The organism is Pseudomonas sp. GZD-222, from assembly GCF_049310525.1.
Taxonomy (GTDB): domain Bacteria; phylum Pseudomonadota; class Gammaproteobacteria; order Pseudomonadales; family Pseudomonadaceae; genus Aquipseudomonas.
Map to the genome: position 1 here is coordinate 1 of NZ_JBMOWO010000078.1, position 218,043 is coordinate 218,043.

Sequence of the window (218,043 nt, forward strand, 5' to 3'; positions counted from 1 at the left end):
CGAACGACCGGGCGCGCTTGGGATTGATCCGGCAAACCGGAATGCCGGCCTGCTGCAGCGCTCGCAGCGCCGCGCACTCGTAGCCACCCGTGGCTTCAAGCAAAACCTGGGAAAGCGAGTAATCACTGATTTTTTCGACCAACTGCTTGAAGCCATTCAAGTCATTGGAAACATTGAAATTCACACCCTCGGGACGGATGTGAACCGCTAGCGTAGTGCTGGAAACATCGATGCCGACAGAGGAAGACATGGCCAAAACCTCTTAGACTCAACGAGTGAGAGAACTTTGGCTTGGCCCACGCTTGTGATTCGAGATTTGGCCCTCATCCAACTGTTCGGGCTCTCGCCAAAGTGGAACGGTGAATGGCAGTTTGTGCTCCTACACGTGCTCTAGGCACCCCGGATTAGCAACTTGCCATTCACCGCTCTCACCTCAGATTCTATTCCTACCTCAAGACACAAGCGGATTCATCCGCGATCTGCCGCAAAGCGGCAGCAAACCCGAGCGACGCGGTAAATCAGGAGAGTCGCGAACGCAGTATTTGCGGCCGCTACGCGCCCGATCGCGGATGAATCCGCTCCTACGGGGTGGAGCCATCCATCTGTCGCGCCTCTAGCTCGTCAAGCAACGCATCAAGCAGCGCCATGGCCATTTCCACCGAATGCTGGGTGGACCAGGCCAAGCCGCGTCCTTCCTTATTGGTATGGTGGACGGCTTCGATAACGGTAGTACGGGCGCACTTGAGGTAGAACGAAGCATGCACCAACGCATCTTCAGCACTGACGCCGGCGCGTACGTTGAACAATGGCGAATGTTCCGGGCAACAGGGGACGTCGGTTTCGCGCGTTTCAATGAGGTGCAGGCTGGGGGGATCGGGGACTGGCTTTTTCATGGTCAACTCCGAGTGTAGAAGGAGCTGCCACACTTTCGTCGCCAAACGACTGGGTGGCAGCTGTACGCGGGTTGGCGAACCGGAACACTCGGAAACCCGGCAGGGCCGAAACCCTCCCGCGCACAGCCGCCATAACACTGGACGACTTACAGGGAACTACACGAGTGCTTGTCCGGGTCGCCAAACCCGATCACCGACTATTCAGTGACCGGGCGAGCCTAGTGTGAAGACCTTCCCCGGGCAAGCTACTGAGGTCGACAGATTGCGTAGGATAGGTCCTAGGACGACACACTGGCAATCGCTCTGGCCCAGGCTACCTATTGGTAGATAATCGTAAAGGTCGCCGACGCATTGGCCGGGCCGGGTGTTACCTTGCTTGAGGTCTGCAGATAACGGGCCCGCAAGGGGATGAAGTAGTCACTTTGGATGGTTCGCAAGTAAAGGCCGGTATTGTGGGCAGTTGCCAGTGCCAGCTCGTTGTTGGAGTCGTTGGCGACCTGCACACCAATACCGGTGGCTGCGGGGTTGTTGCTGACACGGGTCGGATCAAGGCTGAGCACCCCCTGCTTGGCGTTGATCGCAGGGCGGGTTGGATCGATGCGCAGCTTCACAACGTTGTTGGTACTGGATCCAGGATAGCCCAGACCACCCGGATCGGTGTCTGATGGCGAGGTCCAGCTTGGAGAGTTCTGCAGGGCGTCGTAGATCCCAAAGAAGGCCGGGCAGTTTTTCAAGGTAATGTCGAAATCTTTCCAACCTGTAGCACTGCCCACTCCTTGAAAATCTTTGAGCTTGTACGTGCCCATGGGTACTTCGACATTGGCGGTGCTGCAGGTATTGGCGACAATTTGAATGTTACCCGAGAGCTTCGCCTTGAACACCAAGTCCGAGCGCTCCGCCATGTAATAATACATAGAGGCAAGGGGCAATTGATTGCCCCTAAGTAGACCAGGCGAAACATCACCGATTTTGATTAGAAGAATTTCGAACCACGCGTACGACGGCGCGATCGCGTGATAGCAAAAGGAGCCGGGTTGTTGCGGGCATGTGTTATTCACGCTAGGGGATTTAAAAGGAAAAACTTCAACCCCGCGCTTGAACACCACTCCTAAGCCATTGATATTAGTTTTGAAAACTTTGTGAGCATAAGGGCCAGTCGTCCAATTAGCTTTGGATTGACCATCAAGCTTGAACTCGTATTGCTGTTGAAACGGAAGCCTGCACCGCTTAGACAGAGTCACAGAAGACGTATTGTAATACTGCCGGTAGACTATGGAGCCCAATGGCACATCTCTGCCAACAGTTATTGCTGAAATCTGCAGCGGCATTATGTCATCAGTTGGTTTGTTATATTCTTCCACGCACTCAGCCATGACCGAATCTGCCATACCCCACAACGCAGTAGCCGCCAGCAGTATTTTAATCAACAAGCCCATTTTCATAACTTTACCTTTTGCATATTAGTGACAGGCGCGCTATCAGCAACCTGCTTACCGGCCGCACACACGGCATCCACTTGAACAAGTTGCTGGCCGGCGTCTGCTCCGGCAGGAATGACCAGTGCGCACTGTTGATCGACCTTGCTGCCCCAGTTGATCAGCAAGCGCCGTGTCTCGGGTTTGACCCGCGCATAGAGCTGACCACCCTGCCCGACCATGCCCACCGAGGTACCTTCGCCATCGGTTACGCCAGCACCAAATGGCAAGGCGCGGCCATCGTCCAGGCGCACATTGAGGAGCACGGCGCGGCCCTGATTGGTGCCGTATTTCAGCACTCGCGCATGGCACCACCTAGTGGGACGAGCTTGATATAAGAAAACTCGTTCGCGAGAAGTATTAATGATGTCGCAGTGCCTACGTGCAGCCGAACCGGTACTGTTATTGAGAAAAATCTTATCAGCCGCAAAACTGAATAAAATAGGAATAGGACTAAAAGAAACCGGCGAACGAGGTGGGCTAGCAGCTCAACATCGCAGAGCATGCTGCAATCCCTGTAGGAGCGGGTCTTGCCCGCGATCTGTCGCAAAGCGGCAGTAAATCCGAGCGCGGCGGTCTATAAGGGGTATCGCGAATTCAGGATTTACTGCCGCTACGTGTCCAATCGCAGGACAAAGTCTGTTCCTAAATGAGGTGCAGGCAGAGGGGATCAGAGACGGGCTTTTTCATGGCCAACCCCTAATTTGTGGAGTTGCCACGCTGTAGTCACCAAACAAAATGGGGGGCAGCTGCACGCCGGAGTGACCGGGCGAGCCTGGTGTGAAGATCTTCCCCAGGCTACCTACTGGTAGATAATCGTAAAACTCGCCGACGCATTGGCCGGGCCGGGTGTTACCTTGCTTGAGGTCTGCAGATAACGGGCTCGCAAGGGGATGATGTAGTCACTTTGGATGGTTCGCAAGTAAAGGTCGGGATCGTAGGCAGTTGCCAGCGGCAGCGGCTCGCCGGAACTGTCGGCGATCTGCACACCAATACCCGTGGCTGCGGGGGTGCTGCTGGTACCGCTCGGATCAAGGCTGAGCACCCCCTTCTGGGCGTTGATCGCAGGGCGGGTTGGATCGATACGCAGCTTCAAATCGTTGTCGGTACTGAATCCAGGATGGCCGAGACCACCCGGATCGCTGGCCGATGGCGAGGTCCAGGCTGGAGAACCCTCTAGAGTGTCGTAGATCCCATTGAAGGCCGGGCAGTTTTTCAAGGTAATGTCGAAATTTCTCCAAGCGGTAGCGCTGCCCACTCCTTTAAAATCTTTGAGCATGTATGTGCCCATGGTTACCGGCACATGGGGGGTGACGCAAGTATTGGCCACAATTTGAATGTTACCTGAGAACTTCACCTTGAACACCAAGTCCGAACGCTCCGCGATGTGATAATACATAGACATAAGGGGCAATTGATTGCCCCTAAGCAAACCAGGCGAAACATCACCGATTTTGATTAGAAGAATTTCGGCCCAAGCCAATTCTCGCCGGATCGTGAGATCGCAAGTTCCTCCGGGAGTTCCCCCGCAGCCGCTATCAACGTTAGAGGACTTCCATGGAAAAATTTCAGGCCCGCGCTTGAACGCCACACCTAAACCATTGATATTGGTCTTGAAAACCTTGTGAGCATAAGGGCCAGTCGTCCAATTGGCCTTGGAAGAACCATCAACCTTAAACTCATGATTTGCTTGGAATGGAATCTGGCACGATACCTTTAGACTGTCAGAAGACGTATTGTGATACTGCCGAAAAACTATCGAGCCCAATGGCACATCTCTGCCAACAGTTATTGCTGAAATCTGCAGCGGCATTATGTCATCAGTTGGTTTATGTTCATGTACTGTGCATTTAGCCATGACCGAATCAGCCATCCCCCACAATGCAGTAGCCGCCAGCAGTATTTTAATCATCAAGCCCATTTTCATAACTTTACCTTCTGCATGCTAGTGGCAGACGCTCTATCAGCAACCTGCTTACCGGCCGCACACACGGCATCCACTTGCACCAGTTGTTGACCGGCGTCTGCTCCGGCAGGAATGACCAGTGCGCACTGCTGATCGAACTTGCTGCCCCAGTTGATCAGCAAGCGCCGTGTTTCGGGCTTGACCCGCGCATAGAGCTGACCACCCTGCCCGACCATGCCCACCGAGGTGCCTTCGCCATCGGTTACGCCAGCGCCAAATGGCAAGGCGCTGCCATCGTCCAGGCGCACGTTGAGAAGCACCGCCCGGCCCTGATTGGTGCCGTATTTAAGGTGCACGACAGCACCCGCACGTGGCGCCACCTGCTGGCTGGTTTCAGTCAGTTCGACGCTCAGCGAAGTGCCTATCGGGTCGATTGCCACATCGTTGAGTTCGTAAGGGCGCAGGTACGGCACCACGGCATTGCCACGGCTATCGAGTTTGAGGCCGGGGTAACCGGCGACCTTGGCCCCTTCGGCGCCCGGAGCGCTGACCACGGCCATGGTTTCTCCGCGATAAGGTGTCAGGGTTACACCCGCACTGTGGGCAACCACGGTGCCACTGGCGCCAACCGAGATGCTGGTGTAGCCCTCGCCGCGTCCCAGGCTGGCACTGAGCATGGCGCTCGCGCCGGTGTACTGGCCGTTGAGGGAGGCGCTGTTGCTGTTGCCGGCACCATCATGGCCAATGGTTGCACCATAGCCATACTGACGGTCGGCACCGGCCGTGCCACTGAGGCTGACCTGCTGGTTGTAATGGCCCTGGCTGTCACGGCCGGTCTGGCTCATCAGCTGCGGGCCGTAGCCCGAATCGCCGAATTCCAGGGGCATGCTGATGGTCAGCAGGTAGCTGTTTTCCATGTCGCCCAGGCCCATGCGGCTGCGGTTGGCGTTGAGGCTGAAGCTGACGCGGTTGAACTGCTTGCTGTAACTGAACTGGTACTGCACGTCGCGACCGGGCAGGTCCCAATAGTTTTGCGCATAACCACTGAGCGCGACTTGCCCCCACGGGCCCAGGCTCTGGTCGGCGCTCACCGAGAGACGGCTGCGCGGTCGTCCGAATGCCGTAGTGTCCCAGCCGTTTTTCTCGCCTTCAAGCAACTGCATGGCGTTGCTGAAATCCAGGTAGCCGTCGGTGGAAAACCGGTAGGCCGCTACCGAGAAGTTGCTGCCGGTGCTGAGGATGTTCTTGCTGTAGGACAGGCGCATGCTCTGCCCTTTCGAGGTGCCGGCGTCAAGCGCGGTCTGGGCGTGGGTGACATCCACCGCCATGGCGCCGATCGGCGTGCCGAATGCCAGGCCGGTGAGCACCGCCATATAGTCATCACTCGATTGCACCCCGCCGTAGCCGGTAAAGGTGTTGCTCAAGCCATATTGCAGCGTGCCTTGCAGCAGCCGGGCCTGGTCATCGATGTAGTTGTTGCGGGTTTCACCCGCGGTGAGGCTGAAACGCGAAGTGCCCGGGCGCAGCAACTGGCTGACCGAGGCATAGGGCACGATGAAATTCTGTTCAGTGCCATCGGCTTCGGAAACTGTGACATTGAGGTCGCCGCCATAGCCGGTGGAGTACAGGTCGTCGATGACGAAAGCGCCGGGGGCTACGGTGGTCTCCAGTAACACGTTGCCGGACTGGCGGATGGTCACCCGCGCGTTGGTGCGGGCAATGCCACGGATTACCGGGGCGTAACCGCGCAGGGATTCGGGCAGCATGCGATCGTCACTGGCCAGTTGCACGCCGCGGTACGACAAGGTGTCGAAAATATCGCCGTTGGTGCTGGACTCCCCCAGCAACAATTGGCTTTTCAGCGAAGTGATATCGCGCTGGGCGTAGCTGTCGAGCGACTGGAACTTGTTGCCCAGGCGCGGTTGCCAGCTCATCGAGCCGTTGTGGCGCAGGCGCCAGTCACCCAGGTTGAGCCCGGCATTGAGGCCGAGATAAGCCGAGTCGTAGTTGCCGTCACGGGTCTTGTTGCGGTTGCCGTTGAAGTTGTAGCTGAGCATGCCGGCGGTTACGCCACGGTCCCAGAGCTCCGGGCTGACATAGCCGCGGGCATTACGCTTGAGCGAGACTTGAGGAATGCTGATATCGAGAGTCTGCTCTTCGGCTGAAAAGCTCGCACTGGCTCCAGGGATCAAGCTCGCTATCGACGGGCAGCCCTGACCTTCTAGCAACTGGCTGGCCTCGGGCGTCAAGCGCGTCATTTGCACACCCAGGCGCTCAAGCAAGGCAGTGCTCATGCAGATAACCGGCTTGCGGCCATCTTTCTGGGCGTCAATGCGAATTTCCTGACGGCTGTTCAGCAGTCCGTTGAGCTTGACGTCGGCGCGGTACTGACCCGGCATGATCGGGTTGCCGGCCTGATAAGCGCCAAGGTCAATATTACGAGAGTCTTCGGGCAAGAACGCATCGTTGAACTCAATCTCCTGCGCCAGCACGCCTTGCCCTACCCCTGCACCAAGGGCAACCGTCAGCACCTTGCGTATCAGGACCGCGAGTGAATTCAAGGCGAAGCTGGGCTCCGCCCGCAGGAAACACCTGGAGCTGGATGTGGTAGGCATAGGTAACTCGCGAGCAATAACGTCGAAGGGGTGAATCAGGGCTTGAGCGCTTTGCGCGTCGGTATCAGTGCCCCGTAATCGTTGATGGCGTTGAACTCCACCTGGGCATTGCCAGCGGGTAGGGTTTTGAGTTTTTCCAGCGCGAACTGGCGCGTTTCACCCGGCCCGACCATGCCATCGGCACCGCGATCGCGCTGTGCGCCGACGACCAGCTCAAGCTCCACCACCGAGACGTGGAACGCCGAGGGGTTGAACGCCTGCAAGGCCAGGCCCTGACCACTGCTGGCAGGCACTACTTGCCATTGCACTTGTTCGATGGCCTCGCTCGGCGTACCGGGTAGGCCCTCTGGGCGATAGAACAGCTTGATCCGCGAACGGAACGCCATCTGCAGCGTGTTGAGCGCCTCGGCGTCCTGTGACTTGGGCGGAATCTCCAGGACGTTGAGCCAGAACAGCGACTCCTTGTTCCCGGCCAGCGCCGCACCGGTGAACATCACCCGCAAGCTCTGGCCTTTGCCCGGATCAATGCGCGACACCGGCGGCGACAGCACAAACGGCGCCCTGGAGTTGGTGGGCGTGGATTTGACATCACCGGTGTCGATCCATGATTGGGTCAAGGCCGGTTGCGAGCCATTGTTGTTGAGCTTGACGGTAATTTCTTTTTGCCCGGCCGGGTAAACCAGACGGGTACCGGTGATCACCACACCGGCCATGGCCTCAGCGCACGTCAGCGCTATCAGACCGGCCAGCAACAGCTGTTTGAAAGGACGTTTGCACAACATAGAAAAGCCCCGTTAGCACCTGGAATCACGCCCCTTCTTTACAGAAAAGGGCGTGGACTTTTGCCTGCGACTTACGGGTAAGCGATGGTGTAGGTCACGTTGCTAATTACAGTACCGGCGGTAATTGGGCCTTCTGCGAAGTACTGCACGCCATACGGCAGAGTCCCTTTGCCATCGGTAGTAGTAGCGATCTGGGTGGTGGCGGTTCTTTGCGACTCTTGTCCGACTTTGATTGCGTTGTCTGGTTTAGTGCTGCTGACATCGATCAGTTGCAACTGCACCCCTTTAGCAGTACCCGAGGCGTTTTTCAGGTTGCCGCTACGAGGGTCAACCGTGCTGCCAGCTTCGAAGAAGGCGTAGGCTTTTTTCGACACATCACCGCAATCGGTCAGCTCCATGGTGAACTGGGTCAGGCCTGCGGTTTGACCTGCTGTGCCCAGGGTCTTCGCCGCGACAGTCGGCAGAACGACCGCGGCATTGGCACCAGCGCCGTTTACTTTGACAACGCAGGTTTCGGAATTGATCAGGCCGTTGAACGTGATGTTGCCATCCCCAGCCATGGCGAAAGGGGTCGAACCGGCAGCGATCATTACTGCAAGAAGGCGGGATTTGAAGTACATGAAATAACTCCGAGAGAACGAATGTTGTGCTGTTAGTTGCGCACGCTCATGATCGCGAGCGGTCATGATCTGTTGCGTGGTTAAGTGTAAGTAACGTGCTATTCGTTCAATATAGGAGTGGTCCGAAAAATAGCCATGCAGCGCAGAAAGTCATAAGCAACTGCTGAGTATTAACTTAAATTAACAAGCAGTTTTGCAGAATCGACGTCCATAGGAGTGCTCCTAAAAATACGCCTGTTTAGCAAGGTTAATTGCGCACGCCAAATAGAACTTACTATAGAGCCCTATACGGCAATATCTGTCAGGACTTGCCACTGCTCGATAATAATGCGCAGGTAAGCCGCCGTGTCAGCGTTGCGCCAACAAGTTTGAACCCGCAATGTCTGCTCCAGTGTCGCGGCGGCCGCCGCAAAGTCGCGCCATTCCAGTACCAGCGCGGCACCGTGCAAGCGATGAGCCGCATGCAAGGCGCCCTGCCTGTCACCCAGCGCTACTGCCTCTAGCAGATGACTCAGGTCGGCGCGTAGCTCCTCATGCACGGCAGACATTTCCATCACCGGGGGTGTGAAGTCCTGCTCCTGCTGCCCCAGCGGTACGTCACACCAGAGTTCGATGGCTTCCTGCAGTTTGGCCAGGCGGATCGGCTTGCTCAGCACGCCGTCCATGCCGGCATCGAAACAACGTTCTAGGTGTTCGTTACCGGTCAGCGCCGAGATGGCAATGATCGGGCAGTACGGGCGCTGCAGGCTGTGCTCCAGCTCACGGAACTCAGCGGCCAGGCTGTATCCATCCTGGTCTGGCAGATCGCAGTCCATCAGCACCAGATTGACCGGCTGCTGGCTGAACAACGCCAGCCCTTGCGCGGCGTCCTCTGCCAGTAATGCTTCGCAGCCAAAGCCCTCGATCTGTGCGCGCAGCACGTGTCGGTTGGCCAGGGTGTCTTCCACCACCAGCACCCGCAGACCGCTGACTGCCGAAGTGTCGGCAGTGACAGGCTGTTCCAGCGCTCGCGGCTCTGCCATCTCCACCGGCAACGCAACCTCGACCGTAGTACCCACCCCCAGCGTGCTGTCGAGCGTCAGCTTGCCGCGCATCAATTTCACCAGGCGCCGACAGACCACCAGCCCCAGGCCGGTGCCACCGGTGCGCTTGAACGCGTTGCGTGAGCGGGCATAAGGCCGGAACAACGCCTGCAGTGCCTGCGGCGACAGACCGATACCGCTATCCACGACCCGCATCAACAACTGCCGGGTAGTGGCCGTCGGCCCTTCCAACAGTTGCAATTGAACCTCGACACGGCCGGCATCGGTGAATTTGATCGCATTGCTGATCAGGTTGCGCAGAACCTGGGCCACGCGCAGATCATCCAGCAACAACGGCGCCATGTTGCGCTCGCCGCTGAGGCTCAGCTCCAGGCCCTTTTCATCGGCAAGCAGGAAGTGCGCATCTATCTCCCGTTGCACCAACGCCGGCACGTCCACCGGCTCCAGGTTGAGCTTGAGTTGGCCAGCCTCGATCCGCGAGATATCCAGTACATCATCAACCAGCCGCAGCAGCGTGGTTGCACCGTTATTGGCCAGGCCAGTGAACTGTTGCTGCTGCTCGTCGAGCGGGGTGTGTTCGAGCAACTCCACCGCTGCCAGCACCGCGTTCATCGGCGAGCGGATTTCATGGCTCATGACCGCCAGGAACATGGCCTTTTCCCGTTCGTTCTGGATTGCCCGGCGCCGTTGCTGGCGGCTTTGCCAAACCAGCGCGAGCAACAGCAGCACAACAGACAGCAACATCCACAACTCGCCATCGTAGTGCTCGGCAATGGCGGTGAGGGTCGGGATGTCCAGGTTCATTTCGGCAAACCAATCGTCGTAGATGGCCTTGCGTTCATCTGCAGTGATCGATGCCAGCGATTTCTCCAGAATGGACAGCAACAGCGGCTGCTCGTCACGCACGGCCATGCTGACCCCGGTATGCAACTGAGGTACCACGCCGGATATCTGCAGCTCCCCCTGATACTGTCGCGACAGGTAGGGAATCAACAACCACTCCGACGCAATAGCGGCGTCGGCCCTGCCATTCTTGACCAGCGCGAGCATGTCCACGGCATTCTCGGCGGCGATCAGCCTCACCCCTGGCGCTTGTTCGCGCAAGAACCCGGCATACACTTCACGCCCCAGCATGACCAGGGTCTTGCCAGCCATCTGCTTCAGATCAACGCTAGGCCTGTCGCCGAAATGGTTGACGAGGATGGTCGAGCTGGTGTTGTAAGGGGTGGTGTACAACAGACCGCTATCGTCTGCCGGATTCTCGGACCTGCGCCGGGTGGACAGAATGTCGACCTCGCCGCTGAGCAGTTGATCCTTGCGCGAACTGCGGGTGCTGGTGGCCACAAATTCGAAGCGCAGGCCGGTACGGCGCTGCACGAGTGCAAGGTACTTGGCCGAGAGTCCCCGCAGTTGCTTGTCGTTCAAATATTCGAAGGGAATGAGGTTATCGAATACACCGACGCGCAAGACGGGATGGGCGGCGATCCAGTCCTGCTCCTGCGCAGTCAATTCCATCGGCGGGGGATTAGCGTATTCGCCCGCTGTCGCCAGGCTGGTCAACAGGCTCAAGGTCAATAGCAGGGGCCGGATGAGCAGGCTCACAATGGCACCGCCCGATGAGCGCGTCCCGTCGGCAGCACATCGAGCGGCATGCCACCGCTCAAGGCATTCCAGTGTTCGACCAGCGCCGTCAACGTTTCCAGGTAGGCCGGGGCATCCCACGCCACCTCGGCGCGCAACAGCGTTTCCAGGGTCTTGCTGTCGCGGGCCAAGGTCTCCCATTCCATGATCAAGGCGGCACCGTTCAAACGGTGGGCAGCATGCAGGGCAGCCTTGCGATCGAACAGGGCCATGGCCTTTACCAGGCTACCGACGTCGCGGGCCATTTCCCGGTTGATTGCCGCCTGGTCGAGCGTGGGCGCCATCAAGGCCGCGCTGGGGGCGGCCAGGTTCACCTTGCACCAGGTCTGGATGACGTCGCGCAGTGGGTTCAGGCCAATGGGTTTACTCAACACTCCGTCCATTCCGGCAGCAAAGCAGCGCTCCAGGTGCTCATTACCGGTCAACGCCGAAATAGCGATGATCGGGCAATGTACACGGCCCAGCTGCGGCTCCAGCTCGCGCAATTCACGGACCAGGCTGTAGCCATCCTGATCGGGCAAGTCGCAGTCCATCAGGATCAGGTCGTAGCGGCTTTCGCGAAACAAAGCACGGGCCTGGGCAGCGTCGGCGGCCACCACGGGTCGACAGCCAAAGCCGCTGATTTGCGCGCGCAGCACTTCCTGGTTGGCCAAGGTATCTTCCACTACCAGCACCTGCAGACCGCAAGGGGTTGCCATGCTCGGTAGCGCCGCTGCAACGGTAGACACCGTCTGGGGTCTGGACGCGCGGCTCACCGGCAAGAGAATGGTTATCGCAGTACCCACGCCCCAGCTCACTCTCCAGTACCAACGAACCGTTCATCAAGTCCACCAGCTGTCGGCAGATCGCCAATCCCAAGCCGGTACCGCCCGATCGTTTATACGAGTGACTGGCCTGTGCATAGGGTCGAAACAATGAAGCCTGGACCGCCTCGGAGATACCGATGCCGGTGTCGCGTACTTCGATCTCCAACTGCTCTTCTGCGCCCTCTTCCACCCGCAGGCGCAAGTGCACATCGACATGGCCGGCATCGGTAAACTTGATCGCGTTGGACAGCAGGTTGTGAAAGACCTGGCCCAGACGCGTACTGTCCAGCAGCAACAGGGGCAGTTGCGGCTCGATATGCAGGTTCAACGCCAGGTTCTTTTCCCGGGCGCGCAAACGTTGCAGGCCCGCCACGCCCTGTAACAACGCACCGACATCGGTCGGTTCGAGAGCAAGACGCAGCTGCCCGGTTTCCAGCCTGGACACATCCAGCACATTGTCCAGCAGGCGCAGCAGTGCATTGGCACCGCTGTTGGCCAGATCGGCAAAGTGGCGCTGCTGCTCATTGAGCCGGGTGTGCCCGAGCAGTTCCATGGCCGCCAGGACCGCGTTCATCGGTGAACGGATTTCATGGCTCATGACCGCCAGCAGCTGGGTCTTTTCCTCTTCGTTACGCACGGCTCGCCGGCGTTGTAGAAGGCTGCGATACACCAGTAGACACAGGCCAACCAGCATCAGCGCTGCTAACAGCAGCACGTGCAGGTAGTGGCTACTGATGCTCTGTAGCGAAAGGTGATGCGGGTCAAAGTCGTTATACCAGTGCTCGTGGCTTTCTTGCTGTTGCTGCGCGGTGATCGAGCGCAGGACTTTCTCAAGGATTGAAAGCAGCACAGTCTGGTCAGAGCGTACCGCGATGTTCACATCCATTTGCTCACTGCCGACCACACCCGAGGTCTCCAGAACGCCCTGGAACTGCCGGTATAGATAAGGCATCAGGAAGGTGCCACTGGCCACCACGGCATCCGCCTGACCGTCCTTGACCAGGTTCAGCATCTCCAGGGCCGAACTGCTTTTGATCAGTCGGGCCTTGATTTTCCTGTCCCTGAACATGGCCTCGTAGTGCGGGAGGCCGGAGATCACCACGGTTTTGCCTTGCAACTGATCAAGATCAAAGGCGTCGGGGGCGTCGAGACGGGTAACAATGATGGGCGAGGTGGTGTGGTAAGGCAGTACGCTCAAATTGCTCGGGAGCGGCGTGCCCTTGAAATGAAAATAGGAGGACAGCAGGTCAACCTGGCCTTCCTGCAACCAGACCTCACGCACCGCCTGTCTGTTGCCGGGCACATAGCTGAACGTCAGGCCGGTCTCGCGACTTACCGCTTCAAAAAAATGCGATGACCGTCCATGCAGTTGCCCATCCTCCATGTACTCGAACGGAATCAGGTCATCGTTCACGCCCACCCTCAGCAGCGGATGGGCCTTGATCCAGCGCTGTTCCTCGGCACTCAGCTCAATCGTTGCGGCCCAGGCAATGGAGCTCCAGCAGCCTGTCAGCAATAAAACCAGCGTCGCCCGGCGCGCCCACGCACTCATGACGGCCCGATGATCTTGTTCAGCTTGAACAACTCATTGTTCGAGGTCACCCCGAGCTTGCGAAACGCCGAAGTTTTCTGGGTGCTGATGGTCTTGATGCTGCGGTTGAATTTTTCCGCAATGTCGCTCACGGTCATGCCCGCCAGGTAGCAGCGAATAACCTCCTGTTCGCGACTGGTCAGATCGGCCTGAACCAGCGGGTCCGGTGCCTCGCTCTTGTCCTCAGTGGCACTGGTCACCGACTCGGCCAGCCGATAGGTCATGTCGGCATTCAAGTACACCGCACCGCCTGCCACCCGGCGCACGGCCTTGACCAGTTGCGCCATCTCTTCGCCTTTGCCGACAAAGCCGCGGGCGCCTACGCGCATGGCCAGGCCTACGGTTGCCGGGTCGTGGTGGGACGAGAGGATAAGAATCTGACAAGCGGGAAACTTGACCCGCAACGCGCGGATCAGCGACACCCCGTCCAGCTCGTCGGGGTTCAGGGAGAAGTCCAGCAGCAGCAAGTCGGCAGGCGCTTTCGCCAATCCTGGGATAAGGTCCCGGCTTCGCTCATACACACCGACGATTTCAAAGTCTGCTTCGGCGGCCAGGGTGTTGGCCAGCCCATGGCGTACTACGGCGTGGTCATCGAGTAACGCAATGCGTATCCGTTTCATGGCGAACGAGTCCAGTCGAACCAGCGCAATAGGCACTGTTGAAATAAGGGATAGCTGATCTGCTCAGCGCCCTGGTACGCACCTGAGTATACCCAACGGCAGGCAATTTTCACCTTGTGTTTGAACACCTCCCACGCGATTCGCGCAGTTGCTGCGAGGCCTGTTCAACGCCCTTCAATGATATGTTTTATCTTGAACAGCTCGTTGTTGGAAACCACGCCCAACTTGCGAAACGCCGCAGCCTTTTGCGTACTGATGGTCTTGATGCTGCGATTGAATTTCTCGGCGATATCGGTGATGGTCATGCCCGCCAGGTAACAGCGAATGACCTCCTGTTCACGGCTGGATAAGCTGACAGAACGTATCGCGTCAGCGCGATCTTTCTCGTCGCCGTCGTTGCTGATCGCGGTGGCTTCAGCGACCCGGTAAGCCATGTCCGGGCTCAAGTACACAGCGCCCGAGGCAACCACCTTGATGGCCTTGACCAGTTGCCCCATGTCTTCGCCTTTACCAAGAAATCCCCGCGCCCCTACGCGCAAGGCGAGAATCACGGTCGCCGAATCATGGTGTGCGGAAAAAACCAGGATACGGCACTCCGGATACTTCACCCGCAACGCGCGAATCAGCAATACACCGTCCAGTTCATCTGGGCCGAGAACAAAATCCAGCAGCAGGACATCGGCCGGGGCTGCCGCCAGGCCGCTCATCAAGTCGCGACTACGGGCGTAAACACCGACCACTTCAAACTCCGGCTCCTGCACCAAGCGATTGACCAATCCATGCCGCACGATTGCATGATCATCCAGCAAAGCAACTTTTAAGCGTTTCATAGATTACAGGACACTCTGTATAGCGAGCAAAAATACATCCAGGTATTACTGCAAATCGCCTGCAACTATCAGCATTAGTGCAAATAAGGCATCAGCGCGATTGTCATGTAATCTAGAGAAGTACTGTCCTGTTGAGTATCGGAAAACTCCTAAAAGCTAATAGTGGCATACATCAGATAAATTTCAGGCGCACGTAAACAACGCAATTATGCGTTCAGGTTAGTTAAGTGTAGTTAGTACTACTGGCGTTTCTCCTGTTCAATCATGAATGCCATGAAATCGTCGAACTCCATGGGCCGGGCCAAGGCATAGCCCTGCCCTACCCGACAACCCAGGCGGTGCAACAACGGGATAGTGTGTTCATCTTCAATGCCCTCGGCGACCATGTTCAGATTAAGCAGCCCCGCCCAGTTGACGATGCCGGCAATGACCTTGCGTGATGAAGCGTGTTGTTCAACACCACGAACGAAAGCACCGTCGATTTTCATCTCGTCGAACGACTGGTTGGCCAACAGCTTCAAGGTAGCCGCGCCCGAACCGAAGTCATCCAGTGACACCTGAAAGCCCTTGGCGCGTATGGCCGTCAGCGAGGCTGAAAGCTGCAGTTCGTCCGGTTCGGGTACATCTTCGGTGAGCTCGACTTTCAGCAAGCGGTTCGGCAAGTCTGCCTGGTACATTCGCGCGGCCAGGCGATCAGCGAAGTTCGCGGTGCAGATGGTCTTGGCCGATGCGTTGACCGCAATCGGGATACGGATGTTCTCACGCTTCAACGCCGACAAGGCCTTGAGGGTCCACATTTCCACCAGGCTGAACAACAGCAGGTCCAGTTCCAGGCGGTTAACCAAGGGTATCAGCACCGAAGGCGGTATTTCGCCGAAGCGCGGGTGCCGCCAGCGCACCAGCGCTTCGGCGCCGACGACACGTCGGGTGAGCAATTCGAGCTGCGGCTGGAATACAAAGCGCAGGCCTGTTCCGGTGGTCAGGGCATTGATCACTTCGTCCTCGGCCAGGCTATCGAAAATAACTGCAGCGACTGGCTGGTCACTTTGCGCTCGCGTCAGCAGCAGTGCGCGCAGGGCATCGCCGAGGTCCATCGCGCCGCCCTCTCGCACGATCTCTACCGTGATGCCCGCGGCGCGTGCCAGCCGTGCATGCGACTCCAGCGCGCTGATCGCCACCCCGCCCAGGCGCTTGACCCAATGCGCATTGGTGACCTTCTCGCAGAGCAGCGAGGCATGATCCTCAAGCACTTGTGGCGGAGGATTAAGGGTGGTTTCTCCGGTCCAGAAGATGCTCGGAAACTGGCTCAAGGTGCCAGCCTCATGCAAGCTTCTGAGCAGACTCGGCAACATCAGGCCGTCACCACATTCGGGGCGAATTTCACAGATGATGACGTCGACGCTGTTTTCGTGCAGCCAGGCCGCCACCGCACTCAAGGAGTCGACATTGGTCACAGGCGTGATGCCCATGCCGCCCAGGGCTGAGGCGAGGCGCGCGGCTGACGCGACGTCGGACGCCAGGGTGATCACACGCAACACGCTGAACTCGTTGGGCACAGCGGCATTCAAGGTCATGGCAAGAAGGTTCCAGGGTTTGTTCTGGAAAAAATCTTATCAGCCACACATTTGAAACAAATAGGAATGGGACTAAAAGTAACTGTTGGCCTATCCGAGGACACCAGACTGCACCTGCGCTACCTCGGAGCCATGCTGTGACATCCTGCCCCCATGTGAGTGTCCGCCATGAGCGAATTCATCTACTGCCATCCCAGCCACAACCGCGCGACTGCCTACCGCCACATTCGCGTCACCCCCAGCACCGGGGCCCTCGGTGCCGACGTCGAAGACCTCGACCTGAACCGTCTGGACGCCGCAGGCTTCGCCGAGTTACGCCAGGCGCTGCTGGCGCACAAGGTGCTGTTCATCCGCGAGCAGAACCTCAGTATCGCGGACCTGGAACGGGTCACCCTGCAGTTCGGTGAATTCGGCCGCGAGCCTTATGTGACTACCATGGCGGAGCATCCGCATGTGGTGCACGTGGTCAAGGAAGCCGACGAGAAGGCGCCCTTCGTGTTCGGCGGGGCCTGGCACAGCGATTGGACCTTCCAGGAACGCCCGCCGGCCTTCACCCTGCTCTACGGCCACGACATCCCGCCTTACGGTGGCGACACCTGTTTCGCCAACCTGGCGCTGGCCTATGAATGGCTGTCGCCGGGGATGCAGGCGCTACTGGCCAACCTCGATGCGCTGCACAGCCCTGAGCGGGCCTATGGGGTCGGCGCCAACCACAACGCCCTGCTGGAAAACATGGCGATCAACTATGGCAGCGATACCTCCCAGGATCTGCGCAGCCACCCGCTGGTGACCCGCCATCCGCAAACCGACGAGAAAATACTGTTCATCAATCCTGCCTACACCATCGGCATCCAGGGTTTGCGCACGGAAGAAGCCAAGCCGCTGCTCGACTACCTGTTCAACCTGGCTACCGCGCCCGCCTTCACCTGCCGCATGCGCTGGCGTCAGGGCACCTTGGCCATCTGGGACAACCGCTGCACCTGGCACCTGCCGATCTCCGACTACCACGGCATGCGTCGCGAGATGTTCCGCACCACGGTTATCGGTGAGGTGCCCAGCCGGTGAAGGTGGGAGCAACTGTCTGTCACCTGGTTAACTGTGGGAGCGGATTTATCCGCGATGGACTGCGTAGCAGGCCCATCTTTTGCGGCCGCTGCGCGCCCGATCGCGGGACAAGGCCCGCTCCCACCGGATGGCGGCTAGAGATTCTGCAAAGCCTCCTCCAACGCGCCAATGGCCGCTTCGACCTGGGCCACAGCGTGCTCGAGTTGCGCAAACGAAACCTGAGGATCCAGACAGGCAGCCTCCAGTTGCCGGCAACGTTCAACCAGCTGCTCGCCCTTGACCACCTTCGCCGCGCCCTTGATTCGATGGGCCAGCTGGCTGAGCTTGTCGGTGTCGCCTTGTTGCAGCAAGGCCTTCAATGCCAGGCAGTCCTTGCGATTATTGTTGATCAGCTCGTTGAGGATCTGGCGAAACTTCACCGGCTCACTGCTGATCAGCAGCTCCAGCGGACCGAGGTCGACCAGGCGCAGTGTTTCCGGGGCCAGCATCAACGGTTCCGACGGCACATGGACATGCTCGGGAGTGTCCGCCTCGTACCCCGGTTGCAAGGCCAGCAAACGGGCGTCCAGTTCATCCAGACCGATTGGCTTGATCAGGCAATCGATCATCCCGGCCTGGATGCACAGGTCGATCTCTTCCGGTTGTGCGTCGGCGGTCAGGCCGATGATCACTGTCGCTTCCAGCCCCTGTTCCTGTTCGGTCTTACGGATCGCAAGGGTGAGGTCGACGCCATTCATCACCGGCATGTGGCAGTCGGTGATAATGATATCGAAGGGTTGCTCGCTCCAGCGCTCGTACGCCACCTGGCCGTTTTCCGCCTCACAGACTTCATGGCCGAGAAAGCTCAGTTGCTCACGCAATACCTGGCGATTGATGCGGTGATCATCCACCACCAGCACTTGCAATTGGTACCTCGGCCGCGCCTGGATCAGCGCCGGAACCTGGGGCACGTCGATGTGCTCAAGTACTTGCAGGCGCATTTCCACATCGATCCGGGTGCCGCGCCCCAAGGTACTGGTCAAGGTCACCCGGCCGCCCATCATTTCGCACAGCGAGCGGCAGATCACCAGGCCCAGGCCGGTACCTTCGGTGCGTTGCACATTGCGCTGCGCCTGGACGAAAGGCCGGAACAAGCGCTGCTGGTCGCTCGGGCTGATGCCAACCCCCGTATCTTCGACGCTGAGGCTGACATTGAGCAGGCTGGCATCGATCAGCAGCCCGGAAATACTGATCTTGATCGAACCTTCTTCAGTGAATTTGATGGCATTGCTGATCAGGTTGGAAAGGATCTGCTTGAAACGCAGGGCATCGATCAACACATCGCAATTGATACTCGAGTCGATGTCGAGGATCAGGCTCAGGCGTTTCTGCCGGGCCAGCCCTTCGAACACCCTGGCCACCGATTCGACCAGCTCGCGCAGGTTGGCACGCTTGGGCGACAGGCTCAGGCGTCCGGACTCGATGCGAGCGATGTCGAGAATATCGCCGATCAGCTCCAGCAGGCTTTTCGCCGAGGTGTGGGCGATTTCGATGCTGGCGCGATCAATGGGCTTGCTGTCGGCGCGCTTGAGCGCTAGTTCGAGGATGCCGATGACGGCATTCATCGGTGTGCGAATTTCATGGCTCATGGTCGCGAGGAAACTGGTCTTGGCGCGGCTGGCATCGTCGGCGAGGTTCTTCGCTTCCTGCAGCTGCTCGACCATCTGCCGGTGTTCGGTGATATCCAGCCAGCCACAGATGACGCCTTTAGTCTCACCTTGGGAATCCTGGAACGGTTGCACCCAGTGATTGATCCATACTTCCCTGCCTTGCAGCTGAATGGCATGCACCGACTCGATGGTCTGGCCGTCGCGCATCGCCTGCAGGTAATTGCGATGAAAGTCCGGCAGGCTCTCGAAGTTTTCCTTTGGTAGCTGGCGCACGGTCTTGCCCAGCACCTGCTCGGCACTCAGGCCGACACTTTTCAGGTAGCTGCGGTTGCACGACAGCATGCGCCCCTTGAGATCACGCACATACAACGGCGGCGGCATGCTATCGGTCAGTGTTTCGACAAACTGCAGTTGATCGTTGAGCATCCGTTCAGCCTTGGTCCGGGCCTTGATCTGCCGACGCAGGTAGACCACCCAGACCAGCGACAGCAACAGCAACACCGCCGCACCGGCGACGATCTCGATGATTACCCGCTGGTAATCGACCCAGGTCTGGCCGCTCATGCCCGGTGGCGAACGCCAGCGGTTGGAGATCGCATTGAGTTCATCCGGGGCAATGCTCTGCAGGACCTTGTCGATGATCGATTGCAGTTCAACGTCACTGCGCCGCATGGCAAAGTTGACGTTGGCCGGCCCGAGATCGAGCACCTGGTTGATGGCCAGTTTGTCGCGAAACAAGCGCTCAATGTAATAACGCGCTGCGGGCATCGACACCACAGCGGCATCCACCTGGCCTTTATAGAGCAGGTTCATCGAGTCCAGCGAGCCACCGCCTTCGACCACCGTTGCCTCGGGGTAACGTTTGCGCAGCCGCTGTATTGCCACGTGCCCGGAGGGAATCGCCACACGTTTATCGGCCAGGCTACCCAGCTTGCCTTGCTGGTCGATGCTGCTGAGCAATACAAAGGGGCCGGCGATTAACGGCCTGGAAAAGCGCAGAGACTCTTCACGCTCGGGGCTGGCCGTCATCAGGGCCAGATCAGCTGAACCTTTGTGCAGCGCCTCGATGATCTGCGGAAAGCCGCCGCTGCGCGAAATCACCTCAAAATGCAGACCAGTACTGAGGGTGATCACCTCGAGGATATCGGCGATCCCACCGGAAAACACCCCGTTCGAGTCGAAATAGGCTCCTGGCGCCAGGTCATCGTTAATCACCAGGCGTACCACCGGGTGGCGCTGAATCCAGCGCGTCTGCTCCACGGTGAGATCGAGCATCTGTTCGCTGGGAATGAAGCTGTTGCCCACCCAGCGCTTGCCCAGATTGCGCAGTTGGTCCTCGCCAATGGCGCCGATGGCGACGTTGATCAACCGCTGCAAGCGCGTGTTGTCCGCGCGCAAGGCATAGCTGTAACCGGTTACCGGCAGATCGGTGAAACGTTCGAAGCGCACGAAACCGTAGAACGAGCGATTGATCCGGTAGTAGGCGCTGTACAGATCGTCAAGATACACGTCGGCTTGACCAAAGGCGGCAGCGGCAATGGCTTTGTCATGATCGGCGTAGACGCGAAAGTCCGCCCGCGGAAAGCGCTTCTTCAATTCTGCACTGTGTTCGTCGGTGATCGCTACGCGCACCCCTGTAAGGTCGGCAGGAGAATTCCGCGGTTCGGCGCTGCGCTTGAACAGGGCCAGCCGGTCCCGGGCATAGGGAATGCTTAACAGCAGATCCTGGCGCGGCGTGTTGCTGCCATGGGTGCTGATCACATCGACGCTTCCTGCCTGCAACGCCTGCTGCGCCTCTTGCTCGCTGGTAAAGGCCACGACCTTGACCTGCAACCCCAGCAACTGGGTAACCAGTGCGGTGGCATCGGCGCTGATGCCCTCGTACTGGTTGTCTTCGGCATTGACGGAAAACGGTGCCGACTCATTGGGCGATACGCCAACCTTGAGCTCGGCCTTGTGCCGCAGCCAATGCCAGTCTTCGGTGGAAATTGCGATATCGTGGCGATCGATACGCAGCTGGCTGGACAGCACCTGCGGGGCCAGGGGGAGCGATGCAGCCACTGTCTGGGTGCTGCTCAACAGCAGGCAGACTGACAGGCAGAAAGAACGTAAATACATGCGAGATCAGAGACCGAAAGTGCCTGGGGTACGGGACCAGTTAATTTAAGGCTGTTCATCCAGGAACACAGCTGATGCTGGATAGCCGTCATGGCTGGCGCAATAATAGTTCAAAGCCGTTGCCGTCATTCAATCATTAGTACCTGCCCCGACCTTCCCGGCCGTTTGCGCCAGGCAGAAGTCGATAAAGTGACTTTCCGGCATAGGCCGGGCAAACAGATAACCCTGCGCAAGGGCGCCGCCCAATTCGATCAGTTTCGCTTGCTGCTCCACGGTCTCTACGCCTTCGAACACCAGTGAGATATCCAGCGCACGTGCCAACGCTACTGAACAGCTGATGATTGCTGCGCTTCTGGGTTGGCTGTGCATTTTGTTCACGAACGTGCGGTCGAGCTTGATCTGGTTGAACGGCAGCTCACTGAGTCGATCCAGGGACGAATAGCCAGCGCCGAAATCGTCCATGGCCAGGCCGCAGCCGAGCATGCGCAGGCGTACCAGGTTTTCCAGGCTACTGGCAGGCGCACTGATCAGCGCGGATTCGGTAATCTCGAACATCACCCTGCCCGGCGGCACTTTTGCGCGCTTGAGCAACAGCGGAATACGCTCGGTCAGTGCATTGCAGGCCAATTGCCCAGGATGCAGGTTGAACGCCAGGTCGACCATGCAGCCCTGCGCCGCCAGGCGCTGGTACAGCTCCAGCCCCTGCTCGAACAGATGCCAGAACATCCGGTCGATCAGACCGTGCTGCTCCATCACCGATAAGAAATGCGCAGGCGACAGCACACCCCATTGCGGATGATTCCAGCGCGCAAGCACTTCCGCCCCGGCCAATAGTTGCCCTTCAAGGGTGACTTTGGGTTGGTAGTACGCCTCGAATTCACCGTTATCCAAGCCTCGCTCTACGTCGCTCAGAGTCGGTAGTTCTGCGGGGCAGAGCAACCTTGGCGCGGCTTTACGGTGTTCGTGGTAACGCTTGACCAGCGGGCGGAAGCCCTCCAGATGGAACGGCTTGCCCAGATCGCCGAGGTAGGTCAGGCCAAGGCAGTGGATCATTGCCACCGTGGCCTGGCGCAAGATCGGGTCCAGCTCGCTGCACAGCACCACCGCACCGACTTTGCCACTGCTGCTGGCGTGGCGCAGGAAGGCCAGGCCATCCATGCCGGCCATATTCAGGTCACACAGGACAATATCGACAAAGCTGCAGGCAGCGAGGATAGCCACTGCGTCATCGCCGTCTGCGGCTTGCAAGACAGGACTCGATAGGTGTTTTTCCAGGGCGGTCACGGTGACAAGGCGCTGGAAGGGTTCATCTTCCAGGACCAAAACAGTCAAGTCTTGCATTGCAGGTCTACACGCAAAAAAGGGAGAGGCATTGTGCGAGGCCCGCATCCTACATCTCCATGAGAGATTTCCCATGCTCCCTAGGAATTTTCCTAAGGTAAACTACAAGAACGTACAGCCCTGTCCTGCTCGTTCAATGGTGTTAATCTTTTACAGCTCAGGTTGTACCGTTCCGTGACAAGCGTTTTCTCAAGGTAAAAATCACACTATGCATAGCGTTCTGATAGTTGACGATCATCCGGTCATTCGACTTGCCGTCAGGGTCCTGCTGGAAAAGCACGGCATGCGTGTGGTCGGTGAAGCAGACAATGGCGTTGATGCTGTTCAGCTGGTACGCGATCTGACGCCACAAGTGGTCATCCTCGATATCGGCATTCCCAAGCTGGACGGGTTTACCGTTATCTCCCGCATCAAAGCACTTAATGTGCGTAGCGAGATCCTCATCCTCACCTCGCAACCCGCCGACTCGGTGTGCCGCCGCTGCATCCAGCTGGGCGCCCGCGGTTTCGTCAACAAGGAAGAAGACCTCGGCAGCCTTATTACCGCGATCAAGGCGGTGGACGCCGGTTATACCTTCTTCCCGGCCCTGACATTCGACAGTGTCAATTCGACCGAGCAACTGACTGAGCGCGAACAGATTCAATCGCTGACTGACCGGGAAGTGACTGTATTGCAGTACCTGGCCCAGGGTTACTCGAATAAACAGATTGGTGAAAAGCTCTTTCTCAGTAATAAGACTGTCAGTACCTACAAGACCCGCCTGTTGCAGAAGCTGGGGGCTACTTCATTGGTAGATCTGGCCGAGTTCGCCAAACGCAATGCGTTGACTCCCTGAGCGACACTGAAAAGCTCTGTAGGAAATTTCCTAGGCCTACGTCGGCAACGTCCTACTCACTTCTTCCCTCCTCACTCCTAAACTTGTTCCAGCTCAACGGTACACAGATACCGTAGCTGAGAGAGTGTTTCATTGGGTCCCCTTCAAGGACTTCAATTTATATCTAGGAGTGTGAAATGAAATTTAGTACGTTGGCCGGCGCAATCATGGCAGTTTCCCTGGCAGCTACTGCTGCTGTAAGTGTGGCTGCAGAAAAAGACCAGGGTCACGGGATTATTACCTTCAAGGGCTCGATTATCGATGCGCCTTGCTCTATCGCTCAATCTTCTGCTTATCAAGAAGTTGAAATGGCGCAGATTGCCAACGTCGCGCTGAAGAACGGCGGCAAGTCGCAGATGACTCCCTTTAAAATTGAACTGCTCGGCTGTGACCTGGACACCTTGAAGTCGGTGACTGCGAAGTTCACCGGTATGCCTGGGCGCACCGCCGACCTTATTGCCATCCAAGGCACCACCGGCGCAAGTCTGGCGATTGCTGACCACAACGGTGATTTGATCAAGAACGGCAACGAGTCGCCCGCGCAGTTGCTGTCCAACGGTGATAACTACCTGTTGTTCAACGCTTACCTGCAGGGTGACATGATCGCTTCAGGTGGCGGTGGCGAAGCAACCCCTGCTGTTGTTAACCCAGGCAACTTCGAATCCCTCGCCAACTTCACCCTTAGTTATCAGTAACGCGCATCGTCACTGAGGTGCCCCGGAGTGCGTCCCCCATGCGTGCTTCGGGGGAGCTTGCGGAGGTTTAGATGATTCGCTCAACCGCAGCGCTGCTGATGCCGTTGGTCCTGTATGTCCTTGCCCAGCCCGCCTGTGCAGTTGAGCCGCCGCTCAACTCCGCGCTCAAGGGACGCGTGCAACTGGTCGGCAGTATTGTCGATAGTGCTTGTAGTATTCGTGTAGGCAACGACAGTCAGACGGTCGCTTTCAAACCCACTGCGTTCAGTGGTTTGGCGCGCGGCGACAGCGCATCTCAACAATCGCTGAGCATCTATGTCAGCGATTGCATTAATCCCAGTTCGCGCAGCACTACCAGCCCTTCTCAGCGTTTCAAATTAACCTTCGAAGGCGAACAAGACGGCAAGTATTTCAGTGTCCAGGGTGCCGCCAAAGGCATCGCACTGCAAATAAAGGATGAACACGGAAAGTTGATCTCGCCCGGTATGTTGCTTGAGCACAGTTCATTGTCTGCCGACTTGCTGATGCTCAATTATTCACTGGCATTGGTGGGTAGCGGGCATTTACTCGAAGCGGGCGACTTTCGCGCCACGATCAAGCTGAACATTCAGCACTTCTGAACCGCAGACACTCATTGCGCAGTGTCTCTCAAGGATTTTGTCACGTGGATCACCGAAAGGTACTGGCTACCACTGCATTGTGCTGTGTTGCAGCGTGGGCAAGTGCGGCCGAAGAGTTCAAATTCAACACCGATGTGCTCGACCTCAAGGATCGCGAAAACCTTGATCTTGGGGTGTTTGCATCGGCGAACTTCATCATGCCCGGTCAATATACCCTGAAGGTCCATGTGAACCGCGATTCATTAACGGAATTTACGGTTGTCTATTTACCTGCACTCGACAATCCGAAAAGCAGTGTTGCCTGTATTTCCCCGGAGCTGGTCAATGAACTGGGGTTGAAAGAACAGACACTCAAGTCCCTGGTCTGGTGGAACGCGGGTGCTTGCCTGGATCTCAGTAGTGTTCCCGGCATGCTGGCTCGTGGCGACCTGAGCACTGCCGGCCTGTACCTGAGCATCCCGCAGGACCAGCTGGAATACACCGCAGCAAACTGGGACCCGCCCTCGCGCTGGGATGAAGGTATCCCCGGACTGCTGTTCGATTACAGCTTCAACGCGCAAACCACCGATCGCAAGAGCGGCAAAGGCCGTAGCGACAATCTCAGTGGCAATGGCGTCGCCGGCATCAACCTGGGTGCCTGGCGCTTGCGCGGCGACTGGCAAACGCAAATGCAGCGCAGTGACGACCAGCCGTCACAACAGCAATTTGCCTGGAGCCGCTTTTATGCGCTGCGAGCGGTGCCGTCACTGCGCTCGAACCTGATTCTTGGCGAAGACTACCTGGACTCCAACCTGTTCGGCAGCTTTCGCTACACCGGCGCCAACCTGAGCAGCAACGACAACATGCTGCCGCCCAACCTCAGGGGTTATGCCCCTGAAGTCAGTGGTGTGGCGCGCACCAATGCACGCGTGGTGATTCGCCAACAGGGCCGGGTGCTCTACGACACCCAGGTACCGCCAGGCGCTTTTCGTATCCAGGACCTTAACGATGCGGTCTCTGGCCAACTTGATGTGCGCGTCGAAGAACAGGACGGCAGCGTCCAGGAGTTTCAGATGGACACCGCCAGCATCCCCTACCTGACCCGTCCCGGGACGGTGCGCTACAAACTCGCCGCGGGCAAACCGTCCGACTGGGAGCATCAGCTGGAGGGGCCGGCCTTCGCCACCGGTGAGTTTTCCTGGGGGGTGGACAATGGCTGGTCGTTGTATGGCGGCGGCCTCGGCGCCAAGGACTACAGCTCCCTGGCCGTGGGCGTGGGCCGCGACCTGATGGCATTCGGCGCGCTGTCGTTCGACGTCACCCAGTCGCGGGCGACATTACCGGATCAGGACACCCTGAGCGGCAAGTCCTACCGTGCCAGCTACTCCAAGCGCTTCGACGAGTACGACAGCCAGGTGACCTTCGCCGGCTACCGCTTCTCCGAGGAGAACTACCTGAGCATGAACGAGTTCATCGAAAACCGCCGTGGCGGCCAGCCGCTGAACCAGAGCAAGGAGCTGTATACCGCCACCTTGAGCAAGCAGTTTCGCGATTCCGCGCTCAGCGTGTTCTTCAACTACAACCACCAGACCTACTGGAACAGCCAGGCAAGCGATCGTTACAGCCTGTCGTTGTCGCGTTATTTCGATGTGGGCGGTTTGAAAAACCTCAGCCTGTCGCTGACCGCGTACCAGAACAAATCCAACGGAACGTCCGATGACGGCGCTTACTTGTCGGTCAGCATTCCCTGGGGCAACAGCAGTTCGATCAGCTATAGCGCTTCGGCCAATCGCGGAGATAGCACCCATAGCCTGAGCTATTACGACCGCCTCGACGAGCGCAACCACTACATGCTCAGCGCCGGTAAATCCTCAAGCGGCGAAACCGCCAGTGGCTACCTCTCCCATGATGGCGATCAGGCGCAAGTAGTGGCCAGCGCCAGTTACCAGACCGGTGAATACACCTCGGTGGGCCTGTCCCTGCAAGGCGGCGCCACACTCACCGGCCAAGGTGCAGCACTGCACCGCAGCAGCGTCATGGGCGGCACGCGACTGTTGGTCGACACCCAGGGCGTGGCCGGTGTTCCGGTCCGTGGCAACGGTGGGGTAACCCGCACCAACCGCTTCGGTAAAGCGGTGATTACCGACGTCAACAGCTACTACCGCAACCAGGCCAGTATCGAACTGGACAAGCTGGCCGACGATGTCGAGGCCACCCAGTCAACCACCCAGGCGACCTTGACTGAAGGTGCTATCGGCTTTCGCCGCTTCGATGTCATCGCTGGCCATAAAGCCATGGTCATCATCCGCATGGCCAACCGCGGCGCCCCGCCTTTTGGCGCCAGCGCGCAGAACAGCCGAGGCCAGGAAACCGGCATTGTCGGCGAACAAGGATCGACTTACTTGAGCGGCATGAAGCCGGGCGAAACCATGTCGCTGCATTGGGGCGGTAGCGCGCGCTGCCGTTTCACCCTGCCCGACCAGGTGGTAGCGCCTGAACGACAACTGGAGCTGCTGTGTCAGCCCATCAGCGAGGCGGACAACGCCGCTGCTTAATCCTTTGTAACAGGTACCTGCTTAATGATCAGTTTCAAACGTAACACCCTGTCCCTGCTCGCCTTGCTCGGCGCCTGCACGGCACAAACCAGCCTGGCAGCCGTGTCGCTGGACCGCACCCGGGTGATATTTAGCGGCAGCGACAAATCGGTGAGCATCAGCATCAGCATCAGCAACCAGAATGCGCAACTGCCCTACCTGGCCCAGGCCTGGATCGAGAACGAGCAGGCCGAAAAGATCACCAGCCCTTTGGTCGTACTGCCACCGATCCAGCGCCTGGAAGCCGGTGGTAACAGCCAGTTGAAAATCCAGGGGCTGCCTGAACTTGGCCAACTGCCTCAGGACCGCGAATCGCTGTTCTATTTCAATCTGCGCGAAATTCCGCCTCGCAGCGATAAACCGAACAGCTTGCAGATTGCCCTGCAAACGCGGGTGAAGCTGTTCTATCGGCCCGCGGCGATCGCCGCAAAGGCCGGCGTGAATGAAACCCCCTGGCAGGAAAAACTGACCCTGACGCGTCAGGCTGACCGCTATCTGGTGAATAACCCGACGCCTTACTTCATCACCGTGATCGATGCCACGCGCGACCTCAAGGCCGCCAGCGCGACCGACTTCAAGCCCTTGATGATTGCCCCGAAGTCTCAGCTCGACCTGGGTCTGACCAGCAAAAAGCTGGGCGACAAGCCGGTGCTGACCTACGTCAATGACTTTGGCGGCCGTCCGCAGCTGCAGTTCAGTTGTGTGGCGAACACCTGCACCGCCAGCGCAGTTGACAGCAAACGCTGAGACCTGAGCCATGACCTCTTCAAGTGAGTAGAAACGATGATGCCCGGATTCCGTCGCTGCCTGTCAGCCTTGTGCTGCAGTACCGCTGTTGCAACCCTGTCGCATGCCGCTGACAACCTGGCGCAAAGCGCCGAGTTTCAGGTGACTGGGACCTTGCTTGAAAGCGCCTGTTATCTGGACCCCAGCTCCGCGTATCAGACCTTGTACCTGGGCGACCTGAATACCGCACGGCTGTTGCATGTGGGCGACCAGGGCACGCCGGTAGCCCTGCACCTCAAGCTGCAAGGCTGCGTGCGCAGTGACGGTGGCCGACGCGACAGTCAACACGGGACCCTGGTATGGAGCGCAATCGAGCCGGTGGCGGCGCTGACCTTCAGGGCGGTGGCCGATGCCGACACCCCGGAACTGATCAAGGTGGCTGGCGCCGAAGGGTTCGGCCTGCGCCTGCTCGATGTCCAGGGCCAGGACGTGCGTCTGGGCCGCACCGCTCCGGCCTGGTTCGTGTCGCCGGGCAAAAGCCAGCTGACCTATTACATCCGTCCCGAGCGCACCGCGGCGCCTTTGCGCCCAGGGCCCTTCCGCGCCAGCCTGAACGTGAATCTGGCGTATGACTGAGGGCTTGAGCATGACTGCCGCACGTACTGCATTTGTACTTCTGCTGCTTGGCTGCGCAGCGCCGACGCATAGCGCTGAGCAGCAGGTCGTGACAATCAAAGGCACGGTCTTTGCCGCGATTCCCTGCGTGATCAACAACAACAAACCCATTGGTGCACCCTTTGGCGATGTGCAGACCGCGGGCATCGATGGTTACTACAAGACCATCACTCTGAACTACTCACTGGATTGCAGTCGCTCGACCACCAATGAGTTGCGCATGCTGGTACGCGGTGACGACGCGGGCTTTAACACCGCGCTGCTAGGGGTGCCGGGGCATGAGAACCTCGGCGTTGCCCTGAAAAAAGACGGTAACCCGCTGGCGATCAATACCTGGGCCGACTTCGACACCAACAAGCAGCCAGTGCTGCAAGCGGTACTGGTCAAACGTGAGAACAGCGAACTCAAGGCCGGTGCGTTCAGCGCCAGCGCAACTCTGGTGGTGGAATATCGATGAATACCCTGCTCCGCGTTTTGCTGATGCTGTCGGTCGCTGCCCTGCCTTTGCCTTGTCTGGGCGAGGCCAACATGCAGTTCAGCGGCCAGCTGTTCGCCCCGCCTGGCTGCACGGTCAGCGACAAGGGCGGGCGTATGGAGGTGCGCTTTGAAGGCAACATCGCGATCAACCGGATCGATGGCAAGGACTATCGCCGCCAGACCATCCCCTACCAGGTCGACTGCCCGGGCGCCGCTGAGGCCGGCATTACCTGGCACATGCGCCTGACCCTCATAGGGGGTGATGCCCATTTCGACCCCAGTGCACTGAAAACCTCGGAAAACGACCTGGGCATCCGGGTGCTGCTAGGCGGTACCGCACTGATTCCCAATCAACCCCGAGAGATCGATATCAACGCAGCAAACGTGCCGGTGCTCGAAGCCGTACCGGTAAAGCTCACCGGCGCCGAGTTGCCCAGCACCAACTTCACAGCCTCTGCGCTGTTGATCGCCGAACTCTACTAGGAGCACCTATGGGCAAGTGGGCCATGAACCTCAGCGCCTGGATCGTTGCCGGCCTCTGGTTGCCTGCCGCACAGGCAACAGAGGACAACCTGTACTTCTCCGGCACCCTGGTGAATGAACCGTGTGTGCTCGCCGAAGAAGATCAGCTGCAGCGTCCGGATTTCTTCCAGGGCGTGATCGACAAGGACCTTTATCTCCACGGCAGAACCCGTGGTCACCCGATCAAGCTGCATCTGCAAAATTGCGACCTCGACGTCGGCAAACGCATGGTCAGCATCACCTTCAGTGGCACCGAAAGCATCGAAGCGCCGGGCCTGCTGGCACTCCAGAGCGCTACCGTGCAAGGCCTGTACATCGGCCTGGAGACCACCGGCGGCACTACCATGCCATTGCACAAGAGCCACCGTATGGGGGAACTGGCCAGTGGCGACAACCTGCTCAGTTTCAATGCTTACCTGCAAGGCGACCCTGAAGTGCTGGCCAAGCGTGCTCTTGGACTGGGCGAATTTGGGGCATCCCTTACCTTTGCGTTGAGTTACGAGTAACCCTTATGAAAAAACGATTAACTCGCCTATGGCGCAGCACTTTGCTATTGGTGTTGTGCAGTACCGCAATACAGGCGCAAGCCATTACCATCACGCCAACGGAAAGTCGTTATGAAGCAGGCGGTGTACGCTATTACTTCGTGGTAACCGATTGGTCTTACACCGATTACAGCAAAAGTCGCTGTCAGAACGACGATCCAATATTTACTGTTTGCTACATTTACATAGGCGCCAATGCGAGCTCAACAAGCATAAATTGGGCAGGCAATGTGTACAGTTGGACGGTACCCGTTCGTCGTGGTAACTCGACCATGGGCGACCTGCTCCGAGACCTTAATCGTGAAGGGTTCCAAATTCCGTTCAAGGGATCAATTCTGGTACCGAAGGAGGCCGCTGGCAACAATCGTTGTATTGGTCTTAGTTCATCAATGGTAGGCCCCAACATCGGTGGCGGAATAAGCCCGTTTGGTCTGTGTGCACCGGTTATAAAACCGGCGCTGCAATGCGAGATCAGCGGAGACACCACCATCGACCACAAGAGCCTGGCAGACGATGCTTTGAACGGTAAAAAGGCCTCGACCCAGCTCAACGTCAAATGCACTGGCGCAACCAGCGTGACGGTTTCGGCCTCCAGAACCGACTCCTTTGGGGTGAAACTCAACAACGATGGCAGCCTGTACTCGAATGTCACCGTCAACGGCCGGGAGGCCACGTACGGCACCTGGGTTGGGCTTACCGAAGGCAATACCCAAATCGATATCACTTCGACCCTGAGCACCCGTGGGAAAGTCACCCCGGGGCCGTTCTCAGGTTCCACGGTGATTACCGTTTCACCACCTTGAGACCACGCGGTGGCGCACCATAAGTCCGGCGAAACAGCCGACTGAAATGCGCCTGATCATAGAATCCCAGATCCAGGGCAATCGCACTCAACGGCTGTCCCGCCAGCACCCGTGGCAAAGCACGTTCCAAACGTAGCTGGGTCAACCATTGCTGCGGTGGCAAGCCGCAATGATTACGAAAGCGCCGCAGCAGCTGCCACGGGCTCAAATCAACGAACGCAGCCATTTCTTCCAGACTTGGTGGCTGATCCAGGCGTGCCTCCAGCCAGTCGCGCAGCTGCCGCCAACGCTGTGGATCGAAGCCATTGCTGTGCGCGTTGACCCTGAGGGTGGAGCCCAGCCCGAGCAGCAGCGCCAGGGTTTCCCACAGGTGACTTTCAAACGCCAACGGGTCGTGCTGCTGGTGCAAACCGTTGAGCAGTTGTTGCAGCTGCGGATGGCGCAGTTGCGCGGCGTTGAGGGTGGGCAGACCTTGTCGACCGTCGCTCAGATCGCGACTGACTTCAGCCAGCCAGGCCGGATCAAGGGTCAAAATACGAATGCCATAACCCTGATCATCGGCACTGGCACCGTCGTGAACGTGCTCGGGTGCCATCAGCAGGATGTCCCCTGCCCCGGCCAACTGGTGCTGCCCACCCGCGGCATAGCGCTGCTGCCCCGCGACGATCAGGCCGATGTGATATTCCAGGTGAAAGTGCCGGGGAAAGGCAAATTGCTGGTAACGGGCATCGATCAGGCGCACGCCTGGATGCCCGGGAGCTTGATGGCTGACGCTATCCAACTAGCAGGCCGCCCGCCACTGGCGGATCTGGTCGATGGTTGCGGTAACGCCGCCACAGACGATCACCAGCACCTTTTGATGGCGCTTGAGCGCATCCGTTGGCGCATAGGCCAGCGCCAATGCCGCACCACAGGCGGGCTCGACCAGGATGCGGTGATCCGAGAGGAACTGTTCGCACGCCGCCAGTGCCGCCTGGTCGCTGACGACATGGCTGTACACCGGACGCTCCTGGCTCCATTCGAATGCCCGTTGGCAGACTTGCTTGGCGGCCAGCGAGGTGGCCACGGTGTTGACGCTTTCCAGCGCCACCAGTTGCTTCTGCGCCATGGCGGCAGCCAGCGAGGCGGCGCCGGCAGTTTCGACGGTGAACACCGGCACCTGCCCCCAACCATTGCGGGCCAGGCCTTCACACACACCGGAAAACAGTCCGCCACCGCCCACTGCGACCACCACGGCATCTGGCTTCAGGCCGCTGCTGGCGACTTCATCGATCATGCTCGCATGGCCCTGCCAGAGCAGCGGGTCATCAAAGGGATGGATATAGGCATCGTCGTCGCCGAGCAGCGACAGCGCCAGGGCGTTGGCTTCGTGCCAGGCCTTGCCATGGACAATGACTTCGGCCTGTTCCTGGCGGATCAGCTGTTTGGCGCGTTCGGTGGTGGTCTCCGGCACGACCACGGTCACTGCCAGGCCCAGGCAACGACCGGCATAGGCCACGGCGATCCCGGCGTTGCCGCCTGAAGACGATACAAAACGGCGTTTGCCCTGTTTGGCATAGGCTTCACAGGCAGCGCCGATGCCGCGCAACTTGAACGAGCCGGAGGGCTGCAGGGCGTCCAGTTTCAGCCAGATGTCCAGGCCACTGGCCAGGCTCAGCGGGCGGGATGCCAACAGCGGGGTTTCGATATGCAGGCTCATGCGCTTACTCCATGTAGGGAACGACTCCAGCCTACGCTTAACGCGTCGGGCAATTTTGTATGAAATTGCGCGTTGCAGGTGGGAGCGGGCTTGCCCCGCGATGCGGCTTAGCAGGCAGATCGCTATCGCGGGGCAAGCCCGCTCCCACTGGGATTGTGTGATCCGGTGGGAGCGGGCTTGCCCAGCGATCGCTCACACCCTGAACCGTGCCACCAACGCCGTCAGCTCCGCAGCCAGCCCCGACAACGCCTGACTGGCCGCCCGCGTCTGTTGCGCACCCGTCGCCGAGCGCGACGACAGTTCCCGAATGTTCAGCAGATTACGATCCACCTCGCGGGCCACTTGCGCCTGTTCTTCAGCCGCACTGGCGATCACCAGGTTGCGTTCGTTGATCTGGCCAATAGCGCTGTAGATCCCCTCAAGCACCTGGCCGGACGCCTGGGTGATGCCCAGGGTCGACTGCGCACGCTGGGTGCTGGCCTGCATCGAAGCCACCGCCGTCTCGGTGCCATGCTGCACGCCAGCGATCATCTGTTCGATTTCCTGGGTCGACTGCTGGGTGCGGTAAGCGAGGGTGCGAACTTCATCCGCGACCACGGCGAAGCCACGACCGGCTTCTCCGGCACGTGCCGCTTCGATCGCGGCATTTAGTGCCAGCAGGTTGGTTTGCTCGGACACCGAGCGGATCACATCGAGCACCTGGCCGATGTCGCGAATCTGCCCGGCCAGTTGCTGCAAACGCTCGCTGCTGGTCTGCACTTCGCTGGCCATGGCGCGGGTGCCGTCGAGGTTTTCGCCGACCTGTTGGCGGCTTTGTTCGGCGAGCTGGTTGGAGGCATTGGCCGCTTGCGAGGTGGTCACCGCATTACGTGCGACTTCTTCCACGGCGGTGGTCATTTCTGTCACGGCGGTGGCGGCCTGTTCCAGCTCCTGGTCCTGCTGGCGCAGGCTGTTGGTGCTTTGTTCGGTGATGTTCGCCAAGGCCTGGGCAGCCTCGGCCACTTGCGTGGCGTAGCCGGTGAACTGACTCAAGGTGGCGCGTTGGCTTTGTTGCATACGGGCAAGGTTGGCGAATAGCTCGCCAATTTCATCGCGGCGGGTGACTTGCACGGTCACGCTCAGGTCATCCTGGGCAAAACGCTGAAAGTGCTGGCTGGCTTCAAGGAGCGGGTGCAGCACGCGGCGAGCGATGAACCCCCAGCACAACACGGCGAGCACCAGGGTGATGATGGCCAGCGCCAGGCTCAACGCCGTGGCGGCGCTTAAACGCTGGTCGGATTCGAGCATGATCTGCTGGCTGCGCTCACTCAGGGCCGCCACCAGTTGCTGACGCAGGGCCTGCATTCGGGCCATGGCGTTACCCGCGTCGGTATTGACGATGAAGTAGCGTTGCAGGTCGTTCTGGCGTGTCGCCTCGCGTTGCCCTGCGACGGCAGCGGCGTACGTGCCGAAGGTGTTTTGCAAATCGACAGCGAGCACTTTGAGCGCCGGGTCTTGGGCATTGCTGACCAGCTCGTCGAGCAGGCCGCGGCTGTTGTCGATCAGTTGAGCGGACAGCGCCATGCGTTTGTTGGCGCTGTCGTGGTGGCCGCCACTCTGTTCGACAAAGCCGGAGGAAACGTTGGCGCTGGCGCGGATGGCCATCAACAGGGCGTTGTTCAAACGATCCGACTGGTGCGCGGTAAGGTCCAGTTCAGTGATCTGCTCATCGCTACCCACCGCCGCGCGCCAGGCGCTGACGGTGGAGAACAGCAAGGTCAAGCTGAACAGCAACAGCACCCAGAACATTCCGGTACGAATTTTCAGGTTGGCGAACATGCTGGCAGTACTCCTTTTATTGTTATCAGCACCACGCTATGCCGATCACTCGGCGGTGGGTGGTCTGCTATCGGAGTGTGCTCAGCCGGACTTTAGGGCTGGAATTCGCTTGTGTTCGATTACCGCACGCAGTTTGCTTCAGCGTCCTTCATGTTGACGTCTATACGCGCCAGGTTGCACGCCCATGGCCTTGCTGAAGGCGCGGGTGAAGGCCGCAATCGACTGATAACCCACGGCCGCGCACACCTGTTCGACGGTGTTGTGCGCCTTGAGCAAACGACAGGCATGGCGCATGCGCAGGGCGAGCAGTACTTGCCCAGGGGATTGCCCGGCCAGTTCGCTGAAACGCTTGAAGAACGCCGAGCGCGACATCCCGGTGCAGGCGGCCATGCTTTCCAGCGGCCAGGGTTGCTCGGGGTGTTCGATCAACTGCTCGACCAGGGCGGTGAAGTGCGGGTGCCGAGCCAGGGACATCAGGCCCGCCAGGGGCAGGTCTGCCTGGACCTGCTGGCGCAGCACGTAGAGAAACAGCAAATGGCTCAAGCGCTCAAGCAAGGTCGAGGAGGGTGCTGGCTGGCGCTGGCACTCGGCGAGAATCAGTTCGAACAGCGCCGTCGCAGCACTTAGCGCCGGGTCGCCGGCACGCAGGATGATCCAGTCGGGCAGGCCTTCAATAATCAGCGACGACAGTCCCGGCTGGAAATGAAAGAACCCGCACACCAGGCCGACGCCGTCACTGGCGCCGGTGTCCAGCGGCAACATGGGCATGCGCGGTTGCTGGCGGGCCAGTTCGCCGTCGGCAGTGCCAGACAACCGGTACTCAAGGTCGCGCAGCAGGAACACCGCATCGCCCGCTTCCAGGGCAATGGCCTGGGGCTGGCCGGCGATATGCAGCCAGCAATGGCCCTGCACCACCAGGTGAAAACTGGCCCGTGCCAGGCCCTGGGTACTGGCGTGCCAGCCACCGCAGTAACGCCCGATATGGAACAGGCTGGCGTCTAGCTCAAGGCTTTCTAATAACCAATCGACAAGTGGGCTGGAGGAAATCATCTAAGGGAAAGACTCAGGAGCAAGTAATAACGACTCTAGAATATGGAAGGTAATTCTTATAACCAACAGACTTATGCGACACCCCTAGTATGCAGGAGTCCACTCCATGTCGCGCGTTACTCTCCACACACTGCAAAGCGCCCCTGAAGCTGCCCGTCCGTTCCTGGAAAACGCCCAGAAGAACTCGGGATTCATTCCCAACCTGCTCGGCGTGCTGGCCAACGCCCCGGCCGCGCTGGAAACCTATGTCACCGTATCGGCGCTCAACGGCAAGGCCGAGCTGAGCCTGGCCGAGCGTGAAGTGGTGCAACTGGTGGCTGCCACCAATCACGGCTGTAACTTCTGCGTGGCCGGCCACACCGCCGTAGCCCTGAACAAGGCCAAGCTGCCGCAAGAGGTGGTCGATGCCCTGCGTGCCCGTGGCGAACTGCCGCAGGAAAAGCTCGAAGCCCTGGCCGCCTTCACCCGTGAAGTGATCGCCACCCGCGGCAACGTCAGTGATGCCGGCTATAGCGCCTTCCGTGAAGCCGGTTATGGCGAAGGCCACGCCCTGGAAGTGATTCTCGGCGTGAGCCTCGCCACCCTCTGCAACTTTGCTAATGTGTTCGCCCAGACGCCGCTCAATGACGAGCTGAGCAAATACCGCTGGCAGCCTTCGGCATAACCAACCCTTGGCGCCGGCGCAGGCCGGCGCTTTTTTTAAAGGAGTAAACACCATGCTCGATCCCGCATTGGTCACGTGGCTGGATGCCGAGGCCGAAGCCCTCGATCTGGGTCACTGCGATCCGCAGGCGGTGCTGGGGCAGTTGGCGGCGGCGCAGGTGCTGCGCGTCGGTATCGACGAAGCGCTGGGCGGCACTGGCGGTACGGTCGCTGACGCGGTGGAAGCCGTTGCCAAGGTGGCCAGTCATTCCCTGGCCGCGGCCTTCGTGTTCTGGGGCCAGCGCGCCTTTATCGAATACCTGCTGCAAAGTCCTAATGCCGCTCTGCGTGAACGTCTGCTGCCCAAGCTGCTCAGCGGTGACCTGGCCGGTGCTACCGGGCTGTCCAACGCCATGAAGTACCTGTCTGGCATTGAAGCGCTGCAAGTCAAAGGCCTTGCCGATGCACAGGGCTGGACCCTCGAAGGTCGCCTGCACTGGGTCACCAACCTGCGCAAGGGTGGTTTCGTGGTCGCGGCAGCGATTGAAGAAGAGGGCGCTTCGCCGTTCGTGCTGGCGATCCCCGACAACCTTGCCGGGCTCACCCGCTCCGACGACCTGCAATTGATGGGGCTGCAGTCGAGCAACACTGCCGCGTTGAATTTCGAGCAGGTCGCAATCAGTCGTGACTGGCTGCTGCACGAGAACGCCAAACAGTTTTTGCCTGCGGTTCGTCCTTCGTTCCTGGGCTTGCAATGCGGCATGGCCATCGGTCTGGCGCGGCGTTCGTTGGACGAAGTGGAAACTCACCTTCGAGGTGTGCGTTCGTTCCTTGGCGAAGCCTTGAGTGTATTGCGCGAGCGTCTGGAAAACACTGTCGGCGAGTTGAAAAAAGGCCTGCTCGATGGTCGTTTCCTGACCCAGCCTGCAGCCTTGTTCAAGCTACGCATCATTCTTGCCGAGACCGCTGCCGATGCCGTGCAATTGGAGCTGCAAGCCAGCGGTGGCAAGGCGTATCTGAGCGCTCACGGCGCAGGCTTCGCGCGGCGCTGGCGCGAATCAGCGTTCGTGCCGATCGTCACGCCAAGCCTGGTGCAGTTGCGCGCCGAGCTGCAACGGCAGGCGTCGACAGCATGACCCAGGTGTTACTTGAAGCCCGCGGGATCAGCCTCGGCTACCCGCGTGAACAAGGCTGGCAGAGCGTGCTGGAAGACTTCGATCTGCAGTTGGCGCCGGGGGAGGTGATCACCATCCTCGGCCCCAGCGGAGTCGGCAAGTCGAGCCTGCTGCGGGTGCTGGCCGGTTTGCAGCAGGCACGCAGTGGCAGCGTCCGTCTGCTCGGTGAGCCGTTGCAAGGCCCGCATCCGCGCCTGGCCGTGGCGTTCCAGGATCCCAGCCTGTTGCCCTGGCTGAGCCTGGAGAAGAACGTCGCCTTTGGCCTGGATTTCGCCCGTCAGCCGAAGCTTGCCGCCAGCGAGCGCCGCGCGCGAATAGACCACGCCATCGAGGCGGTTGGCTTGCAGCACGCCCGCGAGCAGTACCCGGCGCAGCTTTCCGGTGGCATGGCGCAGCGCACTGCGCTGGCCCGCTGCCTGGCACGCCAGCCGCAGGTGCTGTTGCTCGATGAGCCCTTTGGCGCCCTGGACGAAGTCACCCGCGCTGACATGCAGCAACTGTTGTTACAACTGATCGCCCGGCACAACACCGCAGCGGTCCTGATTACCCACGATATCGACGAAGCCTTGCTGTTGTCCGATCGCGTGCTGCTACTGGGCAACCACCCGGCGCGCACCCTCGGCCAATGGCACATTGACCTGCCGCAACCGCGTGCGCAGCGGGTCGAGGAACTGGGCGCGCTGCGTATCGACATCCTCAAAACCCTTCGGCGGGCCAGCCGCACTCCTGAACCTGATTCTGAACCCTTGCCGCTGCCGTCGGAGACTGCCCATGTGCCTGGACGACTTCACTCACACTCGTCGTGACTTCATCAAACTCAGTGCCTTGCTGACCGCCGGTGGCGCCATGCCGCTGCTGAGCAGTTTGCAGGCCCGTGCTGCCAGCGATCCGGATGCCCCGGTGCGCATCGGCTACTTGCCGATCACCGACGCCACGCCATTGCTGGTGGCCCACAACAACGGCCTGTTCGAAGCCGAAGGTATCAAGGCCGAACGGCCAGTGCTGCTGCGCAGTTGGGCGCAGGTGATCGAGGCGTTCATCTCCGGTCAGGTCAACGTCATTCACTTGCTGTCGCCAATGACGGTCTGGGCGCGCTACGGCAGCAAGGTGCCGGCCAAGGTGGTGGCCTGGAACCATGTCGGCGGCTCAGGCCTGACCGTGGCGCCGGGTATCACCGAGGTCAAACAGCTGGGCGGGCAGACCGTGGCGATTCCGTTCTGGTATTCGATTCACAACGTGGTGGTGCAGCAGCTGTTCCGCGACCATGGTCTGACACCGGTATCGAAACCGACCACCGCACAACTGGCCGCCAACGAAGTCAATCTGGTGGTGCTGCCACCGTCGGACATGCCGCCAGCGCTGGCCAGCAAACGCATTGCCGGCTACATCGTCGCCGAGCCGTTCAATGCCCTGGCCGAAGACCTCAAGGTCGGTCGCGTGCAGCGCTTTACCGGCGATATCTGGCGTAACCATGCCTGCTGCGTGGTGTTCATGCACGAGCATGACCTGAACAACCGTCCGGAGTGGTCGCAGAAGGTGGTCAATGCCATCGTCAAGGCCCAGCTGTGGACCCGCGACCACCGCGCCGAAGCCGCCGCCTTGCTGTCCAAGGCTGGCCCTAACCGTTACACCCCGCATACCCCGCAGGTGCTAAGCCAGGTGCTGGCGCCGTCTGCCGATGACCGTGCGGCCTACATTGCCAGCGGCGCGATTCAGCATGCGCAGTGGGATGAAAAACGCATCGACTTCCAGCCGTATCCGTTCCCCAGCTACACCGAGGAACTGGTGCGTCGCCTGCAGAACACCCTGATTGAAGGCGACAAGGGCTTCCTCGCCGGTCTCGACCCGCAACAGACGGCCCGCGACCTGGTGGACGACCGTTTTGTGCGCAACAGCATCGAGGCAGTAGGTGGGCTCAAGGCCTTCGGCTTGCCGGACAGCTTCGAGCGTAGCGAGGAGTTTGCGATCTGATGGGTAAGCATGTAGTGCATGGCACCCTGGGTGCTGCCGGTTTGTTCGGGTTGCTGCTGTTGTGGTGGTTGGGGGTGCATGTGTTTGGCGAGGCGGATGGCCTGTCGGCACGTTTTTCACCTGAGGCGACCCTGGCCAGTCTGGTCGAGTTGCTGGCGCAGGCTGAGGTCTATGAGCATGTGTGGGTCAGCCTCAAACGCATCCTGATCGGCTTGCTGCTGGCGCTGTTGATTGGGGTGCCGCTGGGACTGTTGGTGGGCAGCTACCGCCACCTGGAATCGGCCACCTCGCCGGCGTTTCAGTTCCTGCGCATGATCTCGCCGCTGTCGTGGATGCCGGTGGTGGTGATGCTGATGGGGGTAGGCGACCAGCCGATCTACTTCCTTCTGGCGTTTGCCGCGTTGTGGCCGATCCTGCTCAATACCGCTGCCGGTGTGCGTCAGCTCGACCCACGCTGGCTGCAACTGAGCCGCAGCCTCAGTGCCACCCGTTGGGAGACGTTGTGCAAGGTGATCATTCCTGGCGTCATCGGCCATGTGCTCACCGGTGTGCGCCTGGCGATCGGCATCCTCTGGATCGTGCTGGTGCCGTGCGAAATGCTCGGAGTCAGCGCCGGGTTGGGCTATTTCATTCTCGATACCCGCGATCGCCTGGCGTACTCGGAGTTGATGGCCATGGTGCTGTTGATCGGTGTCCTGGGGTTCATGCTCGATGCCCTGGCGCGTGGGCTGCATCGGCGTTGGGTGCATGCCTGAAATTTGATCGCGGGGCAGGCTCGCCCCCATTGTGGGAGCGGGCTTGCCCCGCGATTGGTTTTCATTCTTCAATTTCAAATGGATCTCTTTATTGATATGTTATTACATATCAATAAAGGAGCCCCCATGAACTACCCCTTAGGAAGGTTATCCCTCGGCCTGTCTGCCTCATTGTTCGCGCTGCCTGCTGCGGCTGCGGAGCCGGTATTGCTCGACACCCTGACCGTCAGCGAACGCCACCTCGAAGAGTCGGCCACAGGCCCTGTGCAGGGCTATCGTGCCAACCGCTCGAGCACCGCAACCAGGACCGACACCGATATCCGCGACACCCCGCAGAGCATCGCCGTGGTGCCAAGCCAGGTGCTTGAAGACCTCAACAGTACCCGCATTGACCGCGCCCTGGATTTCGCTGGCGGAGTGAGCCGACAGAACAATTTTGGCGGCCTGACCTTCCTCAATTACAGCGTGCGCGGCTTCACCACCGGCGAGCTGTACAAGAACGGCTTCGCGGTAAATCGCGGCAGCTACAGCGCACCGGACACCTCGAACATCGAACGCATCGAGGTGCTCAAGGGTCCGGCGGCCAGCCTGTATGGACGAGGTGATCCGGGCGGCCTGGTGAACATTGTCACCAAACGTCCGCAAGCCGAGACCTTCACCCGCTTCAAAGCCAGCGCCGGTAGCTGGGACCGCTACCGCAGCAGCCTGGATGTGAACACGCCGTTGAGCGAGGACGGCCGGGTACTGTCGCGGGTCAATATGGCGGTTGAGGACAACGGCAGTTTCCGCGATTACGTCGGTAGTGAGCGGCGTATCGTCAGTCCGTCGCTGAGCTGGCAGTTGAGCCCGGATACGCTGGTGTCGATCGACAGTGAATTCTCGCGCACCGAGTCGGTGTTTGATCGCGGGGTGCCGGCGGTGAACAACGAACTGGGCCCGGTCAGCCGTTCGAGCTTCTTTGGTGAGCCCAACGATGGACGTATTCGCAACGACAACCAGACTCTCGACCTGACCCTGGAGCATGCACTGAACGACAGCTGGAAACTGCGATTGGCCAACCACTACACCCAGGGTCGGCTCAAGGGCAACAGCTCCGAGCCGCAGCGACTGGTCGGTACCACCCTCAGCCGCTTTTACCGCGAGCGTGATTTCGAGTGGAACGACAGCATCACCCAGGCTGAGCTGCATGGGCAGTTCGACTTCGCCGGCTGGCAGCACCAGAGCCTGATCGGCCTGGAGTACGAGAACTACCGCAACAGTCAGAAGTACCCACAGAGCGCCACCTTGCTGAAGTACGGCCTGGACATCTATAACCCGGTGTATGGCAAGCCGAAGCCCGCGCTGGTCAAACCCAATGACTTCTTCGAGCGTACCCAGAGCTACGCGCTCAACCTGCAAGACCAGATCACCTTCAGCGAGCGCCTGCGTGGCCTGATCGGGGTGCGCCTGGAGCATATCGAACAGACTGCACAGAACCGCAGCAGCCAGGTCAGCAACACCCAGGAAAAGGACGTCGCCACGCCGCGGGTGGGACTGCTGTATCAACTCACCCCTGAGGTGGGCGTGTTTGCCAATGCGTCGACCTCGTTCAAGCCCAACAGCATCGGCACCCAGGGCCAGGTGTACAAGCCGGAGAAGGGCCTGGGCTATGAAACCGGGCTCAAGCTCGACCTGCTCGACAGCCGTCTGGGCGCGACCCTGGCGCTGTTCCGTATCGACAAGGAAAACGTCATCACCACCGATGCCTTTGGTGACAGCGTTGCTGCCGGCAAGGCCCGCAGCCAGGGTGTCGACCTGCAGTTCAGTGGTCAGCTGAGCGACGCCGTGCGCGTGATCGGTGCCTATGCCTACATCGACGCCGAAGTGACCAAGGGCGATGCCAGCCTGCCCGAAGGCAGTGACCTGCTCGGAATTCCACGGCACAGCGGCAGCCTGATGGCGGTGTATGAGTTTCAGCAGGGCATGCTGCAAGGTTCGGACATTGGTGCCGCTGCCAACTATGTGGGTGATCGCTCCGGTCAGGCCGGCAGCAGTTTCCGCTTGCCGAGCTACAGCACGGTCGATCTGTTGGCCCATTACAAGGTGAGTGAGGACGCCACGATTGGCCTTAACCTGAACAACCTGTTCGACCGCAAGTACTACGAGCGCGGTTACAACGCGGTGTGGAACCTGCCGGGAGAACCACGCAACCTGATGGTCAGTTTGAGCCTGGCGCTGTGAGCAGGCTATAGTCGAGCGCACTACTGTTTGCCACTGGAAGGCTGGTCATGAGTGACTCGATGGAACTGAACCGCCGTAGCTGGGATGAGCGGGCGTCGCTGCATGCGGCGTCCGCTGACTATGAAGTGGAGCGGTTCATTGCCGATCCGCAGCACCTGTCCGAAGTCGTGCGTTTCGACTTGCCACGCCTGGGTGATATCCGCGGCTTGCGCGCCGTGCATCTGCAGTGCCACATCGGTACCGATACCTTGTCGCTGGCACGGTTAGGTGCGCAGCTGAGCGGGCTGGATTTTTCCCCGCAGTCACTGGACCAGGCCCGTGCCTTGGCACAACGCTGTGGTGAGGCAATCGACTACGTCGAGGCGGATGTCTATGCCGCAGACCAGTTGCTGGTCCCAGGCAGTTTCGATCTGGTCTACACCGGCATCGGCGCCTTGATCTGGCTGCCAAGCATCGAACGTTGGGCGCGCACGGTGGCGGCGCTGCTCAGGCCCGGCGGGCGTTTGTTCCTGCGCGAGGGCCATCCGATGCTGTTGGCGGTGAACGAAGATCATCGGGATCAGCTGGTAATCGAGTATCCCTATTTTGAGCGAGAAGCACCGACGACCTGGGACAGTGAGCAGACTTATGTCGAGACGGAGAAAGCGCTTACTCACACCGTTACCCATGAGTGGAATCATGGCTTGGGTGAAGTCATCAGCGCCTTGCTCGGGCATGGCTTGCAGATCACCGCGCTGGTGGAACACGACAGCATTCCCTGGGAGGCCTTGCCGGGGCAGATGAGCAAGAACGGCGACGGTGAGTGGGCGCTGGACAAGGACCGCTGGCGCTTGCCGCTGAGTTATACCTTGCAGGCGGTGAAGCCCGGGTGATCCGGGCGCTTGCACGTAGCGTTACTGCGCCTTTGCCCGTGGTTTGCGCGGCGCCTTGGCTGCCGTGGTACTGCGCTTGCGTTTCTTCTTCCATGGCGCGCCGCCACGCCCGGCTGGTGCAGCCGGCCCGCTGATGGTCAGGCTCAACCCGGCACAGCGCTCGACCTGCTTGCTCATCCACGCCGACTGCTTGGCGACGAATTCTTCCAGGCTCATCTCACCGCTCTGGACCATGTCCAGTGCCTGTTCCCAGATCGCCGTGGTACCTGGATCGGCGATGGCCCGTGGCACCGCGTCAATCAGGCTGAAGGCTGCGGGTGTGGCGCTCAGCGCCTTGCCTTGCTTGACCAGATAACCGCGGTCGAGCAGACCCTGGATGATCCCGGCACGGGTTGCTTCGGTGCCTATACCAGTGGTGTCCTTGAGCTTCTGCTTGAGGCGCGGGTCGTCGACCAGCTTGGCCACGTTTTTCATGGCCTTGATCAGGTCGCCTTCAGTAAAGGGTTTGGGTGGTTGGGTCCACTGGTCCTTGAGGTTGACGTCGGCCACCGTGCAGTCCTGGCCTTGGTGCAAGGTTGGCAACACTTGCGCCACCGGCGCTTCACGGCCTTTGGCCGGAGTCAGCGCTTCAGGCAGGGCACGGCGCCAGCCCGGCTCGACGATCTGTTTACCCACTGCGCGCAAGGCCTGGCCTGCGCAGTCGAAGTCGGCCTGGGTGCGGTCGTACTCGTGGTTAGGCAGGAACTGCGCCAGATAACGGGCGCGAATCAGGGTGTAGACCGCTTTGTATTTCGGCGGTAATCGCGATGGATCACTGACCGCTGCAGTGGGAATGATGCCGTGGTGAGCAGAGACCTTGGCGTCGTTCCAGGCCCGTGACCGGCGCTGGGCCTGCAGGTGTCCTTGTAGTGGCGCCAGGCTCGGGTCGGCGCGCAGCAACGCAGCAAGGATGCCCGCTGCCTCGGCGTGCTGGCTCAGCGGCAGATAACCGCAGTCGCTGCGCGGGTAGGTGATCAGCTTGTGGGTTTCGTACAACGCTTGGGCGATGTCGAGGGTTTCCTGGGCGCCAAGGCCAAATTTTTTCGAGCACAGCTCCTGCAAGGTGCCGAGGTCGAAGGGCAGGGGCGCCGTTTCACGTACCCGCTCGGTAGCGACCTTGACCACCCGTGCATGGGCAGCATTGATCATGGCTGCAGCGGCCTGTTGAGCCAGAGCCTGGTTCAGACAGCGGCCCTGATCGTCGCACGTGTCTTCGGCGGCGCGCCATTGTGCGGTGAAACGTGTTCCGTCGCTATCGAGCACCACATCGATGGCCCAGAACGCCACTGGCACGAAGTCGGCGATGCTGCGGTCGCGGTCGACCACCAGGCGCAGGGTTGGAGTTTGCACCCGGCCAACCGGCAGCACGCCCTGATAACCGGACTGACGCCCGAGCAGGGTGAACAGGCGGCTCATGTTCATGCCGATCAGCCAGTCGGCGCGTGAGCGGCCAAGGGCCGAGTGATACAGGCTGAAGGTCTCGCTGCCGGGCTTGAGCGCGGCCAGCGCCTTGCGGATCGAGGCGTCATCGAGGGCCGACAGCCACAGGCGGCGGATCGGCCCACGGTAGCGGCAGTGTTCTACCAGCTCGCGGGCGATCATCTCGCCCTCGCGGTCGGCGTCGGTGGCAATGACCAGTTCCCGGGCTTCGCCCAGCAGGCGCTTGACCGCCTTGAACTGACTGGCGGTTTTCGGTTTTACCAGCATCTTCCACTGGCTCGGGATGATCGGCAGGTCGGCCAGTACCCAGCGTTTGTAACGGGCGTCGTAGCTGTCAGGTGGTGCGGTTTCGAGCAGGTGGCCGATGCACCAGGTGACGGTGACGTCAGTCCCCACCCAGCAGCCATCGCCGCGGCGGTTGGCACCGAGGACCTTGGCGATATCCTTGGCCTGGGAGGGCTTTTCACAGAGAAACAGACGCATACCGGCGGAGTGTCATTCTATGGCTGGGGTGAGGCATAGGATGCGCAGGAATGACAGGGCTAGCAAGTTTTATCTGTATGTACATACAGTTTATTGCTTGCCGGATTTGAGGATAAAGCTGCTCACTGCCGGCAATAGGCCTTCTGCCAGTGGTAGGCGCGGATTGCTGTAAGCGGTCAGGTTGGCCTGCCGATCACCGGCGGGTACGTCCTTGAGTACATGGTTGGCGTGCTCAAGTATCAGCAGTTGTGCATTGGGCTGGCCGGCCTTCAACAATCGGGCATCGACCTGAGTGATCTGCAGGTCCTGGCCTCCCTGCAGGATCAGCGTTGGCTGGGTGGTGTCGGCAATCAACTGTACCGGGTCCAGGGCCAGCTCACTGATGTACATCGCTTGCGCCTCCCGGTTAAAGATCAGTTGCAGGGCGAGGGGGAGGTTCTGAATGTCCACGGTTTCACCCGCCGTCAGGCGGCGCAATAGTGCCGAAGCGGGAGCAACCAAAGGGGCGGATTCGGGGGCGCGTTTCAGTTGTTCGAGGATCACTGCATCCAGGCGGCGACCTGCACTGGCGGCAAGAACCAGGCCCTGGATATCGGCATTGCCTTGCGCTGCCAGCAGGGCGACGGTGCCGCCCTGGCTATGCCCCAACAGCCAGACTGGAGTATCCGGCAGGCGCTGGCGCAGCAATGTTGCCCAGGCTTTTACATCACTGGCGTAGTCGTCGAGCGTGATCCGGCCAGGATCAGCAACCGCCCCGGCGCTACCGCGGATACCTCGTTTGTCGATGCGCAGGCTGGCAATGCCCTGTTCGGCCAGGCCTTGAGCCAGCAACTTGTAGGTCTAGGGGGTCAGGCCGATTTGACGGCTATTGCCATTGCGGTCAGTGGGGCCGGAGCCGGGAATGATGATCACCACTGCAGCATTGCGCGAGGTCGTGAGCAGGCTCCCAACCAGTGGTCCATGAGGGCCTGGAACCTGCACTGATGCTTCTTCAGGCACTGCATTGGCGGCCAGTGGCAGTGAAAAGGCCAGGGCTGTAGCGAATGCTATGATCCATTGCATTTACAGCGCGACTCCTGTCTTGGCTGAGAAACGCTTCCCATTTCTACAGGGAAGGGAGGGCCAGACTGTAAAGCTTGAGTCAGGGCGGTGCAACGCAGGTGCTCATCCGGCTTTGCGCAGGGTCAGGTTGATCCGCAAATTGCCCAGCAGAGGATGTGCGCCGGGTTTGAGTGGCAGCACGCCGTGAAAGCGCAAACGGTCTTCGCCACCCCAGACCAGCACATCGCCGTGGCGTAGACCAATACGCTGGGTGGGTTCATTGCGGGCATGTCCGCCCAGCAGAAACACTGCGGGCAACCCCAGCGACACTGACACGATCGGCTGGGAAAAATCACGCTCGTCGCGGTCCTGGTGAAGGCTCAGGCGATTGCCGGGGCGATAGCAATTGACCAGACAGGCATCGGGTTGGAAGTCGGTGAACCCGGCCAGGGTCGCCGCGCGATTGGCCAGCTCAACCAGCACTTGCGGCAATGCCGGCCAGGGACGGTTGCTCAACGGATCGACCGCACTGTAGCGATAACCCTGACGATCACTGATCCAGCCCAGTGCACCGCAATTGGTCAGCCCGATAGCCATTTTCAACCCGCCTGGCGTTTGCATATGGCGAAACGGTGCCTGGGCGACGACCTGACGCAACACCGGGAGCAGCGTCTGCACCTGTGGCAGGGCAAAGCCTGGCAAGACTACCGCCTGCGCGCCGACCCACTGCGGTTGCAGCGGGCTTTGCGGGTCGAACAGGTCCAGTTCGGTTTGCATCATCGACGGCAGCTAATCAGGCGGGTAGGGGAGATAGCTTGTATGATAAGACGCTTTCCCAGGCGTGCGTCACTCCAGATCCTGCGGTGGAACCCCGGTACCAAGGCCCCTCAGGCGGCCTTACAGAAAAAAATAAACTTTTTGAATTCAAGGGGTTGCCAGCTCAATCGAATGAGTCCATAATTGCGTCCATCGAAAACGAGGCAGCTGAAAAGCCTAGCGTTTTCAAGGGGATAGCGGTTGTAGTGAGTTGTTTCCTTAAAGAGTTGTATATGTTTGAGGTCGCTTTCAGAAGGGTCTTGGGCATTTGAGGCCGAGTAGCAAAGTGGTTATGCTCCGGATTGCAAATCCGTCTACGCCGGTTCGATTCCGACCTCGGCCTCCATTATTGAAAGCCCCGCAGATTAGCGTCTGCGGGGTTTTTCTTTATGCGCTGGAAAAGTAAAGTGTTCCGCAACTCAGCCCTACCGAATTATGTTGTGGTCAACTAATCCCGGACACCGCGTTAAATATTTCCTCGGCCACCGCGGGCGCCAACCCACCGTTGAGCTGATGTGACCGGGCGCTGTATCACATATCCGTACCGAAGCCTGGACTTCAAATACCGAGCACAACAGATCAACAGGTTCTTGAGCACGCAGTTGATCGAGCAATGCGAACGCTCGTGCTCCCCGGTCATCAAGTTCCATGCTCCGCGCTTTCAAAGCCCGCCGATTGTCCGAGCTCAATATAGAGCAATCTTTCAGGGAAATTCTTTTTGTAGGATTGGAAGGATTCCGCTGCCTGGAAGGAGTCGGCCGCACAAATTAATGACGACCTGTAAAGTAACGGGCAAAATGCTCCGTTTTGCCAGCATGAACCGAACTCTATCATCACATTAAAAAAGGAATCAGGGCCTGTGGATAGACTGTTTCAACGGGCGTCGGCCGGGATGTGTGCGATCGCAACCTTGCTGCTACTGGGGTGGCTGCTCAAGTACAGCGCCTACGGTATCGACTTCACTGACGAAAGCTTCTATCTGACCTGGATTTCCAAGCCGTTCCTCTTCAGTGGCTCCACCACCCAGTTCGGCTTTGTCTACCACCCGCTCTACAAGCTGCTGGGGGGGGATATCGCTGCCTTGCGGCAAGCGAACATTCTCATCACCTTCGGCCTCGCCTGGGCGTTGTGTCATGTGTTCCTCAATTCGCTCTCGCCATACCAGGCCGGACAGCGCCTCCTCAGTTTGACACTGAGTGCTGGCCTGGCATCCGCAGCACTCTTGATTTTCCATACCTGGCTGGTGACTCCGAGCTACAACAGCCTGTCCCTGCAAGCGCTGATGATCGCTGCAATCGGCGTACTGATGGCTGACAAAAAACTGTATCGGAGCAGCGCGTTGGCCTGGATGCTGATCGGTGTCGGCGGCTGGCTGGCCTTCATGGCCAAGCCGAGCACCGCGATGGCGCTGGCACTGGCGGTGCTCACGTGGCTGCTGGCTGTGCATCGATGTGCCTTGCGCCCGACTCTGCTTGCTGTCGTCAGCGCCCTTGTGCCGTTGTTGGCCAGCGCCTGGTTGATCGACGGTTCTATCGCCACGTTCGTGGCGCGTCTTCAAAAGGGCATCCAACTTACCGAGGATATGGGCGGCGGGTATACGCTGGCCGAGATTCTGAGAATCGACCGTTTCGATCTGCACGGTGAGCCCGAGAACATACTGCTGGCGGTAACACACGCCGTTGCCGCCGTTACGGGATGCCTGGTTGCAAAAGAGCGGCGTTGGCGCTATCTGGGCTTGTCGTTGTTAGTGGTAGTCTTCGCCTTCACCGCTTCGTTGGCGCTCGGCCAGAACCACTGGGTTGCGCACCTTGGGAGCTTCCCGGGCATGTCGGTCTTCAGCGTGTTACTGGCCGCATTGCTGTTTTACCTGGCAACCGGGCGTCTCAGGACACTGGCGAGCATCACCCCAGCGCAGTGGGTCGTGGCCGCGCTGTTCATGGTGACGCCGCATATCTACGCATTTGGTGGCAATGGGAACTACTGGCAATTCGGGGGGGAGGCCGCAATTTTCTGGTTGCTCGCCGGATTGACTTTGTGGGCGCCGTTGATCCGCCAGCGGGGCTCCTGGCAGCCCCTGCTACCCGCGGTGCTTGTGATCCAGGCAATAGCGGCCACTGTCTTGCACGGTGGCCTCGAGAAGCCTTACCGCCAGCCCCAACCTTTGAGGCTCAACACCAGCGCTTTGTCGCTAGGGCCGGATGGAGCTACGTTGATGTTGTCTGACGGCTTTGCGCAGTACATTGCCGCCGCGGTGCAGGTGGCGCGCACAGCCGGCTTGCAACCCGGCACGCCGATGGTCGATCTTTCCGGCCAGTCTCCAGGCATCGTATTCGCGTTGGGCGCCGACAGTATCGGCCAGGCGTGGTTCATCGGCGGCTACCCCGGCAGTCTCAAGCGAGCAAGCACAGCGCTAGCGGCTGTGAGCTGCCAGACGATCGCTGCATCGTGGGTAGTTTGGGAGCCTGATGGCCCGCGCAGCCTGCCCGCCGAAACACTAGTGCAGCAGGGAGTCCGATTCCCCGAAGGCTATCGTCTGGCGGGGTCTTGGAAAACTGCGGAAGGAGCCGGTGGATATACCCACGCGCGGGAGCAGTTCTTGTATGTCCCCGTCAACATTGAAGAAAGCGCACGCGCTTGCCAAGCCAGAAGAGCACCATGATGCCAACCTCCGAAAATTTTTCGACGCCGCACAGTGGCCGCTTGGGCATCAGTGTCGTGGTGCCGGTTTATCGTAGCAAAGAAACCTTGCATGCCTTCCATGAACGGGTTTCGCAGCAACTTGATGTTCTCACCGACAACTGGGAACTGATCCTGGTCGACGATGCCAGCCCGGACGACACTTGGAGCGTGGCGTGTGAGCTCCATGAAAAGGACGCCCGTGTCAGGTGCATTCGCCTGGCGCGCAATTTCGGGCAACAGCATGCCACGCTGTGTGGCTTGAGCTATGCCAGCAAGGGCTACGTTTTCACCATCGATGACGATCTGCAGTGCTTTCCAGAAGACTTGCCGCTGTTCATCGAGCAACTCGAAACAGGTAAGCGGGTGGTCATCGGCAAGATCAATGCCCCCGAAAAACAGCACCACTGGTGGCGCAACCTCGGCTCTCGGCTCAACCAGCAGCTCGCAGGCAAGATCATTGGCAAGCCCAAGTCGATTGGCCTGTCCAGCTTCCGCGGCATGACCTTGGATGTGGCGCGCAAGCTCACGGCCTACAAGGGCGCACACCCGCACATCGCCGCGATGCTGTTCAAATCGGTGCCGCAATCGCTGGTTTGCAATGTACCCATCCGGCATGCTTCTCGCCTGGACGGCCAAGGGTCCACCTATTCAGTGGCCAAACTGATCAAGACGCTGTCGTACCTGGTCATCAACCACTCCTACATACCGCTGCGTTTCATGATCGGCTGGGGGGTGATAATCAGCTTGCTGAGTATCGCCTATGCCGGCTGGGTCATTATCCAGACGTTGATCGGCGACCATTCTGCTCCCGGCTGGGCTTCGTTAGCGGTGCTGGTGTCGTTCCTGAGCGGCAACATACTCCTGGCGCTGGGCGTGCTGGGGGAGTACCTGGGACGATTGGTGGAAGAAGCCAGCAGCATTGAACAATTTTCGGTTTTTGAAGAGAGGCTCTGATGTCAACTCGTCACGACCCTGCTTACCGCTTTCACATCTGCGATCACTTTGCTGCCGCTGCCATCGTAAAAAGCGGCAGCTTCGCCACGCTTGATGAAGTTGACACTATCACTCCGGGCAGCCTGGTGTACTGTCAGGCGCTTCATTATCTGCAGAAGGCTGCGAAGAATCCGCACATCTCAGCGGTGGTCTGCCCACCCGCGCTGGCTGTCGAACTGGCCGACACCGGCAAGGCAATCATCATCGCTGATGACCCGCGCCACACCTTCTTCGAGCTCTACCTGAGACTCAAAGTTAGCGGCGACATCCTTCCCCAGATGGACTTCGGCATCGGCGAAGATTGCCGCATCCACCCAAGTGCGGTGGTATCACCCAAAACGAAACTGGGTAATCGCGTGGTAATCGGGGCCCACAGTGTCATCGAAGACTATTGCGAGCTCGGCGACGATGTCGAGATCGCTGCCAACGTGGTCATCGGCGCCGAAGGTCTGTTGACCCTTCGCCAGGCAGACGGTCGGCTCTTACGGGTCAGCCATGCCGGCGGGGTTACGATCAGCGAGGGTTGCCAGGTCCTCTCCGGCGCGGTGATTGCCAAGTCACTGTTTCGTCGTTTCACCTTCATTGGCCCGCACAGCCAAGTTGGCATCATGACCAACATCGGCCATGGCGCTCATGTAGGTAAGGCGTGTGTCGTCTCGGGCAACTCTGTGATTGCCGGACGCAGCCGGCTGGAAGACCGAGTGTGGGTGGGTACCTCGGCCTCTGTCGCACAGGGGCTGGTCGTGGGCGAAGGTGCACAGATCAAGATGGGCGCGGTAGTGGTGGCCGATGTTCCGCCCGGCGCGGTGATGTCGGGCAACTTCGCCGTCAACCACCGCGTGAACATGGCCCGTTACTTGAAGGGGACTAACTGATGGAGCGCTACATGCTCAAGGTGGGGTTCAAAGGTGAGCGGGAATATATCCAGGGGCCGGATATTTTCAATCATACAATGCAGATCATTCGACAAAAGCATCTGGGTGAAATATGCGACGTCGAATTTCTCATCCAGCGCATGGCCACCAGCCACTTGCAACTTGAAATCGAACCTGCAGAAAACGCCCGCAAAGCTGACGCCGCTGACATTGCGATCATCAAGCTTGCGGTAGGCAACGAACGGCTGCAGGCTCGGATCACTGCAGCACCAGGTGTGCCGGAGCAACGCACACCGTACGACGAGTCGGTAGTTACCAGCTATTGCCAGATCGACAGCGATGCCAGAAGCATTCAACTGACCGACGACCGTTCCGACTACAACAGCATCGAAAAACTGGTTTCAATGAACAAGGCCTTGCATTTGGCTGTGCTTGAAAAGCCCGCAGGTACGCAATGGGTTTTCTGTCGCTGGGACAGCCCGAGCTGGCCTCTGCCTGAAGCGTTGACCTGCGCCACAGTCATACTGAGGCAAACGCTGGGAACGCGTTTGACCCGTGCAGACGTAATGCTGGATGACCACCGGCTGGGGCAAATCTACTTCAGTGCCAAGCAGGCATTATGATAGGCTCCGCGCTAGAAAAAAGCTGTTTGGCCTCAACCGGCGGCGTCCCGGCGTGCGCGCAGCAGCACTACATAACAGAACACAAGGAACACGAAATGCCCGTCACCCGTGAGAATATCGTCGACGTCATCCGCAAAGCCAAGGCAATCGAGGCACCGGAAAGCCTGCGTCCAGAGATGAGCATCACCGAACAAGGCGTTGACTCGCTGGGCCTGTTCAGCATCGTACTGGCCGTACAGGACGCCTATGGCATCGCAAACAACGATGCCGAGGTAGACCAGTTGCAGACCCTCGATGATCTCGTGGCGTACGCCAATACACACCAGGCCTGAGGCTCATGAGTGTTGGCCACTGGCGCCTCGTCAATCTGTTTCGAAAAGGTGCACGGTACCCGATCGTTCGATATGGCATCGTCGGTGTACTCAACAACCTGCGCGGTTACTTGATCTACCTGCTATTGACCTGGCTCTGGTTCGACCCCAAGACAGTGGTCGCGATCATGTACCCGGTGGCCGCCGCCATGGCCTATTTTGGACATGCACGCTATTCGTTTTCCTATGAAGGAAGTGCGCCGCACGGACTACTTCGTTACTGCATTGCCCATGCGATTGGTTACACCACGCAGATTGGAATCCTTTATGTGTTTCACGATGTGCTGGGGTACCCTCATCAACTGGTGCAAATTTTCGCCATTTTTGCCGTGGCCGGCATACTTTATCTGCTGCTTCGATACTTCGTGTTTCCCAAGCGGCCAACGCCATGCTGACCACTCCTGGTTTCCGTGAGCCCGTGCGCCAGCCAGAATAGCTACGGTGGACACCGCTACCTCCAGTGAGCTTCAAGTGATCATGCGCATCAAACTGTGGCTCATCGAGTGGGGCTGAAGGTCCTTCATGCTGCGCGAAATCAAGGTCGTAAACTGGCAACCTGAAACGAGCTTACAGGCGTATGACAAGGCCGCAGCGCCTACACTCGACATAATTACAAGCTGATGTTCCGAGTGCAGCTTCGACGGGCATCCTAAGTTAAAAGGTACTAACCCATGACTGAAAAGATTCCGTTCAACCGTCCGTTCATGACTGGCAAAGAACTGTACTACATCGCCGAAGCCAAGTTCGGCAACAAGCTGGCAGGCGACGGCCCCTTCACGAAGCGCTGCCACGAATGGCTGGAACACAAGAGCGGCTGCAAAAAGGCCTTGCTCACCCACTCCTGCACCGCCGCCCTGGAAATGGCTGCCCTGCTGCTGGACATTCAGCCGGGTGACGAAATCATCATGCCTGCGTACACCTTCGTCTCAACGGCCAATGCCTTTGTGCTGCGCGGGGGAGTGCCGGTGTTCGTGGACATTCGCGAGGACACCCTGAACCTCGACGAGCGCCTGATCGAGGCCGCCATCACGTCACGTACCCGCGCCATCGTGCCGGTTCATTATGCAGGCGTTGCCTGCGAAATGGACGCCATCATGGCGATAGCCGCACGCCACGGTCTGAAAGTGGTGGAGGATGCTGCCCAAGGGATCATGGCATCCTACAAAGGCCGCGCGCTGGGTAGCATTGGCGACCTGGGTGCCTACAGCTTCCATGAAACCAAGAATGTCATTTCTGGCGAAGGCGGCGCGTTGCTGGTCAACGACCCAACACTGGTACAGGGTGCAGAGATCATCCGCGAGAAGGGTACAGACCGTGGCCGCTTTTTCCGCGGTGAGGTGGACAAATACACCTGGCAAGAAGTGGGCTCGTCATTCTTGCCTGGGGAGATGATCGCAGCGTTCCTCTGGGCGCAGTTGGAGGAAGCCGAACGAATCACTGACGACCGCCTGGCGATCTGGCAGCGCTACCATGACCTGCTGCAACCACTGGAACAAAAAGACCTGCTGCGGCGGCCATTCATTCCAGTTGACTGCCAACACAATGCCCATATGTACTACGTGCTGCTGGCGCCCGAGATTGACCGTCGTCACGTGCTGACCGAGCTGAAGAAAAACGATATACACGCTGTTTTTCATTATGTCCCATTGCATGGTTCTCCTGCCGGGCAGCGCTACGCGCGCACCCATGGTGACCTGCCAGTCACCGAGCAGCAGTCGGAGCGACTGATGCGTCTACCACTGTGGGGAGGGCTGTCAGTTCAGCAGCAGATACGCATCGTCGAGGTGCTGAAAAACGCCGTAGCCTGATCATCTGCGCACCCACCCGCCCAGCAAAACACGTGCTATCAGTAGGTGTTTTTGTCTGGGTGCGGCGATCAACTCGATCGGGCTTGTCACTACCTGCCGCGCGAGCCAAGGCGGTACGGCAGGGCGCCGTCGATCCCATTGGGTCGACCACCAGCCCAGCTGAAATACGCGTACCCCAGCCCTACCAGCTATAAGTCACCTTGGCCGTAACCTCCAGCCCCGGAACTGACCAAGATTGGCGCCGCTGCTGCCAAGGCGGTGGGTCTTCCCAAGGACTGATCGTGAGCCTGCCGCACCTGGTCTTATTCCTCCTCAACGAACACGCTCACGCACAGGCCAACATCATGGTGAACTAAGCTGTTCAATGGTGTGGGTTGATCTGTCAGCACCCGCTATTTGAAGATTCACTCCAGGGGTCGGACATGGCAGATAAATATGTTGGAAAAATAGTTGGAGTTGGCACGGATAATGTTGACTACGTGATTAACATTTATCAGGACGAGACCGTTGAACGCTCCTCAAATGGCATGATTCGACATGAAGGCCTGAAGCACTTCGAAATGCAATTTGGTGGTGACGTGAAAAAAATTTCCGAAACTGAGTACGAGATTGTGGCTACTGGCGTGCGGGTCACTGTGCAAGATGGTCAAAGCTAAGACGATCAAGCTTTCATGCGCGCACCTGGAATAGGGGCGCATGGCAGGCCTGGTTAATCACTCAGCATGCTGGGCCTTTGCATCTGGATCACCTGTCGACACCACGCTACAGTGCGGGGAAGGGCAAGTAACGCCCAAACCACGGACAAGGAGGTTGTAGATGCTCGCGAAGCTGTTGGTGACAGTTGGAATTGTCTTTTACGCTGTGGTCGTACCCGTCCTTGAGGTCAATGACACCCATGTTTTCAACCAGGCATGGGAGCCCCACGCCCGTCTGCATGAGACTTGGCAATTATTTACCAACACCGCGATTGGAGCCTTCAGTGTCTGGCTCGTGTGGGGCAAAGATAACCTCAAGCTAGCTAGCCTTCTCACGGTGTTTGTAACCGGCGGATTTTTAATGGCTTACTGGCTCCGCGATGGGTACGGTGGTTCGATGGTGCTCACAGACGGTTCAGAAAAAATGATCCTGGGGATTAATCTCGGCCTGTTTGCATACACGCTGGCTATTCTGCTGGCGGGGGTTGCTGTTGCCATCGAGTGGCGGAGTCGAGATGTGCAAACAGAACCCTGACGGCGAGAGGTCCAGGCGTTGGCACGTCAGGCAAGCTGTAGTAAGCGATATCAGTTGCTTGCTGCGTATGGACCTAATTGCTGAAAAAGATCGCCGCCGCCGAGCCTACATTGAACAGGCGGTAGCATCACGCGAATGTTGGGTCGCCTGCAAGGCCAGCGATCCTGGTGTCGTGATAGGTTACGGTTGCCTGGATCAGAGCTTTTTCGGCGAATGGTTTATCCCTCTGGTGATCGTTTCAAACGATGTAAGACGTTCTGGAGTCGGCAGGAAAATCATGGCTCATCTGGAACAACACGCTGCTGCGGAAAAGATTTTTACGTCCACCAACGCGTCCAATAGGCCTATGCGACAATTGTTGATACAGCTTGGTTATCAGCACAGCGGCACCATAGAGAATCTTGATCCTGGAGATCCGGAGCTGATTTTTGTGCGATTTTTGAATTAGTGGCAGCGCGCGCTGCCGCTCAATATTAAGGATTGATGTTGTGCCGAACACAGTGATTGTTAAAAGGAAGGTGTTATTCGGTGACTGCGACCCGGAAGGGATTGTCTATACACCCAGGTTTTCGTACTTCGTTATTGAGGCTGTTCATGATGCGCTGAGCGTTTGGCTTGCCGGTCCTGGATTAAGAACCCTGTTTGGTTTTGATATACTGCCTCCCGCCAGAGCGTTCTCGCTAGAGTTTCTTCATCCCGTTACCTGGGATGAAGAACTTTCTATGAAGGTAAGTGTTTCCAGTGTTGGGCGTCACTCATTCACATTTCTGGTCGAGGGTAATGTCGCATCAGGTATTTTGGCCTTTACCTCCAGCCTTACTCACGTTTGCATTTCGCCGGTTAGCAGAGAAGTTATACCGGTCCCTGAGCAGCTGCGGGCGCTGCTCCAGCCTCGAGCGTTGGAAATGCCGGGACTGGCTGGCCAGTCTACCTAATTCATATTCACACTAATAAGTATAGCGAACTGTAACATTGTCAGTCCCCGGTGCGGCTAATATTTACAGGTGGTGTAGTAATTTGACCTTGAGCGCGGATTAATAATTAAAAAAGGGTTGTGCTTGTCCGTAACTATCCATGAATTTTAATGGGGTGTCGGAGGGCGTCACATGAAAGGCTCGGCGAAAGTAGCGGCATCGGATTCTGGCGCAAGTGGCATGATGCTTTTGTTGTTTTTCAGCTTGTTTTTTGCAGGTTGTGCACAAAATCCTGATATCCGAATGGGGCGTGATCATACCTCTGGTACGACCGCGAAGAGTCCACCAGATTATCTGGTGTGTGTGAAAGATGAGCTTCCAGTGGGTTCGAAAACCTATACGCTAGAGCAAAATGGTTCGGTCAAATTTTTTCTTGATAGCACTGATCCCAATGAGGCTACGGGCCTTGTCGAAGTCAAGAGTTCAGGGACGCATCATTCATTCTCTGCCTATCAAAGGGATGCCTGGTATGACCATGGAAGGCTGCTTGATGCTGCGCTTATGTGTTCAAAGGCATAGATGATGGTTGGTGAGCCAGAAGCCCAGTTTAGCGCTGGGCTTTTTGCATCTATCTCTGACCTGTCAGCGAATAGCGCGTGACATTATCCATTGTTCCTTGCCCCAGGCCTTGAACTGCTCTTCCTCGGTCCAGCCACGCTTGGCATAGTAAGCCCGCTGATCACTGGTGTGCAGATACAAGGTTTTGATGCCTACGTCCTGTGCGTGGGAGCCAATACCCTCGATCAGCTGCTCGGCAATTCCCGTCCCCCTTGCCGAAGGGGTAACGAACACACAAGCGAGCCAAGGGCCAAGGTCGGGACGGGAGGACAGGTCGTCAGTCGCGAGGGCGGCCCCTCCCAGTAGCTGATCGTGATCCAGGGCGATCAGGCATTTCCATCTGTCATTGCGCTGGCCTTCAGCGAATTCTTGTTGCCACTGCGCTAGTGGCAAATCCTCAAATTCGTAATGGAATTGCTGGTGAACCCATCGAGCGAAAGTGTCGCAATAGGTCATATGATTTTCTAGCCAGTCAATAGTGGGCATGGGCGTCCTGCTCTGAAAAACCACTGAATGTGTCATGACACAGGATTGCAGGGGCATATCCTGATCAGCGTTATTTTGACTGCTGCCTCTCGGCATGAATGCCGGGCATTGTGGCGGATTTCGACCAGAAAGTGAGTGGTGGCGTATTGCCATTTCTTCTGTAGAATCGCCGCGGGCCGATCCCCGGTCCGGCCAATGAAGGCGCAATGGAGCGGTATTGATGACGTTTCGGAAGATGGTTGGGGCAGTGATAGTTGCAGCATGTGTGGGAATTCAGGGTTGCGCCAGCATTGTCGGCGAATCGCGCTATCCAGTGGCGGTCTCGAGCGCACCGCCAGGCGCCACGTTCGAAATTACCGACGAAGATGGAGCGCTGGTCCACACCGGCAACACTCCGAGTACGGTCACCCTGAAGTCGGGCAGTGGCTACTTCTCCGGTCAGACCTATAAGCTGCACTTCAAAAAGGACGGCTACCCGGATAAGAGTATCGAGCTGGACTCCAGTCTGAGCGGTTGGTATTGGGGCAACATTCTGATCGGTGGTTTGATCGGTATGCTTATTGTCGATCCGCTCACGGGGGCAATGTACAAGCTTCCTGAGCACGCATCAGCCGATATGGGTCAGCCGCTGGTCAAGAACTCAGACGAGTTGAAAATAGGTTTCATTGATGATTTGAGCGCCGCTCAGCGCGAGCGGCTGGTTCCGGTCAACTGATTCATATTGGCCAAGGTAAGACCTGTTTCTCGCGGCGCGAGAAACGCACAGCGCCACGGTTTGCGTATTCGCAATTACGTGGCGCTGAATGCCTTTGCGCTAGATCTGCATCAAGTATGCGGGACCGTTCACCGGGCTCGCATCGTGCTCGGCGTTCATTCGAGCGCAGTGCACCATTGCGTCTTCCTTGCCTGTGTAGCTGGGTTTCAGCCGTATCTTTTCCTGATTGTCGTAAATATCGAAGCCGCCAGATACGGTTGTCGCGTAAAAGCGGGTGCCAGTGCGGAAGGATTCCTGCTCTATCGGCACCGCCGGAACAATAACGAATCGTGGTTGCATTTTTTTGTGCCTCCCCAGGCAGACATCTAACTATTAGTCATCCATTTGGGTTGCTGCAACAAAGTGGCGAGGCAGGCGACCAGAGGTATGAACACTACCTCGTGATTACTCTCTGCCCGATTTCGGAGTATCCGTTTCTTTGCTGCACGTGGATGAGTTGAAGAAAGTAACCGGCTGTCATATAAATGCCATTAACGATAATGCTAACTATTCTCAGATCTATCGCTATTGTGTATCCTCGCCGCCGCGTGGGCGGCAACCCGGATTGCTGCCGGTAACCAGTGCTATTTGGGGATGGGGATGGATGACAAGAAAGGGGCTGTTGCGATTCTGCAATGGCGTGCCAGTTTCCTGGGCGAGGGTGTGCTTCAGGAAGCTGCTTATGATCAGGCATTGATCGCAGCGGAGCGATTGGAGCGTTCGGGTTCAGTCAGTGCCAGTGAATGGTTGGACATGGTGCGTCAGGCCAATGCCGCTTTGCTTCGGCAGCAAAGCTAGGTAGATTCGCTAGAGTGGCGGATGACCGGTAACTTAACTCAGCACCCACACCAGCAGTGATAGTAGCGCCGCGAGGAGCGTGCCCAGCACCGCGCAGTATTCGATCTTGGAGTGCCGCGCATGCAGGCGCACGTCTTCGAAGTACTGGGTTTGGGTGGGGGCGTTGGGGCTATGCCGAAGGTCTTCGGCCAGATCCTGAAGACGATGCTCGATAATGCTTCCAACGGCATAGTAGGTCGCGAGGTGGCTGGCGATAAAGATCAACAGGTATTTCATGCTCGCTTCCTGACGTTGACGATTCGAATCCCCTGGCTTATACAGGCGTCCCTTTTTACCAACAGCGCTGCTGCAGGAACTGAAGATGCACGACGAGCTGGATATCCACGAGCCTGAACACGATCACTTGCTCGATCATGACTTCTACGACCTCGACCCTGCACAGCAGGACGAAGTTGACCCCTTGTTCGATCCCCAGGACGACGAGCAAGTCGACGCCCTGGATGAGGTGGACTGGGACGAGGGCGTCGATCCACTGGATGACCTGTAGTCACGCGTGGCCGAACTAGCGCCCATCCACCGAGAACCTGCCAGCGCCAGTCACAGACAGCAACAGCAAGCCCCCACAAATACTCAGATTCTTGAAGAACTGCACGCTGTTGGCTGCGCGCGCCGGGTCGACCATGGTCCAGAACGGGTGGCCGATCACCGCGGTGCCGATCACGAACAAGGCGAACAGGAAGGCTAACGGCCGCGTGTAGAAACCCAGAATCAGCAGGATTGCGACGAAGAACTCCATGATTACCGCGACCGCGGCTGCGACCGTGGGCATGGGGGCGCCCAGTGACGCCAGGTAGTCCACCGTACCGTCAAATCCGGTCAGTTTGCTCCAGCCGGACATGACGAACAGGATCATCAACAAGATCCGCGCCAGTAAAATGATCACATCCCGCTGGCTGTCGAACAGGGTATAGCGCATGGTCGCCTTCCTTTGTTATAGGGCAATTTTACCTTAGCAGCTGGTTGCTGCCTTTGCGCCAGGGGAAGAGGAATCGCAGACAGCAAAAAGGCGCCTCGAAGGCGCCTTTTTCAGAAGATGGTGCGAGTGGCGGGACTCGAACCCGCAAGGCTCACGCCGGCAGATTTTAAGTCTGCTGTGTATACCAATTCCACCACACTCGCACAGGTTTGAAAGGGTCTGGCGACCGGGGCGCGTTGTTGGATACAAGCCCTGGAGAAAACGCATTCTCTCCGCAATCAAGCGAGCTTTATAACTCATCGTTATATTTGAGTCAACCGCCGGGAAGGTGGCTGGACCGGCCTTCTCTGGCGTTTGAGCAATCAATCGCCGACGCCTTCAATGGCTTCTGTCGTTGGCGTCGGAACAGATTTGTCACGCCACTGGAATTGCGCGCGGTGTTGGCTGTCTATGCTTGAATACAACTGTGGTTTGCGTGGAGCTGCCATGAGTTCTTCTGATCGCTCGGATTTGCACAGCATGCAGGCCAGTCGTTACGAGCAACTGGTGCAGGCGGTTGTGGATTACGCCATCTACATGCTCGATCGGGACGGTCATGTGGTTTCCTGGAATGCAGGTGCCCAGCGGATCAAGGGCTGGACCGCCGCGGAAGTCATCGGCAAGCATTTCTCGTTGTTTTTCACCGAGCAGGACCGACTTGAAGGCAAACCTGCCGTATTGCTCGAGCGCGCCCTGCGCACTGGTGTTGCCCAGGACGAGGGCTGGCGCGTGCGAAAGGACGGTACACGTTTCTGGGCTCTGGCAGCACTGGATTTGATCCGCTCGGCGGATGGCGAAATTATCGGCCTGGCGAAGATCACCCGGGATATCACCGATCGCCGTGAAGCCGCCTTGCAGCTCGATGCCATGCGCGCACAGTTGTTCCAGTCGCAGAAACTTGAAGCCCTCGGTTTGTTGACGGGGGGGATGGCCCATGACTTCAACAATTTGCTGACCATCATCATCGGTTCGGCGCGACTGGCCCTCAACAGCAGCGACCCGCAACGCAGTCAGCGTTTGCTTGAGCACATCCTCGATGCCGGCGAGCGGGGTACGCAAATGACCCAGCAGTTGCTCAGCTTTGCCCGCTACAAGGCCTTGAAGGCGGGAAGGGTGCAGGTGTCGACACTGGTTGAGTCGATTCGTCTGCTACTGGTCCATGCATTGCCCAAGGGTGTCGAATTGCAGGTTCAGCTGGAGGAGGGCCTGCACGATATCGAAGTCGATGGCGGGCAATTGCAGATGGTCCTGCTCAATCTGATCCTCAATGCCCGTGATGCCGTGGACAATCAAGGTGTGATCTGCCTGAGCGGATGCAACTGTCAGCTGGACGGCGAGGTCGAAGACTTGCATGGGACTTTCGTGCAGCTGGACGTCAGCGATGATGGTCGAGGCATCGCGCCTAGTGTGTTGCCGCGGATATTTGAACCGTTTTTCACCACCAAGGCCTTCGGCAAAGGAACCGGACTGGGGTTGAGCCAGGTCTACGGTTTTACCAAGCAGAGTAATGGCGCAGTCAAGGTTGCCAGCGTCCCGGGTGAGGGCACGTGCATGACCTTGTACCTGCCGGCCTTCCAGCCGGACATTGCTACGACGAACTGAGCAGGTGCGCGTATCGTGGAACAACTCAAACGTCTTGCAAGTGGCATTGATGGTCTCGACGCGCTGCTCAAAGGCGGGCTGATTGCTGGCGCCTCGTACATTGTTCAGGGGCGTCCGGGGTCGGGGAAGACCATTCTGGCCAACCAGTTGGCGTTCAACCATGTCCGTCAGGGTGGACGCGTGCTGGTCGCCACGCTGTTGAGCGAATCTCACGAGCGTCTGTTTCAGTACCTTTCGACCTTGAGCTTTTATGATGCTGCACTGGTAGGCCAGCAGATCCAGTTCATCAGTGCCTTCGATACGCTGGAAAGCGAAGGCCTGGATCCGGTGGTCAAACTGCTGCGTGGCGAAATCAGCCGTCATCAGGCGTCGTTGCTGATTGTCGATGGCTTGCTCACGGCCAGGTCAAGGGCCGAAACAGCGCTGGATACCAAGAAGTTCATTGCCGGGCTGCAAGGCCATGCGGCATTTGCGGGCTGTACGGTTGTGTTTCTTACCAGTTCACGGCTGGATAACGGCAGCCCTGAGCACACAATGGTCGACGGCGTGATCGAGCTGAATGAAGCATTGATTGGCAATCGTTCGGTGCGCAGCGTCCAGGTCCTCAAGACGCGCGGTAGTGGTGCCTTGTCGGGTCTGCATGAATGCAAGATCACCGAGGGCGGCATGCAGGTCTACCCGCGTCTTGAGTCGCTGTATAGCTACCCCAGTGGTATGGGCAGTGGCGAGTTGGGCCGGGTTGCCAGTGGGATCAAGGTCCTCGATGAATTGCTCGGCGGCGGTTTGCCTGGCGGCTCGATGACCTTGGTAATGGGCCCATCCGGGATAGGTAAAACCTCCCTGGGCGTGAATTTTCTCGCCGCAGCCACTGTGGAGGAGCCCGGGCTGCATTTCGGTTTCTACGAAACACCCCCGCGCTTGCGCCTGAAGGCCAGTGCCCTGGGGCACGATTTCCTGGCCATGGAGCGCACGGGTGCGCTGCATATCGCGTGGCAGCCGACCACCGAGGGGCTGCTCGATGAGGTCGGCACGCGGCTGCTGCACCAGGTTCAGGCGCAGGGTATTCGACGTGTGTTTATTGATAGCCTTGGGGCCTTTACCCGGCTGGCCACCTATCCGGCACGGCTCAACGAGTTCTTCCGGGGGTTGACCGGAGAGCTGCGAGCCCGCGATGTCAGTGTCATGGCAACGTGGGAGATGCGCGATATCTTCGGTTCGGAAATCAATGCACCGGCGCCGGATCTGTCGAGTATTGTCGACAACCTGTTATTGATGCGCTTTGTCGAACTGGATTCGGAGCTCAAGCGCTTGCTGTCGATTCTCAAAGTGCGCGACAGCGACTACGACCCGGCGCTACTGGAATTGATCATCAGCGATCACGGGATCGATCTGAAAAAAGCGTTCACGCAGGCCACCGCGGTGCTTTCCGGCACTCCGACGCCCGTGGCGGGCACGTGAGCCTGCAGGCTGGACGGTCATGAGTACGATTCTGGTCGTTGACGACGAGTACCTGATTGCCAGTATTTTGGGGATGCTTCTGGAAGATGAGGGTTTTGACGTTGTAAAGGTCGGCAATGGCGAATTGGCACTGGAGGCGTTGGCGCGCACACGCTTTGAACTGGTGATCACCGATTACATGATGCCCAGGCTCAATGGCAAGGAGCTGGCGATGAAAATCCGCGAGAACGCGCAACTGCAGTGTCTGCCGGTCATTTTAATCAGCGGCGCTCAGGCGCATGAGGGATGGGATTGTCCTGAGTTGTTCGCGGCAGTGTTCGATAAACCCTTCGATATCCCCACGTTGATTGCCAAGGTCAACGAATTGCTCCGCCCACCCGAGTCGTCATAAAGCCATTGTGGCCCACCACCAGGGTTGACGGGGTCAGGGTCAAGCGCATCCGTGCGGCTTGAGTCAGCGAGTGTTACTCGTGGTGGCTGTCCCCTTTTTCCGGTGCCGGGCTGCCGGCCTGAATGCGCTTGAAAATTTCTTCGCGGTGCACCTGAACATCTTTAGGCGCATCGATGCCAATTCTCACTTGCATACCTTTGACGCCCAGAATGGTGACTTTGATGTCATCGTTGATGACGATGCTTTCGCCAACCTTGCGGGTGAGTATCAGCATGTATATCTCCTTGGTAACGTAAGTTGCTTTGCGGGCCGTACCCGCACAAGCCGGGAGCGCGCTGAGCGCGTCCCTCTTTTCCTTCATTAAAGACGCTTTCGGCGGATATTAATTCCCCCGAACACATAATCTGTAGTGAGTCTTTAGTCGCAGGTGCCCAAAGGGGCGAATGAGCATTTCGTGGCAACGAACGCTGCTCACACCCGCAAGCATAGGGGGCTTGAGCGAATATGGGAAATTTCTCTGCATGATATGAGAACTGAGGTCTTTTGTATCGATTTTCAAGGGGGACAAAGGCTTTTCAAGAACGACGCCAGGCGCACTTCCTCTACGTCCAGGCCCTTGCGTTTGCGTGCTCGCGGCAGGTTGGCCAGTTCCCCGCGGGCAAAACATTCAAGCAGGGCCGGGTGGATGTAGCAGCGCCGACAGACGGCGGGGGTATTGCCCAGGCGCAGGGCGACCTGCTTGACGGTGTCGACGATCTGCCGGCGTGCTTCCGGTTCTGGCTGCCATTGCAGCTTGCGCAACAGGCTCAGGGCCAGCGCGCTACCGGCCCAGGTGCGGTAGTCCTTGGCGGTAAAGTCACTGCCGGTCAATTGTTGCAGGTAGGCGTTGACGTCGCCCGAGCCGACGCTGTGGCGATTGCCTTGTTCATCCTGATACTGGAACAGGTCCTGGCCGGGCAGGTCCATACAACGTTTGATCAGGTTGGCCAGGCGCCGGTTGCGCAGGGTCACCTGGTGCTCGATGCCGCTCTTGCCACGAAAGCGAAAGCGGATGGCGATGCCCTGAACCTTGACGTGGCGGTTACGCAAGGTGGTCAGGCCGAAGGAATTGTTGTCGCGGGCGTACTGGCGATTGCCGACCCTGATCAGGGTGGTGTCGAGCAGGCTGACGACCAGGGCCATGACTTTCTCCCGGTCCATGCCGGGGCGTGCCAGGTGGCTGTCCAGCTGGCTGCGCAGCTTGGGTAGCAGGCTGGCGAAGGCTTGCATGCGGGCGTACTTGTGGCTGTCACGAAAATCGCGCCAGCGAGCATGATAGCGGTACTGCTTGCGGCCACGGGCATCGCGCCCGGTGGCCTGGATATGGCCTTGCGGGTCGGCGCAGATCCACACATCGGTATAGGCCGGGGGAATGACCAAGGCCTTGATTCGTTCTAGCGTGGCCGGGTCGTTGATGCGTTGGCCGCAGTCATCGAAATAGACGAACCGTCCGCGCAGAGTTTTGCGGCGCAGGCCTGGCTGGCTGTCTTCGACGTAGTGCAGGCTGGCGGGGAGGGTGGTTTCGTCCATGGCACAAGTCCGCTGACAGAATCTGTACTATGGACCGCGCGATCAGCCCAGCAGTGCCACCGACTTGATCTGTGCCATCAGTTGCTGGCCGTTGTGCAGGCCCAACTGGTCGGCCGAGTAGCGGGTAATGCGGGCCAACAGCACGCTGCCGGCGGCATCGAGGCTGACCAGGACGTGGGCACTGTTGTCTGCCGGTTGATGACCGCTAACCCGCACCGGCAGCCGGTTGAGGATGCTCGAGCTGGCATCTTCGGCCAGGCTCAGGCTGACATCCCGTGCCTGGACCTTGAGCCGCAATGGCGTGCCCAGCGCCTGTGGTTCGTGGGCCAGGCGCAGTTCCAGGGTGCTGCCTGGCAGTTGCAGGCCGAGCAACTGGTAGTGGCTGTCATAGCTGCTGACCTGGCCTTCGATGATCACCCCGGCATCGTCGCCCTGGGCCAGCGGCAGGTCGAGGCGCGCGAGGGTGGCGGCAATCGGGCCGCTGGCCTGGACCTTGCCCTGTTCCAGCAGCACCAGATGATCCGCCAGGCGTGCCACTTCATCCTGGGCATGGCTGACATAGATCAGCGGGATTTCCAGTTCACTGTGCAGGCGCTCAAGGTACGGCAGGATCTCGCGCTTGCGCGGGCCGTCGAGGGCCGCCAGGGGTTCGTCCATCAACAGTAGTTGCGGGCTGCTGAGCAAGGCGCGGGCAATGCCGACGCGTTGCGCTTCGCCACCAGAAAGAGTACCGGGCTTGCGTTCGAGCAAGTGCCCGATGCCCAGCAGCGCGCAGGCCTGCTCGAGGCTGACCTTGCGTGCCTGGGCGGGAATGCGGCGCCAGCCGAAGGTCAGGTTGCCGTGGACGCTCAGGTGCGGGAACAGGCTGGGCTCCTGGAACACGTAGCCGACCGGGCGCAGGTGCGGGGCAACGAAATGGTTGCGCCGCGAATCCTGCCAGATCTGCCCGTTGACCTCGATATAGGCCTCGGACGCCCGTTCCAGGCCGGCCAGGCAGCGCAGGCAGGTGGTCTTGCCCGAACCCGAGTGGCCAAACAGGGCGCTGATACCGCGGCCAGGCAATTGCAGGTCGACGTCCAGCGCGAAGCTGTCACGGGCGACCTTGAGCCGGGCATGAATCATCTTGTGCAAGGCTCAGCTCCAGGCCGATTTGCCCTGGCGGCTGGAGTACAGCGCCAGCAGCACGAGGAACGAGAATACCAGCATGGCGCCAGCCAGCCAGTGCGCTTGCAGGTATTCCATGGCTTCGACATGGTCGAAGATCTGTACCGACACTACACGGGTCTTGTCGGGAATGTTGCCACCGATCATCAGCACCACGCCGAACTCACCCACGGTATGGGCAAAGCCGAGGATGCTGGCGGTAATGAAACCGGGGCGGGCAAGCGGCAGCACGACATGGACGAAGCTGTCCCAGGGGCTGGCCCGCAGGGTAGCCGCCACTTCCAATGGGCGTTCGCCGATGGCGCTGAAGGCGTTCTGCAACGGTTGCACGACAAAGGGCATTGAATAGATCACCGAACCAATCACCAAGCCACTGAAGCTGAACACTACCGTGCCCAGCCCCAGCGCCTCGGTGGTCTGACCGATCCAGCCGTTCGGCCCCAGGGCCAGCAGCAGGTAAAAGCCGATCACGGTCGGTGGCAGTACCAGCGGCAGGGCCACCACCGCGCCCACCGGCCCGCGTAGCCACGAGCGCGTGCGCGCCAGCCACCAGGCGATGGGCGTACCCACCAGCAACAGGATAAGAGTGGTCAGACTGGCCAGTTTGAAGGTCAGCCAGATGGCACCCAGGTCGCTGGCATCGAGTGGCATCAGATTTCGTAACCGTAGGACTTGATGACCGCAGCGGCTTTCGGGCCTTTGAGGTACTCGACCAGGGCTTTGGCGGCGGCGCTGTCCTTGCCTTTATTGAGGATCACGGCATCTTGCTTGATCGGCTCATGCAGGCTGGACGGTACGATCCAGGCCGAACCCTCGGTGACTTTGCCGTCCTTGTAGATTTGCGACAAGGCGACAAAGCCCAGTTCGGCATTGCCGGTGGACACGAACTGGAAGGCCTGGGTGATGTTCTGGCCTTCGACCAGCTTGGCCTTGGTCGCCTCGGTCAGCTTGAGCTTGTCCAGCACCTGGGTGGCAGCCAGGCCATAGGGCGCAGCTTTCGGGTTGGCGATGGACAAGTGCTTGAACGCATTCTTTTGCAGCACCTCGCCCTTGGCATCGACGTAGCCAGGTTTGGCCGACCACAATGCCAGGGTGCCGACCGCATAGGTGAAGCGCGAACCCTTGACGCTGTCGCCTTCGCTTTCGAGCTTGGCCGGGGTGCTGTCGTCGGCGGCAAGGAAAACTTCGAACGGCGCGCCGTTCTTGATCTGCGCATAGAACTGCCCGGTAGCGCCGTAGGCGGCGACCAGCTTGTGCCCGGTATCTTTTTCGAAATCCTTGGCGATGGCCTGGATCGGCGCGGTGAAGTTGGCCGCGACAGCCACCTGGACCTCATCGGCCCACGCACTGTTGAAGGTCATGAAGGTGGCCAGGGTGGCCAGGGCAAAACGAGGTGCGCACTTACTCATGAAACACAGCTCCATGGACTGAGGGGTAATCGCTATATACATGAATATATAGCGATTTCCCGACAAACGGAAAGCACTGCTTTAACCCCGTAGTTGCGCCAGGGCTTTTTCCGCCAGGTTGCGCGTCAGCTCGCCGGCGGGGAATGCCCGGGTCAGACGCGCCGCCTGACCAGCCCAGAGGTTGCTGAAGTCGCTGCTGCCGGCAGGCTCGCTAATCGCGCGCAAGGGCATCAGGGCGCCGCCAGCCAGGGGGAAGCGCGGCGCCAGGGTGCTGACCGGCCCCAGCTCACGCATGATCCGGGTAGTGATGCCGCGGGCCGGGCGGCCAGTAAATATGTTGGTCAGGGCCGTGTCGCTGTCCTTGGCGCTGCTCAGCGCCTGGCGGTGGGCAGCGGAGATCTTGGCCTCGGGGCACAGCAGGTAAGCGGTGCCCAGTTGCACCGCCGAAGCACCCAGGGCCAGGGCGGCAACGATACCGCGATGGTCGCCGATGCCGCCTGCGGCGATCACTGGCACCTTCACCGCATCGACCACCTGCGGCACCAGTGCCAGGGTGCCGACCTGAGTGTTGAGGTCAGTGCTCAGGAACATCCCGCGATGGCCTCCGGCTTCATAACCCATGGCAATGATCGCGTCGCAGCCGTGCTGCTCCAGCCAGATAGCTTCGTCCACGGTGGTGGCGCTGGACAGCACCTTCGCCCCGCTGGCCTTGACCCGTGCCAGCAGGCTGGCCTCGGGCAGGCCGAAGTGGAAGCTGACCACGGCGGGCTTGAATGCTTCGATCAGTTGGCAGCTGGCGTCGTCGAACGGTGCGCGGTTGGACACCGGCGTCGGTGCGTCGTAGTCGGCGCCCAGCTCGTCATAGTAAGGTTTGAGCGCTTGTTTCCAGGCTGCATCGCCGGCCGGGTCGGGCTGCGGAGGCTGGTGGCAGAAGAAATTGACGTTGAGCGGGCCGTTGCTGGCCTGCTTGAAGGCCTGCAGCTCGGCGCGGATCTGCTCCAGGCTCAAGGTCGCGCAGGGCAGCGATCCCAGGCCGCCGGCATTGCTGACGGCAATGGCCATGGCCGAGCCGGTGGAACCGGCCATGGGCGCCTGAAGGATCGGCAGTTCGATACCTAACAGATCGAGGAGACGGGGGTCCGGCCAGTGGCTCATGCCTGGGATTCCTTGTGCGGTATGACCCTTACAGGGCTTTGCTCACCTTGATGTCGGTGATTTTTTTCGCGTCTTCACCATGGAGCTTCTCGAGGGCGGCTTGCACTTCTTCAGGGGCATCGCTGTTCAACTGGGCGAAGTCGAAACGACGCTCGCCGTCGATCTTGTACTTGATGACGTACTTGGTGGTCTGGCTCATGGCTTATCTCAGTTTCGACGACGAACGGCGGATGAACTTGATCTTGTGGGTGAAGGTCGGCTTGGTGACGGCCGACAATGCACGCGGGCCAACGGTATCGATAGTGATGTTCCAGAAGCCGGTGCTGGGCACAGTGATCTTCGCCGGGAAGTCGACGAAAGCGCCGCCGTGGTAGGTGTGGCGCCCGCCATTCTTGAAGCTGCGGAAGTTGGCGTCGTTCATCAGGCGGATGTTGCAGCGCTGGGAACACTCGATGACGACAATGTCGTCTTCATTGAGGTGTTCGCGCTGGTGTACGAATTTCATGTTGCTCTCCGCAATGGATCTTTGGGCAAATCAAAACGATACCATGATCAACGGTTACACTGTCGCCCTTCGTGCCTGACCCAGGATAAATCTGCCAATCAAGGGAGCAAAATGGTCTGGGCGCGGTCAGAGTCTTTTTCCGTGGTGGAGGTGTAGCTTGATGAAGTGGGTTGTTGCAGCGTTGGCAGTTACGCTGGGTGGTTGTGTCAGCGTGTCCGAGCTTGAAAGCTCGCCGGAAACATTGAACGTGATTTCCGGCAAAAAACCTCAGGAGTACGCCACCTGCGTACAGCAACAGTTGGCTGAAACCCGGGGGCCCCTGGAAGTGGAGTCGCGCCACGATGGCCTGCGCCTGGTCGTGCCGCAAAAGGTCGGTGCAGGGCCCGCAGCCCTGGTCGACATCAACGAGCGCGGAAGTGGCAGCAGCATCAAGCTGTATGAGCGCCTGAACAACTTCCCGCTGCGCCTGGGTGACGTGAAGACTGCGGCGACGCGCTGCATCTCCGGATGAGTCTGTTGATGCCATCGCGGGGCAAGCCCGCTCCCACCGACTCAGCGACCTCCCTGTGGGAGCGGGCTTGCCCCGCTCATTAGCCCAATCAACGCCCACAACCGCGGATCCTCGAAATCCGCGACCACCAGATGCGCTCCTGCAGCGAGCAGCGCCTCGGGCGCCTGACTGGTGGACAGGTCAACGGTGAAGATCCCCGCGCGGCTGGCGGCTGTCACCCCCGGGACCGAGTCCTCGAATGCCAGGGCATGACCGGCCTTTGCCTGCAGGCATTCAAGACCGGTGAGGTAGGGCAGCGGATCCGGTTTCGCCCGGGGTAGCTCTTCTGCCACCAGCACATGTTCGAAACGCTCGCCCAGACCCATGGCATTGAGCATGTGTACGGCATTGGCCCGTGGGGCATTGGTCACCACGGCCATGCCGATACCGGCCTGTTCGGCATGCCCCAGCAAGCGGATCAGTCCGGCGGTGGGCTGCAGTGTCGGCGACAGGGCACGAAAACGGGCTTCCTTGCGGTCGGCGAAATCCTGGTGCTCGGCCAGCGGGCGATCGGGGAACAGGTAGCGGCACAGATCGGCGTTGGCCCGGCCGCTGACGTGGGCGTCGAACTCCGCCTCGGTCAATACCCGGCCTTCTTCCAGCAACAACTGTTGCATGGCCAGCAGGTGGAGTTTGTCGGTATCGGTCAGGGTACCGTCGAGGTCAAACAGCAAGGCTTCAAGCATTCCAGGTATCCGCAGCGGTGGCCGCTCATCATAACCCGATCACAGGGGCTGGTCAGTTCGCGCCGAAAAGAGTACAAATGTACTCCATGAACAGACTATCGCCCAAACGCAGTGCCATCCTCACTTTTATTCGTGAGCGTATTGCCGAGCATGGCCAGCCACCGAGCCTGGCCGACATCGCCACCGCCTTCGGGTTTGCTTCGCGCAGCGTGGCGCGCAAGCATATCCAGGCCCTGGCCGAGGCCGGCTTCATCGAGGTCACCCGCAACCAGGCCCGGGGCATTCGTCTGGCCGGGGCCCTGCGTCGGCCCGAGGTGCTGGAGATTCCGGTGCTGGGGCAAGTGGCCGCAGGGCGACCCATTGGCCCGGACGTCGATATCCACGAGCAGTTGATGCTCGACGCCCAGTTGTTCAGCCGTTCACCCGACTACCTGCTCAAGGTGCGCGGTGACTCGATGCTCGATGACGGCATCCTCGACGGCGATCTGGTTGGCATCAAGCAGCAGGCCGAAGCCCGTGACGGGCAGATCATCGTCGCCCGCCTCGATGGCGAGGTGACCATCAAGCGCTTCGAGCGGGTCAGCGCCCAGCAGTACCGCCTGCTGCCGCGCAACCCGGCGTATGCCCCGATCGAGGTCGGCCCTGGCCAGGACTTTGTCATCGAGGGCGTGTTCTGCGGTCTGGTGAGGCGCGGCTGATGGGCGCCGTAGTCAGCCTTGATGGCCTGCTCGACCAGCGCCGGGTCTGGAAGGGGCGCCCTCAGCTTCAGGCTCAGGGCCTGCAGCCTAGCGGCCATGCCGCGCTGGACCGGGCACTGCCGGGGGGCGGCTGGCCACCCGCTGCGCTCACTGAACTATTGCTGGCCGCGCAGGGCTGTGGCGAGCTGCACTTGCTCTGGCCCAGCCTGGCCCGCCTGACCGCCAGTGGCGAGCGGGTGGTGCTGGTGGCGCCGCCCTTTATTCCTTACGCGCCCGCCTGGCAGGCTGCCGGGGTCGACCTGCAGTGGCTGACCCTGGTCGAGACGGCAGCGGACGAGGTGCTCTGGGCTGCCGAGCAATGCCTGCGTTCGGGCAGTTGCGGTGCTGTGCTGTGCTGGCCGCACAAGGCCGATGACCGCTCCTTGCGGCGTTTGCAGGTGGCGGCTGAAAGCGGCCAGACCCTGGCCTTTGCCTTGCGCCCGCTGCAGGCAGCCTTGAACCCTTCACCGGCGGCGTTGCGCATTGCCATCGATGCCCAACCGGCCCAATGGCGGGTGCTCAAATGCCGCGGCGGTCTGGCGCCGTCAATGCCCATCGCCTGTGCCGGGCGAGGCTGATGGATCATGCTCTGGGCCTGTATCCTGCTGCCACAGCTGGCACTCGACGCCGTGCAGCGTGGGCGCGCCGACCCCGACACCCCACTGGTACTGCTCAGTGGTCCGCCCCAGCGCCGGGTGCTGCAGGCAGTCAACGCCGCGGCGGCGGCCCTGGGGCTGCGCGCCGGACAGGCGTTGACCAGCGCCCAGGCACTGGCGGGCAACTTCACCTGCGTCGACCATGACCCGGCCGCCATCGAGGCGCTTGAGCAACTGCTGGCGGCCTGGGCTTACCGCTTCAGTTCCCAGGTCAGCCTGCAGTACCCACGGGTGCTGTTGCTGGAAGTCGAGTCCAGCCTCGGCCTGTTTGGCCCCTGGCCTGCCTTTGAAGCACGCTTGCGCGCGGAGCTGAGCGCCCTGGGGTTTCGCCACCGCATTGTCCTGGCCAGCAACCCGGTCGCCGCGCGCATGCTCGCCAACTGCCACGATGGTCTGGCGCTCGCCTGTCCAGAACAGACGCGCGCTGCCCTTGAGCAGATGCCCATCGAGCGTGTCGGCCTGCCGGCAGAGGCGGCCAGCGCCTTCACCCGCATGGGCCTGCGCCGGCTCGGCCAGGTCATGGCGCTGCCCCGCGAGGCCCTGGCCCGGCGCTTTGCCGCTGCGGTGCAACTGCACCTGGACCGCCTGCTGGGGTTACGCCCCATGGCCTTGTCCTTTTACCTGCCGCCGGATCGCTTCGATCTGCGCCTGGAGTTGAATTTCGATGTCGAGTCGCACCAGGCCTTGCTCTTTCCCCTGCGCCGGCTGATCAACGATCTGACCGCGTTCCTGGCCGGACGCGACAGTGGCGTGCAACGTTTTACCCTGCACCTGGAGCACGCCGAGGGCGCCGACACCTGCGTAGCTGTTGGCCTGCTGGCCGTCGAGCGTGATCCGTTGATGCTGTTCGAACTGGCCCGAGGGCGCCTTGAACAGCTGCAATTGAGGGCGCCGGTGCGCAATCTGCGTCTGCAAACCGAAGACCTGCCGGCCTTTGTGCCGCAGCATCGCGAGCTGTTCGACCCACGTCCGCAGCAGAACCAGCCCTGGGAGCAATTACGCGAACGCCTGCGCGCGCGCCTGGGCGACACCGCGGTGCACAGTCTCTCGGCCCGGGCCGATCATCGCCCGGAATGCGCCTGGCGCCTGGACCCCGCTGCCAGGTTGGCGCCGACGGCCCCCGCGGCGCTGCGTCCGGGCTGGTTGCTGGCCGAGCCGCAGGCCTTGCCGGGAGTGGGCGTGCAACTGCTGACCGGCGCCGAACGGATCGAATCCGGCTGGTGGGATGGCGGCGATGTGCGCCGCGATTACTACCGGGTGCAGACGCCGACCGGGCTGTACGCCTGGGCCTACCGTAATCTCGGTGAAGAGGGGCCGCTGTGGCTGCAGGGCTGGTTCGCATGAGCACGCCAGCGCCTTACGCCGAGCTGCACTGCCTGTCGAACTTCAGCTTCCAGCGCGGTGCCTCCAGCGCCCAGGAGCTGTTCCGTCGTGCTCGCCAGCAGGGCTACCAGGCGCTGGCGATCACTGACGAGTGCAGCCTGGCCGGAATCGTCCGGGCCTGGCAGGCGGCCAAGGCGGTGGATCTGCCGTTGATTGTCGGCAGCGAAGTACGCCTGCACGAGGGGCCCAAGCTGGTACTGCTGGCGGAGAACCTTGCTGGTTACCAGCACCTGTGCCGGCTTATCACCCTGGGCCGGCGACGGGCGCAGAAGGGCGCCTACCAACTGCAGCGCGAAGACTTCGAGGTGCCGCTGGAGGGCTTGCTGGCCCTGTGGGTGCCTGATGAAAGTGACCAGGACCTGGCTGTCGGCCACTGGCTGCGCGAGCATTTTGTCGAGCGCCTGTGGCTGGCCGTGGAGCTGCACCGTGGGGCTGACGATGGGCTGCGCCTGCAACAGTTGCTGGCGCTGGCCGCGTCCCTGGCGCTTCCTGCCGTGGCCGCGGGCGATGTGCACATGCATGCCCGTGGGCGGCGCGCCCTGCAGGACAGCATGACGGCGATCCGTCATCACTGCACGGTGGCCGAGGCCGGGCAGCGGCTGTTCGCCAACGGCGAGCGCCATCTGCGGCCACTGACGCAACTGGCCGAGCTGTACCCGCCGGCCCTGCTCGATGAAACCCTGCGCATCGCCGCCCGTTGCCGCTTCGACCTCAGCCAGTTGCGCTACCAGTACCCGCGCGAGCTGGTGCCAGAGGGGCAGACGGCCAGCGCCTGGCTGCGCCATTTGTGCGAACAGGGGCAGCGCTGGCGCTGGCCCGCAGGTATCGAAGAGAAGGCGCGCCTGGCCCTGGCGCATGAGCTTGAGCTGATTGCCGAGCTGAACTACGAAAGCTATTTTCTTACCGTTCACGACATCGTCAACTTTGCCCGTGGCCAGGGCATTCTCTGCCAGGGACGCGGTTCGGCGGCCAACTCGGTGGTGTGTTACGTGCTGGGCATCACCGAGCTGGACCCGATGCACAGCCACCTGCTGTTCGAGCGGTTCCTCTCCCGCGAGCGCGATGAGCCCCCGGACATTGACGTCGACTTCGAACACGAGCGCCGTGAAGAAGTCCTGCAATACGTGTTCAGTCGCTACGGTCGCCACCGCGCGGCCTTGACCGCCGTGGCCAGCACCTACCATGCCGCCGGCGCGGTGCGTGACATTGCTCGCGTGTTGGGCTTGCCGGTGGCGCAGATCAACGCCCTGGCGGACTGTTGCGGGCGCTGGAGCGATCGCCTGCCACCCCCCGAGCAACTTCGTGAAGGCGGTTTTGACCCCGACAGCCCCTTGCTGCGGCGGGTGCTGGCGCTGACCGGCGAACTGATTGGCTTCCCCCGGCACCTGTCCCAGCACCCGGGCGGCTTCGTGATTTCCGAGCAGCCGCTGGACAGCCTGGTGCCGGTGGAGAACGCCGCGATGGAGGGGCGCACGGTGATCCAGTGGGACAAGGACGACCTCGACCTGGTCGGTCTGCTCAAGGTCGATATTCTCGCCCTGGGCATGCTCAGTGCCTTGCGCCGCTGTTTCGATCTCTTGTACCGCCATCGCGGGCGTCAGCTGACCCTGGCGACGATCCCCGCCGAGTGTGCGGCCACCTATGAAATGATCGGCCGCGCCGACACCGTCGGGGTGTTCCAGATCGAGTCGCGCGCGCAGATGGCCATGTTGCCGCGGCTCAAACCGAAGAACTTCTACGACCTGGTGATCGAGGTGGCGATCGTCCGCCCCGGGCCGATCCAGGGTGACATGGTCCATCCCTATTTGCGCAGGCGTCAGGGCCTGGAACCTGTGACCTATCCATCGCCGGCGTTGCAGAAGGTGTTCGAACGCACCTTGGGCGTGCCGCTGTTCCAGGAGCAGGTGATGGAGCTGGCCATGGTCGCCGGTGGCTATTCGGCGGGCGAGGCGGATCAGTTGCGTCGGGCCATGGCGGCCTGGAAGCGTCATGGCGGCCTGGAGCCGCACCGCGAACGGCTGATTAGCGGCATGCTCGCTAACGGCTACAGCAGCGAATTTGCCGAGCGCATCTTCGAACAGATCAAGGGCTTTGGCAGTTATGGCTTTCCCGAGTCGCATGCTGCCAGCTTCGCCTTGCTGACCTATGCCAGTTGCTGGCTCAAGTGCCATGAACCGGCGATCTATGCCTGTGCGCTGATCAACAGCTGGCCGATGGGCTTCTACAGTCCTGACCAGATTCTGCAGGATGCCCGCCGCCACCGTATCGAGATTCGCCCGGTGGATGCCTGTCACAGCGACTGGGATTGCAGCCTGGAGCCGGGGTCAGGGCAGGCCCTGGCCATTCGTTTGGGGTTGCGGCAGATTCGCGGGTTTCGTCAGGAGGATGCCCGGCGCATCGAGCAGGCCAGGGCTGCGGCCGCTTGGCGGGATGTCAGTGACCTCTGCCTGCGGGCGCAGCTCGATGCCCGGGCACGTGAACTGCTGGCCGATGCCGGGGCCTTGCGCGGGCTGGCCAGTGATCGCTACCGGGCGCGTTGGAGCGTGGCGGCGGTGCAGGCGCAGTTGCCGTTGTTCGCCGGGCTCGAAGCGCCACAGGAAGCGCCGGTGGACTTGCCCCGGCCGTCGATCGCTGAAGACCTGTTCGCCGACTATGCCAGTGTCGGTACCACCCTCGGGCCGCACCCGCTGACCTTGCTGCGCCGCCGTCTTGATGCCCTGGGCTGTCGCAGCTCACAGGCGCTGGAGGGCGCCGAGCATGGCGACAAGGTCAGTGTCGCGGGCCTGGTGACCGGCCGCCAGCGTCCGGGGACTGCCAGCGGGGTGACCTTCGTCACCCTTGAAGATGAGTTCGGCAATGTCAATGTGGTGGTCTGGCGCGACCTGGCGGAGCGTCAGCGCCGGGCCCTGGTGGGCTCACAGCTGTTGCGGGTGAGTGGCCGGCTTGAGAGTGAAAGCGGGGTGCGCCACTTGATCGCCCAGCGCCTGGAAGACCTCAGCCCGCTATTGCAGGGGCTGGATGTGCGCAGCCGGGATTTCCATTAGGCGAGACTCGACGTGCCTTGCGATTGAGGTGTGTCAGTTACGACGCATCGCGGGGCAAGCCCGCTCCTACCTGCAACGCTTCGATGAACAGCGACTCTGCGCGGCTCATCCGTTGTTCGCGGTTCCACAACAGATGAATGTCGACATCGGCGATCCCGTCATGTGGCGGCAGTTGCCAGAGCAACCCGGCCTCGACATCCGCAGCCACCACGTGGGCCGGCAGGCAGCCAATGCCAAACCCGGCAATCACCAGACGCCGCACTTCTTCCAGGCTCGGTGATGAGGCCACGATGCGTCCGCTGAAACCTTGCTGGTCGCGGAAAATGGTTAGCGGCGAGAGCATGCCGCCGATCTGGTCGCTGGTGAAGCTGACAAAATTCTCGCGTTGCAGGTCACCCTCGGCGACGTCCTGTTTGCCGTACAGGCCATGAGGTTTACCGCAGTAAAAGGCATAGCGCTGGCGCAAGAACAGTCGCTGCTCCAGCCGCGGCTGCGGGCGGCGGTTGAGGCTCAGGCCCAGGGTCGCAGTTTTTTCCTGCAGGGCGCTGACGATATCGGAGCTGCGCATCACGTCGATCTCAAGATCCACCCGCGGATGCTGGCGATGAAAATCGGCGAGGAAGCTGTCGAAGCCGTCGCAGACGATCCGGCTGATCATCAGCAGGCGCACCTTGCCGATCACCTCATCGGCCGGCTGTTCCAGTACGCCGCTGAGCTGGGACATCTGCCCGTAGATTTCCCCGGCCAGGTGGAAGATCTGCTCGCCCACTTCGGTCAGGGCAAAGCGTGGGCCGCGGCGGGCGATCAGTTGCCGGCCAAGCTGCTCCTCCAGGCGTTTGAGGGCCTGGCTGACGGCCGGTTGGGTCAGGTGCAGACGCGCGGCAGCGCGGCTGATGCTGAGTTCCTGGCCGATCACCCGAAAGGTGCGCAGCAGGTTCCAGTCAAGGCGATCGTTGAGCAGGCGGTCTGGCATGGGCGGGGCTCTACGGTGTCACTATAAGGGCGGCTAATAGTGTGAATAATAAATAGAAAATTGACTAATCATAGCCCCGGGACAAAAAATCATTCCTACAGGCGTCACCAGAACGCCCGGACGCACCGTTACCTCCTGCCAGAAAAATAATCAAAGGAGCCTGACCCATGAAGCCTTCCGCTTCGCCCCAGCCACGCCGGGCTGCCGCTGCCGCCTTTATCGGCACCATGATCGAGTGGTATGACTTCTACATCTACGCCACTGCCGCCGCACTGGTGTTCGGCGCCTTGTTCTTCCCCTCCGACGACAAACTGTTCAGCACCATGGCCGCCTTCGGCACCTTCGCCGTGGGCTTTTTCGCCAGGCCCCTGGGGGGCATCGTCTTTGGTCATATCGGTGACCGTATCGGGCGCAAGAAGTCCCTGGTGATTACCCTGGTGATGATGGGTGTGGTCACGGTGTGCATCGGCCTGTTGCCGACTTACGCGCAGATAGGTGCTGCTGCGCCGGTATTGCTGATTCTCCTGCGCATCGTCCAGGGCATCGCCGTCGGCGGCGAGTGGGGCGGGGCGGTGTTGATGGCCGGGGAGCATGCGCCCAAGGGCCGGCGCAACTTCTTTGCTTCCTTTGCCCAGTTGGGTAGCCCGGCGGGCCTGATTCTGTCGCTGCTGGCGTTCAGCGCGGTGACGCGTTTGCCCGAAGAAGACCTGATGAGCTGGGGCTGGCGCTTGCCGTTCCTGGCCAGCGCACTGTTGCTGCTGGTGGGCCTGGCCATTCGCCTGGGCGTGAATGAGTCGCCGGAGTTTCTCGCCAGCCGCGAGCAGGCGAGCAAGGCCAAGCGCAAAGAGCAGGCGCCGGTGATGGAAGTGCTGCGTACCGCCTGGCGTCCGCTGCTGCTGTGCATTGGCGCCAATACCCTGGGCATCGCCGGGGTGTATTTCACCAACACCTTCATGATCGCCTACAGCACCCAGCAGTTGGAGCTGCCACGCTCACTGATTCTGGAGTGCCTGTTTGTAGTGGCGATCATCCAGTTCTGTATCCAGCCCCTGGCGGCTTGGGTGGCCGAGAAAATCGGTGCAACGCGTTTCCTCTGCCTGGTGTCGCTGCTGGCCATGGCTTCGCCTTATCCGATGTTCGTGCTGGTCAGCTCTGGCCAGGCACCCCTGATCATTGTCGGTATTGCCCTGGCGGTGGTGTGTATGGCGTCGTTCTATGCGGTGATCGCAGGTTATGTCAGCGGCATGTTCGAGACCCGCGTGCGCTACACCGCGATCTCCATGGCGTACCAGGTCTGTGGGGCGATCGCTGGCGGCCTGACGCCGCTGGTAGGCACCTGGCTGGCGCACAAATTTATTGGCCAGTGGTGGCCGATGGCGCTGTTCTACAGCGTGATTGCGGCGATCTCGTTGCTCTGCGTGCTGGCCTTGGCGCGTCGCCATGCCGCTGCACATCGTCTGGAAATGGCCTGATTTGTTAACGAATACTGGAGTAGTTGCGATGTTGAAAAGCAACGGCGAACGCCTGTGGGCGAGCCTGATGGCCATGGCTGAAGTCGGGGCAACGGCCCGGGGTGGCAGTTGCCGCCTGGCCCTGAGTGAAGAAGACAAGGCGGGCCGCGAACTGTTCGCCCACTGGTGCCGCGAGGCGGGCATGACCCTGAGTGTCGACGCCATTGGCAATCTGTTTGCCCGTCGCCCCGGTGCCGATCCTGAGGCCGCCCCAGTGATGATTGGCAGTCACCTCGATACCCAGCCGGAAGGTGGGCGCTTCGACGGTGTCTACGGTGTACTCGCCGGGCTGGAAGTGGTGCGCTGCCTCAATGACTTGCAGATCCAGACACGCAAGCCGCTGGAAGTGGCGGTGTGGACCAACGAAGAAGGCGCCCGCTTCACCCCGGCGATGTTCGGCTCGGCGGTGTTTACCGGCAGCATGAAGCTTGAGGACGCCCTGGCGGTGCGCGATGCCGACGGCATCAGCGTCGCCGAGGCGCTGCAGCGCACGGGGTTCGCTGGTCAGCGACCGCTGGGTGGTGCGGTGGATGCGTACTTCGAAGCGCATATCGAGCAGGGCCCGATTCTAGAAGACAACGCCAAGAGCATTGGCGTGGTCAGTGGTGGCCAGGCGATCCGCTGGCTCGATGTGCAGGTCGAAGGCATGGCCGCCCATGCTGGCACCACGCCTATGCCATTGCGCAAGGATGCCCTCTACGGCGCCGCGCCGATGATCCAGGCGATTGAACAACTGGCCAGCGATTTTGCCCCGCAGGGCCTGACCACGGTGGGCGAGCTGAGCATCAGCAAGTCTTCGCGCAACACCATTCCCGGGCTGTTGCAGTTCACCGTCGACCTGCGTCATCACCTCGACAGCGCCATCAACGACATGGAGCAGCAGGTCACCAAGCGCCTGCAAGCCATTGCCGCCCAGCGCGACCTGAAGGTCAGCATCAGCCGTCACTGGGTGAGCCCGGCGACGCCGTTCGATGCCGACTGTGTCGCGGCGGTGCAGGCGGCGGTGGATGGCCTGGGTTACGCCCAGCAATCGATTGTCAGCGGCGCTGGCCACGATGCGATCCTGCTGGCGCGCTATTGCCCGACGGCGATGGTATTCATCCCCTGCGTTGCGGGTTTGAGCCACAACGAGGCTGAAGACGTGTTGCCCGAAGACGTGCGCCAAGGCGCCGATGTACTGCTCAACGCCGTGCTGGCCCGCGCCGGCCGCGTTGCATAAGGAGAAGCCCATGCGTTGCTACTTCCACCCCGAACAGCTCCTGCATCATCCGCGCAGCTACTACTCCCGCGGCCAGATGCGCTTCCCTCAGGAAGTGCCCGAGCGTGCCCGCAATCTGTTGCAGGCGGCGAAGAATCTTGGTTTTGACATCGCCCATCCGGAGGACGCCGGCCTGCAACCACTGCTGGCCGTGCATGGCGCACCGTACCTGACATTTCTGCAAGAGGCGCATCAGCGCTGGACGGAAATCCCCGAAAACTGGGGCGATGAAGTGATGTCGAACATCTTCGTGCGCGAGCCCAATGCCTTGCGCGGCATCCTCGCCCAGGCCGCCCGCTATCTGGCCGATGGCAGCTGCCCGGTGGGTGAACTGACCTGGCGCTCGGCCTACTGGTCGGCGCAAAGCGCGGTGGCCGGGGCCAGGGCGTTGCTCGATGGCGAGCCGGCGGCCTACGCCCTGTGCCGTCCACCGGGGCACCATGCCCGCGCCGAAGCGGCGGGCGGCTTCTGCTACCTGAACAACGCCGCGATTGCCGCTCAGGTGCTGCGTGAGCGCTTCAGCCGCGTGGCGGTGCTCGATACCGACATGCACCACGGCCAGGGCATCCAGGAAATCTTCTACGACCGTGACGATGTGCTGTACGTCTCGGTGCACGGCGACCCGACCAACTTCTACCCCGGCGTGGCCGGCTTTGCCGACGAGTGCGGTAGCGGTGCAGGACAGGGTTACAACCTCAACCTGCCGATGGCCCATGGCGCCAGCGAAGCGGACTTTCTCGGGCAGTTGGAAGTTGCGTTGGCGGCGGTGCAAGACTTCGGCGCCGAGGTGTTGGTACTGTCGCTGGGCTTCGACATCTATGAACTGGACCCGCAAAGCAAAGTGGCCGTTACCCGCGAAGGTTTTGCGGCCTTGGGCGAGCGTATTCGCAGCCTCGGTGTGCCGTGCCTGATCGTGCAGGAAGGCGGGTACCACCTGGAAAGCCTGGAGGACAATGCGCGGGCGTTCTTTGCCACTGCGCAAGACTGGCGCTAGCGGACGGAGGTCAAGGTTGCTGATATTCGCTACGCAAATATCACGCATATGAAAATGAAATTTCTCAAATAGTTGGCGGCTGCTTAGGGTGTCGGCAATCCTTCTTTTCGATTTGGGAGTGCCGCTGTGAGCAATGGATTCGAAGTACGACAGGCTGCGGTGGTAGGGGCCGGAACCATGGGCCGGGGCATTGTCATCAGCCTGGCCAACGCCGGTATTCCGGTGTTGTGGCTGGACACCAATGCGCAAATGCTCAATGCCGGCCTGGAAATGGCGGCCGAGTTCTGGGCCCAGCAGGTGGTCAAGGGCCGCATCAGTACCGCCCAGGCCGAGCAGAGCCTGGCCCTGGTGCAGGCGGTGGACAGCTACGCGGCGCTGGCCGATGTCGACCTGGTGATCGAAGCGGTGTACGAGAATCTGGCGCTCAAGCAGGAGATCTTCCGCACCCTGGACAGCACCCTCAAGCCCGATGCGATTCTGGCCAGCAACACCTCGGCGCTGGACATCGATGCCATTGCCAGCGCCACCCGCCGCCCCGCGCAGGTACTGGGGCTGCACTTCTTCAGCCCGGCACACATCATGAAACTGCTGGAAATCGTTCGCGGCGCGCAGACCTCGCTGTCCGTGCTCGACACTGCCCGGCAACTGGGTCAGCGTCTGGGCAAGGTGGCGGTGGTGGCCGGCAACTGCCCGGGCTTCATCGGCAACCGCATGCTCAAGACCTACGCCAATGAAGCGCGCAAGATGCTTCTCGAAGGCGCCATGCCGCAGCAGGTGGACACTGCTTTGCAGGCCTTTGGTTTTGCCATGGGGCCCTTTCGCATGTACGACGTGGTCGGTGTCGATCTCGAATGGCGTGCCCGCACCTTGGCCGGGCAGGGGATGGACAATCCGCTGGTGCAGGTCGACAACGCCTTGTGCGAGTTGGGACGCTTTGGCCAGAAGGCCGGCCAAGGCTATTACCACTATGCCGCAGGCAGCCGCGAAGCTTGCCACGATGCTGCAGTCGATGCCCTGGTCGCGCAAATTGCCAATGACCTCGGCTATCGCCGCCGGCTGATCAGCGACCAGGAAATCGTCGAGCGCTGCCTGCTGGCGCTGGTCAACGAAGGGACGAAGATTCTCGAGGAAAACATCGCGGCCAACAGCCGTGACGTTGACCTGGTCTACCTCAATGGTTATGGCTTTCCGGCGGCAGTCGGCGGGCCGCTGAGCTGGGCCGATGCCCAGGGCCTGGCGTCTATCCAGGCGCGCCTGGAGGATTTGCGCGGCAGGCTCGGTGAGCATTGGCAAGCCGCAGCCCTGATTAAACGGTTGGTGGCCGCTGGCAAAGGCTTTGCCGACGTACAGCAGGGCCGGGTATGAACGATCGGGCAGTGCGGGATGCCATCAGCCAACCACAGCGTGAAGCCTTTGGCCATTTCCAGCCGATCTCCACGCGCTGGCACGACAACGACCTGTATGGCCACGTCAACAATGTCGTCTACTACAGCTTCTTCGACAGTGCGGTGAACCGCTACCTGGTCGACAGCGGTGGCCTGGACATTCACCACGGCGAGGTGATCGCCTATGTGGTCAACTCCAGCTGCGACTACTTTGCCTCCGTTGCGTATCCTGAGCACATCGAGGTCGGTCTTGCAGTGAGCAAGCTGGGCAACAGTTCGGTGCACTACGCTCTGGGCATTTTCAAGGCCGGAGAGCAGCAGGCCTGTGCGGTGGGACGGGTTGTCCACGTCTTCGTCGAGCGCGCCAGCAACCGGCCGGTGCCAATTCCCCACGCGATGCGTTTGGCCTTGAGCCGTCTTTGCGCTGACTGATTCGCGGGCGTGTTTTCCCCTCAGCGCCCGCGGTAAGCGCCTGGGGCGCAGTCGAACCAACGCAGGCAGGCACGGTGAAAGCTTTGCACGTCGCTGTAACCAAGCTGGTCAGCGATCTGCACCAGCTCCAGGGGACTGCCCTGCAGGAGGTCTTCGGCGCGGTAGCGGCGGTACTCGTCAAGCAGCTCCGAAAAACTCCAGCCCAGTGCCTTCAGGCGCCGGGCTGCGGTGCGTTCGAGCAAGTGCTGGCGGCTGCAGAACAGCGGCCAGCGCTCAGCATCGGCCAAGTGCACGGCGAGGTGATCGCTGGCCAGTTCCAGCAAGGTCGGCTGGCTGTTGCGCTGGGTTTGTTGCAGCAGGCCCACCAGCATCTGCTCCAGCGCCTGGTTTCCGGGAGTGAGCGTTTGTGTGAATAGCTGCGGGTCTAGGTGGATGCCATGCTCGCCATGCCCCCAGCTGACCGGCGCGCGCCAGGCCTGTGGGTGCGCGCCGGTATCGGCCGGCGCCGGGTGGGCCAGCTCGATGGCGATGATCGGATCCTGGTCCAGACCGCTGGCCAGCAGCTTGCGGCGCAGCAGGCTGCAGATGCTGGTGAGCATGTAATCGGTGATCGGCGCGCTGGCTTTGAGACTGCCGCAATCTTCCAGGCGCAGGGTGACCTGCTGCTCGCTGCGCTCGATGCGCGCGCGGAAATGACCGTTGAAAAACGGAAAGTATTCGACGAAAAAGGCGCAGGCGCTGTCCAGTGACGCCGCGACATCGAACAGGTAGGTCAGGCCATTGGTGGCGGTGGAGACGAAACGCCGGCCGGCGGCCAGGCCGATCAGCGGGTCGGTGGTTTCTGCCAGGGCCAGGGTCCAGAAGCGTCGCGACAGTAACAGCGGCACACGCAGAAAAGGTGTGCGCAACTCGAACAGGCTGCGGCGAAACACGGCTTCAATCAGGGCCTGGTCGACACCGCGCGACTGCAGTTCCTCAATGGCCGGCAGCAGGGTCGGGGCATAGAAAGCATTGGCGGGCGCAGGGGTCATGAGCGCTCCATCAGCAAGTGTTGATCCACCTTGAGAATGGCTTCGATCATAGCCTGCGCCGCGGGCGTCAGGCTGCTGCCGGCCCGGCTGACGATGCCGTATTGCAGCTGCAGGTCGGGGTTGGTGGCGTCCAGGTCAACGAAGCTGAGCAGGTGAACCTCTCCGGCGTCGACGCGCTCGCACAGCGCCTCGGCAGTGGCCAGGCCGATGGCATCCGAACGCATGACTACCCGGCGGATCGCATCGAACTGGGCGCACTCTACGCTGGTGACAAAGTCCTCTGTGCCCTGGGCGCGGGCGAGGATCTTGCGGATCATGGGCGGGATGCGCGTGCCGGCAATCGGGTAGTCGAGCAGGGCGCTGAGCTTGAGCAGCCCGCCGTCGGCCAGCGGGTGCCCGGCGCGGCAGAAGAAGCGCCCGCGCCGTGGTCGCAGGACCTGCACCTGATAACGCGGATCGTCCTTGAAGTAGCGCGAGTCGGCGACCAGAAATTCGATCTGCTGCTCCTTCAGCCAGATCCCCAGTTGCTCCCAATCACCCTGGTGAAAGCGGGTGCGCACCAGCGGGTGGTCGTGGATGAACTGTGCCAGCGCCTCGGGCACCAGCAATTGGGCCGGATAGGGGCCGCTGCCGAAGTTCAGCTCGCCACCTTCCAGGCCGTTGTACTGCAACAGCTCGCTGTGCAGGTTCTGGCTGCCGGCCAGCAGGCGCCGGGCATGTTGCAGCACCAGCTGGCCCTGGCCGGTCAGGCGGAAATCACGGCTGCCGCGCTCGACCAGCACGCAGTCGAGGTCGCGCTCCAGGGTCTGGATACTGCGGCTGAAGGCCGGCTGACTGAGATTGACGGCGTCGGCGGCGCGGACAAAACCACGGTAATCGGCCAAGGCTACAAAGTGACGGAGTTGACGAAGGTCCACCATGCACCTCTTGCATGTTGCAGATGTTTTTTATGCATTTGATCGATAGTGTAGCGACTGGCATAAGTCTAGTCCTGCCCTTTTTCTGCGACCTGTCATGCTTGCTGCAGCCTTCGTTTCCAGTGCTTTCACCCGTACCCTGGTGGCTCATGCCCAGGGCTGTGGTTTGCCGGTCGACCTGCTGATGCAGCGTGCCGGCATTGAACCGGCCTGGCTCGAAGGGCACGGCAGGGTCCCGGCGCTGCTGGTCGAGCAGTTTCTTGGGGAATGTGAGGCAGCCGGTGCCGGACGCGACTTTGGCTGTGAGCTGGTGCCGGGCATGGCTACTCACTCGTTGCAGGGGCTTAACATCCTCCTCGATTCAGCCGCCACGGTACGTGCCAGCCTTGAGTGTTTTATCCGTTACCTGCCGCTGGTGACCAACTGCATACGGGTCAGTCTGGAAGAGGACGCAGGCCAGGCACAGTTGCAGGTGCGCCGTTATCAGCACCCGCCGCATTACTACATGCTCGACGCCGCGGCACTGAGCCTGGTGCGCAACAGTGCCCGGCGTGCCGGCAAGCCACCCGCCAGCCTGTTCAGCCATGTAAGCCTGTTGGCCGGGCAAGCGGCGGGACCCTGGTTACACGGCTGGGGCGTGGCGACCTCCGAGGGCCAATGGCTGAACCTGCAACTGACGCCGCAGGCGCTGGACCTGGCGCTACCCGGGGCCAATGCCTTCCTGCACCAGAGCATGCTGCGCCAGTGGCAGGGGGCGGCCGATGACGGTGGGCGCAAGGACAGCCTGCAACTGGCCCGGCACTGGCTGAGCGCGGGCGACCAGCCTATCGAGCGCATCGCCGAGCGCCTCGGTTACCGGCAGCCGAGCAACTTCATCCGGGCCTTTCGCAAGCAGTTCGGGGTCACGCCTAAACAGTTTCGCCTGAACGCTTTGCATGTGCTGTAACGCCAGCAGCGGTTGCTTGCGCATGATCATTTTTTGTCGTGCGCCGCTTGTGCCTGGCGGCGGTTGCTTGGGCATCTTGATCGAGCTGCGTAATCCAACTGGAGCTCGATAATGACAACAATAAGCTCAACCCGGGCGGGCCTGCGCCTGGACAGCGGTGGCCGCTCACCGTTGATCCTGGCAATGCTGGCGGCGGTCGTCGCGCCTGCCCAGGCGACCACGTTCGATATCAATGAAGACTGGAGCTTTACCACCCGAAGCACCCTGAGCCTGGGCAGCAGCTGGTCGACCCAAAGCCCCGACCGGCATCTGATGACCCGCGCCAACGCCTTGCAGGCCCAGGGCGTCAGCGCTGATGGCAGCAGTGTCAGCGCCGATGACAACCGCCTCAACTTCAAAAAGGGCGACCCGATCTCACAGACCTTCAAAGGCCTCACCGACTTCAGTGTGGATGGCCAGGGGCAGGGAGCGTTCCTGCGTCTGAAATACTGGTATGACCACGCCTATGAAACCCGCGACGGTCGCTTCAAGGACTTCGATGACAGTGGCTGGGACGATCTGGCCAAATTCCAGGGTTTCGAAGCGCTGGATGCCTACCTGTGGAAGGACCTGGAAGTGGCTGGTCATCCGCTCAATGTCAAACTCGGCAAGCAAGTGCTGTCGTGGGGCGAGGCCTTGTTGATCCAGAACGGCATCAACGTCATCAACCCGCTGGATATCACCGCCTTCAACCGCCCCGGAGTCGAGATCAAGGAAGGCCAGTTGCCGGTGGAGATGCTGTCGTTCAGTTTCGGCATCTCCGACACCACCAACCTTGAAGGTTTCTACCAGTACAACTGGCGGCCCAGCGTGCTCGACGGCTGCGGGACCTTCTTTGCCAGCAGTGATGTGATCCAGCCCGGCTGTGGACCTTTGTACCTGAGCCAGGTGCTGACTGATCAGCAGATGCAAGCCAGTGGCCTGTTTGCCAGTTCACGGGGTAACGAGTCGCCTTCGGACAGCGGCCAGTTCGGCTTCGCCCTGCGTCAGATGCTGCCGGCGCTCAACGATGCCGAGGCGGCGCTGTACTTCATCAACTACCACTCGCGCCTGCCGTACCTGACCCTGGATGCGCGCAACACCCGCTTGCCGGGCAACTTCCCCGGCGGCGGACAGGGGCCGAGCTATGCCGCCGCGTTCCCGGAAAACATCCGCCTGTACGGGCTGAGCCTGACCGCCGTGGAACCCTACAGCGGTATATCCCTGGCCACCGAGCTGAGTTACCGGCCAAACCTACCGCTGGCCCTCAATGCACCCGACGTCACCACGGCGGTGGTCTCTGGCGCGGCGGGCAGCTCCTGGGTCGAATTGCCCGCAGGTTTTAACAATCGCGCCGGTGATCGACTCGATGGCTGGCAGCGCAAGGGCGTGTGGCAATGGACCGGTTCGGCCACCCAGGCCATCGACAACGTGCTCGGCGCGACGCGCCTGAGCCTGTTCGGCGAAGTCGGCGTGGTGCATATCGAGGGGCTGGGCGATGAGCGTCTGGGTCGCAACGCCGCCTTCGGCCGCAGTGCGCCGCGCAATGGCAACCCCTGCAACACCGTGGCGTCCGGGGTGACCAACCGCTACTGCACCGACAAGGGCTTTGCTACCGACTGGTCCTGGGGCTACCGCCTGCGCGCAAGCCTTGAGTACAGCGACGTGCTGCCCGGGATCAACCTGATCCCTGCGGTCAACTGGCGTCATGACCTCGAGGGTTACTCCTATGACCCGCTCGGGCCGTTCCAGGAAGGGCAGCAGGCCTTGGGTTTGAGCCTGACCGCCAACTACCTCAACGACTACAGCGTCGAGCTGGCCTACAACGCCTTCTTCGGCTCCAACGACTACAGCACCCTGGATGACCGCGACTTCGCCTCGGTCAGTTTCAAGGTTGATTTCTAAGGAGAACACTAAAAATGCGTATTCATCCCCTGTTACTGGCCCTGACCTGTGTCAGCACCTGCGTCCTGGCCAAGAGCGATGACCTTGGCGCCCTGGACAAGACCCTCACGCCCATGGGCTCGGAGCGCGCCGGCAATGCCGACGGCAGCATTCCGGCCTGGACCGGCGGCCTCGACCAGCGCGCCGGCAGCGTCGATGGCAACGGCGGCTACAGTGATCCGTTCGCTAGCGACAAGCCGTTGTTCACCATCACGGCGCAGAACCTTGCGCAGTACCAGGCCGCGCTCAGCCCTGGCCAGGTGGCGATGTTCAAACGCTACCCGGCCAGTTTCCAGATGCCGGTCTACCCCAGTCATCGCAGTGCCCGACTGCCGGCAGAAGTTCTTGCTGACAGCCGCAGCAACGCCAGCAAGACCACCCTGGCCGATGGTGGCAACGGCCTGCATGACTACACCCGCGGCATCCCGTTCCCGCTGCCGACCGAAGGCATGGAGGTGATGTGGAACCATATGAGTCGCTGGCGCGGTGGCAGCTACGAGCGTCTGAGCAGCATTGCCCTGGTGCGCGAGAATGGCGCGGTCAGCTATATCCGCGCCCAGTCACTGGTCAGCTTCGCCGAAGCAATCAACGGCCTTGAACCCAAGGCCAACGTGCTGTTCATGTTCAAAAGCCGGGTGCTGGAGCCGGCGCGCCTGGCGGGAGAGACCGTGCTGGTGCATGAGCCGGTCGACCAGGTGGTTGAGCCGCGATCAGCCTGGCAGTACCTGCCTGCCCAGCGGCGGGTGCGCCGCGCGCCGATGTTGGCCTATGACAACAGTGCCCGTTACAGCAATGGCCTGATCACCGCCGATAACATCGACGGTTTCAACGGCGCGCCGGACCGCTTCGACTGGAAGCTGATCGGCAAGCAGGAACTGTACATTCCCTATAACAGTTACCGCCTCGGCAGCCGGGCGTTGAAACTCGACGAACTGGTCAAACCCAACCACATCAACCCGGCCTATACCCGCTATGAGAAGCATCGGGTCTGGGTGGTTGAAGCCACGCTCAAACCCGGCGCCCGGCATATCTACAACAAACGGCGTTTCTACGTGGATGAAGACAGCTGGCAAATTGCGCAGGTCGATCAGTACGACAGCCGTGGCGAGTTGTGGCGCAGTTCGGAGCTGCACGCGATCCAGCACTACGATCATGATTTCACCTACAACGTGCTGGAAACTTCCTACGACCTGATTTCGGGCCGCTATTACGCCGGTGGTTTGAGCAACGAAGAGAAAACCCCGATGCGGGTAGGCTTCACGGCGAAAACCGACGACTACACACCTTCGGAGTTGCGGCGCTGGGCCAAGTAACACAAGCCCTGCGGGCGTTGCCGGCGATAAGGCCAGCAACGCCCGCAAGCGGTTTACGGCGTAACGATATTGAACTGCGGGCTGAAGGTGTCGAGGGTGCCCAGCAACGCGGCGATTTTCTTGCCGTCGCCTTCGACCTTGATCAAGCCTTTTTGCATCGCCGTGGGGAAATCCAGCTGTTTGAGGCTGATCTGTTCCAGGGTCGCCTTGCTCATGCTCAGGCCCGCATCAGCCTTGGGGTTGAGGCCTTCGCGGTGAGTCAGCACGCCGTTGCGCAGGGTCAGGTTGAAGGCCAGGTCGGGGTCGGTGAAGTGCCAGTTGAGGTTCATGTCATGGCCGACCGCCTTGTCGACATCCACGCGCACTGCCATGAAGTCGAAGAACATCTGCGGGGTCAGGGCGCGCACCATGTCTACTGACACCGAGCTGCCCACCTGGGTCGGCACGCCGTTGCGCAGTTCCATGGCGCCGGTCAGGTAGATGTTGCGCCAGTTGGCGTTCTCGCTCTGATAACCCAGCTGCTCCAGGGCTTCGGCCTGGATGGTGCGTGCCTTGGCATTGTCGGGCTCGGCGAACAGCAATTGGTTACCCAGTTGTGCGGCCCAGCGGTACTCACCTTTGTCCATGGCGGCGCGAACCTTGCCCAGTACCGCTTCGCTACCGCCCATGGCCTCAACGGTCAGCCGTGCGCTCTCCACCGGCGGCAGCGGGTTGAGGTTGGCCGGGTTACCGTCGTAAAAGCCCATGTAACGCTGGTACACCGCACGCGAGTTGTGGCTCAGCGAGCCGTAATAGCCTTGGGTGTACCACTTGTTCTGCAGCTCGCCCGGCAGTTTCTGCATGTTCTGGGCGATTTCCATCGGCGTCAGGCCCTGGTTGAGCAGGTGCAGGGTGCGGTCGTTGAGAAAGGCATACATGTCGCGTTGATCAGCGAGCAAGGTACGCACCGATTCCGCGCCCCAGGTCGGCCAGTTGTGCTGGCCGAACAGCACCTCGGTCTTGTCGCCGTAATGGCTCAGGCTGGCATCGAGGTACTGCGACCAGGCCTTGGCATCGCGCACCTGGGCACCACGCGGGGTGAGGATGTTGTGCATGGTTTGCGAAGCGTTTTCGGCAATGCCCAGGGCCTTGAACTGCGGCAGGTAGAAGTTCATTTCCGAAGGGGCTTCGGTGCCAGGGGTGAGCTGGAACTCGACATCGATACCGGCGATGCGGCGGGTCTCGATCGGCTTGTCGATCAGGTCGGTGGGCGCAATCAGGGTAATGCTGCCACCGATGGCTACGGCCTTGCCGATGGCGGCGTCGACCTGGCCCTGGTCACCGCGCGGCAGGTACAGGCCGAACTGGTATTGGGCGCGGCGGCTCATGGCGTTGCCGGCATAAACGTTCTCGCTCATCACGTGTTCCATGAACCCGCTGGGGGCGAACACCTTGACCTTGCCGGCGTTGACGTCGGCCTCGTCGATCACGCCGCGTACGCCGCCGAAGTGGTCGGTATGGGTATGGCTGTAGATCACCGCCACCACCGGTTTGCGTGCACGGTTCTGGTAGTACAGGTCGAGCGCGGCACGGGCGGTTTCGGCGGTGGTCAGCGGATCGATGATGATCAGCCCCTGGTCGCCTTCAATGATGGTCATGTTGGCCAGGTCCAGGCCGCGCACCTGGTACAGCCCGGGCACCACTTCGAACAACCCGGCATGGTTGTTCAGCTGCGCCATGCGCCAGAGGCTGGGGTTGACGGTGGCGGGACTGTCTTTGTGCTTGAGAAACTCATAACTGGCCAGGCTCCAGATCGGCTTGCCGTTGGCATCTAGCACTTGCCCCTTGAACGGCGCGATCAGCCCGCGACTGACGGCGGCGTAGTCGGCATCATTGCTGAACGGCCGCTGTTCGAGCATGGCGGCGTTGTTGGCACGGGTTTGTTCGCTGGCAGGCTCGGCGTACACCGATTGGCTTAGGCAGGCGAGGGCGATCAGGCTCGCCAGGTGCTTGCGTGGGAACGGGGTGGGAAGGGGCATGGTGTCTCCGTTTTCTTGTCGTTATGGCACACCCCCCCGAGGTTAAGGCCCGGCTTGCGCTGCTCGACAAGCCGTCAACGACAAAAACCATGCACAGGCTCTACTTGCTTGCTGCTGACGGCGTACTACAACCCATCCCGCCGTACATGCTTGGCCAACAACTTCTCCAGCTTCTCCCACAACAATGGCTCGGTACTGAACGCCACATTGAAGCGCATCCACCCCGTCGCCTGTGAATCGACCATGAACAACTGCCCCGGGCCGAGCATGATGCCTTGCTCAAGTGCGTCGTCGACCAGCGCCGCGCTGTCGGCGATGGCCGGATGACGGGTCCACAGGTACATGCCTTCATCACCTTCGATAAAGCGCTCGAAGCCGAGTCGGGTGAGCTGTTCGCTGACCTCCTGCTGGGCCTCGGCCAGGCGCTGGCGCAGGCGTTTGAGGTGTTTGCGCCAGCGTCCGTCGGTGATGGCCGCGTACACCACTCGCTCCATGACCTGGGAGGTGGTCAGGCCAGAGCGCATTTTCAGGTGCAGCAGTTGCTGCATCAGCTCCGGGTTGGCGAGCATGAAACCAACGCGCACGTTCGGCGAGATGCTCTTCGAGTAGCTGCCGACATACACCACCTGCTGCAGTTGATCGAGGCTGGTCAGGCACGGCAGCGGTTCGCTGATCATGTCGGCATACAGGTTGTTTTCCACCAGGCGAAAGCCATGCCGGGCGGCCAGTTGCAACAAACGGTGCAGTTGGGCCAGTGGTGTCCGTGAGCTGGTCGGGCTGTGCAGGTGCGGCTGGGTGAAGAACACCGTCGGGCGATGGTGTTCGAGCAGGCGCTCCAGGTGATCGAGGTCGTAGCCGTTCGGAGTGCGGGGCACGCCGAGCAGGGTCGCGCCCTGAAAGCGCAGGATGCTCATCAGGTTGGGGTAGCCGGGGTCGTCCACCAGCACCACGTCGCCCGGGCGCACCAAGGTACGCACGGCCAGGTCGAGGGCCTGGCTGGCACCGTGGGTAAGCATCAGCTGGTTGGGGTTGGCGACGATGCGCAGGTCCTGCTGCAGGTTCTGCGCGGTGAGGGTGCGCAGTTCGAGCAAACCCATGGGGTCGCCGTAACCACTGAGTTCAAGCACGCTGCTGGCGACCTGACGCATGCCGCGGCGCAGGCCGTCCTCGAACATCCAGTCGTTGGGCAGCCAGCCGCAGCCGGGCTTGAGCGCCAGCTGGCGGCTTTCGAAGATCTGCTGCAGGTACCACTCGGAGTTGAACGCCGGCTTGCCAGGTGCCGGTTCGCTGGCCTGGCTGTCGATCAGTTCCACCGCCGAGCGGTTGACGAAGAAGCCGGCGTTGCCGCGACTGACCAGCAAACCCTGGGCCACCAGTCGGTCGTAGGCCTCCACCACGGTAAAGGTGCTGACCGAATAGGTGGCGGCGAAGGCGCGGATCGAAGGCACTTTGGCGCCGGGTTTGAGGGTCTGGTTCTCGATCAGTTCACGCAACCCGTTGATGATCTGGTTGACCAGCGGCGGCGATGCGTCGGGACGTAATTCAAGCATTCGGAAGCTGTGCCTTCAGGTGTGCGTAACGCCGGGCGCCTGCAGGGTGCGGGGTGTACTGCATTGGCGGCCTGTACAGTGCAGTGAACTATTCATCGCGCTGTGCATGGCTCTCTGTGTCATACATTTTTACATTAGGGGCCTGTAATCGCTAGCTAAACAACGCTGAAGCACCTGCGGTTGCACGAGTTTCCTTGCATAAAAAGAACAGAAGGTAGCCACTGATGGACGCAACATCCACATCCACTTCCGCAGGGAAAGTGGAGCACGAGAGCAAGCTTAGCGCTTCGCTCAAATCACGCCACCTGACCATGATGTCGATCGCCGGAGTGATCGGCGGCGCCTTGTTCGTCGGTTCCGGCAGCGTGATCCACAGCGCAGGGCCGGCGGCCATCCTGGCCTACTTGGCCGGCGGTATCCTGGTCGTGCTGATCATGCGCATGCTCGGTGAGATGGCGACTTCCTCGCCCGACACCGGCTCGTTCTCCACCTACGCCGAGCGCGCCATCGGCCGCTGGGCCGGGTTCACCATCGGTTGGCTGTACTGGTGGTTCTGGGTCATCCTCATGGCCTGGGAAGCCTATGTCGCAGGCAAGATCCTGCATGGCTGGTTCCCCTCGGTCAGCGTTAACGTGTTCGTGCTGGCTACCACGCTGGTGCTGATCAGCGTCAACTTCTTCAACGTCAAACACTACGGTGAGTTCGAGTTCTGGTTCGCCCTGATCAAGGTGGTGGCGATCATATGTTTCCTTGTGGTTTGTGGCCTCGCGGTGGTCAACCTGTGGCCTAGCGGCGAGGTTCACGGCCTGAGCAACCTGACCGCCCAGGGCTTTATGCCCAACGGCATGGAGTCGGTGGTGGTGGCCATGCTCGGGGTGATGTTCGCCTTCCTCGGCGCCGAGATCGTGACCATCGCAGCCGCCGAGTCGAAGAACCCGTCCGAGCAGATCGTCAAGGCAACCAACTCGGTGGTCTGGCGCGTGTGTCTGTTCTACGTCGGTTCGATCTTCCTGATCGTCGCCCTGGTGCCCTGGAACGACCCGCTGATGGGCCAGTCCGGCTACGGCTCGTACCGCCGTACCCTGGAACTGCTGGGCATCCCTTATGCTGAACTGGTGATGAACTTCGTGGTGCTGACTTCGGTGAGCAGCTGCCTGATCTCGGCGCACTACACCGCCTCGCGCATGCTGTTCTCGCTGTCGACCCGCGGTGATGCACCGTCGTTCTTCAAGATCACCCGCGCCGGTACCGGAGTGCCGGTGTTCTCCATCATCGGCTCGTGCTCGGTGGCGGTGTTCGTCGCGCTGATCAACTTCAGTGACACCCTGCGTCCGAAAGACGTGCTCGATGTGCTGATGAACACCACCGGCATGATCGCGCTGCTGGTGTACCTGGTGATCGCCTTCTCGCAACTGAAGATGCGCCGCAAGCTGGAAGCCGAAGGTAAACAGATTCGCCTGAAGATGTGGCTGTTCCCCTGGCTGACCTACCTGGTGATTGTGTTCATCATCGGCTGCCTGGTGACCATGGCGTTCGTGCCGGACTACCAGGTGCTGGTGTTCTCCACGGCGGCTGCGGCCATTGTCGTGGCCCTGATGGGCGCGGTTCAGCATGTGCGGGCGGCGAAGAAAGCCGTTGCCTGATGCACTGAGCCACCTGGCTTGAAGACCACACGCCTGCTGCAAGGGCAGGCGTGTGCTTTGATTCACTCGCCGCTGACCACCCGGTTGCGCCCCGCCTTTTTTGCCGCATACAGACGCCGGTCTGCAGTGGCGACCAGATCCTCCAGTTCCTGGCAGCCATCGGCGCGCAGTTCAGCCACGCCGATTGATACCGTCAGGCGGATTTCCAGCGACGGGGCACCGACCAACAGCGTGCCGGCTTCGGGTACGCACACCGACTTTGCGGTGGCCGCGCGCAACTGTTCGGCCATCTGCGTTGCCTGCTCCAGTGAGGTGTCGGGCATCAGCACACAGAACTCTTCACCGCCATAGCGCACCACCAGGTCCTGGGGCCGTGCCAGTGCCCGGCACAGGGTGGCCATGTGCTTGATCACTTCGTCTCCGGCGCTGTGCCCCCAGGTGTCGTTGATGTTCTTGAAACGGTCGATGTCGAGCATCCACAAGGCCACCGGCTGATCCTCGCGCAAGCGCTGGACCAGACCACCGAAGTCGGACTGCAGGCGCCGGCGGTTGGCCAGTTGGGTCAGGCCGTCGACCAGGCCCATTTCGCGCAGTTGCCGGTTCAGGCGCAGTTGGCCCTTGAACAGGCGATCAACGACGTACAGGGTCAGGGCCATCAATACGCCGAGCAACGCCCAGACCCCAAGAAACAGAATGTCCAACTGCGAGTTGACCGCTCTGCGCAAGTCGTCGGCGCTGATGTAGTTGGTCAGCATCAGGTCGATACCTTGCAACTCGCGAAACTGCAGGTAGCCCTGGTCGAGTTTCAACGTGCCGTGGTCACGTTGAAACAGCATCGGGATCGACAGCCGTACATTCGCAGCCGATACGCTGCTCAGCCAGTTACCCTGGTGCGGTTGGAACGCCTTGTCACTAGACGCGAGCAGGCTGCCTTCATCGTCGATCAGCGCATGCTGCTCATCGCTTGCGGTGGTTTGATAGAGGTAACTCTGCAGTTTGGTCTGCGGTACGTCGTAGATCAGTGCGCCGCGCATCACCGCATTGAGGTACACCGGCGTACTCAGCAGCACGTGCGGCATGCTGTCCAGATCACTGCCCGGCAGCGGGTGAAAGGTGATGTCGAGGTCTTCGATGTTGGCGCGGTTCAGGCTCATCAGTGGCGAGCTGGTGAATTTGCGCAGAATCGGCTCCAGTTGCGCATCGCGCACCGCCGGGTAGGCGATGACAATGCCGGAGGTGGTCAGGAACATGATCCGCGCCAGATTGGTTTCACCCTGGAACTGCGCCGGCAATACCTGGCTCATGGCGCGTGACAGGTGCAGGTCTTCAATCAGTTGCTGCGGGTCGCGGCTCAGGCCCGGGATGTTCGCGATCTGGGCATCGCCCAGTGCTCGCACCGGGGCATCGGACTTGGGCACCGACAGCCCCCAGACCGCTTGCTGGCTGTCGCGCATGGCCGATTCAATGTCATCGTTACGGCGCATGAAGGGTTGATTACGGCCTTCGATCAGCACCCGTTCAGCGATGTTGCGCATGAACTGCAGTTGGCTTTTGCCGTTGAAAACCACCGCTTCGATCGCCAGTGCCTGCAAGTGCAGGTTGTGCTCGCGCTCCTGCAGTTCGCGCTGTTGCAGTTGGTAGTACTGACGTCCGGCGAGCAGCAGGGAAATGGCAAACGCGGCGAGAAAGCACACAACCACCGTGCGTCGAGGGCGTGCGCAGGCGGTAGGCAGAAAGCGTCGGGGCTGCGGCGTCGGCGACTGTTGCGACATCAAGACTTTCCACGGGCAAGGGAGCCGTGATTATAGATGCTGCTGGCAGCACCGCAGGCAGGATATGTGTGCTGTGACGGCGATGCAGGTAGAGGGAGGTTCCCGCCAGGCCTGTCCTGGCGGGGAGTGCAGTGGCTCAGAACGGATTGTTCAGATCGATGCCGGATTTGCCCGGGGCGAGGATGTTGTTGGGGTCAAGGGCACGTTTGAGCGCGTGCTCGAGCTTGCGTTTGACCGGCCCGTAGCTCTGCGCAACACGCTCCTGGAATGCGGTGTTGACGCGGTATACGGCGTAGCCCTGTTGCTCGAATACATCCAGCAGCTCGGCGAAGCAGGCGTTGGCGCGCTGGGTTTCCTCGGGGCTGGTGCGGTCGTACAGCACGTCGATGACATGGTGCATGTCGCGCCAGCCGACGATGAACTCGCCGACATAATCCAGGCCATGTTTGTTGAGAATCTTCTTGGCCAGGGCTTGCTGCTTATCGCACTCGCTGCCCCGCGCCTGGCTGACCGGCGCAAACCACATCGAGCCGCCACCGCCACGCCAGTTGTACAGGCCGAACTCCTGCAGGTTGGGCACGCCGGACATCAGCTGCGCGCGGTACTTGAAGGGCTGGGTGTCACCTGCTTCGTCCTCAGTGACGATACGGCCCTTGCCCAGTTGCTTGAGTGCGCCGGTGACGATCTTCCAGTTCACATCGACCTGTTCCTGGGTGCCGTAGAGCGCGGCGTAGACGTTCCAGGCGCCAAGGTTCTTGTCCTTCTGGATCTGTTTGAGAATGGCATCGGAAGTGGCGCCGGGCTCTGAGGTGTAGTCGCTGCGGCGGGTGTTGCAGGTCGATGCTTCCCACAGCACACCGGCGATCACCACCGAGTTGGGGATGACCTGGGCGATGCGCAACGGGCGGATGAATTCGACGATCTCGGCGATGTCCGACTCATTCTCGAACTTGATTTCAAACGGTTTGAATACCGGTGGCTTGGGCATCAGCCAGAAACCCATCTTGGTGCAGATGCCGTAGTTGGCCTGGGTGAACATGCCATCCAGGGTCGGGCCATAGCCCCATTTGAACACCTGCCAGGCGTTGTCGCCTTTGACCCCGCCCATGCCGGTGCGATAGACATCGCCGTTGGCCAGCACCACTTCCATGCCGCATTGCATGAGGAAGTGCTCGCCATAGGGGGTATAGCCGACGCCACGGTCCATGGTGTTGCCCAACGGCCCGGCAATCGCCGAGGGTGCGGAGAACGACAGCATCAGAGGCAGCTTGTGCTCCTGGATGTAGTCGTAGAGCTGTTGGTAGGTCACCCCGGGTTCGACCAGCGCGGTACACAGCTCAGGGTCGACATGCAGGATCTTGTTCATCTTCTTCAGGTCGAGGATCACCTGGCCGCGTTGTCCGGGCGCCGCCGAGCCATAACCGAAGTTGCGCCCGGTGGAGATGGTCCAGACCGGGATCTTGAACTGGTTGCAGATTTTCACCACGCCCTGCACCTGTTCCACCGTGGTGGCGGTGACGGCCGCCGAGGGCGCATGTTCGGCGTTGTCCACGGCCATCATGATTTTGTTGTAGGGAATCAGCTGCTCGTCCTTGACCAGGACATTGTCGTCGCCCAGCAAGGCACGGAACTGGGCAAGGGCTTGCTCGAAACGGGCAGTATCGACGCCGCGAGGCAGCAGGGTATTGGCAGTTGTTTGGCTCATGTTGGAGTCCTTCAGACTTCGATCGAGAACGACACGTAGGTGCCGCTCAGTGCTGAGGTGCGGCTGCTGATCAGCGGCGCCTGGCCGGTATCGGTGCTGCCGAGAACGGCCAGCGCGTAGCCCAGGCTGGCGGCCCATTGATCGCCAGTCTGGCTGCCGCTGCGGCTGGCCAGTTGCAGGGTCGGTGCCGGGCTGTGCAGGCGCTGCTCGTGCAGGCTGAAGCTCTGGCCGCAGGCATGCAGTTGCTGGCCCAGTTGCAGGGCACAGCCGTGCGAGGCCTGGGCGCTGAGCAGACGGTGCGTGGAACGACCCGCTGTTGTGCTGTGCTGACCCAGCCACTGCACGCGTGCGCCGGCGCTGCGGGCCAGGTCGACAATCAGCGTGGCGCTGGCATCGTCGAGCAGGCCGATCAGACGCTGCGGCTGGCCACTGGCAAGGCGATGTTGCAGCTCAAGCACGACGGTCAGCTCCGCATTTGCCGGTATTACCTGCAGCGCTGGCGCCGCCGGGCTGGCTTGCATGCCGTGGACAAACGCGGAGTGGGCGACCTCGGCGCTGACCAGCGCCAGGCTCGCTGCCCGGGTGTGAGCGGGACGACCCAGCACGCTGTTGGCCAGGCTCAGGCCGGAACTGCTCAGGGCGACACCGGCCAGGCCGCCCAGGGCCATGCCCTTGAGCAGCGAACGACGTTCGACTTTCATCATCACAGTCCCCTCAAGGTTTGGCCGCTGGTGCAGGGGAGTTGGCGATGTAGTCGCCGACTTGTTGCAGGGCGTTATCGTCGATGAACGAGGCGGGGAAGGCGGGCATGGCACGAAAGCCATTGCGCACGATGGCGCTGATGTAGGCTGCGGGCAACTGCCGGCCTTTGAGCTGCGGGCCGACCTGGCCTTCATGGCAGTGGCCACAGACTTTCGCATAGACGTTTTCGCCGCTCTTCCACACGCCATCGCCATCGGCGGCGGCGGTACCGGCGAGGAACAGCAGGGGCAAGGCAAAGCAACTGGTGATGGTCCGTCGCACAGCCTGTTGGGTGGGCAGTAGGGACATTGCGGACTCCTTATTGTTATGGGGTAGTTCAGGCAATCAGAACGGGTAATGGCGTGGCTGGTGTTGCACGGTGATCCAGTGGTCGGTGGTGAACTCGGCGATTGCCCAGTCGCCATTGAAACGACCGAGCCCCGAGTTCTTCTCGCCGCCAAAGGGCGCGTTGGGTTCGTCGTTGACCGGGATGTCGTTGATATGGGTCATGCCCGCGTGCAGGCGTTGGGCGAACTGCACGCCACGTTCCAGGCTGGCGCTGAATACGGCGCTGGACAGCCCGTATTCGCTGCGGTTGGCCAGTTCCAGGGCATGTTCGGCATCGCGTGCGGCCTGAATACCCACCAACGGGCCGAAGATCTCTTCATGGGCGATGTTCATCTCGGCACTGACGTTGCCGAACACATGGGGCGGCAGCACATTACCCTGGGCCTGGCCGCCAAGCAGGAGCTGGGCACCTTCGGCTTGGGCGATGGCAATCTTTTCCTCCAGACCGGCCAGTTGCCGGGCGTTGATCACCGGGCCGATCACCGTGCCGGGCAGGCTTGGGTCACCGCAGGGCAGGGCCTTGACCCGCTCGACAAAGCGCTGGGTGAACGCCTCGAGCAGTGGCTGCTCGACGATGATGCGGTTGACCGCCATGCAGATCTGTCCCTGATGCAGGAACTTGCCCACCACCGCGGCATTGACCGCCTGTTCCAGGTCGGCATCGGCGAGGACCACGAACGGGCTGTTGCCACCCAGCTCCAGCGCCAGGTGCTTGAGGTGTTCACCGCCGCTGGCGATGCGGCCGATGTTGCGCCCGACCTGGGTCGAGCCGGTAAACGAGATGAACGCCGGCACCGGGTGCGCGACAAAGGCATCACCAATCTCGCTACCGGCTCCCACGACGACGCTCAGCGCGCCTGCTGGCAATCCAGCCTCTTCGAAGATGCGCGCCAGCAGCAAGCCGCCGCTGACCGGGGTGTCGCTGGCCGGTTTGACCACCACGGTATTGCCCAGGGCCAAGGCCGGTGCCAGGGAGCGGGCAGTCAGGTGCAGGGGGAAGTTCCATGGGCTGATGACCCCGATCACGCCCAGGGGCTTGCGGTACACGCGGCTTTCTTTACCGGGAATGTTGGAGCTGACGATGCGCCCGTGGACGCGGCTCGGCAGGCTCGCCGATTCCAGGGTAATGGCACGGGCGGCGCCCCATTCGATCTGGGCCTTGATTCGAGTGCTTCCGGATTCGCGGATGATCCAGTCGATGATTTCTTCGCGACGCTCATCAAAAATGCGTACCGCCTCAAGCAGCACCTGGCTGCGTGCGGCCGGGGCTTGTGCGGCCCAGGCCGGCTGTACCTGACGGGCGCTGCGGTAGGCGGCGTCGAGGTCGTCGCGGTTGGCCAGGGGGATCTCCAGCAGCGTCTGCTGGTTGAACGGATCGAGCACCGCCAGCAAGCGCTCGGCGCTGCCGGCACGCCAGTGTCCGGCCAAGGGCTGCAGGTGGAGGTTCTGGTAGGCAGGGCGGGGGATAGGGGCCATCGGCTTCTCTCTTGTTGTGTCGAAAAGGATTCGATGAACAGCCCATAACAACTATCGTGCCATGTCTTTTTTATTGGTAAAAAATCATATAAATCAATCAGTTGTTTTGTTTGTTGGTTTTCGCAACAGCAGTGCTGCAGTCACCAGGTGCGAAAATTTATGCAGAGAAGTCGCCAGGTGCAGAAAGCTCGACGCCGGCGCTTCAGGACAAAATCCGGGCGGTAATCGACCATTTCCGCACCCCGGTGATGTCCTTGGCCTACAGGCCAATTGACCCGGCCGAGGTGGGGGGCATACTGCAAGGCTTACCGTCTGCCTTTGGTATTGCCTCATGACACTTACAACACCTGGCAAACCTGGCCGTACCGTCGATGAAGATTTTTTCCGACAGGTACTGGGCCGCCAGAAAAGCCTGATTGTCGACCGCGCCAGCCAGTTCGGCAGCAGCGGCCTGCCTTCCGCCGAGCAACTGGCGCAGTCCGTGGCCTTTGCCCCGCAGGACGGCAGTATCTGGCTGTGTGGCCAGCGCATGATGTTGCTGCAAGGCTCGGCCTTCGGCGCAATTCGCCGTGAACTGATCGAGGCCCTGGGCCTGGACAAGGCCCGCGGCCTACTCACGCGCATTGGCTGGCAAGCGGGCGCCCGCGATGCGGCCCAGGTCAGCGAACAGTGGCCGGAGGGCGATCATGCCAGCCTGTACAGTGCCGGCCCGCGTTTGCACATGCTTGAAGGCATGGTCAATGTCGAGGTCGTGCGCTTTGAGATCGATTCGGGCATCGGCCACTTCTACTCGGAATTTCTCTGGCACAACTCCCTGGAGGTTGACGAGCATATCGCCGCCTACGGACTGGGCGGGGAACCGGCGTGTTGGATGGAAATCGGCTATGCCAGTGGCTACGCCTCGTCACTGCTCGGGCGCCTGGTGGTGTTTCGCGAGTTGCAATGCCGGGCCATGGGCCATCCGGCCTGTCGTATTGTCGGTAAGCCGGCCGAGCAGTGGGATGACATCGATGTCGACCTGGCCTACCTGGATCCGGGCGACTTTCTCAGCCGCAGCACCTATGCCTCGGGAGTCGATACGCGTGTAGCCGAGCTGGAGGTAGCGGCTGATGGCAAGCAACTGGTGGGTATTTCTGCCAGCTTCGTGGCCGCCAGCCAGTTGCTGCAACGGGTGGCGCCGACCCAGGCCACCGTGTTGCTGACCGGTGAGTCCGGGGTGGGCAAGGAGTTGTTCGCGCACACCCTGCATCAAGCCAGCCGCCGCCAGCACACGCCGATGGTCGCGTTGAACTGTGCGACCCTGCCGGAGAACTTGATCGAGGCGGAACTCTTCGGCGTCGAACGTGGCGCCTTTACCGGAGCCGAGCGTTCGCGGCCAGGGCGTTTTGAACGGGCCAACGGCGGCACGTTGTTTCTCGATGAAATCGGCACCTTGAGCCTGCATGCGCAGAGCAAGATTCTGCGCGCCTTGCAGGAGGGCGAGATCGAACGGGTCGGTGGTACCGCATCGATCCAGGTTGATGTACGGGTGATTGCCGCGACCAACCTCGACCTGCGCAAGGAGGTAGAAGCGGGGCGCTTTCGTGAAGACCTGTTCTATCGCCTGAACGTCTTCCCCATTCACTTGCCGCCGCTGCGCGAGCGGCGTGAAGACATTCCGTTGCTGATGAGCTATTTCCTGCGGCGCTTCAGCCAGCGCCATGGCCGTCAGTTGGCGGGCTTCAGCATGCGTTTGGTCAATGCGCTGCTGACTTATCGCTTCCCCGGCAATATTCGCGAATTGCAGAACCTGGTGGAGCGCGGCGTGATTGCGGCCAGCGATGGCGAGGTAATTGATGTGGTGCACCTGGCTGAAGCCGGCGCGCCGTTGATTGACTCGGCCATCGGCCTTACTGCCGAGGGGCGTCTGGCCCTGGACATCGCCGCGCCTCGGGCGGCAGATGCTGAGTCCAAACAGCGCCAGACAACTGACAGCGCCCCGGAACTGGCCAGCTTGCAGGCCTTTTTCAGCGGGCAGGAACGGGTGCTGGGTACTTCGCTGGAAGAAATCGAGCGGCGCCTGGTGCGCCTGGCGCTGCAGCGCTCGGAAGGCAACGTCACCGCGGCGGCGCAGATGCTCGGCATGAGCCGCGCCCAGGTCAGCTACCGGCTCAAGGGCAGCTGACCGGGTCCAGGGCTTACAGCGGCGTAGTGAACTTGAACCAATAGGTCTGGCCCTCGGCACGGTTGCGTACACCGGAATCATCCTGCCATTTGGCGCTGAACATCCAGCCTTGCTTGCTGCTGTATTGCACGGCAGGGCCGATGGAGAACGAGCGCCCGCGGTTGCCGTCACTGGCCTCGACCAGGGCGGCAGCCGAGCATTCTCCCACGCTGCACTTGTCGTCGCTGACCTGCTGGTAGGCATGCCCGCCGACCCCCAGCACCCAGCCGTTACCCAGGCCCCAACCGAGGGTGTAGTCGGCGTGCAGTTCGCGGCCCGACTGATAGTCGGTCGCCTTGTTTTCGAAGTTGTAGTCGTACATCAAACGCACATCAGCGTTCAGTCCGTTGGGGTCCAGGTAGGTCATCGCCAGCACACCTTGCACGGTGTAGTAGTGGTTACCGAGGTTGATCAGATCATCCTTGTCGTACTCGCTGGCCGTGGGCAAGACAAAGTCGACACCTGTGGCGATGTGCAGCTTGTCACTGGGATGAAAGCCGATCACCGGTCCCAGGTGGGCGTCACCGATGCCACGTTTGTGGTCGTGGGGACCGCCCTTGACGTTCAGGCGCATGTCATTGAGCGGCAGCAGGGCGTGGAAACCCAGATCGCCGCCGAATACCTTCTGCTCCGTAACCCAGACGAAACGCGGCACCAGTGTGGTGACGCGCAGGTCGATTTCGGCAGCCTTGGCACCGCTGTTGTCGCGCAGGCTGTCGGCCAGGTAGTTGCCGACGAACAATTGGCCGTAGGTGCCGGGTGGCGGCAGGATGCCCATGCCATAAAGCTCAATGCCCATGGGCCAGGAGGAGATGCCGCCTTCGGTGGCCTGGGCCTGCCAGGTAGAAGTAGCCAGCAACAGGCTGGTGACGAGGTGCCGCGGGGCGAATTTGAACATGAGAGGGTCAACCTTATTGTTATGGGTGTGGCGCCGTCCGGCGACGCCTGCCCGGACCCTCTCAAGTTCTGTGCCAGCTTTTATATCCTTATTTATCAATTGGTTGCTGTTATTCGGCGATTTTTATAGTGCTGCGGTGTCGAGGTTTGTTAAGAAAAATCAGCGACTTGTGGAAAAGTTGAGCAGTGGGAGCGGGCTTGCCCCGCGATGGCGGGGTATCCGTTCCACCGTTTCTCGGGGCACACCCACAAACACCGCTTGACGGAACGCATTCGGCGTCTGCCCACAAAGCCGGCGGAAAAAACGCGAAAAGTAGGTGGGGTCACTGAAGCCGAGGCTGTCCGACAACTGGCTGATGCTCATGTTGGTGTAGATCAGGTTGCGCCGGGCTTCGAGCAGCAAACGCTGGTGGATGATCTGCAGCGCGGTCTGCCCGGCGAGTTCGCGGCAGAGGTTGTTCAGGTGCACGCTGGAGACGCCCAGCCGATGGGCGAACAACTCGACCGAAAGGTGTTCGCGGTAGTGCTGTTCGACCAGCTTGATAAAGCCTGCGAGCAACTTCTGGTTGCGCGCGTCGCGGTTATTCGCCGGGTTGATTGGCTGGCTACGGCGACTGATCCAGACCATCAGCGAGGTCACCAGTGAATGCAGCAGCAGTTCGCGTGCCGGGGCGCTGCCTTCGTATTCTTCATGCAACACGCGGATCAGGGTGTGCAACGCGCCCCGGTCGGCACCGAGCCGATAGCAACCGGTGGAGGCCAGGACGGTCAGCGGTGCGCCCAACTGCGCTTCCAGTTGCGCCACCAGCGGCGCGCCGAGGGTCAGCACGTAGCCATCGATGTCTTCGGAAAACTGAAAGCCGTGCACGGTCATCGGCGGGATCACCTGTATCGCCGCTTCACGCACCGAACTGCGCCGGCCTTCCAGCTCTATCACGGCCTCTCCGCGACGCACATAGAGGAGCTGGAACAGGTCGGCATGGCGGTGCGCCTTGATCTCCCAGTGGTGCAGGCTGCTGCGCTTGGGGATGGATTCGCAGTGCAGGAGGTCGGGCGTCGGCCAGGCCTGGCTTTCGCCGTACAGCTTGAACACGGGAATTCTGGGGAGGCTGGATCTTGTCATTATGGGCCTGTCCGATAATCGAACTGTATTTGTAAAAGTGCAATTCGTTGGAGGAATATCACCTTTTTTTCAGGTTTTTGTCAGCAAAAATGCAGGGGCATACAACAACAATAGCTTCCAGACGTTCGCGTCCAGACGCCTGGAACCCCAACGCGAGACAAGAATAATGAAAACTCAGGTAGCCATTATTGGCGCCGGCCCTTCGGGCCTTCTGCTCGGTCAACTGCTGCACAAGGCCGGTATCGACACGGTGATTGTCGAACGCCAGACCCCCGAGTATGTGCTTGGCCGCATCCGCGCCGGGGTGCTTGAGCAAGGCACCGTCGATCTGTTGCGTGAGGCCGGGGTGTCCGAACGTATGGATGCCGAAGGCCTGGTGCACGAGGGCGTCGAATTGCTGGTAGGCGGTGAGCGCATTCGCGTCGACCTCAAGACCCTGACCGGTGGCAAGACGGTGATGGTCTATGGCCAGACCGAAGTGACCCGCGACCTGATGCAGGCCCGTGAGCGCAGCCAAGCGCCGATCATCTACGCGGCTGACAATGTCCAGCCGCACGACATGAAAGGTGAGCAGCCCTACGTCACCTACGAAAAAGACGGCCAGACCCATCGTATCGAATGCGACTACATTGCCGGTTGCGACGGCTTTCACGGGGTGGCGCGCAAGAGTATTCCCGAAGCACTGCTGACCCACTACGAGCGTGTCTATCCGTTCGGCTGGCTGGGTCTGTTGGCCGATACCCCGCCGGTCAACCACGAACTGATCTACGCCCATCACGACCGTGGCTTTGTCTTGTGCAGTCAGCGTTCGTTGACCCGTAGCCGCTATTACCTGCAAGTGCCGTTGACCGATCACGTCGATGACTGGTCCGACGAGCGCTTCTGGAACGAGCTCAAGGCGCGTCTGCCCGAGGACGTCGGCGCGCGCCTGGTCACCGGCCCTGCGCTGGAAAAGAGCATCGCGCCGCTGCGCAGCTATGTGGTTGAACCGATGCAGTACGGCAAACTGTTCCTGGTCGGCGACGCGGCCCATATCGTCCCGCCCACCGGTGCCAAAGGCCTGAACCTGGCGGCCTCGGATGTCTGCTATCTGTACCGGATCCTGGTCAAGGTCTACCGCGAAGGGCGCACCGACCTGCTCGACAAATACTCGCAGCTGGCCTTGCGGCGGGTGTGGAAAGGGGAGCGATTCAGCTGGTTCATGACCAACCTGCTGCATGACTTTGGCGAGCACAAGGACGCTTGGGATCACAAGATGCAGCAAGCCGATCGCGAATATTTCTTCAGCTCCCATGCCGGCCTGGTGAACATTGCCGAGAACTATGTGGGCCTGCCATTCGAAGACATCGAGTAAGCGAAGGAGGGTGGGGCATGGGTGTGTTCGACTGGAAACACTGGGTGGTATTGCTGGTCGTGGTGGTGCTGGTGTTTGGCAGCAAACGCCTGAAAACCCTGGGCAGCGATCTGGGGGAGTCGATCAAGGGCTTTCGCCGCTCGGTGAATGCTGATGAGGAGGCGACGCCTCCAGCCAGGATCGACAAGGGCTGATAACGGTGTTGTGTGGGGGCGACCGCTGTGCGGTCGATCGCCGGCTGTCGCCAGCTCCCACAGGTTTGTAGTTAGATCCCACAGGGGTATGCAGTCAACCACTCTGTGGGAGCCGGCCTTGCTGGCGAAATTAATGTGCCGCCTCGAGGATCTTCACAATTGCTGTGTAGCCACGCTGACGGGCATGGGTCAGTGGCGTTATGCCGTCCTTGTCGGCAATGTTTACGTCGGCACCGGCCTTGACCAGCAGCTCGATGATTTCCACGTGCCTGGGCCCGCCGTCGCTGAGCACGATGGCTTCCATCAAGGCGGTCCAGTGCAGGCGATTGAGGTGGTTGACGTCGACACCGGCGTCAATCAGGGTGCGCACGTTGTCGACGTAGCCCTTTTCGGCCGCCGGAATCAGTGCTGTACCGCCATAACGGTTGGTGCTCTTGAGGTCGGCGCCGTGGTCCAGGGTCAGGCGCAGGATCTGGTTGAAACCACTGGCTCCGGCATACAGGTAAGGACTGTCGTCAATGTTGTCCTTGGCGTTGACGTTGGCGCCGGCCTCGATCAGTACGCGTGCCGCTTCGATCTGGTTGCTACGCGTAGCCAGCAGCAGCGGTGTACGCCCCAGTTTGTCGCGGGCTTCGCGGTTGGCGCCCTGGCCGAGCAGGCTGCGCACCTGCTCGGCATTGCCGTTTTCTGCGGCGTCGCGCAGTTGGCTTTCCAGTACGCCGCCTTTGGCGCTGGCAGTCATTGAGGTCATCATGGCCATTAGGAATGCGAAAAAGACATTCAAGTGTTCCAGGCGCATTCGCTTGTCTCCGTGTGTTGTCGTATGAAGGGGAGCATGGTAGAAGTTGAGTGTTCCATTTAGAAGTTAAATAACCACATGAACATCAGTGTAAAACCGAATAGGTCGTTATTCGATCTGGACCTGCTTCGGGCCATTGTCGTAGTGGCCGACTGCGGCAGTTTCACCACTGCGGCCGCGCGCCTGCACTCCACCCAGTCGACGGTGAGCCAGAAGGTGCGGCGCCTCGAAGACATGGTCGGGCACCGCCTGCTGGTGCGCGGCAATCGCGATGTGCTGCCCACCGATGCCGGACAGACCCTGCTCGGCTACGCCCGGCACATGCTCGCCCTCAACGACCAGATGCTCGAAGCCCTGGCCGGTGCCACCGTGGGTATAACGGTACGCCTGGGCGTGCCGGAGGATTTTGTCGGCGGGCGCACCACCAATGCCTTGTCGGCCTTCAATCGCAAGTACCAGCAGGTCAAGCTGGAGGTCACCAGCGGCCTGTGCCGCGACCTGAGCCAGAGCTACGACAACGGTGAACTCGACCTGGTGCTGCTCAAGCAGCGGCGCAACAGCCGCGAAGGGGTGGCCTGCTGGCCGGAAGAGCTGCAGTGGATCGACAGTGCCGGCACGCCCTCGATCGACCTCGACCCGATCCCGCTGGTGACCTTTCCGCCACGCGGCCTGTACCGCGACGACATGATCAACGCCATCGAAAGCATGGGCCGGCGCTGGCGCATCAGTTTCACCAGCTCCAGCCTCAGCGGTATCCAGGCCGCGGTGGCCGATGGCATGGGCATCAGCCTGCTGCCACCGCGTGCAGCGACCCGCGATCACGCGGTGCTCGGCGAGCAGAACGGCCTGCCGGTGATCGACAGCTATGAGATCGTCATCGTCCATCGGCCAACTGCCGATCCGATGGTCAAGGAGCTGGCGGGGGTGTTGGCGAGCTTGCTGGAAGCCCATGAGGTGTAGTCATTCCTCGGGTGTTTCCAGCTCCGGGCGCAGGCCTTGACGCTCGGCCACCGCGCGCAACGTGCGTAGTGACACCATGGGCGCATCGATGACGAACTGATTGGCCAGCCACGAGGGAATGTCCCCGGCTGGTTCGGCCTCCAGTTGATAGGTCACTTCGGTGAGTTGCTCGCCTTTCGGGACCAGGGTCCACAGGCCCTTGAGCTGACGAACGCGGATCAGTCCCGGTTGCCGCTCAACCTTGCCGGCAACGGCGCTGAGGTGGCGGATCAACCCGCCATCGTCGCTGCGCTCGGTCTGTACCTTGATCACGATGTCGCGGGGGCTGGCCGGCCAGGGCAGTTCGGTGGTCAGGTACACCCAGGTGCTGTCGCCTTCGACGTCCAGCAGGCGCATGCTGGCGCAGCCATACAGCCATTTGCACGCCACCCGCAGGTTCTCTTGCAGGTCACCCAGGGTGCGCACGTCGGCCTTGATCAGGGTAACGCCGCGAAAGCGTTGGTACTTCGAACCGGCGACTTCATCCAGGTAAACCTGAATGCCGTCTTCGTCCTTGGCCAGGTGCCAGGCATCGGCGTGCGCGAAGTTGCTTAGCAGCATGAGCAACAGCGCGCCGCAGAGGTATGCGGGCTTCATTGGACGGGCTCCATGGCCGGCGTCAGGTCAAAAAAGCATAGGCCATGTGGGAGGGTGGGAGCGGGCTTGCCCCCCCCCCCCCCTTCCCCCCGCCCCCCCGCCCCTCCCCCCCCCCCCCGGGACAACCACCGAAAAAAAAGCCCGCCAGTGACGGCGGGCTTTTTTGTACATCGAGCCTGGGCTTAGCGCTGAGGGTTGAGCACCAGGTTCATGTGACGGTTTACATCTTTGTACAGCAGGTAGCGGAACGGACCTGGGCCGCCGGAGTAGCAGGCTTGCGGGCAGAAGGCGCGCAGCCACATGAAGTCACCGGCCTCGACCTCGACCCAGTCCTGGTTCAGGCGGTACACCGCTTTACCTTCCAGAACGTACAGGCCGTGTTCCATTACGTGGGTTTCAGCAAACGGAATCACGCCGCCTGGCTGGAAGGTCACGATGTTGACGTGCATGTCGTGGCGCATGTCGGCCATGTCGACGAAGCGCGTGGTGACCCAGGCGCCGTCGGTGCCCGGCATCGGGATCGGCGCGATGTCTTTCTCGTTGGTGACAAAGGCTTCCGGCAGAGCCAGGCCTTCAACCACTTGGTAATGCTTGCGGATCCAGTGGAAGGTAACGTTCTTGCCACTGGTGTTGCGCAGGCTCCAGTCGGCCGCCGGCGGAATGAAGGCGTAGCCGCCTTCTTTCAGGGTGTAAGGCTTGCCTTGCAGGGTGATGTCGACTTCGCCTTCGACGACGAACAGTACCGCTTCGGCGTTCTTGTCCAGCTCAGGACGCTCGCTGCCGCCTTCTGGCGCCAGTTCGACGATGTATTGCGAGAAGGTCTCGGAGAAGCCGGTCAGCGGACGGGCAATGACCCACATGCGCATCTTGTCCCAGAACGGCAGGTGGCTGGTGACGATGTCACGCATCACGCCTTTGGGGATCACGGCATAGGCTTCGGTAAACATGGCACGGTCTGTCAGCAGCTCGGTTTGAGCCGGGTGCCCACCGTGAGGGGCGTAGTAAGAAGATTTAGACATGGACAGTCTCGACTTTGTTGTTGTGTCCCCGTGCCTGACAGCGCCGGCCGGCGCTGTGTGGGGATGCATTGACACGATATAGACAAGGCCGTGCTATCCACAAATTAAATGTTGAAATACCCGGTATTTGATTACTGAATGCCGGCAGCGCGGCTGCGCATGTCGGCATCAGGGTCTGAGCGGATCAGGGCAAAACCGAGACCGGGTACACCGCATCGGCGACCCGCAGGGCCTTGGGAATCAGGCCCAGGCCCTGGAAAGTGTCGGCCAGTTTCTGCTGCTCGGCAGTGATGCTGCTGTCGATCGGCACGGCGTTGTAGTTGCGCCGTTCGCTGGCCACCTGCAGAACATCGGCGCCAATGCCCAGTTGCGGGGCGAGCAGGGCGGCAACCTCGTCTGGTTTATGGTTGGCCCAGTCGCTGACTTTGGCCAGCTCGCTGAAGAAGGTCTTGAGCAAGGCGCGGTTGTTGTCGGCAAAAGCGGCCGACGACAGGTAGAAGGTGCGGTTGTTGGACAGGCCGCTGCCGTCACGCAGGTTTTTCAGCCCCGGTTGTTTTTCGGCGGCCGCCAGGAACGGGTCCCACAGGGTCACGGCCTGGACACTGCCCGATTGCAGCGCTGCCACGGCATCGGCGGCGTTGTTGACGTAGGCCGGGGTGATGTCCTTGTAGCTCAGGCCGGCATCCTGCAGCGCCACAGCCAGCAGGTACTGGGCGTTCCAGCCGCGACCGGTGGCCACGCGCTGGCCCTTGAGGGCCTGGACGTTGGCGATCTTGTCCTGCTCACGAACCACCAGACCGATGCCGCGCGGGTAAGGTTGCTCGGCAGCCAGGTAAACCACCGGCTTGCCTGCGGCCTGGGCGAAAACTGACGGCGCATCCGCGGCATGACCCAGGTCGATGGCGCCGGTGCTCAACGCCTCCAGCAGCTGCGGGCCGGCGGCGAACTCGTACCAGCTGACCGTCACGCCCTGTGGCGCCAGGGCTTTTTCCAGGGCGCCGCTGCCTTTGAGGATGTTGATGCTGTTGAACTTCTGGTAGCCGATGCGCAGGGTCTTGGTGGGCTCGGCCACGGCGCTCTGGCCAGGCAGCAGCAAGGCGGCGAAGGCGGCCAGCAGACCACCGGTTATCAGGCGGCGCAGGGGAGAGTGGGGCTGTTGCGGCATGGGCGGACTCCGGAAATTCAAGGACAGGGGGTGTCCGAAAATATAAGGAGCCGGCGTAAGCGCTTCAATTTGTTTATTCCGTTTTGTTAGATTGTTTTGTTATTTTTATATCCTTTTGTTTTTAGCTGTAGGGGCGGGACCTGTTGCCAGCACGCCTGGCAATACGTGGACTGGCTGGCTGGCAACCGTCTACTATGCGGGCTGCATCCATTCTTACCCGCCTTCGAGGTCCCGTGTGAAATACCTGATAGCACTGCTACTGAGTTTGTCCCCATTGCTTGCCCAAGCGGTTGAAGTCGGTGAACGCCTGGCCCCCTGGACCCTGCTTGATCAGCATGACCAGGCCTACAGCCTCAACGACCAGACCCGTACGCTGCTGGTGGCGCGCAACATGGACGGCGCCAAGCTGGTCAAGGCCGCTTTGGCCGACCGTCCCAAGGGGTATCTGGAGGCCCGCCAGACGGTATTCGTCGCTGACATCCAGCGCATGCCCGCGTTGATTTCCAAGCTCTTCGCCATCCCTGCCATGCGTGACTACAGCTACCGCGTGTTGCTGGATCGCGAGGGTAGTGTGGCCACGCGTTATGCCGGTGCTGAAGACAAGGTGCTGTGGCTGCAGCTGGACAAGGGTCAGGTGGTCAGTCAACGTGAATTCGCCAGCGCCGATGAACTGCGTCAGGTGCTTGAGCAAGCACCAGTGCAGAACTGATTCAGGGCGTCAGGCTGTCCTGAACCATCTGCAAAAACGTCGCGACCAAGCGCCGCGAACTCTGCTCGCGCAAGCACACCAGGGTTTCGGTCAGGCGCCGCTGGCAATCAACGATCGGCAGCGCACACACCCGCGCATCCGCGCCGAACTCGGCGGCCGACACCACGCCCACGCCAATCCCCACCACCACCGCCTCGCGCGCCGCTTCCCGGCCTTCGACCTGAATGGCCGGGCGGATGCGCAGGCCTGCGCGCTGCATTTCTTCTTCCAGGGTCTGGCGGGTTACTGAACCCGGCTCGCGCAGCACGATGGGCGTGTCATCGAGGTCGGCCAGGCTGATCGAACCGCGGCTGGCCCACGGGTGGTTGTGCGACACGAAGGCCACCATCGGATCGCTGCGCATCGGCACGCAGAGCAGACGTTCGTCATCGACGTCACGGCCGAGCAAGGCCAGGTCGGCCTGATAATTGAATAGCCGCAGCAGGGATTCGTCAGTGTTACCGGTTTCGATCTTGACGCTGATGCCCGGGTACTGTTGGCAGAACTGGGCGATCTGCGGCAGGACATGCACTGGCGCATCCACCGCCAGCACTAGGGTGCCGGTCTGCAAGGCGCGCGAGTCCTGGAGCAGCTCGTGGGCTTCGGCTTCGCAGACGAACAAGCGCTGGGTAATCGCCAGCAGGCGTTCGCCGAGGTCGGTCAGTTGCACCGAGCGTTTGTTGCGGTGGAACAGTAACACCCCGAAGCGTTCCTCCAGTTTGCGCACCTGATCGGAGATCGCCGGTTGGGTCAGAAACAACCGTTCGGCGGCACGGGTAAAACTGCCGTGCAGGGCAACGGCGTGAAACGCCTTCAACTGAGCATGGGAGACCGACATCGCAGCACCTGTTACAAGCTGAGCTTATTTGTGAAATACGATAAATCGATTTTATTTATCAGTCAGTAATTGTTTCTATCTCATCCAGCCCGCTACGTCACCTCCTGTGACTAACGGGTCATGGATCTGGCTGACAAGGCACAACAATACCCCTTGCTCCCGCTCCATCTGACCAGATGACGGCCCTGACCGGCCGCCACGTAGTGCGCAACACAACAACAAGACAGGCGTTTTTCAAAATTCTGCCGGCACACTCAAGCTCCGAGGTCAGAGTCACCATGAACAAACACATTGCAGATATAAAGCGTTGGCGCGTGCAGATCTTTGCCGTTACCTGGATTGCCTACGCCGCGTTCTATTTCACCCGCAAAGCCTTCTCCGTAGCCAAGTTGGGCATTGGCGAAGACCCCAGTTTTACCCTCGATAAAATGGCCATGGCCAACCTCGACGCCATCTACCTGGCGGCCTATGCCGTAGGTCAGTTCACCTGGGGCATGCTCGCCGACCGTTTCGGACCTCGGGTGGTGGTACTCGGTGGCCTGATCATTTCTGCGGCGGCTGCGTTGGTGATGGGCAGCTACGCAACGTTCCCGATTTTCGCGACCTGCATGCTGGTCCAGGGCCTGGCCCAGTCCACGGGTTGGGCGGGGTTGTGCAAGAACATCGGCAGCTTCTTTCCGTCGTCGCAGCGCGGACGGGTGCTGGGGCTGTGGAGTTCCTGCTATGCCTTCGGCGGCCTGGTTGCTTCGCCGTTTGCTGGCTGGTGGGCGTACACCCTGATCGGCAGCTGGCATGCGGCGTTCTTTTCCAGTGCCGCGGTGGTGGCGCTGGTGGCTGTGCTGTTCTTCTTTCTGCAACGCAACAAACCTGAAGACGTCGGCCTGCCTGCGGTGGAGCCGGAACCGGAAAGCATGGTGCCCGGTGCCACGATCTGCAGCGTCTGGGCACCGCTACGCGAAATCCTGCGTAACCGTACGGTTCTGACTCTGGGCCTGGCGTACTTCATGCTCAAGCCGGCGCGCTACGCGATTCTGTTGTGGGGGCCGGTGATGGTCTTCGAGCAGATGCCTTCGGTGGGCAAAGTCGGTGCAGCGATCATCCCCACGGCCTTCGAACTGGCCGGCTTGCTCGGGCCGATTCTGATCGGTCTGGCTTCGGACAAGCTGTTCGGCGCCCGGCGCATGCCGGCCTGTGTAATCAGTCTGCTGGTGCTCACGGTCGTGCTGGCGCTGTTTATGGGCGCGATGCAGACCGGCAGCGTGATCCTGGTGGTGGCTTTGCTGTTCGTCATGGGCCTGACCCTGTACGGCCCCGACTCGATGATCAGCGGTGCGGCGGCCATCGACTTCGGCAGCGCCAAGGCCGGCGCCACCGCGGCCGGCTTCGTCAACGGCTGTGGGTCGGTAGGCGCGATCCTCGGTGGCCTGCTGCCGGGTTACTTCGACGGTGTCACGGTGTTCATCGTGTTTGCCGGCTGCGCCCTGTTCTCGGCGCTGGTGCTGGTACCGCACTGGAACAGCCGGCCGGCGACGGCTGCGCATACCCCGGCCGTTGCCCCGAACACCGCCATGGCGATCAAACCGCTGCGTACCTGAAACCTTAAAGGAAACCGACCATGAGACCCTTCTGGCTGCAACAGGCACTGGATCAGGAAGATCAACCCGCCTGCCCGGCGCTCGCCGCTGACACTCACTGCGATGTCTGTATCGTCGGCGGTGGCTACACGGGCCTGTGGACAGCGCTGATGCTCAAGGAGCAGAACCCGGCACTGGATGTCGTGCTGATCGAAGCCGACATCTGCGGTGCCGGGGCCAGTGGGCGCAATGGCGGTTGTGCGTTGTCGTGGTCGGCCAAGTACTTCACCCTCGAACGGCTGTTCGGGATGCAGGAGGCGGTGCGCCTGGTCAAGGCGTCGGAGCAGAGCATTTATGCCATCGGCGAATTCTGCCAGGCGCATGGCATCGATGCTGACTACCGTCTGGACGGCACCTTGTACACCGCCACCAACCGCGCCCAGATGGGCAGCACCGATGGCGTGATTGCCGCGCTGGAACGTCAGGGCATCAACTCGTTCCAGCGCTTGCCGGTGGACCAGGTGCAGCGCCTGGCGGGCTCGGCCCGGCACCTGGAAGGCTGGTTCTCGCCCGCTGCAGCCACGGTACAGCCGGGCAAGCTGGTGCGCGGTCTGCGCCGGATCGCTTTGCAAAAGGGCGTGCGCATCCATGAAGGCACGGCCATGACCGGTTTGCAGGAAGGGCCGCAGGCCGGCGTGGAAACCACGGGTGGCACCGTACGCGCGGCACGTGTGGTGCTCGGCCTGAATGCCTGGATGGCACGGGCGTTCCCGCAGTTCGAACGCAGTGTGGCGATTGTCTCCAGCGACATGATCATTACCGAGCCGCAGCCGGAGCTGCTGCGCCAGATCGGCTTGACCAGCGGCATCAGCGTCCTCGATTCGCGGATCTTCGTGCACTACTACCACAACACCAGTGATGGCCGGCTGATGCTCGGCAAGGGTGGCAACACCTTTGCCTACGGTGGGCGCATGCTGCCGGTGTTCGACCAGCCGTCGCCCTATGAGGCGCTGTTGCGCCAGAGCCTCGGCGAGTTCTTCCCGGCCTTGGCCCAGGTGCCGGTGGCGGCCACCTGGAACGGCCCGTCGGACCGATCGGTAACCGGCTTGCCGTTCTTCGGCCGCCTGGGGGCCGAGGGCAATGTGTTCTACGGTTTCGGCTATTCAGGCAGCGGCGTTGGCCCTTGTCATATGGGTGGGCAAATCCTGTCGTCGCTGGCCCTGGGGCTGGACAACGAATGGACCCGTTCACCGCTGGTCAATGGCCCGCTGGGCTATTTCCCGCCAGAGCCGATCCGTTACCTGGGTTCGTTGATGGTGCGCAATGCCATTCGTCGCAAGGAGCAGGCCGAAGACCGCGGGCATCGCCCGCGCCATCTGGACGTGCGCCTGGCCCGCTTTGCTGCGGCCGCCGGTAAAGCCGACAAGGCCTGAACAGTTTTTTTGTCGATTGCCACCACGAGGATGTATAAACTGCACCCACTTTGCCGGTCGCTACCTGAACCGGCACCTGAAACAAAGAGAGTCGAGATGGGCGCACAGTGGAAAGCCAAGCATAGAGAAACAGCTGCCAATGCCAAGGGCAAGATCATGGGCAAGCTGTCCAAAGAGATCCAGATCGCCGCGAAAGCTGGCGCTGACCCGGACATGAACCCACGCCTGCGTCTGGCGGTCGAGCAGGCGAAAAAGGCCTCGATGACCCGTGAGACCCTGGAGCGGGCGATCCGCAAGGGTGCTGGGCTTGATGGTGATGCGGTCAACTACAACGCGGTGACCTACGAAGGTTTCGCCCCGCACCAGGTGCCACTGATCGTCGAGTGCCTGACCGACAACGTCAACCGTACCGTGGCGCAAATCCGTGTGCTGTTCCGCAAAGGTCAGCTGGGTGCTTCCGGCTCGGTGGCCTGGGACTTCAACCACGTGGGCTTGATCGAAGCCACGCCGAATGAGGCCGACGCCGACCCGGAAATGGCCGCCATCGAAGCCGGCGCCCAGGACTTCGCAGAAGGTGAAGAAGAGGGCTCGACCCTGTTCATCACCGACACCACCGACCTTGATGCTGTGCAGAAGGCACTGCCTGCCCAAGGTTTCACCGTTGTTTCGGCGAAAATCGGCTACACCCCGAAGAACCCGGTCAGCGGCTTGAGCGATGAGCAGATGGCTGAAGTCGAAGCCTTCCTGACGGCTATCGATGACAACGATGATGTGCAGAACGTTTATGTAGGTCTGGCGGGCTGATATAAGGCTTCAAGACCTCATCGCGGGTCAAGCCCGCTCCCACAGGTGGGAGTGTGCTTGACCCGCGATTTGCGCACTGATCGCCGCAAACGCGGGCCGCCGCATCACGTCAGGCCGCATGCACAAGTGCTGCACCACACGCAATTCCTCGCAGTCCTCCTCGCAGCATTCAAGCAATTCCCCCAGCAACACCCCAAACGCCAACACTTCGATCCGTTGCAAGGCTGCCGCTGCAGTGCTGCCATCCTGCGCAAAGAACGATGCTGCACCAAAGTCGCCCAGCAAGCAGTCGCCCTCTGGGTCACACAGAATGTTGTGCGCATACAGGTCGCCGTGCGTGATGCCATGCCCGTGCAAATGCGCACCCACCGAGGCAATGGCACTTGCCAGACGTCTGACCGATGACAGGCTCAGGCGCCGTTCAGGCGGGTACGTGTCGCGGGTGCAAGAGTCCAGGCTCGGTGGCCCGGCCAGGTTGAACCAGCTCGGGTCGATCAGTTGCATCACCAACGCCGGCAGTTGCTCGGGATGGTTGTCGATACGCCCGGCCAGACGCACCAGTTGCCGATGGTCGCCAGCAGCGATGCAGGCGGCCATCTCATTGAGGGGTGAGCCATCGCTGGTCATCTGCCCTTTGTACACTTTGACCGCCACCGGATCATCCTGCTCCCGCCAGCGGGCCTGATGGATCACGCCGGAGGCACCCTGGCCCAGTACCTGGGCCAGGCGTACATGCTGCCAATCGATGCGTGGGCAATGTCCGGGATCAGCAGGCGCGCAGAAGGGCGCCGGCAGCGGGTTGCCGGCATACGCCAGCCAGGCCAGGCGCGGCATCTGCAGCAACCAGTCCGGTAACGCCTGCAACTGGTTGACGGCGATGCGCATCAGTTCAAGTTTCTGGCAGCGCGCAAGGCTGGCGGGCAGCGACTCTAAGCGGTTTCCGGCGAGCATGATCTTTTGCAGGTCCGCACAGTCGCCCAGTGCCTCGGGCAGCGCCGTGAGGCAGTTGTCCGTCAAGATCAATGCGCGCAGACGCTTGGGCAAGGCGGTGGGGCTGAGCTGTTCAATACGGTTGCTCTTGAAACCCACGACTTCCAGCGCAGGGCACTGGCCGACACCTTCAGGTACGTGGGTAAAGCGGTTGCCCGAGCAGAACAGCACCTTGAGCCGGTGCAGGCGTCCCAGGTCCTCAGGCAGTGCGCTCAGGCGGTTGCCGCTCAAGTCGAGGACTTCCAGGCTGTCGGCCAGGTTGAAAATTTCTCGTGGGAAGTGTTCAAGCGCGTCGCTCAGATTGAGCCGGGTAATGCCTGCCAGTCGGCCCATCTTGAGGTCGGTGAGGGTATGCATGAGGAGAACGCGGGTCCGGTAAAAAAAGCGGTCGCCATGATAGCGGAATCGGTCCGCAGCAGGTGACTTGAGCGCCAGACGACCATTGGGGGACCGGGGCATGCATTTGTGCACATCCGATGAGACTTAAGTCATATGGCAGCCTCGTCACGTGGGTCCATACTCGACACTCGCCCTTTTAAATAACAACAAGTTCAGGGTTCAGTATCGATGACTTATCAGCACAGCTACGCCCATTCCATCGCCGATCCAGCCACGTTCTGGGCCGAACAGGCCGAACGCCTGGCCTGGTACCGCAAGCCACAGCAGCCCCTCAGTGAAAACGCCGATGGCACCCACCAGTGGTTTGCCGACGGCCGCCTCAACAGCTGCTACCTGGCCCTGGATCATCAGATCGAACAGGGGCGTGGTGAGCAAACCGCGCTGATCTACGACTCGCCGGTAACCGGCAGCCAGCAATCGTTCACCTATGTGCAGTTGCGCGACGAAGTCGCGCGCCTGGCCGGGCTGTTGCGCGAGCTTGGCGTGCAGAAGGGTGACGGGGTGATCATCTACATGCCCATGGTGCCTCAGGCTGCCATGGCCATGCTCGCCTGCGCCCGTATCGGCGCCGTGCATTCGGTGGTGTTCGGCGGCTTTGCCGCCAACGAACTGGCCCTGCGTATCGACGATGCCCGCCCGACCTTGCTGCTGACGGCTTCGTGCGGCCTGGAGTTCGATCGGGTAATCGAATACAAGCCGCTGGTGGATCGCGCCTTGCAGCTGGCTCGCCATCAACCGCGCCAGGTGCTGGTGCTGCAGCGGCCCCAGGCCCCGGCAACGCTGCTGGCAGGTCGCGACCTCGACTGGCAGGCCGCCGTGGCCGATGCCCGCCCGGTAGCACCGGTGGAGCTGGCGGCGGCCGACCCGCTGTACATCATGTACACCTCTGGTACCACCGGCAAACCCAAGGGCATCGTTCGTGAAAACGGCGGCAATGCCGTGGCCCTGGGCTTTGCCATGCGCCATATCTACGGCATGCAGGCCGGTGATGTGTGGTGGGGGATTTCCGATGTCGGCTGGGTGGTCGGCCACTCGCTGATTGTTTACGGGCCGCTGATGAATGGCTGCACCACAGTGTTCTACGAGGGCAAGCCGATTCGCACCCCGGACGCGGGCGCCTACTGGCGGGTGGTCGAGCAGTACCGGGTCAATGGTCTGTTCTGCGCGCCGACCGCCATGCGCGCAATCCGCAAGGAAGACCCTGAGGGTGAGCTGCTGCGCCGTTATGACCTGAGCTCCCTGCGCCAGCTGTTCCTGGCCGGCGAGAAGCTCGATTCCAGTACCCATCAATGGCTGGAGGCGATCAGCGGCAAAACCGTTCACGACCACTGGTGGCAAACCGAAACCGGCTGGCCGGTGACCGCGCCCTGCGTGGGGCTAGAGGGTAGCGCGGCGCGACCAGGGTCAAGCAACCGTGCGGTGCCGGGTTATCACGTGCGCGTGCTGGACGATGACGGCCAACTGCTCGGTGCCAACCAGCAAGGCGCCATTGTCATTGCCCTGCCATTGCCACCGGGGTGCAGCCAGACACTCTGGGGCGACCACCAGCGCTATCTGGACGCCTACCTCACGGCCTATCCGGGTTACTACCACACTGGCGACGGCGGCTACCTGGATGACGATGGTTTCGTCTACATCATGGGGCGCACCGATGACGTCATCAACGTCTCCGGACATCGCCTGTCCACCGGCGAAATGGAAGACCTGGTTGCCCGGCATCCGGCGGTGGCCGAGTGTGCGGTGATTGGTGTGCATGACGAGATCAAGGGCCAGGTGCCTCTGGCCCTGGTGGTGCTCAAGGACGGCCAGGGTATCAACGAGGCTGCCTTGCAGAGCGAACTGGTGGCCAGTGTGCGCGAACAGATCGGTGCGCTGGCATGCTTCAACCAGGTGCGGGTGGTCAAGCGTTTGCCCAAGACCCGTTCGGGCAAGATCTTGCGCGCGGTGCTGCGCAAGATCGCTGACCAGCAAGCGTACACGCCGCCCTCGACCCTGGATGATCCGGCGGTGCTCGGTGAAATCGAAGCGGTGCTGGCCAGCTTCGCCCGCGTCGGTTGATTACTGTAGGAGCGGAATATTGGTTTGACGCAATTGCCCAAGACGGCTGCGCGTTCGTGCCAGATCGGCTGCCGTACCCTGCAGACTTTCGTCCAGCGGTGCGGCACCGATCAACACCAAATGCTTATCCTGGTCATAGAGCACATCCACCAGATTGATAAAACGCTGCTGCTCGGCAATCGAGCACGCGTCCAGGCGCGGCAGGCCATCGATGATCCAGTGATCAAAGCGCCGGGCCAGTTCCAGGTAGTCGATGACAGCGGTGGGTTGTTCGCAGAGCTGGGCAAAATCAAACCCCACCTTATCGTGCTGGATGAGCCGCGCCTGCAACTGGCGCTTGCCTACCTGCAGCGCCAGCGAGGCGTCGGCAAACGCCGGCAAGCTTAAAGACTCTCTCTGCTCAGGAATACCAGGCCAGAGGTAATGCCCCTGGGTGAACCGCTGTTGGCCGGCGGCATTCGGCAGCGCACGATAATCCTGGTCACCGCCGACTTCCAGCACCTGCATCTGGCTGTGGATCAAGCGGATAACCGCTTCGAAACGCTGGTGGTAGAGCGGGTTGGGCAGCAGGCCTTCGGGGGCGTAGTTGGAGGTCACCAAGACAAAGATGCGCCTGGCAAACAAGGCCTGGAACAGGCGGGTGATGAGCATCGCGTCGCCAATGTCGTGCACATGGAATTCATCGAAGCACAGTACCTGGCAGTCCTGCAGCAACTGATCGAGGGTACAGGCCAGGGCATCGTCCTGGTGACGGTGTTCGAACATGCCTTGGTGCAGGTGCGCGAAGAAGTCATGAAAGTGCACACGGCGTTTGTGTGTCTGGGGCAGGGCCTGAAAGAAACCGTTGAGTAGCCAGCTCTTGCCTCGCCCGACCTTGCCATGCAGATACAGGCTGCGGGCCTGGCCGCTTGCAAGCCGCGCGGCCTGAGTGGTCATGTGTTCAATGACCTGCAACTGAGCCGGGCTCAAGGTGTACCCCTGTGCGACGGCCTTGTGACGAAAATGCTGACGAACGGTATCAGCAAGCTCGCCCTCGTCGCGCACTGCAGGCCCAAGACGTTGACGCAGGGCGCGCAGCGGTGAGCGTATCCAGGAAGGCGGCAGGGCAGGCAAACGGGGCTCCTTGAGGCTTTCGGCACTCAAGGACCAGCTTGAGCAAGCGCGACTAATTTAACCAATATGCGTTGGGGCTGCCAGCGTTCTGCCAAGCCGGCAAAGCGCCGCAAAATGTTGTACAGGAACTGTACGTTTCTCTGTGGGCTGGCAGCTTTTGTCTCCGCTGCTACCCTCAAGCTCAGATAAATCCTGCGTTAAAGGATAAGCCGGTGAAAGGATGCTCTCTGGCCGCACTGCTTGGGCTGATCATCGTTGACAGTTCAGTTGCTGCCCAATTCATGGTTGAAGTCAGAGTCGAAGTGCAGCGTGGCTGCGTGCTGATTCATCAGCCCCGTGAGGCCGGCGCACAAGCACTGGGTGTCCTCGACTTCGGCGCTACCGCACGACTGGACGATCCGACCGGCCCCAAGACCAGCCAGTTACTGAGTCAGCGGCCACCGCGTCTTGAATGTAACCCCGACACTACTTACCAAGTGCAGGTCGACGGCGGCCAGCACGGCGGTGTCGGCGAAGTGCGTTACCTGACCAGCGCCCAGCCTTCGGCTCGACCGATTCCTTATCGCATATATCAAGACCCGGCCTGGCGTGTGCCGCTGCCGGTCAATGTCGTACAGCATGCACGGGTGCCCTCCAGCGGTTCTGTGGACCTTCCGCTGTATGCCCGTATCGACAGCCTGGCCCAGGTGCCAGCGGTCGGTCGTTATTCGGATTTGCTCAAGGTCACCGTCACCTGGTGAAGGTCACTGCATTGCCTGCTAAAGGAACTGGCAGCATGAATAAAGTCCTGTTGTTGAGTATTGGCCCGCTATTACTGGTGAGCCCCGACGCTTTCGCCGGTGTAAGCGGGCATATCCAGGCGCAACTGGTGATCAGCGCTGCCTGCCAGATCAGCGGCGATCCCGGCGGCGCCGTTGCCACCCCGGGGGCAGGGGTGCTGGATTTCGGCAGCCAGGGCCCGAGCTGGACCAGCCCGCTGCGTTCGCACCTGGATGAAGAGGGCACCGATGGCCGCCTGCAAGTGCGCTGCAATCCCTCGGTGCGGGCCTTTACCGTGAGCATCAATGGCGGCGCCCATGGCGATGGCGCCAATCGCCGTTTGAGCAATGGCCGCGAGTTGATCCCCTATGAATTGTCGCTCGATCCCTCGGGCAGTGCCCGCTATGGCATCGGCCAGCAGCGCAATTTCACCATCAGCAGCGCGGCGCAGATTCCGATACCCATTTACGGTGCGCTGGTGGCCCATCCCAAGGCGCTGCCGGCCGGCATTTATCGCGACACCCTGATGGTGACCCTGGACTGGTAACACGCAAGGAGTGACTCATGCAGCCTTACATTTCTCGCTTCATCTTTGCCGGCGTCGGCCTGGCCCTGTGCTCGCAAACCCAGGCGGCGAGCGTCACCGGACAGATAAGCGCCACCCTGGTCCTGACCGCCAGCTGTCAGGTCAACGGTTCTACCGGTAGCAGCGGTCTGAACTTCGGTACGCTGAATTTCGGCACCGTGGACGCCCTGTTCACCCAGGCTCAAGGGCAGGTGCTGGGCGGTGCTGGCGGGGCAATGAGCATTCTCTGCTCCAGCGGCACAATACCCGTCGTGAAGATCGGCGCGGGCAGCCACGACGCCCAGTCCCCCGGCGGTACCCGGGCGTTGGCCGATGGATCTGGCAACTTTGTGCCGTATGACTTCTATACCGATTCAGGGCATTCCCAACCACTGGCGATCAACGGCACGATCACCTTGCCGACCAGCACGGGCGTGGCGCAGACGGTCAACCTGTATGGTCTGGCCAAAGGCAAGGCCGGCTTGCCGGCCGGGGCCTATACCGACACGGTAAGCGTCGAGCTGAGCTTCTGAGGCGTGTCCCGTTCGTGGTATGGGCTATTGGCGGTACTCGCCTGGACAGCGCCTGCGCCGTTATCGGCGGCGCTCAGCAGTACCTTTCAGGTCAGCGCCCAAGTGGTGGCGGGGTGCCTGGTGGTCGGCGGGGTAAGCAATTACGGCAACCTCGATTTTGGCAGTTACTCGGCGCTCGCCAGCGGCCCGGTCAGCACTGCACTCAGTGGCGCCAGCGTGACCCTGCAGTGTACGCCGGGGGTGACGCTGAGCATGCGCATCGGCGCCGGGCAGAACACCAGCAGCGGCAGCCGCAATCTCAAACGCAGTACAGGTTCGCAGTTGGTGGCCTATCAACTGTTTCGCGACGCCGGCTTCAGCCAGAGCCTGGACATCGATCAGACCGTCACCGTGACCTACAGCGATGCCAATTCAATCAAGCTGCCGGTGTACGCCCGGGCACAGTTGACCGGTAGCGTGCCTGCCGGCAACTACACCGATGTGGTGCAAGTGGTGCTGACCTGGTGAGTGGACTCACCCGGTGTATTCGACAACCAAGGAGACTGTGGATGAGGGCAAGTGCGGGCAACTCACAGCGGATGATCAAGTGGGCCAGTTGCGCATTGGCTGTGCTGTTCGCTGTACCGCTGCAGGCGGCCACTTCGGTATTGATCTGGCCGATCGATCCGGTGCTTGAGGCCGAGCAGAAAGCCGGCGCGCTGTGGCTGGAAAACCGCGGGACGGCGCCGGCCAACCTGCAAGTGCGGGTGTTCGCCTGGCGTCAGGGTGACTACGACGACCAGTACCAGGCGCAACGCGAGATTATCGGCAGCCCACCGGTGGCAAATATCGCCCCGGGGCAAAAGCAGTTGATCCGCCTGACCCGCACCGGCGCTTCACCGGTCGGCCAGGAGCAAGCCTACCGGATCATCATCGATGAGATTCCCCCAGCCTTGCCCGAGGCTCCCGACATCGACAAGCCGCAAGCGGCGATTCGCTTCCAGATGCGCTACTCGGTGCCTTTGTTTGTCTACGGCCAAGGTCTGTGGGGTAAAGCGGACGCCACAGGCCAGCGCGATTTGGCGACTGTCGGCAAGCCGGCACTGAGCTGGCGCCAGGTCTCGGTACAAGGCCGGCCCTATGTGGAAATTCGCAACACGGGACCTGTGCATGCGCGTCTGACCGATGTCGTCCTGCAACAAGGCGGACAATCTCGCCCGTTGGTAGAAGGCCTGCTCGGCTATGTGCTGCCCGGCGCCAGTATGCGCTGGCCGCTGCCGCAAACGATGACGGCGGCCTCGGTGCTCAAGGGTCGGATCAATGGTCAGGAGCCGGCACAGACCCTGAGCCAGGGCCAATGAGCGTTCAGTAGCACGGCAGCGACAGGGGCCAGGGAGGACCCGGTAATGGTTGGATACGGTGCGTGAGTATTTCTTTGGACACCACACGCCCATGGCTGCTGGCGGCTTGTGCGTTAGTGGCCTGCGGCCCGCTGTTCGGCGGCGAGTTACCGCCGCCACCGCCCAGCCTCGAGGCGGTCGGCGATGCCCAGCTGTACCTGGAGCTGGTGGTCAATCAGATGAGCAGCACTGAACTGGTGGCGGTGCAGCAGCGCGCCGGCCGTCTGTACATGGCCACGGCGGACTTGCACAAAGCAGGTGTGCAAGTGCCGGGTTTGGCGGACGGCGAAGTGGCGCTGGACACCATCACTGGCCTGCACAGTGACTACGACAGCCAGGGGCAGCGCCTGCTCCTGCAGGTGCCTGCCGCCTGGCTGCCGACCCAGGCCCTCGGCAACCGTCAGCTGTACCTGGCCAGCGACGCACGCAGCAGCTTTGGTGCACTGCTCAACTATGACCTGTACCTGAACGACACCGACGACGGCGGCACCTATCTGGCTGCCTGGAACGAGCTGCGCCTGTTCGACAGCTGGGGGACATTATCGACCACCGGTCAGTGGCGTCAGACCTTGGGCGGCAACGAGTTTGATGACAGCCAGCAGGGCTTTCGCCGTTATGACACCACCTGGCGCTATACCGACGAAGCGCGCCTACTGACCCTGGAAATGGGCGACGTCGTCAGCAGCGCCTTGCCCTGGACCGGTTCGGTGCGTCTGGGCGGTGTGCAGGTGTCACGGGACTTTGCCGTACGCCCGGACCTGGTCACTTATCCGCTGCCGGCATTCGCCGGCGAGGCGGCGGTGCCTTCATCGCTGGACCTGTTCATCAACGGCTACAAAAGCTCCAGCGCCGAGTTGCAGCCAGGTCCCTACACGCTGACCAACATTCCCTTTATCAACGGTGCCGGTGAAGCGGTGGTGGTGACTACCGATGCCCTGGGACGCCAGGTGTCCACCACCTTGCCGTTCTATGTCACCAGCAGCCTGCTGCAAAAAGGCCTGGCGGATTTCTCGGTGGCGGCTGGCAGCCTGCGTCGCGACTATGCCTTGCGCGATTTTGCCTATGGGCCGGGCGTGACCGCCGCCAGCCTGCGCTATGGCCTGACTGACAGCTTCACTCTGGAAAGTCACGCCGAAGCGGCCGAGTCCCTGGTCTTGGGCGGCCTGGGTGGCAACTGGCAGGTGGGTAACTGGGGCGTGGTCAACGCGGCCATGAGCCAGAGCCGCTTCGACAGTCGCAGTGGCCAGCAATGGAGCCTGGGTTATCAGTACAACAGTCCGCGTCTGGGCTTTAACTATCAACGCTTGCAGCGCCGGGGCGATTACGCCGACCTGTCACTGGTCGACAGCCCTTACACACGCCTCAGTGAGCGTAGCGAGCAGGTCACCCTGAGCCTGAACCTGAACCGTTATGGCAGCCTTGGTGCCGGCTATTTCGATGTGCGCGCCGGGGACAACAGCCGCACCCGTTTGCTCAACCTGAGCTGGAGCAAGCCCTTGTGGGGCAACAGCAGCCTGTACCTGTCGGCCAACCGCGAGATCGGCGACAGCCAATGGGCGGTGCAGGCGCAATGGGTGATCCCGTTCGACCTCAGCGGCACCTTGAGCCTGAGCCTTGAGCGCAATAACAATGGCGAACGTCTGCAACGGGTCAATTTTAGCCGCGCAGTGCCGACTGAAGGTGGCCTGGGCTACAACCTCGGCTATGCCGATGGTGACCGCGAGGCCTATCGCCAGGCCGACCTGACCTGGCGCCTGCAGGCGGTGCAGTTGCAGGTTGGCGCCTACGGCACCAGCGACGACACCACGCGCTGGGCGGATGCCAGTGGCTCGCTGGTGTGGATGGATGCCGGGGTGTTTGCCGCCAACCGTATTGACGATGCGTTCGTGGTGGTCAGTACCGACGGCTTTGCCGATGTGCCGGTGCGTTATGAAAACCAGCTGGTCGGCCGCACCGACAGCAAGGGGCATTTACTGGTGCCCTGGAGCAGTGGCTATTACCGCGGCAAGTACGAGATTGATCCGATGGAACTGCCCAGCACCGTGCAGGTGCCGCAGGTCGAGCAGCGCGTGGCCGTACGGCGTGGCTCCGGTTATCTGCTGGAGTTTCCGATGCAGCGGGTGGTCGCGGCGAGTCTTCATCTGGTCGATCCTGCGCAGCGCGACCTGCCACTGGGTAGCCAGGTACTGCACGAGCAGAGCGGCACGCGCACGGTGGTGGGCTGGGACGGGCTGGTCTATCTGGAAGGGCTGGCAGAGCACAACAGCTTGGTGGTGGAGCGCAGTGGCGGCGGTAGCTGTCGCGTGCAGTTCAGTGTCGAGGGCGATCAGCAGCAGGTGCCGCTGATCGGGCCGCTGGTGTGTCAATGAAGAGGTTGTTGCTGAGCCTGGCCTTGCTGGCCAGTGCCCAGGCGCACGCCCTGTGCTCGGTGGTGGCGACCAACCCTGCAAGTTTTGGCACGCTCAACTCGACCTTGGTGCGCGATGTGATCCAGTCGGCGTCGACCAACCACGCCGGTTTGCAGTGCACCGGTTCGCTGCTGAGCCTGCTGGCAACGGATGACCATTTTTATGCGACCTTCACGCCAACCGGCGGGACCACCGGGCTGAAGGGCCCCACTGGTGATGTCATCAACTACACGCTGTACGCCAACAACACCACCAACTTCGCCATTGCCCGCAACCAACCTTACGATTTTGCCCGTAACGGCATTATCGATGCCCTCGGCCTGCTTAATGGCACCTCGCCCAAGAGTGTGCCGATCTACCTGAAAAGCCTGGTCGGCAGCAATGTCGCCGCCGGTTTTTATCAGGAATCTTTCGTGGTGGAATGGAATATCAACTATTGCTGGGGCATTGGTGTGCTCGGCGTGTGCCTGGGGCGGCAGGAGTTGAAAAAGACAACTGATCTGACGGTGAGCCTGACAGTGACCAATGACTGCCAGATCACCACGCCCGCGATCAGTTTCGGCAGTGCACCGGTGATCAGTGGATTTGCCCCGGTCAACCAGAGTGTCAGTTTGTCTTGCACCAAAGGCAGCAACTACACCGTGGGACTGGACGACGGGCAGAACGTCGCTGCTGGGCGGCGGCGGATGAAGTCCGGTACCAGTAACTTTCTGGCTTATGACATTTTCAAGAGTGCCGGGACGGTGCGTTGGGGGGCGCTCCCCGGTGCGCGGCGGGCCAGCAGTGACGCTGATATCAATCCGGGCGCGGGGACCGGGACCGGTAGTCAGATCTTCAATTACAACGCCAGGATTTACCCTGATCAGGCAACGCCGCCTGCGGGGACCTACGTGGATAACGTGATTCTTGATGTGCAGTTTTGAGCAGGGAGTATTGCGGTGTGTTGGACCCTATGGGCTTTGCAGGTTGCGTGTATATCCGTTTGCCAAGGTGGCGCTGAATCACCTTTCCGCCCTTACGGCGGCTTACTTTTTTTCAGTCGAAAAAAAAGTAAGCAAAAAATTCTTGCCCCACCAGGGGCCCTACGCTGCGCTCCGGGTCCCTTCGCTCCGGCGCCGCTACGGGGCATTGCGAGCTACGAGTTGCAAGCAACTCTACGCTTCGCAACTTCGGCTACGCCGAAGGCGCTGCGCGCTAGCCCCTACACGACACCTCCACTCAGCCCTACTGGTTAACGGGGCGGGAGGATCAAGATCAAGATCAAGATCAAGATCAAGATCAGATCAACTGCACAACTCGCTGCGCTGTTGCTTTATTGAGGCTCTTCGAGCCAGCCCGGGATTAATCTGATCCGTATAAATCCCCCAAACCTGAATCTGTAACTCAGTACACCTCAGCGCCATAGTGACGTCATCCGTGATGAGGTCCGAACCATGTATCAGTATGACGAGTATGACCGTGCGCTGGTGTTCGAGCGTGTGGCGCAGTTTCGCGATCAGGTGCAGCGTTTCATGGGCGGCGAACTGAGTGAGGAAGAGTTCCTGCCCCTGCGCCTGCAAAATGGCCTGTACCTGCAAAAGCACGCCTATATGCTGCGGGTGGCAATTCCTTATGGCACCCTCGGCGCCCGGCAGATGCGTACGCTGGCGCAGATCGCCCGCGAGTACGATCGCGGCTACGGCCATTTCACCACCCGCCAGAATATCCAGTTCAACTGGATCGAACTGGCCCAGGTGCCGGACATCCTCCAGCACCTGGCCGAGGTCGAGATGCACGCCATCCAGACCTCCGGCAACTGTGTGCGCAATATCACTACTGAGGCCTTCGCTGGCGTTGCCGCCGATGAATTGCTCGACCCGCGCCCGCTGGCCGAGATTCTGCGCCAGTGGTCGACGATCAACCCCGAGTTCCTGTTCCTGCCGCGCAAGTTCAAGATCGCGATCTGTTCGGCCCTTGAGGACCGCGCCGCGATCATGATGCATGACATCGGTCTGTATCTGTACCGCGACAGCAGGGGGCAGATGTGCTTGCGGGTCATGGTCGGTGGTGGCCTGGGACGTACGCCGATCCTCGGTCTGCAAATTCGCGAGGGCCTGCCCTGGCAGCACCTGTTGTCCTATGTCGAGGCGATCCTGCGGGTCTACAACCGCCACGGCCGACGCGACAACAAGTACAAGGCGCGGATCAAGATCCTGGTCAAGGCCTTGGGCATCGAGGCGTTCGCCAAGGAGGTGGAGCAGGAGTGGCAACACATCAAGGAAGGCCCGGCGCAGCTCACCGAAGATGAGTTCCAGCGCGTCGCAGCAGCCTTCGAACCACCGGCCTACGCCAGCGTCAGCGACAGCGATCTGGAGTACGAAACCCACCTGGCCCAGGACAGCGCCTTTGCCCGCTGGGTGTCCTGTTGCGTCAAAGCGCACAAGGTCCCTGGCTATGCCAGTGTGGTGCTGTCGACCAAGCCCGGTGTCAGCTCGCCACCCGGTGACCTGACGGCGGCGCAGATGGAAGCGGTGGCCGACTGGTCGGAACAGTTCGGCTTCGGCGAAATCCGCATCGCCCATGAACAGAACCTGATCCTCCCGGATGTACGCAAGCAGGACCTGCACGCCTTGTGGCGCCTGGCCTGCGAACGCGATCTGGGGACCGCCAATATCGGCATGCTGACCGACATCATTGCCTGTCCGGGCGGCGACTTCTGCGCCCTGGCCAATGCCAAGTCGATCCCCATTGCGCAGTCGATCCAGCGTTGTTTCGAGGACCTGGATTACCTGCATGATCTGGGCGAAATGAGCCTGAACATTTCTGGTTGCATCAATGCCTGCGGCCATCACCACATTGGCAACATCGGCATCCTTGGCGTCGACAAGAACGGCAGCGAGTGGTACCAGGTCACCCTCGGCGGCGCCCAGGGCAAGCACAGCACCTTGGGCAAGGTCATCGGGCCGTCGTTCAGCGCCGATGAAATCCCGCGGGTCATCGAGCAGATCATCGCCACCTACTGCGCCTACCGCGAGCTGGACGAACCCTTTGTCGACACCGTGCGCCGGGTGGGCCTGGAGCCGTTCAAGGAGCGGGTCTATGCCAAGCGTGCCGAGGAGCTGATATGCGTAATGTGATCGCCCTGCGCAACGGCGAACCACAGTTGTTGGCCGAGGATGGCTGGCAACTGGTGCGCGACAGTGGATCGGCGTTGCCTGAAGGCTTGCTGATTCTGCCGCTCGACGCCTGGCTGGCCCGCCAGGCGTCGCACCCCAACGGCCATGACGGCTTGTGGCTGGGACCTGATGACGAAGTGGAACCGTTGCGTCCCTGGTTGCCGCACCTGCCGCTGATCGCCGTCGACTTCCCCAGCTTTCGCGATGGACGTGGTTACAGTCAGGCGTACCTGTTACGCACGCGTTTGGGCTGGCACGGCGAGTTGCGCGCTATTGGCGATGTGCTGCGCGACCAACTGAGCCATATGCGCCAGTGCGGTTTCGACAGTTTTGCCGTGCGTGAAGACAAATGCGCCGAGGATGCGCTCAAAGGCCTGGCGGGGATGAGTGTGCTGTACGGGCGTTCGGTGATCGAACCGCGGCCGCTGTTTCGTCGCCGTTAGCTGGTGCCCCGGCGACGGTGGTCTATCGTTTAACTTTTGCCGGTGTGCCGCCACCTGAAGCAAAGGGAGTTGTCATGAACGAAGACCAGCAAAGCCGTCGCCGTTTTATCGCTGCCAGTTCCGTGCTTGGCGCTGCCGGGGCCATGCACTCGACAGCGCCGCTGGCCGCCGAGGCGATCATGCGCAGCAGCGGCACGGCCTTGCCGGCTGAATTGATTTTGCACAACGGTCGCTTGCACACCGTCGACCGCGAGCAGACTGAGGCCACCGCGGTGGCTATCCGCGACGGGCGTTTCCTGGCCGTGGGCGACGATACCCAGGTCATGGCCTTGCGCGGGCCTGATACCCAGGTCATCGACTTGCAACGGCGTACGGTGATCCCGGGGCTCAATGACTCACACCTGCACCTGATCCGCGGCGGCCTGAACTACAACCTGGAGCTGCGCTGGGAAGGTGTTCCGTCGCTGGCCGATGCCTTGCGTTTGCTCAAGGAGCAGGCGTTGCGTACGCCCGCGCCACAGTGGGTGAGGGTGGTGGGCGGCTGGAACGAGTTCCAGTTTGCCGAACGGCGCCTGCCCAGCCTCGACGAGCTGAACCAGGCGGCACCTGACACCCCGGTGTTCGTCCTGCACCTGTATGACCGTGCCTTGCTCAACCGCGCCGCCTTGCGCGCGGTGGGCTATGACCGCAACACGCCCAACCCGCCGGGTGGTGAAATCCAGCGCGATGCCAATGGCAATCCCACCGGTATGCTCATTGCGCGGCCTAACGCGATGATTCTCTATGCGACCCTGGCCAAGGGGCCGAAGCTGCCGCTGGAGTATCAGGTCAATTCAACCCGTCAGTTCATGCGCGAACTCAATCGCCTTGGCTTGACCAGTGCCATCGATGCCGGTGGCGGCTACCAGAACTATCCCGATGACTATGCGGTGATCGGGCAATTGGCCAAGGCTGGTCAATTGACGGTGCGCATCGCCTACAACCTGTTTACCCAGAAGCCCAAGGAAGAGTTGGCCGATTTCCGCAACTGGACGTCTACGGTCAAGTACGGGCAGGGTGACGATTTTCTCCGCCACAATGGTGCGGGTGAAATGCTGGCGTTCTCGGCCGCCGACTTCGAGGATTTTCTCGAACCGCGTCCGGACCTGCCGGGCAACATGGAGGGCGATCTCGAACCCGTAGTGCGCCACCTGGTGGAACAGCGCTGGCCGTTTCGTCTGCACGCCACTTACGATGAATCGATCTCGCGCATGCTTGATGTGTTCGAGACGGTCAACCGTGACATACCGTTCAATGGCCTGCCGTGGTTCTTCGATCATGCCGAGACCATCAGCCCGAAGAACATCGAACGGGTACGGGCACTGGGAGGCGGTATTGCGATCCAGGACCGTATGGCCTTTCAGGGTGAGTATTTTGTCGAGCGCTACGGCGCCACGGCAGCCCAACAGACGCCACCGATCAAACGCATGCTTGCCGAAGGCATCCCCGTCGGTGCCGGTACCGATGCCACCCGGGTATCCAGCTACAACCCCTGGACGTCGCTGTACTGGCTGGTCAGCGGTCGTACCGTGGGTGGGCTGGAGCTGTATCCACAAGGGCTGGACCGTGACACCGCGCTTTCACTGTTCACCCACGGCAGCGCCTGGTTTTCCAGCGAGCAGGGCAAGAAGGGCCAGATCAAGGTCGGGCAGTTGGCCGACCTCACCGTGTTGAGTGCGGACTACTTCAGCATCGACGCCGAGGCGATCAAGGCGCTGGAATCGGTGCTGACAGTGGTGGGCGGCAAGGTGGTGTATGCCGCTGCCGAATTCGCCCGTTTTGATCCGCCGCTGTTACCGGTGTTGCCGGATTGGTCACCGGTCGCCAAGGTGCCGGGTCATTGGCGTCAGGGTGCGCCAATGACTGCGCAAATACACCAGTGCGTGGGGGCCTGTGCGGTGCATGCCCACCAGCATCAGCAGGCGCGTCAGTCGTCGGTGCCGGTCAGTGATTTTCAAGGCTTCTGGGGCGCGTTGGGTTGTTCCTGTTTTGCCTTCTAACAATCTCAGTTGAAAATCAGAGAATTCCTATTTGTGGGTCCTATCTGTCGGAATACTCTGGCGCCGTCTTAACTAAACGGCTGTCGCCGATGTTCAGTTCATCCAGTCATTTTCTGTTTATGGCGCGTTAGCGGCGCCGAACAATTCCCCCGGTTTGCAACCCTACCGACCTATTGCCCTGTGCTGCAGGGCAACGGTGGTGTGTGCGTGCCTGAATGGCTGGGAACTGATTTTAACGCTGAGATGGAGTCCTACCATGGCTGTAAAACGTTCCACAAAACACCTGGCTGCTTCCGGGCTGATGGTGGCGCTATTCGCCGCGCTCAACGGTTGTGCCAGCGTCGCGGTTCCCACCGAACAGGTGGAATTGACCCGCGATGCTGTCAGTCGCGCGGTAACCGCTGACGCAACGCAGTTTGCCCCGATGGAAATGAAGTCTGCCCAAGACAAGCTTTATCAGGTCGAGCGCGCATTGGGTGAACAGGACTTCGCCCAGGCGCGCCTGCTTGCCGAGCAGGCCGAAGCCGATGCCAATCTGGCCGAACGCAAGGCGCGTGCACTCAGGGCGCAAACCCAGCTCAAAGGTGCCCAGCAAGGCATCGAAGTGCTCAAGCAGGAAATGCTGCAAGCCCCTGACGCCATTGTTGCGCCTAGCCGATAAGGATCGTTCTTATGCAATTCAACTATATGTTCATCGTTGCTTCCGCAGCCGGCCTGATGCTCAGCGGCTGTGGCACCACGCCGGAAAATGCCGACTTGCTCGAAGCCCGTGCGCAATTCAGCACGCTGCAGAGCAATCCCGAGTCCAGCCGCCTGGCGGCCCTGGAAACCAAAGCGGCCTTCACCGCCCTGGGCCAGGCTGAGCTCGCCTCGATCAAGGACCGCAAGGCGCAGCAGGTCGAGCAACTGGCTTATCTGGCCAAGCAGAAAATCGCCATTGCAGAACAGACCATCGACCTGCGCGTGGCCGAAGCCGGTCTGCAGGGCATCGAAGCACAACGTACCCAGGCGCGTCTGGATGTGCGCACGGCTCAGCTCAAGGCGTTGCAGCAGCTCAATGCCAAACAGACGGAGCGTGGCGCGGTGGTCACCTTTGGTGATGTGCTGTTCGATACCGGCCGTGCCGAACTCAAGGCTGGCAGTTTGCGTGACCTGGAACAGTTGACCGAGTACTTGCGCGCCAACCCCGAGCGCAAGGTGCGGGTGGAGGGCTTCACCGACTCCACCGGTAGTGAGGTGTTCAACCAGCAATTATCGGAGCGTCGTGCCGCGTCCGTGGCGAACGCCCTGCGTCGTAATGGGGTAGGGCCGGAGCGGGTCATAGTGGCAGGGTACGGCAAAGAGTATCCGGTAGCCTCCAATGCCGATGCCCAGTCCCGGCAACTCAATCGCCGTGTGGAAGTCATCATTTCCCACGGTAGCAATGCAGTCAGCGATCGCCGCTGATGGCATGACGGGCCCCTCCATCACCTGATGGGTGGGCCCTTTGACGTTTTAGAAGACGTGCCGCAACAACCAGTACAATCCGCCTGCCATCACGATCGACGCTGGCAACGTCAGCACCCAGGCCATCAGCAGGTTGAAGATGGTCTTCATCTGCAGGCCCGAGCCATTGGCAACCATGGTCCCTGCTACCCCGGAAGACAGTACGTGGGTGGTCGATACCGGTAAGCCGTACATGTCCGCCGCACCAATGGTGCACATCGCCACCAGTTCCGCCGACGCGCCTTGGGCGTAGGTCAGGTGGGTGTTGCCGATTTTCTCGCCGACCGTGACCACGATGCGCCGCCAGCCGACCATGGTGCCCAGGCCCAACGCGATTGCCACAGAGATCTTGACCCACAAAGGAATGTAGCGGGTGGCATCGTCAAGCTGGCTCTTGAACAGCGCCAGTTGCGTCTGCGTGTCGGTATCGAATGACACCAACTGGTGCTTGCCGATCAGGCGGATCGTTTCGCTGGTCAGGTACATGTCGTTGCGCACGTTGGCCATCGCCTCGGCGGGTACCCGGTTCAACGAGCCATAGCCGGCGACTTCGCTACCGATGGCACCGGTCAGGGCGGCCAGGGCCGGCACCAGTTCAGGGCTGGCGGTCGGCTGGCGGATGAATTCGGTCAGGGTTTTTCTTGGCTCGGCGCTCAACAGCTGCGGGGTGCCGCGCTGAAGGGCCTGCTGGGTGGCCTCGGCCACCGCCGCGAACTGCATTGACTGCTCTTCGGGCATGGTCCGGTTCAGGGCGTAGGCCATTGGCAAGGTGCCGACCAGGATCAGCATGATCAGGCCCATGCCTTTCTGACCATCATTGGAGCCATGAGCAAATGACACCCCGGTGCAGGTGAGGATCAGTACACCGCGAATCCACCAGGGTGGCGGGGTGTTGCCGACCGGCGCCTGGTACAGGTCGCGGCGCTTGACCAGATGCCGCAGCGCCAGCAGCAACAGCGCGGCGCAGGCGAAACCGACCAGCGGCGACAACAGCAACGAGTAACCGATTTTGCTGGCCTGGGCCCAGTCCACGCCGCTGGTGCCATCGCGGCCATGCATCAGGGCATTGGCCACGCCGACACCGATGATCGAACCGATCAGGGTGTGTGAGGACGAGGCCGGCAGGCCCAGCCACCAGGTACCCAGGTTCCAGATGATTGCCGACAGCAGCAGGGCGAAAACCATGGCAAAGCCTGCCGATGAGCCCACCTTGAGAATCAGCTCCACCGGTAACAGAGCGATGATGCCGAAGGCCACGGCGCCACTGGAGAGCAGTACGCCAAGAAAGTTGAAGAAACCGGACCAGACCACGGCCACTGAAGCCGGTAGGGAATGGGTGTAGATCACCGTGGCGACGGCATTGGCAGTATCGTGAAAGCCATTGACGAACTCGAAGCCCAGGGCGATTACCAGGGCTACCCCGAGCAACAGGAAAGGGGTCCATGTGGTGACCACCGTGCCGCTGGCGTCGATGTCCTGGACCAGGCTCCAGGCGGTGTACAGCAAGCCCGCAAGCAACAGGCCGAAGAATAGAGTCAGGGTACCGCGGCCGGGCTTGTGGTTCAGGCGCGGCTTTGCATCGGATGCGGCTGGCGACGAATGGCTGGCCAGCGATGGGGTAGTCATAATGACTCCGGGTTGGGTTACCTCAGGCGGCAAGCATAAAAAAACTTTCTGAGGCCGAGCTGACTCCGATCAATGAAAGGCCTAGGCTGATACAAAAAAATACAGAGGTGCCGATGATTCGCTGCAAGCGTGTCTATGATCCGGTTACGGCCGAAGACGGCCAGCGTGTGCTGGTAGACCGCTTGTGGCCGCGCAACAAGCGCAAAGACCAACTGCAAGCGCTGTGGTTGCCGGAGGTTGCTCCGTCGACGGCCTTGCGCCAGGCCTTTCACACAGGTGAAGTGGACTTTGCCGGCTTTGCCGAGCGCTATCGCCAGGAACTGACGGCGCGGCCCGAGCATTGGTGGCCGCTGCTGGGCATGGCCGGGAAGGGCGATCTGACGTTGCTCTATGCCGGCAAGGACACCGAGCATAACAATGCCCTGGTGCTGGCCCAGTGGCTGGAGGATGAACTGGACCGGCAGGGGCCGATGAGTTCGCCGGTGTGTTATGCCGAAGAGGTCAAGCCCCTGTAGGCACCGCGGGCTTCTCGGTGGGAGCGGGCTTGCCCCGCGATTGCGGTTGTGCAGTCACATTGCATCGCGGGACAAGCCCGCTCCCACCGTTGCTATCACAACTCATTCAGGGATCCTCCCTTGCAACTCATCCCCGCCACCGACCAGCACTGTGCCTTCGCCCGCGACCTGACCCGCCGCGCCATGCTGCGTTACTACCATGAGTTCGACTTGCTGTGGATCGAAGAAGCCTTCGACCAGGCCTGGGGCTGGCGCGAGCAATGGTTGATCGTCGAGGGTGAAACCGTGCTGGGCTTCTGCAGCCTCAGTCAGGACCGCCAGGCCCTGTACATCCGCGAGCTGCACCTGGTCGAGGATGCCCGTGGGCGGGGCATCGGTACTCAAGTCCTGGAGCAACTGGCCGGCTGGGCTGGCGAACGGCGTTTACCGCTGATGCGGCTGACCGTGTTCAAAAGCAACCCGGCGCAGGCTTTATACCGGCGCCGGGGTTTTGCAGCAGTAGGGGAAGATGACTGCTTCGTGCGTATGCAGCGGGCTATTGACCCGCAAGGCTGCTGACGCGCACCACATGCGCCTGGCGCTGGGTTGCATCAAGCAACGGCCCCTGAATACCCAGCAGGTCACCGATCAGCAGGTTCTGCAGCAGCGGCTTGCCTTCGAAGCGGTTGGGCCCGAGCACCACCTGCTGCAAGCCTTCAACCCGCACCACGGCTTTACCAGCCGTACCCAGAGTGTTGCCACTGAGCACCAGAGGGCCGGCCAACGGTGCGGCATTGCGCAGACTGATGGCATATTCCGGGGTGTTGCCGATGCGGTTGTTGACCAGCGTTGCACCGCTCACTTCACTGGCGTCCACGGCGCTGCCCTGGCTGTTGCCGATCAGGTTGTCCTCGATCAGCAGCGGCGCCTGGGCCGTCGGCGCCAGGTTGCGCAGTTGCAGGCCGTTGCCACGGCTGTCACCGATCAGGTTGGCGCTGAGCAGCAGGGCGCCGCGCTGATCGCTGATTTCGATGGCGGCCTTGTGTGCTCCAAGGATCAGGTTGCGTTCGACCCGTGCCACGGTTTGTCCACGCAGGCGGATGCCACTGTTATTGTCGATGCCGCGCAGCTGGTTGTTGACCAAGTTGACCTGACTGTCGCGCACGTCGATAGCGTACTGCTGGGATTGCTCGAAGCGACTGTCGCTGATCTGTGCCTGGCTGTGCTGCAGCTCCACCGCGCTGGACAGGTCGTTGAACTGGCTGTCGCGCACAATCAATGTGGCCTGTGCGGTATTTGCTGCCTGCTGGCTGCTCAGGGCGGTACTCAAGCCGCGCGACAGGTTGGCGTTGTAGCCCAGGCGCTCAAGGGTCGAGCCGATGACCTGGGTATGGCTACCGGCCCAGGCCACCACGAACGGGCGCCAGGCACGGTCGGTGCTGCCTGGCTTGTCGCCGGCGACGCTCTCCAGGCGTGACTGGTTCAGGCCCAGCCAGCCCTGGTTGATCAGCGCCGTTCCCGAGTAGCTGTACAGGTACAGGCTGGTGCCTTCCAGCACCAGGCCGCCATCACTGCCGATCATCAGCGGATAGCTGAGCAGGTAGCCGTCCTTGTAGGGCTTGAGGATCCGCGGATTGTTCAGCGCCTGGTGCAATTGCGCCAGGGTGATGCTGCCACCGCGAATCAGTACCGCTTGCGGGTGGTGCGCCTGGTAACCGGCAATGGCACGGAACAGGCCGTTGTTGACGAAGGGCTCGAATGGCCAGCTGCCGGTCTGCGCGGAGAACATCGGTTGTAGGCTGACGCTGGCCCGGCCTGACGGACGCGGACGTTCCTTGACCTGCAATTGCACGGCTTGAGCGACCTGTTGCTGCAGTTGTATCAACTGGGCCTGATGCTCGGTGCTGCTGATCACGTTCAGCGACTGCTGTGGCGCCAGGCTTTGGCTGGCGGCCTGGACGTTGCCTGCGCAGAGCAGGACGGCGAGGCAGCAAAGGGAAAGAGGGCGCATGGCCATGGCGGTTCGTCCTTGGGTTACGGCAGTTTGGGATACAGCGGCTTGAGCGGGCCGCCAATCTGGCTGTAGTTGTCGACGTCGCCGTCTTCGCTGTCATACAACTGGCGAGCCAGGCGATGGTTTGGCACGCGTTGCAGGAAGGGGATCAGCCAGGCCAGTTTGTAGGGGGCTACCGAGGTCTGGGATTTGCCCCGGAGTTCGGGCAGGTTGTCGGGATCGAGAATGCTGCGCGCGGCGAAGTTGCCCAGCAGCTCCAGGGTCTGTTGGTCTTCGCTGCTCCAGGGCAGGCCATTGACCCGCGCCGATTCGGCCAGCAACACCAGCGGCACCAGGGCGTACTGGCTATAGGTGGCGGCGAGCTTGCCGCGGGCGACTTCCAGCGGCAGGTAGGCATAGCTGCCATCGCTGGCCTTGACCGCCTGTTGCAGGCCAAGGCGCAGGTTACCGTCGGCCCACTGGATGAAGTCGTCGCGCCCGATCAACATGCCGGTTGCGGCTACCGCCCAGGCGGCCCAGTAGTCATGGTTGTTGAACCAGGCAAAACCTTGCGCCCGGCGCGGCTGGTACTCGGCAATGATGCGTTCGCCCAACTGCCTGAACCAGTCGCGCTGCTGCGCCGACAGCTGCAATTTGCCGTCGCTGGCGGCCTGGGTCATCAGCAAGGTCGAGGCCATCGCCGCCACAGCCCACTTGCGCGCGGCCATGCCGGTGCTGCTGGCGTCGGCGCTGAGCAGGGCCTGGGCTTCGGCCCAGCGTTGCAGCCACTGGTCCTGGCAGGCCAGGGCCATGTTCGCTTCCTGGGGCGTTTTCGCCCGCTGGAAACGCTTGCTGGCATAGATCAAACCACCGATAAATTGCTTGACCTGCTTGCCGATCTTTTCGCTGTTGGCATCGGGGCTGCTGCGCAGGGTCGACTTGGTCGCGTCGCGCTGATCGTACTTGCTCTGCATCTGCAAGCTGCCGGTATAGGGCGCGGGTGGCTCCTTGCTGCACTGCAGGGTGCGGTAGTCGGCGATCATCGCCGACTGCGCAGTGGCACGTGGCGGCCAGATCGAGCTGGCCGCCAGGCTGTGGCTCAGTTGCAGGCTGGCGCACAGGCCCAGGGCCAGTGCGCTCCAGGTTTTCACAGGCATAGTCGGGTTTCCACCTGGGTAGCAGCGCTGCCGGGCTTGGTCGGCTCCATGAACACCGAGAGCAGATTGGCCCCGGCAAACTCCTTGGCGCGGCTCAGTTCCAGGTAATACCGGCCACCGGTGACCACCGCCTCACGACGGAACCAGACTTTGTCGCGGGCACCGTTGTCGTAATAGACGATCACGTAGAAATCCTTGACGTTCTTGTCGCTGATGCGGATATCAAGGAAGCCGTTGTTCACCGCCTTGCGCGCTTCGCCGGCATTACTGAGCAGCTCGATACGCTCGTTGACCTTCAGTGCCGGACGCTGCAAGCGGTTGGCCATGACCTCGGTGGACACCGGGCAACCACCCTTGATCGCCGGAATCAGCTGGCGGTACATCAAGTCGGACTCCAGCTGATAGTTGGCCGGCAGCTCCCAGATGATCAGCTTGGGCGGCGCCTTGGGCTTGTAGTTCTCCGACAGCAGGTACTCGAGCAGCGAGCCGTCCTGGCCGACGCCGGGCAGGGCGTAGTTGAGGATGTCGACCTCCAGGTACTGCTTGAGGTAGCCGTCGAAGTTGAACTGCTTGCTCTCGTCTTCCCGGGCCGCAGCGTTACTGTCGCCGACCAGGATCACCTGGGGGTCCGGCGCGTCGTCGAACAAGGCATCGGCGCCCTGGTCCGCGGGGATGGTCTGGTAGCCACGCACGTACTGGAAGCCGTAGTTGTTGCCGCAGATATAGCTCAGCGCCAGGTTCAGGGTGCCGTCTTTGGGCACCATCACCCCAGGCTCGGTGCGGTACTGCTTCTTGTCCAGTGCGGCATAGAACGGCTGGCGGCGCACTTCCTCGGCCAGCAGGCGGGCGGTGGCCTCAGCGCCGGTGGGCGTCCAGTGGTGATCGCGGCGGAAGAAGAACTCGCCCTTGGGCGGGTTCTGCACCAGTTGCATCATTGGCGCGACCACGGCGCCACCGTTACGCAGTTGCTGCAGGTAGTTGCCGAGGTTGCCGCTGGCGCGGGCGAAGTCGAAGCCGTGGAGCTTGTCGGCGTACAGCTTGTCGCGGTGCATCAGGCCGCGCGTTGGCTGGATGGCCATGGCCACCTGGATACCCTGACGATGAAAGGTGTCCATCAGTCGCGCGAACTCCGGACGCATGGGCGCCGGGATGCCGAAATCGTTGGTCAGGTCGACCGCCGAGCGAAACAGCCAGCGGTCTTTGCCGGGAACGATTTCGCGCATCAGCTTCATGCGCCCTTCGGCGTAGTGCTGGGGATTGCTCAAGCCGGGGCACATCAGGCACTCCAGGCCTTTGCAGGTGGCCTGGTTGTCGTCGGCGCCAACACTGTGTGCGCTGAACAGGGCGCCTGCGGCCGCGAGGCCAAGGGCGAATAGGCTCTTCATTGTGCCACTCACTCGCTCGGGTCGATGCTGTTGGCCAGGCTCATGCTGCGATAACCGTTGCCCTGAGGCAGCAGCACGTAGCTGTAGGAACGGCCTTTCTTGAGGAACAGTTCGTCGAACTGGGCGACTTTCTGTTGCTGGTCATAGGCGGCAAAACCGATCTTGATTTCATTGACCATGCGGCTGCCGGTCTGGTCTTTGCCCAGGGTGTCGACCACCACACTCTTGCCGTCGACGGTTTTCAACGCGACCTTGGCCGGGGTCAGGTTGTAGAACGCGATCTGGGCTTTTTTTGGCTCGTTGACGTACTTGTCGGCAATCAGCGTCAAGCTGTTGCCGTCATAGACCACTGTGCTGGCAGCGTTGGCCTTGAGCTGCGGTTCGATGGCTTTGGCGCCGACGGCGATCTTGTGGTTGCCGGCCGGGGTGAAGCGGTAGCCACTCAGTTGGCCGGCGGCGACCCGCTGCGGGTTGACCTTGCCGCTCAGGGTCACGTCGATGTTGCTGTCGGACAGGTTGAGCACCCGCACAAAGGCGGAGTCGGCTGGGGCCACGGCGTCGTACAGGTCGGCGTTGCCTTCGGCGGCCAGTCCCTGGGTGCTGACCAGTAGCAGGGTGCTGGCGGTGAGCAAGTGCTTGAGCGTACGGTTCATGATGATCTCCTTGAACATGTCAGAAATGTTGGGTCTGGCCAGGTCGGCTCAGCGAGCCCAGGCGGTGGGCGAGCAGGGTGCGCAGGGGGAACTCCCAGATCACGGTGTCGATCTGCGGATTCTTCAGGTCGTCGCTGGCGAGGAACTGGTTCATCGCCTCGAACGGGCCGCGCGCCTCCACCGCCACGCTGAGCAGGTCGCGGTTCAGCGCTTCCTTGAGAAATCCGGTGAAGTTCCAGTCGTCGATCTTGCTGTAGCTGGTACCCACCAGTAGCAGGCTCTGCTGCTCGTCGGCGAACAGCGCGTCACTGTCCTGTTCGGCCTTGAGGGTTTCGTACACGGCGATCTGGCTGGGGCCATATTGCGGGGCCAGTTGCGCGTGATTGAACTGGATGTAGTTCATCAGGTCGCCCTTGACGGATTTTTCCGCGACCTTGTTCGACACGTAGCGCTCGTCGCCGAGCAGATCGGGGCGCTGACGGGCCAGTTCATAGGCTGTCAGCCGCGCACCTTCCGGGCTCCAGTGGGTGTCGGATTTAAGAAACAGTTCCGGGCCCGCACGGTTGTACAGGAAGGCCGTGCGCACTGGCGTGACTTCGGTTTTCTGCGCCTTCAGGCCGGCGACGAAGCGGTCGTACAGGCTGATTGCCCGCGGGTCGACGGCGCGCTCGGCGTGGGCGCCATAGACGTCCACCTTCATTGGCAGCGGCAACAGGATCAGGCGTTTGTTGTGCGCCTTGAGTTTCTGCTCGACCTCGGCGATCTGCGCCAGCTGGCCGTCCAGGTTGGCTTGCAGATTGTTCGGCACGCGGTATTCCTGGTTGGTGTACAGCCAGCCGTCCTTGCCCAGCACCACGCCTTTGGTGCCTTCGTCGAACAGGCGGTACTGGGCGTTGGCCCACAGTTTCACCGAGGGTTCACGGAGGAAGAAGCGCTTGTCGTAGACCTGCTCGAACTTGCGCAGCAGCTTGCCATCGACGAACAGGTTCCAGGCATCGCTCTGGCTTTTGGCGAAGCTGAACACCGGCGGCAGGGAGTACACGAACATCCCCGCCAGCACCGCGCCAAAGAGGATGCCGTTGACCTTGCTCGCCGAATTCATGACCGGGTACATGGCCGTCTCCTAGAACTGGAAATACAGAAAGGGTGAAAAGGAGTTCGCCGCCAGGCTGCTCAGGGCCAGGGCGAAACCGGCCCACAGCAGCACGGCCTTGAGGCCACCGACATGACGCATGAAGTACTGCTCTTTATTACCGGCGTAGTAGCGCACGTTGTTGCTGCCGGCCAGCACCAGCCAGCACAGCGCGACGGCGGCAAACGACATGGCCATCTTCGAAGCGCCGAACACATACAGGTCCAGCGAGCCCAGGCCGTTGAGGCCGAACAGCGCCTGGTAGATGTCCAGGCTGTGGCGCAGGTCGTTGGTGAAGAACAACGGCATGCTCAGGATGATCAGCACGAAGGTGCGCACGTTGCGCCCCAGGTGGTAGGGCGTGGTGATCTTGGTCGCCAGGTTGTACTTGCGTTCGATGACCATCCCCAGGCCAAAGAACAGGCCCCAGAAGATGAAGGCGAAGCTTGCACCGTGCCACAGCCCCGACAGCAGCATGGTGTAGACCAGTGCCGGCAGCGCCCCGGCCACGCGTTTGCGCACCAGCGGCATGTACACGTAGTCGCGCAGGAAATGCGCCAGGGTCATGTGCCAGCGTGCCCAGAACTCGGTGATGCTCTGCGAGACGTAAGGCTGGTTGAAGTTCTCCGGAAAACGGAAGCCCATCATCAGCGCCAGGCCCAGGGCCATATGACTGTAGCCGGCGAAGTCGAAGTACAGCTGCAGGGTAGAAACCACCAGGCCGAACCAGGCATCGCTGAGCTGCAGGGTGCCTTCGCTGATGAACAGCACGTTGATCGGCGCCAACTGGTCGGCGATCAGCACCTTCATGATGAAGCCGAGCATGAAGCGACACACCCCCAGGGAAAACAGCTCCAGGGAGTGGGTGCGCTGGCGCAGTTGTGGCGCCAGTTGGCTGTAGCGCAGGATCGGCCCGGCGACCAGGTGCGGGAACAGCGCGACGAAGGCGGCGAAGTCGATGAAGTTGTTCGTCGGCGTCGCGTCTTTGCGGTAGATGTCGACGATGTAGCTCAGGGCATGGAACACATAGAAGGAGATGCCCAGCGGCAGGAAGATGGTCTCCAGGCTCCAGGTGTTGATGCCCAGCGGTGCGAGCAGGGCGGCGAGCACTTCGGCGCCGAAGTTGGCGTATTTGAAGTAGCCCAGGGTCGACAGGTTGCCGACGATGCCGATCCACAGCAGGCGCAAGGCCCAGCGCTTGTCACCGGCGTCCAGGCGCGCCTTGATGCGCAGGCCGAACCAGTAGTTCCAATAGGTGATGGCGACGAACAGCAGCAAGAAGTCCGGGCGCCACCAGGCATAGAAAATGTAGCTGGCGGCAACGATCACGGTCGAGCGCCATTGCGGCCGGGCGAGGAAGTACACGGCCAGGAACAGCGGCAGGTAGAGGAACAGAAAGACGTTGGAGGCGAAGATCATCGAAGGGTCCGTCCTTAGTAGCTGATCACGACGCCGACACTCAGCTGGTAGTCATCACCGCTGTCCAGGGCGTTGCCAGCATTGAGGTAGCTGGCGCTGACCAGGGCGTTGACGTCCAGGTGTTTGCCGTCGATGGCCACCGGAAACATCTTCCAGTAGTAATTGAGGTCGTACATTTGCCCGACATCCTTGCCGCCACCGTGGTTGCCCTGGGCAATGGCGCGGTTGCGTTCGCTGCGCTGGTCGCCGTCGATGCGCACCGGCAAGGTGCCGTCGGCGTCGCGCAGTTTCAGGTCGGTCACGCGCAGGTCGAGGGCGCTGCGTGGCGTCGGGTTGGTTTCCAGGCTGATGCCGTAGTAGCTCAGGTTGCGCAGGTCGAGGCTGACGAACGAGCTGGTCAGGCGTGTGCTGTAGCTGCCCTGGCGGGTGATGCGGTCGGACTGGATGGCATTCAGGCGAAAGCCGTCGTTCTCGTTGCTCGGCTTGTCGGTCAGGCCACCGCGCAGGGCGACCCGTGGTGTCCAGGGCAGGTCGTGAAAGCGCTTGCCGATTTCACCCAGGGCTGCCCAGCCGCTGGCGTGATTGCCGGTGCTGGTGATGCCGTTGCCATCGGTGTTGTCGACCTTGCCGTCGAGGCCGGCCAGTTCCAGGTGGTAGTCACTGAACAGCGGGCTGACATCCAGGTCGTCGGCCTTGAAGAACAGCCCGTAGCGCATGCCTTTGAAGTCGTAGCGATCTTCCGGGTCGTGGCCGCTGTGGTCGTTCTCGTGCATCAGGCGCACGCCGGCCCAGTTGCGTTCGCTCCAGCGGTAGGCGTATTCACCCATCAGGTAGGTGGTGCGCTCTTCGCTGTCGGCCAGGCTGTTGACGTCGCTGTTGTAGTTGTAGAACTTTTGCCCCACGGCAAAAAAGCCCCGGGAGAAGGTGTCGTTGTAGTTGAAGCGCAGCGACTCCAGGCTGTCGTCCCACCAGATGCCGTAGTCATCGAAATAGCGCTGGCGGCCCACCGACAGCGAGAAGCGTGGGTCATCGCCGAGCAGGTTGCGTTTGACGTACAGCTCGCGCAGTTCGGCGTACCAGCCTTCAGGCTGTTCGCGGTCGAAGCTGTTGCTGTTCTCGTTCTGGGTGCTGATCGACTGGCTGGAGTCGTAGTTCAGCCACAGGCGGCCATAGACCATCCACTTGGCCCAGCGCTTTTCCGGCGAGTACCAGGCAAAGGACGGCTCGTAGCGCAGGCTGTAGAACATCTCGCGGCTGCGCCCGACCTCGGAGTTCTCCGGGCCGTAGCCGGTCTGCACGGTCAACTTGTTGAAGAACTCCGAAGTGATCACCGGCGCACTGCCGTCACTTGGCAGCACCCGTACCGGTTCGTTGCTATCGGCTTCAGGGCCGGTGATTTCTTCGGCGGCCATGGCCGGGTACAGCGGTGTCAGGGCCAGCAGGGCACCGAACAGGGAGTGATGCACTTTCACAGGGTTGCCTCCTTCAACAGATCGGCACGTGCCGCCAGGGCACGGTCGATGTCATCCTTTTTGAGGGTCTTTTGCAGACGCTTGAGCAGGCTGCGCGCACCGTTTTCACCGAGGTCCAGGGCTACCTGGGCATAGGTGTAGGCCTTGACCGGGTCGTGGCAGATGGCGCGGCCATAAGCATGCAAGGTGGCCATGCGGTACCAGGCGGCGGTCGAGCCGGCGCGGGCCTGGGCCTGGAAGATCTGCAGGGCCTTTTCCTGATCCGGCTCATCCTCCACACCCTTGCTGTAGTACTCGGCCAGCAGCAGCTGGGCGTCGGGGTATTGATTGGCGATCAATTCGTCGATCAGCGTCCGGGCCTTTTGCGGGTCCAGGGTCAGCCAGTTGTTGACCATGTAGAACGAAGCCTGCAGCGCCTTGGCGCGGGTCGGTTCACGGGCCTGCACCTGATCGATCAGGGCCTGGGTTTCCTCGGCGTTATGCTCGGTGGGGTTGGAAATCATGAAGTTGGCCTTGGACACCATCGCCGGCACAAAGCCGCGTTCTGCGGCGTTGTCACGCCAGCGCTGGGCTTCGGCGCGGGCCACGTCGAGGGTGTCGCTGCGGGCCTTTTCCGCCGCCAGCTGCGCGGCGTCGGGTTGTGCCCGGGCCGGGCCCATGGCACTGGTCTGACGCTCGTAACGGTCGGCTTCCAGTTCGGCGCGTTGCACGCTGTTGATGCTGTCGAGCAGTGAGCCAATGCGGTGCACGATCTCGACTGCAAGGGTTGGCCGCTGCGCTTCCAGGCTCCGGGCAAAGGCCGGGAAGGCGCGGTCCTGATCGTCGCCGAGAAAGCGGTAGTAGCGATCGATGGCCCGCACGTCTACGCGCACCGCTTGTTGATACCAGTGTTCGGCGCTCTGCCGATCGCCCTGACGGTCAGCCAGGACCGCACGGTACAATTCGGGGCGGCAGTTGAGCAGGCAGGATTGCTGATACAGCGCGAGCAATTGCTGAGCCTGGTCGGTGGACACCAGTTGCGGATAAACCAGAAACACCTCGAGGGTGGTGCTGGCGTTGCGCGGGTCGAGGGTCGCCGGGTAGCGCGTCAACGCCTCGGCTACCCAATTGCGCTGACCCTGTTGCAGGCTCGGGGTGCGGTCGAGCAGGCGCGCCAGCGAGGCCAGTGCCGGAATCTGCCCGCGGCCGTCAGCGAAGGCTTCCTTATACAGGCTGATCACTTCCTGGCGGTTGGCGCCGTCGGTGTTGGCCAGAACATCGCCGAGCAGCAACTTGGACGCCAGGTCGCCACGCTCGGACAGCAAGCGCAGGTCGCTGCTGACATTGGCACTGGGATCCTTGTACAGCGCGTAGCGGATCTGCTCCAGGCTCTGGCCGGCCGAAGCAGTACCGGCGGCACAGGCTACACACAGGCTTGCCAGCAGCAGGCGGGAGGGCATCATCGCGTTCATTGCCAATCCTTCCTTTGTGTTCAGCGCGATGCCGTGAACGGCAAGCCCAGGAACAGGTCCACCGCCACTGGCTTCTGGTAGGCCTGGCGTGGCAGCGGGGTGTCCGGGGCGATGGTCAGGGACAGGTTCTTGTTGGCCTCATCGACGCGCGAGTCGACGACCTTGCCGCTGAAGTGCTCGTCCAGGCCAAACACCTTCATGTCCACCGAGGTGACACGGGAGATGTCGGCCAGCTTGTCGAACGGCACGTTGGCGGTGACGAACAGGCCTTCATCACGCGGCAGCAGATGCATCAGCGGTGCCTGTTTATAGCCGTAACCGTCCAGGGGTTTGCTCGGGAAGTAAACCTCGCAATCGCACGGGCTGTTGATCACCGTCTCGATGGTGGCGCGCCCGAGCAGGGTCTGCAGATCGCCAGGTGACAGGTCGGCCACGGCTTTCATGTCCGCCGGGCTGGTGAAGCTGGTGGCCAGCTGGGTGGAGATGTTGGCCAGCGGTTGTCCGGCTTTTACCTCGGTCTGACCAGGCTGCAGGAGGAACTTCACATAACCGTTGTCGGGCATGCTGATCACCTGGGCGTTGGCCGACACCTGGGCCTGCACCGCTGGAATACGGAAGAACAGCAGGTAGCTCTTGTAGGCGACGAAGCCCAGGGCGGCGAGACCGGCAGCAGCGTAGAGCAGGGTGCCGGTCACGGCCTTGAGGCGATCCCCGCTGCTGCGCGCGCTGGCGTGCTGTTGCTTGCGTTCCTTGATGTAGTTCTCGCGCTGCATCACGTTGAACAGGCCATTGATGTCGGCGATCTCGCCTGACAGATAGGCGCTGATGATGTAGCGCAGGATGTCGCGCTTCTGTGCGTCGAGGTCAACGAACTGGGCGCCGACTTCTTCGCCGCGCTGGGAAACGATACGTACCTTGCTGTCCAGGCTCAGGTCGACCTGGTTCAGGCGCAGGCGGATCGAGGCGTTGTACAGGCTGCCGATGGTCAGCGGTTTGTCGTGACGCAGGCCAATGCCACCCAGGGAAATGTCCTGCAAGGTGGTTTCCACAGTGGGCTGTCCGGCCGCTGCCAGGGTGACGCGGGCATTGATCCGGGTGCGCACGTACTGGCGTTCGTCGATCGCTTCATGGACGACATTGGCAGCAGTTTTACCGGGAACTGTAGGTGTACTTGAGCTACTCATGGCAGGCGCCTTTCCTTAACGTTGCGTGAGTTCGAGAAGAACCGAGATGACCCCGAAAAAGATCGCGATGGAGGAAAACAGCATCGCTTTGGAGGACCAGCGGTTCAGGGCGGCATCGAAGTTGACGCTGCCGTTGCTTAATGTGGTTTTCTGTCGGGTCCAGCGCTGCTGGTCCATGTGGAACAGCGCGTAGATCTTCATCACCGAGCCGACAATCTGGTTGTAATAAAGAACAAAGGGGTACACCGGGCTCACCGGGTGACCGGCGAACAGGAACAGCACGGTGACGATGCTGCGCGACAGCAGTACCCAGAACAGGTACACCAGCAGGTACTGGATGCCGAACACCAGGCCGGCGACCACCGAGGCAGTCAGGCCCATCAGGCAGGTCCACATCGACACCCGCTGATCGAGCAGCACGTACAGGGTGAACAGGCCCAGTCGCGCACGGCCGAGCAGGGCGGTGGCGCGAAAGTTTTGCCGCAGCGAGTTGCCGTACCAGCGGAACATCAGCTGGCGGGTGGCGCGCCAGAAGCTGTTGTCTGGTGGATGCTCGACCGTCAGGGTGTTGCTGTCGGGAACGTAGAAGGTGTCCCAGCCGGCGCGCATCAGGCTCAACCAGGATGACTTGTCGTCACCGGTGAGGAACTGAAAGCGGCCCAGGCGCCAGTGCTCGAGAAAGTCGGCTTCGACGTCGCGGATGAAATCCGGGTCGGTCATGACGCTGGCGCGAAAGAACGACAACCGTCCGGTCAGGGTCAGCACCCGGTGCGACAGGGCCATGGAGCACATGTTGATGTGGCGCTGGACGAAGCGCATCGAGTGCCACTGGCGCATCAGGTTGCTGCCTTCGACTTCGCAGAACTCGTTGGTGGTCAGGCCGCCGACCTTGGGCAGGTAAGCAAACAGCTTGACCGCGCGTTCGACGCAACCCGGCAGCATCATGGTGTCGCCATCGACCACACCGACCACCGAGTCCTCCAGCGGCATCTGCCGCGACAGGGCGCGGAAGGCATGGGCCAGGCCATCACGCTTGCCGGTGCCACGGGCGCGGACAATCACCAGCTTGATGTCGTCCCGGTCCTTGACCTCGTTGCGCATGATTTCCTTGATGAACTGCTCGTCGCCTTTTTCCACGATCGAGGCAATCACCGTGCATGGCACCTTGAGCCGCTGTACCTCCTGGAACACCGACTGGTAGACCTTGAAGGTGGTGTGGGTGGGGATACGAAAACTGGTCACCACCATGAACATATGCGCGGGCAACGCCGCGTCGCCCATCTTCTCCACCGCTTTGCGAATGCGCGGAAACTTCCAGTGCAGGAAGTACATGCCGCGCAGGTAGTGAACGATGGCATTGCCATAGCGCCACATGCCCAGGGTGCCGATGATGAAGATGAAGCTGTGGTGGCTGGGGTCCAGATACGCCGGGGCGATCATCTCCGAGGCCAGGGCGATCAGGCCGAACAGGCAGGCCCAGGCGCATAAGCTCATGGCTGCCCGTCTTGCGCCTGAAGGCGGTTGTTGCTGTCGTTCCATCTAACCGTTGCTCCGTTGTACAGGCGCCTGCACCTGACCGAAAAGCGCACTTACCAGGCCCGGCCGCAATGCGGCAGGCAGACAAAGGCAGGTGTTCAATACGGTCAGGCGCAGGCCTGGGATACTTGCCGGGTGCTCTCTACGGAGCGTCGGGCATTACCAGCAGATACCCTGTTGGCTGTCGTTGCTGCCATGGGGCATGAAGCCGACCAGGTCGATGACCTGTTTGCCTGCGGGGATATCCAGGGCCTGGGCGAAGCGATCATCGTTGTTGCCCAGCACAATCACGTCAGCGCCGTTGATGACCTGGTCGAGGTCACTGCACAGCAGCGACGACACGTGGGGAATCTTCGATTCGATGTAATCGCGGTTGGCCCCGAAGACCCGGGCATATTCGACGTTGGCGTCATAGATGCTCAGTTCATAGCCCTTGCCGATCAGCATCTCGGCCAGCTCCACCAACGGGCTTTCGCGCAGGTCGTCGGTGCCGGACTTGAAACTCAGGCCGAGCAGGCCGATACGGCGTTTGTCCTGGCGCACGATCAGGTCGAAAGCATTGCGTACCTGGTTGCGGTTGCTGTCCATGATCGAGGCCAGCAGCGGGTGTTCAACGTCCAGTTGGCCGGCACGGTAGGTGAGGGCACGTACGTCTTTGGGCAGGCAGGAGCCGCCGAAGGCAAAGCCCGGACGCAGGTAGTAGCGCGACAGGTTGAGTTTGTAGTCCTGGCAGACCACATCCATCACCTCGCGGCCATCGACGCCGGAGGCCTTGGCAATGTTGCCGATCTCGTTGGCAAAGCTGACCTTGGTCGCGTGCCAGACGTTGCAGGTGTACTTGATCATCTCGGCGACTTCGATCGACTTGCGGATCACCGGTGCATCAAGACCTTTGTACAGCGATTCGAGCAGGTCGCCCGAGGCCTGGTCCAGTTCGCCGATCACGGTCATGGCCGGGAAGTCGTAGTCCTGGATGGCGGTGCTTTCACGTAGGAACTCAGGGTTCACGGCAACCCCGAAATCAACACCGGCACGTTTGCCCGAGGCCTGCTCAAGCAGTGGAATGACCACATTCTTGGCCGTACCTGGCAGTACTGTACTGCGCACAACGATGGTGTGGCGGCTGGCCTTGTCGCGCAGTGCCATGCCGATCTCGCGGCACACCGCTTCCATGTAGACCAGGTCGAGGTCGCCGTTTTTCTTGCTTGGGGTGCCGACGCACAGCAGCGACATCTCGGTTGCCAGTACCGCAGCCTGAACATCGGTGGTGCCGCGCAGGCGACCATGGTTGACGCCATCGAGCAGCAGTTGCTCAAGCCCGGGCTCGACGATCGGGGATTTGCCCTGGTTGATCATGTCGACCTTGTCCTGAGAAATATCGACCCCCAGTACCTGGTGGCCGCGGGCGGACAAACAGCCCGCACAAACGGCGCCCACATAACCCAATCCAAAAATACTGATATTCATAGTTCCCTCTTCCGTGTTCAGCAAGGCTGACCCGGTTACTCAGTTTATCGGTGTTGTCGACGTGGCGAGCACGCATGATCGAATCGCGCGCTGAACAGGCGATGGCCGTGTTGTTCGTTGTCTTGTTTCTATCCTAAGGGGGATTTTTTTAGTTACGCAAGCATTCAGTTGTTTGTAAATCAAATCAATTTGATATTTGCTTGTTAAGTTTAAAAAGCTGTTAAAAAACAACAACTTAAAGTTGTCAATAAGTTGTATGTCAAAAAAATGGTGCTCGCTTTGTCGGCAGATTTGTGGCGTCAATAAAAAATTTTCGGCTTTGTGCTGGTGGCGTTCTGGCAGGCTTTCTACTGATTTTTTTTGCCTGACTTGAACTTTTCACGGTCTTGAAAGTTGAGTTTTTTGATGGCTATTAGATATGTATCGCTGGGACTAAGGTGCCAACTTTCCATGGCTGGAAAATGCTCGCCTGGCGCTCAGTCGAGAGCCGCTTAAATGTTCGATGATGGCCCTGTACAGACAACCACAGACAGGAGCTGCATCAGTCGGCTTGTGCAGTGCCGGGCTTCCTGTGCATAGTGGCGCTTGAGTGGCCTATCCTGCAGGTATGCGTGGATGACAGGCGTGGTAATGGATCAAGGACATTGAATGCGATGAATGGAATCGGATCCCGTCTACGGGAAGAGCGGGAGCGTCTGGGCCTGACCCAGCGCGTGTTCGGCGATATCGGTGGGGTAGAACCCAATGCCCAGGGCAAGTACGAGAGTGGCGAGCGTACGCCCAAGGCCGACTACCTGGCTGCCGTGGCGGCCCGAGGGGTCGATGCCCTGTATGTGTTGAACGGTACGCGTACCCCCATACCCCAAGGTAGCCTGAGTGCGGAGGAGAACCGCTTGTTGGCGGCTTTTCGCGAATTACCCATGGCCGACCAGGCCGCGGTCCAGCAATTGCTCGGTAGCCTTGCCGGGGCTCTAACACGGGCGTGTACGAAGGTTTCCAGCCAGTCTCCGGGCGTCTTTGGTCGGGTGACGGGCAAGAGCAAAATAGCATCGATGCAATGACGAGTTCCGTTAGCTCTAGCGCCCGATTTTTTGCTAAGGTGGCGGGATCCAATTGCCGCCGCAGTGTGAGGTGTCTGCTTGATTAGGGTCCTGGTGGTCGATGATCACGATCTGGTACGTACAGGCATCACCCGTATGCTGGCCGATATCGATGGCTTGCAGGTAGTGGGCGAGGCCGATTCCGGTGAGTCATCGTTGAAGGTGGCGCGCGAACTCAAGCCTGATGTGGTGCTGATGGACGTGAAAATGCCCGGCATCGGCGGCCTTGAGGCCACGCGCAAGCTGTTGCGCAGTCATCCCGATGTGAAAGTGGTGGCCGTCACCGTTTGTGAAGAGGACCCGTTTCCTACGCGCCTGCTGCAAGCCGGTGCGGCCGGTTACCTGACCAAAGGTGCAGGCCTGGATGAAATGGTCCAGGCCATTCGCCTGGTGTTCGCCGGCCAGCGTTACATCAGTCCGCAGATTGCCCAGCAACTGGCGCTCAAGTCGTTCCAGCCGCAAGGCTCGCCGTTCGATGCGCTGTCGGAGCGGGAAATTCAGATCGCGCTGATGATTGTCGGTTGCCAAAAGGTGCAGATCATCTCCGACAAGCTGTGCCTGTCACCGAAAACGGTCAATACTTACCGTTACCGGATCTTCGAAAAACTCTCGGTCACCAGCGACGTCGAACTGACGCTGCTGGCGGTCCGCCATGGCATGGTTGACGCCAGTCTCTGAGCTCATGACCCCTGTGTTCGATTCAAGTGCATTCCTGGCGACCTGCAGCGGTCGCCCGGGCGTTTACCGGATGTTCGACGGTGAAGCCCGGCTGCTGTATGTCGGCAAAGCGAAAAACCTCAAGAAACGCCTGGCCAGCTACTTTCGCAAGACTGGCCTGGCGCCGAAGACGGCTGCCCTGGTGGCGCGCATTGCCCAGGTCGAAACCACCATCACCGCCAACGAGACCGAAGCGCTGCTGCTTGAGCAGACGCTGATCAAGGAATGGCGGCCGCCGTACAACATCCTGCTGCGCGACGATAAGTCCTACCCTTATGTGTTTTTGTCCGACGGCCCGTTCCCGCGGCTGGGGATTCATCGCGGCGCCAAGAAGCAGAAGGGCAAGTACTTCGGGCCTTACCCCAGTGCCGGTGCCATTCGCGAAAGCCTGAGCCTGCTGCAGAAAACCTTTTTTGTCCGCCAGTGCGAAGACAGCTACTACAGCAACCGCACCCGGCCGTGCCTGCAATACCAGATCAAGCGCTGCAAGGCGCCTTGTGTCGGCCTGGTCGAACCGGAGGAATATGCCGTTGATGTACGTCACTCGGTGATGTTCCTCGAAGGTCGCAGCCATCAACTGACCAACGAGCTGAACGCCGAGATGGAGCAGGCGGCCATGGCCCTGGAATTCGAGCGGGCCGCCGAACTGCGCGACCAGATTGCCTTGCTGCGCCGGGTCCAGGACCAGCAGAGCATGGAGGGCGGCAGCGGCGACGTGGATGTGATCGCCGCGTTCACCAACCCCGGCGGTGCCTGCGTGCACCTGATCAGCGTGCGCGGTGGGCGGGTGTTGGGCAGCAAGAACTTCTTTCCCCAGGTCGGGATCGAAGAGGAGGTGGCCGAGGTCATGGCCGCGTTCCTCTCGCAGTACTACATCGGTAATGCCGAGCGCGACCTGCCGGGTGAGTTGATTGTCAATGTGGTGCACGAAGACTTCGCGGCGTTCACTGCGGCCATCGAAGCGTTGCGTGGCCGCGAACTGACCATCAGCCACCGCGTGCGCGGTACCCGTGCACGCTGGCAGCAGCTGGCGGTGACCAATGCCGAGCAGGCGCTGGGTGCGCGGTTGGCCAACCGTCAGCACATGGCTTCACGCTTCGAGGCACTGGCTCAGGTGCTGGACCTGGATGAAACCCCGCAGCGCCTGGAATGCTACGACATCAGTCACTCCAGCGGTGAGGCGACAGTCGCCTCCTGCGTGGTGTTTGGCCCTGAAGGTCCATTGAAGTCCGACTACCGGCGCTTCAACATCGAAGGTGTCACCCCGGGCGACGACTATGCGGCGATGCACCAGGCCCTGACCCGACGCTTCGGGCGGATCAAGGACGGTGAGGGCAAGTTGCCCGATGTTCTGTTGGTGGACGGTGGCAAAGGTCAGCTGAACATGGCCCGTGACGTTCTGCAGGAACTGGCCGTTCCCGACCTGATCCTGCTCGGTGTGGCCAAGGGCGTCACGCGCAAGGCCGGCTTTGAAACCTTGTACCTCAACGACGCCGCCCATGAGTTCACCCTCAAGGGCGACTCGCCAGCACTGCACCTGATTCAGCAGATCCGTGACGAAGCGCACCGTTTCGCCATTACCGGCCACCGCGCCCGGCGCGGCAAGGCGCGGCGTACTTCCAGCCTGGAAGACGTGGCGGGCGTGGGGCCAAAGCGCCGTCGCGACCTGCTCAAACACTTCGGTGGTTTGCAAGAGCTGACCCGCGCCAGCATCGAAGAAATCGCCAAAGCACCGGGAATCAGTAAAAAGCTTGCCGAGTCGATTTATGCCAACCTGCATAGCGAGTAGAATGCACGCTCACTTTGCAGCCAGTTGTGCCGATGAATATCCCAAATCTACTTACAGTTCTTCGCGTCCTGCTCATTCCGATCTTCATTTTGCTGTTTTATGTTCCGTATCACTGGAGCTATATCGCAGCGAGCAGCGTTTTTGCCGTAGCGGCGGCCACTGACTGGCTCGACGGTTACCTGGCCCGTCGCCTGCAGCAGAGCACGCCCTTCGGTGCCTTCCTCGACCCTGTGGCCGACAAGCTGATGGTCGCCGTGGCGCTGGTGCTGTTGGTGCAGGTGCACGCGAACTTCTGGCTGACCTTGCCGGCGGCAGTCATCATCGGTCGCGAGATCGTGGTATCGGCCCTGCGCGAGTGGATGGCCGAACTGGGGGCGCGGGCGCATGTCGCCGTGTCGAACCTGGGCAAGTGGAAGACCGCCGCACAAATGCTGGCGTTGGTGATCTTGCTGGCCAATCCGCCGGTGCTGACCTTCTGGGTGATCCTGGGCTATGCCTTGCTGATGGTCTCCGCTGGCCTGACCCTGTGGTCGATGGTGCACTACCTGCGCGCCGCCTGGCCGCACCTGCGCGAAGGCTCGGAGCAAAAATAAAGCTTTTTTGAATCAAGGGCTTGACGGCGTTTCATGATGCTATAAAATGGCCGTCACCAAATGCGGGAATAGCTCAGTTGGTAGAGCACGACCTTGCCAAGGTCGGGGTCGCGAGTTCGAGTCTCGTTTCCCGCTCCAGATATCGATTTACAGAATTCCGTGGAAGTCTGTAAGTTATCGAAAAAAGACGCTTCGGCGTCTTTTTTCGTTTCAGTGCTGCACGGGTGTGCATCCGTGCATGGGCGAGCGGCGCCGATCCATGAGCACTATTTTTCAGGCAGCTTTTGTACTTTGAGGTTATCCAGTACTAGCAGGCTGCCGTCTTCCTCAGTATCGACAGCCAGGATTATCGCCTCCGGGCCGTCGATGATGAGTTCTTTGCTGCCGTAGCGCATCTCGCCTGGTCCATCCTCGGATAGTTCCTCGCTGCCCCCGCCGATAACCGTTTGCAGCCCGCAGTAGCTATTGCAGCCCCAGGAAAAAGTCACCAGCCGACGCCCGGCGCCTTCAAGAACGAACTTGATCGTGGAATCCACTTCCAGGTGCTTGGCGCTAATCAGACCCTTGCTTGCCTCGTGAGGCTTGTCGCCGACACCCCGGTTAATCCGGTCCAGCTGGAACTCGACAGCGTTCGAGGTTACCCGGGCGTGTTGGCCTACGGGAAGACTTTCGAAATCGACGGAGGGCGTCGGGGTTGGCTGGCCCGCTGCCTGATCCTGCGCGTCATAGGCGAAATTCAACGTACCTTCCTTTTCGGTGGGGAACGTCACCTGCACGACGGGTATCAGTTGGTCGTACTTCTGCTGGTAGCGAATCTGGTCGTATTGCGCCTTGGCCAGTGCTTCGCGCTCGCCTTTGACATAGAAGAACGAATGCAAGGGGAGCTCCCCACCCTTGCCCTTTTCCCAGACCGGTAGCAGCACTTCGTTGTTGATGTGCCAGTGTGCATCAGGCATACCCTCGCGTGCGTCCAGAGCGGTCTGGAACCATTTCGCCGCATTGTCCTGCTGCTCCTTGCGTAGCTCCCACCCGCAGACCCGGTAATTGCTCGCCTGAGGGTACTTGGCGAGCCATTGCTGCGCGGTGTTGATATCCAGGGCCTGACAGGTATCGGTAGTTTCCTCGTAGCCGGCGATAGGGCCACAACCCTGCAAGGTCGGGCGCTGATTGGTGTTGGCGTTTATCGGAAACGAGCACAGCACCTTAAGGTCGGCAATTTTGCCTTCAGGCACCGCCTGCGTTGGATACATGATCAGGCCGTTCTGGTTGCCGAAAGGCTTGCCGAAGTTGTTGTCCCGGCGTAACCACGAGAATGCGACACTGCCTTTTTCAATTTGACTATCACTCGGTTCCCAGGGCAAAAAACCGGGACTGCTGGAGGTGGTACGCATTGTGATTCCGCTGCACAAGTAGCCGGGTTTGTCCGGGCCGCCGCAATCGTCGGCAGTACTGTCGTACCAGCGTTTGAGATCGATGACCGCCTGGTTTCCCTGCCTGTTGAGCTCAAGCAGGTCAGACGATGCCAGCGCCACGTTGGTAATACAGGCGCCGGTGATTGACATGAGCAGGCATGAGGTTTTCCGCATAATTAAGCACCTTGATCAAAAGGAAGACATGACGAGCCATAGACCTGTTGCCTGCTGGCCCATCGAACGGCCCTGTGCTGAAAGAAGCAGCAACTGGTCACTGCTCATCAGTTGTGGGACGGGTCATTTACCCATTCAATCAAACAGCGCGCTACTCACAGAAATGATAGGTACAGTGCGGATTGCCGGGTCGGCGTCGGTAGCTGGCGTTGGTGCTTGCACTCAAGAGTCTTGCTCATACAGCAATGGCAGGAGGGTCGCAGACATTGCAGTCCAGGTAACAGTCTGAATCGGGTAGTAGCTATCTAACGGCTACCGACAACCCTCGCTGCTTAGGCTCGTGTCTTCATTCATTCAGAAGGCACGCCCATGCAAACCGACCATCCCCAGCAACCCACAGTCCTCGATCCGCTTTTCATAGAACAGGCCTACCAGGACAGTTTCATCGGCAAGCGCTTACCGCTCTGGCTTCGATCGGCCAGTGCCGACCAGCTCTTCGTGCTCGGCTATGCGCTACGCCGCAGCTTGGCCATTCGCCAGCAACTGAGTAAGGCGCTGGCGCGTATTCAGGGCATCGACAGCTTCGCCGTATCCGCACTCGAGCTGGCGCTGAAGGAGCATTACCACGACGAGTACAGCGTACGAAGCTGGAGGTTTATCGCCGGGCACCGGGAGCCGGTGATCAATCAACAGCCTGTTGGTGCTCATCTGACCGAAGTCGTCTACGAAGAAATGCCGCTGATCGAGGCGGCGCTGCGCAATTTCACCGCCGCTGAAAGCGAGGCCGGGGGCCAGCCCAGAGGTAATCGCCTGCTGAGTTCAAGAGCGGGCGAGGTGACGCCACCCACTGCCATCGAGTTTGCCAGGCTGTGCCGTGACGTCGACCTCGGCGGGCAGTATCAGCGTCATTTGGATGCAGTCCTGCAGCCGTCATCGGACTCGAACGAGGCTGCCGATAGCGTGCCCAGGCTGCTGGCCGATTCGCACCGCTATACCCTGCTGGTCGACGCCTACCAGGCCAGGCTCAAGGGGGTGCTCAGTGAGGACGAACTGCAACTGGTGATCGGGCTGTGCAACAACGACAGGTTAAGCCGCCTTGGCGGTGATGCCGTCGTCGCCAAGCAACTGAGCCTGCTCGGCTGCAACATCGAGCAGATTGTCGTGTTCGATGTCATCGATGAAGGGTTGTTGCGCAACACCACCAAGCGCGTATTGGTGTATGTCCCAGGAGATCCGAACGGGCCCTGGAGTACCTTCAAAAGCCTGCGCTCCCTGGCCAATGGCTTGGGTAGGCGTCTTCGCTCAACAGACTATCAGCGCTTTTTCAGTCGCTTTGTCCGGCGACGTGACAGTCAGCGCTTTTATTCCGTGGTGATTCCTGGCTACGCAGATCTCGCGATCTGGGCCAATATCAGCCTTGACGAACACATGAGCGCCTATCCCGTGCCGTTGTTCGACAGTCTGGCCAAGGCCCGCATTGCGCAGATCAAGGACGATGCAGCGATGATTGCAGTGCCGGTAGCCGCAGTCGATCGCGAGGTCCAGCGTGAGCACGACCAGCGCCTGGCCGCTGAAGGCTGGGCGTTGCTCAGCCTGGCCGGCTTTTTTGTGCCGGTAATCGGCGCGGCGTTGCTGGCGGTTAGTGCCTGGGAGATGCTCGGTGAGGTCTACCATGGCATCGAGGCCTGGCATGACGGCGATACCAGCGCGGCTCTGGATCACCTGCTCAATGTTGCCACCGACCTTGCCGTGATAGCAGTCACGGCTGCTGGTGTCAGCGTTGCGCGCAGGCTGTGGAACCGCTCTTCTGTGGTCGATGCCTTGGTACCGGCGCAGTTGGAAGACGGTACGCATAAACTGTGGAACCAGGATCTGCTGCCATTTCGCAGCGAAGCGCCAGCGCCCGAGGTGCCACGTGACGTTCTGGGTATCCGGCGTCTGGGCGATCAGTCGTGGATCGAAATGGATGGACACCACTATGCCGTGGTTCAGCGCGCCACCGATGGTCAATGGCAGTTGCGTGCGCGCAACGGCCATGGCCCGCAGTTGTGTCACAACACCGCCGGTGGCTGGCGCTTGTGGTCTGAACAACCGGCGCAGTGGGACGACACCCGCCGTATGTTCCGTCGTCTTGGCGGGCGCTTGGGTGATCTTGACGATGAGCAGATTGACCAGGTACTGAGCATCCATGGTCTGCATGCGGACCACCTGCGCGCAATGCATGTGCACGCGCTGGCCGCGGAGGCAGAACTGCAGGACAGTGTGATGCGCATCAGGCTGGATCAGCGAATACGCAACGTGCTCCGTTGTTTGCGTTCGGGAGAGCCGGTCGAGGACATCACGGTGTTGCAGCATGTGCAGGTGCTGCCGGGGGCGGCGGGAGTGCCCGACCAGCAACTGGCCGAGCTGGCCTGGAGCCAGCGTCGACCGCTGTTTCAGCAGTTATATGAGAACATGCAAAACACCGAGGGTCGCGCTACTGCGGCGCTGCGCCGTGTGTTCCCGAGCCTGCATGGTCGAGCAGCAGATGACCTGCTGCGCCTGGCGAGCGCCGCCGATCGCCAGGCTCTGGTGGATACCGCAAGGGTGCCGCTACGCCTGGCCGAGGCGGCCAGGATCAGCGTCCGGCGGATTCGCATAGCCAGGGCTTATGAGGCGTTTATTGTCGATGTGCCGCAGCATGCCGACCTGGCCCGGGTCGCTCTGGGGATGCTCAAGCATCTGCAAGGTGCCAGCACCGGCGTGCGCTGGCGCGTGTTCGAAGGCTATGCCGGTGGCCCGCAGTTACTGTCGACCGAGGAGGGGGCTCAGGTGTTCGACCTGGTCCATCGCAATGGACAGTTCCAGCGCCTGGATGCGCAAGGCTCGCCACTTGGCGATCCGGGGGAATTGTTCGAGGTCATGGCTGCTGCCTACACCGATAGCCAGCGCGAGGCGATGGGGATTGCCGAGCCCTTTGCACACAACTTGAGGGTGCTGCTCTGGCGCCAGGCTGAGCAACGCCGACAAGAGGTTGAAACGCTGTTGAGTACCGGCACCGGTAATGGCTGGTTCCGGGCGCCGCAGCGCCTGGCCGATGGTCGGATCGGCTATCCATTGAGCGGTCGCAGTCCGGGTCGCGATTCGTGCAACAGCAGGCCGCAGGCCTTGTTCGCAATGGTTCGGGCGCTGTACCCGACCTTCAATGATGCGCAAGTCGTGGCCTGGATAAATGATGTGCATGACTCGGGGTTATCGCTCGAGGCCGAGCTGGCCAGGCTCGGCGAGGAACTCTCCGCACTGGACAGGCATCTGTACCGTTGGCAAAGGCAACCGGGTACTGCCAGTGAGCGGGATGAGCGGCGCTTTTTCAGGCGCTCGTTGATCGGTTGCTGGCAGCGCAGGGCAAATATTGGCTCCAATCTAAATCAGCAAGCGTTGAACTATCGCTTCACCTTGTATGGCGTGTCAGCGGGAGCGCTGCCCGATTTACCGGAACAGGTCAGCTTTTCTCATGTTTACGAACTGGCACTGCTGGGGATGGAGCTGCAGGAATTGCCCGATGCTTTCCTGCGCGTCTTCAGTAACCTGCGGATCCTGGAACTCTCCGGCAATCAGCTGACCCGATTGCCGCAGGCCCTGATGCAACTGGAGCATCTGCGTGAGCTGGATCTGTTCAACAACCAGATTGTTCTGGATTCTGCGCAGGCTACGATCCTGGCCAGTTGCGAATCCCTTGAATACGTCAATCTATCCTACAACCCGCTGGGGCGCACTTTCTCGTTGCATGGCCTGAGCCGCTTGCGTCGCCTGCACCTGCGCCACACGAGAATCAATGCACTGCCTGATGGGCTACTGGAGTGTCCCGAACTCCTCGTGGCCGACCTGCGCGAGAACCAGATCAGGCAGCTACCGGAGTCTTTCTATCAGTCGCCGTCATGGATCAGGCGCATCATCATGCTGGCGGACAACCTGTTCAGCGCCCAAGAGGCACAGCGCCTGCAAGCCTCGCTGTGGGACCCCGGTGCGCTCCCTGTTCCTGGTGATAGCGAAGACTTGCTGGCCACACGCCAACGATGGCTCGACGCAGCTCAGAACCTGATGCGTGATGAACTGTCGATGTGTTGGGAAGGCCTGGAGCGAGAAGCACCGACCGATGATTTTTTCCGCATGCTGGGGCGGCTGCTGGACAGCGCTGATTTTCAGCACAACAGCCAGGCCCTGGCCGATCGGGTGTTCACCATGATCAAGGCCATGAATGAGCAGGCCAGCCTGCGCGATGAACTCTTCAACTACACGACACAGAACCTGACCTGTGAGGACAGTGTCGCTTTGTGCTTCAGTAACCTGGAGCTGCGTATGCTGGTGTGGCGGGCGCGCTTCACGGCTGACAATCCACAGGATGCCTTACTCCATCTGGGGCGCCAACTTTGGCGCCTGGACGAGGTCGATCGCATTGCCCTGGATGACATTCAGGCGCGACGTAGCGCGGGCGGCAATCCAGACGAGATTGAGGTCGGCCTGGCTTATCGGCTGGCCCTGCGTGATGCGCTTGATTTGCCGGCCCAGCCCGATCAGATGCTGTATGGCGACATCGCGGGTGTGGATGCGGATCGCATCGCACAGGCTCAGGCCCGGGTAGTGGCTGGCGAGACACCCGAGCGACTGGCGCATTCATTGGTAGTGCGAGAGTTCTGGCAGGAGCACCTGTTACGTACGCACAGAGCACGATTCGACACGATTGACTCCCCCTTCCATGATCGTCTTGCTGTCTTGATGGATGCCGAGACGGTCCCGGACGGAGAGCGTGTGGCGCAGATGAACCGTATCAGGGACGCCCGTCAGGAGGCGCAGAGGGCCTTGATGCTTGAACTCACACTAGACCTGCTGCGGAGGGCATAGCTTGCTACCCGGGGACCAGGGTTCGGTTCTGGCGGCGTATGCGTAAAGACTGTGCACTGTCGCCGCCTTGAACGATTTCACTCACGCTGTTGCCTGCTGCCCATTCACCACCTGACCCGGACCCCCAGGTTGCCTATCACGCCGTTCAGGTCATTGTCATCGACATCGCTGCTGTAGTCGGCGCTGACGAACAATGCCACTTTCGGGGTTACCCGTGCCACTAAGCCCAAGCCCACTTCTACTGTGGTGGAGTTGCGGCCGCTGCTGATCTTGTCGACCTGATCCAGGGCGACGGTGTCGGCGTTGGAGAAGTCGTACCAGACGTTAGTACGCAGGAAGGGTTCGATGGGCATGCCGCGCACGTTGTAGCGCGCAGACAATTTGGCCCCGACCCGGCCGGTCCAGTTCGGCTGTTGGTCGAAGGCTTGCTGGGTGTCGGTCTGGGTCTGGCTGCCGGGGAAGTACTGTTGGTTGATCAATTGTGCCTGCGGCTCGATCGTCCAGTTGGCGCCCAGGCTGATCGGAAAGCCACCTTCGACCGACAAGGTCAGGGCATGACCATCACCATCCAGGCGCTGGCCGTTCTCGCTGCGGCCGTTGACGTCGAAACGCGTACCCATGGCCACCGCATCGATGTGCCAGCCTTGATCATGGGTCATGCTCCAGTACATACCGAGGCTTTCACCTTCCAGGTTGACGTTGGACTTTTTGTCGCCCACTTGCGGTTTGCGCATGCCATCGAAGCCGCTTTGCAGGCTGCTGTGACCGACGAAGAAACCGGCACGGTGAGTATTGCCGTTGCCGGTTTCACGGATGAACAGGTCCGGGCTGATCTGCAGGCTCTGGTTGTTCAGTTCCAGGCGCGAGGGGGCAGGCGCGCCGTTTCTGATCGGCGTCGGGAAGAACGGGGCCCACTGGCTGGCGATGGTGTCGGAGGCTGCCGGCGCGTTGCGCTCGGCCAGGCGCTCGGAGAAAGCGCTCAGGGTGCTCAGGCCCAGGCCGCTGGCACTGACCGGTGTCAGCGACAAACCCTGCAATCCCTGCAAAGTCTGCATTTGCGTTTGTACGAGGGTGCTATACGGGTCTTTATCCTCCAGGCCCAACGCATGGGTTTCCAACGGGGTTGCAAGAAGCAGCGACGTGGAAACCGCGTAGAAAACATACTCAAAGCCTGACGGATTCGGAGTTTTTTTCATGGCGGATCTCCTCTGATGTTACAGCCAAGGTTTCTGGCCTGATGTCACGGGCTGTAATGCAAAACCAGAGGGCGACCCAAACCAGCTAAACCGGTCTCTTTCGCGCGCTGAAAGGCGCGAGCTAGAGGCTCGGAAAGGAGTTATGCAATGCTGCATTACATGTAGCTAAGGAGAGGAGAGCGCGGGCGTCAAGAAAGCGTTAAATAACCGTTGTCAAGCTATTGGATAGGGCAATTTGCTGAAATTAAACAATTATTTACATTGCATAGTCGTGATGGCTCTTTCGGCCACCACGGCTAATGCCGAATCATTGCTAAAGCTGTACTTCGACAGCCAGCGGCAGATGATCGGAGAGATGGCTCCAGGGTTTGTTTCCCAGAATGCGCGGGGCATGGCTGTTGGCATTGCGCAGGTAGATACGGTCCAGGCGCAGCAACGGTAAACGCGCGGGGTAGGTTCGCGCCAATAAACCATGATGACGCTCGAATGCCTCGTGCAATCCCCGGTGTAACCCCAGGGTACGGTTGCCGTGCAGCTTCCAGTCATTGAAATCGCCGGCAATGATGACCGGCGCGTCAGCCGGCAGCGAGTCGAGCAGACGGCGCAGCAACTGCAATTGCTTTTGCCGGTGGCTTTCCAGCAGAGACAGATGTACGCAGACCGCGTGGACGTGTGGCTGGCCGGGGACTTCCAGTACGCAATGAAGCAGGCCGCGGCGTTCCGGGCCGTTGATCGAGACGTCCAGGTTGCGGTGCTCGATGATCGGGTACTTGGACAACAGGGCATTGCCATGATGGCCATCCGGGTAGACCGCGTTGCGGCCATAGGCGAAGTCGGTCCACATGCTGTCGGCGAGAAATTCGTACTGCGACGTCTGCGGCCAGCCCGCGTAACGGGCGGCGTGGCGGTCGTGGCTGCCGAGCACTTCCTGGAGAAAGACGATGTCGGCCTGCGTGCTGCGAACCGCCTCGCGCAATTCGGGCAGGATAAAGCGCCGATTGAAGGCGGTGAAGCCCTTGTGGGTGTTAACGGTCAGTACCTGCAGTCGGCGGACTGCCGGCGTCTGGTGAATGGCTGCAAGGAGAGTGAGGTCCGGTTCGCGTTTCACGGTTGCTCCTGATCAACAAGCCTACTGCATGGGACTGAATCCCGGGCGCCCAGTTCCCGCTGTTCAATTGTCGTCTTCAAGTTGCAACTCCAAAAGCACCAATGAGCGCCCGCAGACCTCGAGCGGGCTGTCGAACGCATGTTGCTCGCCCTTGCGTAGCTGTGGCCGATCGGTATCGATCAGGCAGTTCCAGTATTCGCCTTCGGGCACCTGCGGCAGCGTGAAGGTGATGCTGTCGTGCTGGGCATTGACGATCAGCAACAAGGTGGCATCGGCACCGGGACGCTGGATGCCGCTGACTTGAGCGCGACCATCCATGAGCATACCCAGGCAGCGGCCCTGACTGTCCTGCCATTGTTCGACACTCATCTCACTGGCCTGCGGCGTCAGCCAGGTGACGTCCTTGACCCCGATGGCCTCATTGTAGTCACCGACCAGAAAGCGTGAGCGGCGCAGCACCGGGTAGTTCAAGCGCAGTTTGGTCAGGCGCTTGACGAACTTGAGCAGCGCCGCCCCCTCGTCATCCAGTTGCCAGTTGACCCAGCCGATCTCACTGTCCTGGCAGTAGGCATTGTTGTTGCCATGCTGGGTGCGGCTGAACTCGTCACCGGCGACGATCATCGGCGTGCCCTGGGCCAGCAGCAGGGTAGCGAAGAAGTTGCGCATCTGGCGCAGACGCAAGGCGTTGATCTCGGGATCATCGGTGGCACCTTCGACGCCATGGTTCCAGGAAATATTGTTGTTGCTGCCATCCTGGTTGTTTTCGTCGTTGTCCTCGTTGTGTTTGTCGTTGTACGAGACCAGGTCGCGCAGAGTGAAACCGTCGTGGGCGGTGATGAAGTTCACCGAGGCGTAGGGGCGGCGGCCACGGCGGTTGAACAACTCGCCAGAGGCAGTCATGCGCGCGGCAAAGTCGGCCAGCTGGCCTTCATCGCCTTTCCAGAAGGCTCGCACGGTGTCGCGAAAGCGGTCGTTCCATTCGGCCCAGCCGGGGGCGAAATTGCCCACCTGGTAGCCACCGGGGCCGCAGTCCCAAGGCTCGGCAATCAGTTTGACCTGGCTCAGCAGCGGGTCCTGGCGACAGGCGACGAGGAAGCTGTGGCGTTCGTCGAAGCCTTCGTGATAACGGCCAAGGATGGTCGCCAGGTCGAAGCGGAAACCATCCACGTGCATCTCGCCCGCCCAGTAGCGTAGCGAGTCGGTGACCAGTTGCAGCACACAGGGGTGGCTCAGGTCGAGGGTGTTGCCCGTGCCCGAATCGTTGATGTAGAGGCGCTTGTCGTCGGGCATCAGCCGATAGTAGGAGGCATTGTCGATGCCGCGCATGGACAGGGTCGGCCCCAGTTCATTGCCCTCGGCGGTGTGGTTGTAGACCACATCGAGGATCACCTCCAGGCCGGCATCGTGCAGGTGCGCGACCATCTCCTTGAACTCGGCGATCTTGCCGTTGGCCAGGTAGCGCGGATGTGGGGCGAAGAAGGCAATGCTGTTGTAGCCCCAGTAGTTGTTCAAACCCTTTTGCAGCAAATGCTGGTCATTGACGAAGGCATGGATCGGCAGCAGCTCGATGGAGGTAACCCCCAGTTGCTTGATGTGGCCGAGCAGTTCGTCGCACATCAGCCCGGCAAAGGTGCCGCGATTGTCCTCTGGCACCGCCGGATGGCGCATGCTGATGCCACGGACATGGGCTTCATAGAGGATGGTGCGGTCCCAGGGCACGCTCACGCGCTGGTCGCGGCCCCAGGTGTAGGCCGGGTCGATGACTTTGCATTTGGGTACAAACGGCGCGCTGTCGCGGTCATCGAAACTGAGGTCGCCATCGGGATGACCGATGGTGTAACCAAACAATGCTTCGGACCATTTCAGGCTGCCCACCAGTTGTTTGGCGTAAGGATCGATCAGCAGCTTGTTGGGGTTGAAGCGGTGGCCGTTCTGCGGCTCGTACGGGCCATGCACGCGGTAGCCGTAGATCTGCCCGGGGTGCGCATCGGGCAGGTAGCCGTGGAAGATTTCGTCGGTGTATTCCGGCAGTTCGATACGTTCGAGTTCAATTTCGCCACTGGCGTCGAACAGGCACAGCTCGACCTTGGTGGCGTGGGCCGAGAACAGGGCGAAGTTGACGCCCAAACCATCCCAGGTCGCACCCAGCGGGAACGGCAGGCCTTCGCGAATGCGCGAGGGTTCGACGACAGCGGCAGGCTTTTTCATGGGGCTCCTTGATCGTCTTGGTTTATCGCGGGGCAAGTCCACTCCCACCGGGATTTACCCACCCCCGGTGGGAGCGGGCTTGCCCCGCGAAAAAAATCATGCAACCGGCGGCTTCTTCGTCGTCCTTGGCTTTTTCGTCGCTGCCGGTTTGCTGGGGGGAGCTACCGGCACCGCCGGCTTGGCCTTGGCCTTGCGTGGTGTTGCCTTGGGCGCCAAGGCTTCGGCTTCGGCAAGCTTGCGCGCCATTTCCCAGTGGCGGGATTCCTGGCCCTCGGGTTTTCCTTCCGATTCCCAGATCTGGTAGGCGAATTCGCGGACACGTTTTTCTTCAATACTCATCTCGACGCTCCTGATGGCTTAGGCATGATCAATCAACAGGTTGAGCGGAAACTCCTTGAGTACAGCGCTGAGTAACAGCTCCTTTGAGGCTGTGACTGCGCTGCTGGCAAAAAGTCCCGAGCAATTGGCAGGTGACAAGGCAAACGGCAACAGCAGCCGGGTATCGTCCCAGGTCTGCGCCGGGATCAAGGGAATCGGAGTATGTGCAAGCAAGCCACAGGCCAGGCGCGGCACAATCACAATCGCCCGCGCGGTATCAGTCACGCGGGCGAAAGCCAGCACCTGCGCGGCGTGTTTACCCTGTACCGGCAGCGGCAGGTACTGGCCCTGGGCAAACAGCTCGGGGTACTGCTGGCGGCGCTCCAGCACCTGGCTGATCAGCGCTTGCTTGACCCGACCGCTGCGCCAATCCTGGAGCAACTGCGCGGTATTGGTGCTTTCATCCAGTCCCAGGCGGCGCGCGGTATAGTCCACGGCGCGGCGGTTGTCCGGGTCGACCAGGCTGAAGTCCCAGAACTCGTTGCCCTGGTACAGGTCAGGCACCCCGGGAACGGTCATGCGCAACAGGCATTGGCCCAGGCTGTTCAACGCACCTGCAGCGGCGATGGAGTGCGCCGCCTGGGCCAGGGAGTGACGCAGCTGCTGATTCTGTGGGTCTTGCAGCAAGCCCTGGATGAAGGCCAGACAGGCCTGCTCGTAGGCTTCGTTCGGGGCGTTCCAACTGCTGTGCAACTTGGCTTCACGCAGGGCCTTGCGTTGCCATTGCTGCAGACGTTGTGCGTAAGCCTGCAGTGCCAGTGGATCGCTTTCGTCCAGGGCTAACGGCCAACTGCCTAGCAACGTCTGGTACAGCATCCACTCATCGGCAGGTCCCGGTGCAATCCCGTCGGCAAGTTCACTGCGCAGCGGTGCGGCGAGTTCCCGCCAATGTTCGACGCGGCTGACGAACCAGTCGCTGCGTTCACTGATCACGGCCAGGCGTGCGCGGTTGTCTTCGCCCCGCTTGTGGTCGTGGGTGGCGGTACACAACAGGTTGTGCGGGAATTGTTGCAGGCGCTGCGCGCAGGCCTGGTGGAAGGCTTCGACCGGTGCGCTGAAGCGCTCGGTATCGAAGCCGACGTCATTACGTGAGAGCAGTACAGCCGAGCGATAAAAGGCGGTGTCTTCGACGGCTTTGGCGGCGGCCGGCGCGGTCAGTTGCTGAAAGCGGATGCAGGCATGGCGAAGATGCTTGCGCGGACGGCCAGGGGGCAGGCTGCGCCAGGGTTGCCCGCCGAGCCAGCGCTGCAGCGCGTCGAGCACCGGCCAGTCGCCTTCACTCAGGCTGTGCCGGGCGCCTGCCAGTGCCTGCTCAAAGAAGGGCGCATCCTCGCCTGGACGGCCGCAGGCATTCAGATAGGTACGGTACACCGGGTAGTGTTCGACCAGAGCCTGCAGTGCCCGGCGAATGGTGCCCAGGGTCAGGTCGCGGCTCATCAGGTCATCGCGGGCCACTTGCAGCAAGGCCTGAGCGACTGATTCGAAATCCCCGGCCAGGCTACCGCCGAGGACCTGCTGACGGGCCAGGCGCACTTCTTCGGCAAAGGCCGGACGTTCGCTCAAGATGCCCCAGGCTTCGTTGAGAAGGTCTGCGCCGCTCGGGTCATGCTGCAACAGGCTGACCTGGTTCATGAATTCATAGCCGGTGGTGCCATCCACACCCCAGTCACGGTGCAAGTGCTCGTTCCCGGCAAGAATCTTCTCGACGTAGATCGGTATATGTTCCAGCGCCGCGCTCAAAGGCCGCTGCGCCAAAAGTGCATCGACACGCCGCCGCAGCTTGCGGCAATAACCCCGCGGATCGGCCAGGCCATCGATATGATCAATGCGCAGGCCGTCGACCAGGCCCTTGGCAATCAACTCGAAGATTTTCTGGTGGGTGGCTTCGAACACTTCGCTGCGCTCGACCCGCAGGCCGGCGAGTTCATTGATATCGAAAAAGCGCCGCCAGTTGATGTCATCGGCGGCGGTCCGCCAGCTGGCCAGTCGATAGGCCTGATGTTCGAGCAGGCCGTGCAGGCGCTCGAATCCTGCTGGAGTGCGTGCATCGAAGGCTTCGAGCAATGTGCCGATGGCAGCCCTGCTGGCCAGTGCGACAAGTTCCTGCTGCAGCAGCACGGCCTTGTCGGCTGCCTGGCTGGCACTGTGCAAGGCGGCGAAGCGCATGCCCAACGCTTGTACCTCGGTGTTGTCACTCAGGCACAGCACTTGTCCGTAATCAGTCGGGCTGACGGGAAAACGGTGCTCATGGTGGCGGACATGAAAGCTGCCGTCACGCGCCAGGAAACACAGTCGCAGGTCTCCCGCTTTCAACGCGGCGCCGTAGTCGCTGGCAAGAAAGGGCAGCAGTAACTGCCCTTCGAGCAAAGGGTCGGCGGAATGCCACTGAATGTCGAAGAAGCTGCCGTAGCGGCTGCGCCGGCCCCAGGTCAACAGGTCCTGCCACCAGGGGTTGTCACTGCCAACGGCCATGTGGTTGGAGACGATGTCGAGGATCAGGCCCATGCCATGCAGGCGCAACGCCGCGACCAGTCTCGCCAATGCCGCTTCGCCGCCCAGTTCGGGGTTGACCCGGGTCGGGTCGATCACGTCATAGCCGTGTTGCGATCCGGGACGTGCACAGAGCAGCGGCGAGGCGTACAGGTGAGTGACCCCCAGGCGGGCGAAGTAGGGCACCAGTGGCAGCGCGTCGTCGAGGGTGAAGCCGGCGTGAAACTGCAGGCGCAGCGTGGCACTCAAGACTTTCAACGGTCGCGCTCCCAGGCTTGTTCCCGGGCTTGGGCCAGCAGCTCCAGGCGCCGCGCGGCATCGGCATCGTCCAGCAAAGTGGTGGCCGGCAGGGCAAAGCGGCGCCGCCAGTTGGGATGGCTTTCGATGGTGCCGGGGAGGTTAGGCTGTTCGTCGACGCCCAGCAGGTCTTCCAGTGGAAGTAGCACCAAGGGCGCGCGGGTATGGCCCAGGTAGCGGATGCAGGCGTCGATCACGCTGTCGCTGTCGGCGTGCGGGCCGTAGTTGTGTTCCAGCGTCCGTTGTAGACCCTGACGCTCCTGTTCACGGGTGTCGCGCCAGTGCCGTTCGGTGATGGCGTCAATCAGCGAGAGGCGCTGGCTCCAGTCGATGTCGCGGGCCTGCAGCCAACCGGCCAGGGAGGGCAGGTCGTGGGTGCTGGAGGTTGCCAACGCATTGTCGGGCCAGTCGAGGATGGGTTTGAAGTGGCCGGGCGGATCTTGCTCGAACTGCAGCACGCGCATGCCCAGAATGGCCCGCTGGGCCAGTTTTTCGCGCAGGCCTTCGGGCACGGTGCCGAGGTCTTCGCCGAGGACAATCGCCCGGTGACGCACTGACTCCAGGCACAGCAGGCGCAGCAGGTCATCGAGCGGATAGTGCAGGTAGGCACCTTCGCTGGCATGCGCGCCCTGGGGGATCAGCCACAGGCGCTGCAGGCCCATGACATGGTCGATGCGCAAGCCACCGGCATGGGTAAAATTGGCCCGGAGCATTTCGATGAACGCGCGGTAGCCGTTGCGCCTTAAACCCTCGGGCGAGAAGGCACAGATCCCCCAGTTTTGCCCGGAGCGATTGAGCACATCGGGTGGCGCCCCGACGTTGAGTTCGGCCAGCAGCTCATCCTGACGCGTCCACGCCTGGCTGCCGGCGCCGTCGGCACCCACGGCAAGGTCGGCGATCAGGCCGATGGCCATGCCATTGCTGCGGGCAGCGTCCTGGGCACGTTGCAGGCTGCGTTCAATCAACCACTGGCAGAAGGCGAAAAACTGGATCTGCTGCTGATGGTTCTCGGCAAAGGCCGCAACCTCCGGGCTGTGTGGGTCGTGCCAGGCATCGGGCCACTGCCGCCAGTCCTGTCCCAGTCCGCGTGCCTGGGCTTCGGCAAGCAGCGCTTCAAAATGGCAGTGCTGGATCAGGGCGTCGCCGGCTTGTTCACGGTAGCTGTCAAAATCGACGAGTAACGGGTGGTCGCCGTCGATGAAGTCCTCAAACAGGCAGTACAGCACTTGATAGCGGCTGGCGGCAGCCTCGGGCCAGTCGATCAAGGGTTGCTGTTCGAGTTGCTGCACCTTGTCCTCCAGGCCCAGGGTTTCGATGGCCATGCGCACCACGCGCTCGCCAAGGAGGGCCGAGGGGCTGGCGTACAGACTGTTGAGAAACAGGCGGCTGGACGGCGAGTACGGACTGTAGCGGCGGGTGTCGCTGACGAACATGGCGTGCAACGGGCTGATTGCCAGGGCGTCGGCGCCACGTTCGGCGGCGCTGCGGGCCAGTTGTTCGAGGGCCAGGCAGTCGCCGAAGCCACCATCACCTTGACGGCGCAGGCTGTAGAGTTGCGCGCTGATACCCCAGCAACGCGGTGTCGGAGTGTTCAGGGCATCCGCGAGGCTGAAGCAGCGGGTCGGCGCTACAGCCAGGCTGAAATGCTGCCCGCTGATGTCCACCTGGTGGTAGCCGATGGGCAGTCCGGGAGGCAGCGCACTGTGGGCGTCCAGTTGCAGCTGCAGGAAGGTGCCATCTTCCTGCTGCACCCGGCACGGGCTGGCGGCGGGGAAATAGGCGGACAGGTCCAGCGCCTGCTGCACATCAACGGTAAACAGTGGCGGCAAGTGCCGGGCGTCATGGGCAACGGTCAGGGCCTTGATGCTGGCAGCAATCTGCTCGGCATCGTCGGCAGGATGGCCAAGTCCGGCCAGCACCCGCCGCAATGCTGGATCACTGACGCGTTGCGCACGGCCGTTGGCGTCGATCCAGTCGACGGCAACGCCCGCCAGTTCTGCCAGTTGCTGCAGCGGTGCATCAATCATGGGCACGCTCCGACATGTGAGGGGGTAGCAGGCTGACCAGGGTGGAGTAGGGCGGTAGTTGATCATCGCCTAGCGGCTCGGTGCTGCAACCGTAAAGGTGCGTGGCGGCGTCGGGCAGCGCGGATGGCACGGCGCTGTCGCCGAGGTTGAGGTCGATGCGCAGTACACGGCCGTCGCTTAGGCGCCAAAGGGCGGTCAGGGCCTTGTCGGCAATCACCTCGGCACCCAGGGCGCGGCAGCCTTGCAGGTGAGCGGTGAGGTGCTGGTGACGCAACTGCAACAGCTGTTGATAGAACGCTTGCCAGGGCTGCTGCGGATCATCCGGCACCTGCAGGCGTGAAACATTGAACGTGGCCAGGGCATTGGGATCGGGAATCGCCGCCCGTTGCACGGGGTCGGCGAAAGCCCTGAACCCTGCGAACTCGGCGCGTCGTCCCTCGCGCACGGCATCTGCCAGGGCGTCGTGGTGGTCGGTAAAAAACAGGAAGGGTTGCTCGCTGCCCCATTCTTCGCCCATGAATAGCAGCGGGATCATGGGTGAGAGCAACAACAACGTGGTGGCCGCGCGCAACGCCTGGGGCGGGCAGAGTCGGGTCAAGCGCTCGCCCTGGGCACGGTTGCCCACCTGGTCATGGTTCTGCAAGAACAATATGAACGTGCTGGGCGGCAGGTGTGCGCTGGGTTCGCCGCGGGGGCGCCCCTTGCGATCAGGTTCACCCTGGAAGACGAAACCCTGACTCAGGCATCTGGCCAGCTTGTGCGCAGGTGCCTGGCAGAAGTCGGCATAGTAGGCTTCATCTTCCCCGGTCAATAGCACGTGCAAGGCGTTATGGCCGTCATCGTTCCACTGACCGTCGAACACGCCTTCGAGCAAGCTTGCCTGATTGTGCTCATTTTCAATGGTCAGCCAGACGTGTCTGCCTGCGGCGATGGTTCGCCGCACACGCTGGCTGAACGCATAAAGAAAATCCGCATCATCAATGGCGTGCACCGCATCCAGGCGCAAACCGTCGAAGCGGTAGTCGTGCAGCCACATCAGGGCATTTTCGATAAAAAAATCGCGGACCTGGCGGCGGCGAAAATCGATAGCGTTACCCCAGGGCGTCGTCAGCTCCTGGTGAAAGAAGTCGTGTGCATAGTGATTGAGGTAGTTGCCGTCCGGGCCGAAGTGGTTGTAGACCACGTCCAGCAGCACCATCAGGCCGTGACCGTGGGCCTGATCGATCAGTTGGCACAGTTGCTCAGGTGTGCCGTAACTGTGTTGCGGGGCGAAGGGCAGCACGCCGTCATAGCCCCAGTTACGCTCGCCGGGAAACTGGCTAAGCGGCATCAATTCGATGGCGGTCACACCTAGGGCCGCCAGTCGCGGTAACTGCTCGGCCACTTTGCTGTAGCCACCCATGAGGCCTACATGCACTTCGTAGATCACCGCTTCATGCCAGGGCCGACCCTGCCAATGGCTGTGCTGCCATGTGTACGCCGCAGGGTCAATGACCTGGCTTGGGCCGTGCACGCCGTCGGGTTGAAAGCGCGAGGCCGGGTCGACAACCTGCTGTACGCCGTCGATGCAAAAGTAATAGCGACTGCCCGCGACAGCGGGCCAGCGCCCGCGAAACCAACCGTCGGCACCCCGCTGCAAGGGCAGGCGCCGGTCGGGTTGCAGGCACACCTCGACGCTGTGGGCATCGGGTGCCCACAACGCGAAGCGCACGGTGCTGCTGTCGAGCATCACGGCCCCGTGGGTCGCGAACTGATCTGACCTCAAGGGCATACCTGCCACCTCGTGCTCAGCGGCCCGTCACATGAGCCCGCTCAACCAGTTCCTCATACAGCCGTGCATAGGGTTCAACCGCTTGGCACCAGTTGAACGGCTGGGTCATCGCCAGGCAGCGCATGGCGCCCAGCAGGTCCTTTTTGCCGTACACATAGAAGGCCCGGGAGAGTGCTTCGCGGTAGCTGTTGACGGTGGATTCATCGAACAGAAAACCGGTAACCCCGTTCTCAATGGTGTCGGCCAGCCCGCCGGTGTTGCGCGCTACCGGCAAGGAGCCGAAGCGTTGTGCATACATCTGGCTCAAGCCGCAGGGCTCATAGCGCGATGGCATCAGCAGGAAATCGCTGCCGGCAAACATGCGTCGGGCATCGGTTTCGTTGAAGCCGATGCGCACGCCAACCTGTCCAGGATGGCGCAGGGCCAGTTCGCGCATGGCCTGTTCTTCTTCCGGCTCGCCACGCCCGATGATTGCGATCTGGCCACCCTGGCTGACAATGTAGTCGGCCACGCCCAAGGTCAGGTCCAGACCCTTCTGATAGACCAGTCGGGAGACCACGGCAAACAGCGGACCGGTCGAGGGCTTGAGTTCGAACAGCTCGCGCACCTGGCGGCTGTTGACCGCCTTGCCATCCCAGTCATTGAGACTGAAGGGGTGGGCCAGGTGCGGGTCGCTGGCCGAGTCCCAGCTTTCGTCGATGCCGTTGGGAATACCGCTGAGCAAGCCTTGCTGGGCTTTGCTGCCGAGGAAACCATCAAGGCCGCAGCCGAAGGCCGGGGTGGTGATTTCCCGGGCATAGGTGGCGCTGACCGTGGTGATGTGGCTGGAGTAGGCAAGGCCGGCCTTGAGGAACGACAGCTTGCCGTAGAACTCCATGCCTTCCTGTTGCAGGGCATGGGCGGGGATTGCCAGTTCCGGGCAGCAGGCGCGGCTGACCACGCCTTGATAGGCCAGGTTGTGAATGGTGAACAGGGTGGGCGTTTGCAGGCCGCGCCAGTGCATGTAGGCCGGTGCCAGGCCCGCTGGCCAGTCGTGGGCGTGAACCAGGTCGGGCTTCCAGTGGACCATGCCTTCACCCGCGGCAATCTCGGCAGCGGCCAGGCCCAGGCGGGCGAAACGGATATGATTGTCCGGCCAGTCCCGGCCGTTGTTGGCACCATAGGGAGTGCCTTCGCGTTGATACAGCTCCGGGCAGATCAGCACATAAATGACCAGGCCGTCGGCCAGGTCCATGCGCCCGATCTTGCAGGGCGGCAATGCCGCATGACCGCCCAGCTCACCGACCAGATGGATGGGATTTTCGCTTTCCAATACTTGCGGGTAACCGGGAATCAACACGCGTACGTCATGCAGATGGCGCATTGCTCGCGGCAGGGCAGCGGAAACGTCGCCCAGGCCGCCGGTCTTGACCAGGTCGGCGATTTCCGAAGTGACGAACAGGACTTTGCGCTTGTTCGGGTTATGCCGGGAATCGGCGCCAGGTGCCTTGGCTGTCGTGCTGAAGTCCGTGGTCACTGACGCACGGTTATCCGGGGTGAAATGCTCTACATGAGGTTCGACAGCGGCACTGATCATACTTCTCTCCGTCCCTATGTTGCGGGTGTGGCCACCCATTTATTGTGTGTCTGCTAAAGGCGTCTCTCTGTGGGTGAAGCAACTTTGCGTCCATGCCCGTAAACCGTGCGCGCAAGCGCTACGCGAGGCGGCGATCCAGCGGCCGGCGTGGTGAAGCGAAATGGGGTGTTCGAGTCTCGCCCGGATGTCCAGAAACGTCGGCCTCATAACGTGCTGACCTACTGCGATTTCAGAAAGTTCGACTTATTTCTGTCGTATTTTCCGGACAATCTCGTGGCCGAATACTGAGTGTAGGAGAGATAACGCGAAAAATGTGACCCGCTGGTCACTTTACTTTCGCTCAGGGGCATACCGTAGAATCAACCCAGCGTCGAGCCCGCGGTCGACGGCACTTTTATTTGCAATTGGGGAAGACAATGGACGTCGAACAGATATTGGTACTACAGGCCAGCTACAGCAATCCGCTGCATGCCGAGGCGATTGGCGTGGTGCTCGACCACTATGCGCGCGACCCGATGGGCGGAGGGCAGGCGCTTGATCCGCAGTTGTTGGCGCAGTTACCGGAAGAGCTGGCGAAGCGGTCGCATGCCTTCAGCGTTCTGGCCTTTGTCGATGGCCAGCCTGCCGGGCTGGTGAATTGTTTCGAAGGATTCTCGACCTTTGTCTGCCGACCGCTGGTGAATATCCATGACGTGTCGGTAGTGCCCGCGCACCGCGGTAAAGGCCTCAGTCACAAGATGCTGGCCAAGGTCGAGGAGATTGCCCGCCAGCGAGGTTGCTGCAAGCTTACGCTGGAAGTGCTCGAAGGAAATCCGGCCGCGCAGGGTAGCTACCGTACCTTTGGATTCGAGCACGCCCGTTTCGACCCGGCCCATGGCGCCATGCAGTTCTGGAGCAAAGCGCTCTAGGCCGTCGTGCAGATTGCTCAGGCGTGTGTGGCTGGAGTGTCCGCCTGGGCTTGCTGCAACTGCTGGCTCAACTGCGCCACTTGCTGCTGCAAGCGGTCGCGCTCTTCGCGCAAGCGGCGCAACTCATCCCGGTGCACCGTCACGTAGAGGGTTTGGGGCGGCATTTTCGGTAGAAGGGTGGCCATTGCATACCTCGCGAAGGGCTGTTGTTTGTTACAAGCGTAGCCGCTCGATCGGGCGGGGATTCTGAATTCTTTTTTCCGTCATGGGAACTTTTTTGTTTCCCGCTGTCTTGCCGCTCGTCGCTGAACCAAGCACCCGCAGGCTGGACTAACCTTGAAGGCCTGAACGGTCCGTTTTCAACAGTCAGGGGAGCATCGGCACATGCAACTGGGAATCGTGGGGCTGGGCCGCATGGGCGGCAATATCGCAAGACGCTTGATGCGTGGCGGCCATAGTACGGTCGTGCATGATCGCGACCGCAACGCTGTGAAAACCCTGGAGGAAGAAGGTGCCAATGGCGCACACGACCTTGGCGCGCTGGTGGCCAAGCTGAAAAAGCCACGAGCGGTCTGGGTAATGCTGCCAGCCGGAGAGCCGACCGAGCAGACCATCGCGCAACTGACCGACATGCTCGACGCCGACGATGTCATCATCGATGGCGGCAACACCTTCTACAAAGATGACATCCGTCGCGCCGCAGACCTGGCCAAACGTCAATTGCACTACATCGATGTCGGCACCTCCGGCGGTGTCTGGGGCCTTGAGCGCGGTTATTGCATGATGATCGGCGGCGAGAAAAACGTGGTCGAGCGCCTCGATCCACTGTTCGCCACACTGGCCCCCGGCGTCGGCAATATTCCCCGCACCCGTGGCCGCCAGGGCCCGGCCGGGCGCGCCGAGCAGGGTTACATCCATGCGGGTCCGGCAGGGGCCGGGCACTATGTGAAGATGATTCACAACGGTATCGAGTACGGCTTGATGCAGGCCTACGCCGAGGGCTTCGACATCCTCAAGAGCAAGGGCAGCGAGGCCTTGCCGGTCGAGCAGCGCTTTGATCTGGATGTGGCCGAGATCGCTGAAGTCTGGCGCCGCGGCAGCGTGGTCACCTCGTGGCTGCTGGACCTGACCGCCGATGCGCTGGTGGCCGACCCGCAGCTGGGTGGCTATAGCGGCTCGGTGGCGGACAGTGGCGAAGGGCGTTGGACCATCGATGCGGCGGTGGAGCAGGCCGTTCCTGTACCGGTGCTGTCCAGCGCCTTGTTCGCGCGGTTTCGCTCGCGCCAGCAACAGGGTACCTATGCCGACCGGATGCTCTCGGCCATGCGCTTCGGCTTTGGTGGTCATGTCGAGAAGAAAGCCGAATGAGCACTACAGCGATCGAAACCGCGCCACCCTGCACGCTGTTCCTGTTCGGCGCCAATGGCGACCTGGTCAAGCGCCTGTTGATGCCGGCCGTTTACAACTTGAGCCGCGACGGATTGCTGGATAAAAACCTGCGTATCGTCGGAGTCGACCACAACGCTGCCACTGACGCGGAGTTCGCCCAGCGCCTGGAAGCGTTCATGCGCGAGCGCGACAAGGCCAGTCAGGGTGACAAGTGTCTGGATGAGAAACTGTGGGGCCGCCTGGCCAAGCGCATCGGCTACCAGACCGGTGATTTTCTCGACGACGCAACCTACCAGGCCATTGCCCGGCGTATCGAGAAGAACCCCAGTGCCAACGCAGTGTTCTACCTGGCCACCTCGCCACGCTTCTTCAGTGAAGTGGTACAGCGACTGGGGGCCGCCGGGCTGCTCGATGAAAGCGACGGCTTCAGGCGGGTGGTGGTGGAAAAACCCTTCGGCTCCGACCTTGCCAGTGCCGAGGCGCTCAACGCCTGTTTGCTCAAGGTCATGAGCGAAAAACAGATCTACCGTATCGACCATTATCTGGGCAAAGAAACGGTGCAGAACATTCTGGTCAGCCGCTTCTCCAACGGCATCTTCGAAGCGTTCTGGAACAACCACTACATCGATCATGTGCAGATCACCGCCGCCGAAACCGTTGGCGTGGAAAGTCGCGGCGCCTTCTATGACAGCACCGGAGCCCTGCGCGACATGGTGCCCAATCACCTGTTCCAGCTGTTGGCGATGGTGGCGATGGAGCCCCCCGCGGCGTTCGGTGCCGATGCGGTACGCAGCGAAAAAGCCAAAGTGATCGGCGCCATTCGCCCCTGGTCGAAAACCATGGCCTTGAAGCATTCAGTGCGTGGCCAGTACACGGCAGGCAAGCAAGGCCGCAAGCAGCTGCCAGGTTACCGCGAAGAGCCGCGGGTCGATCCGCAGAGCCAGACTGAAACCTTCGTGGCCTTGAAAGTCATGATCGACAACTGGCGTTGGGTCGGCGTGCCGTTCTACCTGCGTACCGGCAAGCGCATGAGCGTGCGCGACACCGAGATCGCCATCTGCTTCAAACCGGCGCCTTATGCGCAGTTTCGCGATACCGAGGTCGAACGGCTGCAGCCGAACTACCTGCGCATCCAGATCCAGCCAAATGAAGGGATGTGGTTCGATTTGCAGGCCAAGCGCCCGGGGCCGGCGTTGGCGATGGAGAACATCGAACTGGGTTTCGCCTACAAGGACTTCTTCAAGATGCAGCCGTCCACCGGCTATGAAACCTTGATCTATGACTGCCTGACCGGGGACCAGACGCTGTTCCAGCGTGCTGACAACATCGAGAACGGCTGGCGTGCGGTGCAGCCGTTTCTCGATGCCTGGAAGGAGGGTGGGGAAGTACAGCCCTATGCTGCGGGTGAGGATGGCCCGGTCGCGGCTGAAGAACTGCTGAGCCGCGACCGCAGGCTTTGGCACCCGATCGGGTGAGGGTGAAAAGCGTCGCGGGGCAAGCCCGCTCCCACCGGGTCCTGAGCTGCCCTCTGTGGGAGCGGGCTTGCCCCGCGATGAGGCCGCTATAACCAGTAAGTCACCGCCCACCAACCCAGGCCGCCCATCACCACCGTGTAGGGCAGTGCCATCCACACCATCCGCCCATACGACAGGCGAATCAGCGGCGAGATCGCCGAGGTCAGCAGAAACAGGAACGCCGCCTGGCCGTTCGGCGTGGCCACGCTGGGCAGGTTGGTGCCAGTGTTGATCGCCACCGCCAGGGTCTCGAAGTGTTCGCGGCTCATATGGCCATCGAGGAACGCCTGTTTGACCTCGGTGATGTAGATGGTGGCAACAAACACGTTATCGCTGATGGCCGAGAGCAAGCCGTTGGCAATAAACAGCATGCCCGGTTGCTGATCCGCCGGCAGTGCCAGCACCCACTGGATCAGCGGGGTGAACAACTGCTGGTCGTGAATCACCGCGACCACCGCAAAGAACACCACCAGCAGCGCGGTGAACGGCATGGCGTCCTGGAAGGCGCGGCCCAGGCGGTGCTCGTCGGTGATGCCGGTAAAGGCGGTGATCAGCACGATCACCAGCAGGCCGATCAGGCCCACTTCAGCAATATGCAGACCCAGTCCGACAATCAGAATCAACGCGGCCAGACCTTGTACCCACAGAGCGACACGCTGATGCGTGGTGCGCTGGGCATCGTCTTCAGCGGCATAGGTGGCCAGCACCTGGCGTACGTTGTCCGGCAGCAGGGTGCCGTAGCCAAACCAGCACAGCTTCTCCAGCAGCACGCAGGTCACCAGGCCGGCGACCAGCACCGGCAGGGACACCGGGGCGACCTTGAGGAAGAAGTCGCCGAAGTGCCAGCCCATCTCATGACCGATCAACAGGTTCTGCGGTTCGCCCACCAGGGTGCAGACGCCACCCAGCGCCGTACCCACGGCACCGTGCATGAGCAGGCTGCGCAGGAAGGCGCGAAACTGTTGCAGGTCGTCGCGTTGCAGTTGGGCAATGGCGTGATCGCTGTCCAGGTTCGACTCTTCGCGTGGATTGGTCCCCGAGGCGACCCGGTGGTAGACCGAGTAGAAGCCGACCGCGGCGCTGATGATCACCGCGGTAACGGTCAGGGCATCGAGAAACGCCGAGAGAAACGCCGAGAGAAAGCAGAACAGCAAGGCCAGCAGCGCCTTGGAGCGCACGCCGAGAAGAATCCGCGAGAACAGGAACAGCAGCAGGTCCTTCATGAAGTAGATCCCGGCGACCATGAACATCAGCAGCAGGATTACCGGGAAGTTGTGCTGCAGCTCGTCATACAGTGCCTGCGGCGTACTCATGCCCAGCACCAGCGCTTCGATCACCAGCAAACCGCCCGGCATCAGCGGATAGCATTTGAGCGCCATGCCGAGGGTGAAGATGAACTCGATCACCAGCACCCAGCCAGTGACCACCGGGCCGAGGGTGAACAGCAGCACCGGGTTGAGCAGCAGGAACAGGCACAGGGTGGCCTTGTACCAGCGGGGTGACTGCCCGAGGAAGTTATGGGCCAGGGCGCCGACCAGGGAGCGGGACATGAAAATGTATCCTAATAATTCAACAGGAGCGCAAAGTGCCGGATACAGGCCATCAGATCAAGGTAAAAGTCCCGGTTTTGGCACAAGCGCAGTCTTTGACTCGGTGGGTGGCTTGATATAGTCCTGCGATTATTCTCGCCACCTTCAAGGAGAGCACCGTGACTGAGTACCAGGCATTCAAGGTCGAGCTGAACAACAGCATCGCCCATGTGCAGATCAACCGCCCGGAAAAGTACAACGCGATGAACGCGGCGTTCTGGAGCGAAATCGTCGAGATCTTCAACTGGATCGACGAGACCGATGCGGTGCGTGCGGTGGTCATCAGTGGCGCGGGTAAACACTTCTCCGCCGGCATCGACCTGATGATGCTGGCGTCGCTGGCCAATGAGCTGGGCAAGGACGTCGGCCGCAACGCGCGCCTGCTGCGCCGCACCATCCTGCGCATGCAGGCCTCGTTCAATGCCGTGGACAACTGCCGCAAGCCGGTGCTGGCAGCGATCCAGGGCTATTGCATCGGTGGGGCCATCGACCTGATTTCGGCCTGCGACATGCGCTATTGCAGCAAAGATGCACAGTTCTCGATCAAGGAAATCGACATGGGTATGGCCGCCGACGTCGGCACCTTGCAGCGCCTGCCACGCATCATCGGCGACGGCATCATGCGTGAACTGGCCTACACCGGGCGTAACGTCGAGGCTGACGAGGCGCAGCGCATCGGCCTGGTCAACCGGGTCTATGACGACTATGACGCCTTGCTTGAAGGAGTCTTTGCCATTGCCGGCGAAATTGCGGGAAAATCCCCCATTGCCGTGGCCGGTACCAAGGAAATGCTCAGCTATATGCGCGATCACCGGATCGACGATGGCCTCGAGTACATTGCCACCTGGAACGCCGCCATGTTGCAATCCACCGATCTGCGGGTGGCCGTGGCTGCCCACATGAGCAAACAGAAACCCGAGTTCGCCGACTGATTGCAGCGGCGGGCCCGCGCAAGGAACCGGAACATGGCTGTGCGTTGGACCACCGCGGTACTGGACACGAACCTCGCTGGCGGCTGGGCGGTCGCGCGCTGCAGCGAGGGCTTCCTGGTTGATGACAACGGTGCGCTGTTCCCGCGCGACTGGCTCAAGCGTCAGGAGCTGGACGTGCTGTTCGAGCACGGTATCGGCCATTTCGATGGTCAGCCGGTCTACCTGCTCGAACTCAGGCAGCCACAAGCGGTGGCCGGTTGCAGCTGGCGCGGGCTGCGCCAGTTCATGCTCGAAGGTGACTTCGAAACCTACAAGATTCTCGGCTATGCCGCGCAGATCGCCACCTGGGCCCGCGAGCACCGCTTTTGCGGCAGCTGCGGCCAGGCCATGACCCAGATCCACCTGGAGCGGGCGATGTACTGCCAGTCCTGTGACCTGCGCAGCTACCCGCGGATCTCGCCGAGCATGATCGTACTCATTACCCGTGGCGACGAAATTCTCCTGGCTCGTTCACCGCGCTTTGTCACCGGGGTCTACAGCACCCTGGCAGGCTTTGCCGAGCCCGGCGAGTCGGCCGAGGATTGCCTGGTGCGCGAGGTGCGCGAAGAGGTGGCGATCGAGGTGCAGAACATCCACTACGTTGGCAGTCAGTGCTGGCCGTTTCCGCATTCGATGATGCTCGGTTTTCATGCCGAGTATGCCGGTGGCGAGATCGTCATGCAGGTCGACGAGATCGAAGATGCCCAGTGGTTCCGGGTCGATGCGCTGCCGCCGTTGCCGGCGGGGCGCTCGATTGCCCGGTACCTGATCGACCTCTATGTGGCGCGGCGCTTAGGCCTGGCCGAACCAGTGCTGCCACGCTAGGCGTACGGTCAGGGCAAGAACCACGGTGATGAACACCGGGCGGATGAACTTGCTGCCGCCGCTGATCGCCGTGCGGGCGCCGAAGAAGGCGCCGACCATCAGCGCGGATCCCATCGACAGGCCGACCAGCCAATCGACCTGGCCGGAGAAGATGAACACCGACAAGGCCGCAGCGTTGCTGACGAAGTTCATGCTGCGCGCCACGCCACTGGCCTTGACCAGATCAATCGGGTAGAGCAGCAGGGTACTGACGGTCCAGAACGCGCCGGTACCAGGACCGGCCACACCATCGTAGAAGCCCAGGGTCAGGCCCTGGGGCAGCTGCCATTTCTTCTTCACCGGCACATCGGCATCCAGCGGCGCTTTCGGTGTGCCGCCGAACAGCAGGTAGACGCCACAGAGGAAGACGATCACCGGCAGCATCTTGTTCAGCCACTCCGCCGGAAGATAATGCGCAACCACCGCGCCGATCAGCGCGCCGACAAAGGTCCCGCCCAGGGCGTGACGCCACTGGTCCGGGTGGAACAGCTTGCGGCGATAGTAGGTAAAGCCGGCAGTGGCCGAGCCAAAGGTCGAACTCAGCTTGTTGGTGCCCAGCACCAGGTGCGGCGGCATACCGGCAGTCAGCAGCGCAGGGGTGGTCAACAAGCCCCCGCCACCGGCGATGGCATCGATGAATCCGGCAACAAAGGCAACGGCGGCGAGAATGGCGAGGGTGGTCAGATCTACGCTAAGTTCGAAAGGCATGGCATGGACTTAATCGGTTGGGCGCAGCAGGGGCTGCGCCCGAAGGCCGATATGGTAAAGGAGATCGATGGCTTCTGTCAGGGCTTCAGAACATCCACTGTACACCCAGCGAGTAACCGGTCTGGTCACCCTCGCGATGGGCAAAGCGGCTGTTCACTTCGGCAAATACACCCAGCTGCTCGGTCACCATTAGCTGGCCGCCCAATTGCGCACGACCGAAGTCCTTGTCGACACTGCCCATGTCGCCGACACGCACGCGCCCATCGGCATTGCTGGTCAGGGCGATGTCCTCCAGGCGGCCATCGGCCAGTTCACGTACCCAGCGCACGCTGGCATAGGGCTGCAAGGCCATCTTCGTACTCAGCGAGTAACTCCCGTGCAGGCGCCAGCCGAGACTGGCTTCAAGCGCGTCGTAGTCTTGCTCTTCGTAGCCCAGGGCAGTGCGCAGGTTTTCATCTTCATCGAAGTCGTCGATGCGGTAGTGCATGTAGTCCAACCCGGCTATCGGGCCGGTCTTCAGACCCGCAAAGCTGAAGTCATAGCCGCCCTCCAGCCGCGCCCCCCAGAACCAGGCCGAGGTGTCGCCCGACAAGCGCTGGTCAAGCAACACCGGACCATTGCTGGCCTGGATGTACACCGAGCGCTTGCTGTCGAAACGGGTATGCCCGGCGCTGAACTCGGCGCCGAGCCAGGTAGGTCCTTGGTCATCGAGCAGGGCGAACAATCCCGCCTGCCAGGTATCGCCCTCAAGGCGTCCGCCATGATCGAGCGAGTCGCGGCTGCGCTCAAAGCTCAGGCTGGCACCCAGGGTCAGGGTATCGTTGAGTCGGTAGTCGCCCAGGGCATGCACACCGATACGCTTGGCATCCGGGTTGCCCGGCGCGTCGAAGCCGCTGTCGGGCGAGACCTCGCCCTCGACACCGACTTCGCCATCGAAGCTGCCCACTGGCCGCTTGGCAAGCTGCAAGGTCAGCCAGCGCCGGTCATGCAGACGGGTCAGGGCTTGATGCTGGCGCTGCAGCTGGTCTTCCATCTGCCGCGCCATGGCCGCGCCGGAAGCGTTGGAGGCGAGCAGGTCGGCGTTGGTCAACTCCAGCACCAGGCGCGTGAGCAGTCGGGAGAAGTCGCGCAGGCGCTGGTCGATGCGCTCCTGGCCGAAAGCAGTGGTCAGCACCTGCTGGTTGTCTTCGGCCGGGTCGTGCCAGGTGGAGCCACCGGGGATGGCCGGGTTGTCGGTTTGCTCGTAGCCATCGAGCTCACCCAGTTCCCAGTTGGTGGCTTCGATGAACAGCACTGGAACGTTGAGGCCGTTGAAGCTTTCGCCGTCGCTGCAGCAGCCGGTGCCTGCCGGGTAGTCGGGGTTCAGGCCGGGGTTGGTGAACAGCGGGATCTGCAGTTCCGAGGCGATGCGCAGCAACTGGTCGCGGTAGGCACCCAGTGCCGGGTTGGCGACGCTGTTGGTGGCGGCGTGGGCATACATCTTGTCGCCGGTGATCAGGCTGTCGAGGTTGATCATGCCCAGCAAGTTGGCCCGCTGGCTGTCGCTGAGTTGCTCGACGTAGGCTCGGGAGCCGCGCAGACCTTCTTCTTCGGCGCCAAATCCGACCACTTCCAGGCCGTTCTCCAGGCGGATGCCACTGAGGTTACGGGCGATCTCGGTCATCACCGCAGCACCCGAGGCGTTGTCATCCAGCCCCTGCAGGGCCGGGCGCCCGAAATAGGTGTCGTAATGGGCGCCGAGCACCACATAGGTGCTGTTCAGGCCAGGGGCCGAGGCGATGACGTTCTGTGAGCTGCGGTTGCCCGCCCAGGTGAAGTCCTGGCGGTGGGTCTGGTAGCCCTCGCTCAGGCGCGACTGCATCCAGTCGCTGGCACCGGCGAAGCTGGCGGTACCGCGGTAGCGGCCGGGGTAATCGTTGATCAGGCGGTCCAGGGTCTGATCGGCATAGTCACCATAGTCGTAGGCGCTGGCGCCAGGTGACAACAAGGTACATCCCAGGCTTGCAGCGATGGCTAGCGGTTTGAACACGGCACTTTTCCTTATGTGTCGTTACGAAACGCGCATCTTATGATGCGCCGCGCCGCAGCAAGCAGGATGCGTACCGTTTTGTGATCCATACCTGAAATCTGCGCTTACCCGGGCAGTACACCGTGAAGTACCAGGCGGCTGATGCTGTCCACGGCACTGGCCAGTTCGGCTTCCCGTGAAGCGCCTTTGCGGGTGTCGGCGTTCAAGTGCGAGCCGCCGTTGGCGTAGGCCTGGGTGGTGGCCCACAGGCTGATCAGCAAGTGCTGAGCATTGATCGCAGCGATCTGGCGGTTGTCGATCCACTGCTGCAGGCAGGCAACGCCTTTCTGTACCTCGTCGTGCAGGCGCTGGGTGTGGCACGCGGGCAGGTGCCGGGCGCCATGCATCATCTCCGTGACAAAGACCCTGGCGGCCCACGGCTGGCTGCGAATGATGCCGAGTTTGGCGCGGATCAGGCGGTCCAGGGCCAGCAGCGGGTCGTTTGCCGGGTCGAGGTGGGCAAAGGCGTCGATGTAACGCTGGGAAACGCTGTCGAGGACCTGTTGGTAGAGGTTCTCTTTGCTCTGGAAGTAGTAGTTGACGTTGGCCTTGGGCACCCCGCTGAGCTCGGCCACTTCGCTCAAGGTGGTGGCAGCAAAGCCCCTGCGGGCAAAGGTTTTAGCGGCCATGCGCAGAATCAGGGCGCGATTGCGCCGTCCAGGTTCATTGGCCTTTTTCTCCGCCGGCTGGTCGCTCGTATAAGGTTCGCCGCCCGCTGTATTCGCAGGATCCTGATACAGCATGTGTTCCATTTGCGATCTCGCCCGGCCTGGTTATCAGAGTCGCAATATACAAAAATATATAGCGGTAGGGGTAAGCTTTCCGCAGGCTGGGAGGGCTTACTTGTCGGGTTGTGGTTCTTGTCACTGTCTGCGACAACCGGCCGCACCCCGAAAATAAAGGGATACAGACGTGCGGGGCGATAGAGGCTGGAACCTTGGCAGAGCCCCATGACAAAATGTCGCGCTTTCACGACAGGCCTCGTGCGCGAGGCGCAACACCTTCCCAAAAGGATGGTTACATGACTGATTTACTGACCCGGCGCCAGGTCATGGCCGGGATCAGCCTGCTGAGCCTTGGTGTTCTGGCAGGTTGCGACCCCCGCTCCGGTGGCGCGCTCGACTTCAAATACGGCAAGGACATGAGCAACAAGATCCTCGGTCGTTCCTTCAAACTCCAGGATACCCAGGGCAATCCACGCACGCTGTCCAGCTTCTGGGGCACGATGCCGATGGTGTTCTTCGGCTTTACCCAGTGCCCGGCGGTGTGTCCGACCACCCTGGCGCGGGCGGCGCAGATCAAGAAGCTGATGGGCCGCGAAGGCGGTTTCCTCAAAGTGGTATTCATCAGCCTCGACCCTGAACGCGATACCCCCGAGGTGCTCGATGCCTACGTCAAGGCTTTCGACCCTTCGTTCGTGGCGTTGACCGGCACCCTCGAAGAGACTGCCGCAGCCGCCAAGGAATTCGGGGTGTTCTACGAGAAGGTGCCCAGCGGCGATACCTATACCATCTCGCACACCTCGACCAGTTACGTCTTCGATTCCCGTGGCCAGTTGCGCCTGGGACTGTCCCATTCACTGACCGCCAAAGAGTGTACGGAAGATCTGCTCACGGTCATGGAGGTATGTTGATGCGTTACCCAGCCCAACCGTTCAAACGCACTCTGGCCGCGCTGGCCCTGATTGGCCTGGCGCTGCCGGCCATGGCCGACACCAGCGTCAAAGACGCCTGGGTTCGCGCCACTGTGCCGCACCAGCAGTCCACGGGTGCCTTCATGGTGCTCACCGCCAGCTGCGACAGCAAGCTGGTGGACGTGCAGTCGCCAGTGGCCGAGATCGTCCAGGTGCACCAGATGACCATGGACAACGACGTCATGGGCATGAAGCAGGTGCACAGCGTCGATTTGCCTGCGGGCAAGGCAGTAAGCCTCGACCCGAACGGCTATCACGTGATGCTGATGAAGCTCAAGCAACAGGTCAAGGAAGGGGAGCAGGTGCCACTGACCCTGGTGATCGAAGATGCCAAAGGCCAGAAGCAGACCCTGGAGGTCAAGGCGCCGGTACGTGCCTTGAATGCCGAGGCCATGCACGGTCACGAGCATATGCATTGATCGCCTGCTGACAGGCGTACCCAAGCCAGGCTGCAGTCAAGGACGGCAGCCTGGCTTTTTTGTGCGCGCCATCAAAATATTGCGTCGTATTAGTATTCTCTTCTCATTTACAAATCGTTACCATTTACGTTCTTCTTTACAATCTTTACAAAAAAGGAACACATGGTGGCATTTTCGCGCATTCGCCCGGCTTCCCTTTCTGTGCTGAGCGTGCTGGTTGCTCCAGCATTGCAGGCCGAAACCCTGGCTATCCCGGCAACCTCGGTCAACAGCAGTTACGAAGAGCAAAGCTACAAGGCCACCGAAAGCAAGAGCGCGCTGAAAATCGACGCGCCGCTGCGCGATATTCCGCAGACGGTCAACGTGGTGCCGCAAAGCGTGATCAAGGACCAGGGCGCACAGTCGATGGAAGACGTGCTCAAGAACGTGCCTGGTATCGGTCTGTCCAACGGTGACGGCCAGCGCGACCAGGTCACCATTCGCGGCTTCAGTGCCATTGGCGATATGTACGTCGATGGATTGCGTGACGATGCGCTGTACTACCGTGATCTTTCCAACGTCGAGCGCGTTGAGGTGATCAAGGGCCCGGCGGCGGTGCTGTACGGGCGCGGCTCGTCCGGCGGCCTGATCAACAGCGTGAGCAAGAAGCCCAACTTCAACCCGGTGCAGGAAGTCGGGGTGAGCTTCGACAGCGAAGGCAAGCGCCGCACCCAGTTCGATGCCGGTTGGGCCGACCAGCAGCAGGGCGACAAAGCGTTCCGCATCACCGGTGCCCTGGAAGACAGCGACACCTTCCGCGACGACGGTTACATCGACCGCAAGGCCATTGCACCGACCGCTTACTTCAAGCTCTCCGACGACCTTGATCTGACCGTGGGTGCCACTTACCTGTACGACAAGCGTCTGATCGACTTCGGTATCCCGGCCCTCGGCGACCGGCCGGTGGATGTCGACCGTGACAAGCGTTTCGGCGCTGCCGACCCGGACGATGACTATGCCCGCAGCGAGGTGTTCTCCTTTACCGCGGGCGTTGATTATCGCCTGAACGATGATTTCACCCTGAGCAACACCAGCCGTTATTACCACTACGATCTGGACCGCAACAACACCCTGGCCGACTCCAGCCCGACGCGCTTTGTCACCGCCGCCAACGGCGAGCTGCTGGTCAAGTTGAACCGTGGCAACGTGCAGCGTACCGAGGATGGCTGGTTCAACCAGACCGAACTCAAGCACCAGGCGCAGCTGGCCGGGATGAACCACAACCTGCTGTACGGTGTGGAGCTGGGTCGCCAGGTCAAGGACCAGTCGGTGTTCAGCCAGAACAATGTCGCCCAGGTCCCGGTGTTCCGCGATGGCTTGGTGGATGTACCGTTCCAGGCTAGCCGTCAGACCGCCAAGGGCACCACCACCCAGGACACCGCCGGTTTCTACGTGCAGGATCTGATCGAGTTGGCACCGCAGTGGAAGGCGCTGGTCGGGGTGCGCTACGACGTCTTCGACCAGGAGTACGCCGACGACCTCAGCGGCGCCGACCTGTCACGTACCGACACCACCTGGAGTCCGCGCGTCGGCCTGGTGTTCCAGCCGGATCAGGTTCAGTCCTACTACGTGTCTGTGAGCCGTTCCTACCAGCCGTCTTCCGAAGTGTTCGCCTTGAGCACCGGCAACCAGGGGCTGGAGCCAGAGGAAACCACCAACTACGAAGTCGGTGCCAAGTGGGACCTGCTCGACAGCCGCCTGGCGGTGACCGCCGCCTTGTTCCGCCTGGAACGCACCAACATGAAAACCACCGACCCGGCCAATCCGGCCAACCTGGTACTGGCGGGTGAGCAGCGTACCGACGGTTTCGAGGCGACGGTCAGCGGCCAGTTGACGGACAAATGGCAGGTGTATGGTGGCTTCGCATTCCTCGATGCGGAAATCACCAAGTCCAACAGCCGCACCAATGGTGTGGCCAACGAAGGCCAGACGCCGACCCTGACCCCGCGCACCAGCGCCAACCTGTGGCTGGTGCGTTCGCTGACCGAGACCTGGCGGGTGGGTATGGGCGCCAACTACGTGGATGAGCGCTACACCGCGCTGGATAACGTTGTGGTGATGCCGTCCTACACCACCGTCGACGCCGCCTTGTTGTACAACCAGCCGAAGTGGGATGCGGCGCTGCGCCTGCGTAACGTCTTCGACCGCGACTACTATGCCTCGGCCCATGGCTCGGTCGATCTGATTACCCCGGGTGCGCCGCGTACCCTGGAACTGAGCACCAACTATCGCTTCTGAGGATTGCGCCGTCTGCCGGTGATCATCGACATCGGCAGGTTTTCCTTCAGGCGCAGGCTTTCGAACAGTGCCGCGGCGATATGGATACAGACCAGCGCCAGCAAGGTGTTGGCCATGTATTCATGAATGTCCCGCGGCAGCTCTTCACCCCAGAAGTAGTCCACTTCTTCCAGCAGAAACCCGCTCACGCCCAGGCCGAACATCAGCGCCAGCATCAGCACCATGACCAGGGCACCGAGCGGGGAGTGGCCGAGGCGGTGGTAGTCCTTACCGCTAAACAGGGCATGCAGGTGCCACTTCAGTCGCGCCGGGGTTGGCCAGAAGTCATGCCAGCGCGCCGCAGGCGTGCCGACAAAACCCCAGATCGTGCGGACCAGCACAATCGCCACCGCGTAGTAGCCCAGCCAGCGGTGCCAGCCGTCGCCTTCTTCGGTAAAGAAATAACCGCCGACGAATGCCACCACCAGCGACCAGTGACAGAATCGCACCAAGGGGTCCCAGAGGCGCAGGGTGTTGTCGCTCACCTCAGTCCTCGACCTCTTCTTTCACCTTCTTGCCGGTGACTGGATCAAAATAGATTTCGACTTTGCGTTTGTCTTTGTCCCAGCCATAGATCTCATAGCAGTTGCCATCGGTGATCTTGAACTTCTTGATCTCGTAGCCCTGTTTCTTCAAGTCTTGCTGGAAGTTGTCCGGGTCCTGCCACTGGACCTTGTCGGCTTTGGAACATTCGGTTTTGGCCAGCGCCAGCGGGCTGGCGACGAGCAGTGCAACAAGCAGAAGGTTACGCATGACGAGTCCTCGTGATTGGGAAACACGCGGCAGCACAGCCATGAAGCCTGATTGAGCTTATGTCAGAGATGGCGACTTCGCGAGTGCCTCGTCGACCACTTCGATCCAGTGCCGCACGGGCGTGCGCCCGGCGCCATCAAGGTGCGCCTGGCAGCCGATGTTGGCGCTGACGATCAGGTCGGGATGGCCGCGCTCCAGGGCATCGAGGCGGTTGTCGCGCAGCTGGCGGGCCAAGGCCGGTTGGGTCAGTGAGTAGGTGCCGGCCGAACCGCAGCACAGGTGGCCATCGGCGACAGCGCTGAGGGTGAAGCCCAGGCGTTTGAGTACGGATTCCACGGCGCCGCCAAGCTTCAGTGCGTGCTGCAGGGTGCACGGGCAATGGAATGCCAGCAACTGGTCGCTATGACAAACCAGGCGCTCTACGGGCTCGGCATCGATCACTTGCACCAGGTCCCTGGCCAGTTCGCTGACGCGCCGGGCCTTGAGGGCGTAACCGCGGTCGTGATGCAGCAGTTTGCCGTAATCCTTGATGAACGCGCCGCAGCCGCTGGCAGTCTGCACAATGGCTTCGGCTCCCGACTCGATGGCCGGCCACCAGGCATCGATCAGCCGCCGGGCACGTTCAAGGCCGGCCTGCTGGGCGTCCAGGTGATAATCGACGGCGCCGCAGCAGCCGGCCTCGGGAGCAGGAACAACACTGATGCCGAGGTGGTCCAGAACGCGTGCCGCGGCGGCATTGGTATTGGGCGACAGGCCCGGTTGTACGCAGCCTTCGAGTAGCAGCACGCGTCGAGCGTGACGCACAGGCGGGCGCGGGCTGGCGCCGGGAGCGCTGCGCGGCAGCTTGGCCTTGAGCGCTGCGGGCAACACCGCGTCAACGCTGCGCCCCAGCTGCACCAGGTGGCTGAAGGTTGCCGGCCGCGCCGCCAGTTGCCGCAGGCCGCTGCGTAGCGCGCGCTGCAGGGGCGGGCGGGGCACGGCCTGATCAACCACGGCACGGCCGATGTCCAGCAGGTTGTGGTAATCAACGCCCGACGGACAGGTGGTCTCGCAGTTGCGGCAGGACAGGCAGCGGTCTAGATGCAGCTGGGTCCTGGCCGTGGCCGGGTGGCCTTCAAGCACTTGCTTGATCAGGTAGATGCGGCCACGCGGGCCATCGAGTTCGTCACCGAGCAGTTGATAGGTCGGGCAGGTGGCATTGCAGAACCCGCAGTGCACGCAGGTGCGCAGGATGCTCTCGGCTTCCTCGGCGCGGGCCAGGCGTTTGGCGGCCTCGCTCAGGGTGGTTTGCATGGCTCAGACCTCCGCGTACATCCGTCCGGGGTTGAAGATCCTCTGTGGATCAAGGCGCTGCTTGAGCTGTTGGTGGTAATGCAGCAGCCCGCTGGACAGGGGCTGGAAAGGGCTGTCGGTGTATCCCTGGGTGTAGCAGGTGGCATGCCCACCCAAGCGGCTGACAACAGTGCGCAGCTGTTCGGGATGGACGTCGGATTTCAACCAGCGTTGCGCACCCGCCCAGTCGAGCAACTGCGCGCCAGGCAAGTCCATAGGCGCAGTGTTGTTGGGCAGGGAAAGGCGCCAGAGTGGCTGCGGGTCGCGGAAAAAATCCAGGCGCCGATGGTTCAGGTCTTGCCACCAGCTGCCCGCGAACGTCTCGCCACCCAGACGCTCATGGGCTGCCCGTACCGAACCTTCGCCGCCTTCCAGGCGCAGGCGCAGCACCTCGCCGTCATGACAGGCGGCGCTGATCGGCAGCGGTTGCTGGCCCCATTGCGCCAGTTTCAACAAGGCCTGTCGGGCATCCAGCTGTAGGGCGATATGGGCTTCGCAGCGTGGTATGGGCAGCACCTTGAGCGACACCTCGCTGATCAATCCCAGGCAACCGAAACTCCCGGCCATCAAGCGCGACAGATCGTAACCGGCAACGTTCTTCATCACCTCGCCGCCAAAGCGCAAGTGTTGGCCAAGACCTGTAATGACCCGGGTGCCGAGGACATAGTCGCGCACCGAACCGGCCCAGGGGCGGCGCGGTCCGGACAGTCCGGCAGCGACCATGCCACCGAGGGTCGCGCCGTCGTCGCTGTGCGGCGGCTCGCAGGGCAGCATCTGCTGGTTGGCCTGCAGCACAGCGGATATCTCGCTGAACGGTGTGCCGGCACGGGCGGTGATCACCAGTTCGGTGGGGTCATAATTGACGATGCCGCAATGGCTGCGGGTATCGATTACTTGCCCTTGCAGCGCACGGCCGAGCCAGGCCTTGCTGGCACCCCCGCGAATCTGCAGCGGCGTGCCCTGGGCCCGGGCCTGGTTGACCTGTTCGAGCAACAGCGCGCTGCTGTCCTGGTTCAGGGTCGTCATCAGAAACGCTCCAGCTCAGGGAACGGCAAGGCACCGCCGTGCACATGCAGGGCGCCAAACTCGGCGCAGCGGTGCAGGGTCGGGATGTTCTTGCCAGGGTTGAGCAAGCCCTTGGGATCGAAAGCGGCCTTGACGGCATGGAACAGGGTCAGTTCGTCACTGTTGAACTGCGCGCACATCTGGTTGATCTTCTCTCGGCCGACGCCATGCTCGCCGGTGATGCTGCCACCGACCTTCACGCACAGCTCGAGGATTTCGCCGCCCAAGGCTTCGGCCCGTTCCAGTTCACCGGGCTGGTTGGCGTCGAAGAGGATCAACGGATGCATGTTGCCGTCGCCCGCGTGAAAGACGTTGGCGACCCGCAGGTCGTACTTGCGCGACAGCGCGGCGATGGCCTGCAGCACATGGGGCAATTCGCGGCGCGGAATGGTGCCATCCATGCAGTAGTAGTCCGCCGAGATCCGGCCCACGGCCGGAAAGGCATTCTTGCGTCCAGCCCAGAACCTGACGCGCTCGGCCTCGTCCCGCGCCTGGCGTACCTCGGTGGCACCCGCATGCCGCAGCAGCGTGCGGACGCGCTCGCAGTCGTCGCGCACATCGGCTTCGACGCCATCGAGCTCGCACAGCAAAATCGCCTCGGCTTCGACCGGGTAGCCGGCATGGATAAAGTCTTCAGCGGCGCGGATGGCCAGGTTGTCCATCATCTCCAAACCACCGGGAATGATCCCGGCAGCGATGATCGCGGCCACCGCCGCGCCGGCTTTTTCCACCGAGTCGAAGCTGGCGAGCAGGACCTTGGCCACCTGCGGGCGCGGTAGCAACTTGACGGTGACTTCAGTGATGACCCCGAGCATGCCTTCGGAACCGGTGAACAGCGCCAGCAGATCAAAGCCCGGAGCGTCGAGGCTGTCGGCGCCGAGGGTCAGGCACTGGCCGTCGACGGTGAGCACTTCGAGTTTCAGCAGGTTGTGCACGGTCAGTCCGTACTTGAGGCAATGCACGCCGCCGGCGTTTTCCGCAACATTGCCGCCGATTGAGCAGGCAATCTGCGACGAGGGATCGGGGGCGTAGTACAGGTCATAGGGGGCGGCGGCCTGGGAGATCGCCAGGTTGCGCACGCCCGGTTGTACGCGGGCGGTGCGTGCCGCAGGGTCGATCTCGAGAATCTTGTTGAAGCGCGCCATTACCAGCAGCACACCCTGGGCCAGCGGCAAGGCGCCGCCCGAAAGTCCGGTGCCGGCACCCCGAGCAACAACCGGTACCTGACGCTGATGACACAGAACGAGGAGGGCCTGGACTTGCTCGATACGCTGCGGCAGCACCACCAGCAGCGGCGTGGTGCGGTACGCCGAAAGCCCGTCGCACTCGTAGGGCTTGAGATCTTCCTCGTCAGAGAGGATGTCCAGGTCGGGAATCTGTGCGCGCAACGCTTGCAGCAGTGCCGGCTTGTCGACACGCGGCAAGGCGCCGTCGAGGCGCTCGTCGTAGAGGATATTCATCGGCGCGCCACAACGCACGGGAAGTCGAAGGCCCAGGCATGTGCCTGGTGGAGTCGAACCCGGGCGTTCAGAGTCGGCACGCGCGCCTGCTGTCGCTAATCAACGAAAGCGCGGCAGCGGGCGGTCGACCTTCAGCGAGGTCAGGGTTTTCTTCACCAGAGCGCCGTCGGCTTCTACCGCCTTGAGGCTGGCGCGAATCCTGCCTGCGGCCGGTACGTCGCCCTGACGGTCGATCCAGTCGGCGATTTCCTTGCAGGCCGAGGCCAGGGTGGCTTGCCGGTGGTCGATCAGGGTCAACAGCGTGGTGATGTCTTTATCGGACATGATTCATTCCTCCTTTCAGCGAATTCAGTGTAGCAGTGCCCCTGAAAACTGCCCTCGCCAGCCAGACCAACAGCAGAGCGGTTGTGACAGGCCGGGGGCTGACGTACTATCCTTGCCAGCAAGCGCTACCCCGCATACTTATAAACTCTTCCTCAGCGAACACGCTTCCACTCAGGCCCGACGGGCGTGGGTGCTTCAGGCTGGGCGCAATGGTGTGCCTGGCGTCTGCAAACGATCTGGAGTAACACCCCCACCGATGAATACCCCCGTGGATGCGCGAGCCGGCAGCTGGCTCAGTGTGATCGCCCTGGCCCTTGCGGCGTTTATCTTCAACACCACCGAGTTTGTACCGGTAGCCCTGCTCAGCGACATTGGCGCAAGTTTCGACATGTCCACCGCTCAGGTCGGCCTGATGCTGACCATCTATGCCTGGGTGGTGGCCCTGGCCTCGCTGCCGATGATGCTGCTGACGCGCAATGTCGAGCGGCGCAAGCTGCTGATCGTGGTGTTCGTGTTGTTTATCGTTAGCCATTTGCTGTCCTGGGTGGCGCAGAGCTTCGCCATGCTGTTGCTCAGCCGCATCGGCATTGCCCTCGCGCATGCGGTGTTCTGGGCGATTACCGCCTCTTTGGCGGTGCGGGTGGCGCCACCAGGACAGCAGGCCAAGGCGCTGGGGTTGCTGGCGACCGGTACCACGCTGGCGATGGTCATGGGCATCCCGTTGGGCCGGGTCGTCGGTGAGGCGCTGGGCTGGCGCATTACTTTCCTGGCGATTGCCGGGGTGGCACTGGCGACCTTGATCTGTCTGGTCAAGTCGCTGCCGTTGTTGCCGAGTCAGAACTCCGGCTCGTTGCGCAGTGTGCCGGTACTGTTCAAGCGCCCGGCGCTGGTAACGGTGTACGTGCTGGTCGCGTTGGTGATCGCCGCGCAGTTCACTGCCTACAGCTACATCGAGCCGTTTGCCTTGAATGTCGCCCGGATCAGCGGCGAGCGCACTACCTTGCTGCTGTTGCTGTTCGGTGGCGCCGGGGTGTTCGGTTCGGTGCTGTTCAGCCGTTACAGCGAGCGTTTTCCCAGCGGCTTCCTGCTCGCTGCGATTGCCATGCTGGCCGCCAGCTTGCTGCTGTTGCTGCCGCTGTCGGGCGACTTCGCCATGCTCGGTACCCTGAGTATGCTCTGGGGTATTTCGATCATGTGTTTCAGCCTGGCCTTGCAGTCCAAGGTGCTGATTCTGGCGTCTGACGCAACCGATGTGGCGATGGCGATGTTTTCCGGCATCTACAACATCGGTATCGGTGCCGGTGCCTTGATCGGCAGTGTGGTCAGTGTGCAGATGGGCCTGGCCAATATCGGCCTGGTCGGCGGCTCGCTGGCGCTGGCGGGGTTGCTGTTGTGTGCAGTGACAACCTATCGCTTTACCCGCAACGGCTGACCCCACCCGCGCGCAACGCTTCAATGGACGGGAGCGAGCGCCTTGATGAACAGCACGTTGTTCTCCAGGTGGATGTGCTGCATCAGGTCGTCGCGAAACTCCGCCAGGCTTCGGTACAGGGCGCGCCAGGTATTGCAGGCGTCGGCCGGTGGGGTGATGTTGTGGGTCAATGCCAGCAGGGTTTCCAGCGCTTCGCCGTGCTGATCATGCTCAAGGCGCAGCACCCGAATAGGCGGGGCGGCATGCTGCCCGATGCCTTGCTGCAATAGCGGGAACAGCACTTGTTCTTCCTTGAGCATGTGGCCTTCGAGTTCTTGTTGCATGGCCTGCAGGTGGTCGGCCAGGCCGTTGGGGCAACTGCTGCGGGCGCCGTGCACCTGCTCCACACGCCGCGCCAGGCGGATCAGCTCCGGCAACTGTTGACGGTGACGCTGGTGATAGCGCGCCAGAATGTGCGCAATCAGTTCGGTTTGCGGCACCTCGCGCCAATCGTCGGTTGCGCCGCCGCTGTCCTGCAGTTTGCCCAGTGCCTCGGCGATCAGCGTCGGGTCCAGCTGCTTGCCCAGGGCCGCTTCATGCAGGGTTTTCTGCCCGCCACAGCAAAAGTCGAGGTTGAAACTGTGGAAGATCCGCGTGGCGCCGGGGATGTCACAGGCCAGTTGACCGAGGCTTTTTTCGAGAAGTGTCTGGCTCATCAGGGTTCCTTGATCGTAAGTGCAAAGGTCTCCCTGGCTGGTGCATCGCCCGTGCCATCTTTAACTGACTGAAATCATGGAGTTTATTTTTTGTGGTGGTGAATATCACCCTGATGAGTCAGGGTAGATACAACCACAGAGGGTAATTACCACCATGCAACGAGAAAGCCTCGACGCCGATCTGGTTGTCGAACTGCCCAATGCCGTGCGCTTGCAACGACTGGTGCAAACCCTGCGCGAGTACTTCAGCTGCGGTGCTGTCGGTTTGTTGCGCCTAGACGACGACAGCCTGCGCCCGGTGGCCACGGTCGGCCTGGTGCATGAAGCCCTCGGGCGGCGCTTTGTCATCGCTCAGCATCCGCGCCTGGCGGCGATCATGGCCTCGCGCGAGCCCACCTGGTTCGAGCCCGACAGCCGCTTGCCCGATCCCTACGACGGCCTGCTCGACACCGCGCTCAGTGAGCCATTGGCGGTGCATGACTGCATGGGTGTGAGCCTGTATGTGGAAGGGCAGATCTGGGGGGCGATCACCCTCGACGCCCTGCAGGCCGGGACCTTCGATGCCGCCGCCCGGGATGAATTGAAACGCTGCACCCTGCAGATCGAAGCGGCGGTGCGGGTTACCCGGCTGGAACAGGAAAACCGCAGCCTGCGCCTGTCCCGCAGCGAGCCGGTGGACCTGCGCATGCCGGTTCAGGAGGGTGAGATTCTCGGCCAGAGCCAGGTGATGCATCAATTGCTCAACGAACTGGATGTGCTGGCCGACTCGGAACTGCCGGTGTTGTTGCTGGGCGAGACCGGGGTGGGCAAGGAATTGTTCGCCCGGCGTTTGCACCGCATTTCGCGGCGCAGTCACAAGCCGTTGATTCAGGTGAACTGCGCCGCCTTGCCGGAATCGCTGGCCGAAAGCGAGCTGTTCGGGCATGTCAAAGGTGCCTTCTCCGGGGCCAACAGCGACCGTGCCGGGCGTTTCGATGCGGCCAACGGCGGCACGCTGTTTCTTGACGAAGTCGGCGAGTTGCCATTGAGCGTGCAGGCCAAACTGCTGCGCACCCTGCAGAACGGCGAGATCCAGCGCCTGGGGGCTGACAAGCCGCTGCACGTGAATGTACGCATCATCGCCGCGACCAACCGGCATTTGCCCGACAGCATTCGCGAGGGCCTGTTCCGCGCCGACCTGTACCATCGCCTGTCGGTCTATCCGGTGCCGATTCCGCCGTTGCGCGAGCGTGGCAATGACGTGCTGATACTGGCCGGGCAGTTTCTTGAACTCAACCGCACCCGTCTGGGCCTGCGCGGCTTGCGTCTGTCGGCGGCGGCCGAGCGGGCGTTGCTGGCGTACCACTGGCCGGGCAACGTGCGCGAACTGGAGCATGTGATCAGCCGCGCTGCGCTCAAGCAGCTCAGCCGCGGTGGCAACCGTAGCCTGATCATCACCCTGGAGCCTGAGTTGCTTGATCTGGACAGCGCCGAACTGGCCGCGCCCAGTGCCGAACACGCTGCGCAGGTTGCCGAAGCGGCGTTGCCGCATGCGTCGTTGAGCGAGGCGGTCGACGCCTGCCAGCGCCAGACCATTGTCCGCGCGCTGGAGTTGTGTGCGGACAACTGGGCGAGCGCCGCACGCCTGCTGCAGGTCGATCCGAGCAACCTGCACAAGCTGGCCAAGCGCTTGCATCTGAAGTAAGCGCGCCAGACGTTGATGGCGGTCAAGGTGACGAGGAGGGCGAGCCAACAGACTGCGCACTCCCACCACCGGAGATCACTGTCATGCCCCTGTCCCTGGCTCAGATGCGCCGCAACTACACCCTCGGTGGCCTGCAGGAAGAGGCCGCCGGGCACGATCCGCTGCTGATGTTCGCGCAGTGGCTGCAACAGGCGCGGGAAACCGAATGCGCGCCGGTGGAGGCCAACAGCATGCACCTGGCCACGGTCGACAGTCAGGGGCGCCCGCACGGGCGCGTCTTGTTGCTAAAGGGCGTTAGCGAGGCGGGCTTTACCTTTTTCGGTAACTACCAGAGTGCCAAAGGGCAGGAGCTGGACGCCAATCCGTGGGCGGCGATGACCTTTTTCTGGCCGGGGCTCGAACGCCAGGTACGCATCGAAGGCCAAGTGCAGCGCCTCGACCCGCAGCTCAGCAATGAATACTTCGATTCGCGTCCATTGACCAGCCGCCTGGGTGCCTGGGCATCACCGCAAAGCCAGGTGCTTGCCGACCGGGCGGCGCTGGAAGCGTTGCTGGCGCAGACCATCCGCCGCTTTGTCGATCAGCCGCTGCAGCGTCCGCAGCACTGGGGCGGTTACTGCCTGCAACCGGAGCGCATGGAGTTCTGGCAGGGCCGCGCCGACCGTCTGCATGACCGCCTCGATTACCGGTTGCAGGATGGCGTGTGGACCCGCAGCCGTCTGGCGCCCTGAGCGGCGCTCCCGGTCGAGGTACCTCCTTGGAGGAATAGGTTCGCCTGCTGTTTCGGTTCAGGCTTGGGCGCATTCTCATCATGGGAGGGTCCGGACATGGCCCATCTGGCGCAACGCACCTTTGAGCCGCTGAACATTGCGGTACTGACCATCAGCGACACACGCAGCTTTGACAACGACACTTCGGGACAGACCCTCTGCGACTTGCTCCAGGCCGCCGGGCACCAGCTGGTCGACCGAGATCTGGTCAAAGATGACATCTACCAGATCCGCGCGACACTCTCGCGCTGGATCGCCGATCCCAAAGTGCAGGTGGTGTTGACCACCGGCGGCACCGGTTTCACCGTACGTGACAACACGCCACAAGCGGTTCTGCCGCTGCTGGACAAGCATGTGGAGGGCTTTGGCGAGTTGTTCCGTCAGGTGTCGCTGGCGGAGATCGGCATGTCCAGTCTGCAGTCGCGGGCCTTGGCTGGAATGAGCAATGGCGTGCTGGTCTGTTGCGTCCCCGGTTCACCCGGCGCCTGCCGCACGGCCTGGAACCAGATCCTCCTCGGGCAACTCGACAGCCGTACCGGCCCGTGCAATTTCGCCCCGCATCTCAAGGTCCAGGCCGAGCAGGCAATCGAGGCCTGTGGGGGGCGCCCATGAGCCGTCCGGTATGCGACAGCGGCCAGCTGATGCCGGTCGACCAGGCGATCAAACATTTGCTCGAGCAGGCGCCACCACCGCCGGCAGCGCAAACCGTGCTGCTGGAAAAAGCCCTGGGGCGCGTCCTGGCGCTGGACATTCATTCGCCCCTCGACCTGCCAGGCTGGGACAACAGCGCCATGGACGGCTTCGCCTTCCGAGTCGCTGACCTTCCTGTGGCCGGGGGCTGTTTGAATCTGGCCGGACGGATCGCCGCCGGACAGGCAGCCAGCACACCGCTACTGGCGGGGCAAGCGGTACGCATCTTCACCGGCGCGCCGCTACCACCCGGCGCCGATACAGTAGTGCCCCAGGAGCTCTGCCGGGTCGAGGGCGACCAGGTGTGGTTGCCGTCGGCCAGCCTGGGCGATCATGTGCGCAAGGCCGGCGAGGAAGTGCGCCAGGGTCATCTGTTGCTCCAGGCCGGTAAGCGTCTGCGTGCCCAGGAACTGGGTTTGCTGGCTGCGGCCGGGGTCTGCTGGGTCGAGGTCTATCGACCCTTGCGGGTGTGCCTGCTGAGCAGCGGTGACGAGCTGCGCGAACCCGGCCAGCCGCTGGCACCGGGGCAGATCTACAACAGCAATCGCTATTGCCTGTCGGCCTTGTTGCAAGGCTGGGGCGTTGAAGTGCATGACTACGGGGTGATGGCCGACGACCTGTCGGCCAGCTGCCATGCCTTGAGCCTGGCGGCTTCGGAGTGCGATCTGATGCTCAGTTCCGGCGGTGTCTCGGTCGGCGAGGAAGACCACCTCAAGCATGCCATCGAGACTTTGGGCAGCCTGGATCTATGGCGCCTGGCGATTCAACCGGGCAAGCCGCTGGCCTTTGGCGAAGTGGCCGGCAAGCCCTGGATCGGCATGCCGGGTAACCCCGCCGCAGCGCTGATCACCGCACTGGTGGTGGTGCGTCCGTTCCTGCTCAGGGCCCAGGGTGTACGCGACGTGTTGCCGCGGCCGATGGCGTTGCCGGCAGGTTTTGACTGGTTGCAGCGCAACAAGCGCCGTCAGTACTTGCGCGCCAGACTGACCGCCGCTGCCGATGGCCAGCCAAGCGTGCAACTGCACCCGCAGCAGAGCTCGGCAATGCTCGCGGCCGCCTGCTGGGCCGATGGCCTGGCGGTGGTGGAGTGTGAACAGCAGGTGCACAAGCACGACAACGTGACCTTCCTGTCTTTTGCCGAACTCATGCAGTGACCGGCCTTGATTGTCGTCAAGGTCTGCGCCGGCGGTCTGGCTAGACTGGCGGCGCATTTTCGATTGCACCGGGCCTGCTCGCGTGACGCATCGCAGGCGGGGGCCGGGACACGTTCTTTCATGAGGAATGCCCATGCAACTGGTCTGCCCGGCAGGGAACCTGCCCGCGCTCAAAGCGGCGGTACGCCAAGGCGCCGATGCCGTCTACGTCGGTTTTCGCGATGACACCAATGCCCGGCACTTCGCCGGCCTGAACATGGACGACAAGCAGTTCGACGCCGCCGTCGCCTATATCCGTCAACATCAACGCAAGCTCTATGTCGCGGTCAACACCTACCCGCAGCCTCAGGGTTGGGAACGTTGGCAACGCGCGGTGGACCGCGCCGCCGACCATGATGTCGATGCGCTGATCGCCGCCGACCCCGGGGTGCTGGGTTATGCCAGCAAGCGCCATCCGCAGCTGACCCTGCACCTGTCGGTGCAAGGTTCGGCCACCAATGCCAGTGCCCTGGCGTTCTACGCCCAGCACTACAACATCCGCCGCGCAGTACTGCCGCGCGTGCTGTCGCTGGCCCAGGTTCGTCAGGTCGCGGCCAACAGCACAGTACCCATCGAGGTCTTCGCCTTCGGCAGCTTGTGCATCATGGCCGAAGGACGTTGCCACCTGTCTTCCTACATCACCGGCGAGTCGCCGAACCTGTGCGGCGTGTGTTCACCGGCCAAGGCGGTGCGCTGGAGCGAAGACGCCGAGGGCTTGAGTGCACGCCTGAGTGAAGTGCTGATCGATCGCTACAGCCCCGAAGAACCGGCCGGTTATCCGACCTTGTGCAAGGGGCGTTTCCTGGTTGGCGGCAAGCGCTTCCATGCCCTCGAAGAACCCACCAGTCTCGACACCCTGGACCTGTTGCCGGAGCTTGCGGCGATGGGCGTCGAAGCGGTGAAGATCGAAGGCCGTCAGCGCAGTCCGGCGTATGTCGAGCAGGTCACCCAGGTCTGGCGCGCCGCGCTCGATGCTCATCGCCTGGCACCTGAGCGTTTCGCCGTCCAGGACCAGTGGCGCAAGGTGCTGGCTGGCTTGTCCGAAGGCAGCCAGACCACCCTGGGTGCTTACCATCGATCATGGCAATGAGGGACTGGACATGAAGCTTAGCCTGGGACCCGTCCTGTATTACTGGGACAAAGAGCAATTGGGGCGTTTCTATTCCGAGATGTCGGCGTTGCCCCTGGATGTCATTTATCTTGGCGAAACCGTCTGCTCGAAACGTCGGGCGATGAATCTGGATCACTGGCTGGGGTTGGGCCGCGAGCTGCAAAGCTGCAGTCAGGCACAGATCGTACTGTCGAGCCTGACCCTGGTCGAAGCCGCTTCCGAACTCTCCAGCCTGCGGCGCTTGTGCGACAACGGCGAGGTGCTGGTGGAAGCCAACGATATGGGCGCGGTGCAGTTTCTGGCCGAGCGCAAACTGCCCTTCGTCGGTGGTCCGGCGCTCAATCTGTACAACGGCCACGCCCTGGCGCAACTGCAGGATTGCGGGATGACCCGTTGGGTGCCGCCGGTGGAATGTTCGGCGACGCTGATCCGCTCGATCCTCGATCAGGTCCGGGATTTGGGCCGTGAGCTGCCAGAGGTGGAAGTCTTCGCCTATGGGCACCTGCCACTGGCGTACTCGGCACGCTGCTTCACCGCACGGGCGGAAAACCGGCCCAAGGATGATTGCCAGTTCTGCTGCCTGAACTACCCCGATGGCCTGGCGCTGAGCAGTCAGGAAGGCCAGCCGCTGTTCACCCTCAACGGTATTCAGACAATGTCGGCCGAGGTCACTAATTTGTTGGCCGACTACCAGGGTCTGGCGGCCAGCGGCGCCAACCTGCTGCGCTTGAGTCCGCGTGCGCAGGGCATGGTCGAAGTAATCGAGGCCTTCCAGCGCGTACGCCAGGGTGAAGCACCGCCTCTGCACGTCGAAGGGTGCAACGGCTACTGGCATGGCCAGGCGGGCATGCTGCGCGTTGAGGAGGTAGGCCTGTGCTGAATCGCAAACAATGGTTGCTGCGCGGCGCCGACCGCGTGTTCCCGCTGATCCGTCATGTGCCCTTTGTGCTGCAGCGTGTGGCCTTGCAGCAGGCACTTAACCGTTGCCTGGCCGAGCCACTGAAGGACGGTGAATTTGACCTGCTGCGCGGGCGCTGGCTATGTCTGCGCATTCCCGATCTGAACCTGACCTGGTATTTGACCCGCACCCTGTACGGCCTGGAGATTGCCGCACAGGCCAAGGCCGATGTCACCATCCGCGGCAACTGGCGCGAGTTTCTGTTGCTGGCCAGTCGGCAGGAGGACCCCGACACCTTGTTCTTCAGGCGGCGTCTGGTCATTGAAGGCGATACCGAACTGGGGCTGACCCTGAAGAACCTGATCGACAGCCTCGACCCCGAGGTCTTGCCGGTGTGGTTGTGGCGGAACCTGGAGCGGGCAGGGAAGGGATTGGCGACAGGCTGATCCTGTCGCCTATTTAGCGCCGAGATCCGCCAGCAACTGACGGATCTCGGAAAACACCTCATCGGCCTGCGCCGCGCTGCAGTCCTCGCCATAACGCTTGCGCAACCCTTGCTGGCTGAGGATCAAGTGCTTGTCAGCCTGCAACCCGTGCTGGCGCAGGCAGCCGGCGACACACTGTAGCGGGCAGCCGTCCAGCGCCAGGATCCAGCGCCCTGAACGGGCGAGGTTGACCAACGCCGGCACTTGCCCGCCGACCCCGACGATACAGGACATCTGTGCCAGGCCTTCGCGGTCCAGGCGCAATGCCACGTTATTGGCCAGTTGCGCGACGTTGGAGCAGCCGGAGCAGGAGTAGACCAGGGGCAGGGCAGTGCGGGGCATGAAGGCGCTCCAGTGATAGGCCGCTCAGGCGTGATAGTCGACCAGCGCCTCAGTCGCGAGAATGCGAATGTCGCGGCGCTCCATGGCGATCAGGCCGTTCTCCACCAGGCGATGGAGAATGCGCGAGAAGGTTTCCGGTTGAATGCCCAGCTTCGAGGCTACCAGGCGTTTGGGCACCTGCAGCAGGACCCGATCGTCTTGCGGGTCACGCTCCTGCAGGAGAAAATTCACCACCCGCTGGCTGGCGCTGGCCAGGGTCAGCGTGTCGATATCCTTGAGCCGCTGGTGCAGGGTAATGCTCATGCTGGCCAGGATCGACAGGCACACCTGCGGCTGGTCTTCCAGGGCGTTGCGGTAATGGTTGCCTTCGATACTGATCACCACGCTGTCCTTGAGCGCGGTGGCGCTGACCGGGTAGTAGCGGGTCTGGCTGAACAGCAAGGCTTCGGCAAAAGACTGCCCGGGCTGGATGATTTCGACCAGGTTTTCCTGGCCCTGGGCGGTGATGCGGTACAGCTTGATCTGGCCACTGACCAGTAGAAAAAAGCGCTTGGCCGGGTCGCGCTGGTGCATGAGGGTGTCGTGACAACTCAGGCGCCGCTGCATGGCCAGGCCGCAGACTTGTTCGAAGACGCTGTCGGGCAACTGGTTGAACAGATGATGGCGCCGCAAAAACAGTACGAGTGAAGGGTGGGTCAGCATGGGATACCTCCGCTGACCGCCATGGTAGAGCGCCGTACGCCTGTGGCCTATGCCTCCACAGGCCTACCTCGAAAGGGGCAGTCAGCCCTGGTGACGCAGGTGTTCCATGGCCCAGACGGCAGCCTCGACCCGTGAGCGCAGGCCGAGTTTGTGCAGCAGATTCTTCACATGGACTTTCACCGTGCCTTCGGTAATCCCCAGCTTGTGGCCGATGACTTTGTTGCTGTAGCCGCTGGCAATGGTCTTGAGCACCTGGCGTTCGCGTTCGGTCAGCTCTACCTCAGGGTGACGGGGCGGAGAGCGCAGGGCCTGGGCCATGACCTGGGTCAGCCCCGGGCTGATGACCAGCGCGCCGTTCATGGCATCGCGGATGTACTGGATCAGCAGCTCCGGCTCCATGTCCTTGAGCAGATAGCCATCGGCATCCAGGCGCAAGGCGTCGCGGATGTCGTCTTCGGCGTCGGAGACGGTGAACAACAGGACCTTGCCGCTGTAGGACTGGTTGCGCAGGTGGCGCAGGGTCTCGATGCCATTCATCTGCGGCATGTTGTTGTCGAGCAGCACCAGGTCCGGTTGCAGCGGTTCGATCATGGCCAGGGCTTCTTCGCCGTGGTTGGCCTCGCCGACGATTTCGAAGTCGTCTTCCAGTTCGAGCATCTGGCGGATGCCACGACGCATCATCGGGTGATCGTCCACCAGCAGGATGCGGCAGTTCACAGGCGTGTTCATGTGATGTTTCCTTGGATGTGCTGGCCGAGAAATTCCGGACGGAACTCCATCTGGACGAGGGTGCCTTGCGGTTCCCTGGAAAGGATCTGCAGGTGGCCATGCAGGCTACGTGCGCGTTCATCCATGATGTTCAGGCCGTGGTGTTCGCGTGGGTCGCGGCTGCCGACGAAACCGCGGCCATCGTCCTCGATCGACAGCCGAACAATTTCGCCATCCTGGCGCAGCTGCAGCCAGGTGTTTTGCGCATGGGCGTGGCGCAGGCAGTTGGACAGGGCCTCGCGGGTGATCTGCAGGATATGGATCTGTTCGCTGGCCGACAGTTCGAAGGCCAGGTTGTCGATGTGCAGGTGCACCTCGAAGGCACCGCGGCGGGTGAATTCCTGCGCCGTGTCCTTGAGACCCTGAGCCAGGCCGGCGTCGTGAATCTGCAGGCGGAAGGTGGTCAGCAGTTCGCGCAACTGGCGGTAGGCGTTGTTCAGCCCTTCGCGCAGCTCGGCGGTCACGCCTTCGAGGGTTTCCACCGGTTCGCCACGGCGCATCAAGGTTTGCATGCGGCTGACTTGCAACTTCATGTAGGACAGCGCCTGGGCCAGGGAGTCATGCAACTCGCGGGCGATGATCGCGCGCTCTTCGAGCAGCAGCAGGCGATGGTCTTGCTCGCGCTGGCGCTTGAGTGACAGTGAGGTGCCGATCAGGTTGGCCAGGGCCTGGATAAGCTGGGTTTCCCACGCTTGTGGGGTGTGGCCATCGATAAAGTGCGCCTTCAGTTCACCCAGGGCGCTGCCCTGGTTACTGATGCTGTAGCTCTGCGGGTTGCGTTGTTCGTGGCGCTGGCACGTGGCGCAGTCGCTGCTGGCGCAGACTTTGCGGCTGTCGGCGCCATGCAGGGCGAGCAATTGCTGGGCCGGGGCTTGCAGCTGGCCTTGCAGGCACAGCGACAGGCGCAAGCCTGGCAGGCGCTGCTGGAAGCGGCGGATCAGCTCATCGAGGCCTTCGGCGTTGGCCAGGCGCGTGGCCAGGCTGCGGCTGCTTTGATAGAGCAGCTCGAGGGCGGCATTGGCCTGCTGCAGGTTCAGGGTTTTTTGCTGGACCTGAGTCTCCAGGGTGCGATGGGACTGCTCGATGGTTTCGGCCATGGCGTTGAAGCTGTTGGCCAGCTGGCCCAACTCATCTTCGGACTGATGGTTGACCCGCGCCTGGAACTCGCCGCGCTGAAAGCGCCGGGTGGCATCCACCAGCTCCTGCAGCGGGCTGATCACGCTGTTCTGCAGTTCGTACAGGCCCACCAGCAGCACGATCATGGTGATGAACAGCGCCGCGCCCTGAATCAGCTGTTGCCAGGTTTGCTTATGTTCGCTCTGGCGCTGCAGCAGATTGACGAACTGGTTGAGCTGCTCGACGAAGGGCAGGGCGCTGGCCTGGAACGCCATGGCGTCACCGCGCTCAAGCGCCGGGTTGAGGGTGTGCTGCCAGTAATCCTGCAATTGCTGGTAGCTGGCGTTGAGCGCGGCATTGCTGCCGTCTTCCAGCACCGCCTTGAGGGTATGGCTATTGAGCCGTTGCTGCAGGCTTTGACTGACGTGGTTGATTTCTTCGCGGTCGGCGCCGGAGGCCAGCTTCCAACTCAGGCGGTAGGTTTCCATACGCACCGAGCCTGCGGTATTGATCGCCGCCGCATCACCCTGGCTGAACCAGGCAATCAGACCCGCGCTCAAGGAGCTGGCCAGCGCCAGTACCGCAATCAGGATCACCGCAACGCCGGCGCGCGCGGGCAGGGAGCTGCGCAGCCAGCGGGTCATGACCGGGGCCTTTTTGCCAAGCGGGGAAAAGCATGCATGCAGGGCTCCGATGTGTGACTGCCGATGATTCTGCAGCCCGTCCCTGGCGTTCTACCTCTAAAGAGTTCCTACCCTCAGGTGCTGCGTAAATGCCCGGCCTGAAAACGCCAAGACACTAATAAATAAGGGGTTTGGAGGTTTCTCGGCTCTACCTCGTTGGAGGTAGGCGGGCAAATCATAGACCCGAACGCGATTTGGCTTCGTTGATCGGAGTCAAGTTTTTACCGGGTTTGCCTCTCTAGTCTGCCGCCAATGCTTTTAATCGGGAGACGCAACATGAATCCACCGCGTGTACGACAGGGCCTGGTACTGGGCATGAGTACGCTGGCCTTCACCGTCTGCTTCATGGTCTGGATGATGTTTGCCGTGCTCGGCGTTCCGATCAAGGAACTGCTCCACCTCAACGAAACCCAGTTTGGTCTGCTGGCCGCGACACCGGTGCTGACCGGCTCGCTGGTGCGCCTGCCGCTCGGTCTGCTGACCGACCGTTTTGGTGGCCGCATCGTGTTCTTCGTACTGATGCTGTCCTGCGTGTTGCCGCTGTACCTGATCAGCCATGCCACTGCCTACTGGCAGTTCCTTGCCCTGGGGCTGTTTGTCGGGCTGGCCGGCGGCTCGTTCTCCGTCGGCATCGCCTACGTCGCCAAATGGTTCGACAAGGACAACCAGGGCTTCGCCATGGGCGTGTTCGGTGCAGGTAACGCAGGCTCGGCCGTCACCAAGTTCCTTGCCCCGGCGTTGATTGCCGCCGGCAGCTGGCAGCTGGTGCCCAAGGTCTTCAGTGCCATCCTGTTCATTACCGCGCTGCTGTTCTGGTTCCTCTGTTCCGACAACAAAGACCACCGCAGTGCCAAAGGCGCGAGCCTCGCCGAGCAGCTCAAGGCCCTGAAGGATCCGGCGGTGTGGCGCTACTGCCAGTACTACTCGATTGTCTTCGGCGGCTACGTGGCCCTGGCGCTGTGGATGACCAAGTACTACGTCGAGGAATACGGTTTCAGCCTGCAAAGCGCAGCGCTGCTGGCCGCGTGTTTCTCCTTGCCGGGCGGTGTGCTGCGTGCCGTCGGCGGCTGGATGTCGGACCGCTGGGGCGCGCAGAGCGTGACCTGGTGGGTGCTGTGGGTCAGCTGGATCTGCCTGTTCCTGCTGTCCTACCCGCAAACCCAGCTGCAGGTGCAAACACTCAATGGCCCGCTGGATTTCCACATCGGCCTGAACCCGGTGCTGTTCACCGCACTGCTGTTCATCATCGGCATTGCCTTCGCCTTCGGCAAAGCCTCGGTCTTCAAATACATCGCCAACGACTACCCGCAAAACATGGGCGCGGTATCCGGCATCGTCGGCCTCGCCGGCGGCCTTGGCGGCTTCGTCCTGCCGATCATGTTTGGCGCCCTGGTGGACCTCACCGGCGTGCGCTCCTCGGCCTTCATGCTGATGTACGGCGTGGTCTGGGTGTCGCTCATCTGGATGTATTTCAGCGAAGTCCGCAAACGCCCGCTGCTCGGCAAACAGCCGCAGGCGACCTCGAATCCGTTTTCCAGTATTGCCCAAGGAGAAGACCATGTCGGTTCTTAAAAAGCCTGACTCAGGCCCGGTCATTCATGACTGGCGCCCAGAGGACCCCGCGTTCTGGGGGCGTAGCGGGAAAAAGACCGCTACCCGCAACTTGTGGATTTCCATTCCCGCACTGCTGCTGGCCTTTGCCGTGTGGATGGTCTGGAGCACGGTGATCGTGCGCCTGAACGCCATCGGCTTTACCTTCAGCACCGACCAGCTGTTCTGGCTGGCGGCGTTGCCGGGCCTGTCGGGCGCTACCTTGCGGGTGTTCTACTCGTTCATGGTGCCGATTTTCGGCGGCCGCCGCTGGACCGCCCTGAGCACCGCCTCGCTGCTGCTGCCGACGCTGTGGATGGGCTTTGCCGTGCAAGACCCGAGCACCCCTTACAGTGTGTTCGTGCTGATTGCGCTGCTGTGCGGCTTTGGTGGCGGCAACTTCGCCTCGAGCATGTCCAACATCAGCTTCTTCTACCCCAAGTCGCAGCAGGGCACCGCCCTGGGCCTGAATGCCGGCCTGGGTAACCTCGGCGTTTCGGTGATGCAGTTCGCCGTGCCGCTGGTGATCACCTTCGGCGTCTTCGGTGTGCTCGGTGGACACCCTCAGGTGCTGGCCGACGGTAGCCAGTTGTGGCTGCAGAACGCGGGCTTCCTGTGGGTGCCGTTCATTATTGCCGTGACCCTGCTGGCCTGGTTCGGCATGAACGATCTGTCCAGCGCCAAGGCCTCGTTCAGCGAGCAGGCGGTGATTTTCAAACGCAAGCACAACTGGCTGATGTGCTGGCTGTACCTGGCCACCTTCGGTTCGTTCATCGGTTTCTCCGCCGCTTTCCCGATGCTGATCAAAACCTCGTTCCCCGAGGTCAACGCGTTGACCTTCGCCTTCCTCGGCCCACTGGTCGGTGCCCTGGTACGCCCACTGGGCGGCTGGCTGGCGGACAAACTCGGTGGCGCACGGGTGACCCTGTGGAACTTCGTACTGATGATCGTGATGGTCTTCGGCGTGCTGCACTTCATTCCCCAGCAGGGTGCTGCCGGCAACTTCTACGGCTTCCTCGGCATGTTCATGCTGCTGTTCTTCACCACCGGCATCGGCAACGGTTCGACCTTCCGCATGATCCCGGTGATCTTCCGCACCCAACATGAAAAAGCCGCCGCCGGAAAAGGCGCGAAGGCTCACGAGCAGGCGGTGAAAAACGCCGGCAAGGAATCGGCCGCGGTGCTCGGTTTCAGCTCTGCCATGGGGGCCTTTGGCGCCTTCTTCATTCCCAAGACATTCGGCTCGTCGATGGCCATGACCGGTAGCCCGGCGCTGGCTTTCTACATGTTCGTCGGTTTCTACCTGAGCTGCATCGTCGTGACCTGGTGGTGGTACGCCCGCAAAGGCGCCGAGACCCCCTGCTGACAGGACCCGAATTCAACTTTTGCGTGGGTGGGGCACAGAACCCCGCAGCAAGCCTGAGAGGAAAGCATCATGAGTCATCTGCTCGATCAACTGCGGTTCTTCAACCGCAAGCAAGGCGAGTTTTCCGACGGTCACGGCGAGACTCGCAAAGAGTCGCGCGACTGGGAGAACGTCTACCGTTCACGCTGGCAGTACGACAAGATCGTACGTTCAACCCATGGCGTGAACTGCACCGGTTCCTGCTCGTGGAAGATCTACGTGAAGAACGGCCTGATCACCTGGGAAACCCAGCAGACCGATTACCCGCGTACCCGCAACGACCTGCCCAACCACGAACCGCGCGGCTGTCCGCGGGGTGCCAGCTACAGCTGGTACATCTACAGCGCCAACCGCCTGAAGTATCCGAAGATCCGCAAGCCGCTGCTCAAACTGTGGCGTGAGGCGCGCCAGAGCATGGCGCCGGTCGAGGCCTGGGCAAGCATTGTCGAGAACAAGGCCAAGGCCGACTCGTACAAGAGCAAGCGCGGCATGGGCGGCTTTATCCGCTCCAGCTGGGATGAAGTCACCGAGATCATCGCCGCAGCCAACGTCTATACCGTCAAGCAATACGGCCCTGACCGGGTGGTGGGCTTCTCGCCGATCCCGGCCATGTCGATGGTCAGCTACGCTGCCGGTGCCCGTTACCTGTCGCTGATCGGCGGCACCTGCCTGAGCTTCTACGACTGGTACTGCGACCTGCCACCGGCCTCGCCGATGGTCTGGGGCGAGCAGACCGACGTGCCGGAATCGGCCGACTGGTACAACTCCAACTACATCATTGCCTGGGGCTCCAACGTCCCGCAGACCCGTACCCCGGATGCGCACTTCTTCACCGAGGTGCGCTACAAGGGCACCAAGACCGTGGCCATCACCCCCGACTACTCGGAAGTGGCCAAGCTTACCGACCTGTGGCTGAACCCCAAGCAGGGTACCGACGCGGCCCTGGCCCAGGCGTTCAACCATGTAATCTTCAAAGAGTTTCATCTGGACCAGCCCAGCGCCTATTTCACCGAGTACGCCAAGCGTTATACCGACCTGCCGGTGCTGGTGCTGCTCAAACCCATGCTCGGTACCGCACCGGGTGCCGGCTACCAGCCGGACCGCTTCCTGCGGGCCTCGGACCTGGCCGACAACCTTGGCCAGGAGAACAACCCCGAGTGGAAAACCATCGCCCTCGATGCCGACGGCGAGCTGGTGTCGCCGCAAGGTTCGATTGGCTACCGCTGGGGCGAGCAGGGCAAGTGGAACATCCTGCCGCGTGAAGGTGGTGCCGGTCGCGAGATCGACCTGACCCTGAGCCTGATCGGTGGCGACGTCGCCGAAGTGGCCTTCCCGTACTTTGCCGGCGAATCCCACGAGCACTTCCAGCATGTCGCCGGTGATGCCGTGCAATACCGCCGTGTACCGGTGCGCAGCCTGACCCTGGCCGACGGTAGCCAGGTCAAGGTCGCCACGGTGTTCGACCTGTCGGCGGCCAACCTGGCCATCGACCGCGGCCTGGGTGGCGCCAACGTTGCTCGCGACTATGACGATGCCAGCGTACCCGGCACCCCGGCCTGGCAAGAGCAGATCACCGGCGTCAGCCGTGAGAAAGCCATCCAGATCGCCCGCGAATTTGCCGACAACGCCGACAAGACCCGTGGCCGCTCGATGATCATCGTCGGCGCGGCGATGAACCACTGGTACCACATGGACATGAACTACCGCGGGCTGATCAACATGCTCATGCTCTGCGGTTGCGTCGGTCAGACCGGCGGCGGCTGGGCCCACTATGTCGGCCAGGAAAAACTCCGTCCGCAGTGCGGCTGGCTGCCCCTGGCGTTCGGCCTGGACTGGAACCGTCCGCCACGGCAGATGAACGGCACCAGCTTCTTCTACGCCCACAGCTCGCAATGGCGCCACGAGAAGATGAGCATGCACGACGTGCTCTCGCCCCTGGCTGACAAGAGCCAGTTCCCCGAACACGCCCTGGACTACAACATCCGCGCCGAACGCGCCGGCTGGTTGCCCAGCGCGCCACAGCTCAACCGTAACCCGCTGCACATCTGCCGCGACGCCGCAGCCGCCGGCATGGCGCCCAAAGACTATGTGGTCAAGGGCTGGCAGGACGGCAGCCTGCGCTTTGCCTGCGAGCAGCCGGACAACCCGGTGAACTTCCCGCGCAACATGTTCATCTGGCGTTCTAACCTGCTGGGCTCTTCGGGCAAGGGTCACGAGTACATGCTCAAGTACCTGCTCGGCACCCGCAATGGCGTGATGAACGAAGACATCGGCCAGGTCGGCGACTGCAAGCCGCAGGAAGCCGAATGGGTCGACGAGGGCGCCATCGGCAAGCTCGACCTGGTCACCACCCTGGACTTCCGTATGTCCTCGACCTGCGTGTATTCCGACATCGTTCTGCCGACCGCGACCTGGTACGAGAAGGACGACATGAACACCTCGGACATGCACCCCTTCATCCATCCGCTGTCGGCGGCCATCGACCCGGCCTGGGAATCGCGTTCCGACTGGGAAATCTACAAAGGCATCGCCAAGGCGTTCTCGAAGATGGCCGAAGGTCACCTGGGCGTCGAGCAGGACCTGGTCACCGTGCCGCTGATGCACGACAGCGTCGGCGAACTGGCCCAGCCGTTCGGTGGCACCGACTGGAAAACTGCTGGCGTCGCCCCGCAGCCCGGCAAGAACGCGCCGAACATGCAAGTGGTCGAGCGCGACTACCCGAACATCTACAAACAGTTCACCTCGCTCGGCCCGCTGCTGGAAAAACTCGGCAACGGCGGCAAGGGCATCAACTGGAACACCGATGAGGAAGTGAAATTCCTCGGCGAGCTGAACTACCGCGAGAACGAGGCGGGTATCAGCCAGGGCCGGCCGAAGATCGACACTGCGATCGATGCGGCGGAAGTCATCCTCTCCCTGGCACCGGAAACCAACGGCCATGTCGCGGTCAAGGCCTGGGCGGCATTGTCCGAGTTCACCGGCATCGACCACAGCCACCTGGCACTGTCCAAGGCACACGAAGCAATCCGCTTCCGCGACATCCAGGCGCAGCCGCGCAAGATCATCTCCAGCCCGACCTGGTCGGGGCTCGAGGACGATCATGTCAGCTACAACGCGGGTTACACCAATGTCCACGAGAACATCCCGTGGCGCACCATCACCGGCCGCCAGCAGTTCTACCAGGATCACCCGTGGATGCAGGCTTTCGGTGAACAGTTGATGAGCTACCGGCCACCGGTCAACACCCAGACCATCGCCGCGGTGAAAGGCAAGCGCAGCAACGGCCAGACCGAGATCGTCCTGAACTGGATCACCCCGCACCAGAAGTGGGGCATCCACAGCACCTACAGCGACAACCTGCTGATGCTCACCCTGAGCCGTGGCGGGCCGATTGTCTGGCTCTCGGAGATCGACGCACAGCGCGCCGGCATCGAGGACAACGACTGGATCGAGTGCTTCAACGCCAACGGTGCGCTGACCGCCCGTGCGGTGGTCAGCCAGCGGGTCAAGGAGGGCATGGTGATGATGTACCACGCCCAGGAACGGATCGTGAACGTACCCGGCTCGGAAACCACCAAGACCCGCGGAGGCCATCACAACTCGGTGACCCGCGTGGTGCTCAAACCGACCCACATGATCGGCGGCTATGCCCAGCAGGCCTATGGGTTCAACTATTACGGCACGGTCGGTTGCAACCGCGATGAATTCGTCGTGGTGCGCAAGATGGCCAAGGTCGACTGGCTCGACGGTTCGCGTGGCGATGAGCTGCCACGTCCACTGCCGACCGAGATGGAATAAGGAGTGCTGTCATGAAGATCCGTTCACAAGTTGGCATGGTCCTGAACCTGGACAAATGCATTGGCTGCCACACCTGTTCGATCACCTGCAAGAACGTCTGGACCAGCCGTGAAGGCATGGAGTACGCCTGGTTCAACAACGTCGAAACCAAGCCTGGGGTCGGTTACCCGAAAGAGTGGGAAAACCAGGACAAATGGAAAGGCGGCTGGGTGCGCAACGCCAACGGCAGCATCAACCCGCGTATCGGCGGCAAGTTCCGGGTGCTGGCGAATATCTTCGCCAACCCGGATCTGCCGGGCCTTGATGACTACTACGAGCCGTTCGACTTCGATTACCAGCACCTGCATACCGCGCCGCTGGGCGAGCACCAACCGACCGCGCGGCCGCGCTCGCTGGTGTCGGGCAAACGCATGGAAAAGATCGAGTGGGGCCCGAACTGGGAAGAGATTCTTGGCACCGAGTTCGCCAAGCGCCGCAAGGACAAGAACTTCGACCAGATCCAGGCCGACATCTACGGAGAGTACGAAAACACCTTCATGATGTACCTGCCGCGCCTGTGCGAGCACTGCCTGAACCCGGCTTGTGCTGCGTCCTGCCCGAGCGGGGCGATCTACAAGCGTGAAGAGGACGGCATTGTCCTGATCGACCAGGAGAAATGCCGCGGCTGGCGCATGTGCATCAGCGGCTGCCCGTACAAGAAGATTTACTTCAACTGGAAAAGCGGCAAGTCCGAGAAGTGCATCTTCTGCTACCCACGGATCGAAGCCGGGATGCCTACCGTCTGCGCCGAAACCTGTGTCGGGCGCATTCGCTACCTTGGTGTGCTGCTGTATGACGCCGATCGCATCAGCGAAGTGGCGAGCACTGCCAGTGAGCATGACCTGTACGAGAAGCAACTGGAGATCTTCCTCGACCCTAACGACCCGGCAGTGATTCGCCAGGCCCTGGCAGATGGTGTGCCACAGTCGGTGATCAACGCCGCGCAACGTTCGCCGGTGTACAAGATGGCCGTGGACTGGAAGCTGGCGCTGCCGCTGCACCCAGAGTACCGCACGCTGCCGATGGTCTGGTACGTACCGCCACTGTCGCCGATCCAGAACGCCGCCGCGGCGGGCACTGTGGGCATGAACGGAGTGATCCCGGATGTCGACAGCCTGCGCATTCCGCTGCGTTACCTGGCCAACCTGCTCACTGCCGGCGACGAGAAACCGGTGAAGCGTGCGCTCAAGCGCCTGCTGGCGATGCGCGCCTACAAACGCTCCGAACAGGTTGAAGGTGTTCAGGACCTGCAGGTGTTGAAAGACGTTGGCTTGAGCGTGAACCAGGTCGAAGAGATGTACCGCTACCTGGCCATCGCCAACTACGAGGACCGCTACGTGGTGCCGAGCGCGCACCGTGAAGAGGCGATGAGCGACGCCTTCGCCGAACGTTCCGGTTGCGGCTTCAGCTTCGGCAGCGGTTGCAGCGGCAGCTCCGACACCAACATGTTCGGCGCCAAGAAAGCCAACCGCCGCGACATCCTCAAAACCGTACAGTTGTGGGAGGACTGAGCATGCGCATCCTAAAAGTGATTTCGCTGCTGCTTGATTACCCGACCGAGAACCTGGTCGCCGGCCGCGACGAACTGGAGCAGGCGATTCTCCAGGCGCGGGAAATCAGCCCGCGTCAGCGCGGTGCGCTGTTCGAGTTGCTGGAGCTGATCTGCAACAACGACCTGATGGATGGCCAGGAGCACTACGGCGCGTTGTTCGGCCGTGGCCGGGCGCTGTCGCTGCTGCTGTTTGAACACGTGCATGGCGAGTCGCGCGACCGTGGCCAGGCCATGGTCGACATGCTCGCGCAGTATGAAGAAGCGGGCTTTGCCATCGGCGTCAAGGAGCTGCCGGATTACATCCCGCTGTACCTGGAATACCTCTCGACCCGCGAAGACCTAGAGGCCCGTGAGGGCCTGGCCGATGTCGCGCACCTGCTGGCCTTGCTCGCCGCGCGTCTGGAGGAGCGCGAGAGCGCCTACGCCAGTTGCTTCCGCGCGTTGTTGCAGATTGCCGGTGCCGAACCGCACCAGGCTGTGGCCGATCTGCGTGAACAGGTCGCCGCCGAGCAACGTGACGACTCCCTCGAAGCCCTGGACAAGATCTGGGAAGAGGAGGCCGTGGACTTTCTCAAGGCCGAGCAACAGGAACGCTGTAGCGCAATGCCCAGTGCACCGGGCAAAGCCCGCGAAGAGAGCGCGGTACCGCTGCACTGGGTCGATTTTCAGCATCAAGGGCAGGCGAGCGCGCCGGCCGGGGAGGTGGGCAATGTCTAAATGGAATCTGTTGGCGTTCGGGGTGTATCCCTATGTCGCTCTGGCGATCTGTTTGCTGGGCAGCTGGGCGCGGTTTGACCTGTCGCAGTACACCTGGAAGGCCAGTTCCAGCCAGATGCTGTCCAGTCGCGGCATGCGTGCGGCGAGCAACCTGTTTCACGTTGGCGTGCTGTTCGTCCTGGCCGGACACTTCGTCGGCCTGCTGACCCCGGCTTCGGTTTATCACCACGTGATCAGCACCGAGAACAAGCAATTGCTGGCGATGGTCTCCGGCGGCTTTTTCGGCCTGCTGTGCCTGATCGGCTTGATCATGCTGATCCACCGGCGCCTGACCGATGCGCGGGTTCGCGCCACCTCCAACACCTCGGACATCCTGATCCTGGTGGTGCTGTTGGCGCAGCTGGTGCTCGGTTTGCTGACCATCGTCGCCTCCACCGGACACATGGACGGCTCGGTGATGGTGATGCTCGCTGACTGGGCACAGAACACCGTGTTGTTGCGTCCGGTAGAGGCCGCGGCGGCGATTGCCCCGGTCAGCCTGGTGTACAAACTGCACGTGTTCCTGGGCCTGACCCTGTTCGTGCTGTTCCCCTTCACCCGCCTGGTACACATCGTCAGTGCACCGGTCTGGTACCTGGGACGGCGCTATCAAATCGTTCGGCAGAAAATCTGAGGAGACGATCATGTCAAGCGGATGTGGATGTGGCGGCGGTAATGGTGGTGGCGGTGGTTGCGCCTCTTCAACAGTGGTTGAACCCGAGCTGGCAGTGGCGGCAGTGGCGGTCGAAGTACCCGCACAGCTGATCGCCAGCAGCGAACAGGAATGGCCGATCATCAGTGTCAATGCGGTGTCGATCAGCCCCCAGGCCATGGCCCAGGAGCTGCAGTATCACCCGGCGGCCGATCGCGAGGAGGCGCTGTTCATGGCCGCCCGCGCCCTGGTGATCCGCGAGTTGCTGCAGCAGCGGATCGCCGAGCTGGGCCTGTCGCTGCAAGTCGGCGCTGGCGAAAACGAGGAGGAAGCGGCCACGCGCTTGCTGCTGGAGCGCGAAGTGCAGGTGCCCGAGTGTGACGAGGCCACCTGCCTGCGCTACTACGACAGCAACCGCGGGCGCTTTCACAGCGCGCCGTTGCTGGCGGTGCGGCACATTCTGCTCGAATGTGCCCCGGACGACGCCGAGGCGCGCAGCCTGGCGCTGGTACAGGCCGAGATCCTGCAACAGCGTCTGGCGCAATTCCCCGAGCAGTTTGCCGAGCTCGCGCTGAAGTACTCGGCTTGCCCTTCGAAGGCGCAGGGCGGTGAACTGGGGCAGATCAGCAAGGGCCAGACGGTCCCCGAGCTGGAACGGCAGCTGTTCACCCTGGCGCCGGGGCTGGCCGACAAACCGCTGGAAAGCCGCTACGGCTGGCATGTACTGAGCGTCGATCAGCGTATCGAAGGACAGCAATTGCCCTATGAGGCGGTCGCTACGGCGATCCGCACCCAGCTGCAACAAGGTGTCTGGCAGAAGGCGGTGGTGCAGTACCTGCAGACCCTGATCGGTGCTGCGGACATTCGTGGTATCCAGCTACAAGGCGCCGATTCGCCACTGGTGCAGTAATCAGCAAGACAAGGGGAAGGTGATGAGAACGGTGATGCAGGATGGATTCGGACGGCAGATCGACTATCTGCGTATGTCAGTGACCGATCGTTGTGATTTTCGCTGTGTGTATTGCATGGCCAAGAACATGACCTTCCTGCCGCGCCAGCAGGTGCTCACCCTGGAGGAACTGCAGCGCCTGGCAACGCTGTTCGTCGGCCAGGGGGTGCGCAAGATCCGCTTGACCGGAGGGGAGCCGTTGATCCGTCCGGGGATTGTCGATCTGTGCCGTCACATTGCCGCTTTGCCGGGCTTGCGCGAGCTGGTGATGACCAGCAATGGCTCACAGCTGCAGCGCCTGGCCCGGCCGCTGGTGGACGCCGGGGTCAAGCGCATGAACATCAGCCTCGACAGCCTGGACGCCGAGCGTTTTCGTGCGATTACCCGCAACGGTGACCTCGCGCAGGTGTTGCGGGGGATCGAAGCGGCAAGCACGGCCGGCTTCGAGCGGATCAAACTCAACTGCGTGGTGATGAAGGGGCGCAACTTCGATGAGGTGCTGGCGCTGGTGCAGTACGCCATCGATCTGGGCATCGACATCACCTTTATTGAAGAGATGCCCCTGGGGGAGGTGGGGCGTTCGCGTGGCGAATCGTTCTGTTCCAGTGACGAGGTGCGGGCGCTGATTGCCAGCCGCCATACCTTGCTCGACAGCGCCGAGAACAGCGGCGGGCCGGCGCGTTATGTGCGCCTGGCGCAGCATGCGGATACGCGTATCGGCTTTATTTCGCCCAATAGTCATAACTTCTGTGCCAGTTGCAACCGGGTGCGGATGACGGTGGAGGGGCGCTTGCTGTTGTGCCTGGGGCAGGAGGACTCGCTGGACCTGCGCGGGTTGTTGCGGCGCTATCCGCTGGATGACCAGCCTATTGTCAATGCGCTGCTACAAGCCTTGCGGGGCAAGCCGTTGCGGCATGATTTCGATGCCGGGGGAGAGGTGCAGATTTTGCGCTTCATGAATATGAGCGGGGGTTGACCGGTGGGGGGGGGGGGGGGGGGGGGGGGGGGGTGGGGGGGGGGGGGTGGGGGGTGGGGGGGGGGGGCGGCGGCTCA

192 protein-coding genes, 3 tRNA genes and 3 pseudogenes are annotated in these 218,043 nt (G+C 61.3%); 104 read left to right on the forward strand and 94 right to left on the reverse strand.

All coding sequences use genetic code 11. The features are described 5' to 3' along the window. From ACO6VD_RS14435 to ACO6VD_RS14500, 14 genes and pseudogenes are all read right to left on the reverse strand, one after another. Nucleotides 1-250 (reverse strand): IS110 family transposase (locus ACO6VD_RS14435; protein WP_422419943.1); only part of this gene is annotated, 250 nt, incomplete at its 3' end. A gap of 331 nt (nucleotides 251-581) precedes the next feature. Then, nucleotides 582-893, reverse strand: a complete 312-nt coding sequence (locus ACO6VD_RS14440; RefSeq protein ID WP_422419944.1) for a DUF6124 family protein — start codon at nucleotides 891-893, stop codon at nucleotides 582-584. A gap of 317 nt (nucleotides 894-1,210) precedes the next feature. Continuing rightward, on the reverse strand, nucleotides 1,211-2,335 hold the full coding sequence (locus tag ACO6VD_RS14445) for a fimbrial protein (RefSeq protein ID WP_422419945.1): 1,125 nt from the start codon (nucleotides 2,333-2,335) through the stop codon (nucleotides 1,211-1,213). Then, the gene (locus tag ACO6VD_RS14450) at nucleotides 2,332-2,667 is read right to left on the reverse strand and encodes a FimD/PapC C-terminal domain-containing protein (protein WP_422419946.1); all 336 of its coding nucleotides are present in this window, start codon (nucleotides 2,665-2,667) and stop codon (nucleotides 2,332-2,334) included. Before ACO6VD_RS14450 ends, ACO6VD_RS14445 begins: the two co-directional genes overlap by 4 nt. Before the next feature lie 503 nt (nucleotides 2,668-3,170). Beyond that, a complete protein-coding gene (locus ACO6VD_RS14455; RefSeq protein WP_422419948.1) occupies nucleotides 3,171-4,295 on the reverse strand; it encodes a fimbrial protein in 1,125 nt (374 codons plus the stop codon). Beyond that, entirely contained in the window at nucleotides 4,292-6,835 is a 2,544-nt protein-coding gene (locus tag ACO6VD_RS14460) for a fimbria/pilus outer membrane usher protein (protein WP_422419950.1), read from the reverse strand. The genes ACO6VD_RS14455 and ACO6VD_RS14460 overlap by 4 nt, the downstream gene beginning before the upstream one ends. An 89-nt stretch (nucleotides 6,836-6,924) precedes the next feature. After that, a complete protein-coding gene (locus tag ACO6VD_RS14465; protein ID WP_422419952.1) occupies nucleotides 6,925-7,671 on the reverse strand; it encodes a molecular chaperone in 747 nt (248 codons plus the stop codon). A 71-nt stretch (nucleotides 7,672-7,742) separates the two neighbouring features. Continuing rightward, nucleotides 7,743-8,291 (reverse strand): fimbrial protein, encoded by a 549-nt coding sequence (locus ACO6VD_RS14470; RefSeq protein ID WP_422419954.1) that lies wholly within the window; start codon nucleotides 8,289-8,291, stop codon nucleotides 7,743-7,745. A gap of 284 nt (nucleotides 8,292-8,575) precedes the next feature. Continuing rightward, nucleotides 8,576-10,936 (reverse strand): ATP-binding protein, encoded by a 2,361-nt coding sequence (locus ACO6VD_RS14475; protein WP_422419956.1) that lies wholly within the window; start codon nucleotides 10,934-10,936, stop codon nucleotides 8,576-8,578. Continuing rightward, nucleotides 10,933-11,673, reverse strand: coding sequence for a response regulator (locus tag ACO6VD_RS14480; RefSeq protein ID WP_422419958.1), 741 nt, complete (start codon nucleotides 11,671-11,673; stop codon nucleotides 10,933-10,935). The genes ACO6VD_RS14475 and ACO6VD_RS14480 overlap by 4 nt, the downstream gene beginning before the upstream one ends. A 139-nt stretch (nucleotides 11,674-11,812) precedes the next feature. Next, nucleotides 11,813-13,333: pseudogene (locus ACO6VD_RS14485) on the reverse strand (ATP-binding protein); the annotation flags it as partial. Beyond that, nucleotides 13,330-13,992 (reverse strand): response regulator, encoded by a 663-nt coding sequence (locus ACO6VD_RS14490; protein ID WP_422419960.1) that lies wholly within the window; start codon nucleotides 13,990-13,992, stop codon nucleotides 13,330-13,332. The gene ACO6VD_RS14490 and the pseudogene ACO6VD_RS14485, both read right to left, overlap by 4 nt. Before the next feature lie 164 nt (nucleotides 13,993-14,156). Further along, the gene (locus ACO6VD_RS14495; protein WP_422419962.1) at nucleotides 14,157-14,822 is read right to left on the reverse strand and encodes a response regulator; all 666 of its coding nucleotides are present in this window, start codon (nucleotides 14,820-14,822) and stop codon (nucleotides 14,157-14,159) included. Nucleotides 14,823-15,061: 239 nt separating this feature from the next. Beyond that, complete coding sequence (locus ACO6VD_RS14500) at nucleotides 15,062-16,396, reverse strand: EAL domain-containing protein (protein ID WP_422419963.1); 1,335 nt, start codon at nucleotides 16,394-16,396, stop codon at nucleotides 15,062-15,064. A gap of 168 nt (nucleotides 16,397-16,564) precedes the next feature. Between ACO6VD_RS14500 and ACO6VD_RS14505 the strand changes: the two genes are divergently transcribed. After that, nucleotides 16,565-17,461, forward strand: coding sequence for a TauD/TfdA dioxygenase family protein (locus ACO6VD_RS14505; protein ID WP_422419965.1), 897 nt, complete (start codon nucleotides 16,565-16,567; stop codon nucleotides 17,459-17,461). Between the two features lie 134 nt (nucleotides 17,462-17,595). Here the strand turns inward: ACO6VD_RS14505 and ACO6VD_RS14510 are convergent, their stop codons facing one another. After that, nucleotides 17,596-21,228, reverse strand: a complete 3,633-nt coding sequence (locus ACO6VD_RS14510; RefSeq protein ID WP_422419966.1) for a transporter substrate-binding domain-containing protein — start codon at nucleotides 21,226-21,228, stop codon at nucleotides 17,596-17,598. A 129-nt stretch (nucleotides 21,229-21,357) separates the two neighbouring features. After that, complete coding sequence (locus tag ACO6VD_RS14515) at nucleotides 21,358-22,569, reverse strand: EAL domain-containing response regulator (protein ID WP_422419968.1); 1,212 nt, start codon at nucleotides 22,567-22,569, stop codon at nucleotides 21,358-21,360. A 208-nt stretch (nucleotides 22,570-22,777) separates the two neighbouring features. Between ACO6VD_RS14515 and ACO6VD_RS14520 the strand changes: the two genes are divergently transcribed. The 10 genes from ACO6VD_RS14520 to ACO6VD_RS14565 all read left to right on the forward strand — a co-directional run bounded on the left by ACO6VD_RS14520 (nucleotide 22,778) and on the right by ACO6VD_RS14565 (nucleotide 31,079). Further along, entirely contained in the window at nucleotides 22,778-23,404 is a 627-nt protein-coding gene (locus tag ACO6VD_RS14520) for a response regulator (protein WP_422419970.1), read from the forward strand. A 176-nt stretch (nucleotides 23,405-23,580) separates the two neighbouring features. Continuing rightward, nucleotides 23,581-24,138 (forward strand): fimbrial protein, encoded by a 558-nt coding sequence (locus ACO6VD_RS14525; RefSeq protein WP_422419972.1) that lies wholly within the window; start codon nucleotides 23,581-23,583, stop codon nucleotides 24,136-24,138. A gap of 71 nt (nucleotides 24,139-24,209) precedes the next feature. Next, complete coding sequence (locus ACO6VD_RS14530) at nucleotides 24,210-24,758, forward strand: fimbrial protein (protein WP_422419973.1); 549 nt, start codon at nucleotides 24,210-24,212, stop codon at nucleotides 24,756-24,758. 44 nt (nucleotides 24,759-24,802) lie between these two features. Beyond that, the gene (locus ACO6VD_RS14535; protein ID WP_422419974.1) at nucleotides 24,803-27,292 is read left to right on the forward strand and encodes an outer membrane usher protein; all 2,490 of its coding nucleotides are present in this window, start codon (nucleotides 24,803-24,805) and stop codon (nucleotides 27,290-27,292) included. 24 nt (nucleotides 27,293-27,316) lie between these two features. Next, nucleotides 27,317-28,078: a fimbria/pilus periplasmic chaperone gene (locus ACO6VD_RS14540; protein ID WP_422419976.1), complete on the forward strand. Its 762-nt coding sequence runs from the start codon at nucleotides 27,317-27,319 to the stop codon at nucleotides 28,076-28,078. 39 nt (nucleotides 28,079-28,117) lie between these two features. Then, entirely contained in the window at nucleotides 28,118-28,693 is a 576-nt protein-coding gene (locus ACO6VD_RS14545; protein ID WP_422419978.1) for a fimbrial protein, read from the forward strand. A 10-nt stretch (nucleotides 28,694-28,703) separates the two neighbouring features. Continuing rightward, entirely contained in the window at nucleotides 28,704-29,189 is a 486-nt protein-coding gene (locus ACO6VD_RS14550; RefSeq protein ID WP_422419979.1) for a fimbrial protein, read from the forward strand. Then, a complete protein-coding gene (locus ACO6VD_RS14555) occupies nucleotides 29,186-29,692 on the forward strand; it encodes a fimbrial protein (RefSeq protein ID WP_422419981.1) in 507 nt (168 codons plus the stop codon). The genes ACO6VD_RS14550 and ACO6VD_RS14555 overlap by 4 nt, the downstream gene beginning before the upstream one ends. Nucleotides 29,693-29,700: 8 nt before the next feature. Next, nucleotides 29,701-30,237, forward strand: a complete 537-nt coding sequence (locus ACO6VD_RS14560; protein WP_422419982.1) for a fimbrial protein — start codon at nucleotides 29,701-29,703, stop codon at nucleotides 30,235-30,237. Nucleotides 30,238-30,242: 5 nt separating this feature from the next. After that, nucleotides 30,243-31,079: a hypothetical protein gene (locus tag ACO6VD_RS14565; RefSeq protein WP_422419983.1), complete on the forward strand. Its 837-nt coding sequence runs from the start codon at nucleotides 30,243-30,245 to the stop codon at nucleotides 31,077-31,079. On the opposite strand, the gene ACO6VD_RS14570 is transcribed toward ACO6VD_RS14565, so the two are convergent. The 4 genes from ACO6VD_RS14570 to ACO6VD_RS14585 form a co-directional block, all read right to left on the reverse strand. Further along, the gene (locus ACO6VD_RS14570) at nucleotides 31,060-31,860 is read right to left on the reverse strand and encodes an AraC family ligand binding domain-containing protein (protein ID WP_422419984.1); all 801 of its coding nucleotides are present in this window, start codon (nucleotides 31,858-31,860) and stop codon (nucleotides 31,060-31,062) included. The two genes, ACO6VD_RS14565 and ACO6VD_RS14570, sit on opposite strands and share 20 nt — an antisense overlap. Beyond that, nucleotides 31,861-32,778, reverse strand: coding sequence for a pyridoxal-phosphate dependent enzyme (locus ACO6VD_RS14575; protein ID WP_422419986.1), 918 nt, complete (start codon nucleotides 32,776-32,778; stop codon nucleotides 31,861-31,863). A gap of 192 nt (nucleotides 32,779-32,970) precedes the next feature. Then, nucleotides 32,971-34,596, reverse strand: coding sequence for a methyl-accepting chemotaxis protein (locus tag ACO6VD_RS14580; RefSeq protein WP_422419988.1), 1,626 nt, complete (start codon nucleotides 34,594-34,596; stop codon nucleotides 32,971-32,973). Nucleotides 34,597-34,734: 138 nt separating this feature from the next. Beyond that, nucleotides 34,735-35,646 carry a cupin domain-containing protein gene (locus ACO6VD_RS14585; protein ID WP_422419990.1) on the reverse strand — a complete coding sequence of 304 codons (912 nt, stop codon included), beginning with the start codon at nucleotides 35,644-35,646 and terminating at the stop codon, nucleotides 34,735-34,737. Nucleotides 35,647-35,752: 106 nt separating this feature from the next. Here ACO6VD_RS14585 and ACO6VD_RS14590 point away from each other — a divergent pair, with 106 nt between their 5' ends. The 7 genes from ACO6VD_RS14590 (at nucleotide 35,753) to ACO6VD_RS14620 (ending at nucleotide 43,281) form a co-directional block, all read left to right on the forward strand. Beyond that, nucleotides 35,753-36,310 carry a carboxymuconolactone decarboxylase family protein gene (locus ACO6VD_RS14590; RefSeq protein ID WP_422419992.1) on the forward strand — a complete coding sequence of 186 codons (558 nt, stop codon included), beginning with the start codon at nucleotides 35,753-35,755 and terminating at the stop codon, nucleotides 36,308-36,310. A 52-nt stretch (nucleotides 36,311-36,362) separates the two neighbouring features. Next, nucleotides 36,363-37,424, forward strand: coding sequence for an acyl-CoA dehydrogenase family protein (locus tag ACO6VD_RS14595; RefSeq protein WP_422419994.1), 1,062 nt, complete (start codon nucleotides 36,363-36,365; stop codon nucleotides 37,422-37,424). Next, nucleotides 37,421-38,269, forward strand: a complete 849-nt coding sequence (locus ACO6VD_RS14600) for an ABC transporter ATP-binding protein (protein WP_422419996.1) — start codon at nucleotides 37,421-37,423, stop codon at nucleotides 38,267-38,269. The genes ACO6VD_RS14595 and ACO6VD_RS14600 overlap by 4 nt, the downstream gene beginning before the upstream one ends. Beyond that, nucleotides 38,235-39,434: an ABC transporter substrate-binding protein gene (locus ACO6VD_RS14605; protein WP_400170611.1), complete on the forward strand. Its 1,200-nt coding sequence runs from the start codon at nucleotides 38,235-38,237 to the stop codon at nucleotides 39,432-39,434. The genes ACO6VD_RS14600 and ACO6VD_RS14605 overlap by 35 nt, the downstream gene beginning before the upstream one ends. Then, on the forward strand, nucleotides 39,434-40,189 hold the full coding sequence (locus ACO6VD_RS14610; RefSeq protein ID WP_422419998.1) for an ABC transporter permease: 756 nt from the start codon (nucleotides 39,434-39,436) through the stop codon (nucleotides 40,187-40,189). The genes ACO6VD_RS14605 and ACO6VD_RS14610 overlap by 1 nt, the downstream gene beginning before the upstream one ends. 126 nt (nucleotides 40,190-40,315) lie before the next feature. Continuing rightward, nucleotides 40,316-42,409 (forward strand): TonB-dependent siderophore receptor, encoded by a 2,094-nt coding sequence (locus ACO6VD_RS14615; RefSeq protein WP_422420000.1) that lies wholly within the window; start codon nucleotides 40,316-40,318, stop codon nucleotides 42,407-42,409. A 47-nt stretch (nucleotides 42,410-42,456) separates the two neighbouring features. Beyond that, nucleotides 42,457-43,281, forward strand: coding sequence for a class I SAM-dependent methyltransferase (locus ACO6VD_RS14620; RefSeq protein ID WP_422420002.1), 825 nt, complete (start codon nucleotides 42,457-42,459; stop codon nucleotides 43,279-43,281). A 21-nt stretch (nucleotides 43,282-43,302) separates the two neighbouring features. On the opposite strand, the gene ACO6VD_RS14625 is transcribed toward ACO6VD_RS14620, so the two are convergent. The 4 genes from ACO6VD_RS14625 to alkB all read right to left on the reverse strand — a co-directional run bounded on the left by ACO6VD_RS14625 (nucleotide 43,303) and on the right by alkB (nucleotide 47,064). After that, on the reverse strand, nucleotides 43,303-45,243 hold the full coding sequence (locus tag ACO6VD_RS14625; protein WP_422420004.1) for a DNA topoisomerase III: 1,941 nt from the start codon (nucleotides 45,241-45,243) through the stop codon (nucleotides 43,303-43,305). Nucleotides 45,244-45,333: 90 nt separating this feature from the next. After that, a complete protein-coding gene (locus tag ACO6VD_RS14630; RefSeq protein ID WP_422420006.1) occupies nucleotides 45,334-46,074 on the reverse strand; it encodes an alpha/beta hydrolase in 741 nt (246 codons plus the stop codon). A 9-nt stretch (nucleotides 46,075-46,083) separates the two neighbouring features. After that, nucleotides 46,084-46,305, reverse strand: a complete 222-nt coding sequence (locus ACO6VD_RS14635) for a hypothetical protein (RefSeq protein ID WP_422420008.1) — start codon at nucleotides 46,303-46,305, stop codon at nucleotides 46,084-46,086. A 102-nt stretch (nucleotides 46,306-46,407) separates the two neighbouring features. Continuing rightward, nucleotides 46,408-47,064 (reverse strand): DNA oxidative demethylase AlkB, encoded by a 657-nt coding sequence (alkB, locus tag ACO6VD_RS14640; RefSeq protein ID WP_422420009.1) that lies wholly within the window; start codon nucleotides 47,062-47,064, stop codon nucleotides 46,408-46,410. A gap of 308 nt (nucleotides 47,065-47,372) precedes the next feature. Here alkB and ACO6VD_RS14645 point away from each other — a divergent pair. The 13 genes from ACO6VD_RS14645 to ACO6VD_RS14705 all read left to right on the forward strand — a co-directional run bounded on the left by ACO6VD_RS14645 (nucleotide 47,373) and on the right by ACO6VD_RS14705 (nucleotide 57,172). After that, a tRNA-Cys gene (locus tag ACO6VD_RS14645) sits at nucleotides 47,373-47,446 on the forward strand. A gap of 513 nt (nucleotides 47,447-47,959) precedes the next feature. Further along, entirely contained in the window at nucleotides 47,960-49,759 is a 1,800-nt protein-coding gene (locus tag ACO6VD_RS14650) for a hypothetical protein (RefSeq protein ID WP_422420011.1), read from the forward strand. After that, complete coding sequence (locus tag ACO6VD_RS14655) at nucleotides 49,759-50,733, forward strand: glycosyltransferase family 2 protein (protein WP_422420012.1); 975 nt, start codon at nucleotides 49,759-49,761, stop codon at nucleotides 50,731-50,733. The genes ACO6VD_RS14650 and ACO6VD_RS14655 overlap by 1 nt, the downstream gene beginning before the upstream one ends. Further along, a complete protein-coding gene (locus ACO6VD_RS14660) occupies nucleotides 50,733-51,647 on the forward strand; it encodes a DapH/DapD/GlmU-related protein (RefSeq protein ID WP_422420014.1) in 915 nt (304 codons plus the stop codon). Before ACO6VD_RS14655 ends, ACO6VD_RS14660 begins: the two co-directional genes overlap by 1 nt. Further along, nucleotides 51,647-52,270, forward strand: coding sequence for a hypothetical protein (locus ACO6VD_RS14665; protein ID WP_422420016.1), 624 nt, complete (start codon nucleotides 51,647-51,649; stop codon nucleotides 52,268-52,270). Before ACO6VD_RS14660 ends, ACO6VD_RS14665 begins: the two co-directional genes overlap by 1 nt. 95 nt (nucleotides 52,271-52,365) lie before the next feature. Continuing rightward, complete coding sequence (locus tag ACO6VD_RS14670; RefSeq protein WP_422420018.1) at nucleotides 52,366-52,602, forward strand: acyl carrier protein; 237 nt, start codon at nucleotides 52,366-52,368, stop codon at nucleotides 52,600-52,602. A 5-nt stretch (nucleotides 52,603-52,607) separates the two neighbouring features. Beyond that, nucleotides 52,608-53,036, forward strand: coding sequence for a GtrA family protein (locus ACO6VD_RS14675; RefSeq protein ID WP_422420020.1), 429 nt, complete (start codon nucleotides 52,608-52,610; stop codon nucleotides 53,034-53,036). Between the two features lie 276 nt (nucleotides 53,037-53,312). After that, the gene (gene rffA / locus ACO6VD_RS14680) at nucleotides 53,313-54,449 is read left to right on the forward strand and encodes a dTDP-4-amino-4,6-dideoxygalactose transaminase (protein WP_422420022.1); all 1,137 of its coding nucleotides are present in this window, start codon (nucleotides 53,313-53,315) and stop codon (nucleotides 54,447-54,449) included. A gap of 422 nt (nucleotides 54,450-54,871) precedes the next feature. Then, nucleotides 54,872-55,105 (forward strand): hypothetical protein, encoded by a 234-nt coding sequence (locus tag ACO6VD_RS14685; protein ID WP_422420024.1) that lies wholly within the window; start codon nucleotides 54,872-54,874, stop codon nucleotides 55,103-55,105. A gap of 160 nt (nucleotides 55,106-55,265) precedes the next feature. Continuing rightward, nucleotides 55,266-55,679: a hypothetical protein gene (locus tag ACO6VD_RS14690; RefSeq protein WP_422420025.1), complete on the forward strand. Its 414-nt coding sequence runs from the start codon at nucleotides 55,266-55,268 to the stop codon at nucleotides 55,677-55,679. A gap of 67 nt (nucleotides 55,680-55,746) precedes the next feature. Beyond that, a complete protein-coding gene (locus ACO6VD_RS14695; protein ID WP_422420245.1) occupies nucleotides 55,747-56,127 on the forward strand; it encodes a GNAT family N-acetyltransferase in 381 nt (126 codons plus the stop codon). Nucleotides 56,128-56,167: 40 nt separating this feature from the next. Beyond that, nucleotides 56,168-56,614 carry an acyl-CoA thioesterase gene (locus ACO6VD_RS14700; RefSeq protein WP_422420027.1) on the forward strand — a complete coding sequence of 149 codons (447 nt, stop codon included), beginning with the start codon at nucleotides 56,168-56,170 and terminating at the stop codon, nucleotides 56,612-56,614. Nucleotides 56,615-56,785: 171 nt separating this feature from the next. Then, nucleotides 56,786-57,172: a hypothetical protein gene (locus tag ACO6VD_RS14705; protein ID WP_422420029.1), complete on the forward strand. Its 387-nt coding sequence runs from the start codon at nucleotides 56,786-56,788 to the stop codon at nucleotides 57,170-57,172. A 63-nt stretch (nucleotides 57,173-57,235) separates the two neighbouring features. Here the strand turns inward: ACO6VD_RS14705 and ACO6VD_RS14710 are convergent, their stop codons facing one another. Then, entirely contained in the window at nucleotides 57,236-57,697 is a 462-nt protein-coding gene (locus tag ACO6VD_RS14710; protein WP_422420031.1) for a GNAT family N-acetyltransferase, read from the reverse strand. Between the two features lie 220 nt (nucleotides 57,698-57,917). On the opposite strand from ACO6VD_RS14710, the gene ACO6VD_RS14715 reads away from it, so the two are divergent. Beyond that, the gene (locus ACO6VD_RS14715) at nucleotides 57,918-58,412 is read left to right on the forward strand and encodes a hypothetical protein (protein WP_422420033.1); all 495 of its coding nucleotides are present in this window, start codon (nucleotides 57,918-57,920) and stop codon (nucleotides 58,410-58,412) included. Nucleotides 58,413-58,511: 99 nt separating this feature from the next. Here the strand turns inward: ACO6VD_RS14715 and ACO6VD_RS14720 are convergent, their stop codons facing one another. Beyond that, the gene (locus ACO6VD_RS14720; RefSeq protein ID WP_422420035.1) at nucleotides 58,512-58,751 is read right to left on the reverse strand and encodes a hypothetical protein; all 240 of its coding nucleotides are present in this window, start codon (nucleotides 58,749-58,751) and stop codon (nucleotides 58,512-58,514) included. A gap of 300 nt (nucleotides 58,752-59,051) precedes the next feature. On the opposite strand from ACO6VD_RS14720, the gene ACO6VD_RS14725 reads away from it, so the two are divergent. Continuing rightward, nucleotides 59,052-59,249 (forward strand): hypothetical protein, encoded by a 198-nt coding sequence (locus ACO6VD_RS14725; protein WP_422420037.1) that lies wholly within the window; start codon nucleotides 59,052-59,054, stop codon nucleotides 59,247-59,249. Nucleotides 59,250-59,282: 33 nt separating this feature from the next. Here the strand turns inward: ACO6VD_RS14725 and ACO6VD_RS14730 are convergent, their stop codons facing one another. Then, nucleotides 59,283-59,525: a hypothetical protein gene (locus ACO6VD_RS14730; protein WP_422420039.1), complete on the reverse strand. Its 243-nt coding sequence runs from the start codon at nucleotides 59,523-59,525 to the stop codon at nucleotides 59,283-59,285. A gap of 85 nt (nucleotides 59,526-59,610) precedes the next feature. Between ACO6VD_RS14730 and ACO6VD_RS14735 the strand changes: the two genes are divergently transcribed. After that, nucleotides 59,611-59,796, forward strand: a complete 186-nt coding sequence (locus ACO6VD_RS14735) for a hypothetical protein (RefSeq protein WP_422420040.1) — start codon at nucleotides 59,611-59,613, stop codon at nucleotides 59,794-59,796. 15 nt (nucleotides 59,797-59,811) lie between these two features. Here the strand turns inward: ACO6VD_RS14735 and ACO6VD_RS14740 are convergent, their stop codons facing one another. Further along, nucleotides 59,812-60,225: a DoxX family protein gene (locus tag ACO6VD_RS14740; protein WP_400170635.1), complete on the reverse strand. Its 414-nt coding sequence runs from the start codon at nucleotides 60,223-60,225 to the stop codon at nucleotides 59,812-59,814. A gap of 118 nt (nucleotides 60,226-60,343) precedes the next feature. After that, nucleotides 60,344-60,428: transfer RNA gene (locus tag ACO6VD_RS14745), tRNA-Leu, on the reverse strand. 283 nt (nucleotides 60,429-60,711) lie between these two features. Here ACO6VD_RS14745 and ACO6VD_RS14750 point away from each other — a divergent pair. Genes ACO6VD_RS14750 through ACO6VD_RS14760 form a run of 3 tightly spaced genes read left to right on the forward strand, consistent with a single transcriptional unit; the run spans nucleotide 60,712 to nucleotide 63,715 of the window. Continuing rightward, entirely contained in the window at nucleotides 60,712-61,866 is a 1,155-nt protein-coding gene (locus ACO6VD_RS14750) for a two-component system sensor histidine kinase NtrB (RefSeq protein WP_422420042.1), read from the forward strand. Nucleotides 61,867-61,878: 12 nt separating this feature from the next. Next, a complete protein-coding gene (locus ACO6VD_RS14755; protein WP_422420247.1) occupies nucleotides 61,879-63,324 on the forward strand; it encodes an ATPase domain-containing protein in 1,446 nt (481 codons plus the stop codon). Between the two features lie 19 nt (nucleotides 63,325-63,343). Beyond that, a complete protein-coding gene (locus ACO6VD_RS14760) occupies nucleotides 63,344-63,715 on the forward strand; it encodes a response regulator (RefSeq protein WP_422420044.1) in 372 nt (123 codons plus the stop codon). Between the two features lie 73 nt (nucleotides 63,716-63,788). Here the strand turns inward: ACO6VD_RS14760 and csrA are convergent, their stop codons facing one another. From csrA to ACO6VD_RS14800, 8 genes are all read right to left on the reverse strand, one after another. Beyond that, nucleotides 63,789-63,989, reverse strand: a complete 201-nt coding sequence (gene csrA / locus ACO6VD_RS14765; protein WP_136476935.1) for a carbon storage regulator CsrA — start codon at nucleotides 63,987-63,989, stop codon at nucleotides 63,789-63,791. 281 nt (nucleotides 63,990-64,270) lie between these two features. Then, nucleotides 64,271-65,284 carry a DNA topoisomerase IB gene (locus ACO6VD_RS14770; RefSeq protein ID WP_422420046.1) on the reverse strand — a complete coding sequence of 338 codons (1,014 nt, stop codon included), beginning with the start codon at nucleotides 65,282-65,284 and terminating at the stop codon, nucleotides 64,271-64,273. A 42-nt stretch (nucleotides 65,285-65,326) separates the two neighbouring features. Continuing rightward, a complete protein-coding gene (gene modC / locus ACO6VD_RS14775; RefSeq protein WP_422420048.1) occupies nucleotides 65,327-66,415 on the reverse strand; it encodes a molybdenum ABC transporter ATP-binding protein in 1,089 nt (362 codons plus the stop codon). Nucleotides 66,416-66,418: 3 nt separating this feature from the next. Further along, nucleotides 66,419-67,099, reverse strand: a complete 681-nt coding sequence (modB, locus tag ACO6VD_RS14780) for a molybdate ABC transporter permease subunit (protein WP_422420050.1) — start codon at nucleotides 67,097-67,099, stop codon at nucleotides 66,419-66,421. Then, the gene (gene modA, locus ACO6VD_RS14785) at nucleotides 67,099-67,857 is read right to left on the reverse strand and encodes a molybdate ABC transporter substrate-binding protein (protein WP_422420052.1); all 759 of its coding nucleotides are present in this window, start codon (nucleotides 67,855-67,857) and stop codon (nucleotides 67,099-67,101) included. Before modA ends, modB begins: the two co-directional genes overlap by 1 nt. 81 nt (nucleotides 67,858-67,938) lie before the next feature. Further along, nucleotides 67,939-69,012, reverse strand: coding sequence for an NAD(P)H-dependent flavin oxidoreductase (locus ACO6VD_RS14790; protein ID WP_422420053.1), 1,074 nt, complete (start codon nucleotides 69,010-69,012; stop codon nucleotides 67,939-67,941). Nucleotides 69,013-69,040: 28 nt separating this feature from the next. Further along, nucleotides 69,041-69,211, reverse strand: coding sequence for a hypothetical protein (locus tag ACO6VD_RS14795; RefSeq protein WP_400170643.1), 171 nt, complete (start codon nucleotides 69,209-69,211; stop codon nucleotides 69,041-69,043). A gap of 3 nt (nucleotides 69,212-69,214) precedes the next feature. After that, a complete protein-coding gene (locus ACO6VD_RS14800) occupies nucleotides 69,215-69,517 on the reverse strand; it encodes a DUF1883 domain-containing protein (protein ID WP_038612501.1) in 303 nt (100 codons plus the stop codon). A gap of 160 nt (nucleotides 69,518-69,677) precedes the next feature. Between ACO6VD_RS14800 and ACO6VD_RS14805 the strand changes: the two genes are divergently transcribed. Next, entirely contained in the window at nucleotides 69,678-70,028 is a 351-nt protein-coding gene (locus tag ACO6VD_RS14805; protein ID WP_422420056.1) for a hypothetical protein, read from the forward strand. Nucleotides 70,029-70,069: 41 nt separating this feature from the next. Here the strand turns inward: ACO6VD_RS14805 and ACO6VD_RS14810 are convergent, their stop codons facing one another. Beyond that, complete coding sequence (locus tag ACO6VD_RS14810; RefSeq protein WP_422420058.1) at nucleotides 70,070-70,753, reverse strand: HAD family hydrolase; 684 nt, start codon at nucleotides 70,751-70,753, stop codon at nucleotides 70,070-70,072. Between the two features lie 77 nt (nucleotides 70,754-70,830). Here ACO6VD_RS14810 and lexA point away from each other — a divergent pair, with 77 nt between their 5' ends. Genes lexA through ACO6VD_RS14830 form a run of 4 tightly spaced genes read left to right on the forward strand, consistent with a single transcriptional unit; the run spans nucleotide 70,831 to nucleotide 76,573 of the window. Beyond that, nucleotides 70,831-71,451 carry a transcriptional repressor LexA gene (gene lexA / locus ACO6VD_RS14815; RefSeq protein WP_422420060.1) on the forward strand — a complete coding sequence of 207 codons (621 nt, stop codon included), beginning with the start codon at nucleotides 70,831-70,833 and terminating at the stop codon, nucleotides 71,449-71,451. Continuing rightward, nucleotides 71,451-72,068 (forward strand): translesion DNA synthesis-associated protein ImuA, encoded by a 618-nt coding sequence (imuA, locus tag ACO6VD_RS14820; RefSeq protein ID WP_422420062.1) that lies wholly within the window; start codon nucleotides 71,451-71,453, stop codon nucleotides 72,066-72,068. The genes lexA and imuA overlap by 1 nt, the downstream gene beginning before the upstream one ends. A gap of 6 nt (nucleotides 72,069-72,074) precedes the next feature. Then, the gene (locus ACO6VD_RS14825) at nucleotides 72,075-73,490 is read left to right on the forward strand and encodes a Y-family DNA polymerase (RefSeq protein ID WP_422420064.1); all 1,416 of its coding nucleotides are present in this window, start codon (nucleotides 72,075-72,077) and stop codon (nucleotides 73,488-73,490) included. Continuing rightward, the gene (locus ACO6VD_RS14830) at nucleotides 73,466-76,573 is read left to right on the forward strand and encodes an error-prone DNA polymerase (RefSeq protein ID WP_422420066.1); all 3,108 of its coding nucleotides are present in this window, start codon (nucleotides 73,466-73,468) and stop codon (nucleotides 76,571-76,573) included. The genes ACO6VD_RS14825 and ACO6VD_RS14830 overlap by 25 nt, the downstream gene beginning before the upstream one ends. A gap of 37 nt (nucleotides 76,574-76,610) precedes the next feature. On the opposite strand, the gene ACO6VD_RS14835 is transcribed toward ACO6VD_RS14830, so the two are convergent. Then, entirely contained in the window at nucleotides 76,611-77,546 is a 936-nt protein-coding gene (locus tag ACO6VD_RS14835; RefSeq protein WP_422420068.1) for a LysR family transcriptional regulator, read from the reverse strand. A 167-nt stretch (nucleotides 77,547-77,713) separates the two neighbouring features. Here ACO6VD_RS14835 and ACO6VD_RS14840 point away from each other — a divergent pair, with 167 nt between their 5' ends. The 5 genes from ACO6VD_RS14840 to ACO6VD_RS14860 all read left to right on the forward strand — a co-directional run bounded on the left by ACO6VD_RS14840 (nucleotide 77,714) and on the right by ACO6VD_RS14860 (nucleotide 83,126). Then, entirely contained in the window at nucleotides 77,714-79,018 is a 1,305-nt protein-coding gene (locus ACO6VD_RS14840) for an MFS transporter (protein WP_422420069.1), read from the forward strand. Nucleotides 79,019-79,046: 28 nt separating this feature from the next. Continuing rightward, nucleotides 79,047-80,276, forward strand: coding sequence for a Zn-dependent hydrolase (locus ACO6VD_RS14845; protein WP_422420071.1), 1,230 nt, complete (start codon nucleotides 79,047-79,049; stop codon nucleotides 80,274-80,276). Between the two features lie 10 nt (nucleotides 80,277-80,286). Continuing rightward, complete coding sequence (locus ACO6VD_RS14850; RefSeq protein WP_422420073.1) at nucleotides 80,287-81,309, forward strand: histone deacetylase family protein; 1,023 nt, start codon at nucleotides 80,287-80,289, stop codon at nucleotides 81,307-81,309. A 177-nt stretch (nucleotides 81,310-81,486) separates the two neighbouring features. Then, complete coding sequence (locus ACO6VD_RS14855; RefSeq protein WP_422420249.1) at nucleotides 81,487-82,674, forward strand: 3-hydroxyacyl-CoA dehydrogenase NAD-binding domain-containing protein; 1,188 nt, start codon at nucleotides 81,487-81,489, stop codon at nucleotides 82,672-82,674. After that, nucleotides 82,671-83,126, forward strand: coding sequence for an acyl-CoA thioesterase (locus tag ACO6VD_RS14860; RefSeq protein ID WP_422420075.1), 456 nt, complete (start codon nucleotides 82,671-82,673; stop codon nucleotides 83,124-83,126). The genes ACO6VD_RS14855 and ACO6VD_RS14860 overlap by 4 nt, the downstream gene beginning before the upstream one ends. A 20-nt stretch (nucleotides 83,127-83,146) precedes the next feature. Here ACO6VD_RS14860 and ACO6VD_RS14865 read toward each other — a convergent pair whose 3' ends face one another. Beyond that, nucleotides 83,147-84,157, reverse strand: a complete 1,011-nt coding sequence (locus tag ACO6VD_RS14865; protein ID WP_422420076.1) for an AraC family transcriptional regulator ligand-binding domain-containing protein — start codon at nucleotides 84,155-84,157, stop codon at nucleotides 83,147-83,149. Continuing rightward, nucleotides 84,154-85,074, reverse strand: coding sequence for a LysR family transcriptional regulator (locus tag ACO6VD_RS14870; RefSeq protein ID WP_422420078.1), 921 nt, complete (start codon nucleotides 85,072-85,074; stop codon nucleotides 84,154-84,156). Before ACO6VD_RS14870 ends, ACO6VD_RS14865 begins: the two co-directional genes overlap by 4 nt. Nucleotides 85,075-85,171: 97 nt before the next feature. Here ACO6VD_RS14870 and ACO6VD_RS14875 point away from each other — a divergent pair, with 97 nt between their 5' ends. The 3 genes from ACO6VD_RS14875 to ACO6VD_RS14885 all read left to right on the forward strand — a co-directional run bounded on the left by ACO6VD_RS14875 (nucleotide 85,172) and on the right by ACO6VD_RS14885 (nucleotide 89,295). Next, entirely contained in the window at nucleotides 85,172-86,020 is an 849-nt protein-coding gene (locus ACO6VD_RS14875) for a helix-turn-helix domain-containing protein (RefSeq protein WP_422420080.1), read from the forward strand. Between the two features lie 111 nt (nucleotides 86,021-86,131). Further along, a complete protein-coding gene (locus ACO6VD_RS14880; protein WP_422420082.1) occupies nucleotides 86,132-87,943 on the forward strand; it encodes a DUF1302 domain-containing protein in 1,812 nt (603 codons plus the stop codon). A gap of 14 nt (nucleotides 87,944-87,957) precedes the next feature. Further along, nucleotides 87,958-89,295, forward strand: a complete 1,338-nt coding sequence (locus tag ACO6VD_RS14885) for a DUF1329 domain-containing protein (protein WP_422420083.1) — start codon at nucleotides 87,958-87,960, stop codon at nucleotides 89,293-89,295. A gap of 53 nt (nucleotides 89,296-89,348) precedes the next feature. On the opposite strand, the gene ACO6VD_RS14890 is transcribed toward ACO6VD_RS14885, so the two are convergent. Both ACO6VD_RS14890 and ACO6VD_RS14895 read right to left on the reverse strand, forming a co-directional pair. Next, the gene (locus tag ACO6VD_RS14890; protein WP_422420085.1) at nucleotides 89,349-91,313 is read right to left on the reverse strand and encodes an alkyl/aryl-sulfatase; all 1,965 of its coding nucleotides are present in this window, start codon (nucleotides 91,311-91,313) and stop codon (nucleotides 89,349-89,351) included. A gap of 125 nt (nucleotides 91,314-91,438) precedes the next feature. Continuing rightward, the gene (locus ACO6VD_RS14895) at nucleotides 91,439-92,863 is read right to left on the reverse strand and encodes a PLP-dependent aminotransferase family protein (protein ID WP_422420087.1); all 1,425 of its coding nucleotides are present in this window, start codon (nucleotides 92,861-92,863) and stop codon (nucleotides 91,439-91,441) included. 224 nt (nucleotides 92,864-93,087) lie between these two features. Between ACO6VD_RS14895 and ACO6VD_RS14900 the strand changes: the two genes are divergently transcribed. After that, entirely contained in the window at nucleotides 93,088-94,506 is a 1,419-nt protein-coding gene (locus ACO6VD_RS14900) for an amino acid permease (RefSeq protein WP_422420089.1), read from the forward strand. Nucleotides 94,507-94,568: 62 nt separating this feature from the next. Here ACO6VD_RS14900 and ACO6VD_RS14905 read toward each other — a convergent pair whose 3' ends face one another. The 5 genes from ACO6VD_RS14905 to pchA all read right to left on the reverse strand — a co-directional run bounded on the left by ACO6VD_RS14905 (nucleotide 94,569) and on the right by pchA (nucleotide 100,548). Further along, entirely contained in the window at nucleotides 94,569-96,278 is a 1,710-nt protein-coding gene (locus tag ACO6VD_RS14905; RefSeq protein ID WP_422420090.1) for a diguanylate cyclase, read from the reverse strand. Between the two features lie 136 nt (nucleotides 96,279-96,414). Further along, nucleotides 96,415-97,983, reverse strand: a complete 1,569-nt coding sequence (locus ACO6VD_RS14910; protein ID WP_422420092.1) for an FAD-binding oxidoreductase — start codon at nucleotides 97,981-97,983, stop codon at nucleotides 96,415-96,417. Between the two features lie 11 nt (nucleotides 97,984-97,994). Then, the gene (locus ACO6VD_RS14915) at nucleotides 97,995-98,684 is read right to left on the reverse strand and encodes a hypothetical protein (protein WP_422420094.1); all 690 of its coding nucleotides are present in this window, start codon (nucleotides 98,682-98,684) and stop codon (nucleotides 97,995-97,997) included. A gap of 13 nt (nucleotides 98,685-98,697) precedes the next feature. After that, nucleotides 98,698-99,033 carry a c-type cytochrome gene (locus ACO6VD_RS14920; protein WP_422420096.1) on the reverse strand — a complete coding sequence of 112 codons (336 nt, stop codon included), beginning with the start codon at nucleotides 99,031-99,033 and terminating at the stop codon, nucleotides 98,698-98,700. A 36-nt stretch (nucleotides 99,034-99,069) separates the two neighbouring features. Next, nucleotides 99,070-100,548 (reverse strand): 4-hydroxybenzaldehyde dehydrogenase, encoded by a 1,479-nt coding sequence (pchA, locus tag ACO6VD_RS14925; protein WP_422420097.1) that lies wholly within the window; start codon nucleotides 100,546-100,548, stop codon nucleotides 99,070-99,072. A gap of 331 nt (nucleotides 100,549-100,879) precedes the next feature. On the opposite strand from pchA, the gene ACO6VD_RS14930 reads away from it, so the two are divergent. After that, nucleotides 100,880-102,712, forward strand: coding sequence for a sigma 54-interacting transcriptional regulator (locus tag ACO6VD_RS14930; RefSeq protein WP_422420098.1), 1,833 nt, complete (start codon nucleotides 100,880-100,882; stop codon nucleotides 102,710-102,712). Between the two features lie 13 nt (nucleotides 102,713-102,725). On the opposite strand, the gene ACO6VD_RS14935 is transcribed toward ACO6VD_RS14930, so the two are convergent. Both ACO6VD_RS14935 and ACO6VD_RS14940 read right to left on the reverse strand, forming a co-directional pair. After that, nucleotides 102,726-103,649, reverse strand: coding sequence for a SphA family protein (locus ACO6VD_RS14935; protein WP_422420100.1), 924 nt, complete (start codon nucleotides 103,647-103,649; stop codon nucleotides 102,726-102,728). Nucleotides 103,650-103,808: 159 nt separating this feature from the next. Continuing rightward, nucleotides 103,809-104,771 carry a helix-turn-helix domain-containing protein gene (locus ACO6VD_RS14940; RefSeq protein WP_422420102.1) on the reverse strand — a complete coding sequence of 321 codons (963 nt, stop codon included), beginning with the start codon at nucleotides 104,769-104,771 and terminating at the stop codon, nucleotides 103,809-103,811. A 166-nt stretch (nucleotides 104,772-104,937) separates the two neighbouring features. On the opposite strand from ACO6VD_RS14940, the gene pobA reads away from it, so the two are divergent. Further along, complete coding sequence (pobA, locus tag ACO6VD_RS14945; protein ID WP_422420104.1) at nucleotides 104,938-106,125, forward strand: 4-hydroxybenzoate 3-monooxygenase; 1,188 nt, start codon at nucleotides 104,938-104,940, stop codon at nucleotides 106,123-106,125. Between the two features lie 17 nt (nucleotides 106,126-106,142). Next, a pseudogene (gene tatA / locus ACO6VD_RS14950) lies at nucleotides 106,143-106,301 on the forward strand (twin-arginine translocase TatA/TatE family subunit); the annotation flags it as partial. A 148-nt stretch (nucleotides 106,302-106,449) separates the two neighbouring features. Here the strand turns inward: tatA and ACO6VD_RS14955 are convergent. Beyond that, a complete protein-coding gene (locus tag ACO6VD_RS14955) occupies nucleotides 106,450-107,061 on the reverse strand; it encodes an ankyrin repeat domain-containing protein (RefSeq protein ID WP_422420106.1) in 612 nt (203 codons plus the stop codon). A gap of 135 nt (nucleotides 107,062-107,196) precedes the next feature. Between ACO6VD_RS14955 and ACO6VD_RS14960 the strand changes: the two genes are divergently transcribed. Continuing rightward, nucleotides 107,197-108,078, forward strand: a complete 882-nt coding sequence (locus ACO6VD_RS14960; protein WP_422420108.1) for a LysR substrate-binding domain-containing protein — start codon at nucleotides 107,197-107,199, stop codon at nucleotides 108,076-108,078. Here ACO6VD_RS14960 and ACO6VD_RS14965 read toward each other — a convergent pair whose 3' ends face one another. The 3 genes from ACO6VD_RS14965 to ACO6VD_RS14975 all read right to left on the reverse strand — a co-directional run bounded on the left by ACO6VD_RS14965 (nucleotide 108,079) and on the right by ACO6VD_RS14975 (nucleotide 110,898). After that, nucleotides 108,079-108,714 (reverse strand): START domain-containing protein, encoded by a 636-nt coding sequence (locus ACO6VD_RS14965; protein WP_422420109.1) that lies wholly within the window; start codon nucleotides 108,712-108,714, stop codon nucleotides 108,079-108,081. 182 nt (nucleotides 108,715-108,896) lie between these two features. Then, the gene (locus ACO6VD_RS14970) at nucleotides 108,897-109,733 is read right to left on the reverse strand and encodes a bifunctional allantoicase/(S)-ureidoglycine aminohydrolase (RefSeq protein WP_342625052.1); all 837 of its coding nucleotides are present in this window, start codon (nucleotides 109,731-109,733) and stop codon (nucleotides 108,897-108,899) included. Nucleotides 109,734-109,917: 184 nt separating this feature from the next. Continuing rightward, on the reverse strand, nucleotides 109,918-110,898 hold the full coding sequence (locus ACO6VD_RS14975; protein ID WP_400174215.1) for an aliphatic sulfonate ABC transporter substrate-binding protein: 981 nt from the start codon (nucleotides 110,896-110,898) through the stop codon (nucleotides 109,918-109,920). Nucleotides 110,899-111,133: 235 nt separating this feature from the next. Here ACO6VD_RS14975 and ACO6VD_RS14980 point away from each other — a divergent pair, with 235 nt between their 5' ends. Further along, on the forward strand, nucleotides 111,134-111,607 hold the full coding sequence (locus tag ACO6VD_RS14980) for an FAD/FMN-containing dehydrogenase (protein ID WP_422420112.1): 474 nt from the start codon (nucleotides 111,134-111,136) through the stop codon (nucleotides 111,605-111,607). A 1-nt stretch (nucleotide 111,608) separates the two neighbouring features. Here the strand turns inward: ACO6VD_RS14980 and ACO6VD_RS14985 are convergent, their stop codons facing one another. Then, nucleotides 111,609-112,484: a LysR family transcriptional regulator gene (locus tag ACO6VD_RS14985; protein WP_400174218.1), complete on the reverse strand. Its 876-nt coding sequence runs from the start codon at nucleotides 112,482-112,484 to the stop codon at nucleotides 111,609-111,611. A gap of 278 nt (nucleotides 112,485-112,762) precedes the next feature. Here ACO6VD_RS14985 and ACO6VD_RS14990 point away from each other — a divergent pair, with 278 nt between their 5' ends. From ACO6VD_RS14990 to ACO6VD_RS15000, 3 genes are all read left to right on the forward strand, one after another. Beyond that, the gene (locus ACO6VD_RS14990) at nucleotides 112,763-114,079 is read left to right on the forward strand and encodes an MFS transporter (protein WP_400174219.1); all 1,317 of its coding nucleotides are present in this window, start codon (nucleotides 112,763-112,765) and stop codon (nucleotides 114,077-114,079) included. 20 nt (nucleotides 114,080-114,099) lie between these two features. Continuing rightward, entirely contained in the window at nucleotides 114,100-115,491 is a 1,392-nt protein-coding gene (locus tag ACO6VD_RS14995) for an FAD-dependent oxidoreductase (RefSeq protein WP_422420114.1), read from the forward strand. 96 nt (nucleotides 115,492-115,587) lie between these two features. Next, complete coding sequence (locus ACO6VD_RS15000; RefSeq protein ID WP_422420116.1) at nucleotides 115,588-116,295, forward strand: YebC/PmpR family DNA-binding transcriptional regulator; 708 nt, start codon at nucleotides 115,588-115,590, stop codon at nucleotides 116,293-116,295. A 27-nt stretch (nucleotides 116,296-116,322) separates the two neighbouring features. On the opposite strand, the gene ACO6VD_RS15005 is transcribed toward ACO6VD_RS15000, so the two are convergent. Further along, entirely contained in the window at nucleotides 116,323-117,642 is a 1,320-nt protein-coding gene (locus ACO6VD_RS15005; RefSeq protein WP_422420118.1) for a protein kinase, read from the reverse strand. A gap of 210 nt (nucleotides 117,643-117,852) precedes the next feature. On the opposite strand from ACO6VD_RS15005, the gene ACO6VD_RS15010 reads away from it, so the two are divergent. Then, nucleotides 117,853-119,742: a propionyl-CoA synthetase gene (locus tag ACO6VD_RS15010; RefSeq protein WP_422420119.1), complete on the forward strand. Its 1,890-nt coding sequence runs from the start codon at nucleotides 117,853-117,855 to the stop codon at nucleotides 119,740-119,742. Here the strand turns inward: ACO6VD_RS15010 and zapE are convergent, their stop codons facing one another. Next, a complete protein-coding gene (zapE, locus tag ACO6VD_RS15015) occupies nucleotides 119,743-120,855 on the reverse strand; it encodes a cell division protein ZapE (protein ID WP_422420120.1) in 1,113 nt (370 codons plus the stop codon). It lies immediately after the preceding gene. A 281-nt stretch (nucleotides 120,856-121,136) separates the two neighbouring features. Between zapE and ACO6VD_RS15020 the strand changes: the two genes are divergently transcribed. From ACO6VD_RS15020 to ACO6VD_RS15075, 12 genes are all read left to right on the forward strand, one after another. Then, complete coding sequence (locus ACO6VD_RS15020; protein WP_422420250.1) at nucleotides 121,137-121,595, forward strand: spore coat U domain-containing protein; 459 nt, start codon at nucleotides 121,137-121,139, stop codon at nucleotides 121,593-121,595. A gap of 35 nt (nucleotides 121,596-121,630) precedes the next feature. Beyond that, nucleotides 121,631-122,161: a spore coat U domain-containing protein gene (locus tag ACO6VD_RS15025; protein ID WP_422420122.1), complete on the forward strand. Its 531-nt coding sequence runs from the start codon at nucleotides 121,631-121,633 to the stop codon at nucleotides 122,159-122,161. Nucleotides 122,162-122,178: 17 nt separating this feature from the next. After that, a complete protein-coding gene (locus tag ACO6VD_RS15030; protein ID WP_422420124.1) occupies nucleotides 122,179-122,712 on the forward strand; it encodes a spore coat U domain-containing protein in 534 nt (177 codons plus the stop codon). A 3-nt stretch (nucleotides 122,713-122,715) separates the two neighbouring features. Continuing rightward, a complete protein-coding gene (locus ACO6VD_RS15035; RefSeq protein WP_422420125.1) occupies nucleotides 122,716-123,219 on the forward strand; it encodes a spore coat U domain-containing protein in 504 nt (167 codons plus the stop codon). 41 nt (nucleotides 123,220-123,260) lie between these two features. Further along, nucleotides 123,261-124,052, forward strand: a complete 792-nt coding sequence (locus tag ACO6VD_RS15040; RefSeq protein WP_422420127.1) for a molecular chaperone — start codon at nucleotides 123,261-123,263, stop codon at nucleotides 124,050-124,052. Between the two features lie 95 nt (nucleotides 124,053-124,147). Continuing rightward, complete coding sequence (locus ACO6VD_RS15045) at nucleotides 124,148-126,460, forward strand: fimbria/pilus outer membrane usher protein (protein WP_422420251.1); 2,313 nt, start codon at nucleotides 124,148-124,150, stop codon at nucleotides 126,458-126,460. Then, a complete protein-coding gene (locus ACO6VD_RS15050; protein WP_422420128.1) occupies nucleotides 126,457-127,422 on the forward strand; it encodes a spore coat U domain-containing protein in 966 nt (321 codons plus the stop codon). The genes ACO6VD_RS15045 and ACO6VD_RS15050 overlap by 4 nt, the downstream gene beginning before the upstream one ends. A gap of 510 nt (nucleotides 127,423-127,932) precedes the next feature. Next, nucleotides 127,933-129,615 (forward strand): nitrite/sulfite reductase, encoded by a 1,683-nt coding sequence (locus ACO6VD_RS15055; protein ID WP_422420130.1) that lies wholly within the window; start codon nucleotides 127,933-127,935, stop codon nucleotides 129,613-129,615. Continuing rightward, on the forward strand, nucleotides 129,603-130,097 hold the full coding sequence (locus tag ACO6VD_RS15060; protein ID WP_422420131.1) for a DUF934 domain-containing protein: 495 nt from the start codon (nucleotides 129,603-129,605) through the stop codon (nucleotides 130,095-130,097). The genes ACO6VD_RS15055 and ACO6VD_RS15060 overlap by 13 nt, the downstream gene beginning before the upstream one ends. 200 nt (nucleotides 130,098-130,297) lie before the next feature. Continuing rightward, entirely contained in the window at nucleotides 130,298-132,136 is a 1,839-nt protein-coding gene (locus tag ACO6VD_RS15065; protein WP_422420253.1) for an amidohydrolase, read from the forward strand. 256 nt (nucleotides 132,137-132,392) lie between these two features. Then, a complete protein-coding gene (locus ACO6VD_RS15070; protein ID WP_422420132.1) occupies nucleotides 132,393-132,797 on the forward strand; it encodes a DUF4398 domain-containing protein in 405 nt (134 codons plus the stop codon). 11 nt (nucleotides 132,798-132,808) lie between these two features. Further along, nucleotides 132,809-133,582 (forward strand): OmpA family protein, encoded by a 774-nt coding sequence (locus ACO6VD_RS15075; RefSeq protein WP_422420133.1) that lies wholly within the window; start codon nucleotides 132,809-132,811, stop codon nucleotides 133,580-133,582. A 48-nt stretch (nucleotides 133,583-133,630) separates the two neighbouring features. Here the strand turns inward: ACO6VD_RS15075 and ACO6VD_RS15080 are convergent, their stop codons facing one another. After that, complete coding sequence (locus ACO6VD_RS15080; RefSeq protein WP_422420135.1) at nucleotides 133,631-135,247, reverse strand: inorganic phosphate transporter; 1,617 nt, start codon at nucleotides 135,245-135,247, stop codon at nucleotides 133,631-133,633. Nucleotides 135,248-135,360: 113 nt separating this feature from the next. Between ACO6VD_RS15080 and ACO6VD_RS15085 the strand changes: the two genes are divergently transcribed. Together ACO6VD_RS15085 and ACO6VD_RS15090 are read left to right on the forward strand one after the other, a co-directional pair. Beyond that, nucleotides 135,361-135,762, forward strand: coding sequence for a DUF488 domain-containing protein (locus ACO6VD_RS15085; protein WP_422420136.1), 402 nt, complete (start codon nucleotides 135,361-135,363; stop codon nucleotides 135,760-135,762). A gap of 120 nt (nucleotides 135,763-135,882) precedes the next feature. Next, the gene (locus tag ACO6VD_RS15090) at nucleotides 135,883-136,320 is read left to right on the forward strand and encodes a GNAT family N-acetyltransferase (protein ID WP_422420137.1); all 438 of its coding nucleotides are present in this window, start codon (nucleotides 135,883-135,885) and stop codon (nucleotides 136,318-136,320) included. On the opposite strand, the gene ACO6VD_RS15095 is transcribed toward ACO6VD_RS15090, so the two are convergent. The 11 genes from ACO6VD_RS15095 to ACO6VD_RS15145 form a co-directional block, all read right to left on the reverse strand. Continuing rightward, nucleotides 136,298-137,758, reverse strand: coding sequence for a right-handed parallel beta-helix repeat-containing protein (locus ACO6VD_RS15095; protein ID WP_422420139.1), 1,461 nt, complete (start codon nucleotides 137,756-137,758; stop codon nucleotides 136,298-136,300). The two genes, ACO6VD_RS15090 and ACO6VD_RS15095, sit on opposite strands and share 23 nt — an antisense overlap. A gap of 17 nt (nucleotides 137,759-137,775) precedes the next feature. Next, a complete protein-coding gene (locus ACO6VD_RS15100; RefSeq protein WP_422420141.1) occupies nucleotides 137,776-138,891 on the reverse strand; it encodes a polysaccharide lyase in 1,116 nt (371 codons plus the stop codon). After that, the gene (locus tag ACO6VD_RS15105; RefSeq protein ID WP_422420143.1) at nucleotides 138,882-140,276 is read right to left on the reverse strand and encodes an alginate O-acetyltransferase AlgX-related protein; all 1,395 of its coding nucleotides are present in this window, start codon (nucleotides 140,274-140,276) and stop codon (nucleotides 138,882-138,884) included. The genes ACO6VD_RS15100 and ACO6VD_RS15105 overlap by 10 nt, the downstream gene beginning before the upstream one ends. Before the next feature lie 8 nt (nucleotides 140,277-140,284). Next, a complete protein-coding gene (locus ACO6VD_RS15110) occupies nucleotides 140,285-140,929 on the reverse strand; it encodes an alginate O-acetyltransferase AlgF (protein ID WP_422420145.1) in 645 nt (214 codons plus the stop codon). A 19-nt stretch (nucleotides 140,930-140,948) separates the two neighbouring features. Next, nucleotides 140,949-142,043: an alginate O-acetyltransferase gene (locus tag ACO6VD_RS15115; RefSeq protein WP_422420147.1), complete on the reverse strand. Its 1,095-nt coding sequence runs from the start codon at nucleotides 142,041-142,043 to the stop codon at nucleotides 140,949-140,951. 9 nt (nucleotides 142,044-142,052) lie between these two features. Further along, nucleotides 142,053-143,480 carry an MBOAT family O-acyltransferase gene (locus ACO6VD_RS15120; RefSeq protein ID WP_422420149.1) on the reverse strand — a complete coding sequence of 476 codons (1,428 nt, stop codon included), beginning with the start codon at nucleotides 143,478-143,480 and terminating at the stop codon, nucleotides 142,053-142,055. Nucleotides 143,481-143,494: 14 nt separating this feature from the next. Further along, nucleotides 143,495-144,952, reverse strand: coding sequence for an alginate export family protein (locus ACO6VD_RS15125; RefSeq protein WP_422420151.1), 1,458 nt, complete (start codon nucleotides 144,950-144,952; stop codon nucleotides 143,495-143,497). Further along, complete coding sequence (locus ACO6VD_RS15130) at nucleotides 144,949-146,403, reverse strand: tetratricopeptide repeat protein (protein ID WP_422420153.1); 1,455 nt, start codon at nucleotides 146,401-146,403, stop codon at nucleotides 144,949-144,951. The genes ACO6VD_RS15125 and ACO6VD_RS15130 overlap by 4 nt, the downstream gene beginning before the upstream one ends. Nucleotides 146,404-146,423: 20 nt before the next feature. Next, nucleotides 146,424-147,587 carry a PilZ domain-containing protein gene (locus tag ACO6VD_RS15135; RefSeq protein WP_422420156.1) on the reverse strand — a complete coding sequence of 388 codons (1,164 nt, stop codon included), beginning with the start codon at nucleotides 147,585-147,587 and terminating at the stop codon, nucleotides 146,424-146,426. 15 nt (nucleotides 147,588-147,602) lie between these two features. Continuing rightward, nucleotides 147,603-149,126 carry a glycosyltransferase gene (locus ACO6VD_RS15140; RefSeq protein WP_422420158.1) on the reverse strand — a complete coding sequence of 508 codons (1,524 nt, stop codon included), beginning with the start codon at nucleotides 149,124-149,126 and terminating at the stop codon, nucleotides 147,603-147,605. 156 nt (nucleotides 149,127-149,282) lie between these two features. Then, nucleotides 149,283-150,590, reverse strand: a complete 1,308-nt coding sequence (locus tag ACO6VD_RS15145) for a nucleotide sugar dehydrogenase (protein WP_422420160.1) — start codon at nucleotides 150,588-150,590, stop codon at nucleotides 149,283-149,285. A gap of 653 nt (nucleotides 150,591-151,243) precedes the next feature. On the opposite strand from ACO6VD_RS15145, the gene ACO6VD_RS15150 reads away from it, so the two are divergent. From ACO6VD_RS15150 to ACO6VD_RS15170, 5 genes are all read left to right on the forward strand, one after another. Continuing rightward, nucleotides 151,244-151,651: a helix-turn-helix domain-containing protein gene (locus ACO6VD_RS15150; protein WP_422420162.1), complete on the forward strand. Its 408-nt coding sequence runs from the start codon at nucleotides 151,244-151,246 to the stop codon at nucleotides 151,649-151,651. Nucleotides 151,652-151,729: 78 nt separating this feature from the next. Beyond that, on the forward strand, nucleotides 151,730-152,368 hold the full coding sequence (gene uvrY, locus ACO6VD_RS15155; RefSeq protein ID WP_400171171.1) for a response regulator transcription factor GacA: 639 nt from the start codon (nucleotides 151,730-151,732) through the stop codon (nucleotides 152,366-152,368). 4 nt (nucleotides 152,369-152,372) lie between these two features. Continuing rightward, complete coding sequence (gene uvrC / locus ACO6VD_RS15160) at nucleotides 152,373-154,196, forward strand: excinuclease ABC subunit UvrC (protein WP_422420164.1); 1,824 nt, start codon at nucleotides 152,373-152,375, stop codon at nucleotides 154,194-154,196. 32 nt (nucleotides 154,197-154,228) lie between these two features. Then, on the forward strand, nucleotides 154,229-154,789 hold the full coding sequence (gene pgsA / locus ACO6VD_RS15165; protein WP_400171169.1) for a CDP-diacylglycerol--glycerol-3-phosphate 3-phosphatidyltransferase: 561 nt from the start codon (nucleotides 154,229-154,231) through the stop codon (nucleotides 154,787-154,789). A gap of 62 nt (nucleotides 154,790-154,851) precedes the next feature. Beyond that, nucleotides 154,852-154,927 (forward strand) — tRNA-Gly (locus ACO6VD_RS15170). 128 nt (nucleotides 154,928-155,055) lie between these two features. Here ACO6VD_RS15170 and ACO6VD_RS15175 read toward each other — a convergent pair. After that, nucleotides 155,056-156,375, reverse strand: coding sequence for a hypothetical protein (locus ACO6VD_RS15175; protein WP_422420166.1), 1,320 nt, complete (start codon nucleotides 156,373-156,375; stop codon nucleotides 155,056-155,058). Between the two features lie 369 nt (nucleotides 156,376-156,744). On the opposite strand from ACO6VD_RS15175, the gene ACO6VD_RS15180 reads away from it, so the two are divergent. Then, the gene (locus ACO6VD_RS15180; protein ID WP_422420168.1) at nucleotides 156,745-161,256 is read left to right on the forward strand and encodes an NEL-type E3 ubiquitin ligase domain-containing protein; all 4,512 of its coding nucleotides are present in this window, start codon (nucleotides 156,745-156,747) and stop codon (nucleotides 161,254-161,256) included. A 104-nt stretch (nucleotides 161,257-161,360) separates the two neighbouring features. Here ACO6VD_RS15180 and ACO6VD_RS15185 read toward each other — a convergent pair whose 3' ends face one another. The 8 genes from ACO6VD_RS15185 to glgA form a co-directional block, all read right to left on the reverse strand. Continuing rightward, nucleotides 161,361-162,452, reverse strand: coding sequence for an autotransporter domain-containing protein (locus ACO6VD_RS15185; protein WP_422420170.1), 1,092 nt, complete (start codon nucleotides 162,450-162,452; stop codon nucleotides 161,361-161,363). 313 nt (nucleotides 162,453-162,765) lie between these two features. Next, a complete protein-coding gene (locus tag ACO6VD_RS15190; RefSeq protein ID WP_422420172.1) occupies nucleotides 162,766-163,560 on the reverse strand; it encodes an endonuclease/exonuclease/phosphatase family protein in 795 nt (264 codons plus the stop codon). Between the two features lie 63 nt (nucleotides 163,561-163,623). After that, entirely contained in the window at nucleotides 163,624-165,768 is a 2,145-nt protein-coding gene (gene glgX / locus ACO6VD_RS15195) for a glycogen debranching protein GlgX (RefSeq protein ID WP_422420174.1), read from the reverse strand. A 96-nt stretch (nucleotides 165,769-165,864) separates the two neighbouring features. After that, entirely contained in the window at nucleotides 165,865-166,107 is a 243-nt protein-coding gene (locus tag ACO6VD_RS15200; RefSeq protein WP_422420176.1) for a DUF2934 domain-containing protein, read from the reverse strand. A gap of 18 nt (nucleotides 166,108-166,125) precedes the next feature. Further along, nucleotides 166,126-168,894 carry a malto-oligosyltrehalose synthase gene (locus ACO6VD_RS15205; RefSeq protein ID WP_422420178.1) on the reverse strand — a complete coding sequence of 923 codons (2,769 nt, stop codon included), beginning with the start codon at nucleotides 168,892-168,894 and terminating at the stop codon, nucleotides 166,126-166,128. Then, nucleotides 168,891-170,960, reverse strand: coding sequence for a 4-alpha-glucanotransferase (gene malQ / locus ACO6VD_RS15210; protein ID WP_422420180.1), 2,070 nt, complete (start codon nucleotides 170,958-170,960; stop codon nucleotides 168,891-168,893). Before malQ ends, ACO6VD_RS15205 begins: the two co-directional genes overlap by 4 nt. Further along, nucleotides 170,953-172,731 (reverse strand): malto-oligosyltrehalose trehalohydrolase, encoded by a 1,779-nt coding sequence (gene treZ, locus ACO6VD_RS15215; protein WP_422420182.1) that lies wholly within the window; start codon nucleotides 172,729-172,731, stop codon nucleotides 170,953-170,955. Before treZ ends, malQ begins: the two co-directional genes overlap by 8 nt. Before the next feature lie 16 nt (nucleotides 172,732-172,747). Further along, nucleotides 172,748-174,307 carry a glycogen synthase GlgA gene (gene glgA / locus ACO6VD_RS15220; protein WP_422420184.1) on the reverse strand — a complete coding sequence of 520 codons (1,560 nt, stop codon included), beginning with the start codon at nucleotides 174,305-174,307 and terminating at the stop codon, nucleotides 172,748-172,750. A 416-nt stretch (nucleotides 174,308-174,723) separates the two neighbouring features. On the opposite strand from glgA, the gene ACO6VD_RS15225 reads away from it, so the two are divergent. Next, the gene (locus tag ACO6VD_RS15225) at nucleotides 174,724-175,215 is read left to right on the forward strand and encodes a GNAT family N-acetyltransferase (RefSeq protein ID WP_422420186.1); all 492 of its coding nucleotides are present in this window, start codon (nucleotides 174,724-174,726) and stop codon (nucleotides 175,213-175,215) included. Nucleotides 175,216-175,232: 17 nt separating this feature from the next. Here ACO6VD_RS15225 and ACO6VD_RS15230 read toward each other — a convergent pair whose 3' ends face one another. After that, on the reverse strand, nucleotides 175,233-175,400 hold the full coding sequence (locus tag ACO6VD_RS15230; protein WP_422420188.1) for a DUF6026 family protein: 168 nt from the start codon (nucleotides 175,398-175,400) through the stop codon (nucleotides 175,233-175,235). A 193-nt stretch (nucleotides 175,401-175,593) separates the two neighbouring features. On the opposite strand from ACO6VD_RS15230, the pseudogene gnd reads away from it, so the two are divergent. Together gnd and zwf are read left to right on the forward strand one after the other, a co-directional pair. Continuing rightward, nucleotides 175,594-176,583, forward strand: a pseudogene (gene gnd, locus ACO6VD_RS15235) (phosphogluconate dehydrogenase (NAD(+)-dependent, decarboxylating)); the annotation flags it as partial. Next, a complete protein-coding gene (gene zwf / locus ACO6VD_RS15240) occupies nucleotides 176,580-178,079 on the forward strand; it encodes a glucose-6-phosphate dehydrogenase (protein WP_422420190.1) in 1,500 nt (499 codons plus the stop codon). The pseudogene gnd and the gene zwf, both read left to right, overlap by 4 nt. A gap of 86 nt (nucleotides 178,080-178,165) precedes the next feature. Here zwf and nhaB read toward each other — a convergent pair whose 3' ends face one another. Next, complete coding sequence (gene nhaB, locus ACO6VD_RS15245; protein WP_422420192.1) at nucleotides 178,166-179,668, reverse strand: sodium/proton antiporter NhaB; 1,503 nt, start codon at nucleotides 179,666-179,668, stop codon at nucleotides 178,166-178,168. A 158-nt stretch (nucleotides 179,669-179,826) separates the two neighbouring features. Here nhaB and ACO6VD_RS15250 point away from each other — a divergent pair, with 158 nt between their 5' ends. After that, nucleotides 179,827-180,639 carry a crotonase/enoyl-CoA hydratase family protein gene (locus ACO6VD_RS15250; protein ID WP_422420194.1) on the forward strand — a complete coding sequence of 271 codons (813 nt, stop codon included), beginning with the start codon at nucleotides 179,827-179,829 and terminating at the stop codon, nucleotides 180,637-180,639. A gap of 33 nt (nucleotides 180,640-180,672) precedes the next feature. After that, nucleotides 180,673-181,503: an NAD(+) diphosphatase gene (gene nudC / locus ACO6VD_RS15255; protein WP_422420195.1), complete on the forward strand. Its 831-nt coding sequence runs from the start codon at nucleotides 180,673-180,675 to the stop codon at nucleotides 181,501-181,503. Here the strand turns inward: nudC and ACO6VD_RS15260 are convergent. The 3 genes from ACO6VD_RS15260 to ACO6VD_RS15270 form a co-directional block, all read right to left on the reverse strand. Next, entirely contained in the window at nucleotides 181,471-182,250 is a 780-nt protein-coding gene (locus tag ACO6VD_RS15260; protein WP_038611887.1) for a TSUP family transporter, read from the reverse strand. The two genes, nudC and ACO6VD_RS15260, sit on opposite strands and share 33 nt — an antisense overlap. A gap of 85 nt (nucleotides 182,251-182,335) precedes the next feature. Then, on the reverse strand, nucleotides 182,336-184,279 hold the full coding sequence (locus ACO6VD_RS15265) for an autotransporter outer membrane beta-barrel domain-containing protein (RefSeq protein WP_422420198.1): 1,944 nt from the start codon (nucleotides 184,277-184,279) through the stop codon (nucleotides 182,336-182,338). Between the two features lie 104 nt (nucleotides 184,280-184,383). Beyond that, the gene (locus ACO6VD_RS15270; protein WP_422420200.1) at nucleotides 184,384-185,070 is read right to left on the reverse strand and encodes a TetR family transcriptional regulator C-terminal domain-containing protein; all 687 of its coding nucleotides are present in this window, start codon (nucleotides 185,068-185,070) and stop codon (nucleotides 184,384-184,386) included. A gap of 269 nt (nucleotides 185,071-185,339) precedes the next feature. On the opposite strand from ACO6VD_RS15270, the gene ACO6VD_RS15275 reads away from it, so the two are divergent. The 3 genes from ACO6VD_RS15275 (at nucleotide 185,340) to ACO6VD_RS15285 (ending at nucleotide 188,707) form a co-directional block, all read left to right on the forward strand. Further along, a complete protein-coding gene (locus ACO6VD_RS15275; RefSeq protein WP_422420202.1) occupies nucleotides 185,340-185,951 on the forward strand; it encodes an SCO family protein in 612 nt (203 codons plus the stop codon). Further along, a complete protein-coding gene (locus ACO6VD_RS15280) occupies nucleotides 185,951-186,430 on the forward strand; it encodes a copper chaperone PCu(A)C (RefSeq protein ID WP_422420204.1) in 480 nt (159 codons plus the stop codon). Before ACO6VD_RS15275 ends, ACO6VD_RS15280 begins: the two co-directional genes overlap by 1 nt. A 162-nt stretch (nucleotides 186,431-186,592) precedes the next feature. Continuing rightward, nucleotides 186,593-188,707 carry a TonB-dependent receptor gene (locus tag ACO6VD_RS15285; RefSeq protein ID WP_422420206.1) on the forward strand — a complete coding sequence of 705 codons (2,115 nt, stop codon included), beginning with the start codon at nucleotides 186,593-186,595 and terminating at the stop codon, nucleotides 188,705-188,707. Here ACO6VD_RS15285 and ACO6VD_RS15290 read toward each other — a convergent pair. The 6 genes from ACO6VD_RS15290 to ACO6VD_RS15315 all read right to left on the reverse strand — a co-directional run bounded on the left by ACO6VD_RS15290 (nucleotide 188,695) and on the right by ACO6VD_RS15315 (nucleotide 193,680). Beyond that, nucleotides 188,695-189,231 carry a cytochrome b/b6 domain-containing protein gene (locus ACO6VD_RS15290; RefSeq protein ID WP_422420208.1) on the reverse strand — a complete coding sequence of 179 codons (537 nt, stop codon included), beginning with the start codon at nucleotides 189,229-189,231 and terminating at the stop codon, nucleotides 188,695-188,697. The genes ACO6VD_RS15285 and ACO6VD_RS15290 overlap by 13 nt on opposite strands. A gap of 1 nt (nucleotide 189,232) precedes the next feature. Continuing rightward, nucleotides 189,233-189,499, reverse strand: coding sequence for a PepSY domain-containing protein (locus tag ACO6VD_RS15295; RefSeq protein ID WP_400173215.1), 267 nt, complete (start codon nucleotides 189,497-189,499; stop codon nucleotides 189,233-189,235). Between the two features lie 57 nt (nucleotides 189,500-189,556). Further along, nucleotides 189,557-190,792 (reverse strand): glycolate oxidase subunit GlcF, encoded by a 1,236-nt coding sequence (gene glcF / locus ACO6VD_RS15300; RefSeq protein ID WP_422420211.1) that lies wholly within the window; start codon nucleotides 190,790-190,792, stop codon nucleotides 189,557-189,559. A gap of 3 nt (nucleotides 190,793-190,795) precedes the next feature. Next, entirely contained in the window at nucleotides 190,796-191,857 is a 1,062-nt protein-coding gene (glcE, locus tag ACO6VD_RS15305; RefSeq protein WP_422420212.1) for a glycolate oxidase subunit GlcE, read from the reverse strand. Further along, nucleotides 191,857-193,356 (reverse strand): glycolate oxidase subunit GlcD, encoded by a 1,500-nt coding sequence (glcD, locus tag ACO6VD_RS15310; RefSeq protein WP_422420214.1) that lies wholly within the window; start codon nucleotides 193,354-193,356, stop codon nucleotides 191,857-191,859. The genes glcE and glcD overlap by 1 nt, the downstream gene beginning before the upstream one ends. A gap of 99 nt (nucleotides 193,357-193,455) precedes the next feature. Beyond that, a complete protein-coding gene (locus tag ACO6VD_RS15315; RefSeq protein ID WP_400173218.1) occupies nucleotides 193,456-193,680 on the reverse strand; it encodes a hypothetical protein in 225 nt (74 codons plus the stop codon). Nucleotides 193,681-193,936: 256 nt separating this feature from the next. Between ACO6VD_RS15315 and ACO6VD_RS15320 the strand changes: the two genes are divergently transcribed. After that, entirely contained in the window at nucleotides 193,937-195,112 is a 1,176-nt protein-coding gene (locus tag ACO6VD_RS15320) for a sugar transporter (protein ID WP_400173219.1), read from the forward strand. A gap of 20 nt (nucleotides 195,113-195,132) precedes the next feature. On the opposite strand, the gene ytfE is transcribed toward ACO6VD_RS15320, so the two are convergent. Further along, complete coding sequence (gene ytfE, locus ACO6VD_RS15325) at nucleotides 195,133-195,807, reverse strand: iron-sulfur cluster repair protein YtfE (RefSeq protein ID WP_422420216.1); 675 nt, start codon at nucleotides 195,805-195,807, stop codon at nucleotides 195,133-195,135. A gap of 154 nt (nucleotides 195,808-195,961) precedes the next feature. On the opposite strand from ytfE, the gene norR reads away from it, so the two are divergent. From norR to ubiT, 7 genes are all read left to right on the forward strand, one after another. Then, on the forward strand, nucleotides 195,962-197,491 hold the full coding sequence (gene norR / locus ACO6VD_RS15330; RefSeq protein WP_422420218.1) for a nitric oxide reductase transcriptional regulator NorR: 1,530 nt from the start codon (nucleotides 195,962-195,964) through the stop codon (nucleotides 197,489-197,491). An 83-nt stretch (nucleotides 197,492-197,574) separates the two neighbouring features. After that, nucleotides 197,575-198,222 carry a pyridoxamine 5'-phosphate oxidase gene (gene pdxH, locus ACO6VD_RS15335; protein ID WP_422420220.1) on the forward strand — a complete coding sequence of 216 codons (648 nt, stop codon included), beginning with the start codon at nucleotides 197,575-197,577 and terminating at the stop codon, nucleotides 198,220-198,222. Between the two features lie 96 nt (nucleotides 198,223-198,318). Beyond that, on the forward strand, nucleotides 198,319-198,873 hold the full coding sequence (moaB, locus tag ACO6VD_RS15340; protein WP_422420222.1) for a molybdenum cofactor biosynthesis protein B: 555 nt from the start codon (nucleotides 198,319-198,321) through the stop codon (nucleotides 198,871-198,873). After that, on the forward strand, nucleotides 198,870-200,105 hold the full coding sequence (glp, locus tag ACO6VD_RS15345) for a gephyrin-like molybdotransferase Glp (RefSeq protein WP_422420224.1): 1,236 nt from the start codon (nucleotides 198,870-198,872) through the stop codon (nucleotides 200,103-200,105). Before moaB ends, glp begins: the two co-directional genes overlap by 4 nt. Before the next feature lie 133 nt (nucleotides 200,106-200,238). After that, nucleotides 200,239-201,234, forward strand: coding sequence for a ubiquinone anaerobic biosynthesis protein UbiU (gene ubiU / locus ACO6VD_RS15350; RefSeq protein WP_422420225.1), 996 nt, complete (start codon nucleotides 200,239-200,241; stop codon nucleotides 201,232-201,234). Between the two features lie 10 nt (nucleotides 201,235-201,244). Then, complete coding sequence (locus ACO6VD_RS15355) at nucleotides 201,245-202,135, forward strand: U32 family peptidase (protein WP_422420227.1); 891 nt, start codon at nucleotides 201,245-201,247, stop codon at nucleotides 202,133-202,135. Further along, entirely contained in the window at nucleotides 202,129-202,599 is a 471-nt protein-coding gene (ubiT, locus tag ACO6VD_RS15360; RefSeq protein WP_422420229.1) for a ubiquinone anaerobic biosynthesis accessory factor UbiT, read from the forward strand. The genes ACO6VD_RS15355 and ubiT overlap by 7 nt, the downstream gene beginning before the upstream one ends. 9 nt (nucleotides 202,600-202,608) lie before the next feature. Here the strand turns inward: ubiT and ACO6VD_RS15365 are convergent, their stop codons facing one another. From ACO6VD_RS15365 to ACO6VD_RS15380, 4 genes are all read right to left on the reverse strand, one after another. Further along, nucleotides 202,609-202,980, reverse strand: coding sequence for a putative zinc-binding protein (locus ACO6VD_RS15365; protein ID WP_422420231.1), 372 nt, complete (start codon nucleotides 202,978-202,980; stop codon nucleotides 202,609-202,611). A gap of 24 nt (nucleotides 202,981-203,004) precedes the next feature. Further along, nucleotides 203,005-203,682 carry a Crp/Fnr family transcriptional regulator gene (locus tag ACO6VD_RS15370; RefSeq protein WP_400173230.1) on the reverse strand — a complete coding sequence of 226 codons (678 nt, stop codon included), beginning with the start codon at nucleotides 203,680-203,682 and terminating at the stop codon, nucleotides 203,005-203,007. 81 nt (nucleotides 203,683-203,763) lie between these two features. Further along, nucleotides 203,764-204,411 carry a two-component system response regulator NarL gene (narL, locus tag ACO6VD_RS15375; protein ID WP_422420232.1) on the reverse strand — a complete coding sequence of 216 codons (648 nt, stop codon included), beginning with the start codon at nucleotides 204,409-204,411 and terminating at the stop codon, nucleotides 203,764-203,766. Further along, complete coding sequence (locus ACO6VD_RS15380) at nucleotides 204,408-206,210, reverse strand: HAMP domain-containing protein (protein WP_422420234.1); 1,803 nt, start codon at nucleotides 206,208-206,210, stop codon at nucleotides 204,408-204,410. Before ACO6VD_RS15380 ends, narL begins: the two co-directional genes overlap by 4 nt. 315 nt (nucleotides 206,211-206,525) lie before the next feature. On the opposite strand from ACO6VD_RS15380, the gene ACO6VD_RS15385 reads away from it, so the two are divergent. From ACO6VD_RS15385 to moaA, 8 genes are all read left to right on the forward strand, one after another. Next, the gene (locus ACO6VD_RS15385; protein ID WP_422420235.1) at nucleotides 206,526-207,821 is read left to right on the forward strand and encodes an MFS transporter; all 1,296 of its coding nucleotides are present in this window, start codon (nucleotides 206,526-206,528) and stop codon (nucleotides 207,819-207,821) included. Next, a complete protein-coding gene (locus ACO6VD_RS15390) occupies nucleotides 207,808-209,205 on the forward strand; it encodes a NarK family nitrate/nitrite MFS transporter (RefSeq protein WP_400173236.1) in 1,398 nt (465 codons plus the stop codon). The genes ACO6VD_RS15385 and ACO6VD_RS15390 overlap by 14 nt, the downstream gene beginning before the upstream one ends. 69 nt (nucleotides 209,206-209,274) lie before the next feature. Further along, nucleotides 209,275-213,042 carry a nitrate reductase subunit alpha gene (locus tag ACO6VD_RS15395; RefSeq protein ID WP_422420236.1) on the forward strand — a complete coding sequence of 1,256 codons (3,768 nt, stop codon included), beginning with the start codon at nucleotides 209,275-209,277 and terminating at the stop codon, nucleotides 213,040-213,042. Between the two features lie 11 nt (nucleotides 213,043-213,053). Beyond that, nucleotides 213,054-214,592 carry a nitrate reductase subunit beta gene (gene narH, locus ACO6VD_RS15400; protein ID WP_422420238.1) on the forward strand — a complete coding sequence of 513 codons (1,539 nt, stop codon included), beginning with the start codon at nucleotides 213,054-213,056 and terminating at the stop codon, nucleotides 214,590-214,592. Nucleotides 214,593-214,594: 2 nt separating this feature from the next. Further along, nucleotides 214,595-215,350 carry a nitrate reductase molybdenum cofactor assembly chaperone gene (narJ, locus tag ACO6VD_RS15405; protein WP_422420240.1) on the forward strand — a complete coding sequence of 252 codons (756 nt, stop codon included), beginning with the start codon at nucleotides 214,595-214,597 and terminating at the stop codon, nucleotides 215,348-215,350. Further along, nucleotides 215,343-216,023 (forward strand): respiratory nitrate reductase subunit gamma, encoded by a 681-nt coding sequence (gene narI, locus ACO6VD_RS15410; RefSeq protein ID WP_400173241.1) that lies wholly within the window; start codon nucleotides 215,343-215,345, stop codon nucleotides 216,021-216,023. The genes narJ and narI overlap by 8 nt, the downstream gene beginning before the upstream one ends. Nucleotides 216,024-216,033: 10 nt before the next feature. Then, nucleotides 216,034-216,951 carry a peptidylprolyl isomerase gene (locus ACO6VD_RS15415; protein WP_422420242.1) on the forward strand — a complete coding sequence of 306 codons (918 nt, stop codon included), beginning with the start codon at nucleotides 216,034-216,036 and terminating at the stop codon, nucleotides 216,949-216,951. Between the two features lie 22 nt (nucleotides 216,952-216,973). Then, nucleotides 216,974-217,966 (forward strand): GTP 3',8-cyclase MoaA, encoded by a 993-nt coding sequence (moaA, locus tag ACO6VD_RS15420; protein WP_422420244.1) that lies wholly within the window; start codon nucleotides 216,974-216,976, stop codon nucleotides 217,964-217,966. The last annotated feature ends 77 nt before the right edge of the window (nucleotides 217,967-218,043 follow it).

Excerpts from the sequence above, each read along its gene's own strand:
- ACO6VD_RS14440 (WP_422419944.1), bottom strand. The coding sequence starts at position 893 with ATGAAAAAGCCAGTCCCCGATCCCCCCAGCCTGCACCTCATTGAAACG.
- ACO6VD_RS14445 (WP_422419945.1), bottom strand. The coding sequence starts at position 2,335 with ATGAAAATGGGCTTGTTGATTAAAATACTGCTGGCGGCTACTGCGTTG.
- ACO6VD_RS14455 (WP_422419948.1), bottom strand. The coding sequence starts at position 4,295 with ATGAAAATGGGCTTGATGATTAAAATACTGCTGGCGGCTACTGCATTG.
- ACO6VD_RS14465 (WP_422419952.1), bottom strand. The coding sequence starts at position 7,671 with ATGTTGTGCAAACGTCCTTTCAAACAGCTGTTGCTGGCCGGTCTGATA.
- ACO6VD_RS14470 (WP_422419954.1), bottom strand. The coding sequence starts at position 8,291 with ATGTACTTCAAATCCCGCCTTCTTGCAGTAATGATCGCTGCCGGTTCG.
- ACO6VD_RS14480 (WP_422419958.1), bottom strand. The coding sequence starts at position 11,673 with ATGGCAACCCCTTGCGGTCTGCAGGTGCTGGTAGTGGAAGATACCTTG.
- ACO6VD_RS14490 (WP_422419960.1), bottom strand. The coding sequence starts at position 13,992 with ATGAAACGGATACGCATTGCGTTACTCGATGACCACGCCGTAGTACGC.
- ACO6VD_RS14495 (WP_422419962.1), bottom strand. The coding sequence starts at position 14,822 with ATGAAACGCTTAAAAGTTGCTTTGCTGGATGATCATGCAATCGTGCGG.
- ACO6VD_RS14500 (WP_422419963.1), bottom strand. The coding sequence starts at position 16,396 with ATGACCTTGAATGCCGCTGTGCCCAACGAGTTCAGCGTGTTGCGTGTG.
- ACO6VD_RS14505 (WP_422419965.1), top strand. The coding sequence starts at position 16,565 with ATGAGCGAATTCATCTACTGCCATCCCAGCCACAACCGCGCGACTGCC.
- ACO6VD_RS14510 (WP_422419966.1), bottom strand. The coding sequence starts at position 21,228 with ATGTATTTACGTTCTTTCTGCCTGTCAGTCTGCCTGCTGTTGAGCAGC.
- ACO6VD_RS14515 (WP_422419968.1), bottom strand. The coding sequence starts at position 22,569 with ATGCAAGACTTGACTGTTTTGGTCCTGGAAGATGAACCCTTCCAGCGC.
- ACO6VD_RS14520 (WP_422419970.1), top strand. The coding sequence starts at position 22,778 with ATGCATAGCGTTCTGATAGTTGACGATCATCCGGTCATTCGACTTGCC.
- ACO6VD_RS14525 (WP_422419972.1), top strand. The coding sequence starts at position 23,581 with ATGAAATTTAGTACGTTGGCCGGCGCAATCATGGCAGTTTCCCTGGCA.
- ACO6VD_RS14530 (WP_422419973.1), top strand. The coding sequence starts at position 24,210 with ATGATTCGCTCAACCGCAGCGCTGCTGATGCCGTTGGTCCTGTATGTC.
- ACO6VD_RS14540 (WP_422419976.1), top strand. The coding sequence starts at position 27,317 with ATGATCAGTTTCAAACGTAACACCCTGTCCCTGCTCGCCTTGCTCGGC.
- ACO6VD_RS14545 (WP_422419978.1), top strand. The coding sequence starts at position 28,118 with ATGCCCGGATTCCGTCGCTGCCTGTCAGCCTTGTGCTGCAGTACCGCT.
- ACO6VD_RS14550 (WP_422419979.1), top strand. The coding sequence starts at position 28,704 with ATGACTGCCGCACGTACTGCATTTGTACTTCTGCTGCTTGGCTGCGCA.
- ACO6VD_RS14555 (WP_422419981.1), top strand. The coding sequence starts at position 29,186 with ATGAATACCCTGCTCCGCGTTTTGCTGATGCTGTCGGTCGCTGCCCTG.
- ACO6VD_RS14560 (WP_422419982.1), top strand. The coding sequence starts at position 29,701 with ATGGGCAAGTGGGCCATGAACCTCAGCGCCTGGATCGTTGCCGGCCTC.
- ACO6VD_RS14565 (WP_422419983.1), top strand. The coding sequence starts at position 30,243 with ATGAAAAAACGATTAACTCGCCTATGGCGCAGCACTTTGCTATTGGTG.
- ACO6VD_RS14575 (WP_422419986.1), bottom strand. The coding sequence starts at position 32,778 with ATGAGCCTGCATATCGAAACCCCGCTGTTGGCATCCCGCCCGCTGAGC.
- ACO6VD_RS14580 (WP_422419988.1), bottom strand. The coding sequence starts at position 34,596 with ATGTTCGCCAACCTGAAAATTCGTACCGGAATGTTCTGGGTGCTGTTG.
- ACO6VD_RS14585 (WP_422419990.1), bottom strand. The coding sequence starts at position 35,646 with ATGATTTCCTCCAGCCCACTTGTCGATTGGTTATTAGAAAGCCTTGAG.
- ACO6VD_RS14590 (WP_422419992.1), top strand. The coding sequence starts at position 35,753 with ATGTCGCGCGTTACTCTCCACACACTGCAAAGCGCCCCTGAAGCTGCC.
- ACO6VD_RS14595 (WP_422419994.1), top strand. The coding sequence starts at position 36,363 with ATGCTCGATCCCGCATTGGTCACGTGGCTGGATGCCGAGGCCGAAGCC.
- ACO6VD_RS14600 (WP_422419996.1), top strand. The coding sequence starts at position 37,421 with ATGACCCAGGTGTTACTTGAAGCCCGCGGGATCAGCCTCGGCTACCCG.
- ACO6VD_RS14605 (WP_400170611.1), top strand. The coding sequence starts at position 38,235 with ATGTGCCTGGACGACTTCACTCACACTCGTCGTGACTTCATCAAACTC.
- ACO6VD_RS14610 (WP_422419998.1), top strand. The coding sequence starts at position 39,434 with ATGGGTAAGCATGTAGTGCATGGCACCCTGGGTGCTGCCGGTTTGTTC.
- ACO6VD_RS14615 (WP_422420000.1), top strand. The coding sequence starts at position 40,316 with ATGAACTACCCCTTAGGAAGGTTATCCCTCGGCCTGTCTGCCTCATTG.
- ACO6VD_RS14620 (WP_422420002.1), top strand. The coding sequence starts at position 42,457 with ATGAGTGACTCGATGGAACTGAACCGCCGTAGCTGGGATGAGCGGGCG.
- ACO6VD_RS14625 (WP_422420004.1), bottom strand. The coding sequence starts at position 45,243 with ATGCGTCTGTTTCTCTGTGAAAAGCCCTCCCAGGCCAAGGATATCGCC.
- ACO6VD_RS14635 (WP_422420008.1), bottom strand. The coding sequence starts at position 46,305 with ATGCAATGGATCATAGCATTCGCTACAGCCCTGGCCTTTTCACTGCCA.
- alkB (WP_422420009.1), bottom strand. The coding sequence starts at position 47,064 with ATGATGCAAACCGAACTGGACCTGTTCGACCCGCAAAGCCCGCTGCAA.
- ACO6VD_RS14655 (WP_422420012.1), top strand. The coding sequence starts at position 49,759 with ATGCCAACCTCCGAAAATTTTTCGACGCCGCACAGTGGCCGCTTGGGC.
- ACO6VD_RS14660 (WP_422420014.1), top strand. The coding sequence starts at position 50,733 with ATGTCAACTCGTCACGACCCTGCTTACCGCTTTCACATCTGCGATCAC.
- ACO6VD_RS14665 (WP_422420016.1), top strand. The coding sequence starts at position 51,647 with ATGGAGCGCTACATGCTCAAGGTGGGGTTCAAAGGTGAGCGGGAATAT.
- ACO6VD_RS14670 (WP_422420018.1), top strand. The coding sequence starts at position 52,366 with ATGCCCGTCACCCGTGAGAATATCGTCGACGTCATCCGCAAAGCCAAG.
- ACO6VD_RS14675 (WP_422420020.1), top strand. The coding sequence starts at position 52,608 with ATGAGTGTTGGCCACTGGCGCCTCGTCAATCTGTTTCGAAAAGGTGCA.
- rffA (WP_422420022.1), top strand. The coding sequence starts at position 53,313 with ATGACTGAAAAGATTCCGTTCAACCGTCCGTTCATGACTGGCAAAGAA.
- ACO6VD_RS14685 (WP_422420024.1), top strand. The coding sequence starts at position 54,872 with ATGGCAGATAAATATGTTGGAAAAATAGTTGGAGTTGGCACGGATAAT.
- ACO6VD_RS14690 (WP_422420025.1), top strand. The coding sequence starts at position 55,266 with ATGCTCGCGAAGCTGTTGGTGACAGTTGGAATTGTCTTTTACGCTGTG.
- ACO6VD_RS14695 (WP_422420245.1), top strand. The coding sequence starts at position 55,747 with ATGGACCTAATTGCTGAAAAAGATCGCCGCCGCCGAGCCTACATTGAA.
- ACO6VD_RS14705 (WP_422420029.1), top strand. The coding sequence starts at position 56,786 with ATGAAAGGCTCGGCGAAAGTAGCGGCATCGGATTCTGGCGCAAGTGGC.
- ACO6VD_RS14710 (WP_422420031.1), bottom strand. The coding sequence starts at position 57,697 with ATGCCCACTATTGACTGGCTAGAAAATCATATGACCTATTGCGACACT.
- ACO6VD_RS14715 (WP_422420033.1), top strand. The coding sequence starts at position 57,918 with ATGACGTTTCGGAAGATGGTTGGGGCAGTGATAGTTGCAGCATGTGTG.
- ACO6VD_RS14720 (WP_422420035.1), bottom strand. The coding sequence starts at position 58,751 with ATGCAACCACGATTCGTTATTGTTCCGGCGGTGCCGATAGAGCAGGAA.
- ACO6VD_RS14725 (WP_422420037.1), top strand. The coding sequence starts at position 59,052 with ATGGATGACAAGAAAGGGGCTGTTGCGATTCTGCAATGGCGTGCCAGT.
- ACO6VD_RS14730 (WP_422420039.1), bottom strand. The coding sequence starts at position 59,525 with ATGAAATACCTGTTGATCTTTATCGCCAGCCACCTCGCGACCTACTAT.
- ACO6VD_RS14735 (WP_422420040.1), top strand. The coding sequence starts at position 59,611 with ATGCACGACGAGCTGGATATCCACGAGCCTGAACACGATCACTTGCTC.
- ACO6VD_RS14740 (WP_400170635.1), bottom strand. The coding sequence starts at position 60,225 with ATGCGCTATACCCTGTTCGACAGCCAGCGGGATGTGATCATTTTACTG.
- ACO6VD_RS14750 (WP_422420042.1), top strand. The coding sequence starts at position 60,712 with ATGAGTTCTTCTGATCGCTCGGATTTGCACAGCATGCAGGCCAGTCGT.
- ACO6VD_RS14760 (WP_422420044.1), top strand. The coding sequence starts at position 63,344 with ATGAGTACGATTCTGGTCGTTGACGACGAGTACCTGATTGCCAGTATT.
- csrA (WP_136476935.1), bottom strand. The coding sequence starts at position 63,989 with ATGCTGATACTCACCCGCAAGGTTGGCGAAAGCATCGTCATCAACGAT.
- ACO6VD_RS14770 (WP_422420046.1), bottom strand. The coding sequence starts at position 65,284 with ATGGACGAAACCACCCTCCCCGCCAGCCTGCACTACGTCGAAGACAGC.
- modB (WP_422420050.1), bottom strand. The coding sequence starts at position 67,099 with ATGCCACTCGATGCCAGCGACCTGGGTGCCATCTGGCTGACCTTCAAA.
- modA (WP_422420052.1), bottom strand. The coding sequence starts at position 67,857 with ATGAGTAAGTGCGCACCTCGTTTTGCCCTGGCCACCCTGGCCACCTTC.
- ACO6VD_RS14790 (WP_422420053.1), bottom strand. The coding sequence starts at position 69,012 with ATGAGCCACTGGCCGGACCCCCGTCTCCTCGATCTGTTAGGTATCGAA.
- ACO6VD_RS14795 (WP_400170643.1), bottom strand. The coding sequence starts at position 69,211 with ATGAGCCAGACCACCAAGTACGTCATCAAGTACAAGATCGACGGCGAG.
- ACO6VD_RS14800 (WP_038612501.1), bottom strand. The coding sequence starts at position 69,517 with ATGAAATTCGTACACCAGCGCGAACACCTCAATGAAGACGACATTGTC.
- ACO6VD_RS14805 (WP_422420056.1), top strand. The coding sequence starts at position 69,678 with ATGAAGTGGGTTGTTGCAGCGTTGGCAGTTACGCTGGGTGGTTGTGTC.
- ACO6VD_RS14810 (WP_422420058.1), bottom strand. The coding sequence starts at position 70,753 with ATGCTTGAAGCCTTGCTGTTTGACCTCGACGGTACCCTGACCGATACC.
- lexA (WP_422420060.1), top strand. The coding sequence starts at position 70,831 with ATGTACTCCATGAACAGACTATCGCCCAAACGCAGTGCCATCCTCACT.
- imuA (WP_422420062.1), top strand. The coding sequence starts at position 71,451 with ATGGGCGCCGTAGTCAGCCTTGATGGCCTGCTCGACCAGCGCCGGGTC.
- ACO6VD_RS14825 (WP_422420064.1), top strand. The coding sequence starts at position 72,075 with ATGCTCTGGGCCTGTATCCTGCTGCCACAGCTGGCACTCGACGCCGTG.
- ACO6VD_RS14835 (WP_422420068.1), bottom strand. The coding sequence starts at position 77,546 with ATGCCAGACCGCCTGCTCAACGATCGCCTTGACTGGAACCTGCTGCGC.
- ACO6VD_RS14840 (WP_422420069.1), top strand. The coding sequence starts at position 77,714 with ATGAAGCCTTCCGCTTCGCCCCAGCCACGCCGGGCTGCCGCTGCCGCC.
- ACO6VD_RS14845 (WP_422420071.1), top strand. The coding sequence starts at position 79,047 with ATGTTGAAAAGCAACGGCGAACGCCTGTGGGCGAGCCTGATGGCCATG.
- ACO6VD_RS14850 (WP_422420073.1), top strand. The coding sequence starts at position 80,287 with ATGCGTTGCTACTTCCACCCCGAACAGCTCCTGCATCATCCGCGCAGC.
- ACO6VD_RS14855 (WP_422420249.1), top strand. The coding sequence starts at position 81,487 with ATGGGCCGGGGCATTGTCATCAGCCTGGCCAACGCCGGTATTCCGGTG.
- ACO6VD_RS14860 (WP_422420075.1), top strand. The coding sequence starts at position 82,671 with ATGAACGATCGGGCAGTGCGGGATGCCATCAGCCAACCACAGCGTGAA.
- ACO6VD_RS14865 (WP_422420076.1), bottom strand. The coding sequence starts at position 84,157 with ATGACCCCTGCGCCCGCCAATGCTTTCTATGCCCCGACCCTGCTGCCG.
- ACO6VD_RS14875 (WP_422420080.1), top strand. The coding sequence starts at position 85,172 with ATGCTTGCTGCAGCCTTCGTTTCCAGTGCTTTCACCCGTACCCTGGTG.
- ACO6VD_RS14880 (WP_422420082.1), top strand. The coding sequence starts at position 86,132 with ATGACAACAATAAGCTCAACCCGGGCGGGCCTGCGCCTGGACAGCGGT.
- ACO6VD_RS14885 (WP_422420083.1), top strand. The coding sequence starts at position 87,958 with ATGCGTATTCATCCCCTGTTACTGGCCCTGACCTGTGTCAGCACCTGC.
- ACO6VD_RS14890 (WP_422420085.1), bottom strand. The coding sequence starts at position 91,313 with ATGCCCCTTCCCACCCCGTTCCCACGCAAGCACCTGGCGAGCCTGATC.
- ACO6VD_RS14895 (WP_422420087.1), bottom strand. The coding sequence starts at position 92,863 with ATGCTTGAATTACGTCCCGACGCATCGCCGCCGCTGGTCAACCAGATC.
- ACO6VD_RS14900 (WP_422420089.1), top strand. The coding sequence starts at position 93,088 with ATGGACGCAACATCCACATCCACTTCCGCAGGGAAAGTGGAGCACGAG.
- ACO6VD_RS14905 (WP_422420090.1), bottom strand. The coding sequence starts at position 96,278 with ATGTCGCAACAGTCGCCGACGCCGCAGCCCCGACGCTTTCTGCCTACC.
- ACO6VD_RS14910 (WP_422420092.1), bottom strand. The coding sequence starts at position 97,983 with ATGAGCCAAACAACTGCCAATACCCTGCTGCCTCGCGGCGTCGATACT.
- ACO6VD_RS14915 (WP_422420094.1), bottom strand. The coding sequence starts at position 98,684 with ATGAAAGTCGAACGTCGTTCGCTGCTCAAGGGCATGGCCCTGGGCGGC.
- ACO6VD_RS14920 (WP_422420096.1), bottom strand. The coding sequence starts at position 99,033 with ATGTCCCTACTGCCCACCCAACAGGCTGTGCGACGGACCATCACCAGT.
- pchA (WP_422420097.1), bottom strand. The coding sequence starts at position 100,548 with ATGGCCCCTATCCCCCGCCCTGCCTACCAGAACCTCCACCTGCAGCCC.
- ACO6VD_RS14930 (WP_422420098.1), top strand. The coding sequence starts at position 100,880 with ATGACACTTACAACACCTGGCAAACCTGGCCGTACCGTCGATGAAGAT.
- ACO6VD_RS14935 (WP_422420100.1), bottom strand. The coding sequence starts at position 103,649 with ATGTTCAAATTCGCCCCGCGGCACCTCGTCACCAGCCTGTTGCTGGCT.
- ACO6VD_RS14940 (WP_422420102.1), bottom strand. The coding sequence starts at position 104,771 with ATGACAAGATCCAGCCTCCCCAGAATTCCCGTGTTCAAGCTGTACGGC.
- pobA (WP_422420104.1), top strand. The coding sequence starts at position 104,938 with ATGAAAACTCAGGTAGCCATTATTGGCGCCGGCCCTTCGGGCCTTCTG.
- ACO6VD_RS14955 (WP_422420106.1), bottom strand. The coding sequence starts at position 107,061 with ATGACTGCCAGCGCCAAAGGCGGCGTACTGGAAAGCCAACTGCGCGAC.
- ACO6VD_RS14960 (WP_422420108.1), top strand. The coding sequence starts at position 107,197 with ATGAACATCAGTGTAAAACCGAATAGGTCGTTATTCGATCTGGACCTG.
- ACO6VD_RS14965 (WP_422420109.1), bottom strand. The coding sequence starts at position 108,714 with ATGAAGCCCGCATACCTCTGCGGCGCGCTGTTGCTCATGCTGCTAAGC.
- ACO6VD_RS14970 (WP_342625052.1), bottom strand. The coding sequence starts at position 109,733 with ATGTCTAAATCTTCTTACTACGCCCCTCACGGTGGGCACCCGGCTCAA.
- ACO6VD_RS14975 (WP_400174215.1), bottom strand. The coding sequence starts at position 110,898 with ATGCCGCAACAGCCCCACTCTCCCCTGCGCCGCCTGATAACCGGTGGT.
- ACO6VD_RS14985 (WP_400174218.1), bottom strand. The coding sequence starts at position 112,484 with ATGTCGGTCTCCCATGCTCAGTTGAAGGCGTTTCACGCCGTTGCCCTG.
- ACO6VD_RS14990 (WP_400174219.1), top strand. The coding sequence starts at position 112,763 with ATGAACAAACACATTGCAGATATAAAGCGTTGGCGCGTGCAGATCTTT.
- ACO6VD_RS14995 (WP_422420114.1), top strand. The coding sequence starts at position 114,100 with ATGAGACCCTTCTGGCTGCAACAGGCACTGGATCAGGAAGATCAACCC.
- ACO6VD_RS15000 (WP_422420116.1), top strand. The coding sequence starts at position 115,588 with ATGGGCGCACAGTGGAAAGCCAAGCATAGAGAAACAGCTGCCAATGCC.
- ACO6VD_RS15005 (WP_422420118.1), bottom strand. The coding sequence starts at position 117,642 with ATGCATACCCTCACCGACCTCAAGATGGGCCGACTGGCAGGCATTACC.
- ACO6VD_RS15010 (WP_422420119.1), top strand. The coding sequence starts at position 117,853 with ATGACTTATCAGCACAGCTACGCCCATTCCATCGCCGATCCAGCCACG.
- ACO6VD_RS15020 (WP_422420250.1), top strand. The coding sequence starts at position 121,137 with ATGGTTGAAGTCAGAGTCGAAGTGCAGCGTGGCTGCGTGCTGATTCAT.
- ACO6VD_RS15025 (WP_422420122.1), top strand. The coding sequence starts at position 121,631 with ATGAATAAAGTCCTGTTGTTGAGTATTGGCCCGCTATTACTGGTGAGC.
- ACO6VD_RS15030 (WP_422420124.1), top strand. The coding sequence starts at position 122,179 with ATGCAGCCTTACATTTCTCGCTTCATCTTTGCCGGCGTCGGCCTGGCC.
- ACO6VD_RS15040 (WP_422420127.1), top strand. The coding sequence starts at position 123,261 with ATGAGGGCAAGTGCGGGCAACTCACAGCGGATGATCAAGTGGGCCAGT.
- ACO6VD_RS15050 (WP_422420128.1), top strand. The coding sequence starts at position 126,457 with ATGAAGAGGTTGTTGCTGAGCCTGGCCTTGCTGGCCAGTGCCCAGGCG.
- ACO6VD_RS15055 (WP_422420130.1), top strand. The coding sequence starts at position 127,933 with ATGTATCAGTATGACGAGTATGACCGTGCGCTGGTGTTCGAGCGTGTG.
- ACO6VD_RS15060 (WP_422420131.1), top strand. The coding sequence starts at position 129,603 with ATGCGTAATGTGATCGCCCTGCGCAACGGCGAACCACAGTTGTTGGCC.
- ACO6VD_RS15070 (WP_422420132.1), top strand. The coding sequence starts at position 132,393 with ATGGCTGTAAAACGTTCCACAAAACACCTGGCTGCTTCCGGGCTGATG.
- ACO6VD_RS15075 (WP_422420133.1), top strand. The coding sequence starts at position 132,809 with ATGCAATTCAACTATATGTTCATCGTTGCTTCCGCAGCCGGCCTGATG.
- ACO6VD_RS15080 (WP_422420135.1), bottom strand. The coding sequence starts at position 135,247 with ATGACTACCCCATCGCTGGCCAGCCATTCGTCGCCAGCCGCATCCGAT.
- ACO6VD_RS15085 (WP_422420136.1), top strand. The coding sequence starts at position 135,361 with ATGATTCGCTGCAAGCGTGTCTATGATCCGGTTACGGCCGAAGACGGC.
- ACO6VD_RS15095 (WP_422420139.1), bottom strand. The coding sequence starts at position 137,758 with ATGGCCATGCGCCCTCTTTCCCTTTGCTGCCTCGCCGTCCTGCTCTGC.
- ACO6VD_RS15100 (WP_422420141.1), bottom strand. The coding sequence starts at position 138,891 with ATGCCTGTGAAAACCTGGAGCGCACTGGCCCTGGGCCTGTGCGCCAGC.
- ACO6VD_RS15105 (WP_422420143.1), bottom strand. The coding sequence starts at position 140,276 with ATGAAGAGCCTATTCGCCCTTGGCCTCGCGGCCGCAGGCGCCCTGTTC.
- ACO6VD_RS15110 (WP_422420145.1), bottom strand. The coding sequence starts at position 140,929 with ATGAACCGTACGCTCAAGCACTTGCTCACCGCCAGCACCCTGCTACTG.
- ACO6VD_RS15115 (WP_422420147.1), bottom strand. The coding sequence starts at position 142,043 with ATGTACCCGGTCATGAATTCGGCGAGCAAGGTCAACGGCATCCTCTTT.
- ACO6VD_RS15120 (WP_422420149.1), bottom strand. The coding sequence starts at position 143,480 with ATGATCTTCGCCTCCAACGTCTTTCTGTTCCTCTACCTGCCGCTGTTC.
- ACO6VD_RS15130 (WP_422420153.1), bottom strand. The coding sequence starts at position 146,403 with ATGAACGCGATGATGCCCTCCCGCCTGCTGCTGGCAAGCCTGTGTGTA.
- ACO6VD_RS15135 (WP_422420156.1), bottom strand. The coding sequence starts at position 147,587 with ATGAGTAGCTCAAGTACACCTACAGTTCCCGGTAAAACTGCTGCCAAT.
- ACO6VD_RS15140 (WP_422420158.1), bottom strand. The coding sequence starts at position 149,126 with ATGGAACGACAGCAACAACCGCCTTCAGGCGCAAGACGGGCAGCCATG.
- ACO6VD_RS15145 (WP_422420160.1), bottom strand. The coding sequence starts at position 150,590 with ATGAATATCAGTATTTTTGGATTGGGTTATGTGGGCGCCGTTTGTGCG.
- ACO6VD_RS15150 (WP_422420162.1), top strand. The coding sequence starts at position 151,244 with ATGAATGGAATCGGATCCCGTCTACGGGAAGAGCGGGAGCGTCTGGGC.
- uvrC (WP_422420164.1), top strand. The coding sequence starts at position 152,373 with ATGACCCCTGTGTTCGATTCAAGTGCATTCCTGGCGACCTGCAGCGGT.
- pgsA (WP_400171169.1), top strand. The coding sequence starts at position 154,229 with ATGAATATCCCAAATCTACTTACAGTTCTTCGCGTCCTGCTCATTCCG.
- ACO6VD_RS15175 (WP_422420166.1), bottom strand. The coding sequence starts at position 156,375 with ATGCGGAAAACCTCATGCCTGCTCATGTCAATCACCGGCGCCTGTATT.
- ACO6VD_RS15180 (WP_422420168.1), top strand. The coding sequence starts at position 156,745 with ATGCAAACCGACCATCCCCAGCAACCCACAGTCCTCGATCCGCTTTTC.
- ACO6VD_RS15185 (WP_422420170.1), bottom strand. The coding sequence starts at position 162,452 with ATGAAAAAAACTCCGAATCCGTCAGGCTTTGAGTATGTTTTCTACGCG.
- glgX (WP_422420174.1), bottom strand. The coding sequence starts at position 165,768 with ATGAAAAAGCCTGCCGCTGTCGTCGAACCCTCGCGCATTCGCGAAGGC.
- ACO6VD_RS15200 (WP_422420176.1), bottom strand. The coding sequence starts at position 166,107 with ATGAGTATTGAAGAAAAACGTGTCCGCGAATTCGCCTACCAGATCTGG.
- malQ (WP_422420180.1), bottom strand. The coding sequence starts at position 170,960 with ATGATTGATGCACCGCTGCAGCAACTGGCAGAACTGGCGGGCGTTGCC.
- treZ (WP_422420182.1), bottom strand. The coding sequence starts at position 172,731 with ATGCCCTTGAGGTCAGATCAGTTCGCGACCCACGGGGCCGTGATGCTC.
- glgA (WP_422420184.1), bottom strand. The coding sequence starts at position 174,307 with ATGATCAGTGCCGCTGTCGAACCTCATGTAGAGCATTTCACCCCGGAT.
- ACO6VD_RS15225 (WP_422420186.1), top strand. The coding sequence starts at position 174,724 with ATGGACGTCGAACAGATATTGGTACTACAGGCCAGCTACAGCAATCCG.
- ACO6VD_RS15230 (WP_422420188.1), bottom strand. The coding sequence starts at position 175,400 with ATGGCCACCCTTCTACCGAAAATGCCGCCCCAAACCCTCTACGTGACG.
- zwf (WP_422420190.1), top strand. The coding sequence starts at position 176,580 with ATGAGCACTACAGCGATCGAAACCGCGCCACCCTGCACGCTGTTCCTG.
- nhaB (WP_422420192.1), bottom strand. The coding sequence starts at position 179,668 with ATGTCCCGCTCCCTGGTCGGCGCCCTGGCCCATAACTTCCTCGGGCAG.
- nudC (WP_422420195.1), top strand. The coding sequence starts at position 180,673 with ATGGCTGTGCGTTGGACCACCGCGGTACTGGACACGAACCTCGCTGGC.
- ACO6VD_RS15260 (WP_038611887.1), bottom strand. The coding sequence starts at position 182,250 with ATGCCTTTCGAACTTAGCGTAGATCTGACCACCCTCGCCATTCTCGCC.
- ACO6VD_RS15270 (WP_422420200.1), bottom strand. The coding sequence starts at position 185,070 with ATGGAACACATGCTGTATCAGGATCCTGCGAATACAGCGGGCGGCGAA.
- ACO6VD_RS15275 (WP_422420202.1), top strand. The coding sequence starts at position 185,340 with ATGACTGATTTACTGACCCGGCGCCAGGTCATGGCCGGGATCAGCCTG.
- ACO6VD_RS15280 (WP_422420204.1), top strand. The coding sequence starts at position 185,951 with ATGCGTTACCCAGCCCAACCGTTCAAACGCACTCTGGCCGCGCTGGCC.
- ACO6VD_RS15285 (WP_422420206.1), top strand. The coding sequence starts at position 186,593 with ATGGTGGCATTTTCGCGCATTCGCCCGGCTTCCCTTTCTGTGCTGAGC.
- ACO6VD_RS15295 (WP_400173215.1), bottom strand. The coding sequence starts at position 189,499 with ATGCGTAACCTTCTGCTTGTTGCACTGCTCGTCGCCAGCCCGCTGGCG.
- glcF (WP_422420211.1), bottom strand. The coding sequence starts at position 190,792 with ATGCAAACCACCCTGAGCGAGGCCGCCAAACGCCTGGCCCGCGCCGAG.
- glcE (WP_422420212.1), bottom strand. The coding sequence starts at position 191,857 with ATGACGACCCTGAACCAGGACAGCAGCGCGCTGTTGCTCGAACAGGTC.
- glcD (WP_422420214.1), bottom strand. The coding sequence starts at position 193,356 with ATGAATATCCTCTACGACGAGCGCCTCGACGGCGCCTTGCCGCGTGTC.
- ACO6VD_RS15315 (WP_400173218.1), bottom strand. The coding sequence starts at position 193,680 with ATGTCCGATAAAGACATCACCACGCTGTTGACCCTGATCGACCACCGG.
- ACO6VD_RS15320 (WP_400173219.1), top strand. The coding sequence starts at position 193,937 with ATGAATACCCCCGTGGATGCGCGAGCCGGCAGCTGGCTCAGTGTGATC.
- ytfE (WP_422420216.1), bottom strand. The coding sequence starts at position 195,807 with ATGAGCCAGACACTTCTCGAAAAAAGCCTCGGTCAACTGGCCTGTGAC.
- norR (WP_422420218.1), top strand. The coding sequence starts at position 195,962 with ATGCAACGAGAAAGCCTCGACGCCGATCTGGTTGTCGAACTGCCCAAT.
- pdxH (WP_422420220.1), top strand. The coding sequence starts at position 197,575 with ATGCCCCTGTCCCTGGCTCAGATGCGCCGCAACTACACCCTCGGTGGC.
- moaB (WP_422420222.1), top strand. The coding sequence starts at position 198,319 with ATGGCCCATCTGGCGCAACGCACCTTTGAGCCGCTGAACATTGCGGTA.
- glp (WP_422420224.1), top strand. The coding sequence starts at position 198,870 with ATGAGCCGTCCGGTATGCGACAGCGGCCAGCTGATGCCGGTCGACCAG.
- ubiU (WP_422420225.1), top strand. The coding sequence starts at position 200,239 with ATGCAACTGGTCTGCCCGGCAGGGAACCTGCCCGCGCTCAAAGCGGCG.
- ACO6VD_RS15355 (WP_422420227.1), top strand. The coding sequence starts at position 201,245 with ATGAAGCTTAGCCTGGGACCCGTCCTGTATTACTGGGACAAAGAGCAA.
- ACO6VD_RS15365 (WP_422420231.1), bottom strand. The coding sequence starts at position 202,980 with ATGCCCCGCACTGCCCTGCCCCTGGTCTACTCCTGCTCCGGCTGCTCC.
- ACO6VD_RS15370 (WP_400173230.1), bottom strand. The coding sequence starts at position 203,682 with ATGCTGACCCACCCTTCACTCGTACTGTTTTTGCGGCGCCATCATCTG.
- narL (WP_422420232.1), bottom strand. The coding sequence starts at position 204,411 with ATGAACACGCCTGTGAACTGCCGCATCCTGCTGGTGGACGATCACCCG.
- ACO6VD_RS15380 (WP_422420234.1), bottom strand. The coding sequence starts at position 206,210 with ATGACCCGCTGGCTGCGCAGCTCCCTGCCCGCGCGCGCCGGCGTTGCG.
- ACO6VD_RS15385 (WP_422420235.1), top strand. The coding sequence starts at position 206,526 with ATGAATCCACCGCGTGTACGACAGGGCCTGGTACTGGGCATGAGTACG.
- ACO6VD_RS15390 (WP_400173236.1), top strand. The coding sequence starts at position 207,808 with ATGTCGGTTCTTAAAAAGCCTGACTCAGGCCCGGTCATTCATGACTGG.
- ACO6VD_RS15395 (WP_422420236.1), top strand. The coding sequence starts at position 209,275 with ATGAGTCATCTGCTCGATCAACTGCGGTTCTTCAACCGCAAGCAAGGC.
- narH (WP_422420238.1), top strand. The coding sequence starts at position 213,054 with ATGAAGATCCGTTCACAAGTTGGCATGGTCCTGAACCTGGACAAATGC.
- narJ (WP_422420240.1), top strand. The coding sequence starts at position 214,595 with ATGCGCATCCTAAAAGTGATTTCGCTGCTGCTTGATTACCCGACCGAG.
- narI (WP_400173241.1), top strand. The coding sequence starts at position 215,343 with ATGTCTAAATGGAATCTGTTGGCGTTCGGGGTGTATCCCTATGTCGCT.
- ACO6VD_RS15415 (WP_422420242.1), top strand. The coding sequence starts at position 216,034 with ATGTCAAGCGGATGTGGATGTGGCGGCGGTAATGGTGGTGGCGGTGGT.
- moaA (WP_422420244.1), top strand. The coding sequence starts at position 216,974 with ATGAGAACGGTGATGCAGGATGGATTCGGACGGCAGATCGACTATCTG.